Genomic DNA, 230,686 nt, shown 5'->3' with positions numbered 1-230,686 from the left:
AGGTCGACGCCGCGCGGTTGTTGGCTGCGCACATCGCCGCCGCCGCGTCGCCCCAGTCCTGTTCGAAGCGGCGCAGCATCCACGACGGATGGTTGTGCGCGATTTCCGCCGTCGCCGGCAGCGCGGCGAGCAAGGCCTCGCGCTCGCGCTGGAAGCGGCGCAGGACCGCGTTCACCAAGCCGGCCAGATTGGTTTCGCCGAGCGCGCGCGCGGCGCCGACGCTGGCATCGACCACGGCGTAAGCCGCGTCGATGCCGAGTTCGAGCTGCGCCAGACCATTGATCAGCAGCGCCTCGACCGCGTCGTGGCGCTTGGGCAGCGGCTTGGCGAGCAGCATCCGCAGCAAGGCCTCATAGCGGAAGATGCCGCGCAGGCTGGCGTAGAGGATGGCGCGCAGCTGGGCGCGATCACGCGCGTCTTCGAGGCTGGCATCGGCCTCCACCAGCAAGTCGGTCAGCGATGCGCCGCCGCGACGCAGGTTGGCCAGCGCGCGCGCGGCGAGGGCACGGATCGGCAGCACCGGCTTCATGCGCGGCGCAGGTCGCTGCGCGCGTTCAGGTATTCGTGGGCAGCAAGCGGTCGTCCGCCGTCGCGTTGCACGCGCGTCAGCCGCAGCAGGCCTGCGCCGGTCGCGACATCGATGCCGTCACGCCCGGCATGCACGATCTCGCCGGGCGGATGATGGCTTGCGCCATCGATCGCCTGCGCCGCATGCACGCGCAGACGTTCCCCGCCGAGCACGAGCTCCGCGACCGGCCACGGCGTAAAGGCCCGCACCTGGCGTTCGAGATCGATGGCGCTGCGCTCGAAGTCAAGCACGGCCTCGCGCTTGTCGAGCTTGTGCGCATATTCGACACCGCGCTCCGACTGCGGCTCGGGTCGCGGCAAGGAGCCGTCGGCCAGTCGGCGCAGGCCTTCGGCGACCAGCTCGGCGCCGAGGGCGGCGAGGCGGTCGTGCAGACTGCCACCGGTCTCGTCGGCCGCGATCACGGTCTGGCGCCGCAGGTACACCGGGCCGGTGTCGAGGCCGCGTTCCATGCGCATCAGGCAGACCCCGGTCTCGGCGTCGCCGGCGGCGAGCGAGCGCTGGATCGGCGCCGCACCACGCCAGCGCGGCAACAGCGAGGCGTGCACGTTCCAGCAGCCATGGTGCGGGATGGCGAGCACACTCGGCGACAGGATCAGACCGTAGGCGACCACGATCATCAGGTCCGGTCGGTACTGCGCGAGGCGCTGGCGGCTGGCCAGCGATTTGAAGTTCTCGGGCTGCTCCACTGCCACGCCAGCCGCGCGCGCGCGCTGCTTGACCGGGCTTGCGCTCAAGGCGCGACCGCGACCGGCCGGGCGGTCCGGCTGGGTATAGACGGCCACCAGTTCAGCGCGGCTCGCGAGCACGGCTTCGAGACAAGGCACGGCGAACTCCGGCGTGCCGGCAAAGACAATACGCATCAGAGCGAGTGCTCGCGGTCGCCGGCAGCACGCTTGTCGCGCGCCTGCTTGGCCAGCTTCTTGCGCACCATGTCGCGCTTCAACGGCGACAGGTAATCGACGAACACCTTGCCGGCGAGATGATCGAGCTCGTGCTGGATGCAGACCGCCAGCAGGCCATCACTTTCGATCACGCAGCGCTCGCCATGGCGGTCCAGGGCGTCCACCCGCACCGCATTCGCGCGCGTCACGTCGGCATAAATGCCCGGCACCGAAAGACAACCCTCCTGGTACACCTGTTCGCCCTCCCGATGCGTGATCTTCGGGTTGATCAGCACGATCGGCTGGTCCTTGCCCTCGGAGACATCGATCACGACGAGCTGCCTGTGGCAATCGACCTGCGTCGCTGCGAGCCCGATGCCGGGCGCGGCGTACATGGTTTCCAGCATGTCGTCGATCAGCTTCTGCAGGCTTGCGTCGACGCTTTCGACCGGTTTCGCCACGGTGCGCAGCCGCGGGTCCGGGAACTCCAGGATGTTCAAGATGCTCATTGCGTTCTCCTGCCCACGGAATGGAGGCGGGAGTGCCTCGATCAAGCGGCGTGATGGGGGGCGCATTTTATCGCGGATGGAATTGGGTTACACTCGGACCAGTCCTCGCCAAATCAGAGGCTTAGCCGCCATGCTTAAAAGATCGCTTGCAGTATTGGCTGGAATCCTGTTCAGCGCATCCGCTTTTGCGCTCGACGCGGATGACCTGCGTTCCGACCATCCCGATTCCTACACCGTCGTCGAAGGCGACACGTTGTGGGCCATTGCCGGTCGATTCCTCAACAACCCTTGGCAGTGGCCGGAAATCTGGCAGGCCAACGACCAGATCAAGAATCCGCACCTGATCTACCCGGGCGACGTGATCAGCCTGATCTATGTCGATGGCAAGCCGATGCTGACCCGCGGCCTCGCCGGCCAGCGCCCAAGCAACGAGAAGCTCTCTCCGCGTGTGCGCGACATGGGCGGCAGGCGCGCCGTCGGGCCAATCCCGCTGGACGCACTCAAGGCTTTCCTCGAGCACACGCGTGTGCTCACCGAAGCCGACGCCGATGCGCTGCCCTATGTCGTCGGCAACGAAGAAGCCCGCCTGCGTACCGTTGATCTCGGCCTGGTCTACGTGCGCGGCCTCGACGCCCGCCCCGGCACCGAGGTCGATATCGTCCGCCCCAGCTTCGTCTATACCGAGGTGAAGAAGGGCTGGCCGTGGCAGCACAAGCCACGCGAAGCCCAGTCACGCGACTGGGACCCGAGCCAGGGCTTCACCTTGGGCAGCATCTGGACCGACCATATCGGTCGCTACTTCCGCGAGCGCCGCTCTGAAATCCTCGGCCACGAAGTGGTGCAGGTGGCACGCGCGCGCGTCATCGCCGAAGGCGATCCGGCAACGCTCGAAATCCGCGACGGCGACATGGAAGCCCGCGCCGGCGACCTGATCCTGCCAGTCGACGACTCGCCGTACGACCCCTCCTACTCGCAGCATGCGCCGGAATCGGTGCCCGACAACATGCGCGTGCTCGCGGTCTCCGAAGGGTATGCCGTGACCGGCCCGGCACGCGTCGTCGCGCTCTCGCGCGGCGCCCGCGACGGTATTGGCAACGGACAGGTGTTCGCGCTGATGAACCAGGGCAAGACCGTGCGCGACAGCGTCAAGCACCCGAGCGGCGACCTGCGCAGCGCCTTCCAGACCAAGAAGAAGTACGTGACCCTGCCCGAGGAATTCGCCGGCCACGTGATGATCTTCCGCACCTTCGAGAAAATCAGCTACGGCCTGGTCATGGACGGCAAACGCCCGATCTTCGTCAACGACCTCGCCCGCGAGCCGCAGTCGCTCTGACCCGAGCATCCGCTCCACCCCAAGGGCGCGACCTCAGGTCGCGCCCTTTTCGTTTGCGCGGACTACTCGACCCGCATCCCGATGATTGGGGCATACTCCGCCCATCATGGCCGCCAGCCCTGACCCGATAAAGAACCAGAACAGAGTTTGCCCGGTGCTGTTTTCGATCACCTCACAGGCGTGCGCCTGATCCGGGAAGTCCGGAGGAGGCCCTCCCTCCGTGCTTGCACAGCGCAAGTCGGCATTGGCCACGTCATCGCGATAGACGATTTCATGCGGCTGATAGGAAAAGCCGCAAGTCATCATCGATGCATCTAGCCAGGCTTGCCGGCTCCAGTCCCATGCCCGCACCGATCGCGTGGTGAAGTGAAAGCGCCATGGCTGCCGGGTGCGCTCGGCGCGGTCGATGAAAGCCCACTCGCCAGACAGATTCGGCCAGCACGAGTCGTGGCTCGGCCAAGAGTTGCGTCCGAACCCACCAAAGCCGAAGTTGAAACGACTCAGCCGCGCGTTCGAGAGCCGACGCGCGGGGCCATCCGGAAGTGTCGACGCGAGATCAAGATAGACCTCGCCCAGAGGCGAGAAATTAACCGTCACTACACCGATTGAGGATGCTTCCGGCGACGGCGGATACTGACCAGGATCGCCGGTAAATCCCAGTACCGGCCCGTCATTCCAGCGCTCGAGCGGGCCGGTGAAGTAGTGATACAAGGACGGGTCCGACATCTCGATGTCCAGCGTCGTGCCAACTCTCAGCGCCCCAGTCGCGGTGAACCACTCGGAGTGGCCGGCTTCGTCATATGCCAAAACGACCAGTACGGAGCGCGTACCTTGATGCTCTAGGTAGAAAGCCTGGTGCGGCCGCGTCGGCGTCCAGTACAGACCACGCTCGGGCGTCTCCGCTTGCACAGACCCGAGACCCGCACACAGGACGAGGCCCAACACCTGCTGGATGCCAACCGACTTCACAAATGTCGTTCGGTGCCTCACTATTCCAACCGCGTGCGCACCGGGGGGTGCCGCCTCAACCCCCAGATGTATCAGGGACTTTCGATCACATAAAGGACGATTGCGCATGATCAGGCCATTCCTTACCGTAAGTGTTGCTACTCTTCTCTCTCTCTCTACGGTTAGTCAAGCAGTAGCTAACCCCTCCGCTGGTTTGAGTCAGCAACCAGTCATACCCATCAGCATCGGGACCCGATCCGCGCAAACTGCTGAATTGCGCCAGGCAAATCTGCCCGAATCGGCGTTCGAATATTCGACTCGCCTCTCGACCACAGAATTAGACCTTGAGTCTGTACTTGAAGGGCCAGTCCATGCGCAACTGGCTCAGCGCGGGTTCGTCTTGGGGGGCATCGTGAAGATTGAACTGATGCCCGGCGAGTGGTTTCAGTTTCACGGGCAGCGCCTAGAACGAAGCCAATCGGGATCCACGACTTGGATCGGAGTATCTGCAGGCGACGCTGGTTTTCTTACTCTCACCAAGAACGGGCTGCACGTAGTAGGGGCGGCAGATGTCGGAATTCGGCAGTTCCGTTTAAAGGGTCCGCTGAATGGGCGCATCGTTGTGCGCGAAACGCTTCCCGCGACAGGCGCTTTTTGCGAGCAAATAGATACTGTGCCCAAGATCTCCGCAATACCGGAGACACCCAAGGCGTCAATGAGCAAGTCGATGGTTGTAGTCGACTTGATGGTGCTAATGAGCAATGAAGCTGTCGCCCATCTTGGCTGGGACTGGAAAACCGATGTTGACAATTTCGTGGCAAACATGAACCAGTCCTTCGTCGACAGCTCCATAGCAGCCCGCGTTAGAGTGGTGAAATATGCCCAGATAAGAGACAGCGCAGCCAACGGAACAAACGTTGCAAACCAAGTAAGCAATGTTTTCAGCCTGCTCTCCAATGCGAGTCAACCGTTTTCAACGATTCCTTCCGAGCGAAATCAAGTGGGCGCTGACATCGTTCTGCACCTAATTACTCGTCTGCCCAACTCCACCCGTTGCGGCGCGGCAAATGCCTACCGCGCTGGTTCCAACACCGACGTCGCCTTTGCGGTCGCGTCGGTGAACTGCCCCGCTAGCGACCATACTTTCACCCACGAGGCGGGGCACCTTCTGGGTGGAATTCATGATTCAGCGTTCACAACCGAAACACAGGCGGTCTTCCCCTATGCCTTCGGTTACACGAATAGGCAGATCGCGGGCGCGAATTTTCGAACGCTTATGGGCGACGGTACATTTGCCGGTGGTGATGCGTGCAGCGGCGGCACATCGGGTTGCCCTCGCATCAATCGCTGGTCATCGCCTCACCAGCAGGTAGAGATTGCCGGTCAGACCGTTCCTATTGTTGCTGAAGCAGATGCTGCCAAGAGCAACATGGTCCGGACAATTCAGGGCAGCAGCGATTTCTATGATCCTGTTGAGGGAATGGCGAGCCTGGTGGCAAGACACCGAAGCCCGGTCGCCGTCTCTCCAGGGTCGCCGACCAACTTTGTCGCAGACAGCTACTGTGGCGGAATTCCTAGAGAGTTTTCCTGGAGAGCCGGAACCGGAGTCGCGGGCTGGTATGAGCTGTACACAGTAGCCCATGGCGATGTGACAGAGCCGCCCTACACGAGCCCAACGTCCACACTGGATGCGAGATCGCTCGCTGTCACGGTGTATTCGTATCGGATGGACACGACATTCGTATATCTGCGGAGTTGCAACACTGCTGGATGCAGCAGCTGGATCACGGGTGGACCGCTGCTGCCGCTGGGAATTCCTCCCTGTCGGTGAGATTAGCGCAGGGAGAGATGGCGCCCTTTTCGTTTGCGAAATTTCCGGCTTGCATTTGCGAGCCTGCCGGGCGCGTTTGTGGCGGGCGCGGTGCAGGCTATGCGGATGAACCATGCAGCGCACCACGAACCCACCGAACTGCAAGCCTGGCTGATCGCACACCGCACACCCGGGCTTGGCGACCTGCGCCTGGCGGCGCTGCACCAGCGCTTCGGCAGCATGCGCGCGGCGCTGGCTGCCGGGCGTTCGGCGCTGCGCGAGTGCGGCCTGCCCGACGCCGTGTGCAGTGCGTTGGCGCGCGGCGGTCGCGCGTCGGTCCGTGCCGATCTCGACTGGCTCGAAGCCGCGCCGAACCGCCACCTGCTCACGCTCGCCGATCCCGACTACCCGCCACTGCTGCGTCGCCTCGAGAATGCGCCGCCGGTGCTGTTCGTCGAGGGTGACCTGAATGCGCTGTGGCGGGCGCAGATCGCCATGGTCGGCAGTCGCAACGCCAGCCGCTCCGGGCTCGGCATCGCGCGCGACTTCGCGGCGCACTTCGCCCGTCTCGGCATCGTCGTGACCAGCGGGTTGGCCGAAGGCATCGACGGCGCCGCGCATGCCGCCTGCCTGGATGCCGGCGGCAGTACCATCGCCGTGTTCGGCACCGGCCTCGATCGTGTCTATCCGCAGCGTCACCTCGACCTGGCCCGGCGCATCGCGGCACAGGGCGCGCTGGTCTCCGAGTTTCCTATCGGGACACCGCCGCTGCCCGAGCACTTTCCGCGGCGCAATCGCATCATCGCCGGACTGACGCTGGGCACGCTGGTGGTCGAGGCATCGTTGAAGTCGGGCTCGCTGATTACCGCCAGGCTTGCGACCGAGAGCGGGCGCGAGGTGTTCGCCGTACCCGGTTCGATCCACGATCCGCGCGCACGCGGCTGCCACGAACTGATCCGCAACGGCGCCGCGCTGGTCACCGCCGCCGAACAACTGGTCGAAGCACTGCAACCGATCGGTCACGAACTCGGCAGCGTGTTGCGCGCGCGCCTCGCCGCGCAAGCCGCGCCGGCTGTGGCCGTGGCGACACCGGACGCGGCAAACGCGCGGCTGCTCGACGCCATCGGCTTTGCGCCTACGGATTTTGACAGTCTGCTCGGCGCCACCGGGTTGACCGCCGGCGCGATCTCTTCCATGCTGATGTCGCTCGAACTCGACGGGCACGTCGCCGACCTCGGCGGCGGTCGCTTTCAACGACTGGCGCGGTGACTGCATTGGTTGAATCCGCATGGATTTCCAAGGCTGAACCCCTTCCGCAGCACGACGCGCGGTCCTCCCCGACTCCCTCCGAATCCTGCGCATGCCGCGCTGATCGAGGCGGCTTTGCGTCACCCACCTGCAGGAGAGCAAAATGAAGGAATCCGTGCTGTCGGTGCTGGTCTATCTGTTCCGCAATTACTTCCTCGGCGAGCCGGATACGGTGCACGACCGCGCTTCGCTGCAAGCGGAATTGATCGAAGCCGGCTTCGATGCGCTGCATGTCGGCAAGGCGTTCGACTGGCTCGCCGACCTGCAGGACGAGCAGCCGAGCGCGCCCGATCTCGCCCGTCAGCAGCCGCTGCGAGTGTATGCACCCGAGGAACTGGACCTGCTGGACACCGACTGCCGCGGCTTCCTGATGGCGCTGGAGCAGCGCGGCGTGCTCGACGCCGATGCGCGCGAGCGCGTGATCGAGCGTGCGTTGGCGCTGGAGCAGTCGCCGGTCGACCTGCATGACCTGAAATGGGTGGTGCTGCTGGTGCTCTACAACACGCCGGACCGCGAGGCCGGCTATGCGTGGATGGAGTCGGAGCTTCTCGCCGCGCACCTCGCGCGCAACTGAGTCGGCAGCGAATTGGCTTGACAGCACCAGCCCGCCCGTGAATCACTGAAATAAGGACGCGCCTCGTGCGCGACGACCGGGCCATGTGGTCAGCACCACGGTCACCGGCCCGCAACAGCGAACCCACAAGCTGCCGCAGCGCTCCTGCGGCGTAGAAGGACTATGGCCAAGAACCTGCTCATCGTCGAGTCGCCCGCCAAGGCCAAGACGATCAACAAATACCTCGGCAAGGACTTCCACGTCCTCGCCTCCTACGGCCATGTGCGCGATCTGGTGCCGCGCGAGGGCGCGGTCGATCCCGAGCGCGATTTCGCCATGCGCTACGAACTGATCGAGAAGAACGAACGCCACGTCGAGGCGATCGCCAAGGCCGCCAAGCAGGCTGACGCCCTCTACCTCGCAACCGACTTGGATCGCGAGGGTGAGGCGATCAGCTGGCACATCAGCGAGATCCTGCGCGAGCGCAGCCTGCTCGAAGGGCGCTCGCTGCACCGAGTGGTGTTCTCCGAGATCACGCCCAAGGCAATCCAGGAAGCGGTCGCGCATCCGCGCAAATTGCAGCTCGATCTGGTCAATGCGCAACAGGCGCGACGCGCGCTCGATTACCTGGTCGGCTTCAATCTCAGCCCGGTGCTGTGGCGCAAGGTTCAGACCGGGCTGTCGGCCGGGCGTGTGCAGTCGCCGGCGCTGCGCCTGATCGTCGAGCGTGAGGAAGAGATCGAGGCGTTCACGGCGCAGGAATACTGGTCGATCGCGGCGCAGTGCGCCCATCCGGTGCAGGCCTTCGATGCCCGCCTGCTGCGCTACGACGGCCACAAGGTCGAGCAGTTCACCTTCCGCGACGGCGCCGCTGCGGAAGCCGCGCGGGCGGAACTGGTGCGTGCGGCCAACGGCATGCTCAAGGTCGCCGATGTCTCGCGCAAGCAGCGCCAGCGTCGTCCCTCACCACCCTTCATCACCTCGACCCTGCAGCAGGAAGCAGCGCGCAAGCTCGGCTTCGGCACCAGTCGCACCATGCGCCTGGCGCAGGGCCTGTATGAAGGTGTGCAGATCGGTGACGAAGGCCTGGTGGGATTGATTTCCTACATGCGTACCGACGCCGTGCATCTGGCCAATGATGCGATCGCCGAACTGCGCGCAGTCATCGCGGATCGCTATGGCGCCAAGGCCCTGCCGGAAGCACCGAACGTCTACAAGACCAAATCGAAGAATGCGCAGGAAGCGCACGAAGCCATTCGTCCGACCTCGGCCCTGCGTACGCCGGAGTCGGTCGCCAGGTATCTCAATCCCGACCAGCTCAAGCTGTACGAACTGATCTGGAAGCGCACCGTCGCCTGCCAGATGGCGCCGGCGCTGATGGAGACGGTAGCCGTCGATCTCGCTGCCGGGTCAAGACATGCCTTCCGCGCCACCGGCACCACGGTGATCGAACCGGGCTTCCTCGCCGTGTACGAGGAAGGCCGCGATCAGAAGACCGAAGAAGACGATGACGAGGGCCGCCGCCTGCCGTTGATGAAGGAAGGCGACAGCATTCCCTTGTCGCAGGTGCTCGCCGACCAGCACTTCACCGAGCCGCCGCCACGCTATTCCGAGGCGTCGCTGGTCAAGACGCTGGAGGAATACGGCATCGGCCGGCCGTCGACCTATGCCAGCATCATCCAGACCCTGCTTGGGCGCGAGTACGTGATGCTCGACAACCGCCGCTTTCGCCCGACCGACGTTGGCCGCGTGGTGGCCAAGTTCTTGTCCAACCATTTCGCGCAGTACGTCGACTACGAGTTCACCGCGCGCATGGAAGATGAGCTCGACGCGGTGTCACGCGGCGAGGAGGAATGGGTGCCCTTGCTGCGCAAGTTCTGGGGACCGTTCAAGGCCCAGGTCGCCGACAAGATGGAAACCGTGAGCCTCGATGAGGCCAAGCAGAACCGCGTGCTCGGCAACGACCCGGCGACCGGCAAGCCGATTTCGGTGCGCCTCGGCCGCTTCGGACCGTTTGCGCAAATCGGCACCAAGGACGACGAGGACAAGCCGAAGTTCGCCTCGCTGCAGGCCGGCCAGAGCCTGCACACGATCACGCTCGAAGATGCGCTCGAACTGTTCAAGCTGCCGCGCGTGCTCGGTCATGCGGCCGACGGCAAGGAAGTCAGCGCCGCGGTCGGTCGCTTCGGCCCATTCGTCAAGCACGGCAGCACCTATGCCTCAATCAAGACGCCGGAAAGTGCCTACACGATCGAGTTGCCTCGCGCGCTGCAGCTGATCGAGGAGAAGGAGGAACAGATCCGCAACCGCATCATCATGAGTTTCGACGATGGCGCGATCGAAGTGTTGAACGGCAAGTACGGTCCCTACATCACCGACGGTGCCAAGAACGGCAGGATCCCCAAAGACCGCGATCCGAAAACCCTGACCCGCGAAGAGTGCGTCGAATGGCTCGCCGCCGGCAAGCCGGTCAAGAAGAAGACCGGCAAGTTCGGGCGCGCCGCGAAGAAGGCACCGGCCAAGAAGGCCGCGAAGAAGCTGGCTGCCGGCGAGGGCACCACGCCGATCAAGGCGGCAGTGAAGAAGGCGGCGGCGAAGAAAGCGCCCGCGAAGAAGCCTGCGGCCAAGAAAGCTGCGAAGAAGGCGCCCGCAAAAAAGGCGGCTGCCAAACGCTGATCCGCCTTTCCGTGGGTGCGATTTTCAATCGCACTCTTTGATCTGTCGCCGCGCAAAAAGCGTGTGATTGAAAATCGCACCCACGAGAGCCCCACAAGCGGCCCGCGCTGAATCAAGCGTGGCGAGTGCCGTATGATCGACGCCTCTCGGCCACGGCCTACCCATGTTCGGTCTGGAAATCCTGCTCGCGCTGATCCTGAAGTTCTGGGCGGTCCTGTACGGGCTCGTCTACGGCGCGATCTCCAGCCTGCCACGGCTGCATCGCTCGCTGCTGGCGCGGCAACTCAAGGTCGAGTGGCATGACGCCGAGTTCCTGATCGTGCAGAGCCAGGGTCGCGACCTGCACATCGCCGGCCTGACCGTGATCGTCTTGTGCAGCGGCCATGGCCGCATCGCCTACCGCGAGCGCGACACCCTGCTGCTGCAGGGACAGACGCTGCGCATCGCGGTCGATCCCGCAGCCGATGCCCTGGTCCTGCTCGGCAACATGCTCGACCTCGGCCGCGGCCGCGAAACCCGGCTCTACCGCCGCATCGAGCGCGAACGCGGTGTGCTGCCGCCGTGAGTCGTGGACCAGCGCGCCTGCGCCGGGAACCGCTACCGGCTTATTTCAGTCCGGCGAGCATCCCGGCCTTTTGCATTTCTTCGACGAGCGCCGGTTCTTCCACCGAATAGACGCCGCGCGCGGCACGCCAGACCAGCTTCTTTTCCTGCAGCGCCGTGAGCGCGGCCTGGACGCCCGGCACATCGGCTCGGGCGTCGGACTCGGATACACCAGCGAGCATGAGAGCACGCCGATACTGCTCGAGTGTCGCGGCCTCGAACGGCGCGTAGTCCGCACCAGCCGCCGCCATCACGCGCAGCACCGCCGCCTGAATTGGCGTCAGACTGTGCACCACTTTCATCAACTCGGCATTCATCACCTCGATCTGCGCCCGCACCTCGACGGCGAAGCGGGACGCGCCATCGCCCGGATCGAGCGAGAAGTCGAAGCGAAACACGTCCGCGGCCGCGTACATCACTTCCGGGCGATGTCCGGCCAGCTGGAACAGCTGCATCACTTCTTTCGGGTCCAGCCGGAACGGAAGATCGACGTGCGCGCAAAACCAGCTCACAAAGTCTGCGCCCAATGGTGGAAAGCTGACCATCGGCGCACCGAAGAACGCTTGATCCTTGCCGTTGCGCAACATCGCCAGCTTGTCGCGATTGGAGCCGGTGCACACAAGCCGCAACCCATGGTGAGCGGAACCGTTGAGCTCGTCGCGGGCCGCCTTCAACGCGAACAGCGCCTCGCTGCCTTCCTGCGTGGTGATCGCATGCTGAGCTTCATCGATGATCAGGACGATGATCTGGCCGGTGTCGTCAGAGAGGGCAGACAACGCATCCGCAAGCGAGACGTCTCGGTCCAGGCCGACGCGATCCAGATCGAACTGCGCGCCGCCCACAGTCACACGCCCCAGGCCCGCGCGCTTCGCCAGCCGCTGCACCACGCCGGCGCGCTCGGCAAGCGCGGCGCGCACGGCGCCAACGATCACTTCGCCGGGGTTGGCTGCGGGGTTGGCCCACAGATCGACGTAGAGCACCATGGCGCCCGCGCGCTCGAGCGCCGGGCGCAGGTCTTCGCGCAGAAACGTGGACTTGCCCGTTCGCCGCGGCGCGGCGAGGAACACGCCCGACGCGGCAGCGCTGCCGACCGCCACGTTCAAGATCTTGTCGGCAAGCGAGCGCGCCAGCTCCGGTCGGAAAAACACATTGCCGCGATCCTGCGATGCCATTGCGCGCCTCGTTTATAGCGAATTATGGCCTTTTATAGTCGATTATAGTTGCGGGCGCGAGTGCCGCCCCAGGACCGCCCGCCAGCACGCTCAGATCCCATGCTGCGCGCGCACGCTCTGAATCCGGTCGCGCACCTTGGCGGCAAGCGAGCTGGACGACTCGGCGCGGTCGAAGATCGACTTGAGCACGCGCTTTTCGTCGTCATCGACCACCTTGTCGCGCAGCGCCAGACCGAGCAGGAAGTTGAGTTCGCCCTCGTCGAGGGTGCCGTCGTCGGCGAAGACCTGGATCGCGCTCCAGGCAATTTCGGTGTAGCTCTTGGGCTGGATCGGGCTCATGCGACGTACTCCGCAGGGAAGAACTGACGCTAGCAACGCCGGGATCGCTCCTACAAGCCCTGCGAGCGCTCTGGCGCTTGCACTGTACTGGTGCGCATTGCCCCTTATTCGAGCAAGCGGCCCGGCCATGCTCCGGATGGCTTCCCCAAGTCCTTGATTGGCCGTGTCGTCGACTTGGCACGCGGATTGCGCTTGAGGTCGCACCTCAACCCAACGGAGTGCTGCGATGTCGGTCGAAAACGTGCTGAAGATGATCAAGGACCACGAGGTCGAATTCGTCGACCTGCGCTTTGCCGACATGCTCGGCAAGCAGCACCACGTGACCTTCCCGGCCCACGCCATCGATGCCAGCACCTTCGAGGACGGCAAGATGTTCGACGGCTCCTCGATCGCCGGCTGGAAGGGCATCAACGAGTCCGACATGGTGCTGATGCCGGACGCAGCCACCGCCGTGCTCGACCCGTTTACCGAACACGCCACCCTGATCCTGGTCTGCGATGTGCTCGAGCCGAGCACGATGCAGGCCTACTCGCGCGACCCGCGCACCACCGCCAAGCGCGCCGAAGCTTTCCTGAAATCCTCGGGCATCGCCGACACCGCGTTCTTCGGCCCGGAGCCGGAGTTCTTCATCTTCGACAGCGTCCGCTTCCGCAACGACATGAACGCCACCGGCTTCGAGATCGAGTCGGAAGAAGCGGCGTGGAGTTCCAACAGGAAGTTCGAGGCGGGCAATACCGGTCATCGTCCGAGCGTGAAGGGCGGCTATTTCCCGGTCGCGCCGGTCGACTCGCTGAACGACATCCGCGGCGAGATGTGCAAGGTGCTGGAGGCGATGGGGCAGACGGTGGAAGTGCACCATCACGAGGTCGCGAATGCGGGCCAGTGCGAGATCGGCGTCAAGTTCAACACCATGGTCGCCAAGGCCGATGAGCTGATGAACATGAAGTACGTGGTCAAGAACGTCGCCCACCGCAACGGCAAGACCGCGACCTTCATGCCCAAGCCGATCGTCGGCGACAACGGCTCGGGCATGCACGTGCACCAGTCGCTCGCGAAGGGCGGCCAGAACCTGTTCGCCGGCGACGGCTACGGCGGCCTGTCGCAGCTGGCGCTGTGGTACATCGGCGGCATCTTCAAGCACGCGCGTGCGATCAACGCCTTCACCAACTCGACCACCAACAGCTACAAGCGTCTGGTGCCGGGCTTCGAGGCGCCGGTGATGCTCGCCTACTCGGCGCGAAACCGCTCGGCCTCTTGCCGCATCCCGTGGGTGTCGAGCCCGAAGGCACGCCGCATCGAAATCCGCTTTCCGGACCCGGTGAACTCCGGTTACCTCACCTTCGCCGCGCTGATGATGGCCGGCCTCGACGGCATCCGGAACAAGATCGACCCGGGCGCACCGAGCGACAAGGACCTCTACGACCTGCCGCCGGAAGAAGCCAAGGACATCCCGACCGTCTGCCATTCGCTCGACCAGGCCCTCGACGCGCTCGATGCCGATCGCGAGTTCCTGAAAGCCGGCGGCGTGTTCAGCGACGACATGATCGACGCCTACATCGAACTGAAGATGCAGGAAGTCACCAAGTTCCGCGCCGCAACCCATCCGCTGGAGTACCAGCTGTACTACTCGATCTGAGCCCGACGCATCACCCGCAGTGAGCAAACGCCCGGCCTTGAGCCGGGCGTTTGCCTGCATGCTTCCTTGACCAGTGCTCAACCCACAGCGCAACATCGGACCGCCGAATGCGAGGGGTGCGATAAGCACCAGCATCCGACACGCGTCCCCCGCGGCCGTGACCCTCTGGTGCAACCATCCCTGCCGACGGTTGAAGCTGCGACATCATGACCCAAGCACCACCATTCCAGCTCACCAACGTCATGCTCAGTCGCGTTGCCGAGATCGCGGAGCTGGTGGCCAGGTGGAACGCGGCGAACCCTGCGGCCTTGTTGCCGCAGTTGCGGCGCGGCAACCGCATTCGCAGCATCCAGGCTTCGCTGGCGATCGAACAGAACACGCTGTCGGTCGAGCAGGTCACGGCGCTGCTGGACGGCAAGCCGGTGCTGGGCACGCCCCGCGAGATCCAGGAGGTGCTCAATGCCTTTGCGGCCTACGAGGCGATGGCGGACTGGCAGCCCACCCGCCTGAACGATCTGCTGGACGGGCACCAGCGCCTGATGCGCGGGCTGGTCGAGGACGCGGGACGCTTGCGCACCGGTGGTGTCGGCATCTATCAGGGCCAGCAGGTCGTGCACATGGCACCGCCGGCCAGTCGCGTGCCGGCGCTGATGCAGGGCCTGCTGGATTGGCTCGCCAACACCGACGCCCATCCGCTGATCGCCTCCTGCGCCTTCCACTACGAACTGGAGTTCATCCACCCCTTCAGCGACGGCAATGGGCGCATCGGGAGGCTCTGGCAGACACTGATCCTGAGCCGCTGGCAGCCGGTGCTGGCCTTCCTGCCGGTCGAGAGCGTGATCAAGCACCGTCAGTCCGATTACTACCGAATGCTGGGCGAAGCCGATCAAGCCGGCGACTGCGGCGGGTTCATCGGGTTCCTGCTGGATGCCATCTTCGAGGCCTTGAAACAAGTGATCGGTGCCTCGCTGAACAGCACCGTCGATTCGGTCACGCCGGTAGAAACGCCGGTAGAAACGCCGGTAGAAATGCCGGTGGTTGGACGGCCCAAGACGCCCGAGCGCATCTTGGCGGTCTTGGCTACCCATCCAACCTGCACGCTGGGCGAGGTGGCTTCGATCGTCGGCAAATCAGTGCGTGCGGTGGAACGCGCGGCGGCCCACCTGCAGCAGCAGGGACGGCTACGCTTTGTTGGGCCACGCAAGGGCGGGCGCTGGGAGGTGGTGGAGTGACCCGTACCCATGTCGGCGACCGCGAAGCACTCCTTCCCCAATGTCCCTGAGCGAATCGTTGCCGCTACTGGATGCCCTGAGCCTGCCGGTGCTGCTGGTCGACGGCGCGCATCGCATCGTCGCGCCGAACGCGGCTTTTTGTGCGTGGACCGGGGCCGGGGCGCGGCGCTGGAGCGGGATCGCGGTGCGCGATCTGGGCGGTGTCGGCGAACTGCTCGACGCGGCGCTGGCACGTTGCGCGGCGGAGCGGCAGACGCAGCGTCTGGCGAATGCGCTGTTCCAGCCGAAGCCGGATCTGGACCTGCGTGCGGACATCCACTGCATCCCGGTCGTGAACGGCGACATCGCCTTCGTCATCGAATGGCATCGCGATATCGACCTGCCCGAAGCCGAACGGGCTGCGGCGCTGCCGAGTGCGCTCGCGGCGACGCTGAAGGGGCTCGCGCATGAGGTGCGCAATCCACTCGCCGGGCTGCGTGGCGCGGCGCAGCTGCTGGCGCGCCGCGTCCATGATGCCGACGCGCGCCGCTACATCGAGGTGATCGACGCCGAGACCCAGCGCCTGGCCGAGTTGGTCGAGCGCCTGCTCGATCCGCATCCGAGCCGGCCATTCGCGGCGCTGAACATCCACGACGTGCTGGAACGCGTGCGCGCGCTGGCCGAAGCCGATGCCGGCTGGAGCGCGCGCATCACCCGCGACTACGACCCGAGCCTGCCCGAGTTGCTGGGCGATCGCGATCGGCTGATCCAGGCGGTGCTGAACCTGGTGCGCAATGCGCTCGAGGCCGGCGCCAATGAAGTGCGCCTGCGAACTCGCGCCGAGCACGGCGTGCCGATCGGCGACGCGACGCACAAGCTGGCATTGCGCGTAGACGTGATCGACGACGGTCGCGGCATTCCCGAAGCACTGGCGCCGCGGGTGCTGCTGCCGCTGGTGTCCGGACGCGCCGAGGGCAGCGGGCTTGGCCTGGCGCTGGCCCAGGAAATTGCACGCGAGCACGGCGGTGGCCTCGGTTTCATCAGTCGGCCGGGCCATACCGTGTTCACGCTGCTGCTGCCCTATGAGCGCGATCCCGGCGACAATGGCGTATGAGTGAAATCTGGATTCTCGACGACGACCGCTCGGTGCGCTTCGTGCTCGCCGAGTCGATGCGCGACGCCGGCTACACCGTGCGCGATTTCGACAACGCGCGCGCCGCGCTGTCGGTGCTGGCGCACGCCACGCCCGATGTCGTGTTCACCGACGTACGCATGCCCGGCACCGACGGCTTCCAGTTCCTGGAGATGCTCAAACGCACGAAGCCGGAGGTGCCGGTGATCGTGATGAGCGCTTACACCGACATCGCCAGCACCAGCGCCGCGTTTCGCGGCGGCGCCTTCGATTTCCTGCCCAAACCTTTCGATCTGGATGCCGCGACCCGGCTCGCGCAACGCGCACTTGCCGGCTCCGCGGCGACGTCCGAAGTGGCGCCGGTCGCCGATGAAGCACTGTCCCTGCTGGGCGAGTCGCAACCGATGCGCGAACTGTTTCGCGCCATCGGTCGCGTCGCCGGCACGCCGCTGAACGTGCTGATCACCGGCGAAACCGGCACCGGCAAGGAACTGGTAGCGCGCGCCCTGCACCAGCACTCGCTGCGCGCGCGCGGCCCGTTCGTGGCCTTGAACACGGCCGCGATTCCGGCCGAACTGCTCGAATCGGAGTTGTTCGGCCATGAGGCCGGCGCCTTCACCGGCGCGCACAAGCGCCACATCGGCCGCTTCGAACAGGCGCAAGGTGGCACGCTGTTTCTCGATGAGATCGGCGACATGCCGATTGCGCTGCAGACGCGGCTGCTGCGCGTGCTCGCCGAAGGCGAGTTCTATCGCGTCGGCGGCCGCGAGTTGATCCGCGTCGACGTGCGCGTGGTCGCTGCCACGCACCAGAACCTCGAAGTGCGCGTCGCCGGTGGCGAGTTCCGCGCCGACCTGCTGCACCGCCTCGACGTGGTTCGCCTCGACATCCCGCCGCTGCGCGCGCGTCGCGACGATATCCCGCTGCTGGCGCAGAACTTCCTCGACCGCGCCACGCGCGAAGCGCGGGTCGAGCCGAAACGCTTCAGCGCTGAAGCCCTGCAACGCGTGCAGGCGCACGACTGGCCGGGCAATGTGCGCCAGCTCGAAAACCTGTGCCGACGCCTGGCGGTGATCACTGCCGGACGCGAGATCGGGGTGCACGAGTTGCCGGCGTTCCTGACCGATCCACAGATTGCGGCGATCGCGGCCGGAGGCCGCTCCTTGAGTCTCGACGGTGCGGTAGGAGCGGCCTCCGGCCGCGATGGCCGCGACAGCCGCGATACCGACTGGCCCCAAGCCCTGCGCCACGCCATCCAGCGCTCGCTGCGCGACGGCCGCGCCGGCGTGTTCGACGAGGCGCGCGAACTGTTCGACAAGACCCTGCTCGAAGCCGCGCTCGAACTCACCCGCGGCCACCGCGTCGAAGCCGCGAAACTGCTCGGCATCGGCCGCAACACCATCACCCGCAAGCTCGGCAGCTCGCGCGGGCGGCGGGGGTAATTCGATCAAGGCCGCTGACCTCTTTCTCCCTTCTCCCCCCGGGAGAAGGGCCGGGGATGAGGGCGAGGCGCGGGAGAGCTGCCCTCATCCGGCGCTACGCGCCACCTTCTCCCGGTGGGAGAAGGAAGTTCGCGGCGAACTGACGCCTACGCCGAAACCGCCAGACTCTCGCGGTGGTAGATGCGTGCGGTGATGGCCGCGGCGATGCCGGCGATCAGCAGGCCGCTGGCCGCCAGCGTCAGCCACTCCATCGAACCAATGTGCTCGGCGCGCACCAGTTTCATGATAGCGTGGTGCTGCGCCAGCAGCGGCACCGCGAACATCCACAGCTGCGTCTTCACCGGCACCACCATCATGATCATTGACGGAATCGCCGGGATGATGGTGAACATGCCGAGCCAGCTCTGCGCCTCGCGGTAGCTCTTCGCGTTCGCCGCGATCAGTGTTTGCAATGAGGAGGCCAGCAGCACCACCGGCCCCAGCGCCGCCAGCATCTGCAGGAACACCAGCGGCCCGAAATTGAACTTCAGCCCGAGCTTGGCCAGTGGCAATTGCGGCAACACGAGGGCGAAGGCGATCAGGGTCAGCAGCAGCGAGGTGATGGCGAAGGCCGAGGTCGCGGCGAGCTTGCCGAGCATGATCTGGCCGCGCGGCACCGGCGTCGCCAGCAGCGGCTCCAGCGACTGGCGCTCGCGCTCGCCCGCAGTGGTGTCGATGGCCAGGTACATGCCGCTCATGAACGCACCCATGATCAGCATGTACGGCAACATCATCAGGATCATCGCGCCACGTGCGACCTCAGAGGCCTGGTCGCGCTCGACCACGGCCAGCGGGTGCGTGATCAGCGGGCTGATGCCGCGCGCCACCAGGCGCAAGGCCGAGACCTGCCGGCCGTAGGCCTTGAGCGCGTCCTCGACGCGACGCGTGGCGCCGCCGGTGTCCTGGCGCGAGGAGTCGAAGAGCATCTCGACCTCGGCCGGCTTGCCCTCGGCCCAGGACTCGCCGAAGTCCTCTCCGATGCGCAGCACGACTTCCTTGTCCTGGTCACGGATCGCCGCCTCCGGGTCCTTCGGCGCCGGTTCGATCTTGAGGTTGCGCGTGGCCAGGAACGCGACCAGATTCGGTGCCCGCTCCGCTCCCACCACCGGCAGGTCCAGCGGCTTTTCGGCGCGACTCTGTTCGCGCGTCAAGACAGTCGAGAGGATGATCGCCATGATCAGCGGCCCAAGTATCGGGCCGAGGATCAGCGCGTTGATCACGGTCTTGCGGTCGCGCAGGTTTTCCAGCACTTCCTTGCGGAAGATGGTCCAGATTGGGTTCTTCATCCGAACAGCCCCTCGTCGGTTCCAATCGCCTTCACGAAGGCGTCTTCGAGATTCGATTCCCCGGTCTGCGCGCGCAGCGCGTCCGGCGAACCCTGCGCCACTACCTTGCCCTTGGCGATCACGATGATGTGATCGCACAGCGCCGCCACCTCCTGCATGATGTGCGAGGAGAACAACACGCAGCGGCCCTCGTCGCGCAGGTTCTTGAGGAAGCCGCGCATGGCGCGCGTGGACATCACGTCGAGGCCATTGGTGGGCTCGTCCAGGATCACGTTCTTCGGGTCGTGGATCAGCGCGCGCGCGATCGCCGTCTTCACCCGCTGCCCCTGCGAGAAGCCCTCGGTGCGGCGGTCGGCGATGTCGTGCATGCCGAGCGCCTGGATCAGCGCGTTGCTGCGGGTATCGGTCAGCGCGCCGTCCATGCCGTGCAGGTCGGCGAAATAGCGGATGTTCTCGCGGGCCGTCAGGCGCTTGTACAGGCCGCGCGAATCCGGCAGCACGCCGAGGCGACGCCGCACCTCGACGGTCTCGGTCTGCGCATCAAGCGCATCGACCAGCACATGGCCGTGATCGGGCTTCATCAGCGTGTACAGCATGCGCAGCGTGGTCGTCTTGCCGGCGCCGTTCGGGCCGAGCAGGCCGGTGATCTTGCCGTCCTCGGCGCTGAAGCTGACGCCATCGACGGCCTTCACCGCGCCGAAGGCCTTGTGCAAATCACGAACTTCGATCATGGCTCAGGGACCCCAGCCGTTGGCGTTCAGGAAGGCCGGGATCGCCGGCATCACGTCCAGGCAACTGGCGTCGAGCGCCTTGGCCTCGTTCTTGTCGATGAACTCGGCGGCGAGCTTGGGCATGCAGCCGGCGGTCAACACGATGTGGCCGCGCCCGCGCACCACCAGATGACGGCCGTTGCGATAACCCTTCGCGGTTTCCTCGCCGTAGCGCGGCGGCGTCACCGGATCGAATTCGCCGGACATCAGCAGTACCGGCACGTCGCTGCGCAGCGGGTCGTGGAAGTTGTCGGGTCGCACGCCCTTCGGCCAGGCGCCGCACTGCGCCTGCATCATTTCGATCATCTCGGTGCCGAGCAGGCTGTCGGCATCGTCCGGGTCGAGCACGAAGCGGCCTGCATCCTCGCTGCAGATCACGCTCAGCTGCATGCCGTGCATGATCGACTCGCCGAGTTCGCCGGTGGCCATGTCCGACTGTGCCATCAGCGTCTCGAAACGCCCTGCGGCCGCCTCGTTCAGCGCGTGCGGCAGCAACGCGGCGGCTTCGGGCGCGTAGGCGAACAAACGCACCGTCGATGCCAGGTGCCCGAACGCGAATTCCCGATCGCGCAAGTCCCAGGTCGCCGGGTCGCGGTAGCGCACCGGCTTGGCCGCGCTGCGCAGCTGCAGCTTGAGCCGCGACAGGTCCTCGGCGGGGTCGCCAAATGCGGCGAAGCAGGCCTTGTCCTCGCGGCAGCGCTGGAAGATCGATGCCAGCGCCGCCTCCAGGTTCTTGGCGTGGTCGTTGCCCAGTGCGAGCGTTGGCGGCACCACGCCGTCGAGAATCATGCTGCGCACACTGTCCGGGTAGTAGCGCAGGTAGGTCTGCGCCGCCCGCGTGCCGTAGGAGCCGCCGACCAGGTTGACCTTGGGTGCGCCGAGCGCCTTGCGCACGGCGTCGAAGTCGGCGGCGGCCACCGAGGTCGTGTATTGGCGCGGATCAGCAGTCGCGGCGAGTTCGGTCGCACACTTGGCGGCGAAGTCACGCTGCGCGTCCGGGCTGTCGCCGGATTCGTCGCCGAACGCGCTCTTGTCGCCCTCGCCCTTGCACACCAGCTTGTTCGAACCGCCGGTGCCGCGCTGGTCGATCAGCACGATATGGCGCTTCTCGCGCATGCGCTCGAAGCCGGCGGCGATCGCCGGAAAACTGTCGAGCGCCGACTGCCCCGGCCCACCGGCAAGGAAGAACACCGGGTCCGGCTCGGGTTCCGCGGCGCGTGCCGGCACCAGGCCGATGCGCAGCGGGATCTTGCGGCCGCCCGCTTCGGCCGGGTTCTCCGGCACGTCCAGCGTCGCGCACAGGCCGCCCATCACCTCACCGGCCATGGTGTTCTTCAGGTCGCAGTCGCGGAAGGTCAGCGACCCTACCTTGCGCTCTGCGGCCACTGCCGGCGCCATCATCGCGGCCGCGACCACTGCTGTCGCCACCACCTGTTGCCACTGTTTCATCGCCATCCTCCGTACGCGAGGCGTGCATCCTAGAGGAGTGGCCGGGAATTGCCACGATCCGATCGTCACGCTGCCGGCCATGGCAGAATCCGGCGCCGATGCCAGCGCCCGAGATGTTCCACCGCCATCGCCCATGGATCTTGTTCCTCGCGCTGGCCAGCGTGTTCGTGGCCGCGCTTGCGTCGATTCCCGGCTACTTCAGCGCCGATGAACTGCAGTGGCTGGCCCGCGCGCGGTCAGCACCGACGCTGGCGGCACTGCCGTGGGTGTCGTTCACCGACCTGAGCCCGTTCCAGTATCGACCGCTCACCTTCAACCTGTGGTTGCTGCTGGCCCACCTGGGCGGCGACCGACCCTGGTTCTCGCACGCCGCGTTCGCGCTGGCGATGGTGGGCATCGCGCTGCTGCTGCGGCAGCTGTTGCTCGCATTCGGGGTGCAGTCGTCGCGGCCGTGGAATGCGGCGACGCTGTTCCTGCTGCTGCCGACGACGGTGTTCAGTGCCGGCTGGGTCGGCACCCTGGCCGACCTGCTGGTCGCGGCGATTGCACTGGCCGCGATGCTGCTGGCCAGCCATGCGCGCGCACGCCCGATGGCGCTGGCAGTACATGCAACGATCGCCTTGCTGTCCACCGCGGTGGCCTTGCTGGCCAAGGAATCGGCGCTGGTGCTGCCGCTGGCATGGCTGCTCTACGCCGCCGTCAGCGACGCGCGGCGTGAAGGGATCGTCGCCGCTGCCGCAGCCAGCGTGGCGGTGGCGACGTACCTGCTGCTGCGCATGGATCCCTTGCTGCATCCGCCCAGCCCCGTTCCCTACTACGCATGGCAGCTGTCGTACCTGCCGCGACGCGTGCTCGACTACCTGCTGTTCCCGCTGCTGCCGAGCGTCGAGGAAGCGCACACCGTGGCGCTGCGCAGTGTCGCGACGCAACTCGGTGCCGGCTTGCTGGTGCTGCTCTGGTGGCGCGACTGCTGGCAGCGCGCGCGCTGGCGCGGCCTGGCGGTGACCGCCGCGAGCCTGGCCCTGATCGGACCCGCACTGCTGCTGCCAAAGGCCTCGGCGCATTTCGCGCTGCTTGCCGGTGTTGCGCTGGCCGCGGGATTGGCTTGGCTCGCACCCGCACCCGGGCGCAACACGCGCTGGCTACATGCGCTGCTCCTGCTGCTGCTGTGCTGGCACGATGTGAACCTACTGCGGCGCTTCCATCGCGATGCCGCCGTCCAGACCGCGCTGCTCGACGACGCGGCGCGAATCCTTGCCACGCCTGCGGGCACGCATTCGCTGCGACTGCACGCAGGCAGCGCTGAAGTTGCGCACGTGCTGGCGCGCAGCGCATCGGTTCCGTCCTGGCGCGGCCAGCCCTTGCAGTTGCACGTGGTGGATGGCGAACCCGCGCGTTCCGTTGATTTCGTGGTGCAGTCCGACGGCCGCCTGCGGCCGGCGACGGAGCGCTGAGGCCTCAACGCGCGCTCAGGTATTTCTCGCGACGGATCGCCGGCACCGGCAAACCGCAGGCCTTCAGCGCCTCGAAGCCGGCGTCGACCATGTCCGGATTGCCGCACAGGTACGCGATGTCGCGCGCCGGATCAAGTACCAGGTCCGCGAATGCATGCTGCACGTAACCGCGACGGTCGTTTCCGCCAGGAGCGAGACGCGGCTCGCGCGACAGACAGGGCAGGTAGCGGAACCAGGGGCTCGCGGCGGCGAAGGCATCGAACTCGTGCGCGTACAGCAGCTCGGCGCCGGTGCGCGCACCCTGCAGCAGCACCACGTCGATGCCGCGTTCGCCATGCAGCCGAGCAAGCTCTGGCAGCATCGCGCGATAGGGCGTGACGCCAGTGCCGGTCGCGACCAGCAGGTAGCGTGCATTGCGGTCGGCCGTGGCCAACACGAAGCGGCCATACGGCCCGCTCGCTTGCACGATTTCCCCCGGTGCGAGTGCGCTCAGGCGCTGCGTGGCGGCGCCACCCTCGACGTAGGACACCGCGATCTCGATCAACCCTCCGGCGTTGGCCGCATCGCCGGCAACAGTTGCGATCGAGTAGCTGCGCTTGAACGCGACCCCATCGGCGCCGCCGAAATGCAGTTGCAGGAACTGGCCGGCAATGAATGCGCCTGCCGCGCCGTCCACGCGCTGAAACGCAAGCTCGCGCACGCGCGGCGCCAGCATGCGCGCTCGCACCAGCCGCAAATCGAATGTTTGGCTCATGCGCCGCCTCCGTCGAGGCCGGCATTCTATGCGCTGTGCTAGCCTCGCGCGCCGATTTCTGGAGCGCTGCATGAGCGAACTCGCGCTTTCCATCCGTGACCTGCACAAGACCTATGACAACGGCGTGACCGCGCTCGCCGGCATCGACCTCGACGTCGCCGCGGGCGACTTCTTCGCGCTGCTCGGTCCGAACGGCGCCGGCAAGTCGACGACCATCGGCATCGTCACCTCGCTGGTCAATCGCAGCGGCGGCAGCGTCCGCATCTTCGACCATGATCTCGGCAGCGAACGCGAGGCGGCGCTGTCCTGCGTCGGCGTGGTGCCGCAGGAAATCAACTTCAACCAGTTCGAGAAGCCGTTCGACATCGTCAGCAACCAGGCCGGTTTCTACGGCCTGCCACGCAAGCTCGCGCGCGAACGCGCCGAGAAGTACCTGCGCCAGCTGTCGCTGTGGGACAAGGCGCAGGTGGCCGCGCGCACGCTCTCGGGCGGCATGAAGCGACGACTGATGATCGCGCGCGCCATGGTGCACGAACCGCGCCTGCTGATCCTCGACGAGCCGACCGCGGGCGTCGATATCGAAATCCGGCGCTCGATGTGGAACTTCGTGCAAGGCATCAACGCCGCCGGCACGACGGTGATTCTGACCACGCACTACCTCGAGGAAGCCGAGAGCCTGTGCCGCAACATCGCGATCATCGACCGCGGTCGCATCGTCGAGCACACCTCGATGAAGGCGCTGCTGGCGAAGCTCGACCGCGAGACCTTCGTGCTCGACCTGGTCGACAGCATGGACGCGGCGCCGACGATGAGCGGCGCGGTGCAGCTGCGCCGCGTCGATGCGACCACGCTCGAGGCCGATGTGCCGCGCGACACCACGCTGAACGAGCTGTTCGCGCAACTCGACCGCGGCGGCGTCCGCGTGCGTTCGCTGCGCAACAAGGCGAACCGGCTGGAAGAACTGTTCCTCGGCCTGGTCGAACGCGGCAATGGAGGTGCGCGATGAACGCCAGCGGCAATTGGGAGGCGCTGAAGACCATCGTGTTCCGCGAGGTGCATCGGATCCTGCGCATCTGGGGCCAGACGCTGGTGCCGCCGGCGATCACGATGACGCTGTACTTCGCCATCTTCGGCAAGCTGATCGGTTCGCGCATCGGCGAGATGGGCGGCATGCGCTACATCGACTTCATCGTGCCCGGCCTGATCATGATGGCGGTGATCCAGAACAGCTACGGCAACATCGTCTCCAGCTTCTTCGGCGCCAAGTTCCAGCGCTTCATCGAGGAGCTGCTGGTCAGCCCGACCCCGAACTGGGTGATCCTGCTCGGCTACACGCTGGGTGCGGTGGCGCGCGGGCTGATGGTCGGGGCGATCGTGCTGGTGGTGGCGATGTGCTTCACCCGCATCCAGGTGCAGCATCCGCTGGTGACGCTGGCCACGCTGTTGCTGACCTCGGTGATGTTCGCCTTCGCCGGCTTCATCAACGCCATCTACGCGAAGAAGTTCGACGACATCGCAATCGTGCCGACCTTCATCCTGACCCCGCTCACCTATCTCGGCGGCGTGTTCTACAGCGTCGCGCTGCTGCCGCCGCTCTGGCAACGCGCTTCCGAGCTGAACCCGATCCTGTACACGGTGAACGCCTTCCGCTACGGATTGCTCGGCGTATCCGACGTGCCACTCGCCACCGCGTTCGCGGTGATGCTCGGCTTCACCCTGGTGCTCGGCGTGATCTCGATGCACCTGCTGGTGCGCGGCAAGGGTTTACGCGCCTGACCCCGAACGCCGATACTTGGCGGCGCAGCGTGCGCTCGGGGGCAGCGGCCGCTGCTTCCTTCACCTTCCATCGGGGTACCCATGTTCAAGACCTTTTCGTCCGCGGCGCTCGCCGCGTTGCTGGCATTCGCCTGCGCAGCCGCCACAGCGCAGGAACAAGAGGCCGACCCGGCCGAAATCGCGCGCCAATTCAATGCCTCGCTGCACTACCAGAGTGGCGACGTGGCGGTGGCCGGCGCCCACGCCACCCTGCACCTCGATGGCGGTTTCCGCTATCTCGCACCCGCCGACACGCGTCGAGTGCTGGAAGAACTGTGGGGCAACCCGCCGGATGCGGACGTGCTCGGCATGCTGGTCCCGGGCGGCATCGAGATCACCGACGACGACAGCTGGGCGGTGGTGTTGTCGTACTCCGATGATGGCTTCGTTTCCGACGAGGAGGCCGCAAAGATCGACTACAGCGAAATGTTGAAGACGATGCAGGAGGAGACGGCAGCGGCCAACGACGAGCGCGAACAGGCCGGCTACGGTCGCGTCGAACTGGTCGGCTGGGCCAGCCCGCCGCGCTACGACGCCGAGCAGAAGAAGCTGCACTGGGCCAAGGAACTGAGTTTCTCCGGCGCCGATGCGCACACCGTGAACTACGACATCCGCGCACTCGGCCGCGGCGGTTACCTGAGCATGAACGCGGTCGGCGGCATGGGCGACCTGGCGAACATCCAGCAGGGCATGCAGCGGGTGCTGCACATGGTCGAGTTCGACAGCGGCCACCGCTATGCCGACTTCAACGAAGGCACCGACAAGGTCGCCGGCTACGGCCTGGCGGCACTGGTCGCGGGCGCTGCGGCAAGCAAGATGGGCCTGTTCGCCAAGCTCGGCGTGCTGCTGCTCAGCCTGAAGAAGTTCGCGGTCCTGCTCCTCGTCGGAGCCGCGGCGCTGCTGAAGAAGCTGTTTGGCAAGAAGGACCAGCAAACGGGCTGAGGCGCCCTCACTCCGGCAAGCAGAAAAAGCGTTTCGCCGTCGCCGTGCTGTTCGCGGCGGTGATGGCGGGCGCTTCGTTGCGATCGCGCGCGATTTCTTCGCAGATGTGTGCGAGGAACGCGGGTTCGTTGCGGCGGTGGCTGGGCTTGGGCTTGAGCGTGCGCGGCAGCAGGTAGGGCGCGTCGGTCTCGATCATCAGGCGATCGGCGGGGATCAGACGCACCAGTTCGCGCAGATGCTGGCCGCGGCGTTCGTCGCAGATCCAGCCGGTGATGCCGATGTGGAAGCCGTGATCGAGGCAGTCGATCAACTCCTGTCGTTCGCCGGTGAAGCAGTGCACGACCACCGGCGGCAGGCGCTCGCGCACCGAGTCCAGGATGGCGATGAAGTCGGCGTGCGCGTCGCGCTGGTGAAGGAACAGCGGCTTCTGCACCTCGATGGCGATGGCGAGCTGCTGTTCGAAGGCGAAGCGCTGCGCGTCGCGCGGCGAGAAGTCGCGGTGGTAGTCGAGCCCGGTTTCACCCACCGCAACTACTTCGTCGTGCGCGAGCAGGTCGCGCAACAGGGCGTCGAGATCGGCGTCGTATTCGTGCGCATGGTGCGGATGCAGGCCCGCGGTCGCATACAGGAAGCCCGAGTGTTCGGCGGCCAGCTGCTGGGCCTCGACGCTGCCGCTGCGCGAGGCGCCGGTGACCAGGATGCGTTCGACGCCGGCCGCGCGCGCGCGTTCGAGCACGGCCGGCAGGTCATGCTGGAAGCTCTCGTGGGTGAGGTTGGCGCCGATGTCGATCAGGTGCATGGCCATCGCGGGCTGAATGGGGGCGCGAGTATAGTGGCGCGGTTAACCACGGATTCAGTGCGCGCGCCGCATCGTCCGCCGCGCATCCACAGGAGCTTTCGATGACACGCGCTGCCGTATTTGCTCTCGCCCTGGCCACCACGGTTTCGGCCCAGGCCTACACCCCGGCTTCCGGGTTTTGGTACAACCCGAGCGAGTCCGGTACCGGCATCGCCATCGAGATCGAAGACAAGCAGGTGTTCCTCGCGGCCTATGTCTACGACACACTCGGCCGCCCGACCTGGTTCACCAGCGCAGCGCTGTTGACCGCGAGCAGCGTCGGCGGCAGCACCTACTACAACATCTACAACGGCAATCTCGACTCCTATGCCAACGGCCAGTGGGTCGGCGGCCCGTATTTCGTGCCGCAGTATTTCGCGAATGCCGGCGGCCCGATCCAGATCATCTTCGACCCGAACGACGAGACCCGCGCCACCCTGACCTGGGGCGGACGCACCACACAGATTCAGCGCCTCGACTACTACGCCGCTTGGGGCGCCGACAAGGAAATCGAGCGCATGATCGGCGAGTGGTCGGTTGTCCTTGATGCCTATGCGCGTGGCGGCGACTACTCGGTGTTTCCGTACTACGGCGATGTGCTGGTGTTCGACCGGATCAATCGCACGCCGACGCCGGACTTCTTCGAAGGCTGCCGCGCCGACACCTCGTTGATCGGCCGCTGCACCTCGAATGCGCTCTACTACCACGATGCCGCCGGCTACTACGACGCCACCCGCGACGAGCATGTCGTGGTGGTGACCGACGCGATCCAGACCTCGAGTTCGCCCGCGCAATACTGGGCCTACTACCTCGAAGTGAACACCTCCGATTTCGAGGGCGTGGTCGAGTGGTACTTCGGCAACGACCCGAACTCCCCCGGCAACGGCCCCTACTACCCGGTGCGCGGTTTCCGCTCCGGCAGCCGCAGTTTCGTGCTGAACAATGGCGCCGGCCCGGCGGCGGTCGAAGAGTCTTCCAAGCGGGCCTACACACCGCGCTCGCTGGCCAAGATGATCATGGACCAGAACGGCGGCGTAATGCCCGAAGGCCTGAGCGCCGAGCAGGTGCAGGAGCGCTACGGCATCGATGTGCATGCGCACCGCGCCAAGGTGCAGGCGTTGCAGGCTTCGCTGGGCAAGTAACCCGGCAGAGCATCGCGGGCCGGAGCCCGCTCCCACATTCGCTTAGACCAACTCCCATCGGGCGAAAGTGGGAGCGGGCTCCGGCCCGCGATGCCTTTCGATGCTTTTGCCCAGCCATCCCGCGACAATGCGCTGATGGCCTCGCTCGAACTCCCGATCACCCCGCTGCTGCCCGAGATCGTCGCGTCACTCGCGGCGCATCCGCGCCTGGTGCTGGAAGCGCCACCCGGCGCCGGCAAGACCACCCAGGTGCCGCTTGCCCTGCTCGCTGCGCCGTGGTGCACGGGCAAGGTGCTGATGCTGGAACCGCGGCGCATCGCCGCGCGTGCGGCGGCGGGCTTCATGGCCGAGTCGCTCGGCGAGGCGGTCGGCGCCACCGTCGGTTATCGCATCCGTTTTGAATCGAAGGTTTCCGCAGCGACTCGGGTCGAAGTGGTCACCGAAGGGATTCTGACGCGCATGCTCCAGGACGATCCGATGCTCGAAGGCATCAGCGCGATCCTGTTCGATGAATTCCACGAGCGCCATCTGCACAGCGACCTGGGCCTCGCGCTCTGCGTCGACGTGCAGGCCGGCCTGCGCGAGGATCTGCGCCTGCTGGTGATGTCGGCCACGCTCGATGGCGAAAAGCTGGCGCGCTTCCTCGACTGCCCGCGCCTGACCAGTGCCGGCCGCAGTTATCCGGTGACGGTTACGCATTTCCCGGCACGGCCGCAGGAAGCGTTGTCGTTCCAGCTCAAGCGCGCGGTGCAGCAGGCCTTGGCGCAACATGCCGGCGATTTGCTGTGTTTCCTGCCCGGCAAGTTCGAACTCGAGCAGTGTGCACGCGTGCTCGCCGAGGTCGACGCCGAGGTGCTGCTGTTGCACGGCGAATTGTCGGTCGAGGAACAGGCACGCGTATTGCGCCCCGGCGATCGTCGCCGCGTCGTGCTCGCGACCAATGTCGCCGAGTCGAGCGTGACCCTGCCCGGTGTGCGCGTGGTCATCGACTCCGGGCTCGCGCGCGAGCCGCGTCTGGATGCCGGTAGCGGCATGAGTCGGCTCGACACGGTGAACATCGCGCAGTCGTCCGCGACCCAGCGCGCCGGCCGCGCCGGACGTGTCGCCGAAGGCTGGTGCTATCGACTTTGGCCGGAAAGCCAGCGCCTGGAACCGGGCACGCGGCCGGAGATTGCACGCACCGAACTCGCCGCGTTCGTGCTCGAACTCAAGCAGTGGGGCACGGACGCGCTGCGTCTGCTCGACCCGCCGCCGCCAGCGGCGCAGGCCGCGGCGATCGCCTTGCTGCAGGCGCTCGATGCGCTCGATGGCGACGCGCGCATCACCGCGCATGGCAAGAGGCTGCTCGCGTTCGGCACCCATCCGCGTATCGCCAACCTGCTGGTGCGTGCGCGCGGCGACGAGCGCGCACTCGCCTGCGATGTCGCCGCCCTGCTCGATGGCCGCGACCCGCTGCGCTTTGATGCGCGACGTTCGGAGGACCTGCGGGATCGCGTGCATGCCGTGCATGACTTTCGCAGCGGTCGCCGCATCGAAGCTGCCGATCGCGGCACGCTGGCGTTGATCGACCAGACCGCGAAGCAATGGCGACGACGCCTGCAGCTCGATCGCGAGGCATCGGCACAGATGCGCTCGCATCATCACCTGGGTGACCTGCTCGCGCTCGCCTATCCGGACCGCATCGCGAAGATGGATGCGGCGCAGCTGCGGCGCTACCAGCTGTCGAACGGCCGCGGCGCGCGCCTGCACGACAACGCGCTGCTGTTCGGCGAACCCTGGCTGGTCGTGTCCGAGCTGCGCTTCGAGGACCGCGATAGTCTGATCCAGCGCGCGGCGCCGCTCGATCCCGACACTCTGGATCAGCTGTATGCCTCGCATTTCCACAGCCGGCGCGCGCTCGGCTTCAACCGCGACAAGCGCGCGGTCGAGGCCAGCGAGGAGCGCTGCTTCGCCGATCTCGTGCTCGAACGCCGCACGGTCCCGGCGCCGCGCGACGCCGCAACCGCGGCGATGCTGGTCGATGGCCTGCGCCAGCTCGGGCTCGCGGTATTGCCATGGAGCGAAGGCCTGCGCGAGTGGCAGGCGCGCGTTGAGTTCCTGCGCGCGGCTTGCCCGGAGCTCGGCCTGCCCGACTGCAGTGACGCCGGTCTGCTCGCCACACTCGACAACTGGCTGGCGCCCTACCTCGCAGGCCGTTGGCGCCTGTCCGATTTCGACAGCGACACGCTCGGAGAAGCGCTGCGCTCTCGCCTCGACTACGCACAACGCAAACTGCTCGACGAACACGCGCCGCGCGAGCTGACGGTGCCGAGCGGGATGACGCGCAAGCTCGACTACCAGGGCGACGCACCGGTGCTCGCAGTCAAACTGCAGGAACTGTTCGGTCTCGCCGACACGCCGCGCATCGCCAAGGACAAAGTCCCGGTCGTGCTGCACCTGCTGTCGCCCGCGCGCAATCCGATCCAGGTCACGCGCGACCTGAAAGGCTTCTGGGAACGCACGTATCCCGAGGTCAAGAAGGAACTCAAGGGCCGCTACCCCAAACACCCCTGGCCCGACGATCCCTGGACTGCGACGCCGACGCACCGCGCCAAGCCGCGCGCCCATTGAACTCAGCGCTTCATCGTCTGCCGGCGTTGCAGCCACGGCATCAGCGCGAAGCCCAGCTGGCCGAGCAGACCGAGCCAGCCGTGCGGCGCGCGAAAACCGGCGAAGAACATCGCGGGCGATTGCGCGAAGACCATGGTGGCGAGAGCGAACTCCGCGAGCAACAGCAATGCGAACGCGCATCCGCCCATCACCAGCCTCGTCGTGCCGACACTTGGCACCGCGAAGCGCCGCAACAACCACGCGCAAACCCACCACGACGCGGCGAGCATCAGCGGCAGTTCGATCAGCACCGCGGCGGTGGCACCAAGGGCAGGCTGCAAGAACAACACCCGCAGCGCGCCGAGCACGAAGCCGAGTGCGAACACCAGCACGAAATAGGCAAGGCCGGCGCGCAAGGCGACGCTCACCCGCAAGGCACGCGGAAGTTGATGTGGTAGTGCTCGTCGTGACGGATCCACGCCGGCGTGCGCGAGAAGCGCATCGCCTGCTGCAGCTTGCGCCCGTCACGCGCCTGCCAGAGTTGCTGCTGCAGGATGTTGTCGAAGATCACGACGTCGATGCCGATGCCATTGCGTCGGGCGGCGCGGCTCAGGGCGAGCAGCTGAGCGACCATCGCGTCGTAGTCGATGCGGTAGTCGCCATGGCTGCCCTGGCGGTCGAATTCGACGGCATATCCAAACCCGTTCCACGACGCGGACGGAAACGGCACCGATTGGTCGTCGCGACGAACCGGCACCATGATGTCGACCGAGGTGCCGTTGCGGTGGGTGCGATGCGGTCGAAAGCGCCCTCCCCAGGGCCAGCCGGTTTCGCCAAAAACGGTGCGCAAGCCAGGCTGCGATGTCTCCAGTGTCTTCGTCGCGTCGATCAATGTGGCATGGACGCGTCTGTGCACATGCTGGCGCCCGAGCAGCCAGCCGAGCGTGCTGTAGCTGGAGAAGTTGTCGCCGTGATGCGGCAGGCTGGCCGCATTCTCGATGCGACCCCCGGCCGGCGTACCGAAGCAGATGCTCTCGGTGCCTGGGCTGCGCGGATGCAGGATGGCGAACAACACGAACAACGGCGACAGGACAATCACCACCGCGCGCTTCCATCGGCCGTGCCGGAATGCCTCACGAACATCACTCCCCTCACCTGTCATCGCCAATTGACGGCACTCCTCCGCTTGTCGGTGAAAACGTAGCACTGCAATTTTCCGCCTTGCGCGCTGGCGATGCGGTGCCCCTTAACGACGTCTCCGGGCGGTGTCGAATGGGCTATTTATGCAGAGCTTATGAGGTTTATCGATTGGCGATAAACATGATAACTCACGCATAAATGGACCCGGCCCGAAATCCCTACGCGCCCGGAGCCCGCACGCCGCCGCCGGCACCATCGGGCCGCTGAACTGGCTGATCGCCTGCGCCGAATTGCATCGACCGCACCACAGCACGCGCGCTGCCGACGCCGGCAACTTCGGCACCGCATTGCCGTTCTGGGACCAGCTGTTCGGGACCTACCGCCGTGGCCGCGCACCCGCAGCGGTCGGCGTGTTCGATCCCACCCACTACCCCGGCGAACACGACCTCGCCGCGCTGCTGTGCTGGCCGTTGCAGCGCGATGGCGGAAGTCGACCTGGCGAACTCGGCTGATCTCCCTCCGCCGCTAGACTCGGCAAGTCCAATCGTTCAGCGCGGATGGGTCTGGCAAGTGAAACTCCACATCACCATCCTGCCGAGCGGGCACCAGTTCGATGTCGGCGACGACGAGTCGGTGCTGGCGGCAGCGCGGCGTGCCGGGTATGCGCTGCCGTATTCCTGCCTGAGCGGCCTGTGCGGCAGTTGCCGCGCGCGGGTGATTGCGGGCGAGTGCCGGCACGGCGAGGAGGCACGTGCGTTGAGCGCGGACGAGCGGGCACGCGGCGATGTGTTGTTGTGCCAGGCGCATCCGTCGACCGACCTGACCATCGCCGTGCGCGAAGTGCCGAGCGTGGCCGACCTGCCGCGACGCATGCTGAGTCTGAAAATCGTTGCCAAGGACCTGCTCGCGCCCGACGTGCTGCGCGTGCGCCTGAAGCCGCCGAAGGGCGAGCCGTTCCGCTGGCTGGCCGGGCAGTATCTCGATGTGCTGCTGTCCGAAGGCAAGCGCCGCGCGTTCTCGATCGCGAATGCGCCCGAGGACGCCGGCCTGATCGAACTGCATGTGCGCAGGGTGCCCGGTGGCGGTTTCACCCAGCAGTTGTTCGAGGCCTATCCGATCGGCAGCCTGCTGCGTGTGGAAGGACCACTCGGCACGTTCGTGCCGCGCGAGGACTCCGAGCGCGCGATGATCTTCATGGCCGGCGGCACCGGCTTTGCACCGGTGAAGGCGATCATCGAACATTTCCTGCATCTCGGCAGCGCGCGCCCGATGCACCTGTACTGGGGCGCACGCCAGGAGGCCGACCTGTACCTGCCGGGGCTGCCGGCGCTGTGGTCGGCACGCCATTCCGCTTTCGCCTACACCGCGGTGCTGTCCGAGCCCGACGCCGGGGAAGCTGCGCGCTTCCGCCACGGCGCGGTGCATGAGGTCGTGCTCGCCGACTTCCCGCAACTGGTCGACTTCGACGTGTACATGAGCGGCCCGCCGCCGATGATCGAAGCTGCTCGACGCGCGTTCAATGCCGCCGGGCTGCCCGAGGACCGGCTGTATTACGACTCGTTCGAGTACGCGCCGGAAGTCATTGCGGCGATCCTGTCGGCACGGGCCGGGCTACGCGTGGCTTGAATCGCGACGCGAACTGCGGCACAGCACTGCAGGTGGCGCCGGCGTACCATCCCGCCATGTTTGCGAACCGACCGACGCTGTGTCTCGCGCTGCTGCTGGCGGCCACTACTGCGCACGCCCAGATCGGCGCGCCGACGCTGCAGTGGGCCTATGGCGGCTGCTCGGTGTCGAGCTGCCAGACCGGTTGGTACAGCGGCCCCGCGGCTACCGATATCGACGGCGACGGGCTGGTCGACGTCGTCTGGGGCAGCTACGACGTGGTCGCGCTGAACGGCACCGACGGCACGCTGAAATGGCGCGGCACGAATGCGCAGCGGGTATGGCCGGCGATCGCCGTCGCCGACTTCGATCTCGGTGTCGTCGGGCTCGAAAGTGCAGTCGGTCGTGGCGGCAACCAGCTGACGCTGTACAGCGTGAGCGGCGCGGTGCTTTGGACGCGCACGCCGTTTGCAGGCGGTGAGGTGCGCAGCCTGGCCGCGGCCGACATCGATGGCAACGGCGATCTCGAGATCGTCGTCGGCCGCGCCTCCAGCGGCGGCGATCTGCAGGTCAGCGTCTACGAGCACAACGGCACGCTGCGCGCAGGCTGGCCGGCGCGGCGCACCGGCGAACCTGGTTACGGCGCCGGCATGTACAACGAGAACCTCGCCATTGCCGATCTCGATGGCGACGGCCAGGCCGAGATCTTCGCGCCCACCGACACCCACTACATCACCGCGTTGCACCCGAACGGCAACCAGCTGACTGCGAGCACGGTGTACGGGTTGAGCGGCGGACAGCCGAAGACCTGGGCGCAGGTCGGCGTGCACGTTGATCATGCGGCAGATCTCGCTGGCTACGCCAATTGCGGCTTGCAGCATCGCCCCAACTTCGCGAACGCGGCGCCGGCCATCGCCGACCTCGACGGAAACGGCAGCCTCGAGCTGGTGGTGCCGGGCGACGTGTACAACTGCGCCATCGGCGATCCCGACGGTGATCTGTATTACCTGCCCTGGATCCTGCGTCGCGACCGCACCCGCTGGGCGGCCGGGGCATTCGACTGGTCCGCGATCCCGGCCCCGGGTGCGAGCGGCGGACCGACCATCCAGGGCGACTACGCGACCATCGAGGACGCGGTGGTCAACGCCGTGCTCGCCGATCTCGATGGCGATGGCCAGCGCGAGATTTTGTTCGCGAGTTACGACGGCTTGCTGCACGCGTGGTGGCTGGACAAGACCGAGAAGCACGCCTGGCCCTACACCGTGCCGGGCAGCGGCTACCGCTTCGCCGCCGAGCCCGCGGTGGTCGATCTCGACGACGACGGCAACGCCGAGGTGATCTTCAGCACCTGGCCGCAGAAGGGCGCCGCCGCCGTCGGCAAGTTGATCGTGCTCGACTCGCATGGCGCCTTGCTGCACAGCGTCGATCTGCCGGCGCCCCGTGGCGGCACTTGGAACGGCGGACTGGCGGCGCCCACCGTGGCGCAGATCGATTCCGATCCGGAGTTCGAGGTAGTGCTCGGTACCAGCCATTCCGGCGTCGTCGTCTACCAGATTCCCGGCAGCGCCAACGCGCGCGTGTTGTGGGGCACCGCCCGCGGCGGACTGTTGCGTAACGGGCTGGCGCCACCCAATCCGCCGTCATCGAGTTCAATCTTCGGCGACGGTTTCGAGTAGTCGTCGCCGCCCTACGTCTTCGTTCGCGGCAGACGCGGGATGCCCATGTCGTCGCGCTCCTCGGCCACCGGCAGCGGAGCGAGCAGGTCTTCGGCGCTGTGTCGCGCCATCAGCGAAGCCGGGGCCTCGCCATGCTGCACCGCCAACGCATTCGCCAGCGCCTTGGCGGTGCGCTCGGTATCGCCTTGTTCGGCATAACAACGACCGAGTTCTTCCCAGGCATCGGCGCCGGCGCCGTAGGCGAGCGCCCGCCGCAGATAGTCCTCGGCCTTGATCCAATGATGCTCCTGGCGACTGAGGCGCCCGAGCGTGAGCAGCAGCGCCGCGTCGTTGGCGTGCGCCTCGAGCCAGGCTTCGGCGTGCTTAAGCCGTGGCGCCACCTTGGCGTCCGGCGGCAAGGCGCCGTAGGCCAGCACCAGCGCCGGCGCCCAGCCATGCTTCAACGTCGCCTCGATTTCCTGCGCCGCCTGCGCGATCAGGTTCAGCTGCACCGCGCGCCGGGCGTAGGCGATGGCAACTTCGGGCAGGCGCTTCTCGTCACGATTCAGATCCGCCCACAGCGCGTGCAGGTTGATCGCGTCGCTGGTCTGCTCGATCGCCGTGACCAGGACGCGGCTGACGAAGCGCGCCAAATCGTCCGGCGGCAATTGCCGGCTCTGGCGAATGCGCGGCAGGTAGGCCAGCGCTTCGCGTGCACGCTTGCGCCCGGAGAGCGCTTCAATCAGCCAGCGCGCACCCATCGGTGACAGCCGCGAGGCCTGCGCCAGCGGCACCAGCATCTCGATCGCGGCACCGGCGCGGCCGTCGAGCAACTCGTTGCGCGCACGCAGCTCGGTGGCCAGGTCGTGGGTTTCCGCCGCTTCCGTCAGCAGGTCGAGCAGACGTACTTCCTCGGCCCGATCGCCGCGCGCGTGCGCGGCAGCGTGCGCGGCGATCAGCGCCGGCAACTTCAACGAGGGCAGCCGCGTCGCCTTGAGCAACTGCTGGCCGGCACGACTAGGGCGGCCGGCGACGAGCGCGATCATGCCGTCGAGAAATCGCCGCCGCGCCCCGCGCCGCGCGCCGGCCTGCCACAGCCGCAACGGCCAGCGCAGCAGCCATACCGCGACATACAGCAGTGCCAGCGCTGCCAACAGCAGGAATACGGCGTTGACCAGCGTCGTCTCGATCGCCAGATCACCGCGCTGGATCAGCACGTAACCGGTGTCGCCGCGTAAGCCGTACACCGCCAAGGCACCCAGCACCGCCGCAACCAGCAACAGCAGCAGCAGCCGGTACAAGGTCACTGCTCGACTCCGTGCGCGACGTCCTGGGTGTGGCGCAGGTTGACCAGCTGCTGCAACGCGACGCCAGGCTGCGGCCACGGCGTGGGTTGGTAGGCCGAGAGCTGGGCGAGCCGCGAACGCACATCGCGCGTGGCCGCCGCTTCGAGATCGAATCCGGTCGCCAGTGACTCGCCGGCCTGGGTTACCAGGGCGCGATAACGTGGCGCATCCATCTGCCGCAGTGCCTCCTCGGCGTGCAGCAGGTCGAGCGCGATCACCGCGCGCAACGTTTCCGCCCCGAGCGGACCGAGCAACCCGGCCTCGCGCGGCGTGACGCGACGCACGCGCACCAGCCCGTGCAGCAAAGCCTCGAAGCGGCTCGATGCCGCCGCGGTGGCAGGCACCGCCACGGCGCCGTGGCGCAACGGCAACTGCGGCAGTCGCGCGCGCAGCTCGGCCAACTGCACCAGCGCCTCGGCGTGCGCCTGCTGTGGCGCCGCTTCGAGCGCGACGATCTCCTGGGCCAGGCTCTGCCGCACTCCGGCGTAACGCGCGTCTTCAAGCCGCGCCAGTTCGGCGTCGGCGAGGCGCAGGGCGGTGATTGCAGCGGCAACGTCGTGGAAAATCTGCAGGCGTTCGATGCCGGCCGACATCAGCAGCTCGGCCTGATTCAGACGCAACTCGGAAACGCTGTCCATCCGGCTCTCGGAGACGCGCTTGATCGCCTGTTCGAGCAGGGCCGCGCGCTCGCTCACACCGAGCAGTTCATCGCGCAGGCTGCGATCGAGCGCGGCGTCGTCGTCGATGCGGCGCGTGAGGTCGGCCAGACTTCGCTGCAGGTGGGCGTTTTCCTCTTCGCCGAGCAGCAGTTTGCGGGCGATCGCCTCGCGTTCCTGGGCGCCGCGGTCGATCGCTTCAAGCCCATACCAAAGCGCGCCCAACGCAAGCGTGGACGCCACCAGCGCCAGCAGCGCGAAGATCAGTGCAGCGCGACCAGCGCGTGTGGGGCGTTCGGGATTCGACTCGTTCATGGCAGCGACTTCGACAGACGCGGCCATGCTATCAGCGCGCGCCCGCGATGGCGGCGCTCAGGTCGAGCATGCGCGCCGAGGCCGCGACCACCACGTCGCGACAGTGCATGCCACGCGCCAGCGCCGCCAGGCGGTCGCTGCTGACGAACAGGGTCTGCGCGGCCAGACGCAACCAGCGCGTATCGCCGAGCAGGGCGGGCAGCGCCAGCAGCGCCTCGCGACTGCTGACGACCAGTTGCGGCTGCGCCATCGCGTCGATGTGGCGCAAGGTCGCGACTCGGGCGGCACAAGGGATGCGCACATACACCGGCAGATCGGCGGCATCGACGCCGCGTTCGCGCAGACGCCGCACCAGCCAGTCGCGTCCGCCCTCGCCGGTGATGCGCACCACCCGGCGCGCGCGCCAGCCACGGATGCTGCAGCACCTCTTCGCTGCGAAAGCCGGTCGCCGGCATCTCCGCGTGCACGCCGTGCGCGGCCAGCGCGTCGCGGGTCGCCGGACCCTGCGCGATGACGGCGCCGCGGGCGACGAAGTCCGGCACCAGCGCGAACGCATGACGTACCGCCAGCGTGCTCGCGAACACCAGCACATCGGCATTGGCGGCGGCGCGCAGTGCGATGCGCGCGATCGCCGGGTCCTTGCGCGCCACCACGCGAAACGGCGCCAAGGTCACCACCTCGGCCCCGCGACGACGCAACTCGGCGGCGAAGGCGCGGTTTTCGCCTGCCGGTCGGGTCAGCACCAGGCTGCGTCCGCGCAGGCATTCCGATTCGAGTTCGGTGGCAGTCATGGCGTGAAGGTTAGTCGTTGTCGGGGGTCGCGTCATCGGCCGGCGCTTGCACTGCATGCGGGCAAGTCGGCAGACTGCGCCATGATCCACGACACCATCTCGCTCGAACGCACGATCCTGGAGACGATTCCGGTGGCCCGCGCCATGGGCATCGGCGTGCTCGACTACGACGGCCATCGCATCGCGCTACAGGCGCCGCTGGCACCCAACGTCAACGACAAAGGCTGTGCCTTCGGCGGCAGCCTCGCCAGCCTGATGACGCTGGCTGCCTGGGGACTGGTCAACCTCAAGCTGGCCGAGGCCGGTGAGGAGGCCGAGGTGTTCGTCCAGGACAGCGCCATCAGTTACCTGAATCCGGTCTGGGACGCGCTCACCGCCGAAGCTGCGGCCGAACCCGGCCAGGACTGGGACCAGTTCATCGCCGACCTGCGCGCGCGCGGCAAGGCACGCATCACCATGATGGCCGAGGTCGCAGTCGCCGAAGGCGGCGGGGTCGCCTGCCGCATGTTCGGAAAGTTTGTCGCCAAACGGAGTGCATGACATGAGCCTGACGCTGCGCACGCTGCTGTTTGCCGTCCTCGCCGCGCTGGTCGCCTGCAGTTCCACGCGCAAGCAGGACAAGTTGCTCGATTCGATCCTCGACCAGTACGCCGCGACCATTCGCTGGGGCAATATCGACGAAGCGGTCGGCTTTCTGGCACCGGATGCCGCCAAACCGACCGCGTTCGAGATCGAGCGCCTGAAGCAACTGCAGATCGCCGGCTATCGCGAGCAACCGCCGAGCCTGATCGCGCCGGGCGAGATCGAACAGATCGTGCAGATCGACTTCGTCAACCGTCACACCCAGGAAAGCCGCTCCACCGTCGAGCGCATGCGCTGGCACTACGACGACGCCGTCAAGCGCTGGTGGCTGGTCAGCGGCCTGCCGAAGCTGCAGGCGTCGAACTAAAACGCCCGCGCCTCGATGCTGCTGAAGCGCAGCAAGACGTCGACCCGGTCTCCGCATCGGCACGCGGCTCCACTGAGGCCGCGGTGAAAACTCTGATCGAATCAGGTTGCAATCTACTCGCCCACGTCGGCGAGTACGGCAGCGAGTACGGCAGTTCCGAGAAAGTAGCCGGACCGGGTCAAGTGCTCGAGCAGCGGACGCGCAGCGGCAATCCTGCCCGCGCTCTTGGCCAGGCCAATCACCGCCGCGGTGCCGATCAAGGCGATACCCCGGCTCTTGGCTTCCGTGCGACCGGCACGGCCGTCGATCACGAGCAACACGGCGTCGCCCGCCTCTCGCCACAGACACGCGGCATGGATGGTGCTTGCCTCGCCGGGGTCGACGCCAGGGTTCAGCGGCGTCCATTGGTCCGATGCCACCTCGACGACCTCGATCCAGCCTTCGGCCAAGGTGCGCAGCAATCCTTCCGCCTCCGGGAAGCGATCGGTGGCGGAGGCGGGCAGGATTTCTTCCCGAACCGTGCGCGTGATGTACACGCGACCGAACAATTCGTGCAGCAGGTTCAGCGCCTCGATCCGCGCCAGCGCAATCAGTGGCCCGGCGTCGGCGATGACGACGCGGCGGCTGCGCGGGGCCTTGGTCGGAAGCCCGAAGCTCGTCGGGCGCGCACTCATCCCGCGGGCTTCGCCAGCCAGTCGCGCGCTCGTCGCATCTCATCGTCTGCTTCATCCGCCGCGCCCTCGCCGGTGAGCGCTAAGCCCATGCTGGACAACAAACTCAACATCGCTGCCAACGGTTTTCCGGCCACGCGGGCGGCGAAGCCGGCAGAGACCGAACCGCCGCGGAACAGCGACACCGCCAGCGCCACGCGCACCGCCGGCAGATCGGGCACGCCCAGTTGCTCCAGGTCGACCAGTAGCGCTTGTGGCGTATCGCGATTCATCACCACCACCAGGTCGGTGGCACGCGCCGCCGCCAGAGCGATGCTGGGGTTGTTCTCGAGTTGGCGGATATTGACCGTGCGCACGATGGGCCTGCGTTGAGGGGCGCGTAATGCAGGAACATTGCCAGGTTGGCAGGACTGGGGCGTGCGCGCCACGACGAGCCCGCGACCTCGGACCGTCGCCGTCGCCAGATCGATCACTGACGGCTCGCTGGCGTCATCGGCAGGCACAACACCGCGGCAAAGCCGCGTTCAAGCGTGCGTTGTTCAAGCTGACCGCCGTGCGCCGCGGCGACGGCGCCTACCAGCGACAGACCGATACCGAACCCGCGGGTGCCGACGTCGGCCTGTTCGGGGCCGCGGCCGTGATCGCGCACTTCGATCTCGATGGTTTCGCCCAGCGCGCGCGCCGACAGTTCGATCGGCGCGGCGCCGTGGCGAAATGCGTTCTGCACCAGATTGGCGAGCGCGCGACGCAAGGCCGAGGGCTGCGCCACGACCAGCAGCGGCGCCGCCACGGGTAGGCAGCGCACCTCGCCAAGCACGCGGAAGCGCGCGGCCAGTTCCGCCAACAGTGGCCCGAGGTCGAGCGGCTGGCGTACCTCGTCGCCGGCGCCGCGGGCCAGCGCCATCGCTTCACCGATCAAGGCGTCCATTTCGCCGATGTCGTCGAGCATGCCGGCGCGCGCCAGCGGGTCGGCGTCATCGCCGAGCTCGAGCGCGAAGCGCAGCCGCGCCAGCGGCGTGCGCAGGTCGTGCGAGAGTCCAACCAGCATGCGTTCGCGTGCCGCGGCTTGCTCGCGCAAGACACGCGCGGCACCGGCCAGGGCCGCCACCAGCTGCTCGGTTTCCTGTGTCGCGCCATCGAGCAGGTCGGCCGGGGGATCGCCCCCGAGCACTCGTGGCGCTGCCGCGGCAACTCGCTCCAACGGCCGCAGCAGTTGTCGCGCGAGCACGCCGGCGCCAACCCAGACCACGCCACCGGCCAGCAGCAGGATCCACATCGAGGCACGCGCCACCGGTTCGCGCAGGTTTTCGAGCGGCAGACCGATCCAAAGTTCCGGCACGCTGCGCGAGCGGAACCAGATGCGGACCGGCGGACCGGTGCTGAAATGCAGCTCGTCGGGAATGCGCCGATCCCGTTGCAGTGTGGCCATCAACTCGCGTCCGAGCAGCGTGTCCGGCACCTGGTGCGGGGGCGGCGCGTTGGACAACTGCACGCCCAGGCGCGCCAGCGACGCGCGTTCCTCGGCGCCACGGTTCTGCGGCAGGGCGCGATCGAGCGCCGCCACAGCTGCGCCGACCATGCGCGCCAACCGCGTCGCGCCCTCGCCCAGCGTTTGTTGCGCCATCACCGCGGCGGCGATCAGCAACACGCTGCCGACCACCGCCGCCAGCAACAGCAGCAGGCGACTGCGCAGACGCGGCCGACTCACGGCACGCCCGCGGCGTCGGGCACGAACACGTAGCCGAGCTGGCGCACGGTTTGCAGCCAGCGCGGGTGCCGTGGATCGTCCTCGACCAGCTTGCGCAGGCGCGACAGCATGACGTCGATCGAGCGGTCGCTGGCCTGGTGGTCAACGCCTCGCGCCAAATTCATCAGGCGGTCGCGACTGAGCGTCTGCCGCGGATGCCGGACCAGCGCCGCAAGCACTGCAAACTCGCCGCTGCTGAGCAATTGCGGGCAACCGTCGCGGCGCAGGATGCGGGTGTGCAGTTCCAGCTCGAAGCGGCCGAAGCGCACCACTTCTGCCTGCACCTGCGGGGCCGCCCCGGCCGCCGGCGGCTGGCGCCGCAACACGGCGCGGATGCGCGCCAGCAGTTCGCGTGGATTGCATGGCTTGGCGAGGTAGTCGTCGGCGCCAATCTCGAGCCCGACGATGCGATCGATGTCCTCGCCACGCGCCGTGAGCATGATCACCGGCGTCGTCACCCCGGCGCCGCGCAAGTCGCGACACGCGGTCAGTCCATCGCCGTCAGGCAGCATCAGATCGAGCACGATCAGATCGACGTGGCGCTTCTCCAGCTCGCGGCGCATGCCGGCCAGATGCGCCACCGGGGCCACGCGGTAGCCCTGGGTTTCGAGATAGCGCGCGGTCAGTTCGCGCAGGCGGTGATCGTCGTCGACCAGCAGCAGCAACGGGGCGTCCATGGTCGCGAGCATGCGCGGTCGCGACGCGCCGCTCAAGCGCAGTGCCGCAGCCGTCGGTAAGCGCATGTTGCGCCGCTGCCTGGGTCGCGGGCGAAGCTGCGGCAACGACAAACGGTGGCGGTGCCTCGGGTATCCTTGGTGCGCGGCAAGCTTGCCGTATCCGGACCGCCGATGTCTCCGCTGCGCTGTTGCCACCCGCTCCCGCTGCCGTGTCGATGGATGTTGTCGATGCTGCTGCTGTGTGCGCTGTGCGGTCCGCTTCCGGCAGCGGCGCCGACCGCTACCGGCTCCCTCGCGGTGGACACCACACGCGCGCGCGCGCAGATTCACGTCGACCAGCTGAACCTGACTGCGGCCAGCCTGGCACGCTCCGATCCGGCACGCGCCGAGTCGCTGGCCAGCGACGCGCTGGTTGCCGCGCGTGAGCACGGCTACGAGTCCGGGCGCATCGAGGCGCTGCACAATCTCGGCCGCGTGGCGCGCCTGCGCGGCCAGCTGCAGGCAGCCAATGGCTATCTGGTCGAAGCCATGGCGGCAGCGGAGTTGCTCGGTGACCCGCGCCAGATCGCCAAGGTGGGCAACAGCTACGGCGCCGTGCTGGAGCGTCAGGGGCTGGATGTGGAAGCCCTCGCCCAACATGAGCGCGTGCAGAAGCTCTGGACGCAGCTCGACGACCTTCCCGGGCTGGTCGCTTCATCGATCAATATCGCCCGCGTGTTTGAGCGTCGCAATGACTGGGACGACGCGCAGCGTCACTACCAAGCGGCCCTGCAGCAGCTCGAAGACGCCAGCCCGGCGCAACCGGTGCCACCTCAGGACATCGCCGCAATCTGGATGGGTCGCGGCCGCATCGCGCTCGCACGCAACCTTGCCGACCAGGCTGACTATGCGTTCACCCGCGCCCTGAGCGGGCAGCGCGAAAGCGCCGATCTGGTCGGCGAAAGCGGCGCCCGTCTCGGCCTGGCGCGCGTGGCCGCGATGCGCGGCGACGAAGCCGCCGCGATCGCCGGGTTCGAGGACGCACTGACACTGGCAAGTCGCGTCGGCGCGCGCGTCGAGATGATCGAGGCACTCAGCCAGCTCGGTCGCTGGCATCTGGATCGGGCCGGCCTCGAACTGGTGCCGAGCAGGCGCCGCGAGCGCATGCACCGCGCGCTCAAGTTCACCCAGGACGCATTGCAACTGAGTCGCCAGGGAGAGAGCGAGCGTACGACTCAGATCGGACTGCACCAACAACTCGCCGACGTCCACGAACTGCGCGGCGACAGCGCCGAGGCCCTGACCGCGCTGAAATCGGCGCAACAGTTGCGCGAACGCCAGTTCCGGGAACAGGGCGATGCGCGCTATGCCCTGCTCGCGAGCGCGGCCAATGCGCGCGAACGCGAGCGCGAACTGCTCGCCTTGCGCGCCGAAAGCGAACAGCACGCGGAAATGCTGGCTCAGGAAACCAGCCTCAAGCGCGCGTTCGCGGCAGCCGTGGTGCTGCTGCTTGGCGTTGCGATCCTGCTCGCCGTGCGTTTCGTCGAGAGTGGGCGCGCCGCGCGCCAGCGCAACGAGGTCAACGCCCGCCTGGCGCTGGCCTTGCAAGCGGCGGAGCAGGCGCGCACGCGCGCCGAGGAAGCCGACCGCGTCAAGACCGAGATGCTTGGCATCGTCGCCCACGACCTGCGCAATCCGCTCAGCTCGATCGTCGGTTTCGCTGACCTGATCCGCGCCGAGCGCAGCAGTGTCGAGGACGCACGGCGCCACGCCAGCATCATCATCGCCGCCGCCGAACGTACGCTCAAGCTGGTCAGCGACCTGCTCGAGTCCTCGGTGCTCGATGCCGGCCAGATCCGGCTGCAGCAGGCGCCCTGCGACCTCTCGGTGCTGCTCGCCGATGCCATCGCCCGCGCCACCACGCGCGCCGCCGCCAAGCAGCAGCAGATCGAGTTCCGCCCGGCCAGCGGTGCGGTGGTCCTGGCTGACCTCGAACGGCTCGACCAGGTGTTCGACAATCTGCTCTCGAACGCACTCAAGTTCTCGCCGCCGAAGGGGCTGATCGAAGTCTGGATCGAGGTCGATGCGGAACGCGTTCGCGTCGCCATCCGCGACTATGGCCCGGGCCTTTCAGCGGACGATCGACGGCAGTTGTTCCGCCGCTTCCAGCGCCTGTCGGCGCGGCCCACCGGCGGCGAGAGTTCGACCGGGCTCGGCCTCGCCATCGTCAAGGACCTGATCGATCTGCATGGCGGCTTGGTGCGCGCCGAGTCGGAAGGACTTGGTCGCGGCGCCACCTTCGTGGTGGATCTGCCGCGCCTGCAGAATCCGCCGCTGCGTCTGGCCGCGGCAGCCAACGAGTCGGCGGCGACTACAACTCAGCGATTCGGCTGATCTCCAAGCGGCGGCGCCAGGCCGGAGAGCAGCTGCAGCCTCGCTTCCAGGCTCATGCCGAGCAGTTGCACGCGCAACGCGTCCCGTTCCGCCGGAGCCAATTGGCGCATGTGTGCGATCAACCGCTGGCGCTCGGGCGGCGTGAAGCGCGCCATCATTTCCTCGGTCGCGGCGCGTTGTTCCGGCGGAATCGCCTGCAGCATGCGTTCACGGGCACCCAGCTGCTGCTCCGAACGCATGCCTTCGAGGAAGGCGCGGCGTTCGCGCGGCGCCATGCCCTCGAAGCGACGGCGCATTTGCGCGCGCTGGTCCGGCGGCAGCCGCTGGAAACGCTGGAAGGTGTCGCGCAGGCGCTGCTGTTGCGTCGGCGGCATCTGGCGGAACGCCCGGTAGCGTTCGCGCACGCGGCGCTTTTCCGCGTCCGGCAGCTGCTGCCACTGTCCGAAGCGTTGGGCCGCGCCGCGTTTTTCCTGTGGCGTGAGCGCATTCCAGCGCTGCGCTCCCAGCCGCAAATTCTGCTGTGTCTGTGCCGGCAGGTTCGGCCACTGCTCGGCGAAGGGCATCAGCACCCGCTGCTCGGCCGGGGTCAGCTGATCGAAGGCGATGCTCTCCTGCGCCCGCGCGCTGACCGCCGCCAGCAACAGCACGAGCAACAGCGCGAGCCGGCTAGCGCGCTGCATCGGGCTTCTCGGGGGCGGGTTCGGGGTCATCGCTTTTCACTGGGGTCGGAGTGTCGGGTTCGGGTTTGGGTGCGTCTGCGGTGGTCGCAGGCAGGGATTCGGTGACGCGGACCGGGTCCACCGGCTTGCCCTCGGCGTCGGCGAACTCGGCCAGGTAGAGCAGCAACTCGGCACTGGGCGCCTCGCTCGCGACCGCAACCGCGGCGCTCAGCCCGATGCCGGCTGCGCATCCAGCCAGGCATAGAAATCGAGATCCTCGTAGAGTTCCAATCCATCGCCTTCGGCCAACATCGGAAAGTCGTCGGGCAGCGCTGCGGTCGGCACCGGCACTGCCTCCGGCACCAGCTGCGGCCACAGCGCGATCGCAAGTGCCAGCGAGAATGCGGTCGCCAGTGTCGTCGGCCACAACCACGCCCGCGGCCGCGGCGTCGCCGCCGCCTGCAACGCCTGCTGCCGTGCCTGGTTCAGCCGCGACAGCGTGGCCGCGTCCAGATCGCGCGCACTGGTCTCGAGTTCGGAGCGGATGCGTTGCGTCCACGTGTCGTCGTCCCGGTCATGTTCAGCCATGATGTTGCTCCAGTTGCGCGCGCAGCGAGGTCATCGCGCGCGACAGATGGGTCTTGACGCTACCTTCGCTGCAAGCCATCGCACGCGCCGTATCGGCGACGTCTAGGCCTTCCCAGACGCGCAGCAGGAACGCCTGCCGCTGCCGGTTCGGCAGGGTACGCAGCGCTCCGTCCAGGGCCTGCGCGGTCTCGCCGTCGGCGACATGCTGCCACGGCTGCGGCGCGCGCGGGTCGGCGACATTGGCCAGCGCGTCCTCGTCGCCGTCGCGGCCGACGATGCGGTCGATCCAGCCCAGCCAGCGCGAACGCACCTGGTGGCGCCGATGGAAGTCGAGCATGCGGCTGTCGAGCACGCGGTGAAACAGCGGCGCCCAATCGGCCGCCGGCTTGTCGCGGTAGTTGCGGACGAAGGTGAGCATGCTGTCCTGGACGATGTCGAGGGCATCGTCGCGGCTGCCGACGCCGATCTCGGCCATGCGCAGCGCGCGCCGTTCAACGCCGCGCAAGAAGGCGTCGAGGGCATCATGGTTGCGCGCCGCCGCCGCAGCGGAGCGCGATCGCGCGGGACTGTCGCTGTCCATCCATCGCATCGCCAGGGTAGAGGTCATTGTAGGCGGGCCTTGGCTGCAGTCGGGGGGGGCTTGCGCTTGCAACGCACCGGCGGGAAAGCGGTTGACAACGCGGCCGCGACCCGCTCCGCCGCATTCTTGCTGAAAGCGCGAATTGCGCCGTAGTTCACAGGCGCCGCAACCCCCACCCAGCCGGGGCGTGATTTCCCAGTAGGCGCCCGCGCCTGCACCGAGCCATGCTTGCAAGTCTTTGAAATACAAAGAAAACAGTTTGTGGCTAATTTTTGACCGGGCAGCTTGCAGGGCGCGTCGCACCGGCTTCGGCAGGGCTTGTTGGAGCATTGCTCCACACAGTTATCCACAGAGATTGTGGACAAGAGAGATTCTGTCGTGACATCAGTAACTTGTCGTCACTTTCTCGACCAATGCTGACCATTTCACCTGGCGCCCGCCACGTCCATGAAAAACGCCGGGCGGGAACGCAACGCGGCGCCAATGGCTAGACTGCACATCCGGCTTCCGACCGCGATCGCCATGCCCGACATCCTGCGCGTCGCCGTGCCTGCGCCGCTGCCCGCACTGTTTGATTACCTGCCGCCCGCCGGTGTCGCCGCAGCAGCCATTTCCGTGGGGGCGCGCCTGCGCGTGCCGTTCGGGCCGCGCGAGCTGGTCGGCGTGGTGGTCGCGCATGCGCGCGTGGTCGCGAATCCGAAATTGCGCGCTGCGACCGCGCTGTTCGACCCGCAGGCGGTGTTTCCAGCGCCGCTCTGGCGCACGCTGCTGTGGGCGGCGCGCTACTACGCCTACCCGCTCGGCGAAGCGCTGGCCACGGCGCTGCCGGCACCGGTACGCGACCGCCACGATGCGCCGATGGCGCAGCACGATCTGGTGCTGCGCCTGCTACCCGATTCGGCGCGGCGCAGCCAACTGCGCGTCGGCAGCGCGCCCGCGGCGCTCTATGACGCCCTGGCCGCAGGCGCGCGCGCCTGGACCGATCTGCGTGTACAGATCCCGAATGCAGCGACCGCGCGACGCCGCCTGCAGCGGCTGGGCTTGATCGAAGCGCTGGCGCTCGACACCACGCCGCGGCGCTGCACCACCGCGGCGCCGGTATTGAATCCGGCGCAGCGTGACGCCGTCGCCGCGATCCAGGCGACCCTGGGCGGATTCGCCACGACCCTGCTCGAAGGCATCACCGGCAGCGGCAAGACCGAGGTCTATCTGGCCGCGATCGAACAGTCGCTGGCGCGCGGCGAGCAAGTGCTGGTGCTGGTGCCCGAGATCGGTCTGACGCCGCAGACGCTGGCGCGTTTTCGCGAGCGCCTGGCGGCGCCGGTGCTGGCCTGGCATTCCGGGCTCGCCGACGGCGCACGGGCACGCGCATTCGAGCGCGCCCGCGCCGACACGGCGCTGGTGGTGATCGGCACGCGCTCGGCCGTGTTCGCGCCGCTGCCCAGGCTCGGCCTGATCGTCATCGACGAAGAACACGACGCTTCGTTCAAGCAACACGAGGGCTTTCGCTACCACGCCCGCGACGTCGCCCTGGTGCGTGCCAAGCACAGTGACATCCCGGTCGTGCTCGGCAGCGCCACGCCGGCGCTGGAGTCGCTTGCCAATGTCGAACGCGGCCGCTACCGCCATCTGCGCCTCGATGCCCGCGCCGGGCACGCACTGCCCCCCGGCGTCGAAGTGCTCGATGTCCGGCGCGAGCCGCTGCAGGACGGACTCGGGCGCGCCGTGCTCGCCGCCATCGCGGCGACCGTAGGACGCGGCGAGCAGGCGCTGGTGTTTCGCAACCGCCGCGGCTTCGCGCCGGTCCTGCACTGCATCGACTGCGGCTGGCACGGCGACTGCGATCGCTGCGAGCGCCCCTACACCCTGCATCGCGGGCGGGCGCGCATGGTCTGCCACCACTGCGGTCGCGAGCGCTCGGTGCCGAGCCAGTGCCCGGCCTGCCAGGGAAACGGTTTGACCCCGGTCGGCGTGGGCACCGAGCGCCTGGAATCGGCCCTGTCGCAGCGCTTTCCCGGTGCACCGGTATTGCGCCTCGACCGCGACAGCGCGCGCTCGGCAGACCAGTTCGAGCAGGTGCTGGCGCGCGCACACAGCGGTGAGCCGTGCATCCTGGTCGGCACCCAGATGCTGGCCAAGGGTCACGACCTGCACGGCGTCACGCTCGCCGTGATCGTGGATGCCGACGGCGGGCTATACAGCGCCGACCCGCGCGCCAGCGAGCGTCTGGCGCAGCTGATCATCCAGGTCGCTGGTCGTGCCGGGCGCGGCGCACGCCGCGGGCACGTGCTGATCCAGACCCACCATCCCGAGCACGCCCTGTTCCGCACTCTGCTCCACGGCGGCTACCCGGCCTTCGCCCGCGACGAGCTCGCGTTGCGCGAGGCGCTGGCACTGCCGCCATTCTCGGCGCAGGCGCTGCTGCGTGCCGAAGCGCGCGAGCGCAGCCAGGTCGAACAATTCCTGCGCGACGCCGCGCAACAGGTCGGCGACCGCGGCGTGCTGGTGGCCGGCCCGCTGCCGGCACCACACGCGCGCCGCGCCGGCTACGAGCGCGCCCAACTCCTGCTCGAAGCCAGCCAACGCAGCACTCTGCACACCGCGCTCGACGCCCTGCTGCCGACGCTCTATGCCCACCCGTTGGCGCGGCGTATTCGCTGGTCGCTGGACGTGGATCCGGTGGCGCTGGATTAATCGCTTGCCAGAACCTGCACGATCGCGACACTAGCGCGATGACCCAGTCCCCCTACCCGCGTGACCTGATCGGCTACGGCCGCAACCCGCCGCAGGCGCAATGGCCGGGCGGTGCGCGCATCGCCGTGCAGTTCGTGCTGAATTACGAAGAGGGTGGCGAGAACTGCGTGCTGCATGGCGACGGCGGTTCCGAGCAGTTCCTGTCCGAGATCATCGGCGCCGCCAGTTATCCGGACCGGCACCTGAGCATGGAGTCGATCTACGAATACGGTTCGCGCGTCGGCGGCTGGCGCATCCTGCGCGAGTTCGAGAAACGCGCACTGCCATTGACCGTGTTCGGGGTCGCGATGGCGATGCAGCGCCATCCCGAATTCGTGCAGGCCTGCACCGAAGTCGGCCACGAGATCGCGTCGCATGGCTGGCGCTGGATCCACTACCAGAACATCCCCGAGGACGTGGAGCGGGAACACCTGCTGCGCGCGATCGCGATCCAGCGCGAGCTGACCGGCGAAGCACCGCTCGGCTGGTACACCGGCCGCGATTCACCGAACACGCGCCGGCTGATCGTCGAGCACGGCGGCTTCGAGTACGACAGCGACTACTACGGCGACGACCTGCCGTTCTGGACCGAGGTCGAGGTCTCCGATGGCTCGCGCCGCCCGCACCTGATCGTGCCGTACACGCTCGACGCCAACGACATGCGTTTCGCGACCCCGCAGGGTTTCAATACCGCGAACCATTTCTTCGAGTACCTGCGCGACAGCTTCGACGTGCTCTATCGCGAAGGCGCGGAGACACCGCGCATGATGTCGATCGGCATGCACTGCCGCCTGCTCGGGCGCCCCGGTCGCATCCTCGCGCTGCAACGCTTCCTCGACCATATCGAGCGCCATGACCGCGTCTGGATCTGCCGGCGCATCGACATCGCCGACCATTGGAAGCGCGTGCATCCGTTCGTGGCGGCGACATGACGATGGCCATCAAGACATTGAATCAAGCGACGCCGGAAGCGTTCGTGGCGGCGTTGGCGGGGATCTTCGAGCATTCGCCGTGGGTGGCCGAGCGCGTGCTGGCACAGCGGCCGTTCGCGTCGCGCGATGCCCTGCACGCGGCGATGTGCGCGGCAGTGCAGGGCGCCGGACCCGAGCTGCAACTGGCCCTGATCCGTGCCCATCCGCAACTGGCCGGCAAGGCCGCGGTGCGCGGTGAGCTGACCGAGGCCTCGACGAACGAACAACGCGGCGCCGGGCTCGACCAGTGCTCGCCCGAGGAGTTCGCCGCGATCACGCAGTTGAATGGCGAATACGACGCGCGCTTCGGGTTTCCGTTCATCCTGGCGGTGAAGGGACACACGCGGACTTCGATCATCGCGAACATGCGCGCGCGCGTCGGCCATGAACGCGAGGCCGAGATTGCCGAGGCGCTGCGGCAGATCGAACGCATCGCGCGGTTTCGGTTGGAGGCAATGTTGGGGGGGTGATCGGGGCGCTATCGCGCGATGGCGAAGAGCATCGCGCCGTGGCGAAGCATCGCGGCGTGGGCAAGAGCATCGCGCCGTGGCCGGCGCTCCTACAGACGGCATGGGCGGGCGCGCTAACATCGAGGCCTTCTTGCGAACCGATGCGAATCCGACATGGCCCTGCCGCAACTCGATCCGAACGCTCCCGACTTCACCCGTCGCTACGTCAATCTTGCCGATGCACGCCTGGGTGCGAAGGCGCTCAGTTGCAGCGACGACTTCTTCGCCGAGATGGGGCGCATGCTCCATCCGGAGCCGGCGGTGTTCATTCCCGGCAAGTACGACAGCAACGGCAAATGGATGGACGGTTGGGAGAGCCGGCGCAAGCGCGTGGCCGGGCATGACTGGTGCATCGTGCGCTTGGCGCGACCGGGCATCGTTTTCGGCATCGACCTGGATACCAGCCATTTCACCGGCAACTTCCCGCCCGCTGCGTCGATCGAGTTCTGCAATATCGGCGACGCGACGCCCGACGAAGAAACCGATTGGTTCGAGTTGCTCGCCCCCGTCAACCTGACTGGCAACGCGCACCACTATTTCGCTCAGGATGGGTGCCAGCTGATGTCTCACCTTCGGGTGAACCTCTTTCCCGACGGCGGGTTGGCGCGTCTTCGCATCTACGGAATGGCGGATCCCGAACTGGCGCAACCGGAAGCGGACGGCTTGATCGACCTTATCGCCGCGTTGAACGGCGGCACCGTGGTCGCCACCAACAACCAGCATTTCGGTCTAGCGTCGAACCTGCTGATCCCGGGTCGCGGCGTGAACATGGGTGATGGCTGGGAAACGCGGCGTCGACGCGAGCCCGGAAACGACTGGTGCATCCTCGAGCTCGGGCAAGCCGGCGTGATCGAGGCGATCGAAGTCGATACCTGCCACTTCAAGGGCAACTACCCGGACCGCTGCTCGATCCAGGCCACGCGCGCGCCCGGTGGCACCGTCGAGTCGATGGTCACGCAGTCGATGTTCTGGTCGATCCTGCTGCCCGAGCAGAAGCTGCAGATGGACCACCAGCACCATTACCGCGACGAAATCGTGCTGCGTGCGCCGGTCACCCACGTGCGCTTCAACATCTTCCCGGACGGCGGCGTCTCGCGCCTGCGTCTGCGCGGTCGCGTCGCATGAGTGAACCGCGACTGCAGATCGAGCCGCTGACACCCGAGGCGTTCGCGCCGTTCGGCGAGGTCATCAGCTTCGAAGCTGCGCGCGAGATCTTCCCGATCAACAACGGCACCACCCAGCGCCACCATGCACTGGTCCGCGTCGACGTGGGCGAAGGCCACGCCCTGATCAGCCTCGCACGCGCCGAACCGCGTCCGTTGCCGTTCGCGGTGACCCTGCTCGAACGCCACCCGCTCGGCTCGCAGGCCTTCATCCCGCTGTCGCGCACGCCGTACCTGATCGTCGTGGCCGAATCACCACAACATCCGCCACGCTGCTTCCGCGCCGCGCACGGCGAAGGCGTCAACTACCACGCCGGCACCTGGCACCACCCGCTGATCGCGCTCGACACCGTCAGCGATTTCGTCATCATCGACCGCGGCGGCGAAGGCGCGAACTGCGACGAGATCAATCTCGTGCAGACGTGGTGGATCATGCCATTGGCGTCGCTGCAGCTGCCGCTCGCCGGCGAAACGAGTTGACGGTGGCGCGACGCAGCGCTTGAATGGGTCCGCCCGGAAATTTGGTGGACGACCATGCTCGATTACCGACAACACATCACGCTGCAGGCCGACAAGCGCGGCGGCAAGCCTTGCGTGCGCGGGCTGCGCATCACCGTGCAGGACGTCCTGGGTTGGCTGACCTCGGGCATGACGACCGAGGACATCGTGCGCGACTACCCTGAACTCAGTCGGGACGACATCCTCGCCTGCCTCGCTTGGGCAGCGGCACGCGAACAGAGCGTGGCGTGGGTGAAGGCGGCGGCGTGAAGCCGCTGCTCGACGAGAACCTGTCGCGACGCCTGGTGCCGGCGCTTCAGGCGGACTTCCCCGGCACGACCCAGGTGGCGCTGCTCGGACTGGAGCGCAGCAGCGACTTGCAGCTTTGGGAATTCGCAAGGCAACATGAACTTGTGTTGGTCAGCAAGGATGAAGACTTCAAGGACCTGCAAGTCCTGCGTGGTTTTCCGCCGAAACTGATCGTCCTGCGTCTCGGCAACGCCGACAACCAGCGCGTACTCGATGCATTGTCGAGAGCCGCCGAGCGGGTGATCGCTGGGTTGCAGCAAGACGATATCGGCATCATCGAAATCGCTTGAAACTTCCCCGATGGACGGCCGACCGATGGCAAAACACTGCTGCGAGGCTTGGCCTGCATGATGCGTGACCCGCTCAGCCGCCTCAGCCTGCGTCCCAGCTGGGCGTGGCGGCTGCGCGCGGCGTGGTTCGGTGCGTTGGTCGCGGGCACGTTGGATTTGGGCTACGCGATCTACGGCACCGTGTCTGCGGGTCGGGCGCCGCTGCGCATGCTGCAGTCGATCGCGAGCGGCTGGCAGGGCCGGGCGGCGTACGACGGCGGTCTCGTCAGCGCTGCGCTCGGCGTGGTCTCGCACTACGGCATCCTGTTCGTATTCGCGGCGGCTTTCGTCGATGCCTGCATGCGCCGGCCGGCGCTGGTGCAACAACCGCTGCGCCATGGCGTGTTGCTCGGCATCGCCGTCTACGTGTTGATGCAAGCGGTGATCGTGCCGCTGTCGGCGGCGCCGTTTTCGCTGCCGCATGGACTCGGGGACGTTGTCGAGGGCCTGCTCGTACACCTGTGCCTGGTGGGACTGCCGATCGTCTATGTCGCCCGCTACATTCTGGGGCGTGTCGGTTGGCCGCCGGGGTTTCGGCGCTGACGCATGGCCACGTCGGCTCCACGCCGCTGCGCGGCGCTTGAGCCGACCTACATTCGTGGCTTCAACGCAACGCGATGAAGACGTCGACCTCGATGCCGATGGCCTTGCAAATCTGTCGCAGCAAGGGCGGTGAGATATCGCGGCCGGCGTGCATCGGAACGGTGGTGCCGCGCCCGTCGGCATGTCGAAACTGCTGATGCGAGCCGCGTTGTCGGACCAGAACAAAACCGAGGGCGAGCAAGCGCGCAGACACTTCACCGGGTTTGAGCACCGGCGCGCGTCCCATGATTCAGGACACAGCCACCTGGCGAATCCCGACGAACTCCGTCTCGATCAGCGGCTCGCCGTCCTCGAGCAGCATCGAGATGACTTCGCGCAAGTTGGCATCCAGTTCCTCGAGCGTCTCGCCCTGCGAGTGGGCGCCGGGGAAACCCGGCACGAATCCGACGTAGAGTCCGGTCTCGGGGCAGCGTTCGATCACGGCGGAATAGGAGCGCATGGGCGAATCCTCAAGGGAGTGTGATTCTGCGCCTGCCTCGCGGGGCGTGCAACGCTACCGACGACGTTCGCGGGTCGGCTCCACGCCGCTGCGCGGCGCTTGAGCCGACCTACATTCGTGAGGATCTGTCGGCAAACCAGCGCGCGATCGCGGCGCGTTCGGCGTCGGTCATCTGGGTCATGTTGCCGGGGGGCATGATCTTCAGTTCGACGACTTGCTTGTGCACGAGTACCGCGTGCAGCTCGATGCGTTCGGGGGTATCGAGCAGCGCGCCTTTCGGGGCGCTGGCCATCAGGGTCGGGCGGGCGGAGTGACAGGCGATGCAGTGCCTGTTGATGATCGGCTGGATGGCGGCGGTATCCGGCGTTGCGCCGAATGCATCGGGCAACACGAGGGTGGGTGACGGCGAACCATCGGGCATCTGCGCACCGTTCGCCGGCGACAGCGCTTCAACTGTGGTCACTGCAGCGTCACTGTGCGGGCTCGGTGCCAGCCAGAACAGCAGGCCGAGCAGCACCAGTGCACCGGCCGCGAGCAGGCGCCACGCGCGTTCGCCACTGTGCCAGAGCACGAAGAACTGGCGGATCATCGCCGCCGACGCCATCGCCACCGCCAGCACGATCCAGTTGTGCTCGTGCGCATAGGCGGTGCCGTAATGCGTGCTCAGCATCGCGAACACCACCGGCAGGGTGAAGTAGGTGTTGTGCACCGAGCGTTGCTTGCCGCGGCTGCCGTCGAGCGGGTTCGGCGCCTCGCCGGCGGCGAGCGCGGCGACCATGCGCTTCTGGCCGGGGATGATCACGAAGAACACATTCGCCGACATGATCGTCGCCAGCGCCGCACCGACCAGCAGGAAGGCCGCGCGCCCGGCGAACAGCTGCGTCGCGACGTAACACAGGGCGAGTGTCAGCAGCCCGACCAGAACGCCGAGCAGGCGGTCGCGGAAGCCGACCACCTTGCACATCAGGTCGTACAGGAACCAGGTCAGCACCAGGAACACGATCGCCGCGATCACCGCGGCGCTGCCCGAGAGATCGGCGACGGTGCGATCGACCAGATACAACTCGGGCGAGAGCAGGTAGGTGAGCGCGAGCAGGCCGAAGCCGGACAACCACGTGGTGTAAGACTTCCACTTCGACCAGTGCAGTTCCGCCGGCAACTCGGCCGGCGCCGGCAGGAACTTCTGCTTCCGATAGAAGCCGCCGCCGTGCACCGACCACGACTCGCCGAACAGCCCTTGCGCGCCCGTCTTCGGCGGTTTCAGTCCGCGGTCGAGCGCGACGAAGTAGAACGATTCGCCGATCCAAGCGATCGCCGCAACCACGTGCAGCCAGCGCAACAGGAAGGCCGCGGCCTCGGTCCAGAAAGCGAGCATCGACGCGCTCAACTGCCGCGGTAGGTGCTGTAGCCGTAAGGCGAGGCGAGCAGGGGCACGTGGTAGTGCGCCTTGGCGTCGTTGATGCCGAAGCGGACCACGACCACGTCGATGAAACGCGGCTCGGCCATCTTCACGCCCATGCGTGCGAAGTAGTCGCCGATCGCAAAATCGAGTTCGTAGACGCCGGTCTGGATCGCCATGCCATCGAGCAGCGGCTGGTCGCAGCGGCCATCGGCATTGGTGGTGTGGCCGGCCACGAACTCGCGCTCGTAGCCGTTCATCCGGTACAGCGCGACCGCGATGCCGGCGCCCGGCTTGCCGTGCGCAGTGTCGAGGACGTGGGTGGTGAGCTTGCCCATGGCGGTCATGCCTTCGTGCAGTAAGTCGCCAGTTTAGCGAGATCGGCACGGCGTTCCGCGACACTGGTGAACGCCGCTTCGAGACTGTTGCGCGCGAGCTGGATCAGCTGATCGCGACCGAGGCCGAGCGCCGCCGCAGTCTCTCGGTAGTTTTGATTGATGTAGCCGCCGAAATAGGCCGGATCATCGGAATTGATGGTCACCCGCACGCCGCGTTCGAGCATGCGCTTGAGGTTGTGTTCGCCGAGCTGCTGGAACACGCACAGCTTGATGTTCGACAGCGGGCACACGGTCAGCGCCATGCCGATCGCGATCAGTCGCTGCATCAGGCGTTCGTCCTGCAGCGAGCGCACGCCGTGGTCGATGCGTTCGACCTGGAGCACGTCGAGCGCACTCCAGATGTATTCGGGCGGGCCTTCCTCGCCGGCATGCGCGACCACGTGCAGGCCGAGCTCGCGCGCCATCGCGAACACGCGCGCGAACTTCTCCGGCGGATGGCCGACTTCGCTGGAATCGAGGCCAACGCCGATGAGATCGGCGAGATGCGGCTTCGCTGCTTCCAGCGTCTGCATCGCCGCTTCTTCGCTCAAGTGGCGCAGGAAACAAAGGATCAGGCGCGCGCGGATGCCGAGCTTCGTCTCGGCGGCGGCGCAGGCGCGCTTCAGACCGCGAATCACCACGCCGATGTCGACGCCACGCTCGGTATGCGTCTGCGGATCGAAGAACAGTTCGGCATGGATGACGCTGTCGGCATGGGCGCGCTCGAAATAGGCCCAGGCCATGTCGTGGAAGTCCTGCTCGGTGATCAGCACCGACGCACCGGCGTAGTAGATGTCGAGAAAACTCTGCAGGTTCGTGAACGCATACGCCGCACGCAGCGCCTCGACGTTCGGGTACGCGAGCTGCACGCCATTGCGGCTGGCCAACGCGAAGATCAAATCCGGCTCCAGCGAACCCTCGATATGGATATGCAGCTCGGCCTTGGGCAGGCCGCGGATGAACTCGGCAAGATCGCTGGACATGGTCACTCCTGATGCTGGCCGCCGAGTCTGCATCAAAGCGCGGACAGCGGCCAGACTTGCGGTGCTGCGCTAATCTTCGCGGATGACATCGAACACGAGTTTCAGCTTGAACGGGGCGCCGGTGGATCTTGCGGGCGCCGAGCCGACCCAGTCGCTATTGCGCTGGTTGCATGCGCGGCGGATGACGGGAACGAAGGAGGGCTGCGGGGATGGTGACTGCGGCGCGTGTACGGTCGCGATGGTCGAGACGGACGCGGCTGGCCGCGCGCACTATCGCGCGGTGAACAGTTGCCTGTTGCCGGTGGGTGCCCTGCCCGGTCGCGAAGTGGTCACGGTCGAGTCGCTGGCCGAGGGTGAGCGTCTGCATCCGGCCCAGCAGGTGCTGGTCGAGGGCGCGGGCTCGCAATGCGGGTATTGCACGCCGGGGTTCGTGATGAGCCTGTTCTGCGGCCAGCACGAGCGCGATCTCTCGGACCACTGCATCGAGGGCAATCTCTGCCGCTGCACCGGTTATCGGCCGATCCGCGATGCAGCCAGGCGACTCGCGGCACTACCGGTGGTCGAGGATCGTTTCCATCACGCGCTCGCCGAGCCGCGTGTCGCACTGACGACGAGCGTGCTCGGTTCTTTTCACAACCCGGCCACGTTGGCCGAAGCGCTGGCACTGAGGCAGCAACATCCAGCAGCGAGCTGGATCGCCGGGGCGACCGATCTCGGCGTGAACCTGAGTCGCGGCCAGCTGGTCGCGCCGGCCTTCATCGCACTCGATCGCATCGCCGAATTGCAGCAGCTCGAGGTCCATGACCACGCGGTGCGCATCGGTGCCGGTGTGCCGCTGTCGCGACTCGAACAGGAACTGGCCGGGATGTTTCCGCTGCTCGACGACATGTTGCCGTGGTTCGCCGCGAAGCAGGTCAAGAACCGCGCGACCTTCGGCGGCGGGCTCGGCTCGGCCTCGCCGATCGGCGACCTGGCACCGATCCTGCTCGCGCTCGACGGCGACATCCACCTGCTCGGGCCGAACGGCGCGCGCGACGTGCCGGCAGCCGCGTTCTTCCTCGACTACCGCAAGACCGCGCGCGCCGAAAATGAACTGATTGTCGCGGTCACGCTGCCGCGTCGCGCCGAGCTGGTCACCGCCTCGTACAAGGTCGCGAAACGACAGACCGACGACATCAGCATCGTCGCCGCCAGCTTCGCGATGGCGCTCGATGGCGAGCGCCGCGTGCAGCAGGTGCGCCTCGCTTATGGCGGCGTCGCCGCGATCCCGCGCCGCGCCACCCGCACGGAATCCCAGCTGCACGGCCAGGTGCTCGGCGACGCCATGGTCGAACAGGCGCGCGCATCGCTCGTCGAGGAATTCACGCCGCTCAGCGACCATCGCGCCGACGCCGACTATCGCCGCGCGTTGGTCGGCAACCTGTTGGTGAAGTTCGTCGCGGAGAAGCTGGCATGAGCAAGGCGACGGCGCACGAGTCCGCCATCGGCCATGTCAGTGGCCGCGCGAGCTATGCCGACGAGCAACATCCGCCAGAAGGCCTGCTGAGTCTGTATCCGGTGCAGGCGCCGCACGCGCATGCGCGCATCCTCGCCATCGACACCGATGCCGCGCGTGTCATGCCCGGCGTGCATGCGGTGCTGACCGCGGCCGATGTTCCCGGCACCAATGACCTCGGCCCGATCGTGCATGACGAGCCGGTGATGCCGGCCGATCGCGTCAGTTTCCACGGCCAGGCCGTGGCCTGGGTCGTGGCCGACAACGAAGTGCAGGCGATGGCCGCGGCCCGGCGGGTCAAGGTCGACTACGAGGCGCTGCCGGCCCTGCTCGACGTGCACGCAGCGATCGCGGCCGGATCCTTCCACTTGCCACCGGCGCGGGTCGAACGCGGCGATGTCAGTGCTGGCCTCGCCGCGGCCACACACCGCCTGCATGGCGAGCTGATGGTCGGCGGCCAGGAGCATTTCTATCTCGAGACCCAGGCCTGCTGGGCCAGCATCGACAGCGAAGGCCTGGTGCAACTGGTGTCCTCGACCCAGCATCCGAGCGAGACCCAGCACATGGTCGCGCAGGTGCTCGGCATCGCCTCGCATCGGGTCGTCTGTCGCTGCCTGCGCATGGGTGGCGGCTTCGGCGGCAAGGAGACCCAGGCCAATCCTTTCGCCGCGGTCGCGGCGCTGGCGGCGTGGAAGACCGGCCGGCCGGCACGAGTGAAACTGCATCGCGCGCTGGACATGCAACTGACCGGCAAGCGCCATCCGTTCTTGGCGCGCTTCGAGGTCGGCTTCGATGACGATGGTCTGCTGCAGGCCGCGCGCATCGACCTGGTCGCCGATGGCGGCTGGAGCGTCGACCTCAGCCCGCCGGTGCTGATGCGCGCGATGGTGCATGTCGACAATGCCTACTTCATCCCGCACATCGAGGTTGTTGGCCGCATCGCCAAGACCCATCTCGCCTCGAACACGGCGTTCCGCGGTTTTGGCGGTCCGCAGGGCATGGTCGTCGGCGAGGAGATGCTCGATCGCGTTGCGCGTTTCCTCAGGTTGCCGGTCGACCAGGTGCGCGAGCGCAATTTCTATCGCGAAGGCGCCACGCCCGATCGCAACCAGACCCACTACGGCCAGCCGGTGGTCGACAATCACCTGCCCGAGTTGTGGGCGCAGCTGCGTGCGTCGAGCGCCTATGACCTGCGCCGCGCCCAACTTGATGCATTCAATCGCGAACACCCGCAACGCAAGCGCGGGCTCGCGATCACGCCGGTGAAGTTCGGCATCTCGTTCAACAAGACCGAATACAACCAGGCCGGCGCTTTGGTGCTGATCTACAGCGACGGCAGCGTGCAGCTGAACCACGGCGGCACCGAGATGGGCCAGGGCCTGCACACCAAGATGCTCGCGGTCGCCGCGCGCACGCTCGGCATCTCGCAGTTGCGCATCCAGATCATGGTCACCAGCACCGACAAGGTGCCGAATACCTCGGCCACCGCCGCGAGCAGCGGCTCGGATCTGAACGGCCAGGCGGTCAAGGCCGCCTGCGACACCCTGCTGGCGCGGATGGCGCCGATTGCAGCCGCGTCGCTCGGCGGTGGCGCCGAAGACGTGAGGTTCGCCGACGACCGCGTGTTCCTGCGCGCAACGCCCGAACGCAGTCTCGGTTTCGACGAAGTCGTACGCGCGACCTACAACGCCCGCATCAGCCTGGCCGCAACCGGCTACTACCGCACGCCGGGCTTGAGCTGGGACCCCAAACTCGGGCGCGGCCATCCGTTCTACTACTTCGCGTTTGGTGCCGCGGTCTGCGAGGTCGAGGTCTGCGGCCTGACCGGCGTGCACCGCCTGCGCCGGGCCGATCTGCTGCACGATGTCGGCGACTCGATCGCCGAGCTGATCGACCTTGGCCAGATCGAGGGCGGCTTCGTCCAGGGCATGGGCTGGCTGACCAGCGAGGATCTGCGCTGGAACGCGCAGGGGCGGCTGCTCACCGATGCACCTAGCACCTACAAGATCCCGACCGTCGGCGACGTGCCTGACGACTTCCGCGTGAACTTGTTCAAGCGCAGCAAGCCACCGGGCACGAACGTGATCTTCCACAGCAAGGGTGTCGGCGAACCGCCGCTGATGCTCGCGATTGCGGTGCGCGAGGCGATCCGCGACGCGGTGGCCGCATTCGGTGATGCGCGCGTGGTCGAACTCGCGGCGCCGAGCACGCCGGAGGCGATCTATCGCGCGATTCAGCGGGTGCGCAGGCAGTGAAGCCGCTGCAGAGCGACCCCCTCCCAACCTCCCCCTTGCTGCGCAAAGGGGATGAGAACAGCGCCGCTTCTACTCCCTCCCTTGCGCGCGCAGCGCGGAGGGGAGGGTTGGGGTGGGGTGCTCTTCCGTGAGCCAGCGCCTGTTCTCGACGCTGGCCGAGTGGCTGGCCGCTGAATCGGTCGTGCTCGCGAGCGTGCTTGCCACGCGTGGCGCTTCGCCGCGGCATGGCGGCGCGCAGATGCTGGTGACGGAATCCCGCATCGACGGCAGCGTCGGCGGCGGGCGCCTGGAGCTGCACACCATCGCCGCCGCGCGCGCGTTGCTGTCGAGCGGTCGCGACAACGCAGCCGTGGCCATCGACCTGACCGGTCGCGATGGTGCGCATGGCGTGTGCGGCGGTTCGATGCAGATCGCACTACGCCGCTGTCAGGGCGCTGCCGATCGCATCCGCGCCATTGCCATTGCGGACTCGCTCGCCGCAGGGCGTCGCGTGATCCTGGATGCCGACACACTCGGTGCGGACGCCACGCTCACGCTCGAGCCCGCACCACGTCTGCTGATCCTCGGCGCCGGCCACTGCGGCCTGGCGCTGTGCCGGGCCGCGCTGCCACTCGGCTACGACCTGCATGTGCTCGACGATCGTAGCGACGGCTACGACCCATCGGCATGGGTCGGTGCCACCTGCCATCGCGAGCGTGCCGCCCTCCCGGCGCTGCTCGACAGCGAACGCCGCGTCGCCGCCGTGCTGCAGAACCGCGACTGGCGAAGCGACGTCGCCTTGCTGCCGCTGCTCGCCGCTCGTCCTCCGCTCTACATCGGCATGATGGGCAGCCGCAAACGCATCCGCCAGGTGTTCAAGGCACTGCCCGAACTCGGCGACTTGTGCGCCCGCATCCACGCCCCGGTCGGCCTGCCGATCGGCGCCGAGACGCCGGAGGAACTTGCGATCAGCGTGCTGGCGCAGGTCATCGCAGCGTTCTCGGCTCAGCTACGGGGCACCGGCACGTAGATCCTCGAACCGTCCTGCATCTTGCCCAGGTGACGGCCCAGTTGTTCGATCGCCGTGCGGCATACTCTGCCGAGCCTCATGCCCTGAAGGTGGGCGCCGAGCCAGCCGGGCGCGCGGAGCGCTTCGATCGAAAGGCGGACGGTACAGCCGACGCCACAGGTGCGCACGCGCAGATCGACCAACCAGCGCTTTCTGCACTCGTGTTGCAGACTGAGCACGATGCGACGACCCGCTTTGAAGGCGATCACATACACGACGATGTCGCCGCAGTCGCACCGCAGCAGGGCGACGTCACCGGCCGCATAAGCGCCCGGTGGCAGCGCGACCATCTCGCGAGCGCCAGGCCACCAGTCCACCATGCACGCGAGGTTGCGCAGCGCATCGAACACACCGTCGGCCGCGAGTGGCACCATCACTTCGCAGGCAACGAACGCCACGGAATCCGGGCAGAGGGCGTGAGGAGCGGTCGTCTGGTCCGGTCGCGACATGTGGGTCGAACCGCTATCGAGATGCCAGATCGATGTAGCCCGCCACCACGGCCGCACGACGCGCACGCGGCGTATCGACCGCTGCCACCCGTGCACAGGGGTCGAGTCGCACGCCATTTCCTCAGGATCGCGGTGGCGAGGCCGCAGTCGGTGCGTCGCCACCCGCATCGGGCACGTACACCATCGACCCGTCCGCCATTCGGTAGGCGACTCCCGCCTTGCGCCCCTCGCCGCTGCCGATCTGGCCTTCGGCTCGGTAGCGCTCGATCTTCTCGCCGTCCTTGACGATCACCTCCATGTTCGCCTCGCCCGGGTTGCGCACCAGGGTGAAGCGCTCGGCCGAGAACGGACTGAGCGGGCTCTGCGCCATCGCCAGCAGGAGCGCGGCGACCAGCACCAGGAACACGTCGATCAGGTTGACGACGGAGAGGATCGGATCGTCCTCGGCGTCATCGAGCAGGCGCAGGCGCGAACTCATGCCGGGACCTCGGCGGCGTGCACGTCGTGGACCACAGCCGCGGTGGCCGACGGCCCCTCAAGCATGGCCAGGTCCTGGGCGTACCAGCGGCGGCGCACGCTGACGATCCAGAAGGTCAGCGCCGAGGCGATCAGCGCCAGAATCACCGCCGAGAACGCGACCATCAGTCCGCGCGACATGTCGGCGAGGTTGCCATCTGCCAGACCCTTCAGCGCCGGGCCCATCGGGATCATGGTCGCGACCAGACCCAGCAGGGGCGCGATACGCGTTGCGATGCGCGCCACCTCCAGGCGTTGCACGGCGACGGATTCCAGTGCGTCCAGCGACAGCTCAGGCGAGTGTCGACGCAGCAGAACCAGTTCGTAGCCGACGGCGTCGCCGCGACGACGTTGGCGCCATTGCCAGAGGAAGGCACCCAGCGCCACGAAGGCGTAGCCGAACAGACCGGCGATCGCGAACAGCACCGGGATCAGGAACAGTTGGGCGAGGTCGTACATCGCCCCTTCGAGGCCACTAGCCATGAGGAACTCCTTGGGATGGGGATGCGGGGGTGGCGCGCAGCCGGCGCAGGCGGCGATCCGCCCAATGCCGGGCGCGTTCGCCGGATGGATGGATGCGTTGTGGACCGCGCGGTGCTCGTGGGGTGCGGGTACGGCCTTGCTGGATTGATCCGATGGCGATCAGCGCCAGCAAGCTGGCCCAGGCCAGCACCGACCACCACGACGGCGCGCCAGCCGCGACCGCGCTTTCGACGCGTTCGAGACGCTGGCCTTCGACCGGCGTGGCCGGTGCCTCGGGTCGTGCCGGTGCCACGGCGGCCTGCAAGCCGTAACCGACGTACTCGGCGAGTGCGGCGTTCGTGGTCTGCAGATCGAAGCGCTGCATCAGGTCGGCGTAGCGTTGCTTCAATTCGTCCAGCGTCGCGGCATCGGCCTGCCAGTAGTCCTGGCGCGATGCTTCCAGCATGCGCTCGATGACTTGCGCCAGCGCTTGCGGGTTCTCGCGCTCGAACCAGTCGCGCAGTCCAAGCGCGTGCTTGTCGCGCACGTACACGTCGGCGAACTGCTGCCACTGGTCGTCGCGCACGATCTCGCGTGACACCGCAGTCCAGCCCCAGAAGTTGTTCATGGCGTCGGTCACTTCCAGGGTGCCGGCGTAGCCTTCGGCCATCAGTCCCTGGATGTAGCCGGGATGGAAGTTGCGCGTGGCCAGTTCCTTGGCGAGGAAACCGGCGGCACTCTCGGCGCGACCGCTGCCGCCGCCGCGCAGGTTGCTGATCATCAGGTTCGGTGCCTGGCCATCGAGATGGCGCACCGCCAACGCGATGCCACCCAGATACTGGAACGGATCATCGGTGGTGAGCATGCCGTACAAGTTGGAGCTGCGCGACAGCACCGCGCCTTCGGTACCGCGCAATTGCTCGGCATACAGGTTGACGTCGGCGCCGGCGAGGTCGGCACGGCCCCAGTCGGCGCTGTCCGGGCCATAGCCGTACTGCATCTTCGACAGGTACAGCTCGGCCAGTTTGGCGTCGCCCTCGGCCTTACCCTGCCAGCTGTCGCTGGCGAGCGTGGCGTCGTCGAGGCCGGTGCCGTATTCGCCCGAGGCGGATGAGAACAGGCGAGTACGTCCGGCCTTGAGCGCGGCGACGGGATCCAGGCCGCGCGCCACCAGACGCTGCCTGATCGCTTCGCTGTTCGCATGTACGGCGTTGTCGGGTTCGTCGGCCGCGGCCGCGAGCTCGACGGCCCGAACCAGATGCTGCATCAGGTTTGGGAAGTGGTCGCGATACAGGCCGGTGGCCGAGAGCACCACATCCACACGCGGTCGACCGAGTTGTTCGCGCGGGATCAGGTGCACGCCGGTAACGCGGCCGCCCGCATCCCATTGCGGTTCAACGCCGAGCAGGCGCAGCGCCTGGGCTTCGAGCAGGCCCTGGTGGCGCATGGTTTCGACCGACCAGAGCGAGAAGGTGAGCTTGGTCGGGGCGCGGCCATGGTCGCGGCGATGGGCATCGAGCAGATCGGTGGCGGCCTGTTCCGACGCCGCCCAGGCCGCTTGTGTTGGCACCCGCGAGGGATCGAATCCGTACAGGTTGCGTCCGGTTGGATAGGCGTCGGGGTTGCGGATCGGATCGCCGCCGTAGGAGGTCGGCAGATGCTCGCCGCGCAGTCCGGCGAGCAAAGCCGGCAACTCGTGGCTGGCGTCGATCACGGCAAAGGCCTGGCGTGCGCGCTCGATGCCGCTGCGCAACTCGGCGGGCAACACCGCATCGTTGGCGCCCTGCAGCAAGTGCCGCTCGAGCAGCCGATAGGGAACGCTGGCGCGCAGGGCTGCGTAGTCGCCGGCCAGGGTCTCGTCGCGCTGGTCCACGGCCACGCCCGCATGTGCGGAAGCGGCCTCCCAGAACGGTTTGCCGAGCATCAGCAGCACCGTCGCCAGCCGATGCTCGTCCGCCGGCGCGCGGCCGAGGGCGTGCAGGCCGAGCGGTTGCGCGGTCTGCGCGAGTTCGTGCAGGTGGTTGTGCAGCACGTCGATGAAGGCCGGGAACTCGGCGTCGGCGCGGGCGCGGGTCCAGCCGAGGTCGGCGATGACGTGTTCGCCCTCGGCGCCGTCGAGCAACTGACGCGCGATCTGCGTGCGCACCGCGCCTTCGTCCTGGTTCAGCCACTGGTGCAACTGGTTGTGCAGATCGACCAGCACAGTGTGCAGCCCCGCCGGGCGGAACGGCGGCGTCTGGTGGCTGACGATCAAGGCGCGGCCGCGCCGGCGTGCCTGCAGCGCTTCGCCGATGTTGTCGGCGATGTAGGGATAGACCACTGGCAGGTCGCCGAGCGCGAGCATGGGCGCGTCGCGCACCGACAGCCCGCGTTCCTTGCCGGGCAGCCATTCCTGGCTGCCGTGGGTACCGAAGTGGATCAGCGCATCGCTGCGATGCGATTGCCGCAGCCACAGGTAGGTCGCGAGGTAGTGGTGCGAGGGCACCGCGCTGGTGCTGTGGTACAGCGCCTTCTCGGCCTCTTCCCAGCGTTCGCCGCGCGGTGGCTGGGGCAGCACGACCAGCGCGCCGAACTCGGCACGCGGGATCACGAAGCCCGCCTCGCCCTCGCGGTCGAGCATCAGCAGGCTCTGTTCGGGTTCGCCCCAGCGCGCCTCGATCGGTGCGCGTACCGCGTCCGGCAACTGTTCGTACCAGCGCCGGTACTCGGCGACAGGCAGGGTTGCGGCATCGCCGGCAGCGACCAGCGCGGCCAGATCGACCTCACGGTAGTAGGGCGCAAGCAGGCGCTGCAGGCGCGCAACCAACGCCGTCTCGTCGGCCGGCACGCCGTCGATGCGATAGCCGGCCGAGCGCAGCGCCGTGGTCGTCGCCTGCAACGATTCCGGCACATCGAGGAACGAGGCCGACAGGTTCTTCTCGCCCGGCGGGTAGTTCCAGAACATCAGCGCCAGTCGCTGTTCCGCGGTCGGCGTGCGGCGCAGATGGGCGATGCGGAGGGCCTTGTCGAGCACCGCCTCGAACTGGCCCGGGATCGGCAGTACGGCATCGTCCTCGGGGCGCGTCGCGGCGATCACCTGGGCGTCGATGGCACCGGCGTATTCGGGTTGCGCCAGATAGAACGGCACGTCGTTGAGCGGCACGCCGGTCGGGTCGGCGCGCCAGTCCTCGGCGCTTCCGGCGCGATACGACAACCCCTGCAGCACTGGGCGCCCGAGCTTCGCGAAGTCCGCACGGCGCGCCTCGCCATCGAGCACGATCTGGGTGTTGACCAGCACATCGCACAGCGCCTCGCCTTCCGGCATCAGCAAAGACGCATAGCCCTCGCCGCGCATCGCCGGCGCGTAGAACGCCAGCGCGATGCCGCCGCGCTGCTCGATGGCGCGCACGAAGGCATCGACCAGGCCGGTCTGCATCGAGGCCAGGTACTGCTGGTGGAAGGCGATGGCGATGACCGGACTGCGTGCGCGCGCAGCGGCATCCATGCCTTTCCAGCGGAAATAGTCGGTCGCGTCCGCGAACACCTGGCCGGGGGCGTCCGGGTGGTAGATCGCGGTCTTGGGGAACAGCACGGGGTCAACGACATTTCCCGCGTCGGTGCCACGCAGGTGCGCCGCGAGGCGCGCGAAGAAGGCATCGAAATTGCGCTCGCCGCCGTTGCTGTAGTGCGCGATCAAGCGCTTCGCCAACACCTCCGGGAAGCCCGACCACGCGGGCTTCTGGTCATACAGCCAGGCGTTCGGCACATGCAGGTCCGGCAGTGCGCGCACGAGCGTGGCGCGCACCTCGTCTTGCAAGTAGCTGTCGATGAACACGGCGTCGTAGCCGGTCCACAGGCTGCCATCGGTCTGTGCCGGAATGGTCTGCAGGTACCGGTGTTCGACCGTGATGCCGTGATGCTGGCCGATTTCGGCCAGTGCGCGGAACTTGCCCGCCGGCACGTTCGGCGTGGCGACGATCAACACGCGCTCGGCCAGCGCCGGCATCGCCAGCGCCGCGAACAGCAGCGTCAGCAGGGATTGCTGGAGCCATCGCATCGTCAGAAGCCGACGCCGACCGACAGCGACACGCCGCGGCCGCGTTCGGCGTAACCGTAGTCGACGGATCGGCCATCGAGGCGAACGTCGGTCAGGTTGTCGAGCCCAAGGCGCAGGCGCAGGTGTTCGCCGAAGCGGCGGGTGACGGCCGCGTTCCACAGCGTGTAGCCAGGCAAGAGCACGCCCGCCCCGGTCTGCTTACCGGTTCGCTCGCCGCCGAACCGCAGGCTCCAGGCTTCGCTCGGCGCCCAGTCGATGCGAGCGTTGACGGCGTGTTCCGGGCGGTACTCGAGTTCGGCACCGGTGGCGCGGTCTTCGCTATCGAGCAGGCTCAGGTCCAGGCCGAACTGCAGGGATTCGCTCAGCGCGTACTCGCCTCCGATTTCGGCACCACGCAGGCGCGCGGCGTCGACGTTGTCGTATTGGTAGATGCGACGCGGCCCCTGCTGCTCGATCAGGCGATAGGTGATCAGGTCATCGACCTGCGTGTCGAACAGCGAAGCGCGCAGCGTCCATGGCCCGGACAGGAAATCCGCCGCCAACTCGAAAGCGTCGGCGGTCTCGGGCTGGATCGCGGCATTGCCGAGGAAGCTGTGCGGGCCTTCGGCGCCGACATAGTCGGGCGAAATCTGTTTCAGCGTCGGCGCCTTGAACGCGCGACCCCAGCCACCCTTAAGCACCCAGGTGTCGCTGGCCTCGTACACGAGGTAGGCGCGCGGGCTCGGCTGGCTGCCGAAGAACTCGTGCTCGTCGATGCGCAGGCCGCCGGTGAAGCCGAGGCGCTCTGCGATTTGCCATTCGTCCTGCACGAACAGGGCACGATGGGTGGCGTCGTCGCTGCCACCGGCGAGACCGGAGTTGGCCAAATACTCCTCGCGCAGCTCGAATCCGGCGGTGACTCGATGCGCGCCGAAGCCGGCGCTGGCGTGACCGTCGAGAACGCGGTCGACCAGTCGCTGCGGCCTGGTCGGCTCGACGTTTTCGGTGCGCCAATTGGTAATGTCGAGTTCGCTGCGGTAACCACGCAGCACCAGATCGGCCACGCCGACGCCGGCGAACCAGTCGAGATGCACGGTGTCGCGGGCTAGTTCGTAGTGATTGTCGTAGGCGAGACCGGCGCGGGTGACATCTCCGTACCAGCGTTCCTCATCGCCGCTGCGCGCTCCGAACTCCAGGCGCTGACGCTCGGTCAAGTCGATGCGTGCGCTGACGCCGAGCGAGCGCGCATCGCTGCCTTCCTGCTCGGCGTAACGCGCGTCTTCTCGCAACGGCACCGCGTCGATCCGCGAGTGCTCGCCCTCGACCGCCAAACCGACACGCTCACCGAGACCGCCGCGTGTGACGAAGGTGCTGCGATGTCCATCGCCACCCTCGTCGCCGAGCAGTGCGAGCCCGCGCAGTTGCAGTTCGCCATGCCAGTCGCCCTGGCCGCGGCGGGTGATGACGTTGATGACGCCACCCAGTGCCTCGGAGCCGTAAAGGGTGGACATCGGACCACGCACGACCTCGATGCGTTCGACCGCTTCCATCGGCAGCCAGCCATACTGGTAGTCGGAATGACCAGCGACGTCGTCGGAGGCGGAGATGCGCCGGCCATCGACCAGCACCAGCACATGCTTGCCCTCCAGGCCGCGCAGCGAGAAGGTCTTGCGGCCGCCGACCTGGCGCGGGCTCAGGGTGACGCCGGGCAGGCCGCGAATCGCCTCCAGCAGGGTCGGTGGCGCACGCCGATCGAGCTCGGCGCGGTCGACCACGGTCACCGAGGCCGGGGCCGTGCGCAGGTCGCGCTGGTTCAGCGTCGCGGTGACGGTCACCTCGTCCAGCTCGGTTGGGGCTGCGCGGGGCGCCGGCTCCGCCCAGGCCGCCAAGGGCAGGCTCATGGCGATCAGCAGGGAAATCATTCGGAACGGGGGCGTCGTCACGTAACGCCGAGAGGTGGTGGGGCGCATGGGGGAGGTCCTGGAAGAGTCGGAGATCGTAATGCGAACGCGTCGCATTTGCGTCAATGATGCCGACGACACCCGCCGCCGTCAACCTCCCGCTACCGCGGCCCCTTCATCACCTGACCATCGTCGAAGCGGATTTCCTTCGGGTACCGGTCGAGCGGGATCTGGTTGAGCGGCCGCTGCACCAGCTCGCGGTCGGCGGCGGGCGCGTCGGCCGGCGTCGCACTCGGTTCCTCGCTACGCTCGCGCTGGAATGGGAGGGACCCGCGATGAACTCACCAGTGAAATCAGGATTCATCACCGCCCTGGGCTGGACCCTGGTCGCGTTTTCGGGCATGGGCACGATGGTGTCGATCCTCCAGAACATCATGCTGCACACGGTCTTTGGCGGCGCGGGTTTCGATCGAGCGAGCACCTCCATGCCGCCGGACATGCCATGGCTGTTCCAGTGGATGATGAGCAACTTCGCCGTGTTTTTTGCGTTGATGCTCGGTGTCGCGGTCATCACGCTGATCGCATCGATTGGACTGCTGCTTCGAAAGAACTGGGCGCGCGTAGCGATCATCGTCTTGATGATCGGCAGCATCGCGTCGCAACTGGTCGGCTTGCACGCGCAATTCAGCATGATGGGGCACATGCGCCAGCAGTTTGCCGCGGCGCCCGGCGCCCCGGACATGGGCGCTTTCTTCATCACGATGGCCGTGTTCAGCGCCATCTTCGGCCTCGGTTTCTGCGTTCTGTTCGGCTGGATCGCGAAGCGACTGATGTCGCCGGAGATCGCCGCGGAGTTTGGCCGATAGACGCAAGCCGATCTCGCCCGAAGCCATTGCCGCGGGCGCATGGCCGCCGCGGCCTCGGGATCACTCCGGCCCCTTCATCACCCGACCATCGTCGAAGCGGATTTCCTTCGGATACCAGTCGAGCGGAATCTGGTTCAGCGGCCGCTGCACCAGCTCGCGGTCGGCGGCGGGCGCGTCGGCCGGCGTGCGGCAGCGCAGGTCGCGGTGTTCGAGTGCGGGGAGGCGTTCCTGGTCGTCGATCCAGCAGGATGCGGCCGGCATCAAACCGCTGCCGGCGACTTCGAGGTTGCCGCGCAGGGTGGTGATGGTGCGGTTGCCGCGGTTCATGAAGCGGTAGGTGAGCACGGTGACCAGTCCCCGCTCGCCGCCGCCGCTGGCGGACTTGGCGAAGCCGGCGTCCTGGCTGCCATAGACCTGGTCGGCGGGAAGTTCTTCGCGATTCACGATGCGTGCCGAGACGATGTCGCGCAACGGCCGAAACTGCGACTCGCGCTCGGCGCGCCAGGCGGCGAGGCGCGCGCGTTCGACTTTCATCTTCTCGCGGTGCGTCTTCTCCAGCGCGATCGCCTCGGCAAAGGTGCGCGCGGTCAGCGGATTGTCCGGATCGGCGAACTGCGCCGGCAACACGTCGCCATTGCTGCGCTTGAGGTAGTCGGTGACCAGCTGACGATCCTCCGGCGGCAGCTTCGCCAGCTGCGGCGCAATCGGCGACAGGTCCTCGACTTCGAACGGCAGCGCGGTGCGATAGGGATCGGTGCCAATCCGGTACAAGCCGATGCCGGCAGCAAGGATGAAGATCAGGAGCAGGGTGCTGCGCATGGGGGCTCTCGTTTGGTGGGGACGGGCGGGAGATGGGGGATAATGGCGGCGCCCCCGGAGTCTGCCTGCATGTCTGCTCTTGAATCCATCGCGCCTTCGTCCCGCCTGCAGGACTGGTTCGCGCCGTTCCGCCGCAACATCGTCGGCATCGACCAGGAGTTCGATTCTCCGCTCGGGCGCCAGCGCATCCTGTATGCCGACTGGACCGCGAGCGGGCGCATGTACGGCCCGCTCGAAGACGTGATGCGCAACCAGATCCTGCCCTTCGTCGGCAATACCCATACCGAGACCAGCGAGACCGGCGCGACCATGACGCGGGCGTACCACCACGCCCTGAAGCGCATCAAGCAACACGTCAATGCTGGGCCGAACCACGCGCTGATCTGCTACGGCACCGGCATGACTGGCGTGGTCAACAAGTTCCAGCGCATTCTCGGGCTGCGTGTGCACGAGCGCTTCCATGAACTCGCGCGCAAGCCGGAGCACGAGCGCCCGGTGGTGTTCGTCTCGCACATGGAGCACCACTCGAACCAGACCTCGTGGCTGGAGACGCTGTGCGACGTGCGCGTGATCGACGCCGACGCGAATGGCCTGGTCGACCTCGACGCACTCGATCGCCTGCTCGTGGAACACCGCGAGCGGCCGCTCAAGATCGCGAGCGTGACCTCGTGCTCGAACGTCACCGGCCTGTTCACGCCGTACCACGACATCGCCGAGCGCATGCATCGCGCCGGCGGCTTGTGCTTCGTCGACTTCGCCTGCAGTGCACCGTACATCGACATCGACATGCACCCGCCGGGCCGGCCCGATGCGCAACTCGACGCGATCTTCTTCTCGCCGCACAAGTTCCTCGGCGGCCCGGGCACGCCGGGCGTGCTGGTGTTCGACCACAAGCTCTATCACAACCGCATTCCCGACAACCCCGGTGGCGGCACCGTCGACTGGACCAACCCCTGGGGCGAACACAAGTACGTCGACGACATCGAGGCACGCGAGGACGGCGGCACGCCGGGTTTCCTGCAGGCGATCCGCGCCGCGCTGTGCATCGAGCTCAAGGAAGCGATGGGCACACGCAACATGCTCGCGCGCGAGGCAGAACTGCTCGCGATCCTGTGGCCGGGCCTGCGCGCGATTCCGGGCCTGCACCTGCTCGCCGACAACCAGCCGCACCGGCTCGGCGTGCTCTCGTTCTACATCGAGGGCCTGCACTACAACCTGGCGGTGCGGCTGCTCAACGACCGCTTCGGCATCCAGAGCCGCGGCGGCTGTTCCTGTGCCGGCACCTATGGTCACTACCTGTTGCAGGTCAGCCACGAGTACTCGCATTCGATCACCTGCCAGATCAACACCGGCGATCTCAGCCACAAGCCGGGCTGGGTGCGCGTGTCGATCCATCCGACCATGACCGACGACGAGGCACGGCGCATCGTGTATGCAGTCGCCGCGGTCGCGCGCGCGCATCGCGAATGGGGCCGCGACTACCGCTACTGCTCGCGCGCCAACGAGTTCTGCCACGTGCGCGACGGTGACGAGGGCGAACGTCGCGTCGCCGGCTGGTTCGCGGCGCTGGCCGCTGCGCCCGCCGCGGACGCATGAGCAGCCCGGCTTCGCCGCTGGCGCGTGCCGCCGACGCGCGCGACGCGGCGACGCAGGCGGCGGCGCTGGTGCGATTGCGCTGGGTCGCCGTGCTCGCGCAGCTGGTGGTGTTCGCCGGCGTCGACTACTGGCTGCACATCATGTTGCCGTGGCGGCCGCTGCTGGCGGGCGTGGCGCTGCTGGCGCTGGTCAACGCCGCCATCCAGATCGCTGCACGCAGCGGACGCGTCGCGCCGCTGACGCCGACGCTGGCGCTCGATATCGGCGTGCTCAGCTGGCAGCTGTACTGGGCGGGCGGTCCGGCCAATCCGTTCGTGTCGCTGTATCTGGTGCCGATCGCGCTGGCCGCAGCCTGGCGCTCGGCGCGCGCGGTGGTCGCGACCGCGCTGCTGGCGGTGTTCGCCTACAGCGCGTTGTGGTTCGGGCATGCGCCGCTGCCGCATGTGCATGGCGAGTTCGACCTGCACCTGTTCGGCATGTGGATCAATTTCCTGGTCAGCGCCGGAGCGGTCGGCTGGGTCGGCGTGCGCGTGGCCACGACCATGGCCGCGCAGCGTGTGGAACTGGCGGCCGCGCGCGAACGCAGCCTGCGCGACGAAGGCGTGCTCGCGGTCGCCACCCTCGGTGCCGGCGCGGCGCATGCGCTGAATACGCCGCTGGCGACGATGGCGGTGCTGCTCGCCGACCTGCGCGAAGATGCCAGCGCGACCGCGCGGGCCGACCTCGACCTGATCGCACGGCAACTCGATGCCTGTCGCGATGCGGTGCGGCAGCTGGTGGCCGAAGCGCAGCCGGAAGCGGACACCGATGCGGCCGTGCTGGCGCAACGTGTCGAGACCGCCATCGGCCGCTGGCGTCTGCTGCGGCCGGCATTCGAGCTGGAGGTCGCAGTCGACGCCGGCGCGGCCGCGCGCACGCCGCGCTTCGACCGCGGCTTCGAACTGCTGCTGGTGAATCTGCTGAACAATGCCGCGGACGCGGCGCAGGCAAATGCGCGACGCGACATCCGCTTGGCGCTGCGTGCCGAATCTGCGCACTTGTGCATCGAGGTCGAGGACGGCGGCAGCGGCTTCGCAACGGCGCCGCGCGCCTTCCACAGCGGCAAGCGCGATGGCCTCGGGCTTGGGCTGACGCTCGCGGCACTGATTTGCGAGCGCCACGGCGGCGCGCTCGAGATCGACGACCGCGGCGGCAGCCGGGTGCAGGCGACGCTGGCCTGGCCGGAACCGCGCGCATGAACGCGAGCACCGCGCGCATCCTGGTGATCGACGACGACGCGGTGTTTGCCGACGTGCTCGCACGCTCGTTGCAGCGGCGCGGCCCTATCGCGCTCGCCGCGAACAGCCTGGCCGGCGCGCTCGCCAGCGGCGCGGAATTCAGGCCGACGCACATCGTGCTCGACCTCAAGCTTGGCGCCGACGATGGGCTGCTGGCCTTGCCCGAACTGCTGGCACGCTGGCCGCAGGCGCGGGTGCTGCTGCTCACCGGCTACGCCAGCATCGCCACCGCGGTGGCCGCGATCAAGCGCGGCGCCCACGACTACCTGGCCAAGCCGGCCGACGCCGCGCAGGTGTTGCGCGCGCTTGGGCTGGTCGATGCCGATGCCAGCGCGGAAGCGGCGTCGCCCGAGCGCCCGCTGGCGTGGAACCGGGTCGCCTGGGAACACATTCAGCGCGTGCTGCAGGAACAGGGCGGCAACGTCGCCGCCACCGCGCGTGCGCTCGGCATGCACCGACGCACGCTGCAGCGCATCCTGCGCAAGCACGCTCCGACCGCGTGAAGGCGACTTGATCCAGGTCAAGGCGGTGAACGCGGAGGCGGTCGAGCCTTGGCGATTCGCGACGATTGGTGACAGGCACCGGTCGCGCGCTCGCGGAGAGCCGGCATGCGCATCCTTCCCCGACCCCTCAGGGTTCTGGCACTGACGGTCGGCACCGGGGTGACCGCCGCCAGCTTGCTCGGCACTTCCGACGTCCCCGCGGGCGAGACCTTTCTGTTCGGCGCGCCGAAGTCGGTGTTGGCCTGCAGCAACCCGGTGTGGCCGGGCGCGCCGGGCACCACCACTGACGTGAAGCTGACCACGCTCAGCTCCAGCGCCACCATGTGGGGCTGCATCGGCGGCTGCAACGGCAATTCCAGCAGCGCGCGCGTGTACTTCGCGCCCAGCGCCAGCCTGCAGAACATCGGCAGCGCTGACGTGCCCTGGAATGACTGGATCAATGCCGGCTACTCGGCGCCGCTCGCGCCCTACAACAACCGCCAGCATCCGTTGCTGACCTGGAGCCTGTACCGCGTCGACGCCGATGGCAGCATCGACCAAATCGGTCGCGCCGGCGTCAAGCACGCCTGGTATTCGACCAATGTCAGTTGCGGCTGCTCCGGCGGCCATGTGCTGTGGGCGGCTCCGAATACGGTCGGTCTGGTCGGCTGCTCCGACACCTACGGCGCCAGCAACAACGACGAGACCCGCCGCCTCGGCCCGCGCTCCGAGATCATTCCCAAGGACGCCATCTGGGGTCGCTGTGGTTCGCTCTGGGATCCCGCCTGCAGCGGTGTCGCCATCGACCACGGCCTCAACGCGCCGGCGCACCGCATGATGGTGCGCGAGTCCGATCTGGCGCCGGCAGCGAACCCGGGCGCGCAGTACTACTTCGAGGCCTGGTACCTGATCCGCGACGAGGACCACCCGAACGACAACTTCCGTCATGTGCGTGGCAGCACCGCCTGGGGCGGCAGCAACTGGAGCAGCTTCAGCTTCTCGGGTGCCCAGATCGAAGGACCGGCGATCGACAGTTGGGCCGCGCTACCGGTGCCGGGCGGCGGCGCGTCGCTGCCGACCACGCTCGAGACCGACGAAGGCAACGTGCGCCTGGTGACGCGCGTGATCCCGCTCGGCGGCGGGCTGTACCGCTACGACTACGCCGTGATGAATCTCGACTACGCACGCGCCGTCACCCAGGGCAGCGAGCCGAACCTGCGCGTGCTGCGCAACCACGGCTTCGACCGGGTGACGATCCCCGTCCCGAATGCCGGCGCGCTGGCCTCGATCGAAGCGGTCGATGGCGCCGGCCTGATCCCAGCCTGGAACATCGCGCCCAGCGGCGGCACGGTCACGTTCACAGCCTCCGACCTCAATGGCACGCTCGACTGGGGCACGCTGATGCGCTTCAGCTTCGTGGCACCGTTCGCACCCGCGAGCGGCTCCATCGAGCTTGGCGTGCAGGAAGCCGGAACGCCTGCCAGCTACAGCGTCTCCACGCTGGTCCCTGGGGCGATGTTCATGGACGGCTTCGAGGGCTGAGCGAACAAAGCGCCGCCGCCTGCTGACGCGCCGCCGCCACAGCGGCATCTGCGGGCACACGCGCCTGCTCGGCATCGAGGTGTGCGCGCGCCGCGGCGCAATTGCCCTGCACCAGTTCCAGCCAGGCCAGGCGCAACGGCACCTCGGGCGTGGTCGCGAGCGCCAGGCCACCCTCGCCGAGCGGTTGCGCCAGCCGATACCAGCGCGTGGCGGCAGCGGCCAGCGCACGTTGCTCGGGATCGACACCCGCGGCCAGCGCTTCGAATCCCACGGTCACCTGCGCATCGATCTGCGCCGCGCGCCAAAGGATCACGCGCAGCGCGGCCGACTGCGCGAGCAACAACCCGAGCAGCAGCAGCGCACCGACGCCGCCGCGGCCCACCCCGCTCAGCCGCCCGCCCCGTCGCAGCACCAGTCGCCGGAAGCGCCACTCCGGCTGCCGCGCCAGTTGCTGCGCCTGCCAGGTCAGGAATCCGGCGATCACCGCCAGCGTCGCCGCAAGCAGCAACGGGATGCGCGCGTACAGACCGCGGGTGGCGAGCAGGGTCAGCAGGGCCACGAGCGCGATCAGCCACTCGTCGCGCAGTCGCAGGTCATAGGTCGCTGCCGGCTGCGCCTCGCGCCACAACGGCGGCGTCGCCACGCGCAGGGACAGCGCTTGGTGCGGGCAAGCGTCGATGCAATCGAGCGTGCGCATGCAGTCGGCGTCAAGCACCGCGCCGTGCGCGCGCGTCTGCTCATGCACGCGGATCTGCAGGCTGCAGGCGGCGCTGCACAGCGCGCAGTGGTCGCAGCGATCCGGGTCGACCACGATGCGCAGCGGCGCCAGCTGCTCGACCGGGCGCAGGAAGCCGCCATACGGACAGCCGTAGCGGCACAGGCCGCGCGCACCGAGGAAGTACACGGTGGCGAAACCGCAGACCAGCAGGAACGGAACCGCCACCCAGAGCTCGGGCATGCCGGCCCACAGATTGTTGCTGGTCCATTGCAGCGACCAGCCGCTGATTGGCGGCGGCGGATCAAACCAGGCCAGCGCCGACGGCCAGACCCGCGCCAGCAGCGGCACCACGATGCTGCGCTCCACGCTCGGCCACACGAACAGGTACAGCGCCAATAGCAGCGGCACGTAGCCGAGCAAGCGCGAACGGAACAGTCGCGGCCGGATGCCGATGCGCTGCAGCGACCATGCGCACAGATCCTGCAACGCCGCCATATGGCAGGCCCAGCCGCAGAAGAAGCGCCCGAACAACGCGGTGAGCAACAGCGCCAGCGCGAACAGCAGGAACCCGGGATTGATCACGCCCGACTCGAGCGTGGCCTTGGCGTCGGCGAACACCACGCGCCCGAAGGTTTCCCCCGCCCACCAGCCATGCAGCAGATGCACGACGATCGCGACATTCACCGCAATCAGGGTCGCTACGCGCCAGCGTAGGAAGCGACGCGATGACGTCGGGAGAATCGGAGCGCCTGCCGGCATGTGGTCACCGAAGGTTGGTGGGCCCACCAGGACTCGAACCTGGAACCAAGGGATTATGAGTCCCCTGCTCTGACCATTGAGCTATAGGCCCGCGAAGAATCGCGATTGTAGTCCGGCGAGCAGCCGTCCCTGGAGCGGGCGCCAGCCCGGACTTCCTGTCCGGGCGCTCACCGGGGCGCGGCGATGCCGCGCCATGTCCCGGTTCGCCCCACCAGGACTCGAACCTGGAACCAAGGGATTATGAGTCCCCTGCTCTGACCATTGAGCTATAGGCCCGCGAAGAATCGCGATTGTAGTCCGGCGAGCAGCCGTCCTGGAGCGGGCGCCAGCCCGGACTTCCTGTCCGGGCGCTCACCGGGGCGCGGCGATGCCGCGCCATGTCCCGGTTCGCCCCACCAGGACTCGAACCTGGAACCAAGGGATTATGAGTCCCCTGCTCTGACCATTGAGCTATAGGCCCGCGAAGAATCGCGATTGTAGTCCGGCGAGCAGCCGTCCCTGGAGCGGGCGCCAGCCCGGACTTCTGTCCGGGCGCTCACCGGGGCGCGGCGATGCCGCGCCATGTCCCGGTTCGCCCCACCAGGACTCGAACCTGGAACCAAGGGATTATGAGTCCCCTGCTCTGACCATTGAGCTATAGGCCCGCGAAGAATCGCGATTGTAGTCCGGCCGCGGACATTGCTGCGCTCATAGCGCGCAGGCGGAGCGGGTGAAGTGGCGGACATCGCGCAGGAACGCCTCCGGCTCGCGCCAGTCTGCGGCCTGCTCGGCGCGATGCAGGCGCAGATGCGCTGGGTCGAAACAGAACACCGCATCCAGGCGCGGGGCGATGTCGCGCTGCTTGATGCGTGCGACGTCGCCGTCGGCGATGCGTTGTGGCCAGGTGGCAATCGCTTCCGGCAGCAGCGGCACCAGTCGCGGCAATAGGTTCGCGGTCTGTTGCGGCGGCATCACGATGCCGCCCTGGGCGTTGCGCGCGAACGGCACCGGGCCGATGTGGTCGGGCACGACGACGAGGGCGAACTCGTCGTCACCGAGGCTGGCGGCGGCTACGGATAGTTGCGGCAGCAGCTTCGCCATCGCGTCGCCGGCGCGCGCCCATTGCGCCAGTGCATGCTGTTGCGCAACCGCGAATGCGGCCAGCATCAGCAGCGCGGCAACCGTCGCGGCGCGCCTGCGCAACGGCGAGACCGCGCCGGCCATCAGCAGTGCCAGCCAGGCGCCGCTGGCGTAGTAAAAGCGGCCGCCTTCGCCATGCTCGAGCACACCGCTCAGGTGCGGCACCAGCGACAGCAGCGACAGCGCCAGCCACGCTGCCGGCAGCAGCCACTGCGCAGCGACGTTGCGTGCGTGCCAGGCCTCGCGCAACGCCAGCAGCGTGGCGAGCAACATCGCCGCGAGTGCCAGCGCTCCCGCCAGCAATGCGTCGGCGAACACCGCGCGCGGAATCACCGTCAGCGCGAGCAAGCGCCGCGCGATTTCCGCCACGCTGATCGCGGCGCCAGGATCGCTGCCCGGATACACCTCGAGCGCCGATCCGAACAAGACCACGCGCAGCCCGAGATACGCGAAGAACAACGCGATCACCGGCCAGGTTTCGCGCGCGCAGCGCAGCAGTCGCGCCAGCAACAGCTCCCCCGGCGCCGAGCGCAGCAAGCTCGCCAGCACGAGCAGGCCCGGAGTCGGCATCGCGGCTTCCTTGGCAGTAAGCCCGAGCACGAAACCGAACAGGCTGAGCGCACGCCAGCGATCGAAACCGGTCGCGCGCAGGTGCCCGTACACGGCGATCAGCATGCCGCTGAGCGCGAGCACGTCGTAACGCCCGGCAAACCAGATGCTGACCTCCGGCGCTAGCGGGAACAGCAGGAACAGACCGGCGGCGGTGACGCTGCGCAGGCCATCGCCGCCGAGCGCGCGCGCGATGGCACCGACCAGCACGGCATTGCCAAGATGGATCGCGAACCCGGTCAGGTGCCAGCCGAGTGGTGACCAACCGAACAGGCGCTGGTCGAGCGCATAGGTGAGCAGGGCCAGCGGCCGGTAGTAGTGGTTCGGCACATCGAGCCCGGCCGCAAACTTTGCGAAGACCGAGGACCACAGCGCGCCGGCGGCGTCCCAGCGCAACAGCCAGTGCATGATGCCGATGTCATCGCTCAGGAACTGCCCGTTCAGGGCCGGCCACGCCAAGCCCAGTGCCAGCGCCGGGAGCAGCACCGCCAGCCACCGCGCCGGCGTCACAGCGCGCTCCAGAACACCAGCAGCAGGGCGAGCGCACCGGCATGGCTGACCGCGTCGCGCAGCGCGAACAGGATCGGATCGGCGCGCAGTTCACCGCGCCCGGCCAGCGTCCACAGCCGCGCCAGCCAGTACAGCAGGACCGGCAGCGCCAGCCACAGCCGCAACGGATGCGCATAGAGTGCGACCACATCAACACTCTGCACATACAGCGCCAGCACCAGGGCCGCGGTCAGGGCCGCGGCGGCACCAATCGCCAGCACTACCGGCGCGTCGGTCGCACGATAGGCACGGCCATCGAGCACGTCCGTCGTGCTCATCGCCAATTCGCCATAGCGCTTCAGCGTCGCCAGGCTGATGAACAGGAACAGCGCGAAACCGAGCAGCCACGGACTCATCGGCACCGCGATCGCAAATGCACCGGCGATCACGCGCAACACGTACAACGCCGCCAGCACCAGCACGTCGAGCCAGAGCAGGCGCTTGAGCAGCGCGCTGTAGGCGATCGACAAGCCGACATAGCTGCCGAGCACAACGCCGGCCGCACGCGGTAGCGGCAGCGCCAATACGGCGGCGCCCGCGAGCAGCAGCGGCGCCAGCACCCAGGCCAGTGCCAGCGGCAAGGCGCCGCTCGCGAATGGTCGCTTCGCCTTGTCCGGATGGCGACGGTCGTCGGCGACATCGAGCGCGTCATTGATCACGTAGATCGCCGAAGCCGCGCAGCAGAACGCCGCAAACAGCAGCGATGCGGCGCGCCACGCGCCAGCGTCACCGAAACGGTGCGCGGTCAGCACCGCGACGAAGACCAGCAGGTTCTTGGCCCACTGGTGGGGTCGCAGCAGGCGAATCAAGTTCAAAAGCGCAGCGGACATCGCGGCATTATGACCGCGGTCGTGACCGTCTGGGCCCGGCTTCGCCGAACCCGTAGGGGCGGCCCCCTGTGGCCGCCCCAGGTCGGGTTTCGGTAACGCCGCGGGCAACCACGGGGGGTTGCCCCTACAGAGCGGGGCGCGATCGCGACATGGGGGACTGCGGTCCCATCAATCCAGATCGAGGAAGGAACGCAGCTGTTCCGAGCGGCTCGGGTGGCGCAGCTTGCGCAGGGCCTTGGCTTCGATCTGGCGGATGCGTTCGCGGGTGACGTCGAACTGCTTGCCGACCTCTTCCAGGGTGTGGTCGGTGTTCATGTCGATGCCAAAGCGCATGCGCAGCACTTTCGCTTCGCGCGGGGTCAAGCCGCCGAGCACTTCATGCACGGTCTCCTGCAGGCCGGTGGTGGTCGCGGAATCGAGCGGCGATTCGACCGAGGTGTCCTCGATGAAGTCGCCGAGGTGGCTGTCCTCGTCGTCGCCGATCGGCGTTTCCATCGAGATCGGCTCCTTGGCGATCTTGAGCACCTTGCGGATCTTGTCCTCGGGCATCTCCATCTTCAGCGCAAGTTCGTCCGGGGTGGGCTCGCGACCCATTTCCTGCAGCATCTGGCGGCTGATGCGGTTGAGCTTGTTGATCGTCTCGATCATGTGCACCGGAATGCGGATGGTGCGCGCCTGGTCGGCGATCGAACGCGTGATCGCCTGGCGGATCCACCACGTGGCATAAGTGGAGAACTTGTAGCCGCGGCGGTATTCGAACTTGTCCACCGCTTTCATCAGGCCGATATTGCCTTCCTGGATCAGGTCCAGGAACTGCAGGCCGCGGTTGGTGTACTTCTTCGCGATCGAGATCACCAGACGCAGGTTGGCCTCGACCATTTCCTTCTTGGCGCGTCGCGCTTTCGCTTCGCCGATCGACATGTGCCGGTTGATGTCCTTGATCTCGGGCAGCAACAGGTACAGCGTCGCCTCGTGGCCCATCAGGCGTTCCTGCTGCTCCTGGATCTGCGCCTTGCAGCCCTTGAGTGCATTCGCCCACTTGGTGCCCTTGCGCGCTTCGTTCTCGACCCAACGCAGATTGGTTTCCTTGCCCGGGAATGCCTTCAGGAACTCCTTGCGCGGCATCTTTCCGACGCGGGTGGCGAGGTCCATGATCGCGCGCTCGTGGCTGCGCACGGTGTTCACCACCTCGCGCAACTTCTTGACCATGCCGTCGATCATGATCGAGGGCAGCTTGAGCTTCAGGAACTCTTCCTGGATCGATTTGCGCATCTTGAGCGTCTTCTTGTCCTCGGCACCGACCTTGGCGTGCGAGGCCTTGAACTTCGCATACAGATCGCCGAACAGCTCCATGCGCCGCTTGACCTCGGCCGGGTCCGGCCCGGTATCGCCGGGAGTGGAATCCTCGGCGTCGCCGTCGGCGGCATCGTCATCGACATCCTTGGTCGGCGCGCTGCCGTTCTCTTCAGCCTCGAGCATGGCTTCGGTCAACGCTGCGGCGGCTTCGGCAGCCGCCGCTTCGAGATCATAGAAGCCGGTGAGGAACTCGCTCATGCGTTTCTTGCCGTCGAGGTGCGACTCGTACTCTTCGAGCAGCAGCGACACCGACCACGGGAACTGCGAGAGCGCGTTCTGCACCTGCGCCAGGCCTTCCTCGATGCGTTTGGCGATCGCGATCTCGCCCTCGCGGGTGAGCAGCTCGACCGTGCCCATCTCGCGCATGTACATGCGCACCGGGTCGGTGGTGCGCCCGGTCTCCTCGACCGCCGACAATGCCTGGATCGCTTCCTCGGTCGCGGTCTCGTCGTCCTGCGCCGCCGGCGTTTCCTGCAGCAGCAGGGCTTCGGCATCGGGCGCGGTCTCATGCACCTGGATGCCCATGTCATTGATCATGCCGATGATGTCTTCGATCTGCTCGGGATCGACGATGTCGTCGGGCAGGTGATCGTTGACCTCGGCATAGGTCAGGTAACCCTGTTCCTTGCCCTTGGTGATCAGTTGCTTGATTTCGGACTGCTGGTCGCGTTTCTCGAATTCAGTGGCCATCCGGCACTCCAAGGGCTGTACTGCGGTAACGGGATTCGGCGCCGAAAGCGGACACGGCACGCGTCGCGGTGGCTTGCGACGGGTGCGGTCGACAGGTGATCGGAACGCGCGGGTCGCGCTTCCGGCAGAAGGACAGGCAGTATAGGCAGCCTGTCAAGGCGACCCAAGTCATTGATTGTGTTGTGGGGACTCACCCCATGCCTACCTGGCCTGCAACCAGAACGTCACCGGGCCGTCGTTGACGAGGCTGACTTGCATGTTGGCGCCGAACTGGCCGGTTTCGACGACACTGTGGGCGGCGCGGGCGCGCTCGACCAGGCGCTCGAAGCAGCGGCGTCCGAGTTCGGGCGGGGCGGCGGAGGTGAAGCTCGGGCGCATGCCTTTTTTGGTGTCGGCGGCGAGGGTGAACTGCGAGACCAGCAGCAGCCCGCCGGCGATGTCGTGCAGCGAGCGGTTCATCCTGCCCTCGGCGTCCTCGAACACGCGGTAGCCGAGCAGGCGCATCAGCATGCGTTCGACCTGCGCCTCGCCGTCCTCGGGCTCCACCGCGATGAACGCGAGCAGTCCACGGCCGATCTCGCCGACGAGTTTGCCCTCGACTTCGACCTTGGCCGTGCTGACGCGTTGGATCAATGCAATCACGGTTCGCTTTCCGCAGACGCCCGGGATCGGGGATGATGGCGGGATGATCGCCGAATTCCTGGGTCCATGGTGTCGTCCGCTCTAGCTGCAGCCCCGTTCAAGGTGCGCGCTGCCGCGGCACTGTTGCGCTTCGCCGCGCGGCTACCGCTGTCCTGGCTGCATGCGGCCGGGGCACTGGCCGGCCGCCTCGCGGTTCTGCTGCGTACGCGCGAGTGGCGGGTCACGCGGCGCAACCACGAGCTGGTCGGTGCGGCGCTCGGTCCGAGCGGACGCGACGAGTTCGTGCGCGCGGTGCTCATCGAGACCGGCAAGAACCTGACCGAACTCGCCAAGGTTTGGGGTGCCCCGGCCGAGCGCGCACTGGCTCTGGTCCGCGACGTGCACGGTCGCGACCACTACGACGCGGCGCGGGCGCAGGGGCGCGGCGTAATCGTCGCCGCACCGCACCTCGGCTGCTGGGAACTGCTCAACCTGTGGCTGTGCGCGCAGGGGCCGATGGCGCTGCTCTATCGCGTGCCGCAGCACGCCGAATGGGAAGCGCTGCTGCGCGCGGCGCGGGGCACGCTCGGTGCGACCCAGGTGCGCGCCGACGCCGCCGGCGTGCGTGAACTGCTGCGTTGCCTGAAGCAGGGCATGACGCTCGGCATCCTGCCAGACCAGCGTGCCAAGGGTGGCGAGGGCGAGTTCGCGCCGTTCTTCGGACTGCCCTGCAAGAGCATGACCTTGCTGTCGCGCCTGGCCGAGAAGACCGGCGCGCCGGTCGTGTTCGGATTCGCCCGGCGGCTGCCCGGTGGACGCGGTTTCGACCTGCATTTCCTGCCGGCCGATGCGGCGATCGCCAGCACCGATCGCGTGACCGCCGTCACCGCGCTGCACCGCGGCATCGAAGCCTGCGTGCGGCTTGCGCCGGAGCAGTACCAGTGGACCTACAAGCGCTACTCGGCACAACCCGGCGTCGAGGGTGACTCGATCTACGGCGTCGGCTAGCCCTGCGGCGGACGCGAGCGCAGGTAGTCGAGCTTGGCCTGGTAGCGCGCACGCGTGGCGCCGTTGCTGAGTTCGCGCGCACGCTCCAGCGCACGCCCCGCCGCCTCGGCGTGGCCAAGCACGACATTCACCCGCGCCAACGCGTAGTGGAAGCTGTGCTCGGGCTCGAACAGCCGCACTGCACTCCGATAGTGCGCCAGCGCCTGGGCCCAGTCGCCGCGGCGTTCGTAGTCGGCGGCCAGCAGGAACTGGTGCAGCGGATCGCGCGCTTGCACTGCGGCCAGGCGCTGCAGCAACACGGTGGCGGCGGCGTCATCACCTGCGCGGCGATGATGCATCGCCAGATTGGACAAGGCGCTGGCGTGGTCCGGATTGAGTGCGAGCGCGGCGCGATAGTCGCGCTCGGCAGCGGCGGCCTCACCGGCGCGCTGGTGCAGCACGCCACGGTTGCTCAGGAACGCCGGATTGGCCGGGTCCAGCGCGAGCGCGGCGTCGGCATGGGCCAGACCGGCAGCGAGGTTCCCGGCACGCATCAGCTCCACGGCGCGATTGCTGTAGAAGTGCGCGATCAGGCGATGGTCGTCGATCGGACGCGGTCGTCCGCTCGCGATCACCTCGTCCCAGGCGACGTCGATGGCATAACGCTCGCTGAGAATGCGGATGCCGGCGCTGACATGGTTGGCGCGGTAGATCATGTCCGCGTCCTTGCGCCAGGTGATGGCGTCGCGGATTTCCTGGCCGTAGGCGTGCAGCCCGGCTTCGCGCGCCAGCGCCACGGTCAGCAGGGTGAAGGCCAGGCAGTTGGCCTCGCGCGTGCGCCAGGCATCGGCCACCGAGTAGGTGGCATCGTCGCGGTATTGCATTCCGAGGCCTTGCGGCTGGAACAGGAAGTCGACCAGAAGTTGCATGCGCCGATGCGGCGGGCGCGGCGGGTCCAGCACCTGGGCATGGAAGGCCTTGCGCAGGTCTTCCGGCATCGCCAGCACCGATTCCGCCACCGGCACCGCCTCGCGCGGACCGACCCGATCCTGGGCGCCCGCCGCACCTGCAGCCAAGCCCACCCACATCCACAAACCCAGCCACCCTGAAGTCCGCATCGGTCTGCTCCCGGGACGAAACGCCACCGCGCGCCGGGCCAGTGTAGTCCTGCTGCGGTCTGCCGGCACCGTGCCGAAAGTGAGCGGCTGCGGTACGGTTCCGCTGGGCAACGGCGAGGTGCATGCGATGAGGACAATCCTGCTGACCGGGGCCACCGGGATGATCGGCATCGAGCTGCTCGGGCGCCTGCTGCGCGACGACGCGCTCGACCTGCGCGTCATCGCGCCGACGCGGCGCGCGATCGGACTCGGCCACCCGCGCCTGGCCAATCCGCAGATCGATGCGATGACCTGCAGCGACCAGAAGCTGCGCGACATGCTGAGCGAAGCGCCAGTGAAACACGTCGACGTCTACGCCTGCTGCCTGGGATCGACCCGGCGCAAGGCCGGCAGCCGGGGCATGTTCCATGCCATCGACCACGACCTGGTGATGCGCTGGGCGCGCATCGCACAAGGGCTGGGCGCACGCCATGCGCTGCTGGTGTCCGCGGTCGGCGCCGACGCGAAGTCCAACGTGTTCTACCTGCGCGTGAAGGGTCAGACCGAAGGCGACGTCGCCGCACTCGGCTTCGAGCGCGTCGATCTGCTGCGCCCAGCCCAATTGCTCGGCGCACGCGAGGAACTCCGCCCGCTGGAACGCCTCGCCCAACTCGCCGCCCGCGCCTACAGCCCCTGGCTCGGCGGTGATCTTTCCCGCTACCGCGCGATCGCTGCCGCCGACGTCGCCACCGCCATGACATCCCTGATCGCCCACCCCGGCCCGCCCGGCGTGCAACTCCACCACCACGACGAAATGCGCCGACTCGCCGACTCGCGCTGACTGCGGGTCGCCGAACCGACGCGCGCCGGTGCGGCTTTCGGAGGATGCCCTGACACTACGGCGAATCCGGCACGAATGGTCGAGCGCAGACACTTGCCATGAGTACGGGATTTCCGTACTCTTCGGCCGTACGAACGGCCATCGAGACTCCGACGTTTCAGCGACAAGTCGACAAGCTCTGGACCGAAGAGCAGCGTCTGGACTTCCTCGCATGGCTGGCCGCCAATCCGGAGGCGGGTGATGTGGTCCCGGGCGCGGGCGGTGCGCGCATGGTGCGTTGGACGATGCCCGGAACGGGCAAGCGCGGCGGAGCGCGCGTGATCTACTTCAATTACGCCGAGGACGGCACGGTACTGCTGGTAATGATGTACGCCAAGAGCGACTGTGAAAACGTCTCGACCGGCGACATCGGGAGGGCGCTGTAATGGACATCGAGAAAATCGCCAAGGCCATCAAAGCCGACGCCGGCGAACCACTGCCGGAGCTTCGGCAGGCGTTGCGCGAAGCGGCCGAGCGCAAGGGGCGCGTGACTACGCCGGAACAGATGCTGGTGCGGGCGGCACGCGCACGCCTCGGGGCATCACAAGCCGAGTTCGCGGCGCGCATCGGCACGCCCGCCGCGACGCTGCGCGATTGGGAGCAAGGCCGGTTCGCGCCGCCGGGCGCCGTGTTGTGCCTGATGCGCTTGCTGCTCGCACATCCGCATCTGTCGGACGAACTGGCTGCCTGAACAACGACGGCGCCCCGCAGGACCAACCCCTCGGCGATCATCAGCAACGACTGCGCAAGCCCCCGCGTCGCGCTAGATTCCGCGTCATCCACGAAGGGGAACGCCATGGTCGACCGTTACACCGAAGTCACCCGCACCGGCTGGGGCAAGCGCATTGGCCAATCGCTGTCCGGTGCCCTGATCGGCGGGCTGCTGTTCCTCGGCTCGTTCGCATTGCTGTGGTGGAACGAGGGCCGTGCCATTGGCGAAGCGCGGGCGCTGGCCGAGGGTGCGGGTGCGGTGATCGACGTCGGCATCGACACGGTCGAGGCGAAGAATGAAGGCAGGCTGCTGCATGTCACCGGAAAGGTCGACGCGAGCCCCCAGGCGCGCGACGAGAGCACCGGGCTCGCGGTCGATGCGCTGCAGTTGCGGCGCGTGGTCGAGATGTACCAGTGGGTCGAGAAGCGCAGCAGCAAGGAAAAGAAGAAGCTCGGTGGCGGCACCGAGACCGTCACCGAGTACGAGTACCAGCAGGAGTGGAACGACGATCCAATTGACTCCAGCGACTTCAAGAGGTCCGACACCCACGCCAACCCGAACCAGTGGCCGCTGCATTCGGACAGCTTCGCCGCGAACGAGGTGAAGCTCGGTGCGTTCACGCTGGCGCAGGCGACGCGCGATGCGCTCGGGCGCTGGCAGGACCTGCCCGCGACAATCACGACGCAGTTGCCCGAACAGTTCGGCGAGTTCCGTCGGCTCGGCAGCGGCGCGCTGTACCGCGGTGCCGATCCCGAGCGGCCCGAAGTCGGCGACATGCGCATCCGCTACGAGTACCAGCCGGAGGCGACGTTCTCGATCATTGCCAAACAGAGCGGCGGCCTGCTCGACCGTTACGTCGCCAGCAATGGCCGCGAGGTGCTGCTGGTCGAGGACGGCTCGGTGCCGGCGGCGCAGATGTTCGAGGGCGCGCAGGCCCGCAACAGCCTGATCACCTGGCTGGTGCGCGCCGGCGGCACGCTGCTGATGTGGATCGGCCTGTCGATGGTGTTCGCGCCGATCAGCCGCGTGCTCGACGTGCTGCCAATGCTCGGCACCATCGGCAGCTGGGGCATCGGCCTGGTCACCGGGCTGATCTCGCTGCTGCTGTCGCTGCTCACCATCGGCATCGCCTGGGTGTTCTACCGGCCACTGCTCGGCTTCGCCATCATCGCCGCGGTGATCGGGCTGTTCGTGTGGTCGCGCATGGGCCGCAAGCCCGCGGCAGTGGCGGTTGGCGCGACACCCGCGGCGCCGCCACCGCCGCCACCCGGCGCGTGAGTCCGGCGCAGGTCCACCTGCTGTTCGAGCTGCTCGCCTATGCGCTCGGCTTCCGGTTGTTCCTGCATCAGCGTCGGCGCTACCCGAGCACCGCCGCACTCGGCAGCGGCGCGCAACTTGCGCTGCTGGCCGGTGCCATCCTCGGTGCCGCACTCGGCGCACGCCTGTCGTGGTGGCTGCAGGACCCGCAACTCGCGTTCGCGGATTTCCCCAACGCGATGAACCTGATGCAGGGCAAGTCCATCCTCGGTGGCCTGCTCGGCGGCGTCGCCGGCGTCGAGTTCGCCAAGGCGCGCATCGGGCTGCGTGAATCCACCGGCGACGCCTTCGTCTGGCCGATCCTGCTCGCGCTCGCGCTCGGTCGCATCGGCTGCCATCTGGCCGGGGTCTCCGACCACACCGCCGGGCTGCCCACCGCCGGTCCGTTCGCTTTCGACTACGGCGACGGCGTGCCGCGGCATCCGACCGCGTTGTACGAAATCGCGTTCCTGCTCGCGTGGGGTAGCGTGATCGCGCTGCTGGCACCGCGCCTGCGCGAGCGCGGCGATCGCTTCCGGCTGCTGATGTTCGGCTACTGCGCTTGGCGGCTGTGCGCGGAGTCGCTCAAGCCGGCGCCGCTGCTCTATCCGCTCGGTCTTTCCGGCCTGCAGTGGCTGGCCATCGCCGGGTTGCTGTACTACTTGCGGTCGATCCCGCGCATCGCGCGCCAGTTGCTGGAAGCCCCGCCATGAGCAAGGTCCGCCCCTACCTGTTTTACGACTACGCTGTGTCGGTGTGCAGCAGCTGCCTGATGCGCGTCGAAGCCAAGATCCTGATCCAGGACGACTGCGTGTACCTGGAGAAGTGGTGCCCCGAGCATGGCCGCGAACGCGTGTTGATCGCCGACGATGCCGACTACTACCGCGACGCGCGCGAGCGCTGGATCAAGCCGCCGGAACTGCCGCGGCATTTCGCCACGCCGCAGCGTTTCGGTTGTCCCTACGACTGCGGTCTGTGCCCGGAGCACATGCAGCACGCCTGCCTGTCGCTGATCGAGCTCACCGATCACTGCAACCTGCGCTGTCCGATCTGCTACGCCGACTCCGGCCCGCACCGGCCCGGCTTCCGTGACCTGGCGACGATCGAGCGCATGCTCGATGCGGTGGTGAAGTGCGAGGGCGAACCCGATGTGGTGCAGCTCTCCGGCGGCGAACCAACCCTGCACCCGCAGTTCTTCGAAGTGCTCGACGCGGCGCGGCGGCGCCCGATCCGGCACCTGATGCTGAACACCAACGGCCTGCGCATCGCCCGCGAGCCCGAGTTCGTGCGCCGGCTCGCCGCGTACCGCACCGGCTTCGAGGTGTACCTGCAGTTCGACTCGCTGCGCGAGGGCGCGCTGGAGACGCTACGCGGCGCGAAGCTTCGCGACACCCGCATGCGCGCGCTCGATGCGCTCGACGCCCACGACATTTCGACGACGCTGGTGGTGACGGTGATGCGCGGCGTCAACGACGACGAACTCGGCGCCATCATCGACTTCGCCAAGTCGCGTCCGAGCATACGCGGCGTGACCTTCCAGCCGGTGCAGGCGGCGGGTCGCATCGAAGGCTACGACCCGGCGCGGCACCGGCTGACGCTGACCGAAGTGCGCCGGCGCATCCTGGAGCAGTCTCCGATCTTCACTCCCGCCGACCTGGTGCCGGTGCCGTGCAATCCGGACTGCCTGGCGATGGCCTATGCGCTGAAGCAGGGCGATGCGCTGGTGCCGCTGACGCGTTATGTCGAACCCAAGGTGCTGATCGAGGGCAGCCGCAATTCGATCGTGGTCGAACGCGATCCCGCCTTGCGCGAGCAGGTGTTCAAGCTGTTCTCGACCGCGAATTCTCCGGACGCCAGCGCGCATCACCTTTCGAACCTGCTGTGCTGCCTGCCGAATGTCGAGTCGCTCTCCGGGCTCGGCTATCGCGACGTGTTCCGCATCATCATCATGCAGTTCCTCGACGCCCACAGCTTCGACCTGCGCGCGGTGAAGAAGAGCTGCGTGCAGATCGCCCAGCCCAACGGCGAGCTGATCCCGTTCGATACCTACAACCTGTTCTATCGCGACGACCGCCGCGACTTGCTGCAGTCCCTGCGCGAGCGCCATGATCGGGCGTGGGCGCAGCCCCGTGCCGAGGAAACCAGCCGATGAACACTGCCGCGCCGCCACCACCGACCTCGCGCAACACCGATCGCGGCAACTGGGCCATGGGCATCGTCTGGGAAGTCGGCTGCCTGGCGTTGGTGGCCGCGCTCGGCTTCGCCGTCGCCGTGATCGGCGCACAGATCAAGCCCGACTTCGGCTATGCCGGCCTCGGCGTGTGGATCCTGTTCGGCGCCAGCCAGTGGTTGTTCGTGATCCCCGCCGGCATCTGGCTGCACCGCCGCGGCCGCCACGACACCGCGCTCGGACTCTGGATCAGCGCCGGCATCGCCATGCTCGTCAACGGCGCCTGCTTCGGCCTGATCGGCGGGTTCTAGGCTGCAACTGGAACCGCTGCGCTCAACCGCCGCCAGGCCGGTAGCTGGCGGCCCATTCGAGCAGTTGCGGGAGCGGCAGGGGCGTGCCGATCAAGTAACCCTGCAGGTAGTCGCAGTGGTGCTGTTGCAGCCAGTCGAGATCGGCCGTCTCCTCGACGCCTTCGCCGACCAGGCGCAGGCCGAGGTTGTGGCCGAGCGCGATCACCGAGCGGCAGATCGCGGCGGCGTCGGCATCGTCGGCGACGCCGCGCACGAAGCTCTTGTCGATCTTGAGCTTCTGCACCGGGAAGCGCTTCAGGTAGGACAGCGACGAATAGCCGGTGCCGAAGTCGTCGATCGCGAGCCCGATGCCGAGTGCGCGCAACTGCTGCATGATTTCGATGGCCGAGTCGAGGTCGTGCATCAGCACGGTTTCGGTCAGCTCCAGCTCGATCCGCGTCGCATCGATGCCGGATTTCATGATCGCGCGGCGCAGTCCCTCGACCAGCGCCGGATCGCGGAACTGCGCCAGCGACAGGTTGACCGCGAGCCGCGCCGGGTGCTCGCCGGCGGCGTCGAGCGCGGCCAGGTCGAACATCGCCTGGGCGATGATCCAGTGCCCGATCGGCACGATCAGCCCGCTCTGTTCGGCCAGCGGCACGAAGCGTTCGGGCGTGACCAGGCCGAGGCTTGGGTGGCGCCAGCGGATCAACGCCTCGAAGCCGTGCACCGCGCGCGTGCGCGTTTCCAGCACTGGCTGGTAGTGCAGCTCGAACTGGTTACCCGCCAGCGCCTGCGTCAGTTCGTCGAGCATCGCCTTGCGTTCGATCAGCTCGGCATGCAGGCGATCAGTGAAGAAGCGGAAGGTGTTCCGGCCCTCGGACTTGGCGTGGTACATGGCCAGGTCGGCCTTGCGCAGCAACTGGTCGGCATTGCTGTCGTCGCCCGGACACAGGGTGACGCCGACGCTGACGCCGACCTGCACGCGCTGGCCGGAGAGGTCGAACGGCAGGCCGATCGCGTCGATCACGCGTTGCGCCATCAGCGCCGCCGGCGCGGCGGCGTCGAGGTTCGGCATCAGCATCGCGAACTCGTCGCCACCGAGACGGGCGACGGTATCGCCGGGACGGATGCACTCGAGCAGACGCTGCGCAACCGCACGCAACAAAGCATCACCGACGCTATGACCGAGACTGTCGTTGGCGACCTTGAAGTGGTCGAGATCGAGAAACAGCAGGGCCATGGTCGAGGAGTCGAGCAGGCAGCGTTCGACTGCGCGCTTGAGTCGGTCGTTGAACAGGGTGCGGTTGGGCAGGCCGGTGAGGGTGTCGTGCGTCGCCAGCATGCGCACGCGTTCCTCGGCGCGCTGGCGCTCGGTGACGTCGCGTACCTGCACGTTGTAGAGACCATAACTCGGTCCGCGCCAGTAGCTGACCGATACCTCGGCCGGGAACACGCGGCCGTCGCGGCGCACGGCGCTCAGTTCGAGCATGCGGCTGGCGGCGCGGCTGGCGTCGGTACCTGCCGGCGCTTCCTGCGCGGGCAGTTCGGCGCGCGGGTCCCAGGCCATCAGTCGCTTGAACTCGCTGTCGCGCAGCTCTGCCTCGCTCCAGCCGAACATCTGCTCGCCGGCGCGATTGACGCTGATGATGCAGCCGTCGTCGTCGATCTGGATCAGCGCGTCGTGCGCGAGTTCGGTCACGGCACGGAACTGTTCGGCCGAGGCGAGCAGGTCGGCATGGCTCTCGGCGATGCGCTCGGCGTAGTTGTTGAAGCGCTCGGCCAGCACCGCCAACTCGTCGCGACCGCGCACCTCGACGCGACCGGGAACGATGGCGTGTTCGGTCGCGGCCATCTGCTCGACGATGCGACGGATCGGCAGTACCAGCGTGCGTCGCAGCAACCAGCCGGCAGCGAGCACCGCCAGCACGATGGCGAGTCCGAGCGCCCAGGCCACCCGTGTCATCACCGACATCACCGCCTCGTGCACCAGGCGCGCCGGTTGCACGGTCACCAGCTGCCAGTGCACGCCGGGCAGCCGCAACGCGGTGACCAGCCCAGCCTCCTGCAAGAACGGATCTCGCGGCAACTGCAATTGCCGCGTCTGCACTTCGGCCGCGGGATCGTCGAGCAACTGCGCCGCGATGCGCGCGGCCTCGACGGCGTCGATGGTGGTGGTGGTGGCATCGATGCGCGCGGCAAGATCGGATTGCGCCGCGCTGGCGGAATCGGTGGCGTCCGATCGCAGGAACGCCGCGAGTGCGGCGAAGTCGCCGTGGTGCTCGGCGAACTCGTCGATGCTGCGCACGCTCGAGTTCGGCATCGCCGCGCTGCCCGCGGGCAAGCGCGTGCGCCGCGCCGGCGGCAGAGTGATGAACACGCCGCTGCGGTCGATCAGGAAGGTGTAACCGGGCAGGCCTTTGCCGCGCGCGTCCAGGAAGCGCTGCAATCCGGAGAGCTTGAGGTCGACGGTGCTGACTCCGATGAACTCGCCGGCGACGCGCATCGGCGCGGTGCAGGTAACCATCGGCTCCCCGCTGTAAGGGTCCTGGTACGAACGCGACCAATAGCAGCGCCCGTCGCGCTGGTGCCGTGCCGGCACGTACCATTCCTCGCCGTGGTAGCCGGGCCCGTCGGGCGCGTTGTAGTCGTCGAAGTAGCGCAGCACGCCGCCGGCGTCGCGACCCCAGAAGAAGCTGCGACGCGCGACCCCGGGCGCGAAGGCACCGGGTTCGGGCCACAGGCCGCCGCCGGCGATCAGTTCGCCACGACCATCCAGGTCGAGCACATGCGGCACGATTTCGCGCCACAACGCCGCATCGCGCGGCAGGTGTTCGCCGAGATTCTCGAGCGCCACGGCCAGGCCTTCCGCCAGCGCCAGCTGCTTGCCCATGTCGCTGGCCAGGCGCTGCGCGTCGCTGGTCGCGACGGCGCGCTCGCGCGCCATCAGCAGCTCGTAGCCGCGCAGGTAGAACACCACCAGTACCGCCGCCAGCATGGTCGCCAGCGCCAGCAGCAGCCCGACCAGCAACTTCGCCCTCAGGCTGTGCCGGAACGGCACTTCCATTCGCTCGGAACCGCGCATCCTGCCGTCCTTCGCTTTCTTTCCCCGGACCGGCAACGTCGCATGGCCTGTGTCCAAACGCAACGGGCCGGCGCGATGCGGCTACTCGAAGCCGTTGCCGAACAACTCGACCAGCGGCAGGCCAAGCACGTCGTACCAACCATAGGTGCCGCCGACGCCGGTATCCGGCCCGCTGATGTCGCGACTCGGCGCAACGTTCCCGTTGGCGTTGCGCGGGAAGCCGAGCACATGCGTGGCGGCGCTGTTGAAGCTGCCGCTGCCGACCAGCAACTCGTCGCGCAGCGCGTAGTACGACAGGCCGGCGGCGTTGCTCATGCCGGTGCTCGGGCCGGCGATCATGCGCGTCGGCGCGACGTCGCCATTGGCCGCAGCCGGAAAGGTGAGCAGGCGACCATTGCCGTCGCCGTCGGCGGCGAGCACGTAGATCTCCTGTGTCACCGGGTTGTAGTCGAGGTCGGCGATCCACTGCCCAAGCTGGGTCGCCGGACCGGCGATGCGGCGGCTGGTCACCGGCGCACCGCTGATGGTGCGCGGGAAGATCAGGATCTCGCCGGCATACTGGCCGCCGCCGGTGTCGTAGTAGTCGCCAACCGCGATTTCGTCGCTGGCGGGCAGATAGGCCAGGCCGTTGAGGTTCTGCACCAGCGCCGGGTCATAGCTGGTCATGCGCAACGCGCTGACGCTGCCCTGGGCGCTGCGAGCGAAAGCGCAGATGAAACTGGAATTGATCGCGATGTACTCGTTCTGCGCCTGTGCCACCACGACATTGCGCACCTGGCCGAGGAAGATGTTGGAGAACGAGCGCAACGGCGCCACGTCGTAGCGGGCGTCGCGCGCGAACACGTGCACCTTCTGGCCGTAGAAGTCGGAAACGATGATGGTGCGCTCGACCGGGTCGTAGCTGAGGTCGCCGGCATCAAGCACGCCGCTCTGGTTCGGGCCGCCGAGCAGCGAAAGCGGCTCGGTGTTGCCGTTCATGGTGTCGCCGAAGATCGAGATCGCGCGGTAGCGGTCGCAGCCGGCCTCGCAATTCTTCCCGGCGAGGATGTCGGCGCCGGCCGGGGGCGACAGCACCAGGGCCAGGGCGAGCAGGAACAAGGATCGGCGCAACATGGGCATCACGTGGTGGCGAACCCGCAGCGGGTCCGACGCCTGATACGCGAAACGCCGCCGCCGCTTGTCAGCGTCGATGTGCGAACGGTGATTTGCGTGCCTGGGTCGCGCGTTCGAAAGCGTAGCCTAGGCCGAGCAGCCGGGCTTCGGAATAGGGCAGGCCGAAGAAGCTGAAGCCGACCGGCAGGTGGCGCACGAAGCCCATCGGCACCGTCAGGTGCGGATAGCCGGCAACCGCGGCCAGCGAGGTGTTGCCGCCGGTGTAGTGGTCGCCGTTGATCGGGTCGATCAGCCAGGCCGGGCCGCCGCTCGGGCCGACCAGTGCGTCCAGCCGGTGCTTCACGAATACTGCATCCAGACCCTTGCTGCGCGTCAGTTCGTGGTTGCGCGCGAGAGCCTTGCGATAGGCCGGGTCGGTCAAGGGTCCCTTGATCTCGGCGCTCTCGAACCACTCCTGCGCGAAATGCGGCATTTCCAGCGTGGCGCGTGTACGGTTGAACTCGATCAGGCCGGCCAGCGTACGCGCCGGTGCCGACTTCGGCAGGCGCGAAAGATAGGCGTTGAGCCCGGCCTTGAGCTCGTAGCTCAACACTTCGAACTCGCTGTCGTCGAACTCGCCCAAGGTGTCGATGACGACTTCGTCGATGATTTCGGCGCCAAGTTCCTTCAGTGCGCGCACGGCGTTGTCGGCGAGACGGTCGACCTCTGGGTGAAATCCGAACAGGCCGCGCGCGACGCCGATGCGGGCGCCCTGCGCCGCGCGCGCCTTGAGTGCGCCGAGGTAATCGCGATCGAAACCAGCGGCGGGTGCGGCGATCGCGCCCAGCTCCCGGTGCGGCTGCGCGATCGCCGCGAGCAGGGCGGCAGCGTCGGCAACGGAGCGGGTCATCGGCCCCGCAGTGTCTTGCGAATGCGCGATCGGGATGATGCCGGCGCGCGGCACCAGGCCCACGGTCGGCTTGAGTCCGACCAGACCGTTGGCGTTCGCCGGGGAGATGATCGAGCCATCGGTTTCGGTGCCGATGCCGAGTGCCGCGAACTCCATCGCGATCGCCGCGGCGGTGCCGGAGCTGGAGCCGCTTGGCGAACGCGCGCGGTCGTAGGCGTTGCGGGTCTGGCCGCCGCGCCCGCTCCAGCCGCTCGTCGAGCGTGTCGAGCGCGCGTTCGCCCATTCGCTGAGGTTGGTCTTGCCAAGCAGCACCGCGCCGGCTGCGCGCAGGCTGGCGACGATTGGCGCGTCGGTAGGCGCCCGCCAGTCGATCAGCGCCAGCGAGCCCGCGGTCGTGGCCATGCGGTCGCCGCTGTCGATGTTGTCCTTGATCAGCACCGGCATGCCATGCAAGGGACCACGAATCTTTCCGGCCTTGCGCTCGGTGTCGAGCTGCGCGGCGATGGCCTCGGCGTCGGGATTGAGCTCGATGATCGCGTTGACCGTGTGCGCATCATGCGCCTGGATTCGTTCGAGATAGGCGCGCGTCAGCCCGAGCGCGCTGTACTGGCCGTTGCCGAGGCCGGTCGTCAGCGCTTCGCGGTCCTTGCCGGCCAGCTCGAAATCGCCCGGATGCCGCTGCCCATGCCCGGCCTCGGCGGCAACCGTTGCAGCTGCGGCGAGCACCGCGCTGGTGGCAATGAAGTCGCGGCGACGCGGATCATGCGGCTGACTCATGGCGGGCTCCGGGCTTGTGCAAAGGTCGGTGGCTACTCGCTTGCGTCCAGCGCCTTGGGGTCGACGCCGAGGTCTTTGAGCTTGCGGTACAGGTGAGTGCGTTCCATGCCCGAGATCTGCGCCAGGCGGGAGACCGAGCCGCGGCAGTGGCGCAGCTGGCGCATCAGGTAGGTGCGCTCGAAGCGGTCGCGGGCGTCGCGCAGCGGCAGCGACAGGTCGAGCAGGAAATCGCCGGCGGGCTTGCCGGGGACGGGCGCGATGATGCCGAGCGCGTCCTCGACTTCGTCGAGGTCGATCTCGCCCTCGCCACCGATGATCAGCAAGCGCTGCACCAGATTGCGCAACTCGCGCAGGTTGCCCGGCCACGAATGGCGGCGCAGGCGATCGATGGCTGCGGCGCTGAGCGCGCGCGGCGGCAGGCTGTCGCGCGTCGCCACCTGGTCGAGCTGGGCGCCGAGCAGCGCGGCGATGTCCTCGGGGCGCTCGCGCAAGGCCGGCACGTGTACCGACAACACGTTGAGCTGGAAGTACAGGTCTTCGCGCAAGCTGCCGGCCTGCAACTCCTGCTCCAGCGGGCGCAGGCTGGAGACAATCACGCGCGCCGCCAGCGGTCGCGGTCGCTGGCCGCCTTCGGGCACGTACTGGCGCGCGGCGATGGCCGCAGCCAAGCGCGCCTGGGTACCGGCATCGAGACTGGCGACTTCGTCGATGTACAGAACGCCGTTCGCCGCCTGGGCGATTGCCCCTGCTTCCTCACCGTGGGCGCCGTCGCGACCGAACAGGGCGCCGACGCCGCGCTCGCCGGCCATGGTCGCTGCCGCAAAGTGCACGAACGGCGCTGCCGCGCGTGGACCGTGGCCGTGGACGTAGCGCGCCAGCCCTTCCTTGCCGGTGCCGGTCTCGCCGCGGATCAACAGCGGCGCATCGACATGCGCAGCCCGTTCGAGCTGGGTACGCACGATCTGCATCGCGGTGCTGCCGCCGATCGGCGGCGGCGGCGCGACGCGCGCGCGCAGGTCGAGGTTTTCGCGCTTCAGTGCGGCATGCTCGAAGCCGCGATTGACCGTGGCCAGCAGCTTCGCCAGCGACACCGGTTTCTCCAGGAAATCGTAAGCGCCGAGCTTCAGTGCACTGACCGCGGTCTCGATGCTGCCGTGACCGGAAATCATCACTACCGGCGCACCTGGGCCGCCTTGTTCTTGCCATTCCTGCAGCAGCGCGACGCCGTCGCCGTCGGGCAGCCAGACGTCGAGCAGGATCAAATCAGGCTTGAACACCGGCAACGCCGCACGCGCCGCGACCACGCCATCCGCGGTCTCGACCCGATGACCCTCGTCGAGCAGGATGTCGCCGATCAACTGGCGGATGTCGGGCTCGTCGTCGATGACCAGCACGCGATTCTGGTTCATGCACACCTCGGAGAACGCTGCCGAGCATAGCGAAGCGTATCGCGCCGCCGCCATGGCGCCCGATCGCGGCCCGCAAGTTTGCAACAACGGGCTGGCACAATCGCGGGCTCCCGCAGCGGACCACCCATGGAACTGAGCCACATCCTCCTGCTTGCCATCGTCCAGGCGATCACCGAGTTCCTGCCGGTGTCGAGTTCGGGCCACCTCGGGCTGATCGGCTTCCTGTTCGGCTGGGACTACCAGGGCGTCAGCTTCGATCTGGCGCTGCATTTCGGCACCCTGCTGGCGGTGCTCGGCTACTACCGACGAGATCTAGCCACGATCGCGACGGCGATGCTGCAGCGCGATCGCAGCGAGCACGGCCGAGTGCAGCACCGGCTGGGGATCGGCCTGGCGCTGACCACGATCCCGGCGGTCATCGTCGGCGCGGCGATGGGCGAAGAAACCGCTGCCGCGCTGCGCGTGCCGACCCTGATCGCGGTCAATTTGATCGCGTTCGGCGTGCTGCTCGGCGTCGCCGACCGCGCCAGCGGCAAGGCCCGCGGCGTGCTGTCGGTGAGTCTTGGCGAGGCGTTGTTCATCGGCGCAGCGCAGGCGCTGGCGCTGATCCCCGGCACCTCGCGCTCCGGCGTCACCATGACCGCGGCACTGTTTCTTGGCCTCGACCGCCACGAAGCGGCGCGCTACAGCTTCCTGATGGGCGTGCCCATCACCGCCGCCGCCTGCGCACACGGCGCGCTGCAGGCCTATCGCAGCGGCGAAGCCTTCCTGTGGGCCGACTTCGCGATCGGCGCCGCCGTCGCCGCGGTCGCCGGTGTCGCCTGCATCCACTTCCTGCTCCACTTCCTGCGCCGCCTCGGCCTGATGCCCTTCGTCTGGTACCGCATCACTCTTGGCTTGGCGGTGCTGGGGCTGGTCTACCTGCGCTGAATGAACCCCGCGAGTCGGCTCTTGTGCATCTTGTTCCTCGTCCATAACCCATGGATGCGAAAGACTTTTCCCAACGCTCCGACAAATTACTCAATACGTTGAGTAATTTTGCTCAATGCGTTGAGCAAAACAGCAGGCCTCTCGGGCAGCCGGGTTTCCCGGCAATCTACCCGCCGCTCAGTGCTTGCCGCTGACTTGCGGTGCAAGCGTGGCGTCGCGTTGCAGCGCCTGCAGGTCCTTGAGGTAGGTCTCGAACATCGCGTGTTGCGCCGAAAGGTTCATCTGGTCGTATCGGGAAAGGGTCAACACGTCGCCGCGGCTCTCTGAACGCACCAGAAAACGCTGGTTGGCCGAGATGCGAATCGGGCAAACCGCATGCGCCTCCTGGTTCACGAAGAACTCGATGCGGATGCGCCGCCCGGAGAGATCGACCTCACCGAAGCTCTGGACGATGGTTGCCTCGAACGACAGACCGACGCGCTGCAACAGTTCTTCTGGGTTCTGCAACCGCGTCCATCCGAAGCGCCCGAACGGATAGATCGGCTTGCTGTCGAGCATGCGCTCCACCTGCACCAGCAGGTACTTATCGCGCCAATGGTTGGCATCGTCGAGCAGATGCTCCGGATGGCGCAGATCCTTGCACGCGTACGCGATCGGGCTGCAGGCGAAGCCGAGCAGCCACAGCAGGCGATGCACCTGCAAGCTGCCGCGCGTGCGGCCTGCCATCGGCTGCCGGTGCGCGCTCAATGCACCCACCGCCCCGCACGGCGCCGCGGCAGGGGTGGCGGTGGGGCGTCGGCGGCGTTGGCTTCGTCGGGCAGCGGCGGTTGTTCGCGCCAGTACTGCTGCAGGTCGGCGACGGCGCCGCCGATGGCACGCAACAGCTGTTCGCGTTCCTCGTCGTCGAGCGGCGCCAGCTGTTCGGTGGTGTCGGACTCGAACAGGCCTTCGTCGGCGGAAATGCGGATGATCGGATCGAGCAGGTCCATCAGCCGCGGGTCGGCGGCCATGCGCGTCTCCCAAACTTCCGAGCGCAGGTCGATGCCGACGCTGAAGCCCTCGCACCAACCGACCGCCGCCAGCTCGGCGCCACCGTCCTCCTCCTCGTATTCGCCGAAAATCGGCTCGTAGGTGAAGGCTTCCAGTTCCTGCACGACGCTGTTGTACAGGCGCACGATCAGGCTGAGGATGCGGTTGGCCTGGTCGGCATCGGTGAAGCCGGATTCCTCGTCGACCACCTGCGGCAACCACTCGCTCGCCGGCACCGGTTCGGGGCCGGCGACGACCGCCGAGAGCAGGCCGTGCACGCCATCCAGCATCAATCCGGCAGGTCCAGGGTGCGCGACCAGAAAGTCGTGCAACTCGTCGAGTTCGCTGGCTTCGAGACCGTAGGGCGTGCTGTTCGACATCGTGGCTTCGTGCGCTCGGTCACGCCCGTGCGGCGCGTTGCCGGGCAGTGTAGCCGCGCATCCGCCGCTTGGACGACGGCGCAAACCTCTGCACAATCGCGCGTCCCGCAGGAGCTTCCGATGTTGCTCGGTCAACCCCGAAAATCCCCGAGCCGCATCCTCGGCCTGTTCTTGATCGCCACAACTGCGGCGATGCTGATCGCATCCGGCATCGATCCCGCAGATCGCCTGACCTGGTGGATGGAGACGATCTGGGTCATGGTCGGACTGCCGCTGGTGCTCCTCGCCTGGTCGCGCTTTCCGCTGACTCGATTGCTGTGCGTGTTGCTGGTGATCCACGCCGGAATCCTGGTGCTCGGTGGCCACTACACCTACGCCAAGGTGCCGCTCGGCGACTGGTTCCGCGACTGGTTCGAGCTGTCGCGCAACCACTACGACCGCCTCGGTCACTTCGCCCAGGGCTTCGTGCCGGCGATGCTGGCGCGCGAGTTGTTGTTGCGGAAGACCGGGCTGAAGGCAGGCGGCTGGCTGTTCTATCTTTGCGTCAGTTGCGCACTCGCGTTCAGCGCCTTCTTCGAGATGATCGAGTGGTGGTCTGCGGTGATCATGGGCGGCAAGGCCGAGGCTTTTCTCGCGACCCAGGGCGACATCTGGGACACGCAGTGGGACATGTTCCTGGCGATGTGCGGCGCGATCGTCGCGCAGCTCCTGTTCTCCCGCCAACACGACCGCGAGCTCGGCCTGGCGCGATGACGCCGGAGATCCTGCACGTCGCCTCTGCCGATGGCGCGACGGCCGAGCTGATCGTGCATCCAGCCATGCGCGGCGAGTTCCTGTACTGGCTGCCGGCGCTCGGCGTCAGCGCGCGTCACTACGCACGCTTCGCCGAGTTGCTGGCGACGGCCGGCATTGGACTGGCGCGGCACGAGTGGCGCGGCGCCGGCTCCAGCAATCTGCGCGCACGTCGCGGCGTCGACTGGCGTTACCGCGACCTGCTCGCCGATGTCGCGCAAGGCCTCGCCGCGTTGCGCGCGCAGCACCCGCGAGCGCGCATCTGGATCGGCGGCCATAGCCTCGGCGCGCAGCTCGCGGCCTTGGCGCTGGCGCGTGACCCTTCGCTCACCGGGCTTGTCATCGTCGCCGGCGGCATTCCGCACTGGCGCCGCTTCCCGCCCTGGCAATGGCCGCTGATGCTCGGCCTGGTTGCAGGCTTCCCGACACTCGCCGCTGTCTGCGGCTACTTCCCTGGCCAGCGCATCGGCTTCGCCGGCCGCGAGGCGAAATCGCTGATGTGCGACTGGGCCAGCACCGCCTGGAGCGGTCGCTATCGACAGGTGCTGGATGAGGGCGACCTCGACGCCGATCTCGCAACCCTTGCTCACCCGTTGCTCGCCCTGCAATTGCGCGACGACCGCTACGCGCCGCCATCCTCCCTCGCCGGCCTGCTGGCCAAACTGCCGCGCTCGCGGGCGCAGACGCAATCGCTCGCTCCGGCTGACTTCGGCCATGGCCGCGCCGACCACTTCTCCTGGCTGAAGGATCCGCAGCCGGTGGTGCAGCGCATCGCGCAATTCGTGCTGGCGCATGGCACCGATCCCGCACCGCTGCTGAGCTGAGGCTGGCGAGAGCTGTCTCGGCCGCGGCCCGCCTTGTAGTGCTTCAGATCGGCAACGAGGACCAGCGTGATCACGGCCAGCAGTGTCCATGAGCTGATCTTGCCGGCGTGGACGATGCGCCAGCCGTCGTGTTGGTTCGGGTAGACCCAGGCGCCGAGCAGGGTGGAAAGGCTTTCGGCGATCCACACGAAAAGCCCGATCAGCAGGAACGCCAACAACAGCGGCATGCGCAGGCGCAGCCGGTGCGGGCGGAAGCTGACCTCGGTGCGGGCGAACACCAGTACCAGCAGGCCCGCGAGCCACCAGCGCAGATCGCCGATGTAGTGGTGGCTGAAAAAGTTGAGGTAGATCGCCGCCGCCAGCGGCAGCGTGTAGCGATAGCGCGGATAGTGCTCGAGGTCGAGGTCGAACAGGCGCCACGCCTGCATCATGTAGCTGGCGACGGCGGCATACATGAAACCGGAGTACAGCGGCACGCCGCACAGCTTGCTGTACGCCGGCTCCGGATAACTCCAGGAGCCGATCTGCGGCTGCGTCTTGAACACCTCCAGCACGAATCCGATCAGGTGGAACAGGCAGATCGTGCGGAACTCGTCCAGCGATTCGACCCGCGTCAACAGCAGCAGCGCCTGCAGTGCCAGCGCCATCAGCAGGATGAAGTCGTAGCGCGGCAGCGGTCCGAGCGGCACAGAGCGCGACGCAGCAAGCACCACGAAGAACGCGCCGGCGAACACACAGGCGCGCGCTTCCTTCCGGCAGAACCAGAGGAACTCTGCGAACAGGACCGACATCGGATAGCGGCGCATTCGCACAGGGTGACGAGCGCAGCGGGCAGCACCGGGTCAATTCACGGCGCAAGGGCGGCCCGCACGCGGGCAACGTGTCCCGCGCGCGCGTTCAGTGCAAGCGATCGTTGCCGCCGCGGTGGCGATAGGGAAACTGCAGGATCGCGCCACGCTGGGTGTCGTCGGCTTCGTCCTGACGGCGCGGGCCGTCCCAGATCGGGGTTACCTGGTCGGGGCGCGGCGGTTCGGTCTCGGCGCGCAGGCGCTCGGCCTCGCGCTCGAGTTCTTCCTCGATCTCCCACGAGTACTTGCGCCGCGCCGGGGCCGGATCGCGCTTGCGCAGCAACACCGCCGCGAGCACGCCGGCGAGCGCGCCGCTCAGGTGATATTCCCAGGACACGCCGGGTTCGCGCGGCAACACCGTGACCAGCATGCCGCCGAAGAATGCGAATGCGAGCAGGGCCGCCGCGATCGCGGTGCGGTCGCGGCGCACCAGGCCGGAGATGAACACGAAGAACATCAGCCCATGGGTGATGCCGCTGGCGCCGATGTGGAAGGAGCCGCGCCCGATCAGCCAGGTGCCGAGCCCGGCCAGCAACCAGATCAGCGGCAGCGCGATGCGCGCTCCCTGCGGATAGCGATACAGCATCAGCACGCCGAGCACGAACAGGCCGAAGCTGTTGCCGAGCAGGTGTTCGAGCGAACCATGCAACAGCGGCGCGGTGAGCACCCCGAGCAGGTAGGCGGGCGCACGCGGATGGATCGAGAGCGCCTGTAGATCAAGCCGGAACTGATGCTCGGCCCACCACAACGCCGCCAGCCCGACCAGAAACAAGGCGACACCGATCAGCACGCGATGAAAGCGTTGTGCATCCGCATGCAGCTGCGCCGCAGTCGGCGCCGGAGGTGGGGTCAGATCGATCACACCGCCATGGTGGGGCCGGTGGAGGCGGACGCAAGGGCGGGCTCGGGCCGCCGTCGCCCGGAAAAGCAAACGGGCCGCCGCATTACTGCGACAGCCCGTTGCGTTTCACCAAAGGTGGCCGAATCAGGCGCCGCGATGTGTCGGGCGCGCCAGCGCAATCATCATCAGTGCCAGCAGGATCAGGCCCGCCAGGCTCAGCACCGGCACCGGGACTCCCGGCTGGAAGCCGTTCACGGTCACGTTAAAGGCGCAGTTCGCGCTGTTCGCGGCGGCATCGCTGGCCGTGCAAGTGGTGGCATTGACTCCGACCGGGTAGGGCGAGCCGCTGGGCGGCACACAGGCCGCGGTAACGCCCGGGCAGTTGTCGGTCGCGGTTGGCGGCGGGTAGTTCACGATCAGCGTCGGCTGGCCCGGAATCTGGTTTGCGGTCACGTCCGCCGGGCAGGTGACGACCGGAGCTTCGGCATCGGTAACGGTCACGGTGAAAGCGCAGTTCAGCCCACCCACTGCCGTGCTGCAATTGACCACATTGGCGCCAACGCCGAAGTTCGAACCGCTGGCCGCGACGCAGGTGACGACGCCGCAGGCGGCGTCGGCAACCGGTGCTGGATAGTTGACGACGGCGGCGCAAGTGCCGGGATCGTTGCTGACGCTGACATTGACCGGGCAGGTCAGGTTGGCGCATCCGACGCCGGTGGTGATGTCGAGCGCCCAGCTGTCGAGCGAGCCGCCGTCTCCGGCAAGGTCGTCGCTGATGGTGATTGTCCAGGTGCCGTTCGGATCCTCGCCCATGAACGCTGACAGCGCTTCTTCCACCACCAGCGGTGTCGCCGTGGTCAGGTTGACGTAGGCCTGGTCGGTGACCATGCCATTGTTGGTGGTGTAGGGCACCTGGCCGGCCGGATTGGCGGCGTCGTCCCAATTCGTGCCATTGAACACGTTGTCGTTGCCGGCGCCGTTGTCGGTAGTGAGCGTGACGATGGTGCCAGCGGGCGACTGCAAGGTCAGGTCCAGGTCGGCGGCGAAGGTGTGGGTCAGCACCATGGTCAGGTCGAGCGCGGTCAGGCTGGTGCCGGCTCCGGCGACCAGCAGCGTGCTGGTGGCAGTCGCCGGTCCGGTGGCGATCGCGGTCGGCACGGCCTGGGTTGCGGTGACCGTGGTCTCGATCGGTGCCAGCGCCAGCGTGAACAGATCCAGCGTCCACGAGTTCAGTGAGCCGCCATCACCGGCCAGATCATCGCTGATGGTGATGGTCCAGAGCCCATTCGGGTCTTCGCCGCGAAAGGCGCCCAGCGCCTCTTCCGGGACCAGCGGCGAAGCCAGGGTCAAATTGACGTAGGCCTGATCGGTGACCATGCCGTTGTTGCTGGTGTAGGGCACCTGGCCGGACGGGTTGGCCTGGTCGTCCCAGACCGTGCCGTCGAATACGTTGTCGTTGCCGGCACCGTTGTCGGTGCTGAGCGTGACGATGGTGCCGGCGGGCGACTGGATGGTGATGTCCAGATCGGCGGCGAAGGTGTGCTGAAGGGCGGTGGTGACATCGACATCCCACAGGTAGGGTCCGGCGCCGACGACGGTGATCGTCGAAGTCGCCGTAGCCGGCCCGGTTGGCACCGGCGTCGCCACGGCGTTGGTCACCGTGGTCTGGGTCACGACCATGCCGGTGGGCGGCAGCGGCGCAGCGCGCACGGCTTTCGGCGAAACCGCCGCTGCGGCGGTGGCGGCGTTGGCTTCATGCATCGTGGTCGGGTCGTCGCCGCCCATGCTCGCCTTCAGTGCGTCGAACTGCACCTGCAGCGCGCGGTATTCGGATTGCGCGCTCTCGTTGCCGCGCAGCGCCTGCTGTTGCGCAGCAACTGCGCGCATCTCGGCGTAGGTCGCAAGTTTGTCGATCGCCGCTGCTGCGGGCAGCGAAAACAGCACTGCGCAAACAGCAGCAAGCCCGGTCCGCCGGAATGTCCCAGTCTTCATATTCTTCCCCAATGGTCGATGGATCGAATCTCTTTCGCGCTTCGCCACTCCGGCGGGTGCCGTGGCACGAACGATGCGCTGCCCAGAAGCCCGGTCAATAGCGTGCTCAGGCGCACATTTTCGTGAGACAGCAGGCTCCTCGGGGGAGCGTGATGCCGCCGTGAAAAACCGGCCCGCGCCGGAAGCCGGACGCGGGCCCAAGGATTTGACCGTGGTGGGTCAAAGCAGCAACCGGAGAACCGGTGCGCGCAGTGTCCACGGCGGCGTCTCGGATCTTGAGACCGGGGCCGGGGAAGTTGCGGCTGCTTCCGCGATGCGGGACTGCGCCTAAGGTGGGCGTGATCGCAGCAGGTGGATGCAGATGGGCTCAGGCAAGGCCGACCGGGACGGGATGCTGCGCGGCCTGCGCGTCTATCGCGCGAGCCGGCTCGAAGCCCTGCTCGGCCCATTGGAAGCGCTGCTCGAAGCCTGGCCGCCGGACGATCTGCTGGCGCCGCAGCTCGTGCTAGCCGCGCATCCCGGCATCCAGCGCTGGCTGACGCGCGAACTGGCGCGACGCCGCGGCGCCGGCGATGTCGTGGCGAATCTGGAGGTGCAATTGCCGGGCGGTTGGCTCGACACGGAAGTGCGCGCGCGATTCGGCGGCGGCGCAGCCACGCAGTCGCCGTTTCGCCGCGAAGCGCTGCGCTGGGCGGTGCTGGCCGCGCTTGCCGGCAGCGACGATGCCAGCCTGCAACGCTATCTCGCAGGCGCCGACGCGCATCGCCGCTTCCAGCTCGCCGACCGCATTGCCGCGATCTATGCGCGCTATCTGGTGTATCGCGCGGACTGGCTGGCCGCGTGGGAGCAGGGTCGCGACGGCGTGCCGACGCGGCACTTCCTCGCACCGCTGTGGCGGCGCGTGCGTGCCGTGCTGGTCGGCGAACATCGCGGCGTCCTGTTGCAGCGACTGGCCACGGCACGGCACACGGCCGCGGTGGACGTCGATCTGGCTCCGCCGCTGCACGTGTTCGGCCTGAGCCACCTGCCCGCAAGCGAGTTCGCGGTGCTGTGCGCGGAGGCGCGCCATCGCCTGGTGTGCCTGTATTTCCCCGATCCCTGCGTCGAGTACTGGGCGGGGCTCGGCCGGCAGCAGTCGCGCCTGCAGCAGCTGCAGCAGCTCGGCGCCGGCGAGGACGCCGAACGCGAACTGCAGACGCTCGGCCATCCGCTGCTCGCGGCCTGGGGTCGTATCGGCCAGCATTTCGGGCTGAGCTTGCTCGACCACGCCGGCACCACCGTCGCCGACGTGCGTGCCGGCGAGGACGAGCAGGACCCGCCCGATGGCACCGGGCTATTGGCCTGGCTGCAGCGGGGGATTCGGCGCCTGCAGCCGGAGCTGCCGCGTCCGGATGTAGTCGATGCGCTGGCCGATGCCAGCCTGCGCGTGCATGGCTGCCACACCCGCGTGCGCGAGCTGGAGGTGCTGCGCGACGCCGTGCTCGATGCGCTCGTGGCCGACCCGCAGCTGAAGCCCGGCGACATCGTGGTGATGGCGCCCGACTTCGCCGCCTACGCTCCGCTGTTGCCGGCGATCTTCGGCGCCACCGGCGATGCCCGCGCCGCGTTGCCGTACCACTGCGCCGATCTCGCGCTGCGCCGCACGCACCCACTGTTCGACGCGTTCCTGGCGCTGCTGCAGTTGCCGCGCACGCGCATCGAGGCGGCGCAGGTGCTGGACCTGCTGCAATGCGACGCGATCCGGCGCGCGCTCGGCATCGACAATGAAGGCCTCGATGCACTGGGCCGCTGGCTCGACGATGCCCGCGTCGCCTGGGGCCTCGATGCGAGCGCGCGTGCGCAGCTCGGCCTGCCCGCGTACCCCGAGCACAGCTTCGCCTGGGGCCTGGCGCGGCTGGCGGCCGGGCATGTCTACGGCGACGAAGTGCCCACGGCGGTCGCGGCACAGATGGGTCTCTGGCCGGTCGCCGGCGTGCAGGGCGTGTCGGTCGCGGCACTCGGCGCGCTCGATCACCTGCTCGCTGCCATCGCCAGCTGGTGCGAGGCCGCACGCAGCGGCCTGCCGGCTTCGCAGTGGTGCGCGCGCATGGAGGCGCTGCTTGCAGACCTGTTCGCCACCGATGCCGACGATGTCGACGCGACCAGCGCGCTGGCCGGCCTGCACAGCGCCATCCGCGTGCTGCGCGAGCAGTTTCGCAGCAGCGGGCAGGACCCGGAACTGGCCCACGCCACGGTTTGCGCGCTGGTCGACGAGGCGCTCTTGCGCGTGCCCGAGCAACAGCCGTTCCTGCTCGGCGGCATCACCTTCTGCGGCATGGTGCCGCAGCGCTCGATCCCGTTCGCGATGATCGCCGTGCTCGGCCTCAACGAGGGCGAGTTCCCGCGCGGCGGCAGCGACGACGGCCTCGATCTGATGATGCGCCATCCCCGCATCGGCGACCGCGACACCCGCAACGACGACCGCTACCTGTTCCTGGAAACGCTGATGGCGGCGCGCCGTCGCCTGCACCTGAGCTACCACCACGAAGGCGCCGAGGACGGGCGTGCGCGCAGCCCGGCGGCACCGCTGGCGGAGCTGATGGCGTATCTGGACACGCGCCTCGATGGTGCGCGACCGTGGTATGTGGCGCACCCGCTGCAGCCGTTCGATGCGCGCTATTTCGACGGCCACGACCCGCGCCTGGCGAGCTTCAGTCGCGAGTTCGCGGCGATGGTGGCCACCAGTACCGAGAGCGACGATCGCTTTGTTGCCGGCATGCAACCAGCGTCCGCACTGCCGGAGTCGACGCCAGTGCCGCTGGCGCAACTGTTGCGCTATTACCGCGATCCGGCCGCACACCTGCTGCGCGATCGTCTGCGCTTGCGCCTCGACGCGCTGGAAGAAGATCGCGGCGTCGCCCGCGAACCGCTCGACCCGAAGCCCGATCCGCGCGAACGCCTGCCGCGGCGGCTGCTGCTCGAAGCGCTGGCGCAGGGCGCGTCGGCGCTGCCGCAGACGCCGCCACCCTGGCTGCGCCTGTCCGGCCGACTGGCGGCCGGCGCGCTTGGACTGCAGGCCTATCGGGCTGCCGCGGAGCAAGTCGATCTGCTGTTGCAGACCGCCGCCGCGGAGCCCTTGCTCGCGCGCGGCCTGCCGCCGCGTCAGCCGGTCGCGATCGATCTGGCACTGGGTACACATCGCGTCGTCGGCAGCGTGGCGCGCGTGCATCGCGAGGCGCAGGGCTGGCTGCTGTTCGACGCGTTTCCGGGCAAGAAGCTCGCTGCGCTCGACTTCCAGCAGCGCATTCCGGTGTTCATCGAGTGGGCGCTGCTGCGGCTGGCCTATCCGCAACAGCCGCTGCGCGTGCGCCTGCTGACCGTGCCCGACGCGAAGGAAGTGCGGCGCTTCGACGAGGTGCTGAGCGCGCTCGACAGCGAGTCGCGACGCGAGGACCTGAGCGCGCGGCTGTCTCGACTGATCGCATTCTGGCAAGGCGCCGAAGCCGACCCGCTGCGCTACCTGCCGAAGACGGCGTGGGCCGCGGCCACCAGCAGCGACGAGCAGGTGTTCGCCGCCATGCAAGAGGCATGGACCTCAAGCTCCTACCGCACCGGCGAGCGCGACTACGCACCCGGCTACGCCGCTCTGCTCGCGCGCGGCGTCGATCCCGCCGACCCGGAAAGCCCCGAGACACAAGCACTGGCGGCACACGCCAACGGGTTGCGCGACCTGCTCGACTTCGATGCGGACGTAGCGCCATGAGCACGCTGACCGACTGGCGCGAACTCGATCTCGACCTCGAGCACGCGGCGCACCGCCGCATCCTGGTCGAGGCCAGCGCCGGCACCGGCAAGACCTGGACGATCTCGGTGCTGTACCTGCGCCTGATCGTCGAACACGGCTTGCGCCCCGGGGCCATCGTCGTCTCGACCTTTACCGATGCTGCCGCCGCCGAACTGCGCGAACGCATCCGCGCGCGCCTGCAGTGGGCACTGCGCCAGGGTGGGGCGCCGACAACCGCACCGGAGGAGGCCGAGCTGCGCGCCTGGCTGATCGCAAGCCGCGCCAGCGTTCCGCTCGCCGAAGCACAGTGGCGACTGCAACGCGCCCTGGCCGAGCTCGAGCGCGCGCCAATCGCCACCCTGCACGCGCTGTGCCGGCGCATCCTCGATGAGCAGGCGCTGTCTGCCGGCACCGCGTTGCGCCCCGGAGAACTGGTGGCCGACGCAGAACTGCGCTCCGAGTTGCTCGACGATCTGACCCGCTGGCTGGCACACGGCGCCGGCGACGACGAGGCCAGCGGCCTGCCTGCGCTCGCCCGCATGAACCCGGCCGCGCGGGCCAAGTTGCTGCAGGCAGCGATGCAGCCGGGCGTGGTCGTGGTCGGCGGCGAAGTGACCGAGCTGCTGGCCCTGTTCGAGGATCGCGACTGGCCGACACGGTTGCGCGAGTTCGCGGCGACGCTCGCCATGCAACCGAGGAAGCGGGCCCTGCGCTCGCGCCTTGGCGAACTCGCGGACTGGCTCGAATGCGGCGCGCCCTTTGCCGACTTCGAGGGCAAGCTCAAGGACCTCGCGGATGACGCGTACTGGCGCGAACAGCTCCACCCCGACCACCTGGCGAGCTCGCTCGCCGACCCGGCCGCGACCTTCGCGCGGGAAGCCGGCGCGCTGCTGCGGCATCGGGATGCGATCCTCTGCGCCGCCGGCGTGCGTCGCGTGCTGCCGATGCTCGAAGCGTGGCGCGAGGCGCGACTGGCGGCGCGCGAACAGTTCACCTTCGATGATTTGATCAGCCGCGTGCATGCCCGCGCCACCGCGCCGCGCGCGGACGGCGAGCACCTGGCCGATCGCCTGCACGCGCAGTGGCCGGTGAGCCTGATCGACGAGTTCCAGGACACCGACGCGCGCCAGTGGGCGATCTTCGACGCGCTGCATCGCGACCCCGCCGGTGCCAGCCGCGGCCTGCTGCTGCTGATCGGCGATCCGAAGCAGGCGATCTACGGCTTTCGCGGCAGCGACATCGCCAGTTATCTGCGCGCCGCGGCCAGCACCACGCAACGTCTCACGCTCGCGGTGAACCAGCGCGCCAGCGCCGGTCTGGTGGCGGCAACCAACGCGCTCTATGGCGCGAGTGCCTCGCCGTTCGCGATGGACGACGACGCCATCCATTACCTGCCGGTGCGCGCCAGCGGGCGCGCGGACGACAAACCTCTGCTGCGCAGCGACGGCGCCGCGTTCGCGCCGATGCAGCTGCATGCGCCCGACGCCGACCCGCTCGGCACCTGTGTGGAACTGATCGCGCACTACCTGGTGCCGGGTCGCTGGACGCTCGGCGAACGCGCGCTCGGGCCAGGCGACCTGGCGGTGCTGTTGCCGCGCCACGACCACATCGTCGAACTACGCGAGCGCCTGGCGCGCCGGCGCATCCCCTGCGTCGGCGCCGGGCGCAGCGACCTGTTCGCGTCGACCTGGGCGGACGAGTTGCGCGTGGTGCTGCACGCGCTGTCGCAACCGACCGATGCCGGCGCGCTGCGTGCTGCACTGGCAACGCGCCTGCTCGGCGAGGACTACGCCAGCCTGCGCGCCTGCGCTGCCGACGATGCGCGCTGGCGCCAACGCGTCGAAGTGCTGCTGCGCTGGGCCGAGGCCTGGCAGCGCCACGGCGTGCTGCATGCGGTCGATCGCATCATCGCGTTCGCGGCGCCACGGCTGCTCGCACGCATCGACGGCGAGCGTGCGCTCACCGACCTGCGCCATCTCGGCGAACTGCTGCAGACGCGCGAGCAACGCAGCCAGGGTCGCCAGCAGCTGCTGTCCTGGTTTGCACAGCAGTGCGAGGCTCCGGCGGCCGGCGCCGAGGCGGCGGCGAAGGAACGCGCGTTGCGCATCGAGTCCGATTCCGGTCGCGTCCAGCTGCTGACCCTGCACGCCAGCAAGGGCCTGGAGTTTCCGGTGGTGCTGCTGCCGCTGATGCATGCCCAGCGCGCCGCCGGACGCGACTGGCCGCAGTGGACCGATGCCGCCAGCGGCGAGCGCCGCATCGATCTGGGCAGCCGGCACAGCGATGCCCACCGCGCACTCGCCGAACGCGAGTCGCTGCAGGAGCGCACGCGGCTGCTGTATGTGGCGCTCACCCGCGCCCAGCACGCCTGCCACCTGGTCCTGCCGGAATCCTCGGCCACCCGCGACGAACGCGAATCGGCGCTGCACTGGCTGCTGCACCGAGTCGACCTGGCGGCGTTGACCGCCGACGGTGCGCAGATCGCGCTGCATACGACCCGGCCCGAACGCGCGCCGGAGCCACCGGCCACGACCGCCGCTGCGCGGCGCTCGGTGCGGCCCGGCCCGGCGCGACGACGCATCGAGGCGGCCTACAGCTTCTCGTCGCTGATGGCACGCGCGGCGGTGGCCGATCGCAACGAAGCCGCCGCGCGCGATGAGCACCTGGAGCAAGCGCTCGCTGTCGCCGACACCGCGGCTCCGGCCGAACCGCGTCTGGCTGCGTTATCGCCATGGCGCGGCGCCGAGCTCGGCAATGCCATGCACGCCGTGTTCGAGCAACGCGAGATCGGTCGTCCGCTCGCCGAGCAGCGCGTGCTGGTGCAGGAACAACTGGCCCGCGCCGGGCTGGCTGTTGACGGCGCGCGCGGTTCGGCGCTGGTCGATGCCGTGATCGAACGCGCACAGGCGACACTCGCTGCCGACCTCGGCGGTGGCCTGCGCCTCGGCGATCTGGACGCGCGCGCGCAACGAGCCGAGATGGGCTTCCAGTTCCGCATCGAGCAACTCGACCTGCTGCGCCTGCGCGCGCTGTGCGAACAGTGCGGCGAAAGCGGGCTGGTTCCGGCGGGACTCGGTGGCGGTGCGCTGCACGGATTCCTCGGCGGCAAGATCGATCTGGTGCTGGTCCATGGCGGCGCGGTGCATGTGCTCGACTACAAGAGCAACCACCTGGGCGACGCACTCGCCGACTATCAGGGCGAGGCGCTCGCGCTGGCGATGGACGCCCATGGCTATCGCTGGCAGGCGCTGCTGTACGCGCTCGCGGTGCAGCGCTATCTCGCGCGCCGGCAACGCGGCCAGCACGCTGCTTTGGCGCTCGGCGACACGATCTACCTGTTCGTGCGTGCACTCGGGATGGCGCCCGATGCGGGCATCTGGCGGCATCGTTTCGCACCCGAGTTTCTCGCGGCGGTCGATGCGCTGTTCGCGGCTGCCGAGATGGAGATCGCATGATGCACCTCGATCTCCAACCACCCGCCGGTACGCGCTTCGAATCCGAGTGGCGCGACTTCGACCGGCTGCTGTATCGCTGGGCGCTGGCGATCGGTGCAACGCCGGCGCTGGCGCGCTGCGCGGCGCGCCTTGGCCTCGCCGAGAGCCAGGGCCATACCGCGCTGCCGCTCGATGAGGTCGCGCTCGACGCTTGCCGCGAATCGACCCTGGTCGGCGACGGTCGGGTGCCAACACCCTTCGTGCTCGATGGCGAGGGGCGCTTCTATTTCTGGCGCGGCCACGCCGACGAATGCGCCGTCGCCGCGGCACTGACCGAGCGCTGTCAACCCGCACCGACGCCGCTTGCTGACGGCGGCGCGCTCGCCATCGAGGCGCTGTTCGCGGCGACGGATCGAACGCGCACGCGGGCACAGCAGCAAGCGGTGCAGGCCGCGCTGCGCGAGCGACTGGTGGTGCTGACCGGCGCTCCCGGCACCGGCAAGACCACCACGGTCTTGCGCATGCTGCTGGCGCTGCAACGGCGCGCACCGGCGCCGCTCACGATCCGCCTCGCGGCCCCGACCGGCAAGGCCGCGCAGCGCCTGCAACAGGCGATCGAGCGCGGCCGCCGCGAGCTCGCCGCGCAACTCGACGGCTCGTGGAGCGGGGCACTGGCAACGCTCGCCGACGTCTCCGCGCAGACCCTGCATCGCCTGCTCGAGTTCGACCCGCGTCACGGCCGCTGGCGGCGCGATCGCGAACAACCCTTGGCCGCGGACGTGGTCGTGATCGACGAAGCTTCGATGCTCGATCTGGCGCAGATGAGGGCGCTGCTCGCGGCGCTGCCAGGCACGACGCGGCTGATCCTGGTCGGCGATGCCGACCAGCTCGCCTCGGTCGCCGCCGGCGCGGTGCTGACCGACGTGGTGCAGGCGCTGGCCGAAGCCGGGGCGCCGTCGCTGGTGCGGCTCGACACGGTGTTCCGCGCAACGCCCGGGCTCAGTGTCGGCAATGCCGCGATCCGCAGCGGCGACATCGCCGCCTTGCGTTCGGCTTGCGGCGGCGGCGGCATCGAACAGGTCGCGGTGCATCACCCGCGCGAGCTGCGCCGCCTGCTGCTCGAGTGGGCCGACCAGCTCGCGGCCTTGCTCGACGCCCGCGACGTGCACGCTGGCCACGACGCTGAGCGGGCAGCGGCGACGCTGCAGGCGCTGCAGCAGAGACAATTGCTGTGCGCGCTGCGCGAGTCGGCACAGGGCGTGCTCGCGGTGAATGCGTTGTTGCAGGCGCAACTGGCGCCCCGTTTCGCGCAGGATGCGGGCCCGTGGTTCCCCGGCCGCATCGTCATGGTCACCCGCAACGACGAGGCGCACGGGCTGTTCAACGGCGATGTCGGCGTTGCGCTTCCGGACTGCGACGGCCGACTGCTGGTCTGGTTCGAAGGGCGCGGCGACGAGCCGGCGCGCGCATTCGTGCCGGCGCTGCTGCCGGCGCATGAACCTGCCTTCGCGATCACCATCCACAAGAGCCAGGGTTCCGAGTACGAGCGGGTCGCGGTACTGCTGGCCGCCACGCCGAGCTCGCCGATCCTGTCGCGGCAGCTGCTCTACACCGCGGCCTCGCGCGCCCGGCAGGCCTTGTCGTTGTGGGCCAGCGACGAAGTGCTGGCGGCAGCGCTGGCGCGTCCGGTCGAACGCTCGGGCGGGCTGCAAACAAAATTGCGCGAGGCGCTCGGCAAGAGATCGTGACGCCCGCTCGGGGCCACTTGCGCGCGTGTTAGCGTCGCCGACTTTGCGGGAACGTCGATGGCGCTGCATCAAGCTTCGGGCCGCTGGCAGATCGGCCTGCCACTGGCCATCACCACCGCCGTGTTCTGGGCCACGCTGCCGATCGCGATCCGGCTGGTGATCGAGCGCGTCGACGTCTGGACCCTGATCTGGGCGCGCTTCGTCGCCGCCACGCTGATGCTGGCGCTGTGGTTCGCGCTGCGCGGCGGCTATGGCCAGTTTCGCAACTTGCCGCGCAGCAGTTTCTGGCTGATGCCGCTGGCAGCGGTGATGCTGATCGGCAACTTCGTCGGCTATACCGTCGGGCTCGACTACACCACGCCGGCCAACGCGCAGCTGCTGATCCAGGCCGCTCCGCTGTTGATGGCGATCGGCGGCATCGTCGTGTTCCGTGAGCGCTTCAATGCGCTGCAATGGGCTGGCGTGGCTGCGGTCGCGCTCGGGCTTGGCCTGTTTGCACTCGACCAGTCGCGGCATGCCTCGGTGCCGCAGCGGCAGTACCTGATCGGCGCGGCGATCGTGCTGGCGTCGGCGGTGGTGTGGGCGGTGTATGCGCTGGCGCAGAAGCAGCTGCTGCATCATCTCGGTTCGGGCGCGACCATGCTCTCGATCTACGCGATCTCGGCGCTGCTGCTGACGCCGTTTGCGCATCCTTCGCAGCTGTCCGGTCTCGATTGGCTGCACGGGCTTGCGCTCGGCTACTGCCTGATCAACACCGTTGCCGCCTACGGCGCCTTTGCCGAAGCGCTCGCCCACTGGGAAGCCTCGCGCGTCGGCGTGGTGCTGGCGCTGACGCCGTTGCTCACCGTGGCCGCAGTCGCACTCGCGCATCACCTGAACCCGGCGCTGGTGCCGCCGGAAACCATCACCACCCTCGGCTACGTCGGCGCCGCCGTGGTCGTGATCGGCTCAGGCCTGGCCAGCCTGTCGCGGCGCGGATAGGCCGGCGCGCTGGCGCCAACGGGAGCGGCAGTGCCGGAACGTGGCAGCGACGACGGGATTCGTTGCCTTTGGCACGCGACTAGCGACACGGTGCGGTGTACGGTCGCCGGCCTTCAATGGAGTGGACGCACATGAGAACAACGATCTTTTTGAGCCTGCTCGGCCTTGCACCAATGCTGCATGCCGAGGACGCCGCGGCAACCAAGTCCGATGCCGAAACCGAGGCCACGACCGCTGCCGCCAAGCCGGCGGTGAAGGAAGAGGTGGTCTGTCGTTTCGAGAAGCGCCTGGGCAGCAACCTCAAGGAGAAGGTCTGCTTCACCCGCTCCCAGCAGGAGCAGGACCGCGAAGCGGCGCAGAAGTCATTCCGAGACGTCGAACACTGACCTCGGCAGCGCGCGGCCGCCCTACTGCGGCCGCTTGCGCAGGATGTGCCAGACGACCAGACCGGCGAAACCGAGGCCGGCGCCGACGATGGCGATCATGAAGACTTGGCTGAACAGGGTCAGGTTGAGGTTCATCGGCAATCCCTTGCTGGAGTCGTGGTTGGATTCGGTCGCATTCTGACATCAGCACTCAGCGCTGACACACGCGGCAGTAGAAGCTCGAGCGCTGGGCGTCGCGGCGGGCAGTGATTGGGGTGCCGCAGTGTCTGCAGGCTTCGCCCTCGCGGCCGTAGACGAACAACTCCTGCTCGAAGTACCCGGGTTCGCCATCGGGTTTCAGGAAATCGCGCAGGGTGGTGCCGCCGCGTTCGATGGCGTGGGCGAGGATGCGGCGGATGGCCGCGGCAATGTCGGCGTATTCGCGGCGCGTGACCTTGCCGGCGGCGCGCATCGGCCGCACGCCGGCGGCGAACAGGGCTTCGGCGACGTAGATGTTGCCGACCCCGACGACGATGCGCTGGTCCATCAGGAAGGCCTTGACCGCGGCACTGCGCCCGCGTGAGCGCGCGAACAGATAGTCGCCATCGAAATCGTCACCGAGCGGTTCCGGGCCGAGTTGCCGCAGCAGTTCGTGCGTGCTGCCCGCCGGCTGCCAGAGCAAACAGCCGAAGCGGCGCGGATCGTTGAAGCGCAGCAGGCGACCGCTGTCGAGCACCAGATCGACATGGTCGTGGGCGCGCACCGGGGTGCCGACATCGAGCACGCGCAACGAGCCGGACATGCCGAGGTGCAGGATCGCCGCGCCCGGTTCGCTGTGCAGCAGCAGGTACTTGGCGCGGCGTTCGGTGCCGAGGATGCGCGCGCCGACGAAGCGGCGGCGGATCTCCGGCGGGATCGGCCAGCGCAGGTCCGGGCGGCGCAGCACCGCGCGCACCACGATCCGACCTTGCACATGCGGCGCGATGCCGCGGCGCGTGGTTTCGACTTCGGGCAGTTCCGGCATGACGCATGTTAGCCGCGCATGGCTTGCCCCGCGTGACGAAGCGCGCGACAGTCGCCGCATGACTCGGGGCGCCGCGCGCATGATCGGCCTGGGGCTGGTGGCACTGCTGTGCGCCGGCGTGGCGATGGCGACGAACCGCATCCGTCTCGACACCCTGGATGTCTATCGCGGGCTGCCGGCGAACTCGGTGCGCGCGGTTCTGACCGACCGTGAGGGCTTCCTCTGGATCGGCACCCAGGATGGTCTGGCCCGCCACGACGGCGAGCACATCGAAGCCTGGCGGCACCGTCGCGACGACGCCAACAGCCTGGCCGAGAGCAATGTCATTGGCCTCACCGAGGACGCCGAGGGTCGCATCTTCGCCGCCCATCCGGTGAGCGGCATCAGCGTGCTCGACCGCAGTCGGCGACTGGTAACGCACTGGCGCAGCAGCACGCAGGGTCTGGCTTCGGATCGCATCGCCAGCCTGCTGCGCGCCGGCAACGACCGCATCTGGGTGTTGTTCCAGAGCGGTGAGGTGCAGTGGCTGGACCTGGCCACCGGGCGAGCGAGCAGCACACCGCAAATCGACCCGTACCACCTCGGCGCGGTGCGCGCGATCGGTGCCGCCGGGCCGGATGGCTTGTGGTTGGCGGCCGAGACCGGCCTGTGGCGCTACTCGTCCGGCCACGCCCAACTTCTGCGCGATGCGCGCCTCGGACCAGTGACGAGCAGCAAAACCCGGGTGTTGCTGGAGGATGGTTCGGGCACCCTCTGGGTCGGCGCCGGCGACGGCCTCTGGCGCCTGGCGCGCGACCGCACCATGCGAATCTCGCTGCCCTTCGCCACGCCCGAAGACGCCGAGCGCCCGGAAGTCGAGAGCCTGCTGCTCGATCACAACCAGCGTCTGTGGGTCGGCACGCGTCGCGGCGCCTTCGTCTACGATCGCGCCCGGCTGGATGTGGTGGAACGCCTCGACCACGACCCCGGGGATCGTCAGAGCCTCGGCAGCAGTCGTGTCACCACGCTGGCCGAGGGCGCCGGGGGCGTGATCTGGCTTGGCACCTGGATTGGGGGCTTGTCCTCGCACGACCCCGGGGCGGCTTCGATCCGCACCCTGCGCCGCCAGCGCGGTGTCGCCGATTCGCTGCCGGCGGACCCGGTGGTGGCGATCGCGCCCGCGGATGACGGCAGCCTGTGGCTGGCGCTCGGGGAGTCGGCCGGGCTGGTGCGCCTGCATCCCGAGCGCGGCGTGTTGGCGCATCACGTCCATCGCCGCGACCGCAGCGAGGGGCTCGCCAGCGACTTCCTGCTCAGTCTGGCCCGCGACCGCAATCGCCTCTGGATCGGCACCGGCGATCGCGGCCTCGACTGCCTCGATCTGGCCAGCGGTCGCGTCGAACATTTCGGATACGGTGACGCCAACGGTATTCCCGGCCCGACCGTGCGCGCGCTGCTGGTGCGCAGCAATGGCGACCTGGTGGTCGGCACCCTCGGTCACGGACTGGCGGAACGTTGCGCCGAGTGCACCGGGTTCGTCCAGCACCGGCACCGCTCGGCCCTCGGCAGCCTGCCGGACGACCGCGTCACGGCGCTCGCCGAATCGCCTCGGGGGCGGCTGTGGATCGGCTTCCGCGGTGCCGGGCTGGCGCTGCGCGAGCCCGGCGCGCAGTCGTTCCAGTCCGTGCAACTGGGCCTCGCCGAGAGTCGCGCGCTCAGTGTCAGCGACTTGCTGGAAGACGCCGACGGCGTGCTCTGGATGGCGACCTACGGCGACGGCGTGATCCGAATCGAGCCGCGTGCCGAGAGCGACTCGCCGTGGCCGGCGCAACGCATCGACAGCAGCCGCGGCCTCTCGGCGGACCATGTCTCGGCGTTGACTCTGGCCGCCGACGGCGCGATCTGGGCCGCCACCGCGCATGGCCTTGACCGCATCCAGCGCCGCGACGGCAGCATTCGCAGCTTCGGTTTGCGCGCCGGGGCACTGGCCAGCGGCTACTTCCTCGGTGCCATGGCGGCCACCGCGGACGGTCGCATCGTCGCCGGCGGCATGGAGGGACTGAGCTTGCTCGACCCGGGCGCCATTCGCGACCGCCGCGGCCCGCCCACGCCCCGGCTTTCCGGGTTCTCGGTGTTCAACGAAGCGCTGGCGCCGGGCCCGGGTTCGGCGCTGCGCTATGGCGCCGACGCGGTGCCCGAACTGCGTCTCGGGCACCGTGACGAGCTGCTCGCGATCGCCTTCGCCGCGCCGGGATTTGGCACCGGAGACGCACCGCGCTTCGTCTATCGCCTCGACGGCTATGACCGCGACTGGATCGTGGCCGGCGACAATCAGCGCGCTGCTACGTACACCCGCCTGCCCGCCGGCGACTATGTGTTTCGCGTGCGCACACTGGCGCCGGGCGGTGCCCATGGCGACAGCGAGGCAGTGGCACGCGTATACGTGCAGGCGGCGCCCTGGGCCACACCGCTGGCTTATGCCGGCTTTGCCGTCGCCGCGCTCTTGCTGGTCCTGGCCTGGTGGTCGCGGCTGCGCAAGCGCACGCGCGAACGCGAGGCGGCGGCAACGGTGCTGGTGGAAAAAGAGCGCCGCCTGAATGCCGCGCTCTGGGGCAGCGGTGCCGAGCTCTGGGAGCTCGACATTCCCTCGCGCACGATCTCGCGCGACCACCGCCTCGACGGCCTGCGCGTGAACGATGCCAGCCCCAATGCCCGCATCGGCGAGTACGCCGAGTACATCCACCCCGACGACCGCCAGGTTGTGCAGGAAGCGATGCGCAGGGTGCTGGGTGGCGAAAGCGGTACCGTCGATGTCAGCTTCCGCACCGAGGACCGCGATGGCAACTGGCTGTGGATGCTGACCCGCGGTCGCGCCATCGCCAGCGACGCAGAAGGCCGCGCGCAGTTGTTCGTCGGCACCAACCAGAACATCTCCGGGCTCAAGCGCGCCGAGGAAGAACTGCGGCGGCTGACCGAGGAGCTGGAAGCGCGCGTCGAACGCCGCACCGCCGCATTGAGCCAGGCCAACGCCGAACTGCAGGCGTCGTTGACGCGCATCCAGGACATGCAGCGGCAGCTGGTCGAGGCCGAGAAGATGGCCTCGCTCGGCGCGCTGGTCGCCGGCGTCGCGCACGAGATCAACACGCCGATCGGTGTCGCCGTCACCGCCGCCTCGTTCCTGCGCGAGGAAACCCGCAGGTTGCAACGCGCGCAGCAGGACAAGACCATGAGCGCATCGATGCTGGAGCAGTTCGAGGCGCAGATCGTCCAGGGCGCCGAGATGATCCTGGCGAACCTCGAACGCGGCATCCAGATCGTGCGCAGCTTCAAGCAGGTGGCGGTCGATACTGCATCCGAGGCGCCGCGCGAAATCGAGATCGGCGAGTACTTCGACGAAATCCTGCGTGCGCTGCACCCGCGCCTGCGCAAGTCCGCGCATGAAGTGGAAGTGCACGTGCCGCAGCCGATCCGGGTGTGCACGCATCCGGTGGCGATCTACCAGGTCGTCAACAATCTGGTGATCAATTCGCTGGTGCATGCCTTCGACGGCATCGAGCGCGGGCGCATGACGCTTGCCGCCCGCACCGACGACGACAGCGTCGTGATCGACTACCGCGACAACGGCTGCGGCATGCGCCCGGAAGTTCGCGAGCGCATCTTCGAACCGTTCTTCACCACCAAGCGCGGCCAGGGCGGCAGCGGCCTCGGCATGCACATCGTCTTCAACCTGGTGACGCAGCTGCTGCGCGGCACCATCACCTGCGAATCGGAACCGGGGCAGGGCACGCACTTCGTGATCCGGTTTCCGTGCATGGCGATTGCGGCGGAAGTGAGCAAGCCCTGAAAAGCAAAACCCGCCGACTGGGGCGGGTTTTGTCGATCAAAGTGAGGATCGCGCCGCACGCGGCGCTCTTACTTGATCTTGGCTTCCTTGTAGGCCACGTGCTTGCGCACGACCGGGTCGTACTTGCTCATTTCGAGCTTTTCCGGCTTGGTCTTCTTGTTCTTGTCGGTGGTGTAGAAGTGACCGGTACCTGCGGTCGAAATCATGCGGATCTTGTCGCGCTTCGATGCCATGGTTCAGTTCTCCTCAAACCTTTTCGCCGCGTGCGCGCAGGTCAGCGAGCACGGCGTCGATGCCGTTCTTGTCGATGGTGCGCAGCGCATTGGTCGAGACCTTGAGCTTCACCCAGCGGTTTTCCGAAGCGACCCAGAAGCGGCGCTCGTGCAGATTCGGCAACCAGCGACGACGGGTTCTGTTGTTCGCGTGGGAAACGTTGTTTCCGGTAAGCACGCCCTTACCGGTGACTTGGCAAACCTTCGCCATTGCACACCTCGATTTACGGCATCACGCCTGTAGCCCAGACGATATCGGCCCCGATGCTGAGAAGCAGTCGCACGGATTCGGGAAAGGATGGTGTTGCCAGGCGGCCCCGTGCGGCACGCCTGCCGGGGATGCCGGCACCAAAGGGGCGGGCTTTATACCGGAGCGGCCCGGCAAAGACAAGTTGGACAAGGGCTTAGCGACTGGCGGCGGTCGCGTGCTGGCGCAGCCAGGCGGCGAAGCCGTCCTGGTCGATGTCGCCGGCGGCGAGCTGCAGCATGGCAAGCAGCGACTGTTCGTCGGTCGCGAGCAGCCGTTGTCCGTGAAGCCGAACGAAGCCCTCGGCCAAGAGGAAGGCCGTGCGCTTGTTGCCATCGACGAAGGGATGGTTGCGCGCAATTCCGAATGCGTAAGCCGCCGCCAGACCGAACAGGTCGGGGTCGCCGTAGGCAGCCAATTGCTGCGGCCTGGCAAGAGCCGAGTCGAGCAGCCCGGAGTCCCTCAAGCCCGCCGCACCGCCATGTTCGACGAGCTGTTCGTCGTGCGCCAAGATGACCAGTTCGCGCGAAAACCAACGCCAGTTCATCGTCACTTGGCCAGCTCTCGCAGCAGGTTGCGGCGATCTCGCATGACCTCGCGCAAGGTTTCCATCTGGCCGGCTGCATCCCCGTCGTATGGCGTCAGCGTGACGCCTTTCGGCGTGCGCGTGACGAACAGTTTGTCGCCCTGCTTCACGTTCAGCAGTTCCAGCAGTTCCTTGGGCAGCAGCACGCCGCTGGAATTGCCGATGGCGCGGATGGTGAGGGCTTCGATGGCCATGGCGGGCTCCGGTTATAACTTTCGTGGCCACACGCTAGCACACCGCTGCTCCGGGTGCAGCGCCGCCGGTCGAGGTCGCCCGCTCCAATGCATCGAGATGCGCCAGCGCTGCGGCGCGTCCGTCGCCGCACATTTCCGGCTGCGGGCGCAGGCTGCTGCAGACCGGCGGCCTCTCTGGGCGCCCGAACAAGGCGCAGCGCAGGTCGGGCAACAGGTTTGCGCAGGGAGTGCCCGCGGGCTTGCCGTGCGGGTGGCCGGGCATCGGCGTCGAGATCGAGGGCGCGGAGCAGCAGGCGGCGCAAGCGGTGCGGCACTGCCAACCGCCGCGACCATCGGGTCGCAGCGGTTCATCCACCGTATTGGGCGTCGGTCGGATCGAACAGTTCGACCGCGATTACCGCCGTCATCGGGATCGGGCCATGGACGTGCGGATATTCGTCGCGACTGGCATCGCTCCACTCGTAGCGCAGCCAGGGTTCCAGTCGCGTGGCGTCGAGGGTGAGGCGCACGAGGTCGCTGCGACCCTGCAGGTGGCGGCGGATCACGCCCGGGATCTGCGCGCGCGTGGCGCAGTGGATGAAGCCCTCGCTTGCCAGCGAGGGCGCCCGGTATTCCTCGTGCACCTGTGCGTCCGCCCAATCGCGGCGGGCCGCGAAGTGGAACAGGATCGACGGGCGCTCGTTCACGCGGTGGCGTCCTGCTGCAGCTGCCGATAGACCGGCTCGGTGTCGGGGCGGTCGCCATGCCAGAGCTCGAAAGCCGCTGCGGCCTGCTCGACCAGCATGCCAATGCCATCCAGCGCATATGCGCACCCTGCCGCCCGCGCCCAGGCCAGGAACGCGGTCGCGGCCTTGCCGTAGCTGAGGTCGTAGGCGAGCGTGCGCGGGTTGGCGATGGTGAAGGGCAGGTCCAGCGCCTGGCCGTACTGGCCGGCGCTGGTGGCATTGATCACCGCGTCGAAGTCGCCGGCGCGACGCAGGTCGTCGAGGTACCAGGTCTGCACCCGCGCCGGGTCGCCGATCCAGTCGCACAACTGGTCCGCACGCTGCGGATCGCGATTGCTGAGGGTGACCTTGCTGACCCCGGCGTCGAGCAGCGCCGGCAGCACGCCCTGGGCGGCTCCGCCGGCGCCGACCATCAGCACGCGCCGCCCACGCAGGTCGATGCGGTGGCGTTCGCCCAGGTCGCGGATCAGTCCCTCGCCATCGGTGTTGTCGGCGAACCAGTGGTCGCCATGCCAGGCCAGCGTGTTCGCCACGCCGAGCCGCTTGGCGCGTGCGCTGCAGGCCTTGGCCAGCGCGAACGCCTCGGCCTTCAGCGGCAGCGTGACGCTGGCGCCGACGCCGCCTCGCCAACGAAACGCGACAGCGCCGCGGCCAGCGTTCCGGGCGCGGCATCGATGGCGTCATAGCGCAGCGCGATTCCGAGCTGGTGCGCGAACGCGCGATGGATCAGCGGCGATTTCGAGTGCGCCACCGGATGTCCGAACACCGCGTAGCGGGCGAGGGAGACGTTCAGGTCATCGACAAGTTGCGGTGCTTCGAACATGGAGTCCTCCGGCGGGTCGATGGATCAAGCATAGTCCGGGACGCCGCCGCCGCGAAGCCGGCTCAGCCATCGGCAACGCGCCAGGTGTCGCGACCGGCGGCCTTGGCCGCGTACAGCGCCTCATCAGCACGGTGAAGCCAGGCGTCGGCCTCTTCGCCAGCATCTTCGCAGAAGGCGATGCCGATGCTGGTGCCGACGGCGATCTCGAAGCCGTTCCATGACACCGGCGGCTGCATCGCCGCGACCACGGTCTCGGCGACATGGGTCGCGTTGGCGATGGCGGCCACGTCTTCGAGCAGGATCACGAACTCGTCGCCAGCCAAACGCGCAACGGTATCGGTGGCACGCACCGCAGTCTTCAGCCGGCGCGAGAACTCGACCAGCACCGCGTCGCCACCGGCATGTCCATGGCGGTCATTGATCGCCTTGAACTTGTCGATATCCAGGTACAGCAGCGCGCGCGCACCGCCGTGACGGCGCGCGCGCGCTGCCGAGGCGGCAATCTCCTCGTACAAGCGATAGCGGTTGATCAGGCCGGTGAGCGCGTCGTGCTCCGCCATCTGCCGCAGCCGATCCTCGGCCTGCTTCAGCTCGGTCTGGTCGAGGATCAGCCCGAACACGCCCACGACGCTGCCGTCGTCGTCGCGCTTGGGCACATAGGTGCCACGCAGGAATCGCGCGCCGCCGGCACTCGGCAAGACCAGCTCGAAGTTGCTGCGCTCGCCGGCCAGGGCCCGCTCGAGGTGCGGCCGCACCTGCGCGTAGACCGCATCGCCATGCACCTCGCGCACGCTGTGGTCGGTGATCATCGCCAGCGGCTTGCCAAGTGCGCGCTCGTACTCGGCGCTGTTGAAGCGATAGACGTGATCACGGTCGATGATCGAAATGGCCCCGGGCAGGTTGTCGGCGATCAGCTGCAGCCGTCGCTCGGCGCGACGTGCGGCGAGCTCGGCTTCGCGTTGCTCGCTGACGTCGAAGCTCAGTGCGAACACGCCGCGCACACGGCCCTGGTCGTCCCGGTCCGGCAGATAGTGGTTGTGATAGTGCACGAGCCGGCCACCGAGTCGTTCGCTGCCCTCGAAGTCGACATCCTCCCCGGCCTGCGCACGCCGCAGTTGCGACTCGATGCGCGCGTACAAGCCGGGTCCGCAGACCTTTCGAAAGGTCCAACCCAGCACGCGTGCGGCCTCGCCGCCGGCGCGGCGGCCGAGCTCTGCGTTGGCAAAGCGCACGCGTTCCTCGTGGTCCAGGTACAGGATCAGCGCTGGCATCGCGTCGGTGATGCGGACGATGAACTGCTGCTGGCGCAAGGCCTGCACGCGCGCCGCGAACAGGCGCTCGACCACCTGCGCCAGTTGCTGCAGAGAGCGCCGCTGCGCCTCGTCCAGCTGCCGCGGTTCACGATCGATGACGCACAGCGCACCGAGCGCCAGGCCCTCGCCGGTGCGAAGCGGCACGCCGGCGTAGAAGCGAATGAGCGGCTCGCCGAGCACCAGCCGGTTGTCGCGGAACCGCTCATCGGCGCAGGCGTCACCGATCTCCATCGCTTCCGGACGCAGGATGGTATGGGCGCAGAACGCATCCTCGCGCGGGGTTTCGCTGACGTCGAGCCCGACGCTGGCCTTGAACCACTGGCGGTCGCGGTCGATCAGGCTGATTGCTGCGATCGGCACGCCGCAGATGGTGGCGGCCAGCGTCACGATCGCGTCGAATACCGCCTCGTGCTCGCTGTCGAGCAAGCCGGTCGCGACCAGCGCCGCCAAGCGCTCGGCTTCGTTTTCGGCGATCGCTGCTGCGGCCATGCCTGCCCCTGCTGCCCACCGCTAGCCTACGCCCACCGGGCGCTGCGCGTCACGCCGCGAGACCGTAGCTGCGCAGTAGCGCCGCCGGATCGGGTTCGCGGCCGCGGAATGCGACGAAACTCTGCAGCGCCGGGCGCGCGCCGCCGACTGCGAGCACTTCGTCGCGGAAGGCGCGGCCGGTGTCGGGGTTGAGGATGCCCTCGGCCTCGAAGCGCGCGAACGCATCCGCCGACAGCACTTCAGCCCACAGGTAGCTGTAATAGCCCGCACCATAGCCGCCGGCAAACACGTGGGTGAAGCTGTTGGCGAAACGTTGCCACGGTGGTGGCTGCAGCACCGCCACCTCGGCGCGTACTGCGGCCAACGTCTCCAGCACGCGCCCGCCGCGGGCAGGGTCGTAGTCGAGGTGCAGGCGGAAATCGAACAGCGCGAACTCGAGCTGGCGCACCAGGAACAGGCCGGCCTGGAAGTGCCGCGCCGCGAGCATGCGCTGGAACAGGGAGTCCGGCAGCGCCTCGCCACTGCGCCAGTGCGCGGCGACCAGATCCAGCGTTTCGCGGTGCCAGCCGAAGTTCTCCAGGAACTGGCTCGGCAGCTCGACCGCGTCCCATTCCACGCCTTCGATGCCGGCGAGGCTCGGGTAGTCGATCTCGGTCAGCAGATGGTGCAGGCCGTGGCCGAACTCGTGGAACAGGGTGAGCACATCGTCGTGCGTGAGCAGGCTCGGCAGCTCCGCGCTCGGCGGCGCGAAGTTGCAGGTCAGGAATGCCATTGGACGCTGCAGTTCGCCGATGCGCTTGCGCGAGCGTGCCACATCCATCCAGGCGCCGCCGCGCTTGCCACTGCGCGCAAACAGATCGAGGAAGACCACGGCGAAGGCTTCGCCGTGGGCGTCGATCAAGTCGAAACAACGGGCGTCGCGATGCCACAAGTCGACGCCGCTGCGCTCCACCAGCCGCACGCCAAACACGCGCTCGGTCAGCGCGTACAGACCGGCCATGACCCGCTCCAGCGGGAAGTACGGTTTGAGTTCCTCCTCGCTCAACGCATAGCGCTCGATGCGCAGCTTCTCGCTGGCGTAGGCCAGATCCCAGGGCTGCAGCGTCTCGATGCCGAGGCGCGCGCGCGCGAACGCCGCCAGCTCGGCGATCTCGCGCTCGGCCACCGGCTTGGCGCGTTCGGCGAGCTGCTGGAGGAAGTGCAGTACGCGCTTCGGGGTCTCGGCCATCTTGGTCGCCAGCGATTCCTCGGCGGCGTTGCCAAAGCCGAGCAACTGCGCTGCCTCGTGGCGCAAGGCCAGAATGCGCTCGATGCGCTCACCGTTGTCGAAGCGGCCGGCATATGGCCCCTGGTCGGAAGCGCGCGTCTGGTAGGCGGTGTAGACAAGCTCGCGCAGCGCGCGGTCGTCGGCGTGCAGCATCAGCGCCTGGTAGACCGGCGCCTGCAGGGTGATGCGCAAGTCCGGGACGCCTGCCTCCTGCGCCGCCTGGCGCAGCAAGGCCAGCGCCGAGTCGGGCAGGCCGGCGAGGCGAACGTCGCCCGCGGGCAAGTCCAGCGTCCAGGCTTCGGTCGCATCCAGCACCGCTTGCTCGAACTCGGTCGCGAGTCGCGACAACGCGGTCTCGATCGTGCGGTGGCGCCGCTGCTGCTGCGCGGGCAAGTCGACACCGGCGAGGCGGAAATCGAGCAGGGCATCCTCGACCAGCTTGCGCGCGGGCGCAGGCAGTTGCTCGAAGTCGTCGCGCGCGCGGATCGCCCGTACCGCCGCGCACAGCCCCGCGTGCTGGCCGATCTCGCTGCCGAAATCGGTCAGCAGCTCGATCGCCTCGCCATACACGGCGCGCAATTCGGGCGTATCGCACACGCCGTGCAAGTGTCCGACCGGCGCGAAACAGCGATTGAGCGCGTCCTCGCATTCCTCCCAATCCAGCATCAACGCGTCGAAGCGATGCGGCCCGGCGTCGGCGACCAGCGCCTCGATGCGCTCGCGGTAGCGCGCTATCCGCGTCCGTACCGCCGGCAACACATGCTCGGGGCTGATCGCGGAATAGGCGACGAACTCGTCGTCGCGCAGCAGCGGGTTGCAAGCGGTCATGGTTCTCACCGGGCAAGACGACCCGGCCCCGCGCGGGGCGGGGCCGGAGAGTCGTCTACTTCATCGACGCGAATGCCCTTCGAGCGTAGGCGCCTGCGTCTTTCTTCTGCTGCCTTAGCTGCGCGACCTCGGATTTCTTCAGCCGATCGGAAACCAATGAGGTAGCCGGCTTCCTCTGCTGTGAGTGCGTTCGGCTCGATGCCGAACTGCTGGCGGACTTCATCTCCAAACCTCTTCTCGATTTCACGCAGGATCCTAGCCTTGCACAGAAGGCTACCAGAGCGAGATGCATCGACCAACGTGACTACGCCAATGACGTTGCCGCCATTCGTCTGGATGTACGAAGCCAGGTCGGCAATGGTGCCGCCGAGGGTCATGACGTCGTCGACGATCACGTACCGCCCGTCTGGTACCACTTCACCCTCGAACTCTGCCGGGGCGATCAATCGCTCCATGGCGTCGGCTCCGGTGTGAAAGACGCGATTGACCTGCACGATTTCGTCGTCAAGCAGCGCCTGACAGTGTTCGGCCAGATAGGCCGACAGGACGATCGGGATCGCGTTGTCGCCCGTGGATTCCTTCGCGTGTGGTGCAACAAAGATCGTGCTCGGGTCGAACGACCCCATGCTCGATCGCAACGGTGCGGCGAGATCGCCGACCAGCCGGATTGCCGCATGGAGATCTCCCGCTTTCGCCAGAACGTAGTCTGAGTGCGCCTTGAGCATCCGATCTTCCCGAAAGATCGCCCGCACGGCGGAGATCGACGCCGGTACTCCCCGGCTCCGATAGCGCACACTCGATCTGGAAGTCATTGCTTCACCCAGCAAGGTCCATCCGCTGCCGCGATAGGATAGCCGCTGCTCCCGCCGCTTGGCGTAGCATTCCGCCATGAGCCTTGACCCGCGCGAGCAACGCCGATTCGTCGAACTGTTCGGCCAGGTGCCGTGGTTTGCGACCTTGCCAGTGCAGGCGCGCGAGTTGCTGGCGGCGGGGTGCAGTTGGCGCAGCGTCGCCGGTGGCGAGGCGCTGTTCTTCGAGGGTGAGGCCTCGGACGCGGTGTACCTGCTGGTCAACGGTAGCCTCGCCGCGTTTCAGCGAGATGGCCGCGGCATCAGCCACGCGGTCGGGCAGATCATGGCCGGGGAGTCGGTGGGTGAACTCGGTGTACTGATCTCGCGGCCGCGCTCGGCGACGGTGCGAGCGCTGCGCGATTCGGAGCTGATCCGGCTGCCGGCGGCGCATCTGGAGTTGCTCGCCGAGGGCTTTCCGCAGGCGCTGCTCGGGCTGGCGCGACTGGCGTTGCGGCGCCAGGGCGAATTGCAGCCGCACGGCGCGGCACCGCGCACACTGGCTTTGTTGCCGCATTCGCCGGGGGTGGTCCTGGCCGGTTTCGCCGCGATGCTCGCGCAGGAGTTGCTGCGCTTCGGGTCGGTGCGCGTGTTGCGCGCCGAGGATGCCGGGCACGACGCCGGGCATTATCACGCGATCGAACACGCCTCGCGCTTCGTCTTGTACGTCGGCGACGGCATGAACTCCGAGTGGCGCGACCAGTGCCGGCGCCAGGCCGACGCGTTGTTGTTCGTGGTGCGCGCCGACGAGTCTCCCACGCTCGATGCAGTGTGGCCGGATGCGACCGACGAAGCCGTCGAGCGGCGTCAGTTCCTGGTGATCGAGCACGATGGTCCCGCGCGTCCGGGCGCCGCGCGTCGCTGGCATGCCTTCTGTCCGCGCGCGGCGATCCACCACCTGCGCCACCAGCCCGATTGCGCGCGCCTGGCCCGAACCATCGGCGGCCAGAGCCTGGCGCTGGTGCTGTCCGGCGGCGGCGCGCGCGGCTTCGCGCACATCGGCGTGGTCAAGGCGCTGCGCGAGGCGGGCATGGAGATCGACAGCATCGGTGGCACCTCGATCGGGGCGGTGATCGGCGCCGGCGTTGCCGCGGAGTGGTCGATCGAAGAGATGACCGAGCGTTTCCGCCACGCCTTCTACGACACCAATCCGCTGTCCGACTACACCTTGCCGCTGGTCTCGATCGTGTCCGGGCGCAAAGTCGCGCGACTGTTGCGCGAAACCTACGGCGAACTCGAGATCGAGGACCTGCCGCTGCCGTTCTTCTGCGTCTCGGCGAACCTCACGCGCGGCGAGGCGCATGTCCATCGCGAAGGACTGCTGTGGCAGGCGGTGCGCGCTTCGGTGGCGATCCCGGGTCTGCTGCCGCCGGTGTTCCGCGCCGGCCAGGTGTTCGTCGATGGCGGCGTGGTCAACAACCTGCCGGTCGATCTGATGCGACTCACCCATCGCGGTGAAGTGATCGCGGTCGACATCGGCGGCGACCACGCGCTCGCTGCCGGCGACGACGAGTACCAGCTGCCACCGGCCTGGAAACTGTGGATGGAAGATCGTGCCGGCTACAAGCGCCCGCGCCTGCGCGAGATCCTCTTGCGCGCCGGCATGATCAACTCCGGCGCGCAGACCGCGAGTGCGCGCGCGCAGTCGACGCTATTGATCCAGCCGCCGCTGGCCGACATCGGGTTGCTCGAGTGGCAGAGCTACTTCCACGCCATCGACCGCGGCTACCAGCACACGCTGCGCATCGTCGGCGGCCCGAAAGACGCGCTCGCCGACGAAACCCCGGTGTTCTGATCAGTCCTCGAAGCTGTTGCCGAACAAGCCGTTGCTGCTGTAACCCGCGGCCTCGGTCAGCACCGCCGCATTCATCTTCAGCACGCCGCCGCCCATGTCGAGCGCGTGGCTGATGGTGGCCGGAAGGTCGTTGGTGCGGTGGTAGCCCGGGTAGTCGTCGTAGTCGTATTCGATCACCAGCAGCGAGGGCACGCTGCGGTTGATGAAGGGCATGTGGTCGGAGCCGAACGGATTGGTCGAAGTGTGCGGCACCAGCTCGCTGGCGTAGTCGGCGACCGCGCTCTGGAATGGCGGGAACACCGAGGACAACGCCGACGAGGTCTCCAGCAACACGTCGAGCTGGCTGTCGGTCGAGTAGCCGATCATGTCCATGATCAGCGCCAGCTTGATCTTTGGCAGGTGACCGCCGGGAAGCAGCGCGTCCTCGACCCAGCGCGTGCTGCCGATCAGGCCCTGCTCCTCGCCGGAAAAACAGGTGAACAGCATCGAGCGCTGCGGCGGAAAGCGCGTGAACACCTCGGCCATCTCGACCACGGCGGCGCAGCCGGAAGCGTTGTCCTCGGCTCCGGGTGCGGCGGTAGCGCTCGCGGCATTCGACTGGATCGAGTCGTAGTGCGCGCCGACGATGATCCACTCATCGGGCCACGTGGTGCCGGTGAGGGTGCCGATCACATTGACCTGCGGCACCACCGTGCCCGACATCGTGAACGCATGTGTGGAAGTCTGCAGCCGGAGGCTAACGAACTTGCCGAGCAGCCACTCGCGGGCGTTGGCGATGTCGGCATGGCGACTGGAGCGGTCGTAGGTCGCCAGATGTTCAAGCACGCCGAACCAGCGCTCTCGGTCGACCTCATCGACGCGCTGCTGTACCTCCGGATTCGCCGCACGCTTGGCCAGCGCGAGGCTGCCGCGCGATCGCCAGTCCTGGGCGATGCTGCGGTTCGGCACCACCGGTCGCCACTCCGAGATTTCCGGCAGGCGATACGGCAGCAGCGTCGCCGGTGCGCGCACCAGGGTGTAGCGCCCGGCGCGCGCGATCGCCGGCAGCGGTGCGCTCGGATGGATGGTGCAACCACGCGCCTGCAACGCCAGCTCGTCGGGCTGGATCCAGCCGAGCTCGTCGAGCACGCGTCGGCCCGCGATCAACTCGGGCAATACCGTCGCGGGAGCAGCCACCAGCAGTCGATCATCGAGCTCCAGCCACCAGCCGCCACGCGCTTCGATCTGCGTCGTGTAGGCATCCAGCTCGAACTGCGGCGTGGCATCGAGCGCAACGATGGCGGCCGGCATCGGCAGCGCCGTGGTCAGGCCCATCTGCAGGCCGAGGGTCAGGGCCGAAAGCATCAGTGCCGTACCGTGGCCGGGTTCACTCGAATCCGTCGCGCAGGATCGGTGCCTCGAAACCGGCGGCATCGGCCAGCACCGCGATATTCATCTTCAAGATTCCGCCGCCCATTTCCAGCGCGCGGGTGATGTTGGCGGGCAGGTCGGTGGTCTGGTGGTAATGCGCGTAGGCATTCCAGTCGTTCTCGATGGTCAGCAGCGCGGGCACCGAGCGGCTGATGAAGGGCATGTGGTCGGAGCAGCAGGGGCTGGTGTCCTGCACCAGTCGCAACTGCGGGGTGTAGGTCGCGGCCATGTTCAGGAACGGGGTGAATACCGGCGACAGTGCCGCCGAGCTTTCCAGCAGCACATCGAGATCGCTGTCGCCGGAGTAGCCGATCATGTCCATGATCACCGCCAGATCGACCTTGGCCAGGTCACCGCTGGTCTGCAGCGACTGCGCGTAGGCACTGCCGCCGTGCAGGCCCTGCTCCTCGCCGGCGAAGCAGACGAAGATCATGGTCCGCTGCGGCGGGAACTGGGTGAACACGCGCGCGGCTTCGAGCACACCGGCGCAACCCGAAGCATTGTCCTCGGCGCCCGGCGTTTGCGTCGGCACCGAAATCGACCCCTGGCGCGAGTCGTAGTGACCGCCGACCACGATCCACTCGTTGGGATACAGCGAACCGGTGCGCCGCGCGATCACGTTGTCGACGTGGAAGCTGGTGCTGCCGACCTGAAAGTCCTGCGTCGTGACCTGCAGGCCGAGCGCCGAGAACTCGCCGATCAGCCAGTCGCGGGCCTGGTCGATGCCGGGGTTGGGTTGCGCGCCGTAGGAGGAGCGATCGAAACTGGCCAGACTCGACAGCGCCGCGAACCAGCGATCGGGATCGACCGCATCGACGCGCAACTGGATTTCCGGGTCGGCCACACCCTTGGCCATCGCCATCAGACCGCGTGCTTTCAGGTCCTTGGTGATGCTGCGGTTCGGCACCACCGGGCGCCACTCGGACACTTCCGGAGACTTGTACGGCAGCCACGTGGCGGGCGTGCGCACCAGGGCGAAGCGGCCGGTGTCGGCGATCGCCGGCAGCTGCGGGCCTTCCTCGACGCCGCAGGCGCGCGTCTGCAGCGCCAAATCGTCCGGGCGCAACCAACCCAAGTCCTGCTCGACCTTCAGCCCGGCGAGCAAGTCCGGCAGCCGCGTCGGCGGCGCCACGACCAGCAGGCGGTTCTCCATCTCCAGCCACCAACCGCCGTCCTGCTCGATCTGGCGGGTGTAGCGGTCGAGCTCGAATTGCGAATGCTGCCCGATCGAGACCAGCGCCGCCGGCATCGGCGTCGCGGTGGTCAGGCCCATCTGCAGGCCCAAGGCGAGGGCGGGGAGCATCGACATCCTCCGGAGCGGGCGGCAAGTCTATCAGTCTGTGAATGGGCCACTGTGAGCGAGTGCGCAGGCGCCGTTATCCTCGCGCTTCAACGACAGCGAGGACGAGGATGGGCGACGCCACGCATTGGCAGCAGGTGTACACGACCAAGGCCAGCGACGTGGTCAGCTGGTTTCGGCCGCATCTGGACCGTTCGCTCGAGTTCATCGACGCAATCGCGCTCGCACCCGACGCGCCCATCCTGGATGTCGGCGCGGGTACATCGACCCTGGTCGACGACTTGCTCGCGCGCGGTCTGCGTGATGTGACGGTGAACGACCTCGCGGACGCGGCGCTCGATCACAGTCGCGCGCGGATCGCGTCGCTGACGCCGCAACTGCAGCACGCCGTGCGCTTCCTGCCCGGCGACATCACCACGCTGGCGTTGCCCACCGCGTGCTACGCGCTCTGGCACGACCGCGCCGTGTTCCATTTCCTGACCGATCCCGCGCAGCGCCGCGCCTATGTCGCGCAAGCCGCGCGCAGCCTGCGTCCGGGCGGGCACCTGCTGATCGCCACCTTCGCCCTCGACGGCCCCGAACGCTGCAGCGGCCTGCCGGTCTGCCGCTACGACGCCGCCGCGCTCGCCGCCGAATTCGCCCCGCACTTCCGCCCTGTCGCCGACGCCCGCGAACAACACCCGACGCCGTTCGGCACGACGCAGTCGTTTCAGTACGTGTTGCTGCGCGGCGATCTCTCGTAGGGGCAACCCCCCGTGGTTGCCCTGCTGGACCTGATCGCACCGCTGTACCTGTACGGCAATCGGCCGTACATTGCGCCGATCAGGAACGCTTCGCCAAGGCCCTGCTCGCGCCCGCGGCGCCCACCGCCGCGATGAAGCGCGCCTTCGCCCGACGCCGCAAGCTCGTGTCCCCGACTTGAATACCGGTTCGCTCCGCGTCCGTCGGCTCGATGCAGGCCACGACCGCACGCAATTCACGTGTGGTGTGACCGCGCCGGATCGCTACTTCCACGAACAGGTCACCCAGGACGAACGCCGCCGCGTCACCGTCTGCTTCGTAGCGGTGGACCGGGAGGATGCGGTGCTTGGCTACTACACGCTGGCGTCCGCAAGTGTCGCTCTGGGCGACTTGCCGCCCCGGCTTGCGGGCAAGCTGCCGCGCTATCCGACGGTGCCGGTCGTGCGCCTGGGTCGACTCGCGATCGCACGCGATGCGCAGGGCGGCGGCCTCGGCGGCGCGCTGCTCGCCGACGCGCTGGTGCGGGTTGCCCAGTCTGAGATCGGCGCCTACGCGATGGTGGTCGATGCGAAAGACGAGCAGGCCGTCGCGTTCTATCGACACCACGGTTTCCTGCCACTCGCATCGTCGCCACTGCAACTGTTCCTGCCGCTGGCGTCAGTGGCCAAGCTCGTTCGCTGAGACCGGCGGGACCTGCACGGCCGCTGCGGTATCGCTCTTCCCCTCTCCCTCGATGGGAGAGGGGCGGGGGAGAGGGTGATTCGGAGCGATGTCGCGGGCCGCCCCTACTTCAGCTTTCGCTCGAAGAAGTCGACGACGGCGTTGTTGGCGTGCTTCTTCATCCACGGTGCGGCGATGCCGTGCTTGCCGCCGGGATAGGTCATCAGCTCGAAGGCCTTGCCGCGTTGCTGCAGCGCGCTCATCAGCTTGGTGCTGTTGGTGAACAGCACGTTGTCGTCGGCCATGCCGTGGATCAACAGCAGGTCGGAGCGCATGCCATCAACGTGCGCGAACACGCTGCTTTGGGCGTAGCCATCGGGGTTGTCCTTGGGGTGGTCCATGTAGCGCTCGGTGTAGTGCGTGTCGTACAGCGCCCAATCCGTGACCGGCGCACCGGCGACCACTGCAGCGAAATCGTCGCTGGCCTGGCCAAGCACCTGCAAAGCCATGTAGCCGCCGTAGCTCCAACCGTAGAAGCCGATCTTGTCGCCCGCCACCCACGGCTGCGCGCGCAGCCACTTCACGCCCTCGCGCTGATCGACCACTTCGACCGAGCCCATGTGCCGAAACAGCGCCTCTTCGAAAGCCTTGCCGCGGCGATACATGCCGCGGTTGTCGAGCTGGAACACGACGAAGCCCTTGCGCGTGAGCACCTGGATGAATGGATCGCTCCAGCTCTGCGTGACCATCTGCCCGTGCGGACCACCGTAGATGTGCACGACCACCGGGTACTTGTGCGCGGCGTCGAAACCGGCTGGTTTGAACACGCGGTAGAGCAGCTTCTGGCCTTCGGCACCAGTGATCTCGCCAAACTCGGGCAGCGAGTGCTCGGCCGCATACGGCCAGTACGGGTGGCCTTCCTTGAGTTCGTTGGCTTCCAGCACCGCGAGTTCCACACCGGCGGCGTCGAACAGGCGCACGCGCGGCGGCGTGGCCGGATCAGAGTGGGTGGCGACGAACACGTTCGCCTGCTTCGGGAAGCTGGCGTTGTGCATCCCGGCCTCGTGCGTCAACTGCGCCACTTCCTTCACCGGCAGCGACAGCGGCGTCATGTACACCTGCTTCTGCGTCGGATCGGGTCCGCCGGAGGCGAAGAACAGGCGGTCGCCGTGCTCGTCGATGGCGAGCAGGTTGTCCACCACCCAGGCTTCCGGCGTCAGCGCATGCTTCAGTACACCGTCGCGACCATGCAGGTAGAGGCGCTTGAAACCGTCGCGTTCGCTTGCCCAGACGAAGTCGCCGCTGTCGAGGAACTGCAGATCGTCGTGCAGGTTGACCCAGGTCTGGCTGCTCTCGCTGAGCAGGGTCGAGATCGCCTGGTCGCGGGCCGACCAGGCGCGCAGCTCGAGTGTGCGCTGGTTGCGTGATTGCACCTGGAAGCTGAGCGCGCTGCTGTCGGCAAACCATTCGGCGCGGGCCAGATAGATGTCGTGGTCTTCGCCCAGATCGACCCAGCGGATCTTCGCCGCTGCCGGCAACAGCGCCGACCCGGCGCCGGTGTTCGCGACTTCGGCGGGCGCGGCATCGGCAATGCGGATCACGCCAAGCTGGATCGCCGCGTTCGGTTGACCCGCGGCCGGATAGCGCTGCTCGACGACGCTGGTGTCCTCGGCGTTGATCTCGAAGCGACGCTGCACCGGCACCGGGGTTTCGTCGACGCGCGCGAACGCGATCATCGAATCATCCGGCGCCCACCAGTAGCCCTCGAAGCGGCCCATCTCTTCTTGCGCGATGAACTCGGCGACGCCGTTGCTCACCAACCCGCCGCCATCGCGCGTGAGCTGGATCGAGCGATCGGTCTTGAGTTCGATCAACCACAGGTTCTGGTTGCGCACGAAGCTCACGAAGCCGCCCTTCGGCGACACCCGGGCGTCGGTCGCGAAACCGAGTTCCTTGTGCGTCAGCTTGCGCACCCGATTCGCCTGCTGGGTCTCGTCCGCCTTCAGGTCGTACAGGAACAGTTCGCCGTTCAACGGGAACAGCAGCTTCGCCCCATCGGGCGAGAAACCGTATTCGATGATGCCCTTGAGGCTCGCGGTACGCGCACGTTCGCGCTTGGCCTTCTCCGCGTCCGAGAGCTGCTCGTCCTCGGGCAGCAGCACCTTGGAATCGACCAGCATGCGCGTCTCTTTCGAGGCGATGTCGTATTCCCACAGATCGAGCTGGTACTGGTCGGTCTCCTTGCCGCGCAGGAAGGTCACGCGCGTGCCGTCGGGCGAGACCTTGAGGCTCATCGGTGTCTTGCCGGCCAGCGAAGGCGCGTCGTAGATGCGCTCGACCGTCAGCTCTTCGGCGTGCAGGTTCGTCATCGGCCACACCATCGCACAGGCCATCGCGGCCGCGGTGAATACGCTACGCATCGGATCGCTCCCAGGAGTCGGCGTGTTCTAGCACCGAGGCCGTGATCGCGGAAGCGAAGCCGTGACGAACAGGGCGGCCGCTGTTCCGGGCCGCCCATGGGCGAGGCTCGGCGCAACAAGCATCAGTCCAGCCCCGGCCAGATCTGCAGCACCTTCTGCCGCTCGCCGTCGAGTGCGTCCTCGCGCTGCGCCCAGATCAACTCGAAACGCGGGTCGGCGCGCAGCTGCTTCGCGATCGGCAGGTCGCGGCCGCTGGGCGACACGACGCCGTCCTGCCAGCACATCGGCGAGATCGTGGCGAGTGCCAGCAGGCGCCGCATGCCGGATTCATGATCGCCAGCCAGGATCGCGGAGACCATGGCGACCGCGCCCAGCTCCGGAAAATGGCGATCGGGTACCGTCGCCAGAGCCTTCGCCGCGGCGGCGAATCGTTGGTCGAGTCGCTCCGGCTGTTCGGCCCGCAGTTGGTGCGACTGCACCGCCAACACGGCAATGCGGCTGGCGCCTGGCTTCAGTGCCAGCGCATCCTCGCTGTCGCCGAGCCACGCGCGCGCTCCGGCCGCCTCGATCCAGCGCAGGAACATCGCCTGATCGCCCTGGGCCAGCGACTCCTGCGCGGCAAGAATTGCGACCGTGGCATCCACAGGCCCCGGGGGCGGCGCTGCGAGGCGCCCGGCCAGCACCGCATCGATCACGCCGATGGTTGCGGCTGCTTCAGGCTGTTGCTCGCGCCACTGCCGCAGTTCCGCGGCCGCGGCACGCGCGAACCCGAGCAGATGCAACGCCTCTGCACGAAGCCGCCGGCAGCCGCCCAGCGCGTGGCGCGGGCCGTCGCAGCCCTGGGTGCGCTGCAGGGCTTCGGCAACACGGCCGGACGCGAACAGCCAGCCCGGCAAGTGTTCGCCGATTGCCGAGTCCGGGTGTTGTTCGGCCAGGCGGACCAGACCGATCACGGCTTCCTCGGCGCGTCCGCCTTCGGCGATCGCGACCAGCTTCGCGAACTGCGTCGTGGCATCGCGTGGTTCGATCGCGATGGCGCGGTCTGCATAGGCCTCGGCGCGATCGAACTCGAACAGGTTGCGTGCGGCGTGGGCCGCATACACCGCAGCCGTGGCGTCGTTCGGAGCGTGCTTCATCACTTCGTCGTGCAAGCGAAGCGCCTCGCGATAGTGCGTCAGGCGTTGGTCGAAGTCGCCACGCGACTGCGCCAGCACCGCGCCGACCTGGATCGTTTCGACCGCGCCGGGGAAGCGCTCGGCGAGTTGGGTCGCGATTCGCTGCTGCTGCGCCACGCCGTCGGCGAAGTCGATCTGGCCACGCCGCATCAACCCTGCGAGCACCGTGACCAGACGCTGGTAAGCGTCGGCTCCGACATTGCGCGTCGCGATCAGGTCCGCAAGCGTGTCCTGCGCCAACAGCAACTGCTCGCTGCGGTAGCTGCGCGAGCGCCCGATCGCTTCCAGATAGCGCTCGCGGTCGGCTTCCGGCAGGCGCGCCAGCGTGGGCGGCGGGCGCGCACCGATGCTGACCGACAATTGATCGGCGACCGCGAGCGCGATCTCGTGCTGGATCGCGAACGCATCCTTGAGCTCGCGCTCGAAGGTCTGCGACCAGCGGGTGCTGCCGTCCTCCGCGCGGATCAGGTTCGCGCTGATGCGCAACTGGTTGCCGGCGCGACGGATCGAGCCCTCGAGCAGATGCGCGACGCCAAGCGCCTGCGCGATTTCGCGCAGGTCGGCGCCCTTGTCCTTCCATGCAAAAGACGAAGTGCGACCGGTCACTTTCAGGTCAGGCATGCTGGCCAGGCTCGACAGGATTTCCTCGGACAAGCCGTCGGCGAAGAACGCATCATCAGCCTGCGCCGACAAGACCCGGAAGGGCAGGACCGCGATCGACGGCTGCGGCTCGGCAACGACACCGTTGGCTGCAGCGCGCGGCGCTTCCGGGGCTGCACCCAGCGTCACCGGACGACGCAATCCTGCCCACCCGGCCAGCGCCGCTGCGACCAGCCACAACAATGCTGCCGCGCCTCGCCATCGCCGCCTGCGCACCGGCGGCGCTGCCAGCACCCGGGTCGACGTTGGCGGTGTCGCGCTGGCGTGCGCCTCGCCACCGAGCGCGGCCACGAGCGACCGCGCGTCGGCATAGCGCGCCGCCGGGTCGACCGCGAGCAACCGGTCGAGCAGCGGCTGCCAGTCGGCCAGCGCCGCCGGCAGGCGCGGTCGCGGTGCATTCATGTGCTGCAGGCCGATCGCCCAGCCGTCGGCACCGGTGAACGGCGGCCTGCCGGTCAGCAGTTCGTGGGCGACGATGCCGAGCGAGTACAGGTCGGCGCGACCGTCGATCGATTCGCCGCGCCATTGCTCGGGGCTCATGTAACTCGGCGTGCCGATCGCCGCTTCCGGCGCGGTCAGCGCGCGCGTCGACTGGCTGCTGCGGGCGATGCCGAAATCGCTCAGCAGGAAGCTGCCGTCTTCGCGGATCAGGATGTTGTCGGGCTTGAGGTCGCGATGCACGATGCCGCGTTCATGCGCATACGCGAGCGCGAGCGCGATCTCGAGCAGGCACCGCCGGATCAGCAACGGATCGCCGCCGCGCAGCGTCGCGGCACTGCCGCCGGCCACGTACTCCATCGCCAGATACAGGTGCTCGCCGCTGCGGCCGGCGTCGAACACGGCGATCAGGTGGCGATGGCGAAAGGCCCCGGTGATGCGCGCCTCGCGCAGGAATCGCTCGGCGAAGTCGGCATCGGCCGCAAGCGCCGGGTTCAACACCTTCAGCGCCACCTCGCGTCCGAGCGACTGCTGCTCGGCGAGGTAGACCGTGGCCATGCCGCCACGGCCCAGTTCGCGGATGATGCGGTAGCCGGAGATCATGCGCTCGCGCCCAGCACTCGGGGCTCAAGCATAGCCGGCGGCGCCAATCACGCCTCAACTCGACGCGCCGGTGGGCAATGGCCGGAAGCTCAGGGCCCCGTCTCGAAACCGTCGGCGAACAGCGCGTCGGGCAGGTACTCGAAGGCACCCACGTCCACCGCGGCACCAAAGACGCGGGACCTGCCATCGGCGTCCAGCGTTCCGGTGTTTCCGTTGGGGTTGGGCACGCCGCTGTCGACCAGCACCGAGTCTTCGCGCAGGTGCGGGTCGGTGGCGGAAACGAAGCCGGGATCGCCGCTGCTCCGTGCGACGTTGGAACTGGGGCTGCCGTTGATCACGTCGACATGCACGCGCTCGAGCCGCAGGTCGCTGCCTGCGTCGTGCCAGGCATCGATGTCGGTGCCAAACGGGTTGGGGGCGTTGCTGGTGACCACGCTGTTGCTCAGGTACAGCTCGCTGCCGCTGCCGGCGGAGATCAGCTCCATGCCAATCTGGCTGGCGCCATGCACGACCGTGAGTTGGGCGAGCGAGAGCGTGCCGCCCGATACCGCCTGGAACGAGGCGGCCTTGGGTGTCGCGTTGTCGCGCAGCAACAGGTTGCGCACGATGCTGGTTCCCGGCCCGCCCACGTGCGCCGCGGCACCTTGCGTGGCCTGGCACTGTTCGATGCGCAGGCGCTCGATGGTCAACTGGTGGCTGGCCTTCCAGTTTTCGGCGTGCAGGCAGGCGCCGGTCAGGCTGCCGGTGTAGCCCGGGTGTTGCAGGCTCAGGTCGGCGATGTAGATGCTCTGCACCTGGGCCGGTTCGTGCGTGCGCACCTTCAGGGCCGGGAACAGGGGCGTACCGACCAGCACGGTGGCCGACGCCGGTCCCTGCAGCTTGGTTGCGCAGCTCGGTCTGGAATAGCCACCCACCAGGTTGATGCCCTGGATGGGGTTGACCAGCGTCAGCGAGAAGCCGTCGCTGCTGGTGTAGGTGCCTTCGGCGATCAGGATGTAGCTGACCGTATCCGCGGTCGAGTAGGCGTCCTGCAATGCGGTGGTCAGCGCCTCGGAGGTGGTGACGCAGCGCACGAAGGCATGGCCGACACCGGGCAACGCGAGCAGCGCCAGCACGGCACCGAGCAGGCTGCCGAGTCGCACGCAATGCCCTACGCGCCGCGCCTGCACAGCAGCCGTCGCGGCATGCGGCCGCCGGCTCGATGGGGTGGAGCTGGACATGTTCGATTCCTTGCAAAGTCAGGGGACGACGCGGTTGCTCCGATGCATTGCGGACGGCTGCCAACCAGTCTCAGGGCCCGGTCTCGAAGCCGTCGGAGAGGATCTGGTCCGGCGCGACCCGGAAGTAGAGGAAGTAGGTGCTCACCGGCCCGTTCGAGCGCGAGGCCGAACACCCGACGGTGTGGGTGACCGGGCTGGCGGTGATCGGCAAGGTCACGGTTACCGCCCCGGCGGAGCCACCGGTGCTGATCGTCTGACTGCCATTGATGGTGACCTGCGCGGCGCCGATGATGCCGTCGCAGAACAGCGTGGTAGTGCCACCCAGATTGCCGCCGCTAACCGAGAACGTGACAATGCGATTCGCAAATGCACCGTCCACGCCATAGACCAGCGTGGTCGATCCGCTGCTTGGCGAATCAGGCGTCACGCTCGGCCCGATCGGCGGAACGGCGGCGGCTTCCACCGCGCCGCGATCGATGACGCCATTGATGATGCGCGCGTTGCCGGAGAAGTCGATCGAGGGAATGCCACCGGTCGGCGTGTTGTCCCCGGAGTCGCGCAGCACCGACTCGGCGTTCGGCACCATGCGGATGCCGGATTGCGTCCACTGCGCATCGCCCGTGGTGGTGGCGATTTCGCTGAAGGGCTGCCCGTCGCGATACACGCGGCTGCCGAAGTGGTTGTTGCGCAGCGTCTGAAGAGGTGCTTGGTAGCTGGAAAACTGGATCGCATTTATCGCGGTCGAACTGTTGTTTGCCACGGCATTGTTCGAGACCGTTGCTACGTTCCTGACGATCAAACCGACCTCCTCCGAGGTCACGCTGTTGTTGAAGATGGAGTTGTTCGACAGATAGGCCAGGCTGTTGGTCAAAGTGGAAACTGATACCCCCTGGGTGATTTCGCCACCGCTCAAGTCGTTGCCCATGATGATGCTGTTGCGCATCTTGATTGATCCGCCATCGCGATGTGACAAGTTGACGATGTCCGCGCGGGCGCCCGCCTGCGCGCGACCGGAGGTGATGAGGACGTTGTCGATCACCACCTGTCCGCTCCCGCTCATCGCCTGAACCGTCAGCCCGGTGGCGCACTGCAGGTTGGTGTTCCCGGCGCCTTTGCAAAAGGACTCGGCCGGGTCAGGGTGCGGCGCGTACACCTGGCCCCGGGCAAACGTCAGGTTCCTGATCGTCAATGCGGCGTTGAAGTCATAGGTGAGATCAGCGGCGAAGACCGGCCCTGCCCATTGGGCATCGAGCACGGTGGCGTCGGGACTGTTGGTTGCGATGGAGACGCAACCGTTGCCCTTGCTCCAACCGCCGCTGATGGTGAGGTTATAATCTTCGTTGCGCCCGTCGAACTTCCATTGGAAGTCCTGGGCGCCTGGGCATTGCTGGTCAGCGTGCCGTATTCGATCTTGATCTCGTCCGCTTCCTCGTTCCAGGTCGCGCTCGTCAGCGCAGCCGCAAGCTGGTTGCCGGTAGCGACACAGTAGGTGGCGGCGGTGGCCTGCTGCGCGGCCGTGGCCACCAGAAGCAGGGCGAACAGGACAAGGTTGGGGCGATTCAGGAGTTTCATGGCGGTTCTCGGGTCCAGGATCAGGAGGTTTGATCTTGGATACGGATCGCCGGGGTCGAACCCGCCAAAGCACACGCTTCGGCTCCGCCAACGCCGCGAGTTCCCCGGTGCGGCCGCACTCGGCGGCTATGCTGCGGGCGAGCGCCGCGGGCTTGCGGCGGGGGAACGAGCACCATGTCCGCGTCGCATTGCCTGTGCAGCGAGCAGCCGTACCTGCGCTTCCAGGGCGATGCGCCGGGCAAGTTCGCGGAGTTCGTGGTCGATGAGCACGAGGCACGCTTCCCGCCGCGCTGGCGGCTGCGCTGCGGCGTGTGTGGCACGCGCTGGTCGGTGGTGCTGATTCCCTACGGCGGCATCTACGGCGACTTCGACTGGGAGCGGGTGGAGTAGTCGTGGGCCGGGTTGGCCACGGCACATGAAAAAGCCCCGGAGATCGGGGCTCTTTCGTTGTATCGCTGGCGTCGCCGGTTACAGCGGACTGCCGCCCAGCTTCCAGGTGAACTCCAGGAAGAAGCTGCGGCCCTGGGTGTCGAACCAGGAGATGTCGTAGTACGGATAGCTGGTGTAGGTGGCGTCCACCGGCGGCGCCTTGTCAAGCAGGTTGTTGGCGGTCAGCGAGACCTGCGCACGTTCGGTGAACGTGTACTGCAGGTTGGCGTTGTAGCGGTAGGTAGCCTCGACCTTCGGGCCCGGGTCGCCGTCTTCCCACACCTGGTCGTAGGACCAACCGTTCGGCAGGCTGCCCAGCCGGCGACCCTGGATCGAAACCGACCACGCATCGAGCTCCCACGACAGACGCGCACTGGCCTTGCTGCGCGGGATGTCGTAGCCACTGTTGACGGCGAACTCGTCAACCACGGCCTGGTCCGGATAGTCCTGCACGTCATGCTCGCGTACCCAGGTGTAGCTGCCGTTGAGGGTGATGTCGCCGATCCCGGTTTCCCAACGCAGGTTGGCGCTGGCGTCGATGCCGCTGGTGGTCTCGTTGGCGATGTTGATCGGGTTGACGTGGACGCCGTAGATGCTGCCGTTCGAACTGCGCGTGATGCGCGCGAGCATGTCGACGCAGGTCGCCGAATTTGCATCGACCACGCCCAACCGGCAATCACGTTCCCAGCGCATCACTTCGTTGGCGCTCATGTCGCGCACCTGGTTGCGCATCTCGATGTCGAAGTAGTCCAGCGCGACATCGAAATGTCGCGATGGCGACCACACCATGCCCGCAGTCATCGAGGTGCTGGTTTCCGGATCGAGCAAGGTACTTCCCACGCGGCTGCGGATGATGCCTTCGCTGCTGTAGCTGCAGTCGTCGTAGTTCTCGTCCGGTTCTTCGATGTCGCACAGGTAGAAGTCGGTCACCGAAGTCTCGTCGTTGCCCGGGCCGGAGAACAGGTAGTGCAGGTCCGGGGCGCGGAATGCGGTGCCGTAGGACCCGCGCACCAGCAGGCTCTCGAGCGGCCGCCATTCGACGCCGGTGCTCCAGGTGGGCTTGCCGACGGCCCGCCCGTCGAAGCGGTACTGGTCGTAGCGCCCGGCCAGACTCAGATTGAGCGACTCCAGCACCGGCATGCGCAACTCGCTGGCCAGCGCCCAGCGGTTGCGTCCACCCTGGCCGTCGGAATCCTTCCAGCTGTAGTAGTGGTACTGGGTGGCCAGCGGATCGGGTTGCAAGTCGTAGGACTGATGCCCGAACTCCGCCGTGGTGGCGAAACCGCTCGCGCCGCCCGGCAGCTCGAACAGCTCGGCCTGGGTCAGGGTGAACGACAGGGTCTGGCTGGCCGAATGCGGGTGGTAGGTGGTGTAGGCGAAGATGCTGTCGTACTCGTCGCGGGTGAGCGGCGTGTACAGACGAGCGGGATCGGCGTTGAAGATCGGGAAGCCGTCGTCGTCGACGCCCAACTGTGGCCCCAGAAACAGCGCGTTGGCCGCGGCGGCGACGATCTGCGGCCAGCTGATCCTGGCCTTGTACTGGGAGTGGCTGAACGCGACTTCGTAGTCCCAGTCCGCGCCAAACACGCCTTTGAGGCCGGTGGTCACGCCAAAGGTGTTCTGCGCGGTATTGACCATGCCGTTGCGCAGGCCGCCCATTTCTTCCAGGGTGAACTGGCGCTGCCAGTATTCGACCTGCTCGGTGGCCTGATTGTAAAAGTAGCCTTCCTCATTGCCGTCCGGCAGCATCAGCGACCAGCTGCGCGGCGCGTGGAACAACGACACGTCGTGACGGCCGAGCTGCAGGTCTGCGAACCACTCGCTGCCGTTGTCGAACAGATAGCTCAAGGCGGCATAGGTGTTCACGCCAGTCCGCTCGCTGACCATGGTGCGGTACGCCACTGCGCGGTCGCTGCCGCAGTAATTGCCGTAGTTGCGCCGCTCGGCGTAGTGCATCGTGCCTTCGTTGAGGTGGGACAGGCCGGCGCAGGTGGCCGCGCCCGGATCGATGTAGTCATCCCACCAGTCGGTGATCAGGAAGTTGCGTGGCGGATAACCGTAGCGGCTCGGGTTGGGCGCGTCATTGCTGGAGTCCTGCTGCTCGCGTTGGAAGCCCCAGAGCGGATTCTGGTCGCGGTATTCCAGACCCGCCAGCACGTTGAATGCGCCACGCGAGAAGCCGCTGGACAAGTTGAACACGTGCGACTCGCCGCCACCGTCCTCGGTCCAGCCGTAACGATAGTCGAGCGTGGTGCCGTCGGCCTGCTTCTTCAGGAGAAAGTTGATCACCCCGGAAATCGCGTCCGAGCCGTAGATCGCCGAGGCACTGCCGGTCAGCACTTCGATTCGGTCGATCATGCCGAGCGGGATGCTGGAGATGTCGGTGAAATTGCTGCGCCCGCCGAACGGCAGCGGGAAGTCGGCAATGCGGCGCCCATTGACCAGCACCAGGGTGTGATTGGGTCCCAGGCCACGCAAGTCCACCTGCTGCGCGCCCGGCGAGAAATCGGCACCACCGGCGGACTGCTGGCTCTGAGTCTCGCCGCCATTCTGCGTCAACGACTGCAGTACTTCGGGCACACTGGTGAAGCCGCTGGCGCGAATGTCCTCGGCAGTGATGATGGTGATCGGCGCCGGGCCCTCCAACTGCACCCGCGCGATGCGCGAGCCGGTGACCACAATGACCTCAAGGTCGTTCACCGGTCCGTCCGCGGCGGCCTCTGTCGCTGCTGCCGCGGCGGTGCCTGCCTTGGCCGGAGTGGGAGCGGGCACGGGCTTTGCCGGTTTCGGGCGCGGCACGATCAGCATGGCGCCGGAGGCATCCGGTTGGGCCACGAAACCGCTGTCTCGCAGCAAGCGATCCAGTGCCTGGCGTGGCTCCAGCTGGCCGTGCACGCCAACGCTGCGCGCGCCCTTGAGCTGGTCGGCGCGGTACACCAGCTGCACGCCGGATTGACGAGCGTAGGTGTCCAGCGCGGTAGCCAGGTCCCCGGCCGGGATGTCCAGGCGCGGAGCAACAGGGACTTGCGCCTGTGCGGCAAGTGCCGCTGAACAGGCCAAGGACAACAGCAGGGTGCGCAGCGAATGTGGTGCTTTCAAGATGATCTCCCCAATGCGCCCGATTGATGGCGCTTCCCGTGTCCGGGACGAGCGAGCGACTGAAATCCCCCCGCTCCGAAGTCAGGGCGTGCGCAGCTCGATGCCGTCGGTGGTGGCTTCGGCGCGCACCGGGAAACCCCGCTCCAGCAGGCGCACGAAACCCTCCGCATTGTCCCAACGGAAGCTGCCGCCAATTCGCAGGGCGCCCACCGCGTCGTCGGCAATCAGGAGCTTGCGCGTGTTGTAGCGATTGAACTCCGCAGCGGCCTCGGCCAGCGTGTTGTCGCGGAACACCAACAGTCCTTCGCGCCAGTCCAGCAGTCGTTCCGCATCGGCGATCGGCACGCTGCGCACCAGCACGTCGTCGTCGCGCACCAGCGCCACGCTGCCGGCAGGCAGCAGGGTCGTCGGCCCAACTGCGGTGCCGCCGGCGCGCGACTGCAGCCGCACGGTGCCCTCGGTCACCACCACGCGCAGGTCGCGCGCGTCGCGCCGCACCGAGAAGCGGGTACCGACCGCGACCACTTGCAGCGCGCCGGTATCCACCACAAACGGCCGACCGGTCTCCTTCGCCACGTCGAATATTGCTTCGCCGTACTGCAGCTCGATGCGTCGCTCGCGGCGCGACAGGTGCACGTCGATACGGCTGTCGCTGGCCAGCGTGGTGGTCGAGCCATCGGCAAGCGACAGCGTCTCCAGCCCGCCCAGCATGGTGCGGTGGCTCGACGACGACACCCGGTTGTAGGTCTGCCAGCCCCAACCGGCCAGCAGCGCGAAAGCACAGATCGAGAGCACCGCGAGCACTCGCGTCATGCGCGTTGCTTGCGGTCTCAGGCGCGCAGCCGGTGCTTGTTCTCCTGCGTCTGCTGGCGTTGGTATCGGGGCGCCGGCGGATTCGATCGGGGTGACGCCAAGGCCACGCGTGACCTGCGACCAGTGTCCGCGTGGCGGAGGTCCGAGGAACTTGCGGCCGGCGCCCAGCGCCTGCAGTCGCCGGCTTTCATCCCACGCGGCCTGCAGTCGCAGGAAAGCGACACGATGTGCGACAGCGGCGTTCAGCCAAGCCTCCAGCGCGGCGGCATCGGCCTCCGACCAGGCCTCGCCATCGCGTCGCGCCAGCCAGTGGGCGGCGATGCGGTCGGCGTCAGTCCGCGCGCTGGCGTTCATTGTCCGGTTCCTTTGCCGCAGATTGCGCTTCGCGCCGCGCGCCCTCGCCACCGAAGAGGTGTCCGGCAAGCAGACGCATGCCCTTGGCGATTTGCTTTTCCACGGTCTTCTCGCTGATGCCAAGCCGCGCTGCCACATCCTTCTGCGACAGCTCCTCGACGCGCCGCAGCCACACCACGTCGCGGCAGCGGTCGGGCAGATGGTCGAAGGCGTCGGCCAGCCGCTTCAGCGCCTGCCTGCCGCCACACCATCGCTCCGGCGTCACGTCATCTATCAGGACGTGCGAGGGGTCGAAATCACCCATCGGCTCAATCGACACCACCTTCGCTCGCCGCGCTCGGTCCGCCAGCAGGTGCCGCGCGCTGGCGAACAGGAAGTCCTTGGGCTGGTTCGGCGGTGCCTTGCCGGCGGCTTCGTACACGCGCGCGTAAATCTCCTGTCGCAAGTCGTGCACCTCGTCCCGGTGCGGCCAACTGCGGCGCAAGTAGCGCAGCAGTGCCTCCTCGTGGATGAGGATCTTCTCGACGAACCATCGGTCCAGTGGCGACTGCATCCGCCGACGATAGCCGAACCCGGCACTCGGGCGCGCGGCCGGGGGAAACCGCGTCGCCGCTCGTCTTGGATGGCAACGACCGAGCGAAACGACGAGGACAACATGACGAAGCGATGTATTGGCCGTTCCAGTCTTCTTACGGCTGCCCTTGGGCTGCTGCTGAGCGCTGCTGCGATGGCGGCTGAGTTCGGCCACCACGTGCTGGGTGACCAGGCGGCGAAGACGCCGGGCAAGCCGAGCCCGGGCCTGCTGCTGATGGGCGGCGGTGATCGCAACTTCGAGGCCCTGCGCTGGTTCATGCGCCGGGCCGGCAATGGCCACATTGTGGTGCTGCGCGCGTCCCAGGGCGGCGAGATCGGCGAAGAATTCTTCAACGAGGTTGGCGGCATCGCCTCGGTAGAAACCTTCGTATTTCAGAATCGCGAGGCGTCCAGCGATCCGAAGGTGCTGGCGGCGCTCCGGCGCGCCGATGGCATCTTCATCGGCGGCGGCGACCAGTCGCGCTACGTGCGCCACTGGCGCGGCACCCCGGTGGCAGCAGCACTGGATGCGCATGTCCGCGCCGGCAAGCCGCTGGGCGGCACCAGTGCCGGCCTCGCCATGCTCGGCGAATACGTGTACGGCGCAATGGATGGCGGCAGCCAGACCAGTCCGCCCGCGCTGGCGGACCCGCTGGGCGAGGCCAACACCATCGAGACCGACTTCCTGCACATCGCGCTGCTGCGCGGGGTGCTCACCGACACCCATTTCAGCGAACGCGGCCGACTTGGCCGGCTGGTCGCCTTCGTGGCCAAGGCAGAGTCCATCGCCGGCCACCCGTTGATCGGTCTTGGGGTCGACGAGGATGCTGCGTTGGCAGTGGAGGGTGATGGTACCGCGCGCGTCTACGCCACTGCAGCGAACGCAGGCGCAACCGTGGTCAAGGGCGGCTTCGCCAAGCAGACCGAGGACGCGGCGATGCAGCTGGCGCGGGTTGAGGCAGTCGGCGCCGGCGCTGGCTCGGTGTTGCACTTGCCCAAGGGCCGTGTGGAGAGGCCCGTGTTCCAGCGCAGCTATGCGGTGCGCGATGGTGTGCTGGTCGCGCTGGACGCCCCGCGTTTGGTGATCCACGGCGGAGCCGGGGTGGTACCGGGTGAGCTCAGTGCCGAGGAAGAGCTCGCGACCCGCAAGGCGCTGGAAAGCGCGCTGCGCGCCGGCCACGCGACGCTGCAGGCCGGTGGTGCGTCGGTCGACGCGGTCACCGCCGCGATCACGGTGCTGGAGGACGCGCCGCAGTTCAACGCCGGGCGTGGCGCGGTATTCACCCACGACGGTCGCAACGAACTGGACACATCGCTGATGGACGGCAGCACCGGCAAGGCCGGCGCTGCGGCAGGCCTGCATCGGGTGAAGAACCCGATCCTGCTGGCGCGCGCGATCATGGATCGGTCCAGGCACGTGATGATGGTGGGCGAAGGCGCGGAACTCTTTGCCAAGGAGCGGGGCATCGCGTTGGTCGAACCGGCGTATTTCCACACGGGAAGGCGTTGGCAGCAATTGCAGCGCGCGCTGGAGGAGGAACGCAGCGCACAGGCGCGCAACGCATTCCCGATACTGCCCGGCAGAGCCTACTTCGGTACCGTCGGCGCCCTGGCGCTCGACGCGAAGGGGCAGCTGGCTGCGGGTACCTCCACTGGCGGCATGACCAACAAGCACTATGGCCGCGTGGGTGACACGCCGATCATCGGGGCAGGCACCTGGGCCGATACGCGCTGCGCGGTGTCCGGCACCGGATGGGGCGAGTTCTACATCCGCGCCGCCGCGGCCCACGAGATCTGCGCGCGCGTGCGTCTGGCCGGCGAACCGCTGGCGCGCGCCGCAGACCACGTCATCAACCGAGACATTCCCGCAGCCGGCGGGGATGGCGGCGCGATCGCCCTGGGCGCAGACGGCAGTATGGCCTTTGCGTTCAATACCCCCGGCATGAGCCGCGGCTGGATCGGCGCGGACGGTGTGCCGCATGTCGCGATCTACAAGGACGACGCGCTGCCGCTGCCGTAGGGGTGGCCGCGCACTGTCGCAGTCGCGGTCGCATCACCCTGGGTCGGTGGCAATGGCCGTCAACGTTCGCGCAGCGGGTGCGCGCCTTGCTCGACCAACCCCGCCACCGACTCACGCTCCTGGCGCAACCAGGCCGGGTTCTGCCCGGATTGTTCGATGCTGTGGTCGGCTTCGGCGAGTCGGGCGCGCGCGGTCCGTGCACCTGCGGCCAGTGCGGCGGTGCGCTGAACGCGATCGGAGAAGAGATCATCGAGGATCTCGTGCAGATTCCGACCCATGGAAGGCCAGCGGGTTCTTGCCGGCCGCGGACGACAACGGCGTCCAGGCAGGCGGCGACTTTACTCAGGCCAACGTCGGCGCTGACCTCGCCGCCGACCGCCTCGCCCGCTGGGACGGAAGCACCTGGTCCGACCTGGGAAGCGGCATTTCCGGCCGCGTGTGCGCTGCCGCCAGGTCCGGAGGCAACCCTTTCGTCGGCGATGCCTTCGGAACCGCCGGCGGCAGGGTGTCCGCCAATATCGGTCACAACGCGACCAGCGACCGCATCTTCGTCGAGGGGTTCGAGACGCCGCAAACGAGGGGCAAGCCGTTTGAGCGCAGCCTGTTGGCCACGCCCCGGCAAGACGATTGCGACATCGGTCAGGGCGATATCCGGGTGCCGGCGCGTGAGCGCGTCCAGGGGTGCTCGGCACCATAGATCGCCGCCAGCGCCGCCTCGGCTTCGCTGCCCCAGCGCGCGGCGGCGGCGGAGTCCGATGCATCGATGGCTTGCGCAAGCCAGGCGGCGACCTGCCCGAACTGACGCCGCGTGGGCGCGTCGCGCAGGGCTTCGGCCAGGCCCTGCAATTCGGCGAGATCGGCAGCCTGCCGTCGCTGCAGGAAGCCGGCATACAACTTAGCGGCGCGCAGGTGACGGGTGACCAGGTCTTCCTCGCCGCGACGTTCGCGGATTTCCGCCAGGGCGCGCCCGGCCAGCGTTTCGGCTTCGGTGGCGCGGCCCTCGGCGAGCAGGATGCCGACCCAGTGCAGCGCCGGGAAGCTGATGTCGGCCTGTTCGTCCGCGTTGATCCGTTCCCACGCCTGTGCCAGGAGCCGGCTGGCCTCGTCGCGCCGCATGCCCAGCCAGGCGACGATGATCCGGCACTTCAGGGTCATCAAATCCAGATCGGGCCGTTCCCGGGCGACTCCTTCGTCGAGCAGCGCCTGCGCGCGCTGCAGCCAGGTGTCGGCCTCGGCAAAGCGGTCGAGTGCGGCCAGGGTCTGCGCCAGCATCAGCCAGACATACAGCCGGCGCGGCGAAACCGTCTGCGCGCTGCCGGCCGCTGCCAGGATCGCCTCGCTGCGCTGCAGGTCCGCCAGTGCCTCGGCGAAGCGCTCGGCGCGAAAGTTGGACACGCCGAGGTTGTACCAGGCCGGCGCGAGGTCGGGATGTGTCTCTCCCAGTTCGTGGCTGCGTTCTTCAAGGTCTGCGCGACGCAGGTCGAGCGCGGCCGGCTCGCGGCCGGTGGCGCTGTAGACCAGGGCCAGGGTCGAGTTCGCGGCACGCCGCTGCTCGCGCACGGCGGGCGAATCCGGCGCCTGGCGCAGCAGGGTGAGCGCACGCTCCACATCGGTCTCGGCGGCGACGAATTCGCTGGCCGCGGCGCGCAGGGAGGCGCGCGTCTGCAGTCCGGTGCCGAGCAGGACCGGATCGACGGGTGCCGCCTCGCCGAGCTGGGCCAACGCCGCCTCGACCAGTTCAAGCGCCGCGCCGGGCTCGCCGTGTGCGCGCAGCGCGCGGGCGACGGACAGCCGAAGCTCGACCTGCACCAGCGGCTCGCCGGCAAAGCGGCGCTCGATCTTCGCGCTCGCCGACAGCAACATCTCGCGCACCGTGCGCCGCACGTCGCCGCCGACCAGGTTGGGGTTGCCGGCCTCGACCAGCTCCAGCAGGAAGTCGCGCGCCGCCTCGGCGCGAAGCGATGCGGCTTCCGCCCGCTGCATCTCCACCTGCATTCGGGCAGCGCTGCGCTGCGCGACCTGCGCCTGCCACAGCGCCACGCCAAGACCGGCGACGAGCGCGAACAGCGCCACGCCGGCGGCGGCCACCGCGCTGCGGTGACGGCGCACGAAGCGTCGCGTGCGGTAGCCGACGGTGTCGGGACGGGCCGATACCGGCAGCCCGTCGAGCAGCCGGCACAGGTCGTCGGAAAGCGCGGCGGCGCTCGGGTAGCGCCGCGCCGGGTCGAGGCGCAGTGCCTTCAGCACGATGGCATCCAGATCGTGCCCGATAGCGTTCGGCGGCGGCGGAACTGCAGTCTCGCGCCGCGCGCTGCGGCGCACCGGACCGGTGCTGATCTCGACCTCGGCCAGCGCGCCCAGCGCCCGCCCGGTGTCGCGTTCGGCCGGCAGCGTGCCGGCGATCACCTGGTAGAGGATCAGGCCGAGCGCGTAGACGTCGGTAGCGGTGGTGACCGGGTTGCCATTGAACTGTTCGGGTGCGGCGTAGGCGGGGGTGAGGGCGCGCAGCTGAGTGGCGCTGCCATCGGCTTCCTCGTCCAGCAGCTTGGCGATGCCGAAGTCGAGCAGCTTGGGACGGCCCTCGCCGTCGATCAGGATGTTGGAGGGCTTGAGGTCGCGATGCACGATCAGGTTGTGGTGCGCGTAGTCCACCGCGCCACAGATGCCGACGAACAGACGCAACACGGCGTCGGTTGTGGGCTGCACCCGAACCGCCCAGGCGTCGATCGACTCGCCGTCGACGAATTCCATGGCGAAGAAGGGGCGTCCATCTTCGGTCAGTCCGCCGTCGAGCAGGTGCGCAATCGCGGGATGTTCGAGACGGGCGAGGATACGCCGCTCCTGCTCGAAGCGCGTGCGCAGCAGCTCGGAATCGATCCCGGCCCGCACCAGCTTGAGCGCGGCGACCTGCTCGAAACCACCTTCGACCCGGTGTGCGCGCCAGACCTCACCCATGCCGCCGATTCCGATGCGCTCATCGAGCCGCCATGGTCCGGCCCGCGCCGGCGCGACGGCGCCGTCCACCAGTTCACGCAGCAACTGCCCGCGCAGCGCCTGCCCGGTGCGGAACCGATCGAGTGCGCTCGGGTCCATGGCGTCGCTTCAGCCAGCCATCCGCTCGGCCAGCCAGCCACGTGCCACGTTCCACTCGCGCTGTGCCGTGCGCAGGCTGAGGCCGAGGGCATCGGCAGTTTCCTGTTCGCCGAGGCCAGCGAAGTAGCGGCATTCGAACACGCGTGCGGCGCGCTCGTGCTCGCGTTCTAGATGGTTCAGCAGATCGTCGATCTCGATCAGGCCGCTGGCTTCGGCATAGCCCTCGGCATCGATCGCCGACTCGGTCACTTGCATCTGGCCGCCACCGCGCTTGTCGGCGATGCGCAGGCGCGCGTAGTCGCACAACACCTGTCGCATGACGCGGCTGGCCAGATTGAGGAAGTGGTTGCGCGACTCGACGTTGCCGACCACCGGACCGGCGATGCGCAGGTAGCACTCGTGCACCAGCGAAGTCGTGTTCATGGTCGGTGTGCCGCCGAGCTGCCCGCGTTGTGCACGCGCCAGCCGCTGCAGGTCCCCGTACACCTGCTTGATCAGGCGAGCCGAAGCGTCGGGATCACCGTGCCGGCAGGCGTCGAGCAGACGCGCGAACTCGAGTGTTTCCTGAGCCATTTCGACTACCACAAGGAGTGTCGCGAGAATAGCAAGGCGACGCCGGTTCGGCAGCAGCCGCGGCTACTTCCCGATGCAAAACCCCGCGAAGATGGCGCCGAGCAGGTCGTCGGAACTGAAGGCCCCGGTGATCTCGCTCAGCGCCTGCTGGGCGAAGCGCAGTTCTTCGGCGACCAGTTCACCGGCACGCTCGTGCACCAGGCGCGCGCGGGCGTTGGCCAGGGCGTCGCGCACGCGTTGCAGCGCGGCGACATGGCGGGCGCGGGCGCTGAAGCTGCCGTCGCTGCCATCGCCACCGGCGTGGGCGCGAATGCGCGCGCGCAGGGAATCGATACCGCTGCCGCGGGTGGCTGACAGGTGCAGGTGTTCGAGCGCTCCCCCGTGCACCACTGCGCTGCGATCGGCAAGGTCGGACTTGTTGTGCACGACCAGCACCGCAGCGCCTGCGGGTACTTCGGCGAGCAGCGCATCGATCTGCGTTTCGTCCTCGGGTGCGAGCACGACGATGGCGAGATCGGCTCGTGCAAGCTCGCTGCGCGCGCGGCGCATGCCCTCGGACTCGATCGCGTCGCCGGCATCGCGCAGACCGGCGGTGTCGACCAGGGTGATGTCGATGCCGTCGATGTTCACCGCCTCGCGCAGGAGATCGCGGGTGGTGCCGGCGATCTCGGTGACGATCGCTCGGTCCTCACCAGCGAGCGCATTCAGCAGGCTCGACTTGCCCGCGTTCGGCGCGCCAATCAGCACCGCATGCAGCCCATCGCGCAGGCGCTGGCCGCGCTCGGCTTCGCGCAACAGAAGCGTGAGCGACGACTGCAGTGCATCGAGTTTCGCAAGAATCTGGCCATCGCCGAGAAAGTCGATTTCCTCCTCGGGAAAGTCGATCGCCGCCTCGACGTGCAAGCGCGCGTCGATCAAGGCCTGCAGCAGCGACTGCACGCGCCTGGAGAACTCTCCCTGCAGCGAACGCTGCGCTGCGCGCGCCTGGGCTTCGGAACGCGCCGCGATCAGATCGGCGATGGCTTCGGCCTGGGCGAGATCAATCTTGCCGTTGAGGAAGGCGCGCTCCGAAAACTCGCCAGCGCGGGCATGGCGGGCGCCCAGTTCGATGCAGCGTGCAAGCAGCCGCGCCAGCACCACCGGCGCGCCGTGGATCTGCAGCTCGACCACATCCTCGCCGGTGAACGAATGCGGGCCTGGGAACCACAGCACCACACCGCTGTCGATCAGCGCATTGCCAGCATCATGCAGCTTCGCGTAATGCGCATGCCGCGGCTGCAATTCGAGCGCGCACAGGGTCTGCGCAATCTGCCGGGCCTCGGCGCCGGACAGGCGCACGATACCGATGCCGCCGGCGCCTGGGGCAGTGGCGATCGCCGCGATGGTGGCGCGCGGCGTCATCGCATCACGCCGCCTTCTTTTCGCCCGCCTCGATGCGCCGCGTGATCACCCACTGCTGCGCCAGACCGAGCGCGCCGTTCACCGACCAGTACAGCACCAGGCCGGCCGGGAAGAAGGCCATGGTGATCGAGAACACCAGCGGCATGTACTGCAACACCTTTTGCTGCACAGGGTCCATGCCGGCCGGGGCCGGTGACATCTTCTGGGTGATCCACATGATCGCGGCGTTCAACACCGGCAGCACAAAGTAGGGGTCGCGCGCAGACAGGTTGGTCAGCCAGCCAATGAAGGGCGCATGGCGCAACTCCACCGACTCCAGCAACACCCAGTACAGGGCGATGAAGATCGGGAACTGCAGCAGCAACGGCAGACAACCGCCGACCGGGTTGATCTTCTCCTTGCCGTACAACTCCATCATCGCCTGGTTGAACTTCTGTTTGTCCTCACCGTAGCGCTGCTTCAGCGCCTCGATGCGTGGCTGCACCTTGCGCATCTTGGCCATCGAGCGGTACTGCGCTTCGGAAAGCGGATACAGCAGCAGCTTGACCAGCAGCGTCGTCAGGATGATGGCAAAGCCCCAGTTCTGCACCAGCTTGTGCAGCGTGTTGAGCAGCCAGAACACCGGCTTGGCGAAGATGGTGACCATGCCGTAGTCGATGGTCAGCCCGAGCCCGGGCGCGATCGCGTCGAGCTTTTCCTGCTCCTTTGGACCGACGTAGAGGCTGGCGGTCGTCGTTGCATTCGCGCCTGGCGCGACCTTGAACGCCGGACCGAGTTGGCGGATCAGATAGCGCGGATCGCCCTGGTCCTTGATCACCGCGGTGCTGTAGGCCTGCGCTTCGTTGGCGTCGGGAATCCAGGCAGCAAAGAAGTAGTGCTGTTGCTGCGCCGCCCAGCCACCGGCAATGGTCCGGCTCAGCGGCTCTTCGGCGAAGTCTTCGAACGCCAGCTTCTCGAACTTCTCTTCCGGGCTGAACCATGCTGCGCCGACGAAGCTGTACTGGTCGGGATTGGTGAACGAGAACTTGCGATTCACGATCGGCGAAGTGCGCGTCAGCTGTGTGTAGGCGCTCGCCGACCACTCGCTCGCCGAAGCGTTGTCGACGCGTGTCGCCACACCGATGCTGTAGTCGCCGCGCTTGAGTGTGTAGGTCTTGGTGACGGTGACGCCGTCCTGTGACCAGGTCAGGGGGATCTCGACGCGTTCCTCGCCCTCCCCGAGGCGGTATTCGCTCCGCGCCGCGGTGTACAGCGCGCGGTGATCCGGTGCCGGTGAGGCGCTCGAGACCAGCCCCGACTGGGCGACGAAGAACTGGTCGCCAGCACCTGCGAACAACTGCACGGTCGGGGAGGCTTCACCCGCCTTGACCGGATAGCGGCGCAGGTTCGCCTTGGTCAGCGTGCCGCCGCGGGTATCAATGTCGAGTTCGAGCACGTCGCTGACGACATGGACAAGCTCGCTGCCGGCCGCCGGCTCGGGCGTATTCGCGATGCTGGCGACCGCGGCTGCGCTCGGCACCACCGGCGCGCCAGCAGCAGCCGGAAGGTCGCTGCCGGTGTCCGCAGCGGGTAGCTCGACGGCTCCTGTTGCAGCCGTGGGCGCCAGTGGCTGCGTTCGTTGATAGTCGTTCTGCCAGGCGTTCCACAGCAAAAAGCCGAGGGCCGCGAGCGCGATCCAGAAGAAACTGCGCGCATTGTTCATGGGGGTTTCACTGCGAAGGGAAGTTGGCTCAGGGCGCGTCGGTCGCAGCCCGAGAAAGGTCGGCGATTGTGCCGGGCGCGGGCTCCGGCTTCAACGCGGCGAGCCGATCGAACAGCTTTTCGACATCGGCACGCACCGCTGCAGGTGTTGCCGCGGCAACCTCACCGCGCGCCACCACGACGAAATGCAGCGGCGGCAGGGAAGCACGGCGCAGCCGAAACGCTTCGCGCACGATGCGCTTGATGCGATTGCGGCTGCTCGCCAGTGGCACCGCGCGTTTCGGAACGGTGATGCCAAGGCGCGCGCTTTCGCCGGCAATCACCAGTCCCCGGAAAAGCTTCGAGCCGGCGCTGAGGCCGGCTCGAAAGGCTTGGTCGAACTCGTGCTTGGCGAGTATGCGCGCCGCACGCGGAAAGCGCGCCGCGGACACCTCGTCCGTCACGGTTACGGGATCAGGCGCACACGGCCCTTGGCGCGGCGGGCGTTGAGGATCTTGCGACCGCCCTTGGTCGCCATGCGGGCGCGAAAGCCGTGGTCGCGGGCGCGTTTGAGATTGCTGGGTTGGAACGTGCGCTTGGTCGCCATCACTGCACCATCGGGAGGATTACAAAAAGGGCGCGAATGGTATGCAGATCGCGGGGCAAGGTCAAGCCAAAGCTTGTCCGCACCCGGATCGGGCCCGGCCCGGCGCTGTTACACTGCGCGGCCCGGCGCGTCTGACGCCTTACTGCAGGGCGCGGTCTCCATGCACTCTCTCTGGGAACGCCTGCTCGAACGTCTCGAATCCGAGTACGACGAACAGGACATCCTGACCTGGCTGAAGCCGCTGCAGGTGAGTGCCGGCGATGGCCGCCTGAGCCTGCTGGCGCCCAATGCCTTCGTGCTCGACGTGGTGCGGGAGCGCTTCCTTGCGCGCATCGAGGTGGTGGCCCAGCATCTGGCCGGCGTTGAAGTTGAAGTCCGGCTGACCGTCGGTTCCAGTTCCCGCCCCGGCAGCAACCAGCGCCCGACTGCAGGCGGAAACGGCAATGGCGCGTCGACTTTGCCGTTCGACCCGGATTTCGAGAGCAATCTGGACGCGCACTACACTTTCGAGAATTTCGTCGAGGGCAAGTCCAACGAACTGGGTCGCGCCGCTGCCTACCAGGTGGCCTTGAATCCGGGCCGGCGCGAGTCCAACCCGCTGCTGCTCTACGGCGGTACCGGCCTTGGCAAGACCCATCTGATGTACGCCGCCGGCAATCTGATGCGCAAGAACAACCCCGGCTTCCGCGTGCTCTACCAACGCTCGGAGCAGTTCGTCAGCGCCATGATCCGGGCACTGCAAACGAAGAACATCGACGAGTTCAAGAACCGCTACCGCTCGGTCGATGCGCTTCTGATCGATGACATCCAGTTCTTCGCCGGCAAGGACCGCACCCAGGAAGAGTTCTTCCACACCTTCAACGCGCTGTTCGAATCGAACCAGCAGATCATCCTGACCTGCGATCGCTATCCGAAGGAAGTCGAGAAACTCGAACCGCGGCTCACCTCGCGACTCGGCTGGGGACTGCCGGTCGCAATCGAGCCGCCCGATTTCGAGACGCGAGCAGCCATTCTGTTGCGCAAGGCCGAGTTGAAAGGCCTGGTCTTGCCGGAAGAAGTGGCATTCATGGTGGCGCGGCGCATGCGCTCGCATGTGCGTGACCTGGAAGGCGCGCTGAACACCCTGGCCGCGCGCGCGCATTTCACCGGGCGCGCGATCAGCATCGAGTTCGCCCAGGAAGCCCTGCGCGACCTGCTGACCGTCCAGGAACGCAGCCTCAGCATCCCGAATATCCAGAAGCTGACCGCCGATTACTACCAACTGCGCGTCTCCGACTTGCTCGGCAAGCGCCGCACCCGGCAATTGGCGCGAGCGCGCCAAACAGCGATGGCCTTGACCAAGGAACTCACTTCGCACTCGCTGCCGGAGATCGGCGATGCATTTGGCGGCCGCGACCACACCACGGTGCTGCATGCCTGTCGCCTGATCACTGAACTGCGCGAAACCGATGGCAAGACCCGCGAGGACTGGGAGAAGTTGATCCGGGCTCTGACAGGTTGAGGATAAGCACTCGGTAACCCTGTGGACAGTTTGGGAACCCTGGTTGTCCACAATTGATCCACCAGGCTCCGACCCGACAACACACAAGATTTGGCGGGCCGCAGCGCAAGGAGCCACAACAGGTTGTGGGCGCGTATTGCAGTTATCCCCAGCGCCTATCATCATCACCATCTTCATATAGACCAGAAGATGAAAGAGGGATTGCCCATGCGCTTCAGCATTCAGCGGGAAGCCCTGCTCAAGCCCCTGACCCAAGTGGTCGGAGTCGTCGAGCGAAGGCAAACCATGCCTGTCCTCGCCAATGTCCTGGTTGAAGTCACCAACGGTTTGCTGGGCCTGACCGGATCGGATCTCGAGGTTGAACTTTCTGCACGCTGTTCGGTGGAGGAAAGCGAGAACGGGGCAACCACGCTGCCAGCGCGAAAGTTGTTCGACATCGTGCGCGCCTTGCCTGACGGCAGCCGCATCGACGTCACGCAGAGCGGCGAGAGGGTGACCTTGAAAGCCGGACGCAGCCGCTTCACCTTGTCCACCCTGCCGGCCGCAGAGTTCCCCACGGTCGATGACATCGAAGTGATCGAACGCGTGTCGCTGACCGAGGCGGTGCTAAAGGAACTGATCGATCGCACCGCGTTCGCCATGGCGCACCAGGACGTTCGCTATTACCTCAACGGCATGCTGCTCGACCTGCACGAGCAGGCGCTGCGTTGCGTCGCAACCGACGGACATCGCCTGGCCCTGTGCGAAACCACCGCGGAGATGGCGGTGAAGGCCAAGCGCCAGATCATCATCCCCCGCAAGGGCGTGATCGAACTGCAGCGACTGCTCGACGGTGAGGGCATGCTCGAACTTGAGTTTGGGAAGAGCCATCTGCGCGTGACACGCTCGGACTTCGTGTTCACCAGCAAACTGATCGATGGGCGGTTTCCCGATTATGAAGCGGTGATTCCGATCGGTGCCGACAAGATCGTGCAGCTGCCGCGCGATGAACTCCGGATGGCGCTGCAGCGCGTAGCGATCCTCTCGAACGAGAAGTACCGGGGTGTGAAGCTGGATGTGGCGCCCGGGCGGCTGACAATCGTGGCACACAATCCGGAGCAGGAAGAGGCCACCGAGGTGCTCGAGGTGCAAAGCGTGGTTGATGGCCTCAGCGTAGGGTTCAACGTGAACTACCTGCAGGACGCCCTGGCCTCGCTGCGTGGCGTGAATGTCATGCTATGCCTGCGCGACAGCAATTCGAGCTGTCTGGTGCGCGACGCCGACAACGACCGCTCGCGGCACGTGGTGATGCCGCTGCGGCTCTGAGAGGCGGCTTGTTTTCCTGGACAGAGCAACGGCCCCGGCATGACCGGGGCCGTTGCGTATCCAAACCATGAGAATCCGCCGCGTCGATGTGGAGGGCCTGCGCTGCCTGCAAAGTCTGCGTCTGCAGCCGGGCCCGGGCGTCCAGTTCCTGTGTGGTTCCAATGGCGCCGGCAAGACCACGCTGCTGGAATCCCTGCACCTGCTCGGCTACGGACGGAGTTTTCGCAGCGGCCAGCGTGATGCCGTGATCGCCCGCGGCTGCAGCGAAAGCCTGGTGTTCGCCGAACTGGAACGCGAGGGGGGCGGGAACACCCGGGTTGGGTTGCGAAGGGGATCGAGCGACTGGTCGGCGCGTGTGGACGAAACCGATGTCGCCAGCTTCGCGGCCTTGTTTCGGGCGTGTCCGGTGGTTTGTTTCGAGCCCGGGTCACACGCCCTGATCGCGGGCTCCTCCGAGGTTCGCCGCAGCTATCTCGACTGGTCCGTGTTCCACGTGGAACCGGAATTCCTGCCGGCCTGGCGTCGTTTGCAGCGCGCCCTCAAGCAGAGAAACGCCGGCCTGAGAGCAGCTTGGGCGGACACACTGCTCGAATCCTGGGAACGGGAGCTGGCGGACGTGAGCTTGACGGTATCCCGTGCGCGGGCAGCAGTGCTTGCGGACCTCGCGCCGGCGGTTGCATCGAAGGCACGGGCTTTTCTGGAGGAGTTGGGTGACGCAACCCTGGTGTTGAGTCATGGGTTTGGCGATCGGGCCGCTGCCGATTCCGAGCAGATCATGGCTACTTACGCCGAAGGTCGCCCTCTCGATCGGGAACGCGGATTCACACGCTTCGGCGCTCATCGGGCCGACTGGACCCTGAGTTTCGCCGGTGCGCCACGCCGCGAGTATCTGTCACGCGGCCAAGAAAAGCTCGCCGCGCTGGTGATGGCACTGGCTCAGGTCGAGCACTTTCACGCACGCACCGGGGAGTGGCCGATCCTGCTGCTCGACGATCTGGCGGCGGAGCTCGACGGAGCACATTTGACGCGCGTGCTCGACTGGGTGTTCGCCACGGGTGTCCAGGCGTGGGTGACCGGAACCTCGGTTCCCGAAGCGCTGCGCGCTCGATCTGAACCCTGGAGCCTGTTCCACGTGGAACAGGGGGCCATCACGCCGGCTTGATATACTCCCCCACCTTTCTCCGCACGTCGATGCCGCCCGCACCGCGGGTTTCCGAACCGTGCCCCATTCGACCGGAATCCGAATGACCGAACAGCAGTACGACAGCAGCAGTATCAAGGTCCTCAAGGGTCTTGACGCCGTCCGCAAACGCCCTGGCATGTACATCGGTGACACCGATGACGGTACCGGCCTGCATCACATGGTGTTCGAGGTCGTGGACAACGCCATCGACGAGTCCCTTGCCGGCCATTGCGATACGGTGCTGGTGACCATCCACGCCGATGGCTCGGTTTCCGTCCTGGACAATGGCCGTGGCATCCCGGTTGGCATGCACGAGGAAGGGCGTTCCACCGCGGAAGTGGTGATGACGGTGCTGCACGCTGGCGGCAAGTTCGACGACAACAGCTACAAGGTTTCCGGTGGCCTGCACGGTGTTGGCGTTTCGGTCGTCAACGCGTTGTCCGCAACGCTCTGGCTCGACATCTGGCGCGAAGGCTTCCACCACCAGCAGGAGTACCGCCTGGGGGAGCCCAGCTATCCGCTCAAACGACTGGAGGCCAGCAGCAAGCGCGGCACTCAGGTGCGCTTCCTGCCCAGCACCGAGATTTTCTCGGACGTCGAGTTCCACTACGACATCCTCGCCAAGCGGCTGCGCGAACTGGCGTTCCTGAACTCCGGGGTGCGCATCGAACTGCGCGACGAGCGTGGCGAGGGCAGGCAGGACGTGTTCGCCTATGAGGGCGGCATCCGCAGTTTCGTCGAGCACCTGTCGCAACTACGCACCCCGTTGCACCCGCAGGTGATCAGCTTCATCGGCAGCAGCGAAGGCACTTCGGTCGATGTCGCGCTGCAGTGGACCGATGCCTACGAAGAGCGCATGTACTGCTTCACCAACAACATCCCGCAGAAAGATGGCGGAACGCACTTGGCCGGTTTTCGTGCGGCGCTTACGCGAACGCTCGGCAATTACATCGAGTCCTCGAACCTGCTCAAGCAGGCCAAGGTGGCAACGACTGGCGACGATATGCGCGAAGGCATGATCGCGGTGCTATCGGTCAAGGTGTCGGATCCGAAGTTCAGTTCGCAGACCAAAGACAAGCTGGTTTCTTCCGAGGTCAAGGGCGCGGTCGAGTCCGTCATCGGCGCCAAGTTCTCTGAATTTCTTCAGGAAAATCCGTCAGTTGCGAAGGCCATCTGCGAAAAGGTGGTGGACGCCGCGCGCGCCCGCGAGGCGGCGCGCAAGGCGCGTGAACTGACCCGGCGCAAGGGCGCGCTCGACATCGCCGGTCTGCCAGGCAAGCTTGCCGACTGTCAGGAGAAGGACCCGGCGCTCTCCGAACTGTTCCTGGTCGAGGGTGATTCCGCCGGTGGCTCCGCGAAGCAGGGCCGCAACCGCCGCACCCAGGCGATCCTGCCGCTCAAAGGCAAGATCCTCAACGTCGAAAAGGCGCGCTTCGACAAGATGCTTGGCTCGGCTGAAGTCGGCACCCTGATCACCGCGCTCGGTTGCGGCATCGGCAAGGACGAGTTCGACATCAACAAGCTGCGCTACCACCGAATCATCATCATGACCGACGCCGACGTCGACGGCTCGCACATCCGCACCTTGCTGCTGACCTTCTTCTACCGGCAGATGCCCGAGATCATCGAGCGCGGCTACGTTTATATCGGACTGCCGCCGCTGTTCAAGCTCAAGCAGGGCAAGCAGGAAATGTACCTCAAGGACGAGGCCGCGCTGGCGGCCTATCTGATCAACAATGCGGTCGAGGAAGCCGAGTTGTTCGTGGCGTCCGATGCGCCGCCAATCCGTGGCGCGGCCCTGGAAAAGCTGTTGCGCGACTACCAGGCGGCCAAGGACCAGATTGAGCGTCTGTCGACCCGCGTCGATGCAAACCTCCTCGGTGCCCTGCTCGACGCCCCGACCATAGACAACCATTTGCTCGCCGATGCCGGGGCGTTCGCCGCCTGGGCCACGGCCGTCACCGCACGCCTGAACACCCAGGGGCTGGGTCGACCGCAGTACCGTGTCGACGCCGAGCCGGCGACAGCAGAGCAGGGCGCGCTGCTGCGCATCCGCAAGCAACACCATGGCCTGAGCAGCGACGCCGTCGTCCCCGGACAGTTTTTCCTGTCGATGGACTACGCGCCCATCGCCGAAATCACGCGCCAGATCGATGGGCTGATCGGAGCCGATGCGCGCGTGCAGCGCGGCAACCGCCAGACCGCAGTGAGCGATTTCCATGGCGTGCAACGTTGGCTGATGGACGAGGCCAAACGCGGTCGCACCATCCAGCGCTTCAAGGGTCTTGGCGAAATGAACCCGGAGCAGCTGTGGGAAACCACTGTGAACCCCGAAACCAGGCGCATGTTGCAGGTGCGGGTCGAGGACGCGGTCGCCGCGGATCTGATCTTCTCGACCCTGATGGGCGATGTCGTCGAACCCCGCCGCGAGTTCATCGAGGCGAACGCGCTGCGCGTCGCCAATCTCGACGTCTGATCCGGGCGGGACAGCGCAGGAACTCACGACCCAAAGCTATACTCGATCCGAATCGGGGATCGCGGCGAAGCACACCATGAAGAAGACCCAGTTGTACCTGCTCGCCCTGATTCTGGCCGCCGTCGGTATTGCCGGCTTCTACTACAAGTGGAAGGTGTTGCGCTTTCCGGTGACGCCGCAGAGCGAGAGCGAGGTCTGGGAAGTGCAGGCGCGCGTCGAGTTCAAGGCGCGCAGCGGGCCGAACAAGGTCACCCTGCAGATTCCCCACAATCCGCCGGGTTATTCCGTCATCGACGAGAACTTCGTCGCGCGCAACTACGGCATGAACATCGAACGCAGCCGCGGCGCCCGCGAGGTGCAATGGCAGATCCGTCGCGCCAGCGGTGCACAAGCGCTGTACTACCGTGCCACGGTCTACCGCGACGAACACCCCGCTGCCGAAACGGTTGAACCGAAGGCGCCACAACCACGGGTCCATGAAGAACCCTTCGCAACGGCGCGCGCGGCGTTGCTCGAGGCGGTGCTGGAGAAATCGGTCGACTCCGCCAGTTTCGCCGCCGAACTGGTGCGCCAACTCAACGCCGAGGAACCTGGCCAGGAAGTAGCGCTGCTGCGAAACAAAGCCGATCGCGCCGAAGACCGCGCCCTGCTCGCCATCGATCTGCTGGAGGACCGACAGATCTCGGCGCGCCTGATGCATGGCATGGAACTCAACGACGCTAGTGTGGAAACGCAACTGATCCCGTTCCTGCGCATCTGGGACACGACCGCGAAGCAATGGCGCACGATCCACGCCGCCACCGGAGCCGAGGGCCTGCCGGAAAACCTGTTCGTCTGGAGCACCGCGCAGAAGCCGGTGCTCGCGGTCGAAGACAATCCGCGGGCAGCGGTGACGTTTTCGCTGCAGCGCAGTCTCGCCGATGCACTCGATACTGCGAAGGAAAACCTGCGCAGCCGCAACGAGAACTTCATCGCCTATTCGCTGCTCAATTTGCCGATCGAGAGCCAGCAGACCTTCAAGATCCTGCTGCTGGTGCCGGTCGGTGCCTTCATCATGCTGATCCTGCGCAACCTGGTCGGGATCAAGACCTTCGGTACCTTCATGCCGGTGCTGGTGGCGCTTGCCTTCAACTGGACCGGGCTGGTCGCGGGACTGTGTCTGTTCGCGGTCATCATCAGCCTCGGCCTGCTCATCCGCTTCTACCTCGAGCGCCTCAAGCTGCTGCTGGTGCCGCGCTTGACCGCGGTGCTGATCATCGTGGTGTTGCTGATGGCCCTGGTCTCGGTGGTATCGAACAAACTCGGCATCAACGTCGGGCTGAGCGTGGCGCTGTTCCCGATGATCATCCTGACCATGACCATCGAACGCGTTTCGGTAGCATGGGAAGAGCGTGGCGCCGGCTACGCGATCAAGCAGGCACTGGGTTCTCTAGCGATCGCCGCACTGGCCTATCTGGCCATGGGTCAACCGCAGCTGCAGCACCTGATCTTCGTGTTCCCGGAATTGCTGCTGGTGCTGCTTGCGGTCACGCTGCTGCTCGGACGCTATTCCGGGTATCGCCTGAGCGAGTTGCTCCGCTTCCGCGCGCTGGCGCGGGAGCCCGATCCGATCGTGCCGCCGCCGTCCCAGGCGACGCCCGTTGGCGGCGAATGACATGGGCTGGCTCAATCCGCTTCGGATCGCGCAGCGTCTGCACAATGTCGGACTGATCGGCATTGGCCAGCGCAACGCCGAGTTCGTGCTCTGTTACAACCAGCGCCGCTTCTATCCGCGCGTCGACGACAAGCTGATCACCAAGAAGATGGCGATCCAGGCTGGCTTGCCGGTACCGGATCTGTACGCGGTAGTGCGTGAGGAACACGAGATCGAGGAGGTCCACGAGAAGCTCAGGGACCGCGAATCCTTCGTGGTCAAACCGGCGCACGGCTCCGGCGGCGACGGCATCCTCGTGATCAGTGGCAAGCGCGGCGACAAGTACCGGCGCTCGAATGGCTCGTTCATGAGCCGCGACGAGTTCAACCACCACCTGTCGAACATGCTCTCGGGACTGTTCTCGCTCGGTGGCCAGCCCGACCACATCCTGATCGAATACTGCGTGCAGTTCGATCCGATCTTCGAGCATGTCAGCTACAAGGGCGTGCCCGACGTACGCATCATCAGCTTCCTCGGTTATCCGGTGATGGCCATGATCCGCCTGCCGACGCGGCTGTCGGACGGCAAAGCCAACCTGCATCAGGGCGCGATCGGCGTCGGCATCGACATTCCGACCGGGCAGACCAAGCGCGGCGTCTGGAACTCCGAGATCATCCGCGAGCATCCGGACACCGAGCACTCCATCGTCGGTCTGCAGATCCCGCGCTGGGAAGAGCTGCTGATGATCGGCGCCAAGGCCTATGAGCTGTGCGAACTCGGCTATGTCGGCGTCGATGTCGTGCTCGACAAGCAACTTGGGCCACTGGTGCTCGAACTCAATGCGCGCCCCGGTCTCGCCATCCAGATCGCCAATGGCAATGGGTTGCTGCACCGCTTGCGCAAGGTGCAAGAACTGGAACGCAGCGGGCAATTGTCGCGGGACCCGGCGGAGCGGGTGGCCTTTGCCAAGGCGCACTTCCCGACGACTTGAGGCCCATGCCTTTCGGCACATTCAAGCCGGGCAGCGACGCGCGACCTTGGACACGCGCCGGTTTTCGTAACATTCAAACAACGACGCTTGTGACACCGTAATGGCGCGGATACGCTCTGCGGCCTTTTTGCTGGCAGGACGCTGGCAGGGTTTCGAATCTGTGGAGGGGTCAACCATGAAACGCCTTGTCTTGCCGATCGCGCTGGCGGTCTTTTGCGGCACCCTGCTGGTCGCGGTTCCGTTCCAGAGCGCGTTCGCGCAGAACGAGACCGGTGGCGTCAACAAGCGCCCCGCCAATACTCGCGCCGCGCGCGCGGCCGAGAAGGCCAAGGGCAATCAGGCCGCCGAGAATCCGTTTCCGAACGCTACCCGCAAGGACCCGCCGAACAAGATTTCGCCCAAACTGGCGAAGAAGATCGACAAGGCGCTGAAGGCGTTCTACGACGAGAAGTATGCGGACGCCGAGGCCACGTTCAACGAAGTGCTTGCTGATGCAAAGGCCGGTAACTACGAAAAGGCGCTCGCCCACCAGGCGCTGGGTAGCATCTACAACGACCGTGACGACGACGCGGCCAAGACTCTCGAATCCATGCGCAAGGCGATCGACCTCGATGCGCTGCCGAACATCACGCATTTTGGCGTGATGCTGCAGTATGCGAACCTCAGCATGGTCGAGGAGAAATACGCCGATGCGATCACGATGATCGACCGTTGGCTGAAGGAAACTGGTTCCGAGAAGGACACTGCCTATTCGATCAAGGCGCAGTCGCTGTATCGCATGGAGAAACTGGACGAGGCCGCGGCGACGATCAAGCAAGCGATCGCGCTTTCGACAAAGCCGAGCGAGGCCTGGTACCAGCTGCTGTTGGCGAGCTACTACGAACAGGACAAGTTTGCCGAAGCCATCGCCGAAGGCGAGGCTGCGCTTCAGAAAATGCCAGAGAGCAAGGCCCTCACGCGCATGCTTGGCAACGTCTACATCCAGGCGGAACAGCCGGACAAGGCGGTCGCGCTGCTTTCGGCGGGCTATGCCAAGGGCATGATGACCACCGAAAGCGAGGTCAAGCAGCTCTACCAGTTGTACAACGTTGCGGACCGGCCGCTGGAGGCGATCAAGGTCATCGAGGCCGGCCTCGCGTCCGGCACGCTGCCGCGGGGCCTCGATCACCTGCAGGCGTTGGGCGATTCGTTTCGACTCGCCGAAAAGTCCGTCGAGGCATCGGCGGTCTACGCTCAGGCCGCGGAGTTCGCGAAGGATGGCGAGATGAACTTCCTCCAGGCCTACACGCTGTATGAGGCCGACAAGTTTGCCGAGGCCAAGGCCGCGGTGCAGAAGGCGCTTCAGCGCACGCCGTTCAAGAGTGAGGGCCAGGCCTGGCTACTGCTCGGCAACTGCGAGCTGGAGTCCAACAACAAGGCCGCCGCGATCGCCGCCTTCCAGAAAGCGACCGGTTACGAGGCCACACGCAAGTCGGCCGAGACCTGGTTGAAGAACGCTGCTCGAATGTGACGCAAGTCGCGGCACTGGCGAACCCTTCGGGGCGAACTGGTCCGTTATGTGGCTGTAACGTGCGAGGAAGATGCTGCACGGACGCTGGATAGAACCCAACTGGCCGTGGTTATAATCGCGACCCCCTTGGCCGGATTCGTCCTGCCAAGAGGTCGCAAACACGGCCTCCGCAGAACCGAGACCCCCATGTCGAGCATCGATAACGACACCGAAACAGGCTTCAGCTGGCGCCGCGTCGCCGGGCAGTCCTTTGCGCTGGCCCTGCATGCCGGAGCCTTCATGTTCCTGATCGCCCCGGTCAAGCCGCCGGACGCCATCGTCGAAGAGGACGATCTGGTGATCGACGTCACCTTCATCGAACCGCCGCCGCCGCCGCCGCCGCCGCCGCCGCCGCCGCCGGAGCCACCGAAGGAAATCAAGAAAATCATCGAGAACAAGCCGCAGCCCACGCCGCCGCCGCCGCCGCCGGTGGACGAACGGCCGGTGTTCGATGAGCCCAACGAGATGGCCGAAGAGGCCACGCCACCTGCGCCGCCGGCGCCGCCCGCGCCGGTGTTGCCGAGCAACATCGGTGCCTCGGAAGATCCGAGCTACCGCAAGGCGCGGCCGCCCCGGTACCCGCCGGCGGCGTTGCGTCGTCGCCTCGAAGGCGAGGTGGTACTGGTCGTCACCGTCGGCATCGACGGCAGTGCGCTCAGGGTCGAAATCCACAAGTCGAGCCGGCACCGCGAACTCGACCAGGAAGCGATGAAAGCGGTCAAGCAATGGAAGTTCAATCCCGAGGTCCGCGACGGTCGCCCCGTCGAAGGCCGCGTCCTCGTTCCCATCAAGTTCACGCTCAACTAAGGGTAATGCCATGCAACAAGACCAGACGACCCAGCCTGCAGACGCCGCGGGCGCTGCCCCCGCCGATGCAATGACGGCTGCTGCCAGCATGCCCGAAGCGACTACCGCCGCCGGGGCAGACACGATGGCTGCGGCCACCGACATCGCTGCCAGCGGCAGTGCCTCCAATGCTGCTGCCTTCCAGCAGATGGGCTTCGACCACCTGCTCGGCCAACTCGACTGGGTCGGTTGGGTCGTGCTGGTCACACTGGTGATCATGTCGATCGTCAGCTGGGTCTACACGGTGATGAACGCGATCCGCAACACGCAGATCACCGGGCGCATGGAAAAAATGATCCGCACCTTCTGGGAAACGCCCTCGGCCGGCGACGCGGTGCGCTTCATGGAGGAACAGCCGAAGTCGGAGCCGTTCTCCAAGATCGCACTCGATTGCGCATCCGCCGCAGCCCACCACCAGCGTCACGAAGGCTCGCGTCTGGTGGAAGCGCTCAATCGTTCGGAGTTCATCGACCGCGCCCTGCGCCAGGCCGTGACCCGCGAGAGCTCGAAGCTGGAAAACGGCCTGACCTGGCTGGCGACCACCGGCTCGTCTGCGCCGTTCGTCGGCCTGCTCGGCACGGTGTGGGGCATCTACCACGCGCTGATCGCGATCGGCGCCTCCGGTGACGCCTCGATCGACGTCGTCGCGGGTCCGGTCGGCGAAGCGCTGATCATGACCGCGATCGGTCTGTTCGTCGCGATTCCCGCGGTGCTGGCCTACAACTTCTTCACCCGCAGCAACCGCAAGATCTACGCCCGATTCGACGAGTTCGCGCATGACCTGCACGACTTCTTTGCCACCGGTTCGCGCGTCGAAGGCGCCGCTCCGAAGGCTGCGAAGAAGTAATCACCACGCCAACGGGAGCCGGTCATGGGAATGGCAGCAGGAGGGAACGAAGGCGGAGTGATGGCGGAAATCAACGTCACGCCACTGGTCGACGTCATGTTGGTGCTGCTGATCATTTTCATGATCACGGCGCCCCTGATGAACCACAAGGTGAAGGTCGCTCTTCCCGAGAAGACGGTGCTGTTCGAAGAAAAGGAATTGGCGCCGCCGATGACGCTTGCGATCAACGACGCCGGGGAGTTGTTCCTGGATGATGCACCGATCGACCAGCGAGCGCTGGAAGACCGCTTGCGCATCGAAGCGCTGAAGACGCCGCAGCCGATGGTGGAACTGCGCGCCGATCGGACCGTGCAGTACAAGGTCATCGCCGAGGCGATGGGCACCGTCAAGAACGCGGGCATCCGCAAACTCGGTTTCATCACCGAGCCGCAGAAATAAGCGGACAGCGAGGAAGCAACATGGCTTTTGCTAGCAACAAGTCCGGTGGACCGATGGCGGAAATCAACGTGACGCCGCTTGTCGACGTGATGTTGGTGCTGTTGATCATCTTCATGATCACGGCCCCGGCGATGACCCAGCGCATCCTGATCGACGTTCCGCAGAAATCGACCCAGCCGCCACCGAAGGACCCGCCGCCGCCGATCGACCTGGGCATTCGCGCCAATGGCGACATGTTCTGGAACGGTCAGCCGATCTCGACGGACATCCTCAAGCTGCAACTGGAGTTCGAGTCGAAGAAGAGCCCGCAGCCGGTGCTGCAAATCCAGGCCGACGAGGAAACCCAGTACCAGATTCTTGCGGATGTGATGGGGACCGCGAAAAACGTCGGCTACAAGAAGATCGGATTCGCGTCACCGGAAGGCTAGGCGCGCGCCAAGCGAAGCACTGGAAACGGCCGGGCCCAAAACCCGGCCGTTTCTATTGGTGTGCACGGCAGATCGCCAGGTAGCGCCGCACAGTGTTCGCCAGTCCGGCATAGAGCGCGTCGTTGATCAGGGCGTGACCGATCGAGACTTCGGCGATGGGAGCGGCCGTCCTGAGCAGCGCATCGAGGTTGTGCAGGTCCAGGTCGTGCCCGGCGTTGACAGACAAGCCTGCGGCGCGCGCGTCCGTTGCCGTGCGCACACAGTTGGCCAAGCTATCGAGCGAGCGCGTCTGTGCGTACGGTCCGGTGTAGATCTCGACGCGCTGGGCGCCCAGTGCGGCAATCTGCTCGCCCCAGCAGGAGCCGGCATCGACGAACAGGCTGACGCGCGCGCCGATCGCGCGCAACCGGGCAACGACCGGACGCAGACGATCGGCGTCGCGGGCCACGTCGAAGCCGTGGTCGGAAGTGAGTTGGGCGTCGCCATCCGGAACCAGGGTGACTTGGGTCGGTCGCGCCCGTTCCACCAGTTCCAGGAAACCCGGATAGCCGAGCTCATTGGGTCCGGCGAAGGGGTTGCCCTCGATGTTGAACTCGACTTCGAGCATGGAGGCGAGCGCTGCCACGTCGCCGGGGCGGATATGACGCAAGTCTGGCCGCGGATGCACGGTGACGCCGTCGGCGCCCGCCGCCACCGCAACCCGTGCGGCCTCCATCACGTCCGGCACACCGCCCCCGCGCGAATTGCGCAGTACGGCGATCTTGTTCAGGTTCACACTAAGTCGCGTCATGCACACAGTTTGCCATGGCCTCGCGCAGCGCGGGCCAGTCAACAATGCTGGCGCGACCGCGCCGGCAGCGGGGCCTGTGGTCAAATGCGCGCATGCCATGGATCCGCGCCTTGCGCCAGTTTCTGAGCTGCCTTGTGATCCTGGGGGCGGCCTGGAGCGGGTCGGCATGGCCGGTGGCAACGGGCGCCATGAGCGCGGGCGCCGATGCCAGCGGCGTCCCCTTGTTGACGCGCTTCAATGCCGAGCATTACGACGTGATCCCGCAGCACAGCGGGCTCGCAGTCGATGCCGACGGCCGCGTGTTCGTGGCCAACATCGAGGGACTGCTGGTGCATTCGGCGGGACGCTTCGAGTCGATCCCGACGCCGCAGGGAAGCTCGCTGCGCAGCGTCGCGCTGACTCGCGACGGCACAGTCCTGGCCGGCGGTTACGATCAGTTCGGTCTGTACACGGAGCAGCCCGACGGCCGCTGGTCTTACAGCGACCTCGACGAGCGATTCCGCGAAGTACCCGGAGCGCATCCGATCGGTCAGGTTTGGCTGGTGCTGGAACTGGCGGACGGCGTCTATGTGCAAGCGGAACACCGGCTGTTTCGCATCAGCGATGACGGCAAGGTCGAGAGCTGGCCGAACCCGGCGCCGGCACTGACGGCATTGCACGTCGGCGACGAGCTGTGGTCGCGCTTCCAAGGCGTTGGATTGATGCGATTCGACGGCAGCGGCTTCGTTTCGGTGCCCGGCGGTGAGGCTTTCATTCGCTATGGCGTGCAGAGCACTGCACCGCATCCGCAGGGCACCGTATTCACCTCGCGCGTGCATGGACTCTACGTCGGCGATGCCGAGCGTGGGCTGAAGCATGTCGAGACCGCCTACGATGCGTGGCTCCGTGAAGCGCAGGCATACAGCATCGCCGCACTGAGCGATGGCGACTTCGCCATCGCGACCTTGTCTGGCGAGGTCGCGATCGTCGACGCCAAGTTCGCGATGAAGAAGCGCTACCGGGTCAGCAACTATCCGATCACCGACATCGCCCAGAGCATCGACGGCGGCTTGTGGTGCAGCACCGAGGGCGACTTGGTGCGACTTGAGTGGCCGTCGCCGTGGACCTTTGTCGGTGAGGAGGACGGCTTGTTTGGCGCCCTGAACGACGCCGAGTGGTTCGAAGGTTCGCGCTGGGTCGCGACCTCGCTCGGCTTGTTCCGCTCCCGGGTGGGCGACGATGGCCGCGTGCGCTTCGCGCGCGAGCCTTGGACGGTGGACGAAGTCTGGGACCTGCAGCGCGTCGGCAGTGACTTGCTGGTCGGAGAACGCAGTTCGGTGACGCGGTTTCGCGCCGGGCAGGTGCACAAGATCACCGACAGCAGTGGAGTTTCCGAGTTGATCGTCTCCAGTTATGCGCCTGGGCGGGTGCTGGCGCTGGAGGACACCTCGATCTTGGAACTCGAGCGCGATCCCGACTGGCACGTCGGCGTTCGCCATGACTTTGGCGAGGTCACCGTATCGACCCTGGTCGAACTCGACGCCGAGCACTGGCTGGTCGGAAACTGGCGCGGCTATCCATTGCTGGTGACGCGCATCGACGAGAACGGAGAAGTCCGACTGCAACGCACCACGCTGGGTCCCGAGGCTGGATTCGGCACCGCCGCCGATGCCGGGAGCAGCGTATGGGTGCTCGATGGCAAGGTCTACGCCTCGATCGGTGACGACCTCTACGAACGTCGCGGCGAGCGCTTTGCCGCGGTACCCGATCATCCGCTTGCCAAGTTGGCCGGTGAACGCGTCAATGAACTGGAGTTGCGCAGCGCCACCGGCCACGAGTACGCGTTCACCAGTCGCAAGGTCTGGGTAGGTGTGGCGGGGCAGTGGCAGCCGCTGCGCATGGAATCCCGGCGCGCGCTCGGACTGACCGAGCTGTCGATCGCCGACGACGGGCACCTCACCGTGGTCGCCTGGGGCGGCCTGTTGACCTACGATCCTGCGCTCGGAGCGCATGCCGACAGCGCCCTGCACTTGCGCATGCACCGCGTTACCCTGACCGACGCTGGGCATCGGACCCAATTGCTCGACCGGCGCGGGACGGCCACCCTTGATCTGCCGCCGCTCGAGGGACTGCGCTTCGAGTACGGCATCAACGGTCACGATGCTACGGCCGAATACCGGACTCGGCTCGTCGACGGCAATGGTGGCGATTGGAGCGACTGGACGTCGAACGCCGAGCGCGAGTTCAATCGACTGGCACCTGGAAGCTACCGGCTCGCCGTGGAAGCGCGGACGCGCGGCGGTGGCGCCGGCAGTGACCTGCTCGGCTTCGCCTTTCGGGTTCAGCCACGCTGGTACCAGACGCGCGCTGCCGGGTGGGCAGCCGCAGCCTTGACGCTCGCACTCGGCTCATTGCTGGCCTGGTTCTGGGGCCGGCACCGCTCGCGCAAGCTGCGTCAACGCAACCTGGCGCTGGAACGCGAGATCGCCGCGCACACACGCGAGTTGGAAGTTGCCAATCAGCGCCTGTCGCGGCTCGCGGTGCAGGACGGCCTCACCGGCATCACCAATCGGCGCGGATTCGAGCAGTTCTACGCGCGTTCGTGGAATCGCCTGGCCGAACAGCGCCTGCCGCTTGCGGTGTTGATGGTCGATGTCGACTACTTCAAGCAATACAACGATCAGCATGGGCACCTGCTCGGTGACGAGACGCTGCGCGGCATCGCGCGCCAACTCGAGCAGCATGTGCAGGAACCCGAGGAACTGCTGGCGCGTTTCGGTGGCGAGGAGTTCGTGATCGTGTTGTGCGCCGTCGACATCGAGGAAGCAGCGATGCGCGCCCACGCCATCCGCACCCGCTGTGAGGAGTTCGGAAAGGGGCAGGGCATCACCGTCAGCGTCGGCGTGGCCGCGTGCTTCCCGCGCGGCGGGCTGCGTGCGGCGCAGCTGATCGAAGAAGCGGATGCCGCGCTCTATCGCGCCAAGAAGCTCGGCCGCAATCGCGTCGAGCGCGGCCGCGCGATCTGAGGCGGATCAGTCGGTCACGATTTCACGGCGCTTGGCGGTATGCAGCAGCCACAGGTTGCGACTGTAGATGAACAACCCGGAGAACTGCCCGAGGGTGAACACCAGGTCGCGTTTGTGGATGGCGTACACGGTCAGCGTCAGCCCGCCGAACAGCGACAGCCACCAGAACACCGTGGGCACGACCACGCGCTTTGCCTTCTCGCTGAACCACCACTGCACGATGAAGCGCGATGCGAAAACGCCCTGGCCGAGAAAACCGATCGCCAGCCAGAAGTTGAAATTGTGCGCCCACGAGGCAAGAAAATCGGCCATGACCCATCCGGTGTATAGCGGACGCGGTGGATGCGCCCGGAAAAGTCGCCCAGCTTAGCGGCTCAGCCGTTGGAAATTTCTTCTACGACGCTGCGCTTCGCGCGCCGGATCAACCAGGCCACGCCACGCAGGTCGGCGATGCCGACCAGGGCGCGCTGGAGGTTGTTGTACTTGGAGACGCCGGCGCTGCGCGGGCGATGGTTCACCGGCACGCTCTGCGTGTTCCAGCCCGCGCGCTGCATCAGCGCCGGCAGGTAGCGGTGCATGTGGTCGAAGTAGGGCAGATCCAGAAACGCCTCGCGTTCGAACAGCTTGATGCCGCAGCCGGTGTCGGGCGTGGCGTCGCGGAGCAGGCGGCTGCGCAGTGCATTCGCCAGCTTCGAGGCGAGACGCTTGCTGCCGGTATCGCGCCGCTGCACGCGCCAGCCGGCGAAGAGCTTGGTCTGCGCATCCGCTGCGGTGCGCGCCTCGAGCAGCTTCGGGATGTCGGCCGGATCGTTCTGGCCATCACCGTCGAGGGTGGCGATCCAGCCGCCGCGCGCCGCCTTGACACCGTTGCGCACCGCGGTGCTCTGACCGCTTTGCGTGACGTGATGCAGCACGCGCAGCTCCGGTACCCGCGCCAGCAGCGAGGTCAGCACGGCCAAGGTATCGTCGCGGCTGTGGTCGTCGACGTAGACGATCTCGAAGGCGATGCGCCCGCGCAGCGCGTTGACGATTTCGTCAACCAGGGTCGGGACGTTGTCGCGCTCGTTGAATACCGGGACGACGACGGAGAGATCGGGTGTGGACACGCGGACGACCTGTGCGACGGCACCGCGGGTGCGGCGCCAAGGCTGCAGACGCTAGCCGATGGCCGGCGCGCCCGCCACCCCGAAACCGATCAAGGCGCGCCCACCGCACCGCTGTCGCCAGCGCCGAACGCGTACTGAAACTCGGCGCCGATGGCGTCGAACTCGCGGTCGCTGGCGGCAAGCAGGATTAGCGTGCCATCCGCTACCGGAAGTTCACGACCACGCACGCCGGCTCGGTTGAAGTCCTGCCGTGGCTCATGCACGCGTGGCACATAGAGCGCGGTGACCGGCCCGTGTTCGCGCTGAAGCACCAGGTGCGCCACGCGATGGTGGCCGAGCGGACAATTCATCAGATAGTGAACGGTTCCCGGAGCGTGGCGCAGCGGTGCACCAAGCGCCGCGAACAGGGCGCGGACATCATCCTCGGCGACGATTGCGCGCGAGGAGAGCGCGACCGGCTCGTGCGCGAGATGGGCGATCGCGAGGTCCGACATCGGTGCGTTCAGGCCGATCCAGCGCCAGGCAAAGGCCGCGCCGAGGCCGATGCTCAACAGCAGCGCGGCGGCCAACGACCAGTTTCGCCAGCGCGGGCGCGCAGGTTCGTGGCGGGTGGCGGTGATCTGGGCCAGCAGCAGCCGGTCGGCAAGCCCTTCCGGCACCGGCACCGCGAATGCGGCGGAAAGCGTGCGCTCAAAGCCGAGCGCGCGCTGTAGCGCGTCGCTGCAGCGCGCGCACTGCACGCGATGCGCGTCAGCAGTCTCGTCGAGATTGCGCGGATCGGTGCCGATGGCGCGGCGGAACTCAAGGCAGTTCATAGACCTTGGCCTCCTCGCCATAGCCGCCCAGGGCCGCCTTCAACTTCTGGCGGGCGCGGAACACCTGGGTCATTACCGCTCCCGGCGAGACGCCGAGCTCGGCTGCGATTTCCTCGCAGCTGAAACCGCCGAGGACCTGCATCAGCAGCGGCTCGCGATACTTCGCATCGAGTTTCGCCATCGCGCGGCGTACCAGTGCATCGTCGCCGAGCTGATCGGGCGACGGCAGCTCGGACTCCGGCAACTGCACCGCGTCGATCGGCTCGAATGCCGGCGTCTTGCGCTCGTACAAACGCGCATGCTCGCGGCGCAGGATGGTGATCAGCCAGGCCTTTGCGGCGGCGGTCTCGCGCAGGTTGTCGAGCGAACGCCAGGCGCGCAGATAGGTCTCCTGGGTGAGGTCCTGCGCCAGGGCCTCGTTGCCGCACAGCCAGAACGCGAAGCGATACAGGTCGGCGCTGGTCGCGCGCACCAAGGCATCGAACTGGGACTGTTTGCTCACCATGCCCCCAAGACCCGCTCAGGGGCCGAATTCTTTCACCGAATGCGCCGCCGTGCTCAGCGGATGCGTTCGAGGATGCCGTCGAGTTCGTCCAGCGAGTGGTAGGCGATGACCAGCTTGCCGCGGCCATTGCGTGCGTGCTGGATGCTGACGCGGGTGGCCAGCTTCTCGGACAGGTCCTGTTCGAGGCGGGAAATGTTGGGGTCGGCGCCACCGGGCTTCTTCTTGCCTTCGGGCTTGCCTGCGGTCTTCGCGGCCTGCTCGTTGCGCACGCGTTCTTCGAGTTCGCGCACGCTCCAGCCGCCGTCAGCCGCGGCCAAGGCGAGGGCGGTGGCGCGCGCTGGAGCGAGGGTGATCAGCGCACGCGCGTGGCCCATCTCGAGTCGGTGCTTCTCGAGCAGGGTGCGCACGGCTTCCGGCAGCTCGAGCAGGCGCAGCAGGTTGCTCACCGCTGCACGCGAACGGCCGACCGCTTCCGCGGCCTGCTGGTGGGTGAGCGTGAACTCGTCGATCAGGCGCTTGAGCGCTCCGGCTTCCTCGAGCGGATTCAGGTCCTCGCGCTGGATGTTCTCGATCAGCGCCATCGCGATCGCGGCCTGGTCCGGCACTTCCCGCACGACCGCCGGCACGTCGGCCAGGCCGGCTTGTTGCGCTGCGCGCCAGCGGCGCTCGCCAGCGATGATCTCGTAGCGGTCGCGGCCGATCGCACGCACCACGATCGGCTGGATCACGCCCTGGGCCTTGATCGACTCGGCGAGTTCGGTCAGGCGCTCCGGGTCCATGCCGGTGCGCGGCTGGTAGCGACCCGGTTGCAACTGGTTGGCGGGAAGCTGGCGCAGCTCGCCGCCCCCTGCGTTCTCGTTCGCATCGCCGCCGCTGGTGTCGATGCCGAGCAGGGCGTCGAGGCCGCGGCCGAGGCCGCGCAGTTTCTTGGTCGCCATGCGGACTCCGTCAGTTCGTCGTGCCGGCTGCCGCCGGCTTGGCAGTGCGCTCGTGGCGCAGCATTTCCCCGGCCAGGCCGAGATAGGCGATGGCGCCGCGCGACTCGCGGTCGTACATCGAGATCGGCAGGCCATGCGACGGCGCTTCCGCCAGGCGCACGTTGCGCGGCACCACGGTGCGGAACACCTTGTCGCCGAAATGCTTCACCAGCTGGTTCGAGACATCGTTGCCGAGGTTGTTGCGCAGGTCGAACATGGTGCGCAGGATGCCCTCGAGCTCGAGCTTCGGATTCAGCCGCGTCTTCACCGCCTTGATCGTGTTCAGCAGTGCGGTCAGGCCTTCGAGCGCGAAATACTCGCACTGCATCGGCACCAGCACGCCGTCGGCGGCGGTGAGCGCGTTCAACGTCAGCAGGTTCAGCGAAGGCGGGCAGTCGATCAGCACGAAGTGATAGCGATCGCGGATCGGTTCGAGCAGGCTGCGCAGGCGGGTCTCGCGCGCGATCTCGTCCATCATGCGCACTTCGGCCGCGGTCAGGTCGGCACTGCCGGGCAACAGGTCGAAACCGCCGGTCGTCGCCACCAGCGCGGCCTCGAGCGGCACTTCCTCCAGCAAGACCTCACAACCGTTCGGCTTGGCCGTGGCCTTGTCGACGCCGCTCGCCATCGTCGCATTGCCCTGCGGATCCAGATCGATCAACAACACCTTGCGCCGCGCTTCGGCCAGCGCAGCGGCGAGGTTGACACTCGTCGTGGTCTTGCCGACGCCACCCTTCTGGTTTGCGACAGCGATGATGCGGGTCATGGACGGGACAGGTCGGGCGCGCCGCAGGGCGCAAGGCCGGGCATGATACCTGCAGGCGTGACCCGTGGGTCGCGACCCACGCATGCGAGCGCCAAAGGCGCGCCACGAACAGAACAGGAGCCCGGGGCAACGCCCCGGGAGGGTTCAGACCCGCCGCAACTCCACCAACACCCGTTCCCCATCCAGCCCGGGCACAGTCAGCGGATGCACGGCGACAAGGCGGTAGCCAGGCGGAAGGGCCGCCAATTCCTCGGCGTATCCCGGGCCCTTCATGGCCAGCAGGCGGCCGCCGGGGGCAAGCCAGTCGTGGCACCAGCCGGCGAGTTCGGAGATCGGCGCGACCGCCCGCGCGGTGGCGGCGGCGAGCGGGGCGGGTGGGCGATACGCCTCGGCGCGGGCTTCGACTACCTCGACCTGGTCCAGCCCGAGCGAGCGCTTCACTTCGCGCATGAAGCGCGTCTTCTTGCCGTTCGACTCGATCAGCACCACCCGCCGCTCGGGATGCAGGATCGCCAGCGGCAGCCCGGGCAGGCCGGCGCCGGCGCCCATGTCGGCCAACTCGGCTTCGGTCCACAGCGGCGCCATCGCCAGCGAATCGAGCAGATGCCGCGTCAGCATCTCGGCCGGGTCGCGAATCGCGGTCAGGTTGTAGGCCTGGTTCCACTTCAGCAGCAGTTCGAGGTAACCGAGCCAACGACCGACGTGCAGTTCATCCTGCGGCAGATGCATCGAGGCGAGTGCGGCTAGCAGTTTCGGCCGCAGCGCGGCGATCACGGGCGAGAGTTCCATCGCGCCAGTATGGCGGCGGCGCGACGACGCGTCAGCCCGGCAGCGGGCAGCCGTGCTCGTCGCACCCGGCGCCTGGGGTACTGCCAGACGCGTTGGCAGTCAGCGGCGCTTCGCCCACCAGGGCCGCGACCTGCGCGCCGATGGCGAGGTCGCGCAGTCGCCCGAAATGCTGCAGGCGCAGGCGGCCGGCGCGGTCGATCAGGATCGTGGTCGGCGTGCCTTGCATCGCATACGCCTGCATCGTTGCCGGGATCGGCGAACCGGCGACCGCCTGGTCGATGCCGACCGGGAAGCTGATTCGGTACTCTTGCAGGAAGGCGGCGAGTGCGACCGGCGTCATCGCTTCGTGATGCTCGAACACGCTGTGCAGGCCGACCACGGCAACCTCCTCGGGCCGGAACGTCTGCGCGATTTCGAGCGCCTGCGGCAGCGCATGCGAGACGCAGCCCGGGCACAGCATCTGGAACACCTCGAGCACGACCACGCGGCCGCGTAGCGCATCCAGCCGCAGTGGCGGCGAGTTGAACCACTGGCTCGTCTGCCAGTCGGGAGCAAGCTTCAAGGTCATGACCACGGCGCCTTCGAACAGCGAGGACGCGATGCTGGCGCCGACGGCGCGCGCCGGCAAGCGCACGCGGCGCTGAACGGCGTTGGCCAGCCCCGGAAAAGTTCAGGATGAATTCACCCCGTTGCGCCACACTCACCGCGCACATCACGGGGATTGCCATGAAACGTCTTGCCGCCCTTGCCCTGATCGCCGTTTCCAGCCTGCTCGGTGGCTGCGTGACCTACGACGACTACGCGTATCACGACCGCGATGGCTATTACGACGATCGCTACGATGATCGTTACCGCGGCGCCCGTTACTACTACGACCGCTACGGCAATCGGGTCTACTACAACGACTACGACGTCAGTTACCGCTACGGTAGCGCCGGCTACGGCCGCGCCAACTGGGGTTCCCCGGACTACTTCGTCTACAACAGCTACTACTCGGTGCTGTGGCCGACCTACCGCCACTACTACGACCCCTATTGGAGCCCCGGCTTCTACTACGGTGTCGCCTTCTTCCCGCGCACCTACTTCGGGCTGAACGTCGGCTGGCACAGCTGGCCGTATTACCAGGCCTACTCGCCGTATCGGTACAGCCATGCCGACCACTACTACGACTGGTGGGACTATGGTCGCGACCGCGCCGCCAGTCGCCAGCGCTACTACGGCAATCACTACCTGCCGCGCTATGGCAGCGCGCGCAACGAAGCGCAGTACCTGGCGCGCGTCACCGGTGCCCGCGGTGCGGCGCAGACCTATTACGGCGCCTCGGCGCAGCCCGGTTCGATCGTCGATCCGCTGCAGGCGCGCCAGCTGCATTCGCGCGGCGGCACCCTGCCGTTCGAGCGCGGCACGCGCGACTGGAACGACATCCAGCCCTACGGCGCGGACGGTCGCAACTACCGCGGCTTCATCGGACAGGATGCCGCCGGCGCTCCGACACGTGACCCCTACGGCCGCGGCAGCAACGGTGTCGATAGCCGCGGCCGCGCTTCGTCCTACCCGGACAATGGCACGCAGCCACGCACGCAGCGCGGTTACCAGCGTGAGGTCCCGCGCAACGATGGCTACGTCGCCCCGGCTCCGAATACGCGCAGCTACGATCGCGCCAGCGAGCGCAGCCGCATCCATGACGAGCGCGAGATGGAACCCTCCGACTCGACCAGCGTCAGCGAAGACCGCTATTACCGCGGCGGGCGCAGTACGGGCATGCCGAGCACGCCGCAGCCGCAATACGAGTCGCGCACCCGCGAGGCCTATCGCAGCCGCAACATCGAACAGCGCGAGGTGTACCAGCCGAGCGCACCGGCCGAGCGCAGCTACTCGCGGTCGATCGAGCGTAGCCAGCCGGTCTATCAGGCCGCGCCGCGCAGCGAACCGAGTTATGAACGCGCGCAACGCAGCGAGCCGGCGTTCCAGCGCAGCGAACCCAGCTACGAGCGTCCGCAGCGCAGTGAGCCGGCGTTCCAGCGCAGCGAACCCAGCTACGAGCGACCGCAGCGCAGCGAGCCGCGCTCGGCACCGAGTTACGATCCTCCGAGCCGCAGCAGCAGCTCGTCGTCTTCATCTTCTGACGACGGCGGCAGCCGCTCCTCGCGCGGCCAACTGGAACGCATCGTCCGCGACGACGACTGATCACACGGCGCGCAACGTGCCGTCCTCCAGCTTCAACACGCGGTCGGCGAGCGCCAGGCTCGCCGGCCGATGGGTGATCAGCAGCACGGTGCGATGACGCAACACAGCGTGGCACTCGGCCAGGAAATCGCGCTCGCCGTCGGGATCGAACATGGCCGTGGCCTCGTCCAGCACCAGCACCGCCGGATCCTTCAGCAGCGCGCGTGCCAGCGCAATGCGCTGGCGCTGCCCGCCGGACAGGCGCACGCCCTCGTCGCCGATCACGGTGTCATAACCCTGCGGCAGGCGTTCGATGAAGTTGTGCGCATGCGCCGATCGCGCGGCGCGTTCGATCGACGCGCGATCCGCGTCGACGCGGCCGTAGCCGATGTTGTGCGCCACCGTGTCGTTCATCAGCAGCACGTGCTGGCTGACCAGGCCGATGTGCCCGCGCAAGTTCGCGAGCGCCAGCTCGCGCAGGTCGATGCCATCGAGCGTAATGCGACCGGCCGCCGGGTCGGCGAAACGCATCAGCAGGTGTGCCAGTGTGCTCTTGCCGGCGCCATTGCGTCCGGTGATCGCCACCGTTTCACCGGCACGGATCTGCAAGGACAGCTCGGCGAACACGGGTGGCCGACCGGGATACGCAAACGCCACCGACTCGAACGCGATCTCGCCACGCACCGACGTCACGTCGCGTCCGCCATCCGTCGGTTCAGGTGACTCGGCGAACACGTCGATCAAGCGTCGCGATGCGGCACGTGTCGCCTGCAGCCGTCCCCACACGCCGGCCAGTTGCGACACCGGCTGCGTCATAAGCAGCCCATACAGCAGCAGGCTGACCAGTTCCGGTGGCGTCAGCGTGCCGGCAGCGATGCCGCGGCCACCGAGCCACAGCAGGGCGATCACCGCGGTCGCCGTCAGCCAGCGCATCACCGGCGTCAGCGCCGACTCAAGCGCCTGCTGATGCAGTTCGTGTTCGCGCACGCGTTCGCTCTGCAATGCATAACGCGCGGACTCGTCGGGCTCGCGCGTGAATGCCTTGATCAGCGGCAGCAGCGACAGGTTCTGCTCGGCGATCGCAAACTTGGCGGCGTCTTCGCGGTAGTACACATCGACCAGTGGCCGCAGACGGCGACCGCTGATCTTCAGTGCCAGCACATACACCGGCACTGCCGCCGCCACCACCAGGCCGAGCCGCGGTTCGATCCACAGCAACATCGCCAGCGCACCGGCGCAGGTGAGCAGCATCGGCAGCAGCGCCGGCAGCGTGCCAGACACAAAACTGCTGACGCGCCACACGTCGCTGCCGAGCAGGCTCAACACCTCGCCGCGCTTGCGCGCCTGGTGCCATGCCAGTGGCAGCGCCTGCAGCTGGTCGTATACGCGCACGCCGAGCGCAGCGGCATAACGCGTCGCAAACGCCGCCAGCACTCGTGCATTCAGGATGGTCAGTGCGGTATGCACCGCCAGCACGCCGATCCACAGCAGCAGCAGACGTTCGACGATGTGTCCCTGCAACAGCGACGCCGCAATCTGCCCGGCGAACCACGGCAGGCTCAAGGCCACCGCACTCTCGGCCAGCGCGATCGCGACGCCGGCCAGCAGCCAGCGCCGATACGGGCGCAAGTCACGCAGCAGAAAGGCGATCTCGGGATGGGCGGCGGGCATCGGCAGGCGGTTCAACGCATCGGAAGCTGTCGGCTATCATGCCCGACATGACCGTTGCACCGCTCACACTCGGCCAGACCGCGCGCCGTTCCGACGATGTCCTGTTCCAGGAGGTCGGTGGCGAGGCCGTGCTGCTCGATCTCGCCAGCGAACAGTATTTCGGGCTCGACCCGGTCGGCACCCGCATCTGGCAGCTGATCGGCGACGGCGCCACGTTGCAGTCCATCCACGACGCCATGCTCGCCGAATTCGACGTCACCCCGGACCAGCTCCATCACGATCTGCTCGCGCTCGCGGCCCAGCTGCGTGATGCCGGCCTGATCAAGCTCGGCTGACATGGCCGGGCGCCTGCGCGGCTGGCTGAAGCTGTCGCCGCGCGAGCGCGTGCAGTTCATCGCCCTGGTGCCCGCGCTGGCCGGTGTGCACGCAGCACTCGCGATGTTCGGCTACGTGCGCACGCGGCGCTGGCTCGAGCGCTGCAGCCGCCACGCCAACCCGCACTCGGCCAGCAAATCCGATCTCGCCGCCGCCACCCGCCTCGCCGAACTCGCCACCATCGCCGGTCGCCATGGCCTCGTTACCGCCAGCTGTCTGCGCCAATCGCTGCTGGTCTACGCCTGGCTGCGCCGCTGCGGCCTCGATCCGCAGCTGCAGATCGGCGTGCGCAAGGATGGCGGTGGTCTGGAAGCGCATGCCTGGGTGGCGCTGTCAGGCGCACCGTTATCGGACGTTTCGCCTTCCGACTGGTCGCCGCTGCAGCACGTACCGACGCCCGGCTAGCATCCGCGGAAGCGGCCATCGCTCAGTGTCGATCATGTTCGGCAACACCCACAACATCGGTCGACATCGCGTGGCGGCGGAAAGGCGCTTGGTCACGCGCGCCAGTCGTCGCTCATGCTCATCCGGCATCCTGAACCCGAACGCATGACGGCTTTGGCCCGAACCTCAACTGCCTCGGCGCAAGAAGCCAAGTAGTTGGCGTCCGGCGTCCATCCAGCGCCGCAGGTACGCGGCAGGCAACTCGGTACCGCGCTGCAAACCATAGCGCTGATACATGTAGGCGCGTCCTGGAAAGAACTTCTGTGCAAGTTGCCGCGGCCGTTGCCACCAACGCAGCCGGGCCAAGAGCTGTGCTTCGAAATACCAGCGGCGGCTGGCAAACCGCATATCGAAATCCTCGGCGTTTGCGCTCGTCCGCAACGCCTCCAACACGGCCCACGAGACCGGCGCATGGAGAAACTCACTGCTCGCGGACAGTCCGTCCGCGCACGGACCGGCGATCTGCTTCGCCTTTGCGAGGGCGCACAGCGCCGACCATCCCTGCGGATCGAGACTGCGCGTCAGCAGCGCGATGTCGTACAGCCAGATCAGTCGATCGCCTCGCCCATCGAGCAGGTTGTTCACGCGGTGCAGACAGGCATGCGCGAGCGCGTGCACCTTGCCGAGCGCTGGCGAACCTGCCAACGAAGCCAACGGCTGGCTGGCGCGCAGCAGCTCTGCAAAATCGAAGGAGTCGGCGAAGACCGGGTGATTGGCCAGCCGCCAGTGCGCGTCGACATGGTGTTCCTGCCCGGCGAGATTGCCGATCAACACGCGCTCGAAGCTCGGTCCATTGGTCAGAACGCCATTCCAGCGAAAGCCTACCCGCGCCAGCGCCGTTTCGGCGGCAGCAAGCTCCTCCCGCCGAGAAAACAGCAGGTCGAGGTCGGCGCGAGGCCGCTGGAACGGCTGTGGATACAGCCAGCGCGCCAGGGCCGCGCCCTTCAGGACGACGCAGACGATCCCGGCGGCAGCCAGTTGCCTGAGTATCGTGCGTTCGAACGCGTCACGCGCCAACTCATCCAGTGCCGCCTGCCGCAGGTGTCTCTGAAGTGCCAACCGGAGCGGATGTGCAAGCGACGGCGACACCGACCAACGCTGGGCCAACAGCGCTGCGACTCCCTCTTCGGCCGCAGCCTCCATGCAACGCTCCAGCCCCTCAACGGTGGCAGGAATCGCCGTGTCTCCGGAGTCTCTCAGGAGTGCGGCGATACGCCTCCGATCAAAGACTTCAGTCATCGTCGCGACGGTTGCTCATGGGGCTGCTTCCGCGCCGATCTCCATCGGCGCCACTGCCCACGCAGTGATGCGTCCCGTCGCAACTGCAGGGACAGCATCGCAACCACGCACACCACATAGCCCAGCAGAGACCACGCAGCCGCCGACCAGCGCAGCGCACGCGCTTCACGTACTTCCGCACCCTGCACGGACAGCCAGTATGCGAATCCAGATTGGAACAGCCACGCACACAACAGGCAGACCGCGGCCAAGGGCCAGTAACGAAGAACCATCGTCAGGGTCGAAGCCAGCGACTGCCCGCAGTGGTCGTGCGCGGCACTGATGAGAAGCGCCGCCCCAGCGCAGGCGGCCACGGCAGTGCCAATGGCCGCGCCCGTCGCACCCCAGACCTGGATCAAGGCGCAACTCAACAGCAAGTTGAGCAGCATCGCAAGAACGGCGGACCGCGCCTGCAGCCCGGGGCGATCACCGGCCTGCACCAGCGACGCGGCCGGCAGTGCCAGCACGTTCATTGCAGCCGCGATCGCCAGCGCCAGAAACACCCATCGTGCCTGCAGGCCAACCTCGCCCGTCCATGCGAACAAGAACAGCGGCGCCACCACCATCGGCGCCATGAGAAACACCAGACTCGTCAGCACTGCCGTGCGCGTCGCGTCGAGATAACGCGACCAGGAGTCGCCATGACCGGCGCGACCGATCACCGCGTAGGCCAGGAACGCATCGAGCCCGCTGGAGGGAATGCTGCGCAGGGCCTGCACGCAGCGGTTGGCGATCTCGTAGGGAGTGAGCGCCGGCAGCCCGAGCATCGCCGCTATCAGGAACTTGTCGAACTGGAAGGTGACGACCTGGGTCCAGTCGTCGATCTGCACCTTCAGGCCGTGCGTGACCAGGCTGCGCCATGACACGGCGTGGGCGGCATCGGTTGCGGCCGCGGTCGGAAGCGACCGCAACGCCAACAAGAATCCGCATCCGACCACGGCCAGCTGGGCGGTCCAGAAGGCGATCAGACTCAGGTCGAGTCGACCCGTCGAGTATGCGGCCAGCGCAGCAGCGAGATTGGAGAACGAGGACTGCGCAAACGCGCTCAGCGCCAGTGCGCGGAAGCGACGCGCGGCATTGAAACTGTGTGCACCGAACTGCAGCACCGCGCGCAGCAGCACGCACAGGTAGATCGCCGGCAACAAACGCGATGCTGACAGTGACGCGGTGGCTGGTAGCTGCAACAGCGCGGTCAGCCCGGCGGAGAACCACAACAACGGAGCCGCGGCCAAGGCAAACACCGTGACTACGATTGCGAGCACTCTGCCCAGCAGCGCGCGTGTCCCGGCGCCGCCGCGTTCGTGCAGGGCGAGTGCGGCATGACGCACATAGGTCGGAGCCATTCCGAACTCGAGTACCGAAAACACCGCGCTCGCTGCCAGCAGCAGCGCCCACAAGGCGAAACCGTCCCGACCGAGGGCGTGGATCAGCACCGGAATCGCTGCCAGCACGACCAGCATGTTCAGCAGACGCGCGCCGATCAGCCAAGGCACCGGGGCGCGGCTATCCAGCGGGCGCTGCTCCACCAAAGCCCTCATGTCCGGACGCTGCCGGCGGGTTTCCTCGCGATCTCGAGCGAATGTGCGAGTGCGAGACCGAGCAGAAAGTTGACCGGGAACAGCTCGGCAATGTTCACCGTGAGGCTGACCAGAATCAACACCAGGTAGAACGGTCGCGAGCGTGCATCTTGCCGGGTCGCCCAGGCCAGGAGGCCGTAGAACAGCAGTGCACCGGGCAAGCCGAGTTGCACGAACAACGCCGTCGGTGTCGCATCGGCATGGAAGCGCTGCCACGGTTCGAGACGTATCGGCGACGGCGGCGTGGACAGCAGATTGTTCGCAAGATTGCTGCCGACCCCGAGTCCGTGACCGAACAGCCATTCGCGCGGCGAAGCCTGCTGCAAGACCGCGAGCAGGGTCTGCCATCGTCCGCCTTGTGCAAACACCGAATCGTACAGATCCGGGCGCGACATCCAGCCTGGCAACAGCGCTGCGAACAGCAGTGCGGCGGCGACGGCGCCGCCGGCAACCAGGATGCGCGAGGTGCCCGGACGGCGCCACAACCGCAGTGCCGCCAGCGCCAGCAGCGCAAAGGCCGCAGTGGCCGAACCGCTGGCGAGCGTCAGCGCCACGGCCAGCAGCAGCACCGCCGGCCAGGCTCGAGTCGACTCGGCCTGCGTAGCCCAGAACGCCACCAGCACCGCACTCGCCATGCCCAGCGAATTCGGCAGCACGAAACTGCCAACCGCACGGAACGAATGTGGGCACCGGCGCATGGGCAGGCCATGCAGATACTCGACGCCAACCAACAACACCTCGATGGCAAGCAACCAGGGCAACAGCGCGGCCACCTGCTTCATCTGCGCCGCCATCCACAAGCCGATGGCGGCGACCGCCAGGAAAGCAAACGGACGCAGGCCGATCAGTGCCAGCAAGGCGCCATGGTCGAACACGGCAATCGCCGCCGCAACCAGGAGCGACAGGGCGAACCAGGGCAGCGGCCCGCTGGTGCGCAGCGTGGCGCGCGCGCCTGGATCACGCCGGACCAGCAACAGCGAAATCAGGACGAAGGCAGCGAACAGCCCGTCCTTGAGCATGCGCAGCGCGTGCTCGGCGGGGCGAACCTGACCGAGCGACTCGCGAGACGGCGGCGAGTCGAGCCGAGCGGCCCTTTCGAAGTCCATGCATCGGCAAGGCAGCGCTGCCGCCGGGTCACAATAGGCAGCCAAATAGGCCCGATGGAAATCAGGATCGACGACGCCGATGCGGCGCAGGTAGAGCGAGGCGCCGTTTGCGAGGCAGGCGCCAACCAGCGCGAGTGCAAAGCCGAGGGCGAGGCGGCGCTGCAGCACCGCGCGGGACTCAACCGTGATCGGTTTGGGCGCGGAACCAATCATAGGTCGCCGCGATCCCCTCGCGCAATTCGATGCGATGGCGCCAGCCGAGCGCATGCAGGCGCGACACGTCCATCAACTTGCGCGGCGTGCCGTCGGGTTTCGATGGGTCGGTGCTGATGCTGCCACTGAAGCCCACCACGTCGGCGACCAGTTGCGCGAGTTCGCGGATGCTGAGGTCGCTGCCGGTGCCGACATTGATGAACTGTTCCTCGCTGTAGTGTCGCATCAGGAACACGGCAGCATCGGCGAGATCGTCGGCATGCAGGAATTCGCGCAGCGGCGTGCCCGTGCCCCAGATCGTGACCCCGCCATCGCCACGCTGCTTCGCCTCGTGGAACTTGCGGATCAAGGCCGGCAGCACATGCGAATTCTGTGCGTCGAAGTTGTCGCCAATGCCATACAGATTGGTAGGCATCAGGCTGATCGCGTCGAAGCCGTACTGGCGACGATAGGCCTGGCACATCTTGATGCCGGCGATCTTTGCGATTGCATACCACTCATTGGTCGGCTCCAGCGGCCCGGTGAGCAGTGCATCCTCGCGCAGAGGCTGCGGCGCCAGTTTTGGATAGATGCACGAGGAACCGAGGAAACACAGTTTGCGCGCGCCGTGCTTCCACGCGCTGTGGATCACATTGGTCTGGATCGCCAGATTGTCGCGGATGAATTCCGCCGGATAAGTGTTGTTGGCGTGGATGCCACCGACCTTGGCTGCGGCGAGGAACACATACTCCGGCCGTTCCTGCGCGCAGAACGCGTCGACCGCATGCTGGTCGATCAGGTCGAGCTCGGCATGCGTACGCAGCAACAGGTTCGACGCGCCTTCCGCCTGCAGCCGACGCAGGATGGAACCACCGACCAGGCCACGATGCCCGGCGATCCAGATGCGGGCGTCGCTGCGCATTGAACTCATCGTGCCGAAGCGGTGGGCGCGGGTGCCCCGCGCAGCAGACCCTCGGTGCTCAGGTCCTCGTCCAGATCCGGCCAATGAATGCCATAACCCGCCCCGCAAAGCTCCCAGTTCCCACGCTGCTCGGGCGTGGCGCAGGCGAGCCGGGGATACCACTCCAGCGGCACCGCAATGCGCCGTCCGTCGCGCAAGGCGACCTCCAGGAAATCGTCGCTGAACTCGACGCGCTCGACGCGTTCGTCAGCGCGAAGTGCCAAAGTACCCATGCCACTGCTCCGGGAAGGATTGCTGGTGGGATTCTACGAGCAAGCGCAGCTCCCGTAACTCGTGCGCAGGGAAGCCCGAATTGCGTGCCAATGCCACCGGACGCAGCCAGAACTTGGCCGATCGGTCGCCGCGATCGATATGCACATGCGGGGGCTCACCCGGTTCGTGACTGAACCAGTAGATGCGATAAGGCCCGGAGCGCAGCACCGTGGGCATGTCAGTCACTCATGGTGGTTCGGCGCGCGGTAACCGGCGTCGGTGACCAGGGCATCGCGCCGCGCCAGGCTGAGGTCGGACTGCATCATCTCGCGCACCAGTTCCGCGAACGGCGTGCGCGCGACCCAGCCGAGTTTGGTCTTGGCCTTCGTGGGATCACCGAGCAGGGTGTCGACTTCGGCCGGGCGGAAGTAGCGCGGGTCGATGGCGACGATGCGCTGGCCCACCTTCGCGGACGAGTCCGCAGGTGCCGAGGCGATGATGCCATGGGCATCGCCGCCGCTGCCGCGCCAGTCGATGGTGATGCCGATCTCGCCGGCGGCGCGGGTCACGAAGTCACGTACCGAATGTTGTTCGCCGGTCGCGATCACGAAGTCCTCGGGTTCGGCCTGCTGCAGCATCAGCCACTGCGCCTCGACGTAGTCGCGGGCATGGCCCCAGTCGCGGCGGGCATCGAGGTTGCCGAGGAACAGGCAGTCCTGCAGGCCGAGATGAATGCGCGCCAGCGCGCGCGTGATCTTGCGCGTCACGAAGGTCTCGCCGCGCAACGGCGATTCATGGTTGAAGAGAATCCCGTTGCACGCATACATGCCGTAGGACTCGCGATAGTTCACGGTGATCCAGTGCGCATAGAGCTTGGCCGCGCCATAGGGCGAGCGCGGGTAGAACGGCGTGGTCTCGCGCTGCGGCGTCTCCTGGACCTTGCCGAACATCTCGGAGGTCGAGGCCTGGTAGAAGCGCGTCTTCTTTTCCAGCCCGAGGATGCGGATCGCCTCGAGCAGGCGCAGGGTGCCCACCGCATCCGAGTTCGCGGTGTATTCCGGCGTCTCGAACGACACCTGGACATGGCTCTGCGCGCCGAGGTTGTAGATCTCGTCCGGCTGCACCTGCTGCAGGATGCGGATCAGGTTGGTCGCATCGGTCAGGTCGCCATAGTGCAGGAACAGGCGCCGGCCCGACTCGTGCGGGTCCTGGTACAGATGGTCGATGCGGTCGGTGTTGAAGCTCGAGGCACGGCGCTTGATGCCATGCACTTCGTAGCCCTTGGCGAGCAGCAGTTCGGCCAGATAGGCGCCGTCCTGGCCGGTGATACCGGTGATCAATGCGCGTTTCACGTGCGATGTTTTTCCGTGGGGTTGTGGGCGCTGGTGGCGCCGAGTTGCGAAAGCAGATCATGCCATTGCTGGTGGGCGCCGTCGCGCGTGAAGCGCAGGTCGAGCATGCGCCGCGCATTGCGTCCGCGCGCCGCGCCGCGGTCCGCGCTGTCGGCCATGGCCACGATCGCTTCGGCCAGCGCGCCGCCATGGCCGGGCTGCACCACGACGCCGCATTCATGCAGCGTGATCCAGCCTGCCAGTTCGCCGTCGGCGTCGCCGACAAAGGCGATCGGCCGCGCCGCGGCAGCAATGCCGTAGAACTTGCTCGGCACGATCAGGCCCTCGAGTTCGGGGCGCAGGCTGACCAGGTGCAGGTCACCAGCGGCGAGCGACTCGGCGAGCCGCTCGATCGGCTGGTACGGCAGGAAGCGGATGTTCCCGAGTGCGTCGCGTTCGACCTGATCCTGCAACTGGCGCATCAGATGCCCATCACCGATCAGCAGGAAGCCGATGTCCGCTCGCTCGCGCAATCGACGCGCAGCGGTCAGCAGCGTCTCCGCATCATGCGCACGCCCGAGGTTGCCCGAGTACGCCACGATGAAGCGCGCATCGAAGCCACTCTGGCGCCGCACGCGATTGCCCTCGCGCGGCAGCGGCCGGATTTCGCGCTCCAGCGCCCAGTTCGGAATCACCTTCAGCGCCGTATTCGGAACCCGTGCCTGCAATCGCGTCGCCATGCGTTCGCCGATGACCACGTTCATCGCGGCCGAGCGCAGGCCGAGGTCACGCAGCCATGCCGCCGACGCGGTCAACAGGCGCGGCAGCCGCGGTTCGCCGAGTGCAACCGCGACCTCCGGGAACACATCCTGCAGCCAGTTCACGCAGCGCGCGCCACGCAGCCAGGCCACCACCGATACCAGCACGCCGAGCAGCGGCGGATCGGTCTTGGCAATGACGATGTCACCCTGTCGCAGCGTCCGCGCCAGCGTGAACGGCAGCATCGCGTAGAAACTCAGATAGTCGAGCGCGCGCCCAAGCAGACGCTTTCGCCCGAAGCGCGTGGTCGCGACGCGCAGATACCGCACACCCGCGTCTTCTTCGCTGGCCGGCAAGTCCGCCGCCGGCGCGTCATACAACTGCCGCGACGCGATCACCGTCACCGCATGCCCGCGCACCACCAGCGCCTGCGCCAGATCGGTCAGCAACTGGCTCGTCGCCGAATGGTCCGGCCACGCATAGCGATTCACGAACACTACGGCCATAGCTTCGGCTCCGGTGCCATACGCGAAAAAGAGAAGGAGCGATTCACTTGGCCATGTCCAATACAAGCTTTGAGAGATTCATGCGCTTGCCGACTGCAATGGATCCAGCCCTTGAGAAGTGCCCGTTCTGGCCGTAAACACCAACGCCATCGATTTGCGCGGCACAATGGTCCCGATCGCAAAGCACGCTGTCGAAGTCAAGAATCTCAACATCCGCCTTGCTGCTCACGAGACGCAGGAACTTGGCCGATTCCGCGCTTTGGATCCGATAGGTGTCGCGGAGGATTGCGCATCCACCGGATGCCTGGCTGGTCACGTGAAGTCGGCCTGTGAGCTCACGCTCGAGGCACTCGCCAACGTCGAAGCCGCCATTCGGGGGAGGCGCTACTACGAGCACGCGCTTGCCCAGTCTCCGGGCGGCGCGTATGGACTCAACTGTTGCGACGAGCGTGGACTCAACGCCGCGCGGTTGCTCGAGCTCTTCTCCCGCCGACTGAACAAGTAGCGCCTCCCGGTCGGGTGCCTTGGAATCAAGGTAGGTTGGGAAGTGCGCAGCAATTACAACCACTTCGATCGTTGGCGTCGATTCCAGGTACTGGACAGCAGTTTGATTGAAGGTCATGCAGTTCCTTCCCCAATCGCGCTCAAACTTTCCCTTCACCTGCTGCGCGAGCCCTAGGAAGGGCGCGCACGCCGACTTGGTTGCTTGCGCGATGCTGAAATCAGCGGTGGCAACGATTCCAGGAACGAGGTGCATGGCGAAAGAATCTCCCCAGACCAGCACGCGCGGATTTTGGCCGTTAACACAGGCCGCCGACGGCACAAACCTGTCTGTCGCGTCACAGGACTCATTCAAGCCTCGATTCGGGGCGCGCAGCTGCCCGTGATCCACGCCTGACCTTGAAGCGATGGCGGATGTCGCTCCGACCGTTATCACCAAGAGCGTGGAGGCGAGAATGATGCCGTAGCTGCGGCGGTCGCCACGCCAGTTCGACCGCCAAACCGGGAGCTCGACGTAGCGGTAGAGCAACGCGGCCAGTGCCACGGCCAGCAGCAAGAGTGACGCGCGAACGGTGGTGGGCACGCCCGAGACATAGGCGTTGTTTGCGAAGGCCAGCAAGGGCCAGTGCAGCAGGTAGAGAGAGTATGAGATGTTTCCAAGTTGTCCGAGTTGTCTGATGGGCATTCCGTCGTTCAAGACTGGATGCCTGCGAAGTAGAAGCATCGCGGTGGCGGTTGTCACCAATACCGCAGATACCCCAGGATGGGTGCCCCACGCTGCCACGGTTGGTAGGGCCAGCACGATCAGCAAAGACGGCCAGAACATCCACTTGGCGACAGCATGCGTTGCTTGGTTCGTGACCAAAACGGCTGACAGGGAGCCAACCAGGAGCTCCCAAGCTCTCGTTGGAAGCAGGTAGAAAGTCGCACTTGGCATGCGCGGTGCGAGCAAGAAGCACAACATCAGACTGAGCAAGCAGATTGCCGCCAGCATCGCAATTCGGAACCTCGATGCTGTAAACAGAAGCAGCGCCGGAAGCAAGAGATAGAACTGCTCCTCGATGGCGAGCGACCAAGTGTGCAGCAGCGGCTTCAAATACGCGGATTGCTCGAAATACCCAGACTGCAACCAAAGGGCGATGTTGCCGGTGAATGAGACTGCGCCAAGCAATTGGCGAAAATAGTTCTCTGATTCCGACGCGAGAATGAACCAAGGACTTGCCAAGGTAACGAGCACGAACGTCACGTACGCCGCAGGAAGCAGGCGTTTTGCTCGACGAAAATAGAAGTCGGTGAAACTGAAGTCACCCCGGCGCAGGCTATCCAAGATCAAACCGCTGATCAGAAATCCGGAAATGACGAAGAAGATGTCCACGCCCAGAAAGCCAGCGCGCAATCCACCGATCTGAGCGTGGTGCAGCATCACCAGCAAGATCGCAAGGCCACGAAGAGCCTGAATATCTGCCCGCAACCGCACTGGCGCTGCGCTGTCCAGCATCAACTGTGCTCGCGTCGCTTCTCGTGAAGGCGCAAATCGATGAATTGCTGGTACACCGCCAGCATGCATGCGTATTCGTAGCCCGCACGTCCGTCGAGGAAACCGCCGCGCGCCACGTAGCTGTAGAGAAACCTCAGCGTCGGACGCATCGGCATTCGCGCGGCAAGCCGTTTCAACGCGCGGCGACGCACAGTGGCGTCGACCGCGAGCAACTCGCCGACACGCAGCGGCTGCCCGCGCTCGGCGAGCATCTGCACCGCTTCGCGTTCGGCGTAGCGCAGGTGGCGGGCGAACCAGTCGTGCACACCCTTGGAGAAGTTGTGGTGGTCGAGCGCGCCCTGCAGCGTGCCGACCTCGTGCGCGGCCTGCACCTCGCGCTGGCCGTGGCCATGGTCGACGAAGCGCAATGCGTCGGCGCGGCCGAAGCGCACTTGGTAGGCGGGGTACATGCCGGCATGTTTCAGCCAGCGGCCCATGAAGATCATCCGCGACGGCAGCCGATACACCGGCCAGCGCGAATCGTCCGCGGTAGCGATGGCGAGCAACTCGGCGCCCAGTTCGGGGCGCACCACTTCGTCGGCGTCCAGGTGCAGTACCCAGCGGTGGCGAAACGCACCATGTTCCATCGCATGATTGCGTTGCCCGGCGAAACTGTCGAAGCGCCGCGTCAGCACCCGTGCGCCGCGTGCATCGGCGATCGCGACGGTGTCGTCGTTGCTGCCCGAGTCGAGCACCAGCACGTCGTCGCTGAAGGCCAGGCTGTCGAGGCAGCGCGGCAGGTTGGCCGCCTCGTTCAAGGTCAGGATCACCACCGAGATCATCGCGTCGGCGTCTCGCGCAGCTCGCGTCGCTTCACGGCCACCGCCGGATTGCCGGCGACGATGGTCCAGGCCGGCACGTCCTGCATCGCCACCGCACCGGCGCCGACTACCGCGCCATCACCGACCACGACATTCGGTCCGACCAGGGCCTGCGCGCAGATCCACGCATCGGCACCAATCATGATCGGCGTGCGCAGTAGCGGCAGGGTCGGGTCGCGATAGTCATGCGTACCCGCACACAGATGCGCGAGATGCGACACCGTCGCGCGCGCTCCGACATGCACCGGCCCCAGGTTGTACACGAGCGCGTGCTCGCCGATGCTGGCGCCTGCATCGATGCGCAGGTTCCACGGAATCACGATGCGTGCACTCGGATAGACATGCACCGCGGAGCCCACCTGCGCCCCGAAACAACGCAGCAGGAAACGCCGCCAGCCGAACAACGGCCGCGGACTGAAGCGGAACAGCGGCGTCGCCAGCGCCCACAACACGCGGCCGAGATATTCGCGCCGCGTGTACGGCCGCGCTGCGCGCGTGGCGTCGATATCGAGGCTCATGCGGCGGCCTGCCACTGTTCGATGAAGTCGATGATCGGCCTGCTCAGGCGCGACCAGCGGAAGCGTTCGGCATTGGCCAGCGCGGAATCGGACTCCGTGCGCCAGGTGGGCTCGTCACACAGCAGCCGCTGCAACGCATCGGCGGCGGCAGTGATATCGCCCGGCGCCACGCACATGCCCCCGGGTCCGGCAATTTCCGGCGGTGCGCAGACATCGGCGACCACCGTCGGCGTCCCGAACACCTGGGCTTCCACCGCCGGAATGCCGAAGGACTCACACCGACTGAGCAGGCAGAACACACGCGCGCGCCGATAGTGCGCGACCAATTCCGCTGCGGATACCGCACCAGTGATCGTGACCACATCGCGCAGCCCCAGCGTGTCGATGTGCACCTCGATCTGCGCGCGATATCCGGGATCAGACCACGGGCCGACCAGGGCCAGGCGTGCATCGATGTTCCTCTGTCGCAGCAGGGCCAGCGCCGCCAGCACATCCTCGACCGCCTTGTGCGGGGTCATCACCGACACCGTGACGATCTCGGGCGCGCGTTGCACGAAGTCCGGTACGCCCTCGGTAGCGGCCTGCACGAACATGCCGTCATCGACACCGACCAGCACGGTGGCGCCGTGGCGCGGCGCGCTGACGGCATTGTCGCGATAGGCGCGGGCCATGTAGTCGGACAGATAGAACAGCGCCGCACCCTCGCGTTGGGCTCGGCGATAACCGTGGCGTTGCAAGCGCGCCTTGAGGCGTTCCAGCGTCGTGCCATGGAATTGCGGGAAGAAGCACCACGGGTTCTGCACCAGCACCGCCTGCGGAGTATGCACGCCCGGCACCAGCGCGCCCGAGGTCGAGAGCAGCAGATCGGCGCCGATCGCATCGAGCCGGCGCTGCATGTTGAAGCGCTGCCAGAGCAAACGCCGCACCCACCCGCCATCGACACCGGCGCATTCGATCCATTCGACCTGCGCACCGAGATCGCGACGCAGGTCGCGATTGCCGGCATGGTGGAAGACATGAAGGCTGTGTCGTCCGTCGGCCGCGGCGGCGAGATTGCGCAGGTGTCCGCCGAGCACATTGCGCCCGGAAAAATTGTTGATCGGCAACGCGTCGATCGCGATGCGCATGCGTCAGCCGGTCGTCATCGGCCAGGGCTGCCCGCGCTCGGCGGCGATCATGCGCGTGATCACGTCTTCGAGCGAACTCTGCGCGCGCCAGCCGAGTTCGCGCAGTGCCTTGCCGGGGCGGCCGACACTGTGCGCGATGTCGCTCGGACGGCGCAGGCTGTCGTCGTAGTCGACGTGTTCGCGCCAGTCGAGCGCGACCGCGCGGAATGCGATCGCGACGAAGTCGCGCAGCGAATGCGACTGCCCGGTCGCGATCACGTAGTCCTCGGCACGCGGTTGTTGCAGCATGCGCCACATTGCGTCGACGTATTCCGGCGCCCAGCCCCAGTCGCGTTCGATGTCGAGGTTGCCGAGCTGCAGGCGTTCGCCGCTGCCGTCGGCGATGCGCACCGCTGCGGCGATCACCTTGCGCGTGACGAAACGCGCCGGACGCAGCGGCGACTCGTGGTTGAACAGGATCCCGGTGCAGGCATACAGCCCGTAGGCCTCGCGATAGTTCGCGACCATCCAGTGCGCACTCGCCTTCGCGACTGCATACGGGCTGCGCGGGCGGAACGCCGTCTGCTCGTCGGCGGCAGCGCCGACATCACCGAAACACTCACTAGAGCCGGCGTGATACAGGCGCGTGTTCGCCTTCAGGAAGCGGATCGCCTCGAGCACGTTCAGGGTGCCGACCGCGATGCTCTCCAGAGTCTCGGCCGGCTGCTCGAATGAGAGTCCGACCGAACTTTGCCCGGCCAGCAGGTAGACCTCGTCGGGCATCACCTTGCCGAGCACCTGGGCGACACTGCGGAAGTCGGTGGTGACTGCCGAATGCACCTGCACGCGCTCGCGTGCGCCGACGCGGTCGAGGTTGCCGAAGCCGTTCATCTGCGCGTCGCGCGAACTGCCATGCACGGCATAACCCTTGTCGAGCAGCAGGCGTGCGAGCAGTGCGCCGTCCTGGCCGGAGACACCAAAAATCAGCGCGGTCCTGATCATCCTTGCCTCCTCTCGCGTGGCGTCGCTGCCGCCGAACGGTACACCGCGCTCATCTCGTGCGCGAATCGTTCGCTGCTGAACGCGGCCGCACGCTGCAACCCCGAGGCACTCGCGGCCGCGGCGCGGGCGGGTTCGCGCAGCAGCAGCTCGATGTGCGTGACGAAGCCGTCGATGTCGTCCGGCGCCACGCACGGCACCACATCGCCGGCCACCTCGGGCAGAGAGCCCGCATTGCTGCACACCACCGGCAGGCCGAAGGCCATCGCCTCCAGTACCGGCCAGCCATACCCTTCGTACAGCGATGGAAACACCAGCACCGCCGCGCGCCGATACCAGTCAGCAAGCAGCGCATCGTCGGCATCGCCGAGCCAACGTACGCGCTCGTGTATGCCCAAGGCCCCGGCCAGCGCATGCAGCTCGGCAGTGGCGGGCGGGCCGATCATCACCAGCTGGCGTGCGATCGTTGGTTCCAGGCGCGCGAAGATGCGCAGCACTTGCGCTCGATTCTTGTAGAAGCCGTTGTGGCCAACGTGCAACATGATGCCCGCTTCCCGCTGGATCTTGCTGCTTCGGCCGAGTTCACCGGACAGGCCACGGGGCAAAGGCGAAGCGACGACATGGCAGGTGTGCGCGGCTACACCAAAGCTGTCTCGGGTATCGCTCTCAGTCGAGTGGCTCACACAGATCAACGCAGCCGCTTTGCGCATCGCGTTTGCATTGCGACGCCACAACCAGCGCGCACCGGTTCCGGTGGCGGGCGCAGCCGCAAAGCGACCCTGCGCCTGCAGCCAGGGAATGATGTCGTGCACCGTCACCACGACCGGCGCGCGGCGAAGTCCGGCGGCGACATAGGCGCGACTGCCATCGAGCACATGCCAGACATCGGGCGCCCTGCCGCCGCGAAGCCGTGCCTTGATCGGCAGCATCAGCAATTCCAGTCGTTGCGCGACCGGGCCCGATGCGGTCTTCGGCGCGAGCTCAAGCAATTGCACATCGATATCCCGCGCGTGCAGGTCCAGCGCCCGCTGCAGGGTTTCGGCGTAGGCGCGCATGCTGCCGGGTAAGGCCATGCACGCGGTGCTGATCAATACGACCCGCAATGGCTCAGGCATCGTCTCAGTACCCGCGCCCCGACAGCCGCCGCGCGGCAGCAACGACGGCCCGTTGATGCTCAAGCGTGCGTGAGTCGCCGCCTTGAAGTTCGGGTCGAGCCAGCGACAGTGTGAGTCCGGCCAGCACCCCCAGAAATGACGCGATGAAAGGATCCGCTAGGATCTGTCCAGACACCACCAGACTGCCAATGTTGGCGACGAAACAGGCGAACATCCCGGCACCGTAGTGTGCTCCGAGGTTGCGCGACCGCAGGTTCTGCTGCACAACGCCAAACAAGGCCAAGCCGAGCGCGATCATTACGCTGCCCAGGCCAAGTGCGCCTGGCACACCGAGTTCGACCAGGACCCGACTGGTCCCGCTCTCCTGCCAAACTCGCGGACGATCGACCTTGACGTGGTGGGATCCCGGCGTGGCAGTACCGAGGCCTTCGCCGAAGAATCCCGATTGCCGGTAGGTATCGGCAAGGGAAGCGAAACCGTGCGTCTCCAGGCTGTCCAGCGTCTGGTAGCTGGTTTCCGAGTAGTAGCGCAGCTGGTTGCTCTCTTCGTCGAGCAGGTCGCCTGCCAGGTAAACGCTCGCGGCCGGCAGAGCGAACAGCAACAGTAGCGACCACGCTTTGGTCGCGCGACCGGCCTGCCAGTAGATCCAGATCGCCGCCAGCAGGAACACCGGCACCAGGAAGACCATCTTCCGTCGTCCGCACAGGATCAGCGCCACCGCCGCCCAGGCCGCGAGCATCAGCCAGCCCCAACGGCGCGTGCCATGGCCGGTCTGCGCCAACACCAGTGAGAGCATGCATACCGTGGCCGCATGCCAGCCCAGCACGTCGCCGCTTCGATAGAAGCCCGACACGATGTTGACCGTGTAGCCCGCGTGCATGCGAACCCAGTTGAAACCGAGAGCATCGTCGCCGAGCACCGCCCAGTGCGGCAGCGCACCCGAATACTCCAGCATCGCCCCGCTGATCGCGATGCCGTGCACGACGCAATACCACGCCAGCAGGCGGCGAAGGTCGTTGACATGCCGCAGCTGGTGGAATGCCGCTACCAAGGCCAGAAAGATCACCGAATAGGAGAAGGCGCCGATCAGGGTGAGCATCCACGAGCCCGCGCTATAGGTCGCGGAAATCAGCGCCGCGGGCACGCACAGCACCGCCAGGATCCGCAGTTGGCGGGAGATGGCACGATATTGGTCGCGAAACGCCGACCACCAGCGCCGAGTTCGAAGCAACGACATCACGATCAAGGCAGCGAAGACCGGGGTCGTGGCCAGCGTCATCCATCCGGGCGTCTCCGGGGTCAGCTTGCGGATCGGATCCTGGACTGCAGCGAGCACGATCATCAGCGCGATGCCGCTGCGCCAGCGACCCGCCGTCATCAGCGTGAACAAGGCGACCATCGCGACAAGCAGCATCGGCATGTGGCGTCCACCGTCTTCGGCGCCACCGCGTGCAGGGCAGCGAGCACGCCGTCGACGACGAGCTCGAAGGAGAAGCTTGCGAATACGAGCGCCCGTGCGTTCATGCCCATGGTCAGGAGTTGGTTGCGGTCCGCAGCGTGGACCTGCATCCGCGCAGCCAGTGCATGGACGTCGCGGCAGGGATACACGTCGCCTGTCACACCCGGCTGCACCAGATCCGCGGCGCACCCCACCTGGTCGCTGACGATCACCGGCAACCCGCTTGCCATCGCCTCGTTAACCACCAGCCCCCAGGTTTCTCCCGAATCGGAAGGCAGGACCAGACAGTCGCCTGCCGCGTACGCTGCGGCCATTTGCGATTGATTCAGGAATCCGGCGAAGCGTACCGGAAGTCCATGGCCGGCCGTCTCCAGCGTAGCGCGCAGCGGACCGTCACCCACCATCAGGAGCTGGACGTCGGCGCCCTGCGCACGCGCGACGCGCAAGGCCGCAATCGCATCGAGTGGATGCTTCTTGTCGACGAACTTGCCGGAGAACAGGAAAGTGGTGCGTTGCGGCTCCAGCCCGAAATGCGTGCACAGGGCCGCGCGTCCGGGTGCCGCACGTTGGGCGTCGGCACTGGCCGCGAAGCGTGCATTGTCGATGCAGTAGGGGGTCGGAAAGATCCGCGACGGCGGCACGCCGGCGGCAAGATAGTAGTCGCGATTGCGCGTGCCGATCGCGAGGCATGCGCTGTATCGCGCGATCAAGGCCCGATGCAGCCAGCGCTTCCACCATGCTCGCGGACGCAAGCCGTTGGCCTCACCGCGCACCAGGCAGGGCACGCCGTGGCGCCGGCAGGCGTACAGGGCCTGCAACGCGGTCTTGCTGCCCCAGCCGTTGACGATTACTGCGTCGAAGCGCCCGGCCCGGATTTCGTCGACGATTTCCGGCGTGTCGCAGCCGGAAAACGTCGTCAGTGACGGCCGACGCGACTGGTTCTGCAGTACTCGAGAGCGGTAGCCGGCGAGCAGGTCCAGGTCCCACGCAAAGGCGACACCGAACTCGCGTCCCTGCTCGCGCGCATCCGGCAGCATTGCGAAGTAGACCTGCAGGTCGATGTCGTCGCGCGCAGCCAGACGCTGCAGCCACGGCACTTGGTACTGGATGGGATGGGTTGTGGCGACGGCAATCCTGAGCCGATGCCTGGTCGCTGCTGTCGCTGCGCGCTGCGCCGAATCAATGCCAGGCATGGGGATCTCCGTCGGTCGCGTTGCTGCGCTCCGGCCCAAGGTCGGGCTGGACTGCTGGATCGTGTTCGGGCGGAGGCGGCGACTCAAGAGGGAAGTCGACCTCGTGAGGAACCAGTTGCGACACCCCAGAAGCAGCCTGATCCGGGAACAGGTCCAACTGCGGTGAGGGCTCTGCATCCGCGCTTGGAGCGACGAAATCCTGGTCGTCGCGGCGCCGGGCTGGGCGGGCTTTGCGCGACTCGTGTGCGCTACTGCTCTCGGTTGCCGAGTACACCAGCCACGGTCGCGTGGGAGTCCGCGTCGCAACCCCGCCCTGTGGCGCCAACGCAGGGCGCGCAAAGGCGAGCACCATGCCGATCTGGATGCCCAGGAACGCTGAGATGAACGGGTCGGCTAGAATCTGGCCGGACACGGTCAAGCTGCCGATGTTGGCTGCGAAAAACGCCAGCAGTCCGGCGGCATACAACCCGCCTCGAGTGTTCTGGCGCAGCTGCCGATTGGTCGCCCGCCACATCGCCGATGCGATTGAAATCAGAAGGGCGACGAACGCCGTAGCGCCCGGTACTCCCAACTCGACCAGCACACGGCTGGGCCCACTTTCCTGCCAGATGCGAGGGCGAGCAGCCGGAATCTGGTGGGAGCCAGGCGCAGCGGTGCCCAGCCCGGCGCCGAGGAACCCCGTCTGTTCGAAGGTCTCTAGCAGTGAATTGAAGCCCTGGTTGCGAACGGTCCCGAGCGTGAGATGCCCGGTCTCCGTGTAATAGCGCATCTGCGGGGACTCGTCGCCCATCCAGTCGCGTACCAGCCACACGCTGGCCATCGGGAGCAACAGGAGCCCTGCGAGCGACCACGCGCGCGCGGCGCGACCGGCCTGCCAGAACACCCAGATCAAGACGGCCCCGAACAGGGGCATCATGTAGACCATCTTCCGCCGGCCGCAGAGCAGGAGCGCGACCACCGCCCAACCGCTCAGCGCGAGCCAGGACCAACGCCGAGCCCCGGTGCTTGCAAGCGCCAGCACCAGCGAAAGCATCGCAACGGCCGACGCGTGCCAGCCGAGCACGTCGCCACTGCGATAGAAGCCGCAGATGATTTCAACCACGTACCCCCATTCGTGGCGCACCCAATTGAAGCCGAGCGCCTCGTCGCCTAGCAGTGTCCACTGCGGGAACCAGGCAAGGTACTCGAGCACACCGCCGCCGATAGCGATGCCGTGGACCACGCAATAGGCGGATAGCAGGCGATGCACGTCCGCGGGGCCGCGCGGAAAATGGAAGCCCACCACCACGGCCGACAGGATCACGCCGTAGGAAAACACGCCGAAGACAGTGAGCATCCATGAGCCTGGCCCATAAGTCGCCGAGATCAACGCGGCGGGCACCGCCATCAGCGCGAGCAACTTTAGCGATTGCGAGACGCGCGGAAAGGTGCGCCGGAACTCGGAGAACCACCCGCGGATCGAGAAGCGCGAACCGAAGATCAGCGCCGCCAATACCGGCGTGCTCGCCAGCACCAGCCATCCCGGCGTGCCGGGCGTGAGCTTGCGTACCGGATCCTGCAGCGCCGAGATCAGCACGATGGACAGCAGGCCGCTGCGCCAGTTGCCTACCGCGTGGATCGAGAGCAGGGCAATCAGTCCGAGCAGGGCGCCCTGGATCATGTCGCACGCTCGAGGACGGGCGGCTCTCCGTGTCGCTCGGGCACGCGACCGAGCAGGACGTCACGCAGGCGATTGCTGCCCGGTCGCCAGATCATGAAGGGCCGTTCGATCAACAGATCGGGAATGACACAAGCCAGCAGCACCGTTGGCAGGCCGACCAACATCAGAAGCAGCAGGCGCAGGTCCGGATCGGCGGGCCAGCCCGGGATGCTGTCGATGGCCCTCGCGCACGCCGAGATCACGAAGAAGTGGTAGAGGTAGATCGAGTAGCACATCGCGCCGATGCAGTGCAGCGGCCACCAGCCCAGCAGCGCGCGCAACCAGTTTCCGCGCAGGCGCGAGAGCATGAACAAGGGCGTGCGCAGGGGCAGCGCGGCGCGGAACGTGTTTTCACCGCCAACGCGTCGATCGGCAGGTGTCTCATCGCGGACCCGGGTTCGTGTCCAGCGCGAACTGCACGCGGCTGAACTGACGAGAAAGCAACTCGGAGAACGCTGGCCGCAATCGCATGGAGCCCAACTCCGAGAGATGGTGCGCGTCGCTGAACAAGACTTCGCCGCGGTCATAGGCCGGACAATCGCGCTGCGAACACACCAACGGGAATGGATCGATCAGCGTGACCGACTCGACCCGGTCGGTCGCGAGCGACAGCAGCGACCACGCGACGGCCCGGTTTGCATCTGCCTGATCCCTGGAGATGCCGCATGCCATTGGCGGGCGCCGTGCGAGGCAAGTTGGGACCTCGTGGTAGAACTCAGGAACCGGCGCAACGACCAGCGCTCGCAGGCCAAGCGCGCCGATTCGGCTCAGAGTCGCTTCCAGGCCGTCATGCGCCATTGCCAGTGCCCGCGGATTGCTCACGTAGGCCGACCACCGCGCTGCGATGACGACCGTATTCAAACCGGCGGCACGCAACTGCTCTACCTCGGCCAGCACATCCAGGTTGAACTGCTCGCAGCCGCGCACACGCTGCAGCCCGACCAGAGTTGGTGAGTACCCGACCAAGGGCGGGCATTCCGGCATGAAGCGAATGCGCGCGGACGAACCTGCCTGACTCGCGACCGCACCGATGGCCGGCATCAGGTGGGACGCGTGCGAGTCGCCCCAAACCAGGATGCTCGGTGATCGCCCGGTCTGGGGCTGGTCGCAATCTGCCCGCGCCAACAGCGATCCCTCGTACGGGCGGGACTGCCAGCAGGCCAGGCGCACCTTGTGCATCTCCGCGAGCGCCGATTGCATTGCCGCGTTTGCCGGATCGCCGGTCCAGATCAGCTTCGCCCAGGCGCCGAGGAGTCCGGCCAGCACGACGATGAGCAGCGAGCCTGCGGCGCCGACGGCAAACGTCCGCATCGGCGTCGTCATCAGGCGAACCTGTTTCTGGCGGACCGGCTGCTCCACGTAGCGATAACTCAGCCAGGCAAGCAGGAACGCCGTGGCACAGACCGCGGCGATGCCCGCCGATCCGATCTCGCCAAGCGTGTGCAGTCTGGCGATGACCAGCAGCGGCCAGTGCCAAAGATAGAGCGAGTACGAAATCAGCCCGACCCCGACCAGCACCGGGACCGACAACACACGCGTGCACCAGCTCGTCGCTGCGTGCTCGCAGCCGAGCAGCACCGCGGCGGTCGCGAGCACCGGAACCGCCGCTTGATAGCCGGGAAACGGCGTGTCCAGCGAGTAGGTCGTCGCGCTCCAGAGCACGCCGGCCAGGCCGAGCATCGCGAGCGCCCCTGCACCTGGGATCGGCGCCTGGCGCCCGCGAACGAGGAAGAAGACGAGCGCGCCCGCGGCGAACTCCCAGGCGCGCGTCGGTGTGCCGAAAAACGCGAATTGCGGAAAGGTCGGCGTCGTGATGATCGACAGCGTCAACGAAATCGCGAAGGTCACGATCAGCACGCCCAGCACCGCAGGCGCCGGTCCGACACCGCGGCGCACCCCGCAGCGCGCCGTCAGCAACAGCATCAGGGGCCAAGCCAGGTAGAACTGCTCCTCGACCGAGAGCGACCAGGTGTGCAGCAGCGGCTGCGTTTCGGTGGGCGCGTCGAAGTAGCCGCCCGTGGTTCTGGCAAAGTAGAGATTCGACACCAGCGCGATCGTGGCAATGGCCGACTTGGCGAGACCCTGCTGCTCGCCGCCGATCGGTGTCAGGAACGACGCACCGAGCAACAACGAGGCTGCGATGACCAGCAGCAGTGCCGGCGCCAGGCGGCGCACCCGGCGTTCGTAGAAGCCGCGCAGCGAGACGTCGCCGTGAACCTCGAACTCGCGGAACAACAGTGCGGTGATCAGGAAGCCGGAGATCACGAAGAACACGTCGACACCGACATAACCCCCGACGAATCCGGGTGCGCCGGCGTGGTAAGCGACCACCGCCAGCACCGCCACGGCGCGAAGACCGTCAATATGAGCACGATAGCCCGCGTCAGTCATGTGTTCGCGCCCAGTAGTCTCGGTCCCTTGCGGTTCAGCGAAACCGCCCAGACCAAGCCACGAAGCTCGGCAAGAAGCGTGAGCGGGATCCACCAAGGTCGGCGCAGATGGTGGCGAGTGCGAACCGCGCGGATCGGCCGCCACAATATCTGGCGCCACCAGCCAGGGCGACGCGTGCGCAGCAGTTCGTAATACGCACCAACCGAATGGGTCGGTTGCAGCGTGCGCAGATGGTGACCATGCGCGCGGGTGCCCCCGGTGGGAATCTGCAGGTGATGGATGATCGCGCGCGGCTCGTAGCGAATTGGTCCGTGCGCCTGCACATAGCGGTGCGCGAACTCGGCTTCGAAGCGGTAGGCGGCGCCAACGAAGTTCTCGTCGAAGCCGCCGAGCGCGAGGGCACTGTCGCGCCGGATCGAGAAATTTCCCCCCATGAACTCGCGGATCTCTGCGGGCGTATCGCTGTTGAAGCGGAAAGCTTCGCCCGCCTTCAGCGACTCCGCGCGCTGCCCCGGCTGTAGCACCATGCCGGCGACCAGGCTGGCGTCGGCCAACCGGTGCATCGCAACCAGTGCGGCGTCGGGCACGATGTCGTCGTCGAGAAACAGCACTCGGTCTGACTTTGCTTCCAGCAGCCCGACATTCATCGCGTGCGGAATGCTCGGTCGTTCGAGTCGAAGCCAATGAATTCGACCGGATTCGTGGAGGGCCCGCAGGCTCTGCTCTACCGTCTCAGAGTGTTGCGGCGACTGGTCCACTATCAGCAGCTCATCGGCCGGTGGACTCAACGCCAGCAAGTGAAGCGCGCTTTCCAGCAAGGTGGAGCCGCGCTGATAACTCGGAATCACGATCGCCAACTGCATCAGCGGTGGCGCACGTATCTGGCCGGTACACCGGCGACGATCGTCATCGGAGCGACGTCGTTGGTGACGACCGAACCGGCGGCAACCACGGCGACCTCGCCGATGGTCGGCGTGCGAAGTCGATCTTCGAGCAGCCGGATCATGATCCGGCGCCGGGGCGCACGCCCGTGCAAAGCAGCTGGTATCCGAGTCGCCTCCCGGCGAACGGCATTGCTAGCAGCAAGCGGTCGATCCTTTGGAGTACGCGGTACGGCAGAAGGCGCTGCAGATAGCGCACCTTCATATGGCCGGAAATGACAGGGGTTTCGTAGGACTCGACGCTGACGTCCGCGAAGCCGGCTTCGGCCACTGATTGCGCCAGTTCGTCGACGGTATACGCGTAGAAGTGGCCATCACCGTCGGCACTATTTTGGAGATGCTCCCAGCGACTCGGATCTCCGAGCGAAGCGAGGTTTGGAAGAGAGTTCCGCACGTAGTGCCAACTTGGTGTGGTGATCACGATGCGCCCGCCCGGTACCAGGACGTCAAAGAGACGCCGGCATAGCCGTGTTGGGTAGACCAGATGTTCGATGATCTGGTTCGCAAAGACGAGGTCGTACCTGCCCGGGATGGGGTCAGTCAGTACGTCAATGGTCCGGAAGGCGATGTCGCCGTGGGTTTGTCGGCTCTGCGCATAGGACAGGAACTGCGGCCTCAAGTCCACTGCAGTGACGCTGTGTCCACGCTCCGCCAAGAGCAGGGCGAGCGTGCCCTGCGCGCAACCCACATCCAGAATCGACAGCGGCTTGGAGCCGGCGATCGCCAGGTACATGTCCAACTGATTGTGGTACGACGTCCAGATCTGCGGCGCGATCCGTTGGTCCCAAATCTCCTGAACGTCATGGCGATAGAGCGCCTTGACGTCATCGGGCCAGTCCGATCGAAATACGGGTGGTTTCATGGTCTCAAAATTGCCCCGACTAACCAGCAGCGCTGGCCGACATCACGCTTGCAGGCAAGCTGGACATCAAGCAGTCGCCAATGGAACGCTCGCAAGCAGTCCACGCCCAAAGACCAACGCGCTCGCCGGTTCATGAGAGCCAGCGGAGCCCTAGTAGGCGCAGGCGTGCTCCGAGATGCATGGGCCATGCAGCCAACGCCTCACGGAAGTGCTCGGTCGCTGCCGTGGGATCCTCCTTCCGCAAGCAGCATCCGATGAAATAATGGAAGCTGGCGCGCTCGCGAGAGGAGCTTGGCATGTCGCCTCCGACGTGCTTCGGCGGAGGGGCCGGCAGAATGGGTTCTGAGGCCCCGGCTCGCCTTTGTCGCGCGCAATTTACCGCGATGGCGCCGTACTCCCGCTGGCGATCGCCATATCGGCTCGAGATGCTGCCGAGCGCATATCGCGCTTGGTAAAGCACTTCGGCCATGGACAAACACCTCCCTGTCTCGATCATTCGAAGCCAGAGGTCCATGTCCTGGGCAACCACAAAGGCTAGTCGATAGCCACCTATGCGCGAGTACATATCACGTTTGAACATCGTGCTGGGATGGCTTGATGGTCCGTGCACACCTGGGAAAGTCAGCGTATTCAGTCCTTGGAGCAACTCTGCCTCACTTATCACTACGTCAAACAGAAACTCATCGTCGGGTCCAACGAAACGAGTGCCGCAGCTGACCATGACCGCTTCTGGACAGCTCTCCAGCGCTCGCAGTTGCGCCGCAAGTCGCGAGGGCATGGAGATGTCACCGCCGGCATCTTGGCGGGCAATGTATACGCCGCGTGCGAGCTCGCACCCAACCTGAGCGCTGCCGTCAGACCCGCATTGTCTTGATGCACGACAACCAAGCGCGCGTCGAGCGCAGCGCGTTGATCGAGGATTTCCCCGCTGCCATCTGTCGACCCGTCGTCGATAACGATGAACTCGAAATCGACGCCTTCCTGCAGCAGGATGCTGTCGAGCGTTCGTGTCAACGACCCTGCGCTGTTGTAGACGCTCATGACGACGGAAACGGTGGGTGATGAAGACACGCCCTTCAGTCCATCCAGGATTGGCGCAAGGTATCGGCACCGCTTCTGCGGCCGAGCCAGGCACTGGCGCGGTCGGACACGATGGCGCTTGTTTTCCAGCCGATGAACTTCGCCAGCCATCGATAGGCGCTCATGTCGCTGGTGCCGCCACCTGAGGCGGCGCGAGCAATCGAAAGTAGATCAGCGGCTGCTCCGGCGGCGCCTGACGCACCGCATTCTCTCGCTTGTCGAAAGACCCAACGAGCAAAATGCTTCATTTCCGGTGCATCGAGTGCAACGCCCGCCCTGCAGGCATTCGCCAGCAGGGCCGCAAAGAAGCGGACGCGATCCTGCGGCGATAGCCAGCGACCACCGCCGGTTTGGCGGGTGCCCGAATGTTGGCGCTGGTCCGTCACGAACTCCGGGCAGTAGACCAGCTTGATACCCAAGCCGCCGGCGCGTGCGTCGTACTCCCAGTCCTGCGAGTAGCGCAGGTCGCTCCATGGACCGATCGCATCCGTGGTCGTGCGCCGCCAAAGCGGAGCATTGGTGTTCCACCAGCGATCGACGAGCAGCATCGGAAACAGCGACGTGAATTCTCGGCCGGACCATTTGTAGGGGACGTCTCCGGGCGGTTCGCCTTCGGGACAGAGGCGAATCCGGCCGTAGGCAGCGCCGCATTCCGGCTTGGCGCGAAGTGCTGCGATTTGTACCTCGAATTTGCGCGGCCAAATCGAATCGTCACTGTCCAGATACTGGATGAACTCGCCGCGGGCCCGAAGTCGGCCGCGTTCGCGGGCCGAGCCTGCACCGCGGTTCTGGGCCCACTCATAAAACACGACGCCGGGATGGTCTGCTTCCAGTCGCTGGCCTGTTGCGACAGTGTCGTCGGTGGAACCGTCGTCGCAGATCAGGATCTCGATGGGCCGCCATGTCTGTGCCAGAACACTGTCGACCGCATGGCGCAACATGTCGGCCCTGTTGAACGCCGGGATGATCGTCGATACGAGGCCAGGGACGATTTCAGGCAAGACGCGGCTCCTTGGCACCGAGGCGCAACGCGGCGTCGATGAACGGCAAGACCTCTACGCGCGGGTCGTTGGCGAGGTCGGCGCAAAACGACGCGAAGGTCCCGCGCTCGACATTCAAGCGGTGACCGCCGCCGACCCCATGGAACACGAATACTGCCCATCGTGTTCTTCCCACTGCAGTTTCAAGGGCGCTTCGCAAGCCCGAAAGATTGGCGCCGTCGCCATCCACGGCGCGAACGCGATGCCAGTCCTCCGGCAGCGCCGGCAGAGCGTCCGGTGCGACACCTCCGCAACGCGCGGCGGGGAAAAACTCACGAACCAGCGGCGAGTAATCCCTGCGCTGCGAGCCGACATCCAGACGATGTCGGTCTACAAAGCCCATGATGCGTGTACGTTCTAGACCCAGTCTGGTTAGCACGCGTCGAGGCCAGCCGGGCCGACCCAACCACGGATTGCTGCATGGAAAGGCAAAGCTGCGGGTCGTTCGTCCGTCAATTGCTTGCAGAATGCGGTTGGCAACCACTAGTTCGTGGCGCATCCGGTCCAATGAGTAGTCATCGAGTGCTATCCCGTGGGTGACCCATGGCTTGCTCGACACGCCAGGATGGAACACCGTGTGGTTGCCAAGTTCGTGGCCGCGCATCGCCACGGCAGTCCAGTCCTGCATGCGCGAGCAAAAGGACTCACTTCCGACGTTGACGTAAAAGCTTGCGCGCAATCGATGTCGCTCGAGCGTTGGGACTGCGACGTCGAGATGTTCGGGAAGTGCGTCGTCAAACGTCAAAGACACTGTAACGGGAAGACTCATGCTTGCTTCGACTTCCGGCAAAGATGGACGAATTCTCGCTTGAGCTGCAGACATCCAACGATTTGCGGCGGCAACTCCGTCGTGGAAAACACGGATACCTCGAAGCCCGTGGCCCGCAAGCGATTCCGAAAGTCGTCATCAGTGTAGTTGCGGTAGATCCCATCGTCGCCGAAAGCAGCCATTCTCTCTTCGGCGCTGTTCGTCTCCTGCGTGGTTTCACCCCAGTAGAAAGCCGGAACTTGAAGTATTGCCAGCCCATCCGGGTGCAGCACCCTAAGGACTTCGCGCATCGCCGCGCGATCGTCTTGCAACGAGTTGAGCACGTGGCAGCAATAGAACAGGGAGACCGATCCATCCGGAAATGGCATGTTGACAATGTCGAGGTGTGCGTCGCCCGCTGCGCGAATGTCACCGCTTCGGTAGCACATGCCATGTGCTGCGGCGGCTTTGGCCAGACTGGGGCCGAAGCCGTGCTCCGGTGCGACGTGCACGAGCAGTCCGCCGCGAACAAACAGTTCTTGGTGCGCATCCAGATACAGACAAACCAAGCGATGCGGCGGCTTGGAACGGCACATTGGACAAAGAAAGTCGGGCTCGACGTGATAAGCGGGTGGAAGATCAATTCCATGCGGGAGAAAGCTCCGCCATCTTCCGCCGCAGATGTTGCAGCGACGGGCGAGCCCGAAGTAGTAAGCGCGGGTGTGGTAGCGACGAATCCAAGGGCGCCATGACGCTGGAACGATTCGACGCAGTAGAGACTTGAGGCTCATGGGGAGTGCGCCGCCGGAGAGATCGGACGACAAAGAACGAGGTCTTCGCGAATCAGTCCGAGTCGCTCGAAGTCCGACGGGCTGAACTTCGCCGCCAAGTCGACTCGTTCGACTCCGAGTCCCCCTTGGCCAAAGCGTTCGACCACGTCCTGACCATGCAAGTGAGCGATGTCGGGGTCTCCAAAGGCCTTCATGCGCCGCGTAGTGTCGCGACGGTCCGGAATGCTGAGGGTTCGCGCGTTGGGCGAGACTGGAACCTGGATCAGCAGCATTCCGTTTGCGTGCATGACCCGTCCGATTTCCGACAATGCAGCCACGTCATCGTCCACCATGTTCAGCACATGCGAACAGTAGACTAGATCGAAACTGGCGCTGGCAAATGGCAGTGCGCGCACATCGAGCCTAATTCCTTCCGTCGCGCGAAGGTCTCCACTCACGTACTCGACGCCGGGATGTGCACGTAGCCGGGCCGCGATTGACGGCTCCGGGGCTAGGTGCAGGAGTCGACATGGGCGAACCGAGCCGTGCAGATGGCGCTCGAGATACAGCCAGGCCAGGCGGTGGCGTTCTCGCGATTGGCAGACCGGGCAAACTGATTGTGCGCGGATCGGATTCCCATGAGGCAGGAAGGTCCGGAGATGACTGCGGCATAGCACGCAGTACCGCGCGAGGCCGAACCAGCGCAGACGACGCCACGTATGACCGGCAGGGCGACGAAGCAGGGTTGCGATGGAAGACTTCCGCGAACTCATGAACGTGACTCCAGACCAAGTTCGAAGCCCATCTGGTCGTCCACCCAGTCCAGAGTGTCGGCCAATCCTCGCGCGAGATCGAAGCGCGGGTGATAGTCGAGGTAGCGTCGGGCGTCCTCGATGTCAGCCGATGTATCGCAGGCGTACTTGTCCAGCTCCCAAGGATCGACGAAGCGTCGCCGCAACGCGTCGCGCGTCATGCGCACGAGTCGCCGAACGGCGCGCACTGGCAGTGGGCGAGTACCCAGCATGCCTTCGAGGACGCGTTCAACCTGGGCCAGCGCGCGGGCCCCTCGTCGATTCAAGAGCGATTGGGACGATAGCGATGGAGGTTCGACGAGGCCGAGGTGGCGGACATACGCGCCAAAGAGGTCGCGCCAGCGATAGTCGTTTCCGTCGGTGATCAGGAATCGCCGGCCATCGGCTTCCGGTCGGACTCCCGCAGCGAGCAGGGCGTCCACCAGGTTGTCGATGTACACGGCGTTCGCGACCGGAGAACCTTGATCGACGTATCGGAACATGCCGTTCTTCAGCTCGCGCATCTGACGCATCGTGAACACATGCGACCGCGGGCCCCACACGTAGGTTGGACGAACGATGACGGTCGAGAGCTGTGAGCGCGCCTGTGCTTCGTCAATCAGTCGCTCGGCGACGACCTTTGAATCGCTGTAGTCACGACCGGTCATGATGAGTGGCGAGGCACTGGACAGTTGCAACCCAGGCTTCATCGCGTGCACGGCGACGCTGCTGACATAGACCAGACGCTGAACTCCGGCGGCGACGCACGCAGCAATCACGTTCGCAGTACCGTCGCGATTGGTCCGCAAGTAGCCGCCTGCTTCTGCGGGGCCGCTCGCACAATGAAAGACGATGGCGCAGCCGCGGACGGCTGCCCTGAGCGACTCTGCATCCATGACATCGGCTTCGACCAAGTCGGCGGTCGAGCGGGAAATCCAGGTTGCCTTGCGCCAATCCCGGACAGTGACTCGCACCCGCGCTCCCTGCTCGAGCAACAGACGCTCTGCCAGGCGACCACCGACGAAGCCGGTACCACCGATAACGAGGACCGGCGTGTCGCGGTAGTTCACCAGCACTGCCCCGGTGTTGGAGTGACCGCTGGCAAAGGGCGTGTTCGCTTTCGTCCATAGAGATCCTCGACCAGCCGAACGACGCGAGTGGCCTCGTTGCCATCGATCTGCGGTCGCACTCCAGAGTGGATCGCGCCGACGAAGTCATCGAGCTGGGCTAGCCAGCATTGGGCGGGATTGGACATTCCGCTCTCGACGCGATGCAGCGATCTCCGCCCGTCACGTTCGACCGAATACTCGATCGTGTCGCGATTGGTGAAGGAGATTTGGCCGCGCTCGCACGTGATCTCGAATCGGGAGGGCAGTCGACAGGTTCTGCTGATCCTGAAGTCAGCAACAATGCCGTCACGGAATGCGAGCCGAGCCTTTGCGTTACTTTCCAGGCCGCCGATCGCGTCGTCCTCATAGGACTCGATCGAAGGATCGCCGAACCAGTGAATCAGCGAGTCGAGCGAGTGGATGCCGGCATTGACCAAAACGCCGCCGCTCACCTCGCTGCGCTTGAAGGTATAGCCGCTGCGAGGGCTCCACGCGTAGGGCGCTCCTTCATGCATGCGCACGGCTCGGACGTGACCCAGTCCATGCTCGGCCAGCAGATGCTGCAAACGCGCTCGCACAGGATAGAAGCGAAACATGTGCGATACCGCCAGGACGCGCCCCGAGGACCTCGCGCCCTCGATGATCTCGTGGCACTCGGAAACAGAATTCGCGAGTGGCTTCTCCGCCAATACATGCAGGCCACGCTGGAACGCCGCCGCGATCAGCTGCGGGCGCACTCCCGGAGGCGTGCAGATGATCGCGGCGTCGAGTGGAGTGTCCACTGCATCAAGTGTCGATGCGAAAGATTTCGCCTCCCAACGCGCTGCAACCGAGCGCGCGCGCTCCAGATCGGGATCGACCACTGCAGAGAGGGTGACGCCAGGGTGGGCGTGCACGGTCGGAAGGTGCATCTCGTCCGCGATCGCCCCACAGCCGATGATCGCCAAGCGCAGACTCATGGAATCTGCCTCAATGCCCCGATCCGCTGGGACCGGGGGATCTCCATCTTGCGACGAAAGAACTCGACGTTCATCTCGCGTTCTACGCCCGACTTGGAAGGCTGTGGTGGATGCCACAGGTGTACGAATGGGAGATAACCGAGGCGGCAGTGGCCCACTTCGCCACAGCGGTCGTAGAACTCCGCGTCCTCGCCGCCCCAGCCGACGAAGGCTTCGTCGAAGCCGCCGATCGCGTCGAATGCGTCACGTCGAATTGCGATCGTGCCGCCCTTCCAGTTCTGGACGACCTCCTCGGGCGTCAGCGAGTCGTCGAAAGTCTCCATCAGTTCCACTTGGCGAGCACCCGACGGATCAAGATAGAACAGGAAGCGCTGCAGCGACGCAGCGGCAAAACCGCGGTCCTCGATGGCATGGACGACCTCTTCTGCGTAGCGACGCGGCACGCAGATGTCACCATCCTGGAAGACAAGGATGTCGCTGCGCGCCAGAGTCGCGCCCACGTTGTAGGCGCGCGTCTTGTGCCAAGGTTGCAGGAACTCATGTTTGGCCAGGTGCCGGTAGACGATCCCTTCGGGCATCTGCGCGATCAGCGGACGCGGCGACTCGTCAACCACGATCACCTCGACCGGCACCACGTGCTGCGCGAAGATGCTGCGGATCGTGAGACGCAATTGCGGCAGTCGGTCGGCACCGGAGTGCGCGAAGATGAACGACACCTTCGGAGCGCCGAGAGCGCGAGGCGGCTCGTCAGCAAAAGCAATTGGCCATTCGCTCAATGCCGCTCGCATCAACTGTCGGGCGAGCGATGGGAGAACCAGCGGCGCATGCAGTGTGCTGCCCCAGAGCCAATCACAACGGACGCCTCTCTGCCCCGGCTCTGGCACCAGTCGTTCGATGCGGTTGCAGACTGAGATCCAGCCGTCGTTTTCGCTGCAGTGGCCCGGGCCCGATCGGGCCAGTGCACGCCGGTACCTGACGAGGTCGAGCAGCACCACACCCGGAAGCCCGACCAAGCGTTGCCACGGCGTCACTCGGAGAACTCCGGTGCAAGCCAGTTGCGCGACCAGTTCTCGAGCACAAACAACAACCAGAGCTTCAATTCATGAGCCGGCGTGCCGAGCCAGCGTTCGAGTCCCGCCCGGTCCAGAAGTCCAAGCCGGACCAGCGATCCGTTGCGCAGGGCGGTGTGGATCGTCGCCTGTTCGATCAGGCGGTGCCAGGGAAAGGAAAAACCCTGCTTGGGCTTCGTGCACAGTGAACCGGGGAGATTGCGGGCTGCAAGCCTACGCAGCAGGGGCTTGCCCTGGTCGCCCGACTCAAGAAGCGCCGGCGGCAGCGACATCGCGAACTCCGCGATCCGATGGTCGAGCAGCGGCACGCGGACTTCCAGTCCGTGAGCCATTGACGCGCGATCGACCCGGGCCAGATTGCTGTCGACGAGAAAGCTGTGGATGTCGACGTGCTGCCAATGCTTGGTCAGTCGCGGCGACCAAGGATTGTGCCGTTGCTCGGGAATGCCGCCGCGATGCTCGAACCGCGCCGCAAAGACCGAGGGGAAAAGCTGCACGAGTTCATGGAGACCGAAGGAGGGAAAGTGCAACAGGTGGTAGTACTCGTCCTGGCCAGCGCACCCTTGCGGCCACTGCCTCCCCAACCCCAGGCGACGCCGCCATCCCTCAACCAACCATGCCAGTCTGCGTCGCGGCGTAGCCTTGACCTGCCGGTACCAGGAGTAGCCGCAAAACAGTTCGTCACCGCCATCACCCGACAGCGTGACCGTAACGTGACGCCGCGTCTTGCGGGCTAGATGCCAGGTCGGAAGAAGCGACTGGTCTGCGATCGGTTCGTCGAAGGCGGAGAAGAATAGGCGGGCGTCAGACTCCGTCCTCGGCGCCAGGGTGGCCGGGTCGATCTCGTCGACATGGTGGCGAGTACCGACGTGCATCGCTGCCGCCTCGGCATCGCCGCGCTCCGAGCCGCCCCAATCCCCGAAATCAACGAAAAAGCTGTCGACTGCGTTGGCGCCGCGATTGGCATACGCCGCGATCAGTGACGAGTCGATGCCGCCGCTGAGGAAAAGTCCGATCGGCACATCGCTGACCATCTGCTCGCCAACGGCGGAAGCCACCAGCGCGTCGGCACGATCCACGGCCTCGCCTTCGCTCAGTACAGACTCCGTTTGCGGGAGGGACCAGAATCGCTGAATCGTGGCACGAGCATCCACGCGCTCGAACAGCAGTGTCGAGGCGGCGGGCAGACGCGAGATGCCCTGCCAGATCGAGCGCGAGCCGGCGACGTAGCCGAGGCGCAGGAAATCGAACAGACCATCCTGATCGACGACTCGACCCTGTTTCATCAGCTGAAGCAGCGCCCGCGGTTCCGATGCGAAGATCAGCTCGCTGCCGTGGATCGCGTAGTACAGGGGCTTTACGCCGAGGTGATCGCGCGCCAGCAGCAGCCGCCTCCGAGGGTGATCCCAGACTGCAAACGCGAAGATGCCGCGCAGGCGGCGAACGACCTCCGCGCCCCATTGCTCGTATCCGTGGACGATGACCTCCGAGTCGGACTTCGATGCGAACCGATGTCCGACGGCTTCAAGTTCTTTGCGGAGCTCAAGAAAATTGTAGATTTCGCCGTTGAATGTGAGCTGGATGCTGCCGTCTTCATTCGCCATCGGCTGGCGCCCGGCCTCGCTGAGGTCGATGATCTTCAGACGGCAATGGGCGAGATAGACGTCACGGTCCGGCGACGTCCATTCGCCAAAGCCATCGGGACCACGATGCTTCAACGTCAGCGCCGCGTCGCGCAATCCGCGGTGGTCCTCACGTCCGACAGTGCCGAAAATGCCGCACATCAGCGCAGGTGGAATCTCCGCGCCAGACGCGTTGCCAGGGCGCGCAGGGGATTGCCACCGGGGATGAAGTCGCGCAACGTATAGCGCGCACCGATCTTCGGGTAGCGACCCACGGCGAACCATAGGCGAGCGACGCGAGTGAGTTCACCCGCCTCGACGTCGTAGCGGTTCGCCATCAGCCACTTTCCCGCCTCGGCAGCGCGCTTGACCGTTGACGGTGCTTCTTTCAATCCGGGCAGGGTGTCGATCGTCTTGGCGTAGTCGCGCACGATGCGCAGGCCGTGTTTGTCGCGCTGGGCCTCATGCATGGACCGTTCGGCCATCAGGCGATCGAGCTTGCGCGCTGAATGCTTCAACGCCATGCGCAGCCACAAGTCGGTGTCGGCGGCGTACGGCACTTCCTCGCGCCAGCCGCCGAGTGACTTCGCCAATGGCATTCTGAAGAATGTCGAAGGCTGAGGAATCCAGGTTTCCATCGTCAGCACGCCGACCAGCGAATATGGCGCGAGCTGTGTGCGTGAAAGCTCCTTGCCTTCGGCATCGACTTTGGCGATGTCGCCAAACACGAAAGCCAGCGCGGGATCCGATTGCAGCGCTGCGACACCGGCACTGATCGCACCAGGCAGGTAGAAATCATCCGAACTCTGGATTGCACCAATCTCGCCGCGCGCACGCGCGAAGCCCTTGTTCACGGCTTCGACAACACCGCTGTCCGGCTCAGAGACCCAGCGCAGTTCCGGGTGATGCGAGAATTCTTCAAGAATTGATACTGTTTCGTCCCTGGACGCGCCGTCGATGACCAAGATCTCAATCGGCCGGTAGTCCTGCGACAGGATCGACTCCAGAGTACGCCGAATGAAACGACCCTGGTTGTAGCTGGGCACGATGATCGAGACCAGCGGACGTGCCGCGTGGGGATTGGACTCAGAAGCCATGTCTAGTCCGTTCCAGACCATCGCGCCACGCGCGCAAGAGATCCAGTTCCTCGCGTGCAAAGAAGTTGTGCCGTACCAAGGCCTCGTAGCAGCGCTGCAGGTTCTCGCCGATCGCGCCTGTGCCCGGGAGCAGCGCGGTGTCCGCGAGCACCTCGGCCAGCTCACGATTGCGCTGGTAGCCCGGGATCTCGTCGTTGAAGTCGCGCATCAGATTGTGCAGGTTGCGGTCCTGCACAACTTCCGCGGCATGGAACACGACACCCAGCCCCAGTTCCCAGAGGCAGCGCTGCGCGACGAAGCTGCGCCAGATGTCGGTCATCCGGAACGAGCAGAAGCTCGGCAGGTACAGCAGCGGATAGACGTCCGGCCACCACCAGGTGCTCTGGCTGTTGAACGGACACCATGAGCCCGGCGCCAGCACGACGCTCGGGCCGCCGTCAAAGTCGAAAGGTCGATCGAGCACGAGTCGCCAGACCGCGTCGACGTCGGGCGCGCCGTTGGCCAGGCCCTGCTGGATCGGCGCACGGACGACGCGGGTCGCAGCGGCGAGGGGCGGCGGCGAAGCGCTCGAGCGAACGACTTCATCGAGCGGCAGTCCGCGTGGCCAGATGCGTTCCGAACTGAAGCTGCGATAGACGTTGACCCAGCCCGGACTGTCGATCTGCCGCGCCTCGACCTCCTGTGATCGCGGCGACCAGGCGTCGAGCGGTGCATTGTCGTCGTCGGTCTCATAGATGCAGCGGGCACCGAGGCGGATCGCCTCGAGGTAGCCGATATTCTTGCGGGTATAGTGGCCGGTCGGGCCGACACGTGCGAGTTCGAAAGGTGACTCGAATTGAGCCGCCAGATCAAGGAACACCGCCCCAGCGGCATCGAAGCGAGCGGGACCCTTGCGATCTCCGATGATGAGCAACGGTGCTGCCAATTTGTCGAGCCTCGCGAGCAACTGCTGCACCGCAGCCGTAGGAGACTGGATCGTCGTGATGACGACGGCAAGAGCGGTCACCGCGATCTATCCTGTGCTTGTTGTTGAAAGGGGCTCCCGGAACGAGTGTCGCTCACGCTTGGGCCCCCATGAGCTTGCGTACCGTCGTACGGGAGGGAAGTTCGAAGTATCGGTAAGTCAAGTGCGAAACTCCCAGGACCAAACCAGCGTAGAGCAGGAACCCACCGGTCGTATCGTGCAGGACGGTAACCCACATCGCATCGGCCGCTGTTCCTGCAGCGAACTCGCGTAGGTATCGCAGTGCGAAGTAGATCGGGTAGTGCATGAGATAGATCGAATACGAAATGATTCCAAGATACGAACATCGGTGCATCAGGTTTGCCCACCGAGGGCTGTCAAACGCAAACAGCACGATGCAGAGAAAGAATATCCAAGGAGCCGCAAAGTCCAGATCGCGGTGATCGGGCCTCGAAACCAGCATTAGAGCAAGCGCCGCCGCCAGCGCTGGCAGACGCAACGACCACCCCTGGACAATGCGATGGTCGCGATATGGCACCAAGCGCAGGTAAGTGCGATAGGCGACGATTCCCAGCAAGAACGAACTGGCGCCGCGCACAAGCCCCAGGTTCACGAGCCCAAAAATGTTTGGCAGCGATGTGGCAAGCGTTCCCGCTTGAGCCGCCAGCAGCGCGAATCCCACGCAGGAAGTGACGAGAAGCGCCCACGTCGGAGTCCTTCGTGACACCAGGAAAAAGAATGCGAGGTTGACCCAGAGTTCCACCGAGATGCTCCAGCTCGGTGCGTTCCATGTCAGTTCGCTGGTGTGCAGGCCGACGTTCTGCATGAGTAAGAGATGCCCGACGAAGGTCTCGGCTGTGCCGTCGGCGTAATCCGGCAGGGAGCGAAAGCGCAACAGGCACAAGGCCGCGAACAGCAGCAAGGTGGCCAGGTGCAGCGGATAGAGACGCGCAAGGCGCGCTACCAGGAACTGGCCGAAACTCACAGGCGCTCCGTAGAGATAGCGACTCGCGAGAATGAATCCGCTGAGAACCAGGAAGAAATCCACGGCCAAGTGGGCCGAAAGTTGGCCTGTGTAGTGACCGACAGCCACGATGCAGGCTGCGACACCTCGCATCAGATCCAAAGTCACGAAGTGCGTCTGCAGACGAGCGACCGATCCGATGTCTTGGCTCCCTGGCGACGACTCGACGGCGTTTGAAGCGTCAGGCCGCAGCTGCACGTCCGAGCACCTGATGGTAGAGGTTGAGATACTCATCGACGACCTTGTCGTCATCGAAAAGGTTGCGCACATGCTCGATTCCGATCAGGGCCATCCGACTCCGCAGCAACGGGTCCTCGGCAAGCTCGCAAATCGCTGCAATGGCGCCTTCTATGTCTCCGCGTGCAACGACGCGCCCACCGGCACCATCAATCACCACTTCCGGGATGCCGCCGGTGTCGAATGCGACTACCGGCGTGCCGCAGCCCTGCGACTCGGCAGCGATGCGACCGAAGGCCTCGGCTTCCGACGTCACTAGCGTCAGGTCGGCGATGCCGTAGCAGGTTGCCATGTCGGAGGGTGAATGCTGGAACGGTAGTGGTACAGCTCCCTTAAGATCGACCGAAAAGCTGTTCGCATTGGGGCCGATCACCAGAGGGCGGATCCGTGCAGTAGCGGGGACCCCCGACAAGATTCGCCTCGCATCACGCGGAGCTTGGAAGCTGTTCAGACCATTGACGGTTTGCCCGGCCAGCAAGACCCCGATTTCGTCTGCTGCAATGCCGAGCTCAACGCGTCGGCGGGCGCGCTGCTCAGCATCTAGCGGCCTGAAAACGCCCAGGTCGATTCCGTTGTAGATCCGCGACATTGACTTGCCGGCGAAGATTGGACTTTCGTTTACTGCCCGCAGCAGCCAGTCTGAAATCGCGACGGCATGCAGGTCGGCACCTTGAATCGCTCGGCGCTTTCGAAGCCAGTTGAAGCGCGTACCGTCGCGCGGAATGCGCGGCACCCGTTCGAGGTCCGGGCAGGAGCCGCAGCCCGAGCGCCAACCTTGGCATTGGTCGAAGCAGGCGCAATGTCCGGTCAGCAACCAGTTCTCACGAAGCGTAATGACTCCCGGCACCTCGCGGGTCAGCAGCGGAAGCGCGGCGATGTCCGCATACCCTGCCGAGCCCCACAGCGAATTGAAGTGCACGACGTCGAAGTGGTTGCGGATCCGCTGGCCAAGCGCGCGAAAGCTTGGGTTGTAGATGTCCTGCCAGCCGAATCGGTGTTCCAGTGCCCTGGCCAATCGACGAGAACCAGGCACTCCCCGCACATAGGGGATCGCCTCGACCCCAAGTTGATCAGTCCGGCGCTCACCGACAAACATTGTCGATTGATGACCGCGGCGGCGGAGGCCACGATGCAAGCCAAGCACGCTGCGCTCGGCACCGCCGCCTGCGTCCGCTGCGTGAACGATAGCCACGCGAAGCGTTGAGGTCATGCGCCTTGCTGCAACCGCCATTCGGCGAGCACGAGCAGCGCCCAGAGTCGATGTCCATGATCGAGGTTCTTGCGATGGGCGCTCACCATCCCGCGAATTTCCTCGAGGTCGAACCAATCGTCCAGCGCGGCGTTTCGGTCGAAAAGGCGTTCTTGAAGCGTAGCCTTGGCGTCCGCCATCCAGTCCCCGACGGGGACCGAGAAGCCCTTTTTCGGCGCGACCAACGCCTCCCAAGGATAAAACTGGCTTGCCACACGCTTGAGCGCGTACTTCCCGCACGAGCCAAGGGTGCCGTCAGGTGCCGCCGTGGCGCGTAGCCGCAGATTCGGAGGCATGCGAGCGACGGTTTCCAGCAACAGGTGATCGAGCAGAGGCACGCGCACTTCGAGGCCATGGGCCATGCTCGCGATGTCGACCTTCGCAAGATTGTCGTTCGGCAGATAAGTCTCGAAGTCGACCTGCTGAGTGCGGCTCAGCACGTCGCCCGCCGGTGCATGCGCGAACTGCAGGCGATTCCATTCAAGCGTGGCGCGCGTTCGCAGGCGGTACTCGCTTCGCCACAATCGTTGGCGTGCGCCATCGTTGAACCACGGGGAGCGGTCGTACCATGTCTGGGCCAGGTCGGGCGCTGCGGTTAGCAGCCCGACATGACGCAGCAGGTTTCCCGCGGCTCTTCGAATGCGGCGTGCGCGTCCGTGCAACGCGGGATACGCGTCCACCAACTTCGGGAAGTACGAATAGCCGGCGAAGACCTCATCGCCACCATCACCGGAGAGCACCATGGGCACCTCACGTCGGGCGGCCTCACAGACGCGCCAGGTGCAGACTGCCGAACTGTCCGCAAAAGGCTCGCCGTAGTGGTGGACGAGCCTCGGCAGCAGCTCAATGGCGTTCAGTCCGACGGCCTTCTCGTGATGGTGAGTTCCGGCGATATCGGCAAAGCGACGCGCCGGCTCGCGCTCGTCAAACTCCGGTGCGTCGAAGCCGATCGTAAACGTTCGCAGCGGGTTGGCCAGCTCGCGAGCCGCATAGGCGACGACCGTGCTCGAATCAACACCACCGGACAGGAAAGCGCCGAACGGCACGTCGGCGACGAGATGCGAGCTCACGGCATCTTTCAGCGAGGCATCCAGCGACTCGATCCACTCCGTCTCGGAACGGTGGGAGTCTGGCTGCCAGTTCAGGCGCCAATAGCGAGTGGGACCCTGGACGTATCCGTCGGCACCGATGATCAGATGATGGCCCGGCTCAAGCTTGCGCATGCCACGATAGATCGTGAGCGGCGCCGGAATGTATTGCAGGTGCAGGTAGTGATCGAGTGCATCGAGATCGACGCTGCGATCCAGCCCCGGCCACGCTCGGAATGCCTGGATTTCGGACGCGAAGGCGATGCCGTTGCGGTCGAGGGCATAACAAAGTGGTTTGATGCCGACCCGGTCGCGCGCCAGCAGCAGGCGCTTCAGGCGCCCGTCCCAGAGCGCAAATGCGAACATGCCGCGCAGATGATGCACGACATCGGCACCACACTCCTCGTATCCGTGCACGATTGTCTCGCAATCGCCGTTGCTGCGGAACCGATGGCCTCGCGCCACCAGTTCGGCTCGCAGCTCGCGATAGTTGTAGATCTCACCGTTCGCTACCAGCCAGATGGTCTCGTCTTCATTCGACAGCGGCTGTCGACCCGTAGCAGGATCGATGATTGCAAGACGTCGGTGCGCGAGTGCGACAGGGCCTTCCAAGTGGACGTCGCCGCCATCGGGGCCGCGGTGTTCGAGCCGCGCATTCATGGCGTCGGCCACGTCGCGCCGCGCTGGTCGGCGGTCAAAGTGCAGATGACCGGAGATGCCGCACATCAGCGCTCAGAATCCGGTTTGCGCAATTGCATGTTCAAGCGTTCAACGCCGCTTCGTCGACGTCGAGGAAGGCGGCGAACCTGCTACGGAATACCTCTGGACTGAACTCCTGCCGAATCGCCTGAATGCGCGCGTCGGCGCAACTCGCAAGAATGTCGGCATCCATCAGACGCAAGAGAGCGTTCGTGATTGATCCTTGATCGAGAGAACTGCAGCATGTGCCAATTGGGTACCGGGCAAGAAACCGGGGCAGAGATGCCCATTCGGGCGCATGAATGAGAACCGGCAAGTCGGCGGCCAAATAGGTGGACAACTTGGTGGGAAAAGACAACCTTGAGAACGGCGCCCAATCCGGCTCAAAGGGTTGCGGAAGGTAGCCAACGTCGCATTCGGCGAGCGCTGCCACTGTTGCTTCGGTGGATGGCAGCCAGCCCCTGTATTCGATGCGTCGGCTGGTGGTTGCCTCAAGCGTGAAACGTTGCCCGAATAGCCTCAGTATTACTGGCCTGCCCCGCAATTCCCAACCTGCCTGATCCAGCGCAGCGAGCAATGCGTCGAACGCGCTTCGTGCGCTCACGCTTCCAGCGAAGCCGATTATCAGGCACGAATTCAGCTGTCGAAGGCCCTGCGCCAGCGGCTTTTGCGCTGGCGCGATGCCGTGCCGGAGGATAACTGCGCGCACGCCGAATACGGCCTCGTACGACGCCTGCATCTCTTCGCCGATCACCGCGCAGCTTGTGGACGCATGAAGTGCCCTGGAGAAATCGGTCTTGAGCACCAGCGAAGTGAGTCGGTCGACGTTGAAGTGGCGCGTGTTGTGATCGATGTCGTCCCAGACCACAAGTCGCAGCGGTACCTGGAGATCGCGAGCGACGCATTCGGCCAGCTTGATCGAAGCAGGGGCGTCGAGGACTGCCCACAGCTCCTGGACGCCTTGGGCCCGGCCCCAGTTGACGCATGACCTTCGCGCGTGAATAAGGGCACGGCCGTTCGACACGGTCAAGGACACCCACTTGAGGAATTTGCGAAAAGGGTCCAGCTGCCGGCCCAAACCGGCTGCATACGGGACATGGACCCAATGAACCGGAACGTCTGAAATGCCTCGACTGTCGCCGGAGCGGTCAGTCTTGCTCGTCAGGACCGAAATGCACAGGCTGCCAATGGGGAGCAGTGCGCAGAGGTCCGAAAGTATGATTCCGCCGACGCCGTCCGGGACAGGTGGAGTGCAGGTCAACAGCATCCGCTTGCGGCTTACAGGCACGCTGGCTGCGCCCACAAAGCTGGAGCCCCTTCGTTCAAGAGGGACTCGCGTTCCCATTAGGTGCGATGAACACTGCGTCAATCTGGAGCAGTCGACCGTCGCGCACGACCGGATCGAACAAGTTGGACAACACGTACCCGTGTGCATCCAGAAGCTCGAAGTATTCGCCGAGCCTGGGCTGATGCTCGTACGTCGGGCATGCGATCAATTCGAGATAGACCAGCCGGATTCGACCGGACCCCAGCATGTTTCCAGCACCCTTTAACACCGCAAGTTCGAAGCCTTGGACGTCGATTTTCAAGATATCGATTTTGTCGATGCCATGCTCCTGACAGAAGACGTCGATCGTTGTCGATGCGACTTCGATCTCGGAAACAGTTTCCAGCAGGCCGCGTCCCCAGTGTTGCACCGCTCTAGCGTCGGTTCGCAATACTGAACTTGTGGCGGGAGCAGCGTTTGCGTTGAGAACGACCGGTCTACCATCTGCGCTAACCGCGAGCTGAAACAAGCGTGCGGTATCGGTCTTCAGGCGTTCGCGAAGCAATTCAAACGACTGGGGATTCGGTTCAAAACAGCATATCTGCGCCTCAGGAAAGAGCTTCCGATATACGGTAGCAACCTCGCCTGTGAAGGCACCGATGTCGAAGATCATCGGACTCGCTTCTTCAACCAGTTGTCGCTGCCACTCAAACGCTCCAGGAATGCGAAACTCCTTCTGGCGCAACTCGTATCCAAAGCGGAGTAGCACCTCTCGAACCAGACGCTTGGCAAGCTTCATCTTGGTGTCGCCACCGAATGCATCGAATCGTTCATGGTCGCATTCTCCAACCTCGCGACCGCAACAGTCGTTCGTTGTCCTGGGCGAGGCGCTTGGTTGCATAAAGATTGACGTAGGGATACTCGGCCCTCAACGCCTCGGGGACCAGTCTGTTCTTGGCAACGTCGTAGTTGCACACGGTGTATCCGAAGCTGACCAACCGTTGATAGACGTCACTGCACTCGTGCCCCGCTGACCGCGCCGCAGCATCCGTGAACTCGACCTGCAGTGTCGGCGCGTCAGGTCTGGACAGGCTCTCGGCGGCGCCGTCGAGCACGCACAATTCCCAGCCTTCAACGTCGATCTTGATCATGGTCGGTGACGGGTTGGACCCCGGCAGATCATCCCACCGCACAGTCTCCACAGTCTCGACAACAAGAGTGGAACCGGCGATTGGCGCTGCGAACGACCCCCAAGCATCGTGGCCGTCAATCGGAATGTGAATTCCCTTGGACTCAGCGCGATTAGAAAGGGCTCGGCTCTCGACAACGACGTTTGTGAGTCGGTTCAGCTCAATGTTCTCCAACAGTCGGCGTCTGGAGGTCGAGCCCGGCTCAAAGGCGAGAACCGTGCCCGAAGGGCCAACTGTGGCTGCCGCCAACACCGTAAACAAGCCGATATTTGCGCCAATGTCGACAAAGCAATCTCCAGGACGAAGGAATCGTTGGAGAAAGATCCGTTCTGAGCGCTCGTATTCATGGAGGAAGATGCTCTTTGCGACCTCGCTGTCCGGATGCAGGCGGAGGACTGCCCTGCGTCCAATAGAGACGTCCACGTGTGCGCCCTGCTCCACACGCGCTTCCCAGAAAGCCGTCTTCTTGGCATAGCGCCGAGCGTCAATTGCGCGAGTGAACTGGGTTCGGGTCGACTGGATACTCCATAGGATCCTGGCGCCCAACGTCCCGTTGCGAACGTGTACAACAATCTTTCTCAGCATGGCTCGCAGACTCATGATTCCGAGTTGCCTAGGCGTGGCGCGTCTGAACCGGCAAGAGATCGGGAGAGAGTTGCGCGTTCGCTAGCGGTTGACGCGACGCGATGAAGATGGACCTTTGCAGCGGAGCACCATGGTCGGCGGGATTGTTCCAGTCGACGGGGAACTCGGCGTGATTCGGTTGCGTGAGCGGCGTGTATACGTGTGCGAACCGCTGCTTCAGATTGGAGAACAGCCATGCTCGAGTTGGGCGACACCCTGTCCCGGAATAGGCCTGAGTTGGATTGTTCGAGGGTTCGGAGACCTGGTTGATCGCTTCGGATTCTCCGAACGCCACACAGGTTTCGAGAAAGACCAAGTCGCCGGCGACTCTGTCGATGAGATCAAGCACACGACCCGGGTCGCTCACGTGATAGAGAAGGCCATAACAATGCACCACATCAAACATTCCATTGACCGATGATTCTTCGCCTTCCACGTCAAGTAGCGCTGTCGCGCAGGAAGGGTACCTGTTCCTCAAGATGCGGAGATTCTCTTCCCTTGCGTCGGTCGCTGTAACACTGCAATTCCGGTCCAAATAGTAATGCGTATGGTCACCGATTCCCGCTCCTAGCTCCAAGACGGAGCGGCCGTGAATGGCGATCCCCAGGCTCGCCAAGTGTTCAAGACGCCGCGCATTGTGACGCTGGTAGTACTCCGACTGGAACGAGTTTGCGATTGTGCTGGGTCCAGTTCGCAATGCGCGCAGTCGACGACCAATCATTGATGCAAGTGACATCGGACGCCCTCGGGATTTGGTTGTTCCATGTAGTGCGGCGTGGCCAAGCGCTCGATCACGTCCCTATTCGAGGGGTACCGCGGCGCTCCAAGCATGCGGTGTGGCAATGAGATACCGACTCGCTTGAGGTGGGAGGCCAGACGCAAATACGTCGCTTGGCTCGACGCAAAGAATGCACAGAGTGTCTTTCCGCCAGAGGTACTCGACACCAGGAATAGCGAGTCCAAGCCCGAGCACGTACTCGCCTGCGGCAAGTGGGAATTGGTCGAAACTGCAGTCAACGCTGTACCGACCTGGGGCGACCGAGAACGGCAGGACATGGTCTGGCGTGGTCGACGTGAGCAGCAAGGATACGCCGTCGGCCGTGCTGATCTGCAGTACCGCAGCAAAGCTGCGGTACGCGCGCGAGACTTCGAACCCAATCCGAAAGCGCAAGCTGTCAAAGGTTGTGGCTTCAGCGAGCGCTTGGCCGCAGCGGTCCAGCAGCTGCAGGCTGAAGACGCGTGTTTCCGCAGGAAAGCCGCTGATGGCGTCATCGTGGTAGAGGTAGCCTGGCCGCTGTTGAGCGTGACCGCTGAGCTCGCTGGTGGCCTGCAGGTAGTCACCGATCACGGCACCGGGCTCGCCCTGCATCGCCACCTGCCCGCCACGCATCCACACTGCCCGCGTGCACAGCTTCTGCACCGCCGCCATGTTGTGGCTGACGAACAACACCGTGCGGCCTTCGCGGGCGACGTCGCCCATCTTGCCGAGGCAGCGTTTCTGGAACTCGGCGTCGCCGACGGCAAGCACTTCGTCGATGACCAGCACGTCGGGTTCGAGGTGGGCGGCGACCGCGAAGGCGAGGCGCACGTACATGCCGGAGGAGTAGCGCTTCACCGGGGTGTCGATGAACTGTTCGACGCCGGCGAAGGCGACGATCTCGTCGAACTTGCGCACCACCTCGTGCTTGCGCATGCCGAGGATGGTGCCGTTGAGGAACACGTTCTCGCGACCGGTCAGCTCGGGGTGGAAGCCGGTGCCGACTTCGAGCAGGCTCGACAGGCGGCCGCGCACGAGGGCGCGACCGGTGGTCGGTTGGGTGATGCGCGACAGGATCTTGAGCAGGGTCGACTTGCCGGCGCCGTTGCCGCCGATGATGCCGACCGCCTCACCTTCGGCGATCTCCAGGTTCACGTCGCGCAGCGCCCAGAACTCTTCCGGAGCGGCGCTGGTCTGCGCCTTGCGACCGCCGAGTCGCCGCGCGATGCGCGCGATCTGGTCGCTGAGCGTGCGCTCGTGGGTCTCGCCGAGGCGATACATCTTGCCGAGGTTCTCGATCTTGATGGCGGTGGTCATTGACGAGGACGCCCTTCGACAGGCTCAGGGCGAACGGGGGTTGTGGGGCAGCGCCCTTCGACAGGCTCAGGGCGAACGGGGGTTGTGGGGCAGCCCCTTCGACAGGCTCAGGGCGAACGGGGGTTGTGGGGCAGCGCCCTTGGACAGGCTCAGGGCGAACGGGGGTTGTGGGGCAGCGCCCTTCGACAGGCTCAGGGCGAACGGGGGTTGTGGGGCAGCGCCCTTGGACAGGCTCAGGGCGAACGGCCTCTCTCTGCTGGACGCAACCGCCCTTCGACGAACTCAGGGCGAACGGAGACGGGCGAGTCATCAGATGATGTCCGCGAAGGTGCGTTCGGTGCGGCGGAAATGCACGAGGCCGGTGATCAGCAGCAGCACGACGATCGCCAGCGACAGCAGCATCGGTCCCATCGCCGGTGGCGCCTTGCCGAGCAGGGCCCAGCGGAATCCTTCAACCACGCCGACGATCGGGTTCAGGCTGTAGATCCAGCGCCAGTGCTCGGGTACCAGGGTGGTCGAATACGCGATCGGCGACGCGTACATCCAGATCTGGGTCATGAACGGCACCAGCAGGCCGATGTCGCGGTACTTCACGTTCAGCGCGGTCAGCCACAGGCCGATCGCGAACGCGGTCAGCATGGTCATGGCGATGAACACCGGCAGCAGCAGGATCGCGACGCCAGGCACGATGCGATACCAGGCGAGCACGACAGCGAGGATGCCGAACGCGATCGCGAAATCGATCAGGCCGGAGACGGTCTTGCTGATCGGGATGATCAGGCGCGGGAAGTAGACCTTGGTCACCAGGTTCGAAGCACCGACGATGCTGTCGCTGGTGCCGCTCAACGCCCGCGCGAAATACAGCCAGGGCAGCAAGGCGCACAGCGTGAACACCGAGTACGGATAACCTTCGGATGGCAGCTTGGCGAAGCGGCCGAAGACGATGCTGAAGATCGTCATCAGCACGATCGGCTGCACCACCGCCCAGGCGATGCCGATCGCGCTTTGCTTGTAGCGCACGCTGATGTCGCGGCGAATCAGCAGGCTCAGCAGGTCGCGATAGGCCCAGATCTCGCGCAGGTCGGCGCGCAACGAGCGCACGCCGCTGCCAATCTCGGTGACATGCTGATGGCCGAAGACCTGGTCGTGCAGCGCGTCGTCGCGCGTGTTCATGCCGACGCCGCCTCCGCGAGCATGCGGTCACGGCATTGCAGCCAGCGCCAGGTCGACGCCACGATGGTTTCGAGATCGGGATGGCGCGGCACCCAGCCGAGCTCGTTGCGGATCTTGCTGGCGTCGGCGACCAGCATGGCGGGATCTCCGGCGCGGCGGGGTCCGACCGTGCACGGAACCGCTCTTCCGCTGAGCCGCTCGGCGGCCGCAATGACCTCGCGCACCGAATAGCCGAGGCCATTGCCCAGGTTGTAGGCGCGAAGGCCGGGCGCGGCGCTCTGCATGGCATCGAGCGCCAGCAGATGCGCGTGTGCCAGGTCGCTGACGTGGATGTAGTCGCGCACGCCGGTGCCATCCGGGGTGTCGTAGTCGTCGCCGAAGATCGCGAGACTTCGCAACCCGAGCGCGGCTTCGAGCGCCAGCGGAATGAGGTGCGTCTGCGGATCGTGCGCCTCGCCGATGCCGGCTTCGGGTTCGGCACCGGCGGCGTTGAAGTAGCGCAGCGCGGTGGCCCGCAGCCCATGGGCATGGGCGAAGTCGGCGAGCATCTGTTCGACCATCAGCTTGGACTGGCCGTAGGGATTGATCGGTCGCTGCGGATGGGTCTCGTCCAGCCGCTGCTGCAGAGGGACGCCATAGGTCGCGCAGGTGCTGGAGAACACGAAGCGGTCGACGCCATGGTCGCGCATCGCCTCGAGCAGCGAGAGCGTGGCGGCCACGTTGTTGCGGTAGTACTTGCCCGGATCCAGTACCGACTCCCCCACCTGGGCGAACGCGGCGAAATGCATCACTGCATCCGGCCGCCACTGCGCGAACGCGGCATCGAGCGCTGTGCGGTCGGCGGTATCGGCGACGATCAGCGGACCCCAGCGCACCGCCCAGCGATGGCCCTGCGAGAGATTGTCGAACACCACCGGCGTATGCCCGGCCTCCGCCAGCATCTTGCACGCGTGACTGCCGATGTAGCCGGCGCCACCGGTGACCAGCACCACGCTCATGCACCGACTCCGTAGTAGCCGCGATACCAGTCGACAAATCGCGGTATGCCCTGCTCGACGGTGATCTGTGGTTCGTAGCCGGTGGCGAGTGCGAGGTCGTGGCAGTCGGCTTCGGTGTCGGGCACGTCGCCGGCCTGCAGCGGCAGCAGCTCGAGCGTGGCCTTGCGGCCGAGGCACTGTTCCAGCACTTCGATGTAACGCAGCAACTGCACCGTGCTCGTGCTGCCGATGTTGAACAGGCGATAGGGCGCGCTGCTGGTGGCCGGGTCGGGTGCGGCGGCGTTCCACTGCGGGTTCGGCTGCGGCGGGCGATCGAGGCTGCGCACGATGCCTTCGACGATGTCGTCGACATAGGTGAAGCTGCGCTTGTGGTGGCCGTGGTTGAAGACCTTCAGCGGTTCACCGGCGAGGATGGACTTGGTGAACAGGAACAGCGCCATGTCCGGTCGGCCCCAGGGGCCGTAGACAGTGAAGAAGCGCAGGCCGGTGCAAGGCAGGCCGAACAGATGCGCATAACTGTGCGCCATCATCTCGTTCGACTTCTTGGTCGCCGCATAGAGCGTGAGCGGATGCGCGGTGGCCTGATGCTCGGAGAACGGCATCGAGGTGTTGCCGCCATAGACCGAACTGGTCGAGGCGTACACCAGATGCTTGACGCCATGACGGCGGCAGCCTTCGAGCACGTGCAGGAAGCCGGTGATGTTGCTGGACACGTAGACGTGCGGATTCTCGGCGGCGTAACGCACCCCGGCCTGGGCCGCGAGATGCACCACGGTCGCCGGCCTGTGCGTCGCGAACACCGTCTCGATCGCGGCGCGATCAGCGAGGTCGGCGCTGACATGCCGGTAGTTCGCGTGCGCCTGCAGCCGCGCCAGCCGCGCCTGCTTCAGCGTGACGTCGTAGTAATCACTGAGGTTGTCGAGGCCGAGCACGTGCTCGCCGCGTGCGAGCAGACGCTCGGCAACGTGGTACCCGATGAAGCCGGCGGTGCCGGTGACGAGGATGGGGTTCATTCAGGCGCGGCGTACATGGCTGCGTTCGACCTCTTCGCGGAGTTCGGCGATTTCGCGTTCGAGCTGCACGTATTCGTCCTGCTTGCGGCGCAGGAAGGTGCTGGTCGCGTTGATCTTGGCGCGCAGGCCGCTGGGGGTGAGCACGTAGGCATAGGCCAGCTTG

207 protein-coding genes, 4 tRNA genes and 2 pseudogenes (2 of these 213 running past the window's edge) are annotated in these 230,686 nt (G+C 66.7%); 76 read left to right on the top strand and 137 right to left on the bottom strand.

Annotated features, from left to right (window positions below; all coding sequences use genetic code 11):
* The 3 genes in view from rsmB to IPG63_06245 are tightly spaced (each overlapping or abutting the next) and all read right to left on the bottom strand, a layout consistent with a single transcriptional unit that may run on beyond the window.
* On the bottom strand, positions 1-529 hold the start of the coding sequence (gene rsmB, locus IPG63_06255) for a 16S rRNA (cytosine(967)-C(5))-methyltransferase RsmB (protein MBK6726852.1). The gene continues 785 nt to the left of window position 1, outside the view; only the first 529 of its 1,314 coding nucleotides appear in the window; it begins with the start codon at positions 527-529; its stop codon lies beyond the left edge, outside the window.
* Positions 526-1,449 carry a methionyl-tRNA formyltransferase gene (locus IPG63_06250; protein ID MBK6726851.1) on the bottom strand — a complete coding sequence of 308 codons (924 nt, stop codon included), beginning with the start codon at positions 1,447-1,449 and terminating at the stop codon, positions 526-528. The genes rsmB and IPG63_06250 overlap by 4 nt, the downstream gene beginning before the upstream one ends.
* The gene (locus tag IPG63_06245; GenBank protein ID MBK6726850.1) at positions 1,449-1,979 is read right to left on the bottom strand and encodes a peptide deformylase; all 531 of its coding nucleotides are present in this window, start codon (positions 1,977-1,979) and stop codon (positions 1,449-1,451) included. Before IPG63_06245 ends, IPG63_06250 begins: the two co-directional genes overlap by 1 nt.
* Before the next feature lie 130 nt (positions 1,980-2,109).
* Here IPG63_06245 and IPG63_06240 point away from each other — a divergent pair, with 130 nt between their 5' ends.
* Entirely contained in the window at positions 2,110-3,312 is a 1,203-nt protein-coding gene (locus IPG63_06240) for a LysM peptidoglycan-binding domain-containing protein (protein ID MBK6726849.1), read from the top strand.
* Between the two features lie 33 nt (positions 3,313-3,345).
* Here IPG63_06240 and IPG63_06235 read toward each other — a convergent pair whose 3' ends face one another.
* Positions 3,346-4,281, bottom strand: coding sequence for a hypothetical protein (locus IPG63_06235; protein MBK6726848.1), 936 nt, complete (start codon positions 4,279-4,281; stop codon positions 3,346-3,348).
* A gap of 391 nt (positions 4,282-4,672) precedes the next feature.
* Between IPG63_06235 and IPG63_06230 the strand changes: the two genes are divergently transcribed.
* The 5 genes from IPG63_06230 (at position 4,673) to IPG63_06210 (ending at position 11,172) form a co-directional block, all read left to right on the top strand.
* Positions 4,673-6,091: a hypothetical protein gene (locus IPG63_06230; protein ID MBK6726847.1), complete on the top strand. Its 1,419-nt coding sequence runs from the start codon at positions 4,673-4,675 to the stop codon at positions 6,089-6,091.
* Between the two features lie 105 nt (positions 6,092-6,196).
* On the top strand, positions 6,197-7,339 hold the full coding sequence (gene dprA, locus IPG63_06225) for a DNA-protecting protein DprA (GenBank protein ID MBK6726846.1): 1,143 nt from the start codon (positions 6,197-6,199) through the stop codon (positions 7,337-7,339).
* Between the two features lie 142 nt (positions 7,340-7,481).
* A complete protein-coding gene (locus tag IPG63_06220) occupies positions 7,482-7,952 on the top strand; it encodes a DUF494 domain-containing protein (GenBank protein MBK6726845.1) in 471 nt (156 codons plus the stop codon).
* Positions 7,953-8,114: 162 nt separating this feature from the next.
* Complete coding sequence (locus IPG63_06215) at positions 8,115-10,607, top strand: DNA topoisomerase I (protein MBK6726844.1); 2,493 nt, start codon at positions 8,115-8,117, stop codon at positions 10,605-10,607.
* A gap of 163 nt (positions 10,608-10,770) precedes the next feature.
* Entirely contained in the window at positions 10,771-11,172 is a 402-nt protein-coding gene (locus IPG63_06210) for a hypothetical protein (GenBank protein MBK6726843.1), read from the top strand.
* A gap of 40 nt (positions 11,173-11,212) precedes the next feature.
* Here IPG63_06210 and IPG63_06205 read toward each other — a convergent pair whose 3' ends face one another.
* Both IPG63_06205 and IPG63_06200 read right to left on the bottom strand, forming a co-directional pair.
* Entirely contained in the window at positions 11,213-12,382 is a 1,170-nt protein-coding gene (locus tag IPG63_06205) for an ATP-binding protein (GenBank protein MBK6726842.1), read from the bottom strand.
* Positions 12,383-12,472: 90 nt separating this feature from the next.
* Positions 12,473-12,721, bottom strand: coding sequence for a hypothetical protein (locus tag IPG63_06200; GenBank protein MBK6726841.1), 249 nt, complete (start codon positions 12,719-12,721; stop codon positions 12,473-12,475).
* A gap of 226 nt (positions 12,722-12,947) precedes the next feature.
* Between IPG63_06200 and glnA the strand changes: the two genes are divergently transcribed.
* From glnA to ntrC, 4 genes are all read left to right on the top strand, one after another.
* Positions 12,948-14,357 (top strand): type I glutamate--ammonia ligase, encoded by a 1,410-nt coding sequence (gene glnA / locus IPG63_06195; GenBank protein ID MBK6726840.1) that lies wholly within the window; start codon positions 12,948-12,950, stop codon positions 14,355-14,357.
* Between the two features lie 206 nt (positions 14,358-14,563).
* Positions 14,564-15,589: a Fic family protein gene (locus tag IPG63_06190; GenBank protein MBK6726839.1), complete on the top strand. Its 1,026-nt coding sequence runs from the start codon at positions 14,564-14,566 to the stop codon at positions 15,587-15,589.
* 40 nt (positions 15,590-15,629) lie between these two features.
* The gene (locus tag IPG63_06185) at positions 15,630-16,682 is read left to right on the top strand and encodes a PAS domain-containing sensor histidine kinase (GenBank protein MBK6726838.1); all 1,053 of its coding nucleotides are present in this window, start codon (positions 15,630-15,632) and stop codon (positions 16,680-16,682) included.
* On the top strand, positions 16,679-18,142 hold the full coding sequence (ntrC, locus tag IPG63_06180; GenBank protein MBK6726837.1) for a nitrogen regulation protein NR(I): 1,464 nt from the start codon (positions 16,679-16,681) through the stop codon (positions 18,140-18,142). Before IPG63_06185 ends, ntrC begins: the two co-directional genes overlap by 4 nt.
* Positions 18,143-18,288: 146 nt before the next feature.
* On the opposite strand, the gene IPG63_06175 is transcribed toward ntrC, so the two are convergent.
* The 3 genes from IPG63_06175 to IPG63_06165 are packed head-to-tail and all read right to left on the bottom strand — an operon-like array spanning position 18,289 to position 21,686.
* Positions 18,289-19,467 carry an ABC transporter permease gene (locus IPG63_06175; GenBank protein ID MBK6726836.1) on the bottom strand — a complete coding sequence of 393 codons (1,179 nt, stop codon included), beginning with the start codon at positions 19,465-19,467 and terminating at the stop codon, positions 18,289-18,291.
* Positions 19,464-20,198: an ATP-binding cassette domain-containing protein gene (locus IPG63_06170; protein MBK6726835.1), complete on the bottom strand. Its 735-nt coding sequence runs from the start codon at positions 20,196-20,198 to the stop codon at positions 19,464-19,466. Before IPG63_06170 ends, IPG63_06175 begins: the two co-directional genes overlap by 4 nt.
* A gap of 3 nt (positions 20,199-20,201) precedes the next feature.
* On the bottom strand, positions 20,202-21,686 hold the full coding sequence (locus tag IPG63_06165) for an alpha/beta fold hydrolase (GenBank protein ID MBK6726834.1): 1,485 nt from the start codon (positions 21,684-21,686) through the stop codon (positions 20,202-20,204).
* 98 nt (positions 21,687-21,784) lie between these two features.
* Here IPG63_06165 and IPG63_06160 point away from each other — a divergent pair, with 98 nt between their 5' ends.
* Positions 21,785-23,140 carry a hypothetical protein gene (locus IPG63_06160; protein MBK6726833.1) on the top strand — a complete coding sequence of 452 codons (1,356 nt, stop codon included), beginning with the start codon at positions 21,785-21,787 and terminating at the stop codon, positions 23,138-23,140.
* A 4-nt stretch (positions 23,141-23,144) separates the two neighbouring features.
* Here the strand turns inward: IPG63_06160 and IPG63_06155 are convergent, their stop codons facing one another.
* Complete coding sequence (locus IPG63_06155) at positions 23,145-23,894, bottom strand: ferredoxin--NADP reductase (protein ID MBK6726832.1); 750 nt, start codon at positions 23,892-23,894, stop codon at positions 23,145-23,147.
* A 70-nt stretch (positions 23,895-23,964) separates the two neighbouring features.
* On the opposite strand from IPG63_06155, the gene IPG63_06150 reads away from it, so the two are divergent.
* The 3 genes from IPG63_06150 to IPG63_06140 all read left to right on the top strand — a co-directional run bounded on the left by IPG63_06150 (position 23,965) and on the right by IPG63_06140 (position 26,651).
* The gene (locus tag IPG63_06150) at positions 23,965-24,900 is read left to right on the top strand and encodes an ABC transporter ATP-binding protein (protein MBK6726831.1); all 936 of its coding nucleotides are present in this window, start codon (positions 23,965-23,967) and stop codon (positions 24,898-24,900) included.
* Complete coding sequence (locus tag IPG63_06145; GenBank protein MBK6726830.1) at positions 24,897-25,670, top strand: ABC transporter permease; 774 nt, start codon at positions 24,897-24,899, stop codon at positions 25,668-25,670. The genes IPG63_06150 and IPG63_06145 overlap by 4 nt, the downstream gene beginning before the upstream one ends.
* An 81-nt stretch (positions 25,671-25,751) precedes the next feature.
* On the top strand, positions 25,752-26,651 hold the full coding sequence (locus tag IPG63_06140; protein MBK6726829.1) for a DUF2167 domain-containing protein: 900 nt from the start codon (positions 25,752-25,754) through the stop codon (positions 26,649-26,651).
* Positions 26,652-26,658: 7 nt separating this feature from the next.
* On the opposite strand, the gene IPG63_06135 is transcribed toward IPG63_06140, so the two are convergent.
* Positions 26,659-27,450, bottom strand: coding sequence for a TatD family hydrolase (locus IPG63_06135; protein ID MBK6726828.1), 792 nt, complete (start codon positions 27,448-27,450; stop codon positions 26,659-26,661).
* Between the two features lie 101 nt (positions 27,451-27,551).
* Here IPG63_06135 and IPG63_06130 point away from each other — a divergent pair, with 101 nt between their 5' ends.
* The gene (locus IPG63_06130) at positions 27,552-28,631 is read left to right on the top strand and encodes a hypothetical protein (protein MBK6726827.1); all 1,080 of its coding nucleotides are present in this window, start codon (positions 27,552-27,554) and stop codon (positions 28,629-28,631) included.
* A 135-nt stretch (positions 28,632-28,766) separates the two neighbouring features.
* Positions 28,767-31,241, top strand: coding sequence for an ATP-dependent helicase HrpB (hrpB, locus tag IPG63_06125; protein ID MBK6726826.1), 2,475 nt, complete (start codon positions 28,767-28,769; stop codon positions 31,239-31,241).
* Positions 31,242-31,243: 2 nt separating this feature from the next.
* On the opposite strand, the gene IPG63_06120 is transcribed toward hrpB, so the two are convergent.
* Positions 31,244-31,636, bottom strand: a complete 393-nt coding sequence (locus IPG63_06120; protein ID MBK6726825.1) for a hypothetical protein — start codon at positions 31,634-31,636, stop codon at positions 31,244-31,246.
* Positions 31,637-31,644: 8 nt separating this feature from the next.
* Positions 31,645-32,322 carry a penicillin-insensitive murein endopeptidase gene (locus IPG63_06115; protein ID MBK6726824.1) on the bottom strand — a complete coding sequence of 226 codons (678 nt, stop codon included), beginning with the start codon at positions 32,320-32,322 and terminating at the stop codon, positions 31,645-31,647.
* A gap of 328 nt (positions 32,323-32,650) precedes the next feature.
* Here IPG63_06115 and IPG63_06110 point away from each other — a divergent pair, with 328 nt between their 5' ends.
* From IPG63_06110 to IPG63_06100, 3 genes are read left to right on the top strand one after another with little or no spacing between them, the layout of a single operon-like run.
* Positions 32,651-32,872 (top strand): hypothetical protein, encoded by a 222-nt coding sequence (locus IPG63_06110; protein MBK6726823.1) that lies wholly within the window; start codon positions 32,651-32,653, stop codon positions 32,870-32,872.
* Entirely contained in the window at positions 32,841-33,986 is a 1,146-nt protein-coding gene (locus IPG63_06105; protein MBK6726822.1) for a CDP-6-deoxy-delta-3,4-glucoseen reductase, read from the top strand. Before IPG63_06110 ends, IPG63_06105 begins: the two co-directional genes overlap by 32 nt.
* Positions 33,987-34,042: 56 nt before the next feature.
* Positions 34,043-35,641, top strand: coding sequence for a VCBS repeat-containing protein (locus tag IPG63_06100; GenBank protein MBK6726821.1), 1,599 nt, complete (start codon positions 34,043-34,045; stop codon positions 35,639-35,641).
* Between the two features lie 11 nt (positions 35,642-35,652).
* Here the strand turns inward: IPG63_06100 and IPG63_06095 are convergent, their stop codons facing one another.
* Genes IPG63_06095 through IPG63_06085 form a run of 3 tightly spaced genes read right to left on the bottom strand, consistent with a single transcriptional unit; the run spans position 35,653 to position 38,728 of the window.
* Entirely contained in the window at positions 35,653-36,927 is a 1,275-nt protein-coding gene (locus IPG63_06095) for a heme biosynthesis protein HemY (GenBank protein MBK6726820.1), read from the bottom strand.
* Entirely contained in the window at positions 36,924-37,937 is a 1,014-nt protein-coding gene (locus IPG63_06090) for a uroporphyrinogen-III C-methyltransferase (GenBank protein MBK6726819.1), read from the bottom strand. The genes IPG63_06095 and IPG63_06090 overlap by 4 nt, the downstream gene beginning before the upstream one ends.
* Positions 37,934-38,728 carry a uroporphyrinogen-III synthase gene (locus IPG63_06085; GenBank protein ID MBK6726818.1) on the bottom strand — a complete coding sequence of 265 codons (795 nt, stop codon included), beginning with the start codon at positions 38,726-38,728 and terminating at the stop codon, positions 37,934-37,936. The genes IPG63_06090 and IPG63_06085 overlap by 4 nt, the downstream gene beginning before the upstream one ends.
* A gap of 81 nt (positions 38,729-38,809) precedes the next feature.
* Here IPG63_06085 and IPG63_06080 point away from each other — a divergent pair, with 81 nt between their 5' ends.
* Both IPG63_06080 and IPG63_06075 read left to right on the top strand, forming a co-directional pair.
* Positions 38,810-39,268 carry a YiiD C-terminal domain-containing protein gene (locus IPG63_06080; protein MBK6726817.1) on the top strand — a complete coding sequence of 153 codons (459 nt, stop codon included), beginning with the start codon at positions 38,810-38,812 and terminating at the stop codon, positions 39,266-39,268.
* A gap of 1 nt (position 39,269) precedes the next feature.
* A complete protein-coding gene (locus tag IPG63_06075; protein MBK6726816.1) occupies positions 39,270-39,677 on the top strand; it encodes a hypothetical protein in 408 nt (135 codons plus the stop codon).
* Positions 39,678-39,790: 113 nt separating this feature from the next.
* Here IPG63_06075 and IPG63_06070 read toward each other — a convergent pair whose 3' ends face one another.
* From IPG63_06070 to IPG63_06055, 4 genes are all read right to left on the bottom strand, one after another.
* Entirely contained in the window at positions 39,791-40,351 is a 561-nt protein-coding gene (locus IPG63_06070; protein ID MBK6726815.1) for a DUF3368 domain-containing protein, read from the bottom strand.
* Positions 40,348-40,704 (bottom strand): UPF0175 family protein, encoded by a 357-nt coding sequence (locus tag IPG63_06065; protein MBK6726814.1) that lies wholly within the window; start codon positions 40,702-40,704, stop codon positions 40,348-40,350. Before IPG63_06065 ends, IPG63_06070 begins: the two co-directional genes overlap by 4 nt.
* Positions 40,705-40,817: 113 nt before the next feature.
* Positions 40,818-42,056 carry a hypothetical protein gene (locus IPG63_06060; GenBank protein MBK6726813.1) on the bottom strand — a complete coding sequence of 413 codons (1,239 nt, stop codon included), beginning with the start codon at positions 42,054-42,056 and terminating at the stop codon, positions 40,818-40,820.
* Complete coding sequence (locus IPG63_06055; protein MBK6726812.1) at positions 42,053-42,772, bottom strand: response regulator; 720 nt, start codon at positions 42,770-42,772, stop codon at positions 42,053-42,055. The genes IPG63_06060 and IPG63_06055 overlap by 4 nt, the downstream gene beginning before the upstream one ends.
* 228 nt (positions 42,773-43,000) lie before the next feature.
* On the opposite strand from IPG63_06055, the gene IPG63_06050 reads away from it, so the two are divergent.
* Positions 43,001-45,145 carry a tetratricopeptide repeat protein gene (locus IPG63_06050; protein MBK6726811.1) on the top strand — a complete coding sequence of 715 codons (2,145 nt, stop codon included), beginning with the start codon at positions 43,001-43,003 and terminating at the stop codon, positions 45,143-45,145.
* Here the strand turns inward: IPG63_06050 and IPG63_06045 are convergent.
* The 4 genes from IPG63_06045 to IPG63_06030 are packed head-to-tail and all read right to left on the bottom strand — an operon-like array spanning position 45,130 to position 46,972.
* Positions 45,130-45,825 (bottom strand): DUF3106 domain-containing protein, encoded by a 696-nt coding sequence (locus tag IPG63_06045; protein MBK6726810.1) that lies wholly within the window; start codon positions 45,823-45,825, stop codon positions 45,130-45,132. The genes IPG63_06050 and IPG63_06045 overlap by 16 nt on opposite strands.
* Positions 45,812-45,991, bottom strand: a complete 180-nt coding sequence (locus IPG63_06040) for a hypothetical protein (GenBank protein MBK6726809.1) — start codon at positions 45,989-45,991, stop codon at positions 45,812-45,814. The genes IPG63_06045 and IPG63_06040 overlap by 14 nt, the downstream gene beginning before the upstream one ends.
* Positions 45,992-46,032: 41 nt before the next feature.
* Positions 46,033-46,392, bottom strand: coding sequence for a hypothetical protein (locus IPG63_06035; GenBank protein ID MBK6726808.1), 360 nt, complete (start codon positions 46,390-46,392; stop codon positions 46,033-46,035).
* Entirely contained in the window at positions 46,385-46,972 is a 588-nt protein-coding gene (locus IPG63_06030) for an RNA polymerase sigma factor (protein MBK6726807.1), read from the bottom strand. The genes IPG63_06035 and IPG63_06030 overlap by 8 nt, the downstream gene beginning before the upstream one ends.
* 522 nt (positions 46,973-47,494) lie before the next feature.
* Between IPG63_06030 and IPG63_06025 the strand changes: the two genes are divergently transcribed.
* From IPG63_06025 to IPG63_05990, 8 genes are all read left to right on the top strand, one after another.
* Entirely contained in the window at positions 47,495-49,666 is a 2,172-nt protein-coding gene (locus tag IPG63_06025) for a primosomal protein N' (protein ID MBK6726806.1), read from the top strand.
* 38 nt (positions 49,667-49,704) lie between these two features.
* Complete coding sequence (gene puuE / locus IPG63_06020) at positions 49,705-50,637, top strand: allantoinase PuuE (protein MBK6726805.1); 933 nt, start codon at positions 49,705-49,707, stop codon at positions 50,635-50,637.
* A complete protein-coding gene (gene uraD / locus IPG63_06015; protein MBK6726804.1) occupies positions 50,634-51,146 on the top strand; it encodes a 2-oxo-4-hydroxy-4-carboxy-5-ureidoimidazoline decarboxylase in 513 nt (170 codons plus the stop codon). Before puuE ends, uraD begins: the two co-directional genes overlap by 4 nt.
* A 153-nt stretch (positions 51,147-51,299) precedes the next feature.
* On the top strand, positions 51,300-52,310 hold the full coding sequence (gene alc, locus IPG63_06010) for an allantoicase (protein ID MBK6726803.1): 1,011 nt from the start codon (positions 51,300-51,302) through the stop codon (positions 52,308-52,310).
* On the top strand, positions 52,307-52,828 hold the full coding sequence (locus IPG63_06005; protein ID MBK6726802.1) for an ureidoglycolate lyase: 522 nt from the start codon (positions 52,307-52,309) through the stop codon (positions 52,826-52,828). Before alc ends, IPG63_06005 begins: the two co-directional genes overlap by 4 nt.
* A 54-nt stretch (positions 52,829-52,882) precedes the next feature.
* A complete protein-coding gene (locus tag IPG63_06000; GenBank protein ID MBK6726801.1) occupies positions 52,883-53,116 on the top strand; it encodes a DUF433 domain-containing protein in 234 nt (77 codons plus the stop codon).
* A complete protein-coding gene (locus IPG63_05995; protein ID MBK6726800.1) occupies positions 53,113-53,445 on the top strand; it encodes a DUF5615 family PIN-like protein in 333 nt (110 codons plus the stop codon). Before IPG63_06000 ends, IPG63_05995 begins: the two co-directional genes overlap by 4 nt.
* 57 nt (positions 53,446-53,502) lie before the next feature.
* Complete coding sequence (locus IPG63_05990; protein ID MBK6726799.1) at positions 53,503-54,027, top strand: hypothetical protein; 525 nt, start codon at positions 53,503-53,505, stop codon at positions 54,025-54,027.
* Between the two features lie 61 nt (positions 54,028-54,088).
* Here IPG63_05990 and IPG63_05985 read toward each other — a convergent pair whose 3' ends face one another.
* From IPG63_05985 to IPG63_05965, 5 genes are all read right to left on the bottom strand, one after another.
* Positions 54,089-54,313, bottom strand: coding sequence for a type II toxin-antitoxin system HicA family toxin (locus tag IPG63_05985; GenBank protein MBK6726798.1), 225 nt, complete (start codon positions 54,311-54,313; stop codon positions 54,089-54,091).
* Positions 54,314-54,316: 3 nt separating this feature from the next.
* Positions 54,317-54,526, bottom strand: coding sequence for a type II toxin-antitoxin system HicB family antitoxin (locus IPG63_05980; protein MBK6726797.1), 210 nt, complete (start codon positions 54,524-54,526; stop codon positions 54,317-54,319).
* 109 nt (positions 54,527-54,635) lie between these two features.
* Positions 54,636-55,901, bottom strand: a complete 1,266-nt coding sequence (locus IPG63_05975) for a urate hydroxylase PuuD (protein ID MBK6726796.1) — start codon at positions 55,899-55,901, stop codon at positions 54,636-54,638.
* Positions 55,902-55,909: 8 nt separating this feature from the next.
* Positions 55,910-56,263 carry a hydroxyisourate hydrolase gene (uraH, locus tag IPG63_05970; GenBank protein MBK6726795.1) on the bottom strand — a complete coding sequence of 118 codons (354 nt, stop codon included), beginning with the start codon at positions 56,261-56,263 and terminating at the stop codon, positions 55,910-55,912.
* Positions 56,264-56,268: 5 nt separating this feature from the next.
* The gene (locus IPG63_05965; GenBank protein MBK6726794.1) at positions 56,269-57,318 is read right to left on the bottom strand and encodes an adenosine deaminase; all 1,050 of its coding nucleotides are present in this window, start codon (positions 57,316-57,318) and stop codon (positions 56,269-56,271) included.
* 49 nt (positions 57,319-57,367) lie between these two features.
* Between IPG63_05965 and IPG63_05960 the strand changes: the two genes are divergently transcribed.
* The 3 genes from IPG63_05960 to IPG63_05950 all read left to right on the top strand — a co-directional run bounded on the left by IPG63_05960 (position 57,368) and on the right by IPG63_05950 (position 62,044).
* Complete coding sequence (locus IPG63_05960) at positions 57,368-58,741, top strand: FAD binding domain-containing protein (protein MBK6726793.1); 1,374 nt, start codon at positions 57,368-57,370, stop codon at positions 58,739-58,741.
* Positions 58,738-61,035, top strand: coding sequence for a xanthine dehydrogenase molybdopterin binding subunit (gene xdhB, locus IPG63_05955; protein ID MBK6726792.1), 2,298 nt, complete (start codon positions 58,738-58,740; stop codon positions 61,033-61,035). Before IPG63_05960 ends, xdhB begins: the two co-directional genes overlap by 4 nt.
* 127 nt (positions 61,036-61,162) lie before the next feature.
* Entirely contained in the window at positions 61,163-62,044 is an 882-nt protein-coding gene (locus tag IPG63_05950; GenBank protein ID MBK6726791.1) for an XdhC family protein, read from the top strand.
* On the opposite strand, the gene IPG63_05945 is transcribed toward IPG63_05950, so the two are convergent.
* The 5 genes from IPG63_05945 to IPG63_05925 form a co-directional block, all read right to left on the bottom strand.
* Positions 62,020-62,532, bottom strand: coding sequence for a hypothetical protein (locus tag IPG63_05945; protein MBK6726790.1), 513 nt, complete (start codon positions 62,530-62,532; stop codon positions 62,020-62,022). The genes IPG63_05950 and IPG63_05945 overlap by 25 nt on opposite strands.
* A 121-nt stretch (positions 62,533-62,653) precedes the next feature.
* A complete protein-coding gene (locus IPG63_05940; protein MBK6726789.1) occupies positions 62,654-63,010 on the bottom strand; it encodes a DUF2149 domain-containing protein in 357 nt (118 codons plus the stop codon).
* Complete coding sequence (locus IPG63_05935) at positions 63,007-63,531, bottom strand: MotA/TolQ/ExbB proton channel family protein (GenBank protein ID MBK6726788.1); 525 nt, start codon at positions 63,529-63,531, stop codon at positions 63,007-63,009. Before IPG63_05935 ends, IPG63_05940 begins: the two co-directional genes overlap by 4 nt.
* Complete coding sequence (cobN, locus tag IPG63_05930; GenBank protein MBK6726787.1) at positions 63,524-67,546, bottom strand: cobaltochelatase subunit CobN; 4,023 nt, start codon at positions 67,544-67,546, stop codon at positions 63,524-63,526. Before cobN ends, IPG63_05935 begins: the two co-directional genes overlap by 8 nt.
* A 2-nt stretch (positions 67,547-67,548) precedes the next feature.
* A complete protein-coding gene (locus tag IPG63_05925) occupies positions 67,549-69,447 on the bottom strand; it encodes a TonB-dependent receptor (protein ID MBK6726786.1) in 1,899 nt (632 codons plus the stop codon).
* A gap of 107 nt (positions 69,448-69,554) precedes the next feature.
* On the opposite strand from IPG63_05925, the gene IPG63_05920 reads away from it, so the two are divergent.
* Positions 69,555-70,292 carry a DUF2127 domain-containing protein gene (locus tag IPG63_05920; GenBank protein ID MBK6726785.1) on the top strand — a complete coding sequence of 246 codons (738 nt, stop codon included), beginning with the start codon at positions 69,555-69,557 and terminating at the stop codon, positions 70,290-70,292.
* A gap of 60 nt (positions 70,293-70,352) precedes the next feature.
* Here the strand turns inward: IPG63_05920 and IPG63_05915 are convergent, their stop codons facing one another.
* Complete coding sequence (locus IPG63_05915) at positions 70,353-71,111, bottom strand: hypothetical protein (GenBank protein MBK6726784.1); 759 nt, start codon at positions 71,109-71,111, stop codon at positions 70,353-70,355.
* 69 nt (positions 71,112-71,180) lie between these two features.
* On the opposite strand from IPG63_05915, the gene IPG63_05910 reads away from it, so the two are divergent.
* From IPG63_05910 to IPG63_05895, 4 genes are all read left to right on the top strand, one after another.
* Positions 71,181-72,707 (top strand): aminotransferase class V-fold PLP-dependent enzyme, encoded by a 1,527-nt coding sequence (locus IPG63_05910; protein ID MBK6726783.1) that lies wholly within the window; start codon positions 71,181-71,183, stop codon positions 72,705-72,707.
* Positions 72,704-73,945, top strand: a complete 1,242-nt coding sequence (locus tag IPG63_05905; GenBank protein ID MBK6726782.1) for a HAMP domain-containing histidine kinase — start codon at positions 72,704-72,706, stop codon at positions 73,943-73,945. The genes IPG63_05910 and IPG63_05905 overlap by 4 nt, the downstream gene beginning before the upstream one ends.
* A complete protein-coding gene (locus IPG63_05900) occupies positions 73,942-74,487 on the top strand; it encodes a response regulator (protein MBK6726781.1) in 546 nt (181 codons plus the stop codon). The genes IPG63_05905 and IPG63_05900 overlap by 4 nt, the downstream gene beginning before the upstream one ends.
* Positions 74,488-74,592: 105 nt before the next feature.
* Positions 74,593-76,008: a hypothetical protein gene (locus IPG63_05895; GenBank protein ID MBK6726780.1), complete on the top strand. Its 1,416-nt coding sequence runs from the start codon at positions 74,593-74,595 to the stop codon at positions 76,006-76,008.
* Here the strand turns inward: IPG63_05895 and IPG63_05890 are convergent.
* From IPG63_05890 to IPG63_05850, 9 genes are all read right to left on the bottom strand, one after another.
* The gene (locus IPG63_05890) at positions 75,986-77,512 is read right to left on the bottom strand and encodes a 4Fe-4S binding protein (GenBank protein ID MBK6726779.1); all 1,527 of its coding nucleotides are present in this window, start codon (positions 77,510-77,512) and stop codon (positions 75,986-75,988) included. The genes IPG63_05895 and IPG63_05890 overlap by 23 nt on opposite strands.
* Positions 77,501-77,576 (bottom strand) — tRNA-Ile (locus IPG63_05885). The genes IPG63_05890 and IPG63_05885 overlap by 12 nt, the downstream gene beginning before the upstream one ends.
* A 112-nt stretch (positions 77,577-77,688) precedes the next feature.
* A tRNA-Ile gene (locus IPG63_05880) sits at positions 77,689-77,761 on the bottom strand.
* A 111-nt stretch (positions 77,762-77,872) separates the two neighbouring features.
* Positions 77,873-77,945, bottom strand: a tRNA-Ile gene (locus IPG63_05875).
* 111 nt (positions 77,946-78,056) lie between these two features.
* Positions 78,057-78,129 (bottom strand) — tRNA-Ile (locus IPG63_05870).
* A 43-nt stretch (positions 78,130-78,172) separates the two neighbouring features.
* Positions 78,173-79,723, bottom strand: coding sequence for a hypothetical protein (locus IPG63_05865; protein MBK6726778.1), 1,551 nt, complete (start codon positions 79,721-79,723; stop codon positions 78,173-78,175).
* Positions 79,720-80,592 carry a UbiA family prenyltransferase gene (locus IPG63_05860; GenBank protein ID MBK6726777.1) on the bottom strand — a complete coding sequence of 291 codons (873 nt, stop codon included), beginning with the start codon at positions 80,590-80,592 and terminating at the stop codon, positions 79,720-79,722. The genes IPG63_05865 and IPG63_05860 overlap by 4 nt, the downstream gene beginning before the upstream one ends.
* 168 nt (positions 80,593-80,760) lie before the next feature.
* On the bottom strand, positions 80,761-82,638 hold the full coding sequence (rpoD, locus tag IPG63_05855; protein ID MBK6726776.1) for an RNA polymerase sigma factor RpoD: 1,878 nt from the start codon (positions 82,636-82,638) through the stop codon (positions 80,761-80,763).
* Between the two features lie 201 nt (positions 82,639-82,839).
* Positions 82,840-83,280 carry a D-tyrosyl-tRNA(Tyr) deacylase gene (locus IPG63_05850; protein ID MBK6726775.1) on the bottom strand — a complete coding sequence of 147 codons (441 nt, stop codon included), beginning with the start codon at positions 83,278-83,280 and terminating at the stop codon, positions 82,840-82,842.
* A 66-nt stretch (positions 83,281-83,346) separates the two neighbouring features.
* Here IPG63_05850 and IPG63_05845 point away from each other — a divergent pair, with 66 nt between their 5' ends.
* On the top strand, positions 83,347-84,267 hold the full coding sequence (locus tag IPG63_05845) for a lipid A biosynthesis acyltransferase (protein MBK6726774.1): 921 nt from the start codon (positions 83,347-83,349) through the stop codon (positions 84,265-84,267).
* On the opposite strand, the gene IPG63_05840 is transcribed toward IPG63_05845, so the two are convergent.
* A complete protein-coding gene (locus IPG63_05840) occupies positions 84,264-85,364 on the bottom strand; it encodes a tetratricopeptide repeat protein (protein MBK6726773.1) in 1,101 nt (366 codons plus the stop codon). The two genes, IPG63_05845 and IPG63_05840, sit on opposite strands and share 4 nt — an antisense overlap.
* Positions 85,365-85,491: 127 nt before the next feature.
* On the opposite strand from IPG63_05840, the gene IPG63_05835 reads away from it, so the two are divergent.
* The 7 genes from IPG63_05835 (at position 85,492) to IPG63_05805 (ending at position 90,712) form a co-directional block, all read left to right on the top strand.
* Positions 85,492-86,184 carry an oxidoreductase gene (locus tag IPG63_05835; protein ID MBK6726772.1) on the top strand — a complete coding sequence of 231 codons (693 nt, stop codon included), beginning with the start codon at positions 85,492-85,494 and terminating at the stop codon, positions 86,182-86,184.
* 98 nt (positions 86,185-86,282) lie between these two features.
* Entirely contained in the window at positions 86,283-86,609 is a 327-nt protein-coding gene (locus IPG63_05830) for a DNA-binding protein (GenBank protein ID MBK6726771.1), read from the top strand.
* Positions 86,609-86,914, top strand: coding sequence for a helix-turn-helix domain-containing protein (locus tag IPG63_05825; GenBank protein MBK6726770.1), 306 nt, complete (start codon positions 86,609-86,611; stop codon positions 86,912-86,914). Before IPG63_05830 ends, IPG63_05825 begins: the two co-directional genes overlap by 1 nt.
* A 105-nt stretch (positions 86,915-87,019) precedes the next feature.
* Entirely contained in the window at positions 87,020-88,213 is a 1,194-nt protein-coding gene (locus IPG63_05820) for a TMEM43 family protein (protein ID MBK6726769.1), read from the top strand.
* The gene (locus IPG63_05815) at positions 88,210-88,944 is read left to right on the top strand and encodes a prolipoprotein diacylglyceryl transferase (GenBank protein MBK6726768.1); all 735 of its coding nucleotides are present in this window, start codon (positions 88,210-88,212) and stop codon (positions 88,942-88,944) included. Before IPG63_05820 ends, IPG63_05815 begins: the two co-directional genes overlap by 4 nt.
* On the top strand, positions 88,941-90,383 hold the full coding sequence (locus IPG63_05810) for a radical SAM protein (GenBank protein MBK6726767.1): 1,443 nt from the start codon (positions 88,941-88,943) through the stop codon (positions 90,381-90,383). Before IPG63_05815 ends, IPG63_05810 begins: the two co-directional genes overlap by 4 nt.
* Positions 90,380-90,712 (top strand): hypothetical protein, encoded by a 333-nt coding sequence (locus IPG63_05805; protein MBK6726766.1) that lies wholly within the window; start codon positions 90,380-90,382, stop codon positions 90,710-90,712. Before IPG63_05810 ends, IPG63_05805 begins: the two co-directional genes overlap by 4 nt.
* 22 nt (positions 90,713-90,734) lie before the next feature.
* Here the strand turns inward: IPG63_05805 and IPG63_05800 are convergent, their stop codons facing one another.
* The 4 genes from IPG63_05800 to IPG63_05785 form a co-directional block, all read right to left on the bottom strand.
* Complete coding sequence (locus IPG63_05800) at positions 90,735-93,776, bottom strand: EAL domain-containing protein (protein ID MBK6726765.1); 3,042 nt, start codon at positions 93,774-93,776, stop codon at positions 90,735-90,737.
* Positions 93,777-93,857: 81 nt separating this feature from the next.
* Positions 93,858-94,889, bottom strand: a complete 1,032-nt coding sequence (locus tag IPG63_05795) for a hypothetical protein (protein MBK6726764.1) — start codon at positions 94,887-94,889, stop codon at positions 93,858-93,860.
* A 67-nt stretch (positions 94,890-94,956) separates the two neighbouring features.
* Positions 94,957-96,555: an amidase gene (locus tag IPG63_05790; GenBank protein ID MBK6726763.1), complete on the bottom strand. Its 1,599-nt coding sequence runs from the start codon at positions 96,553-96,555 to the stop codon at positions 94,957-94,959.
* Between the two features lie 32 nt (positions 96,556-96,587).
* On the bottom strand, positions 96,588-97,964 hold the full coding sequence (locus IPG63_05785; GenBank protein MBK6726762.1) for a sigma-54-dependent Fis family transcriptional regulator: 1,377 nt from the start codon (positions 97,962-97,964) through the stop codon (positions 96,588-96,590).
* Positions 97,965-98,090: 126 nt separating this feature from the next.
* Here IPG63_05785 and IPG63_05780 point away from each other — a divergent pair, with 126 nt between their 5' ends.
* Entirely contained in the window at positions 98,091-98,894 is an 804-nt protein-coding gene (locus IPG63_05780; GenBank protein MBK6726761.1) for an undecaprenyl-diphosphate phosphatase, read from the top strand.
* Positions 98,895-99,071: 177 nt separating this feature from the next.
* Here the strand turns inward: IPG63_05780 and IPG63_05775 are convergent, their stop codons facing one another.
* Together IPG63_05775 and IPG63_05770 are read right to left on the bottom strand one after the other, a co-directional pair.
* Positions 99,072-99,641, bottom strand: coding sequence for a hypothetical protein (locus tag IPG63_05775; protein ID MBK6726760.1), 570 nt, complete (start codon positions 99,639-99,641; stop codon positions 99,072-99,074).
* The gene (locus tag IPG63_05770) at positions 99,638-100,303 is read right to left on the bottom strand and encodes a YecA family protein (GenBank protein ID MBK6726759.1); all 666 of its coding nucleotides are present in this window, start codon (positions 100,301-100,303) and stop codon (positions 99,638-99,640) included. Before IPG63_05770 ends, IPG63_05775 begins: the two co-directional genes overlap by 4 nt.
* A gap of 120 nt (positions 100,304-100,423) precedes the next feature.
* Here IPG63_05770 and IPG63_05765 point away from each other — a divergent pair, with 120 nt between their 5' ends.
* Positions 100,424-101,056 carry a DUF2238 domain-containing protein gene (locus IPG63_05765; GenBank protein MBK6726758.1) on the top strand — a complete coding sequence of 211 codons (633 nt, stop codon included), beginning with the start codon at positions 100,424-100,426 and terminating at the stop codon, positions 101,054-101,056.
* Between the two features lie 661 nt (positions 101,057-101,717).
* Here IPG63_05765 and IPG63_05760 read toward each other — a convergent pair.
* From IPG63_05760 to IPG63_05750, 3 genes are all read right to left on the bottom strand, one after another.
* The gene (locus IPG63_05760; GenBank protein ID MBK6726757.1) at positions 101,718-102,725 is read right to left on the bottom strand and encodes a DUF817 domain-containing protein; all 1,008 of its coding nucleotides are present in this window, start codon (positions 102,723-102,725) and stop codon (positions 101,718-101,720) included.
* 91 nt (positions 102,726-102,816) lie between these two features.
* Positions 102,817-103,629, bottom strand: a complete 813-nt coding sequence (locus IPG63_05755) for a rhomboid family intramembrane serine protease (GenBank protein MBK6726756.1) — start codon at positions 103,627-103,629, stop codon at positions 102,817-102,819.
* 123 nt (positions 103,630-103,752) lie between these two features.
* Positions 103,753-105,600, bottom strand: a complete 1,848-nt coding sequence (locus IPG63_05750) for a proprotein convertase P-domain-containing protein (protein MBK6726755.1) — start codon at positions 105,598-105,600, stop codon at positions 103,753-103,755.
* 355 nt (positions 105,601-105,955) lie between these two features.
* On the opposite strand from IPG63_05750, the gene recC reads away from it, so the two are divergent.
* From recC to IPG63_05725, 5 genes are all read left to right on the top strand, one after another.
* Entirely contained in the window at positions 105,956-109,342 is a 3,387-nt protein-coding gene (gene recC, locus IPG63_05745; protein MBK6726754.1) for an exodeoxyribonuclease V subunit gamma, read from the top strand.
* Complete coding sequence (locus IPG63_05740) at positions 109,339-112,818, top strand: UvrD-helicase domain-containing protein (GenBank protein MBK6726753.1); 3,480 nt, start codon at positions 109,339-109,341, stop codon at positions 112,816-112,818. Before recC ends, IPG63_05740 begins: the two co-directional genes overlap by 4 nt.
* Positions 112,815-114,545, top strand: coding sequence for an exodeoxyribonuclease V subunit alpha (recD, locus tag IPG63_05735; GenBank protein MBK6726752.1), 1,731 nt, complete (start codon positions 112,815-112,817; stop codon positions 114,543-114,545). The genes IPG63_05740 and recD overlap by 4 nt, the downstream gene beginning before the upstream one ends.
* 57 nt (positions 114,546-114,602) lie before the next feature.
* Positions 114,603-115,526 carry a DMT family transporter gene (locus IPG63_05730; protein MBK6726751.1) on the top strand — a complete coding sequence of 308 codons (924 nt, stop codon included), beginning with the start codon at positions 114,603-114,605 and terminating at the stop codon, positions 115,524-115,526.
* 131 nt (positions 115,527-115,657) lie between these two features.
* Positions 115,658-115,912 carry a hypothetical protein gene (locus tag IPG63_05725; protein MBK6726750.1) on the top strand — a complete coding sequence of 85 codons (255 nt, stop codon included), beginning with the start codon at positions 115,658-115,660 and terminating at the stop codon, positions 115,910-115,912.
* Positions 115,913-116,102: 190 nt separating this feature from the next.
* On the opposite strand, the gene mutM is transcribed toward IPG63_05725, so the two are convergent.
* Positions 116,103-116,915, bottom strand: a complete 813-nt coding sequence (gene mutM, locus IPG63_05720) for a bifunctional DNA-formamidopyrimidine glycosylase/DNA-(apurinic or apyrimidinic site) lyase (GenBank protein MBK6726749.1) — start codon at positions 116,913-116,915, stop codon at positions 116,103-116,105.
* 58 nt (positions 116,916-116,973) lie between these two features.
* Between mutM and IPG63_05715 the strand changes: the two genes are divergently transcribed.
* A complete protein-coding gene (locus IPG63_05715) occupies positions 116,974-120,738 on the top strand; it encodes a PAS domain-containing protein (protein MBK6726748.1) in 3,765 nt (1,254 codons plus the stop codon).
* A 68-nt stretch (positions 120,739-120,806) separates the two neighbouring features.
* On the opposite strand, the gene rpmG is transcribed toward IPG63_05715, so the two are convergent.
* The 10 genes and pseudogenes from rpmG to IPG63_05665 all read right to left on the bottom strand — a co-directional run bounded on the left by rpmG (position 120,807) and on the right by IPG63_05665 (position 128,207).
* On the bottom strand, positions 120,807-120,971 hold the full coding sequence (gene rpmG, locus IPG63_05710; protein MBK6726747.1) for a 50S ribosomal protein L33: 165 nt from the start codon (positions 120,969-120,971) through the stop codon (positions 120,807-120,809).
* 13 nt (positions 120,972-120,984) lie between these two features.
* Positions 120,985-121,221 carry a 50S ribosomal protein L28 gene (rpmB, locus tag IPG63_05705; GenBank protein MBK6726746.1) on the bottom strand — a complete coding sequence of 79 codons (237 nt, stop codon included), beginning with the start codon at positions 121,219-121,221 and terminating at the stop codon, positions 120,985-120,987.
* A gap of 193 nt (positions 121,222-121,414) precedes the next feature.
* Positions 121,415-121,804 carry a type II toxin-antitoxin system death-on-curing family toxin gene (locus tag IPG63_05700; protein ID MBK6726745.1) on the bottom strand — a complete coding sequence of 130 codons (390 nt, stop codon included), beginning with the start codon at positions 121,802-121,804 and terminating at the stop codon, positions 121,415-121,417.
* 2 nt (positions 121,805-121,806) lie between these two features.
* Positions 121,807-122,037: an AbrB/MazE/SpoVT family DNA-binding domain-containing protein gene (locus tag IPG63_05695; protein MBK6726744.1), complete on the bottom strand. Its 231-nt coding sequence runs from the start codon at positions 122,035-122,037 to the stop codon at positions 121,807-121,809.
* Positions 122,038-122,071: 34 nt separating this feature from the next.
* A complete protein-coding gene (locus tag IPG63_05690; GenBank protein MBK6726743.1) occupies positions 122,072-122,380 on the bottom strand; it encodes a YkgJ family cysteine cluster protein in 309 nt (102 codons plus the stop codon).
* A gap of 4 nt (positions 122,381-122,384) precedes the next feature.
* The gene (locus IPG63_05685; protein MBK6726742.1) at positions 122,385-122,723 is read right to left on the bottom strand and encodes a DUF952 domain-containing protein; all 339 of its coding nucleotides are present in this window, start codon (positions 122,721-122,723) and stop codon (positions 122,385-122,387) included.
* Positions 122,720-123,585, bottom strand: a pseudogene (aroE, locus tag IPG63_05680) (shikimate dehydrogenase). Before aroE ends, IPG63_05685 begins: the two are co-directional and overlap by 4 nt.
* Positions 123,586-123,647: 62 nt before the next feature.
* A complete protein-coding gene (locus IPG63_05675) occupies positions 123,648-125,387 on the bottom strand; it encodes a diguanylate cyclase (protein ID MBK6726741.1) in 1,740 nt (579 codons plus the stop codon).
* 49 nt (positions 125,388-125,436) lie between these two features.
* Positions 125,437-127,482 (bottom strand): M3 family metallopeptidase, encoded by a 2,046-nt coding sequence (locus IPG63_05670; GenBank protein MBK6726740.1) that lies wholly within the window; start codon positions 127,480-127,482, stop codon positions 125,437-125,439.
* 5 nt (positions 127,483-127,487) lie between these two features.
* A complete protein-coding gene (locus IPG63_05665; protein ID MBK6726739.1) occupies positions 127,488-128,207 on the bottom strand; it encodes a phosphoribosyltransferase in 720 nt (239 codons plus the stop codon).
* A gap of 163 nt (positions 128,208-128,370) precedes the next feature.
* On the opposite strand from IPG63_05665, the gene IPG63_05660 reads away from it, so the two are divergent.
* Positions 128,371-130,125, top strand: coding sequence for a patatin-like phospholipase family protein (locus IPG63_05660; GenBank protein MBK6726738.1), 1,755 nt, complete (start codon positions 128,371-128,373; stop codon positions 130,123-130,125).
* Here the strand turns inward: IPG63_05660 and IPG63_05655 are convergent, their stop codons facing one another.
* Both IPG63_05655 and IPG63_05650 read right to left on the bottom strand, forming a co-directional pair.
* Positions 130,126-131,469: a M28 family peptidase gene (locus tag IPG63_05655; protein MBK6726737.1), complete on the bottom strand. Its 1,344-nt coding sequence runs from the start codon at positions 131,467-131,469 to the stop codon at positions 130,126-130,128.
* A gap of 22 nt (positions 131,470-131,491) precedes the next feature.
* Positions 131,492-132,838: a Zn-dependent exopeptidase M28 gene (locus IPG63_05650; protein MBK6726736.1), complete on the bottom strand. Its 1,347-nt coding sequence runs from the start codon at positions 132,836-132,838 to the stop codon at positions 131,492-131,494.
* A gap of 107 nt (positions 132,839-132,945) precedes the next feature.
* Between IPG63_05650 and IPG63_05645 the strand changes: the two genes are divergently transcribed.
* The 3 genes and pseudogenes from IPG63_05645 (at position 132,946) to IPG63_05635 (ending at position 134,257) form a co-directional block, all read left to right on the top strand.
* Positions 132,946-133,578 (top strand): class I SAM-dependent methyltransferase, encoded by a 633-nt coding sequence (locus IPG63_05645; GenBank protein MBK6726735.1) that lies wholly within the window; start codon positions 132,946-132,948, stop codon positions 133,576-133,578.
* 74 nt (positions 133,579-133,652) lie between these two features.
* Positions 133,653-133,757: pseudogene (locus IPG63_05640) on the top strand (DUF1778 domain-containing protein).
* The gene (locus IPG63_05635; GenBank protein ID MBK6726734.1) at positions 133,754-134,257 is read left to right on the top strand and encodes a GNAT family N-acetyltransferase; all 504 of its coding nucleotides are present in this window, start codon (positions 133,754-133,756) and stop codon (positions 134,255-134,257) included. Before IPG63_05640 ends, IPG63_05635 begins: the two are co-directional and overlap by 4 nt.
* Positions 134,258-134,361: 104 nt before the next feature.
* Here IPG63_05635 and IPG63_05630 read toward each other — a convergent pair whose 3' ends face one another.
* The 5 genes from IPG63_05630 to IPG63_05610 form a co-directional block, all read right to left on the bottom strand.
* A complete protein-coding gene (locus IPG63_05630) occupies positions 134,362-136,617 on the bottom strand; it encodes a S9 family peptidase (protein MBK6726733.1) in 2,256 nt (751 codons plus the stop codon).
* 161 nt (positions 136,618-136,778) lie between these two features.
* Positions 136,779-139,532, bottom strand: coding sequence for a protein kinase (locus IPG63_05625; protein ID MBK6726732.1), 2,754 nt, complete (start codon positions 139,530-139,532; stop codon positions 136,779-136,781).
* An 89-nt stretch (positions 139,533-139,621) separates the two neighbouring features.
* Entirely contained in the window at positions 139,622-140,752 is a 1,131-nt protein-coding gene (locus tag IPG63_05620) for a hypothetical protein (GenBank protein ID MBK6726731.1), read from the bottom strand.
* Between the two features lie 70 nt (positions 140,753-140,822).
* Positions 140,823-142,007: a hypothetical protein gene (locus IPG63_05615; protein MBK6726730.1), complete on the bottom strand. Its 1,185-nt coding sequence runs from the start codon at positions 142,005-142,007 to the stop codon at positions 140,823-140,825.
* Positions 141,938-142,324, bottom strand: a complete 387-nt coding sequence (locus IPG63_05610) for a hypothetical protein (GenBank protein MBK6726729.1) — start codon at positions 142,322-142,324, stop codon at positions 141,938-141,940. Before IPG63_05610 ends, IPG63_05615 begins: the two co-directional genes overlap by 70 nt.
* Before the next feature lie 174 nt (positions 142,325-142,498).
* Here IPG63_05610 and IPG63_05605 point away from each other — a divergent pair, with 174 nt between their 5' ends.
* Positions 142,499-142,714: a hypothetical protein gene (locus IPG63_05605; GenBank protein MBK6726728.1), complete on the top strand. Its 216-nt coding sequence runs from the start codon at positions 142,499-142,501 to the stop codon at positions 142,712-142,714.
* 78 nt (positions 142,715-142,792) lie between these two features.
* Here IPG63_05605 and IPG63_05600 read toward each other — a convergent pair whose 3' ends face one another.
* From IPG63_05600 to IPG63_05590, 3 genes are all read right to left on the bottom strand, one after another.
* Positions 142,793-145,852 (bottom strand): TonB-dependent receptor, encoded by a 3,060-nt coding sequence (locus tag IPG63_05600; protein MBK6726727.1) that lies wholly within the window; start codon positions 145,850-145,852, stop codon positions 142,793-142,795.
* 81 nt (positions 145,853-145,933) lie between these two features.
* Complete coding sequence (locus IPG63_05595; GenBank protein MBK6726726.1) at positions 145,934-147,019, bottom strand: FecR domain-containing protein; 1,086 nt, start codon at positions 147,017-147,019, stop codon at positions 145,934-145,936.
* Positions 146,997-147,572: a sigma-70 family RNA polymerase sigma factor gene (locus IPG63_05590; GenBank protein ID MBK6726725.1), complete on the bottom strand. Its 576-nt coding sequence runs from the start codon at positions 147,570-147,572 to the stop codon at positions 146,997-146,999. Before IPG63_05590 ends, IPG63_05595 begins: the two co-directional genes overlap by 23 nt.
* A gap of 102 nt (positions 147,573-147,674) precedes the next feature.
* Here IPG63_05590 and IPG63_05585 point away from each other — a divergent pair, with 102 nt between their 5' ends.
* The gene (locus IPG63_05585; GenBank protein ID MBK6726724.1) at positions 147,675-149,612 is read left to right on the top strand and encodes an isoaspartyl peptidase/L-asparaginase; all 1,938 of its coding nucleotides are present in this window, start codon (positions 147,675-147,677) and stop codon (positions 149,610-149,612) included.
* 59 nt (positions 149,613-149,671) lie between these two features.
* Here the strand turns inward: IPG63_05585 and IPG63_05580 are convergent, their stop codons facing one another.
* Positions 149,672-149,890, bottom strand: a complete 219-nt coding sequence (locus IPG63_05580; GenBank protein ID MBK6726723.1) for a hypothetical protein — start codon at positions 149,888-149,890, stop codon at positions 149,672-149,674.
* A gap of 17 nt (positions 149,891-149,907) precedes the next feature.
* Here IPG63_05580 and IPG63_05575 point away from each other — a divergent pair, with 17 nt between their 5' ends.
* Complete coding sequence (locus IPG63_05575; protein MBK6726722.1) at positions 149,908-150,309, top strand: hypothetical protein; 402 nt, start codon at positions 149,908-149,910, stop codon at positions 150,307-150,309.
* Here IPG63_05575 and IPG63_05570 read toward each other — a convergent pair.
* The 6 genes from IPG63_05570 to rpmH all read right to left on the bottom strand — a co-directional run bounded on the left by IPG63_05570 (position 150,252) and on the right by rpmH (position 156,966).
* Positions 150,252-152,705, bottom strand: a complete 2,454-nt coding sequence (locus IPG63_05570; protein MBK6726721.1) for a protein kinase — start codon at positions 152,703-152,705, stop codon at positions 150,252-150,254. The genes IPG63_05575 and IPG63_05570 overlap by 58 nt on opposite strands.
* Positions 152,706-152,714: 9 nt before the next feature.
* The gene (locus tag IPG63_05565) at positions 152,715-153,278 is read right to left on the bottom strand and encodes an RNA polymerase subunit sigma (GenBank protein MBK6726720.1); all 564 of its coding nucleotides are present in this window, start codon (positions 153,276-153,278) and stop codon (positions 152,715-152,717) included.
* Between the two features lie 63 nt (positions 153,279-153,341).
* Positions 153,342-154,679, bottom strand: a complete 1,338-nt coding sequence (gene mnmE / locus IPG63_05560) for a tRNA uridine-5-carboxymethylaminomethyl(34) synthesis GTPase MnmE (GenBank protein MBK6726719.1) — start codon at positions 154,677-154,679, stop codon at positions 153,342-153,344.
* A 4-nt stretch (positions 154,680-154,683) separates the two neighbouring features.
* Complete coding sequence (gene yidC, locus IPG63_05555; protein MBK6726718.1) at positions 154,684-156,381, bottom strand: membrane protein insertase YidC; 1,698 nt, start codon at positions 156,379-156,381, stop codon at positions 154,684-154,686.
* Positions 156,382-156,409: 28 nt separating this feature from the next.
* Positions 156,410-156,823 carry a ribonuclease P protein component gene (gene rnpA / locus IPG63_05550; protein ID MBK6726717.1) on the bottom strand — a complete coding sequence of 138 codons (414 nt, stop codon included), beginning with the start codon at positions 156,821-156,823 and terminating at the stop codon, positions 156,410-156,412.
* Between the two features lie 2 nt (positions 156,824-156,825).
* Positions 156,826-156,966 (bottom strand): 50S ribosomal protein L34, encoded by a 141-nt coding sequence (rpmH, locus tag IPG63_05545; GenBank protein ID MBK6726716.1) that lies wholly within the window; start codon positions 156,964-156,966, stop codon positions 156,826-156,828.
* Positions 156,967-157,126: 160 nt separating this feature from the next.
* On the opposite strand from rpmH, the gene dnaA reads away from it, so the two are divergent.
* From dnaA to IPG63_05490, 11 genes are all read left to right on the top strand, one after another.
* A complete protein-coding gene (dnaA, locus tag IPG63_05540; GenBank protein MBK6726715.1) occupies positions 157,127-158,467 on the top strand; it encodes a chromosomal replication initiator protein DnaA in 1,341 nt (446 codons plus the stop codon).
* A 207-nt stretch (positions 158,468-158,674) separates the two neighbouring features.
* A complete protein-coding gene (dnaN, locus tag IPG63_05535; protein MBK6726714.1) occupies positions 158,675-159,772 on the top strand; it encodes a DNA polymerase III subunit beta in 1,098 nt (365 codons plus the stop codon).
* A 67-nt stretch (positions 159,773-159,839) separates the two neighbouring features.
* The gene (gene recF, locus IPG63_05530) at positions 159,840-160,934 is read left to right on the top strand and encodes a DNA replication/repair protein RecF (GenBank protein ID MBK6726713.1); all 1,095 of its coding nucleotides are present in this window, start codon (positions 159,840-159,842) and stop codon (positions 160,932-160,934) included.
* An 82-nt stretch (positions 160,935-161,016) separates the two neighbouring features.
* Positions 161,017-163,431 (top strand): DNA topoisomerase (ATP-hydrolyzing) subunit B, encoded by a 2,415-nt coding sequence (gene gyrB / locus IPG63_05525; protein MBK6726712.1) that lies wholly within the window; start codon positions 161,017-161,019, stop codon positions 163,429-163,431.
* A gap of 76 nt (positions 163,432-163,507) precedes the next feature.
* On the top strand, positions 163,508-165,085 hold the full coding sequence (locus tag IPG63_05520; GenBank protein MBK6726711.1) for an inactive transglutaminase family protein: 1,578 nt from the start codon (positions 163,508-163,510) through the stop codon (positions 165,083-165,085).
* Position 165,086: 1 nt separating this feature from the next.
* The gene (locus IPG63_05515) at positions 165,087-166,055 is read left to right on the top strand and encodes an alpha-L-glutamate ligase-like protein (GenBank protein ID MBK6726710.1); all 969 of its coding nucleotides are present in this window, start codon (positions 165,087-165,089) and stop codon (positions 166,053-166,055) included.
* A 175-nt stretch (positions 166,056-166,230) separates the two neighbouring features.
* Complete coding sequence (locus IPG63_05510) at positions 166,231-167,565, top strand: tetratricopeptide repeat protein (protein MBK6726709.1); 1,335 nt, start codon at positions 166,231-166,233, stop codon at positions 167,563-167,565.
* A gap of 186 nt (positions 167,566-167,751) precedes the next feature.
* Entirely contained in the window at positions 167,752-168,411 is a 660-nt protein-coding gene (locus tag IPG63_05505) for an energy transducer TonB (GenBank protein ID MBK6726708.1), read from the top strand.
* A gap of 124 nt (positions 168,412-168,535) precedes the next feature.
* Positions 168,536-169,297, top strand: a complete 762-nt coding sequence (locus tag IPG63_05500) for a MotA/TolQ/ExbB proton channel family protein (protein ID MBK6726707.1) — start codon at positions 168,536-168,538, stop codon at positions 169,295-169,297.
* A gap of 24 nt (positions 169,298-169,321) precedes the next feature.
* Positions 169,322-169,735, top strand: coding sequence for a biopolymer transporter ExbD (locus tag IPG63_05495; GenBank protein MBK6726706.1), 414 nt, complete (start codon positions 169,322-169,324; stop codon positions 169,733-169,735).
* 20 nt (positions 169,736-169,755) lie between these two features.
* Positions 169,756-170,163: a biopolymer transporter ExbD gene (locus IPG63_05490; GenBank protein ID MBK6726705.1), complete on the top strand. Its 408-nt coding sequence runs from the start codon at positions 169,756-169,758 to the stop codon at positions 170,161-170,163.
* 52 nt (positions 170,164-170,215) lie between these two features.
* On the opposite strand, the gene IPG63_05485 is transcribed toward IPG63_05490, so the two are convergent.
* Positions 170,216-170,953: a pyridoxine 5'-phosphate synthase gene (locus IPG63_05485; protein MBK6726704.1), complete on the bottom strand. Its 738-nt coding sequence runs from the start codon at positions 170,951-170,953 to the stop codon at positions 170,216-170,218.
* 188 nt (positions 170,954-171,141) lie between these two features.
* Between IPG63_05485 and IPG63_05480 the strand changes: the two genes are divergently transcribed.
* Entirely contained in the window at positions 171,142-173,958 is a 2,817-nt protein-coding gene (locus IPG63_05480; GenBank protein ID MBK6726703.1) for a diguanylate cyclase, read from the top strand.
* A gap of 6 nt (positions 173,959-173,964) precedes the next feature.
* Here the strand turns inward: IPG63_05480 and IPG63_05475 are convergent, their stop codons facing one another.
* The 8 genes from IPG63_05475 to IPG63_05440 form a co-directional block, all read right to left on the bottom strand.
* A complete protein-coding gene (locus tag IPG63_05475; GenBank protein ID MBK6726702.1) occupies positions 173,965-174,270 on the bottom strand; it encodes a lipid-A-disaccharide synthase N-terminal domain-containing protein in 306 nt (101 codons plus the stop codon).
* 62 nt (positions 174,271-174,332) lie between these two features.
* Positions 174,333-175,064, bottom strand: coding sequence for a glycosyltransferase family 2 protein (locus tag IPG63_05470; GenBank protein MBK6726701.1), 732 nt, complete (start codon positions 175,062-175,064; stop codon positions 174,333-174,335).
* 89 nt (positions 175,065-175,153) lie between these two features.
* Positions 175,154-175,879: a DUF3379 family protein gene (locus tag IPG63_05465; GenBank protein ID MBK6726700.1), complete on the bottom strand. Its 726-nt coding sequence runs from the start codon at positions 175,877-175,879 to the stop codon at positions 175,154-175,156.
* Positions 175,866-176,384, bottom strand: a complete 519-nt coding sequence (locus IPG63_05460; GenBank protein MBK6726699.1) for a sigma-70 family RNA polymerase sigma factor — start codon at positions 176,382-176,384, stop codon at positions 175,866-175,868. Before IPG63_05460 ends, IPG63_05465 begins: the two co-directional genes overlap by 14 nt.
* 53 nt (positions 176,385-176,437) lie before the next feature.
* Positions 176,438-177,322 carry a ParB/RepB/Spo0J family partition protein gene (locus tag IPG63_05455; protein ID MBK6726698.1) on the bottom strand — a complete coding sequence of 295 codons (885 nt, stop codon included), beginning with the start codon at positions 177,320-177,322 and terminating at the stop codon, positions 176,438-176,440.
* A 10-nt stretch (positions 177,323-177,332) separates the two neighbouring features.
* Positions 177,333-178,127 (bottom strand): ParA family protein, encoded by a 795-nt coding sequence (locus IPG63_05450; protein ID MBK6726697.1) that lies wholly within the window; start codon positions 178,125-178,127, stop codon positions 177,333-177,335.
* A gap of 144 nt (positions 178,128-178,271) precedes the next feature.
* On the bottom strand, positions 178,272-178,916 hold the full coding sequence (rsmG, locus tag IPG63_05445) for a 16S rRNA (guanine(527)-N(7))-methyltransferase RsmG (GenBank protein MBK6726696.1): 645 nt from the start codon (positions 178,914-178,916) through the stop codon (positions 178,272-178,274).
* A 31-nt stretch (positions 178,917-178,947) separates the two neighbouring features.
* Positions 178,948-179,484: a TlpA family protein disulfide reductase gene (locus IPG63_05440; protein ID MBK6726695.1), complete on the bottom strand. Its 537-nt coding sequence runs from the start codon at positions 179,482-179,484 to the stop codon at positions 178,948-178,950.
* A gap of 158 nt (positions 179,485-179,642) precedes the next feature.
* Between IPG63_05440 and IPG63_05435 the strand changes: the two genes are divergently transcribed.
* The gene (locus IPG63_05435; protein MBK6726694.1) at positions 179,643-181,103 is read left to right on the top strand and encodes a hypothetical protein; all 1,461 of its coding nucleotides are present in this window, start codon (positions 179,643-179,645) and stop codon (positions 181,101-181,103) included.
* On the opposite strand, the gene IPG63_05430 is transcribed toward IPG63_05435, so the two are convergent.
* Positions 181,104-182,753, bottom strand: a complete 1,650-nt coding sequence (locus IPG63_05430) for an ABC transporter ATP-binding protein (protein MBK6726693.1) — start codon at positions 182,751-182,753, stop codon at positions 181,104-181,106.
* A gap of 47 nt (positions 182,754-182,800) precedes the next feature.
* Between IPG63_05430 and IPG63_05425 the strand changes: the two genes are divergently transcribed.
* Positions 182,801-183,088, top strand: coding sequence for a PqqD family protein (locus IPG63_05425; protein MBK6726692.1), 288 nt, complete (start codon positions 182,801-182,803; stop codon positions 183,086-183,088).
* Position 183,089: 1 nt separating this feature from the next.
* Positions 183,090-183,533, top strand: coding sequence for a lasso peptide biosynthesis B2 protein (locus IPG63_05420; GenBank protein MBK6726691.1), 444 nt, complete (start codon positions 183,090-183,092; stop codon positions 183,531-183,533).
* 165 nt (positions 183,534-183,698) lie between these two features.
* On the opposite strand, the gene IPG63_05415 is transcribed toward IPG63_05420, so the two are convergent.
* From IPG63_05415 to IPG63_05195, 45 genes are all read right to left on the bottom strand, one after another.
* Positions 183,699-184,715, bottom strand: a complete 1,017-nt coding sequence (locus tag IPG63_05415; GenBank protein ID MBK6726690.1) for a nucleotidyltransferase family protein — start codon at positions 184,713-184,715, stop codon at positions 183,699-183,701.
* Between the two features lie 92 nt (positions 184,716-184,807).
* The gene (locus tag IPG63_05410) at positions 184,808-186,388 is read right to left on the bottom strand and encodes a polysaccharide biosynthesis C-terminal domain-containing protein (GenBank protein ID MBK6726689.1); all 1,581 of its coding nucleotides are present in this window, start codon (positions 186,386-186,388) and stop codon (positions 184,808-184,810) included.
* Positions 186,385-187,701, bottom strand: a complete 1,317-nt coding sequence (locus tag IPG63_05405) for a hypothetical protein (protein ID MBK6726688.1) — start codon at positions 187,699-187,701, stop codon at positions 186,385-186,387. Before IPG63_05405 ends, IPG63_05410 begins: the two co-directional genes overlap by 4 nt.
* 10 nt (positions 187,702-187,711) lie before the next feature.
* On the bottom strand, positions 187,712-188,647 hold the full coding sequence (locus IPG63_05400; GenBank protein ID MBK6726687.1) for a GDP-L-fucose synthase: 936 nt from the start codon (positions 188,645-188,647) through the stop codon (positions 187,712-187,714).
* Between the two features lie 5 nt (positions 188,648-188,652).
* The gene (locus IPG63_05395; protein ID MBK6726686.1) at positions 188,653-188,919 is read right to left on the bottom strand and encodes a DUF2442 domain-containing protein; all 267 of its coding nucleotides are present in this window, start codon (positions 188,917-188,919) and stop codon (positions 188,653-188,655) included.
* A complete protein-coding gene (locus IPG63_05390) occupies positions 188,894-189,136 on the bottom strand; it encodes a DUF4160 domain-containing protein (GenBank protein MBK6726685.1) in 243 nt (80 codons plus the stop codon). The genes IPG63_05395 and IPG63_05390 overlap by 26 nt, the downstream gene beginning before the upstream one ends.
* Before the next feature lie 5 nt (positions 189,137-189,141).
* Positions 189,142-190,251 carry a GDP-mannose 4,6-dehydratase gene (gene gmd / locus IPG63_05385; protein ID MBK6726684.1) on the bottom strand — a complete coding sequence of 370 codons (1,110 nt, stop codon included), beginning with the start codon at positions 190,249-190,251 and terminating at the stop codon, positions 189,142-189,144.
* Positions 190,248-191,495, bottom strand: a complete 1,248-nt coding sequence (locus IPG63_05380) for a glycosyltransferase family 4 protein (GenBank protein MBK6726683.1) — start codon at positions 191,493-191,495, stop codon at positions 190,248-190,250. The genes gmd and IPG63_05380 overlap by 4 nt, the downstream gene beginning before the upstream one ends.
* A 43-nt stretch (positions 191,496-191,538) precedes the next feature.
* On the bottom strand, positions 191,539-193,494 hold the full coding sequence (locus IPG63_05375; protein ID MBK6726682.1) for an acyltransferase: 1,956 nt from the start codon (positions 193,492-193,494) through the stop codon (positions 191,539-191,541).
* Entirely contained in the window at positions 193,494-194,315 is an 822-nt protein-coding gene (locus IPG63_05370; GenBank protein MBK6726681.1) for a glycosyltransferase family 2 protein, read from the bottom strand. The genes IPG63_05375 and IPG63_05370 overlap by 1 nt, the downstream gene beginning before the upstream one ends.
* Complete coding sequence (locus IPG63_05365; GenBank protein ID MBK6726680.1) at positions 194,312-194,872, bottom strand: putative colanic acid biosynthesis acetyltransferase; 561 nt, start codon at positions 194,870-194,872, stop codon at positions 194,312-194,314. The genes IPG63_05370 and IPG63_05365 overlap by 4 nt, the downstream gene beginning before the upstream one ends.
* Positions 194,869-195,999, bottom strand: a complete 1,131-nt coding sequence (locus IPG63_05360; protein ID MBK6726679.1) for a glycosyltransferase — start codon at positions 195,997-195,999, stop codon at positions 194,869-194,871. Before IPG63_05360 ends, IPG63_05365 begins: the two co-directional genes overlap by 4 nt.
* Before the next feature lie 3 nt (positions 196,000-196,002).
* A complete protein-coding gene (locus IPG63_05355) occupies positions 196,003-196,977 on the bottom strand; it encodes a GDP-mannose 4,6-dehydratase (GenBank protein ID MBK6726678.1) in 975 nt (324 codons plus the stop codon).
* The gene (locus IPG63_05350) at positions 196,977-198,092 is read right to left on the bottom strand and encodes a glycosyltransferase family 4 protein (protein MBK6726677.1); all 1,116 of its coding nucleotides are present in this window, start codon (positions 198,090-198,092) and stop codon (positions 196,977-196,979) included. The genes IPG63_05355 and IPG63_05350 overlap by 1 nt, the downstream gene beginning before the upstream one ends.
* A gap of 4 nt (positions 198,093-198,096) precedes the next feature.
* Positions 198,097-199,482 (bottom strand): hypothetical protein, encoded by a 1,386-nt coding sequence (locus tag IPG63_05345; GenBank protein ID MBK6726676.1) that lies wholly within the window; start codon positions 199,480-199,482, stop codon positions 198,097-198,099.
* Positions 199,470-200,744 (bottom strand): glycosyltransferase family 4 protein, encoded by a 1,275-nt coding sequence (locus IPG63_05340; GenBank protein MBK6726675.1) that lies wholly within the window; start codon positions 200,742-200,744, stop codon positions 199,470-199,472. Before IPG63_05340 ends, IPG63_05345 begins: the two co-directional genes overlap by 13 nt.
* On the bottom strand, positions 200,731-202,404 hold the full coding sequence (locus IPG63_05335) for a hypothetical protein (GenBank protein MBK6726674.1): 1,674 nt from the start codon (positions 202,402-202,404) through the stop codon (positions 200,731-200,733). The genes IPG63_05340 and IPG63_05335 overlap by 14 nt, the downstream gene beginning before the upstream one ends.
* Positions 202,401-202,724: a hypothetical protein gene (locus IPG63_05330; GenBank protein MBK6726673.1), complete on the bottom strand. Its 324-nt coding sequence runs from the start codon at positions 202,722-202,724 to the stop codon at positions 202,401-202,403. Before IPG63_05330 ends, IPG63_05335 begins: the two co-directional genes overlap by 4 nt.
* 100 nt (positions 202,725-202,824) lie before the next feature.
* Positions 202,825-204,834, bottom strand: a complete 2,010-nt coding sequence (locus tag IPG63_05325) for an acyltransferase (GenBank protein ID MBK6726672.1) — start codon at positions 204,832-204,834, stop codon at positions 202,825-202,827.
* Positions 204,831-205,697 (bottom strand): glycosyltransferase family 2 protein, encoded by an 867-nt coding sequence (locus tag IPG63_05320; GenBank protein MBK6726671.1) that lies wholly within the window; start codon positions 205,695-205,697, stop codon positions 204,831-204,833. The genes IPG63_05325 and IPG63_05320 overlap by 4 nt, the downstream gene beginning before the upstream one ends.
* Positions 205,697-205,840 carry a hypothetical protein gene (locus IPG63_05315; protein ID MBK6726670.1) on the bottom strand — a complete coding sequence of 48 codons (144 nt, stop codon included), beginning with the start codon at positions 205,838-205,840 and terminating at the stop codon, positions 205,697-205,699. The genes IPG63_05320 and IPG63_05315 overlap by 1 nt, the downstream gene beginning before the upstream one ends.
* Entirely contained in the window at positions 205,837-206,637 is an 801-nt protein-coding gene (locus IPG63_05310; protein MBK6726669.1) for a class I SAM-dependent methyltransferase, read from the bottom strand. Before IPG63_05310 ends, IPG63_05315 begins: the two co-directional genes overlap by 4 nt.
* A gap of 663 nt (positions 206,638-207,300) precedes the next feature.
* Positions 207,301-207,678: a glycosyltransferase family 2 protein gene (locus tag IPG63_05305; protein ID MBK6726668.1), complete on the bottom strand. Its 378-nt coding sequence runs from the start codon at positions 207,676-207,678 to the stop codon at positions 207,301-207,303.
* Positions 207,679-207,713: 35 nt separating this feature from the next.
* Positions 207,714-208,718, bottom strand: a complete 1,005-nt coding sequence (locus tag IPG63_05300) for a glycosyltransferase family 2 protein (GenBank protein MBK6726667.1) — start codon at positions 208,716-208,718, stop codon at positions 207,714-207,716.
* Positions 208,711-209,526, bottom strand: a complete 816-nt coding sequence (locus IPG63_05295; GenBank protein ID MBK6726666.1) for a polysaccharide deacetylase family protein — start codon at positions 209,524-209,526, stop codon at positions 208,711-208,713. Before IPG63_05295 ends, IPG63_05300 begins: the two co-directional genes overlap by 8 nt.
* Positions 209,523-210,296 (bottom strand): class I SAM-dependent methyltransferase, encoded by a 774-nt coding sequence (locus IPG63_05290; GenBank protein ID MBK6726665.1) that lies wholly within the window; start codon positions 210,294-210,296, stop codon positions 209,523-209,525. Before IPG63_05290 ends, IPG63_05295 begins: the two co-directional genes overlap by 4 nt.
* Positions 210,293-210,691 (bottom strand): methyltransferase domain-containing protein, encoded by a 399-nt coding sequence (locus IPG63_05285; protein ID MBK6726664.1) that lies wholly within the window; start codon positions 210,689-210,691, stop codon positions 210,293-210,295. The genes IPG63_05290 and IPG63_05285 overlap by 4 nt, the downstream gene beginning before the upstream one ends.
* 353 nt (positions 210,692-211,044) lie before the next feature.
* On the bottom strand, positions 211,045-212,136 hold the full coding sequence (locus tag IPG63_05280; GenBank protein MBK6726663.1) for an NAD-dependent epimerase/dehydratase family protein: 1,092 nt from the start codon (positions 212,134-212,136) through the stop codon (positions 211,045-211,047).
* A complete protein-coding gene (locus IPG63_05275) occupies positions 212,133-213,122 on the bottom strand; it encodes a Gfo/Idh/MocA family oxidoreductase (GenBank protein ID MBK6726662.1) in 990 nt (329 codons plus the stop codon). Before IPG63_05275 ends, IPG63_05280 begins: the two co-directional genes overlap by 4 nt.
* 8 nt (positions 213,123-213,130) lie before the next feature.
* Positions 213,131-214,165, bottom strand: coding sequence for a glycosyltransferase (locus IPG63_05270; GenBank protein MBK6726661.1), 1,035 nt, complete (start codon positions 214,163-214,165; stop codon positions 213,131-213,133).
* Positions 214,162-215,988, bottom strand: coding sequence for an asparagine synthase (glutamine-hydrolyzing) (gene asnB / locus IPG63_05265; protein ID MBK6726660.1), 1,827 nt, complete (start codon positions 215,986-215,988; stop codon positions 214,162-214,164). Before asnB (IPG63_05265) ends, IPG63_05270 begins: the two co-directional genes overlap by 4 nt.
* Positions 215,988-216,923, bottom strand: coding sequence for a glycosyltransferase (locus IPG63_05260; protein MBK6726659.1), 936 nt, complete (start codon positions 216,921-216,923; stop codon positions 215,988-215,990). Before IPG63_05260 ends, asnB (IPG63_05265) begins: the two co-directional genes overlap by 1 nt.
* Positions 216,913-217,929, bottom strand: coding sequence for a DUF288 domain-containing protein (locus tag IPG63_05255; GenBank protein ID MBK6726658.1), 1,017 nt, complete (start codon positions 217,927-217,929; stop codon positions 216,913-216,915). Before IPG63_05255 ends, IPG63_05260 begins: the two co-directional genes overlap by 11 nt.
* 52 nt (positions 217,930-217,981) lie before the next feature.
* On the bottom strand, positions 217,982-219,019 hold the full coding sequence (locus tag IPG63_05250; protein MBK6726657.1) for an acyltransferase: 1,038 nt from the start codon (positions 219,017-219,019) through the stop codon (positions 217,982-217,984).
* Between the two features lie 73 nt (positions 219,020-219,092).
* Positions 219,093-220,358 (bottom strand): glycosyltransferase, encoded by a 1,266-nt coding sequence (locus tag IPG63_05245; protein MBK6726656.1) that lies wholly within the window; start codon positions 220,356-220,358, stop codon positions 219,093-219,095.
* The gene (asnB, locus tag IPG63_05240) at positions 220,355-222,211 is read right to left on the bottom strand and encodes an asparagine synthase (glutamine-hydrolyzing) (protein MBK6726655.1); all 1,857 of its coding nucleotides are present in this window, start codon (positions 222,209-222,211) and stop codon (positions 220,355-220,357) included. The genes IPG63_05245 and asnB (IPG63_05240) overlap by 4 nt, the downstream gene beginning before the upstream one ends.
* Before the next feature lie 34 nt (positions 222,212-222,245).
* Positions 222,246-223,472, bottom strand: coding sequence for a hypothetical protein (locus IPG63_05235; protein MBK6726654.1), 1,227 nt, complete (start codon positions 223,470-223,472; stop codon positions 222,246-222,248).
* Between the two features lie 34 nt (positions 223,473-223,506).
* A complete protein-coding gene (locus tag IPG63_05230; protein MBK6726653.1) occupies positions 223,507-224,250 on the bottom strand; it encodes an FkbM family methyltransferase in 744 nt (247 codons plus the stop codon).
* A 31-nt stretch (positions 224,251-224,281) separates the two neighbouring features.
* A complete protein-coding gene (locus IPG63_05225; GenBank protein MBK6726652.1) occupies positions 224,282-225,226 on the bottom strand; it encodes an FkbM family methyltransferase in 945 nt (314 codons plus the stop codon).
* Between the two features lie 28 nt (positions 225,227-225,254).
* Complete coding sequence (locus tag IPG63_05220) at positions 225,255-226,001, bottom strand: class I SAM-dependent methyltransferase (GenBank protein ID MBK6726651.1); 747 nt, start codon at positions 225,999-226,001, stop codon at positions 225,255-225,257.
* Between the two features lie 63 nt (positions 226,002-226,064).
* Positions 226,065-227,339, bottom strand: a complete 1,275-nt coding sequence (locus IPG63_05215) for an ABC transporter ATP-binding protein (GenBank protein ID MBK6726650.1) — start codon at positions 227,337-227,339, stop codon at positions 226,065-226,067.
* Positions 227,340-227,648: 309 nt separating this feature from the next.
* Entirely contained in the window at positions 227,649-228,512 is an 864-nt protein-coding gene (locus IPG63_05210) for an ABC transporter permease (GenBank protein ID MBK6726649.1), read from the bottom strand.
* Positions 228,509-229,510 (bottom strand): UDP-glucose 4-epimerase GalE, encoded by a 1,002-nt coding sequence (gene galE / locus IPG63_05205; GenBank protein ID MBK6726648.1) that lies wholly within the window; start codon positions 229,508-229,510, stop codon positions 228,509-228,511. The genes IPG63_05210 and galE overlap by 4 nt, the downstream gene beginning before the upstream one ends.
* Positions 229,507-230,523, bottom strand: a complete 1,017-nt coding sequence (locus tag IPG63_05200) for an NAD-dependent epimerase (protein MBK6726647.1) — start codon at positions 230,521-230,523, stop codon at positions 229,507-229,509. The genes galE and IPG63_05200 overlap by 4 nt, the downstream gene beginning before the upstream one ends.
* On the bottom strand, positions 230,524-230,686 hold the 3' end of the coding sequence (locus IPG63_05195) for a MarR family EPS-associated transcriptional regulator (GenBank protein MBK6726646.1). It continues 173 nt past the right edge of the window; 163 of the gene's 336 nt are visible here — the last part of the coding sequence; its start codon lies off the right edge, out of view — the gene reads right to left on this strand; the stop codon is at positions 230,524-230,526.

This window comes from Lysobacterales bacterium (genome assembly GCA_016703225.1).
Classification (GTDB): domain Bacteria; phylum Pseudomonadota; class Gammaproteobacteria; order Xanthomonadales; family Ahniellaceae; genus JADKHK01.
This window is presented reverse-complemented; position numbering and strand designations above follow the sequence as displayed.

Bases quoted from the DNA above. Each gene is read 5' to 3' on its own strand.
- IPG63_05395 (MBK6726686.1), bottom strand. From the start codon at position 188,919: ATGGGTACTTTGGCACTTCGCGCTGACGAACGCGTCGAGCGCGTCGAG.
- IPG63_05910 (MBK6726783.1), top strand. From the start codon at position 71,181: ATGTCTGCTCTTGAATCCATCGCGCCTTCGTCCCGCCTGCAGGACTGG.
- IPG63_06145 (MBK6726830.1), top strand. From the start codon at position 24,897: ATGAACGCCAGCGGCAATTGGGAGGCGCTGAAGACCATCGTGTTCCGC.
- IPG63_06155 (MBK6726832.1), bottom strand. From the start codon at position 23,894: ATGAGCCAAACATTCGATTTGCGGCTGGTGCGAGCGCGCATGCTGGCG.
- IPG63_05495 (MBK6726706.1), top strand. From the start codon at position 169,322: ATGGGAATGGCAGCAGGAGGGAACGAAGGCGGAGTGATGGCGGAAATC.
- rsmG (MBK6726696.1), bottom strand. From the start codon at position 178,916: ATGGAACTCTCGCCCGTGATCGCCGCGCTGCGGCCGAAACTGCTAGCC.
- asnB (MBK6726660.1), bottom strand. From the start codon at position 215,988: ATGTGCGGCATTTTCGGCACTGTCGGACGTGAGGACCACCGCGGATTG.
- dnaN (MBK6726714.1), top strand. From the start codon at position 158,675: ATGCGCTTCAGCATTCAGCGGGAAGCCCTGCTCAAGCCCCTGACCCAA.
- IPG63_05580 (MBK6726723.1), bottom strand. From the start codon at position 149,890: ATGGGTCGGAATCTGCACGAGATCCTCGATGATCTCTTCTCCGATCGC.
- IPG63_05320 (MBK6726671.1), bottom strand. From the start codon at position 205,697: ATGCAGTTGGCGATCGTGATTCCGAGTTATCAGCGCGGCTCCACCTTG.
- IPG63_05700 (MBK6726745.1), bottom strand. From the start codon at position 121,804: ATGAACTGGCGTTGGTTTTCGCGCGAACTGGTCATCTTGGCGCACGAC.
- IPG63_05510 (MBK6726709.1), top strand. From the start codon at position 166,231: ATGAAACGCCTTGTCTTGCCGATCGCGCTGGCGGTCTTTTGCGGCACC.
- IPG63_05295 (MBK6726666.1), bottom strand. From the start codon at position 209,526: ATGAGTCTTCCCGTTACAGTGTCTTTGACGTTTGACGACGCACTTCCC.
- IPG63_06105 (MBK6726822.1), top strand. From the start codon at position 32,841: ATGGCGGAAGTCGACCTGGCGAACTCGGCTGATCTCCCTCCGCCGCTA.
- glnA (MBK6726840.1), top strand. From the start codon at position 12,948: ATGTCGGTCGAAAACGTGCTGAAGATGATCAAGGACCACGAGGTCGAA.
- dprA (MBK6726846.1), top strand. From the start codon at position 6,197: ATGAACCATGCAGCGCACCACGAACCCACCGAACTGCAAGCCTGGCTG.
- IPG63_05915 (MBK6726784.1), bottom strand. From the start codon at position 71,111: ATGCGCAGCACCCTGCTCCTGATCTTCATCCTTGCTGCCGGCATCGGC.
- IPG63_05215 (MBK6726650.1), bottom strand. From the start codon at position 227,339: ATGACCACCGCCATCAAGATCGAGAACCTCGGCAAGATGTATCGCCTC.
- IPG63_05315 (MBK6726670.1), bottom strand. From the start codon at position 205,840: ATGATCCGGCTGCTCGAAGATCGACTTCGCACGCCGACCATCGGCGAG.
- IPG63_05925 (MBK6726786.1), bottom strand. From the start codon at position 69,447: ATGATTTCCCTGCTGATCGCCATGAGCCTGCCCTTGGCGGCCTGGGCG.
- galE (MBK6726648.1), bottom strand. From the start codon at position 229,510: ATGAGCGTGGTGCTGGTCACCGGTGGCGCCGGCTACATCGGCAGTCAC.
- IPG63_06045 (MBK6726810.1), bottom strand. From the start codon at position 45,825: ATGCAGCGCGCTAGCCGGCTCGCGCTGTTGCTCGTGCTGTTGCTGGCG.
- IPG63_05410 (MBK6726689.1), bottom strand. From the start codon at position 186,388: ATGAGGGCTTTGGTGGAGCAGCGCCCGCTGGATAGCCGCGCCCCGGTG.
- IPG63_05415 (MBK6726690.1), bottom strand. From the start codon at position 184,715: ATGGAGGCTGCGGCCGAAGAGGGAGTCGCAGCGCTGTTGGCCCAGCGT.
- IPG63_06075 (MBK6726816.1), top strand. From the start codon at position 39,270: ATGAGCCTGACGCTGCGCACGCTGCTGTTTGCCGTCCTCGCCGCGCTG.
- IPG63_05570 (MBK6726721.1), bottom strand. From the start codon at position 152,705: ATGGACCCGAGCGCACTCGATCGGTTCCGCACCGGGCAGGCGCTGCGC.
- gyrB (MBK6726712.1), top strand. From the start codon at position 161,017: ATGACCGAACAGCAGTACGACAGCAGCAGTATCAAGGTCCTCAAGGGT.
- IPG63_05455 (MBK6726698.1), bottom strand. From the start codon at position 177,322: ATGGCGACCAAGAAACTGCGCGGCCTCGGCCGCGGCCTCGACGCCCTG.
- IPG63_05200 (MBK6726647.1), bottom strand. From the start codon at position 230,523: ATGAACCCCATCCTCGTCACCGGCACCGCCGGCTTCATCGGGTACCAC.
- IPG63_06100 (MBK6726821.1), top strand. From the start codon at position 34,043: ATGTTTGCGAACCGACCGACGCTGTGTCTCGCGCTGCTGCTGGCGGCC.
- IPG63_05650 (MBK6726736.1), bottom strand. From the start codon at position 132,838: ATGCTCCCCGCCCTCGCCTTGGGCCTGCAGATGGGCCTGACCACCGCG.
- IPG63_05440 (MBK6726695.1), bottom strand. From the start codon at position 179,484: ATGACCTTGAAGCTTGCTCCCGACTGGCAGACGAGCCAGTGGTTCAAC.
- IPG63_05900 (MBK6726781.1), top strand. From the start codon at position 73,942: ATGAACGCGAGCACCGCGCGCATCCTGGTGATCGACGACGACGCGGTG.
- IPG63_06245 (MBK6726850.1), bottom strand. From the start codon at position 1,979: ATGAGCATCTTGAACATCCTGGAGTTCCCGGACCCGCGGCTGCGCACC.
- IPG63_05830 (MBK6726771.1), top strand. From the start codon at position 86,283: ATGAGTACGGGATTTCCGTACTCTTCGGCCGTACGAACGGCCATCGAG.
- IPG63_05290 (MBK6726665.1), bottom strand. From the start codon at position 210,296: ATGAGCCTCAAGTCTCTACTGCGTCGAATCGTTCCAGCGTCATGGCGC.
- IPG63_05630 (MBK6726733.1), bottom strand. From the start codon at position 136,617: ATGGTGTGGCCGATGACGAACCTGCACGCCGAAGAGCTGACGGTCGAG.
- IPG63_05800 (MBK6726765.1), bottom strand. From the start codon at position 93,776: ATGCGCGGTTCCGAGCGAATGGAAGTGCCGTTCCGGCACAGCCTGAGG.
- IPG63_06160 (MBK6726833.1), top strand. From the start codon at position 21,785: ATGCCAGCGCCCGAGATGTTCCACCGCCATCGCCCATGGATCTTGTTC.
- recC (MBK6726754.1), top strand. From the start codon at position 105,956: ATGCAGATGGGCTCAGGCAAGGCCGACCGGGACGGGATGCTGCGCGGC.
- IPG63_06200 (MBK6726841.1), bottom strand. From the start codon at position 12,721: ATGAGCCCGATCCAGCCCAAGAGCTACACCGAAATTGCCTGGAGCGCG.
- IPG63_05665 (MBK6726739.1), bottom strand. From the start codon at position 128,207: ATGCTCAAGGCGCACTCAGACTACGTTCTGGCGAAAGCGGGAGATCTC.
- IPG63_05350 (MBK6726677.1), bottom strand. From the start codon at position 198,092: ATGCCTGAGCCATTGCGGGTCGTATTGATCAGCACCGCGTGCATGGCC.
- yidC (MBK6726718.1), bottom strand. From the start codon at position 156,381: ATGAACAATGCGCGCAGTTTCTTCTGGATCGCGCTCGCGGCCCTCGGC.
- IPG63_05230 (MBK6726653.1), bottom strand. From the start codon at position 224,250: ATGAAGCTTGCCAAGCGTCTGGTTCGAGAGGTGCTACTCCGCTTTGGA.
- IPG63_05655 (MBK6726737.1), bottom strand. From the start codon at position 131,469: ATGCTTTCGGCCCTGACCCTCGGCCTGCAGATGGGCCTGACCACGGCG.
- IPG63_05375 (MBK6726682.1), bottom strand. From the start codon at position 193,494: ATGCTGGACAGCGCAGCGCCAGTGCGGTTGCGGGCAGATATTCAGGCT.
- IPG63_05975 (MBK6726796.1), bottom strand. From the start codon at position 55,901: ATGCTCGCTTTCTGGACCGAGGCCGCGGCCTTCCTGTTGCGCTGGCTG.
- IPG63_05740 (MBK6726753.1), top strand. From the start codon at position 109,339: ATGAGCACGCTGACCGACTGGCGCGAACTCGATCTCGACCTCGAGCAC.
- IPG63_06210 (MBK6726843.1), top strand. From the start codon at position 10,771: ATGTTCGGTCTGGAAATCCTGCTCGCGCTGATCCTGAAGTTCTGGGCG.
- IPG63_06250 (MBK6726851.1), bottom strand. From the start codon at position 1,449: ATGCGTATTGTCTTTGCCGGCACGCCGGAGTTCGCCGTGCCTTGTCTC.
- mutM (MBK6726749.1), bottom strand. From the start codon at position 116,915: ATGCCGGAACTGCCCGAAGTCGAAACCACGCGCCGCGGCATCGCGCCG.
- IPG63_05420 (MBK6726691.1), top strand. From the start codon at position 183,090: ATGGCCGGGCGCCTGCGCGGCTGGCTGAAGCTGTCGCCGCGCGAGCGC.
- IPG63_05730 (MBK6726751.1), top strand. From the start codon at position 114,603: ATGGCGCTGCATCAAGCTTCGGGCCGCTGGCAGATCGGCCTGCCACTG.
- IPG63_06025 (MBK6726806.1), top strand. From the start codon at position 47,495: ATGCCCGACATCCTGCGCGTCGCCGTGCCTGCGCCGCTGCCCGCACTG.
- IPG63_06215 (MBK6726844.1), top strand. From the start codon at position 8,115: ATGGCCAAGAACCTGCTCATCGTCGAGTCGCCCGCCAAGGCCAAGACG.
- IPG63_05990 (MBK6726799.1), top strand. From the start codon at position 53,503: ATGATGCGTGACCCGCTCAGCCGCCTCAGCCTGCGTCCCAGCTGGGCG.
- IPG63_05325 (MBK6726672.1), bottom strand. From the start codon at position 204,834: ATGACTGACGCGGGCTATCGTGCTCATATTGACGGTCTTCGCGCCGTG.
- recF (MBK6726713.1), top strand. From the start codon at position 159,840: ATGAGAATCCGCCGCGTCGATGTGGAGGGCCTGCGCTGCCTGCAAAGT.
- IPG63_05750 (MBK6726755.1), bottom strand. From the start codon at position 105,600: ATGAAGACTGGGACATTCCGGCGGACCGGGCTTGCTGCTGTTTGCGCA.
- ntrC (MBK6726837.1), top strand. From the start codon at position 16,679: ATGAGTGAAATCTGGATTCTCGACGACGACCGCTCGGTGCGCTTCGTG.
- IPG63_06150 (MBK6726831.1), top strand. From the start codon at position 23,965: ATGAGCGAACTCGCGCTTTCCATCCGTGACCTGCACAAGACCTATGAC.
- cobN (MBK6726787.1), bottom strand. From the start codon at position 67,546: ATGCGATGGCTCCAGCAATCCCTGCTGACGCTGCTGTTCGCGGCGCTG.
- IPG63_05845 (MBK6726774.1), top strand. From the start codon at position 83,347: ATGGTGTCGTCCGCTCTAGCTGCAGCCCCGTTCAAGGTGCGCGCTGCC.
- IPG63_05610 (MBK6726729.1), bottom strand. From the start codon at position 142,324: ATGAAACTCCTGAATCGCCCCAACCTTGTCCTGTTCGCCCTGCTTCTG.
- IPG63_05260 (MBK6726659.1), bottom strand. From the start codon at position 216,923: ATGGCTTCTGAGTCCAATCCCCACGCGGCACGTCCGCTGGTCTCGATC.
- rpmB (MBK6726746.1), bottom strand. From the start codon at position 121,221: ATGGCGAAGGTTTGCCAAGTCACCGGTAAGGGCGTGCTTACCGGAAAC.
- asnB (MBK6726655.1), bottom strand. From the start codon at position 222,211: ATGTGCGGCATCTCCGGTCATCTGCACTTTGACCGCCGACCAGCGCGG.
- IPG63_06165 (MBK6726834.1), bottom strand. From the start codon at position 21,686: ATGAAACAGTGGCAACAGGTGGTGGCGACAGCAGTGGTCGCGGCCGCG.
- IPG63_06070 (MBK6726815.1), bottom strand. From the start codon at position 40,351: ATGAGTGCGCGCCCGACGAGCTTCGGGCTTCCGACCAAGGCCCCGCGC.
- IPG63_05520 (MBK6726711.1), top strand. From the start codon at position 163,508: ATGAAGAAGACCCAGTTGTACCTGCTCGCCCTGATTCTGGCCGCCGTC.
- IPG63_05360 (MBK6726679.1), bottom strand. From the start codon at position 195,999: ATGCGCATCGCGATCGACGCGTTGCCGATCAACAATTTTTCCGGGCGC.
- IPG63_05805 (MBK6726766.1), top strand. From the start codon at position 90,380: ATGAACACTGCCGCGCCGCCACCACCGACCTCGCGCAACACCGATCGC.
- alc (MBK6726803.1), top strand. From the start codon at position 51,300: ATGGCCCTGCCGCAACTCGATCCGAACGCTCCCGACTTCACCCGTCGC.
- IPG63_05860 (MBK6726777.1), bottom strand. From the start codon at position 80,592: ATGTCCGCTGCGCTTTTGAACTTGATTCGCCTGCTGCGACCCCACCAG.
- IPG63_05660 (MBK6726738.1), top strand. From the start codon at position 128,371: ATGAGCCTTGACCCGCGCGAGCAACGCCGATTCGTCGAACTGTTCGGC.
- rpmH (MBK6726716.1), bottom strand. From the start codon at position 156,966: ATGGCGACCAAGCGCACGTTCCAACCCAGCAATCTCAAACGCGCCCGC.
- dnaA (MBK6726715.1), top strand. From the start codon at position 157,127: ATGCACTCTCTCTGGGAACGCCTGCTCGAACGTCTCGAATCCGAGTAC.
- IPG63_05585 (MBK6726724.1), top strand. From the start codon at position 147,675: ATGACGAAGCGATGTATTGGCCGTTCCAGTCTTCTTACGGCTGCCCTT.
- IPG63_05675 (MBK6726741.1), bottom strand. From the start codon at position 125,387: ATGGCCGCAGCAGCGATCGCCGAAAACGAAGCCGAGCGCTTGGCGGCG.
- IPG63_05430 (MBK6726693.1), bottom strand. From the start codon at position 182,753: ATGCCCGCCGCCCATCCCGAGATCGCCTTTCTGCTGCGTGACTTGCGC.
- IPG63_05965 (MBK6726794.1), bottom strand. From the start codon at position 57,318: ATGCAGACTCGGCGGCCAGCATCAGGAGTGACCATGTCCAGCGATCTT.
- IPG63_05400 (MBK6726687.1), bottom strand. From the start codon at position 188,647: ATGCGCAGCGACGCCCGCATCTGGATCGCCGGGCATCGTGGCCTGGTC.
- IPG63_05765 (MBK6726758.1), top strand. From the start codon at position 100,424: ATGTTGCTCGGTCAACCCCGAAAATCCCCGAGCCGCATCCTCGGCCTG.
- IPG63_05670 (MBK6726740.1), bottom strand. From the start codon at position 127,482: ATGACCGCTTGCAACCCGCTGCTGCGCGACGACGAGTTCGTCGCCTAT.
- IPG63_06130 (MBK6726827.1), top strand. From the start codon at position 27,552: ATGACACGCGCTGCCGTATTTGCTCTCGCCCTGGCCACCACGGTTTCG.
- IPG63_05725 (MBK6726750.1), top strand. From the start codon at position 115,658: ATGAGAACAACGATCTTTTTGAGCCTGCTCGGCCTTGCACCAATGCTG.
- IPG63_06080 (MBK6726817.1), top strand. From the start codon at position 38,810: ATGATCCACGACACCATCTCGCTCGAACGCACGATCCTGGAGACGATT.
- IPG63_05760 (MBK6726757.1), bottom strand. From the start codon at position 102,725: ATGCGCCGCTATCCGATGTCGGTCCTGTTCGCAGAGTTCCTCTGGTTC.
- IPG63_05590 (MBK6726725.1), bottom strand. From the start codon at position 147,572: ATGCAGTCGCCACTGGACCGATGGTTCGTCGAGAAGATCCTCATCCAC.
- uraD (MBK6726804.1), top strand. From the start codon at position 50,634: ATGACGATGGCCATCAAGACATTGAATCAAGCGACGCCGGAAGCGTTC.
- IPG63_06090 (MBK6726819.1), bottom strand. From the start codon at position 37,937: ATGAACGAGTCGAATCCCGAACGCCCCACACGCGCTGGTCGCGCTGCA.
- IPG63_05595 (MBK6726726.1), bottom strand. From the start codon at position 147,019: ATGAACGCCAGCGCGCGGACTGACGCCGACCGCATCGCCGCCCACTGG.
- IPG63_05960 (MBK6726793.1), top strand. From the start codon at position 57,368: ATGACATCGAACACGAGTTTCAGCTTGAACGGGGCGCCGGTGGATCTT.
- IPG63_05465 (MBK6726700.1), bottom strand. From the start codon at position 175,879: ATGAACTGCCTTGAGTTCCGCCGCGCCATCGGCACCGATCCGCGCAAT.
- IPG63_06035 (MBK6726808.1), bottom strand. From the start codon at position 46,392: ATGGCTGAACATGACCGGGACGACGACACGTGGACGCAACGCATCCGC.
- IPG63_06135 (MBK6726828.1), bottom strand. From the start codon at position 27,450: ATGCACCTGATCGACATCGGCGCCAACCTCACCCACGAGAGCTTCCAG.
- IPG63_05980 (MBK6726797.1), bottom strand. From the start codon at position 54,526: ATGCGCTCCTATTCCGCCGTGATCGAACGCTGCCCCGAGACCGGACTC.
- IPG63_05790 (MBK6726763.1), bottom strand. From the start codon at position 96,555: ATGAGTCAGCCGCATGATCCGCGTCGCCGCGACTTCATTGCCACCAGC.
- IPG63_06000 (MBK6726801.1), top strand. From the start codon at position 52,883: ATGCTCGATTACCGACAACACATCACGCTGCAGGCCGACAAGCGCGGC.
- IPG63_05340 (MBK6726675.1), bottom strand. From the start codon at position 200,744: ATGCCTGGCATTGATTCGGCGCAGCGCGCAGCGACAGCAGCGACCAGG.
- IPG63_05620 (MBK6726731.1), bottom strand. From the start codon at position 140,752: ATGTCCAGCTCCACCCCATCGAGCCGGCGGCCGCATGCCGCGACGGCT.
- IPG63_06140 (MBK6726829.1), top strand. From the start codon at position 25,752: ATGTTCAAGACCTTTTCGTCCGCGGCGCTCGCCGCGTTGCTGGCATTC.
- IPG63_06240 (MBK6726849.1), top strand. From the start codon at position 2,110: ATGCTTAAAAGATCGCTTGCAGTATTGGCTGGAATCCTGTTCAGCGCA.
- rpmG (MBK6726747.1), bottom strand. From the start codon at position 120,971: ATGGCATCGAAGCGCGACAAGATCCGCATGATTTCGACCGCAGGTACC.
- IPG63_05905 (MBK6726782.1), top strand. From the start codon at position 72,704: ATGAGCAGCCCGGCTTCGCCGCTGGCGCGTGCCGCCGACGCGCGCGAC.
- IPG63_05245 (MBK6726656.1), bottom strand. From the start codon at position 220,358: ATGACCTCAACGCTTCGCGTGGCTATCGTTCACGCAGCGGACGCAGGC.
- IPG63_06055 (MBK6726812.1), bottom strand. From the start codon at position 42,772: ATGGACGCCCCGTTGCTGCTGCTGGTCGACGACGATCACCGCCTGCGC.
- IPG63_05335 (MBK6726674.1), bottom strand. From the start codon at position 202,404: ATGATCCAGGGCGCCCTGCTCGGACTGATTGCCCTGCTCTCGATCCAC.
- IPG63_05625 (MBK6726732.1), bottom strand. From the start codon at position 139,532: ATGATCTCCGGCTACCGCATCATCCGCGAACTGGGCCGTGGCGGCATG.
- uraH (MBK6726795.1), bottom strand. From the start codon at position 56,263: ATGGGCAAGCTCACCACCCACGTCCTCGACACTGCGCACGGCAAGCCG.
- IPG63_05695 (MBK6726744.1), bottom strand. From the start codon at position 122,037: ATGGCCATCGAAGCCCTCACCATCCGCGCCATCGGCAATTCCAGCGGC.
- IPG63_05810 (MBK6726767.1), top strand. From the start codon at position 88,941: ATGAGCAAGGTCCGCCCCTACCTGTTTTACGACTACGCTGTGTCGGTG.
- IPG63_05605 (MBK6726728.1), top strand. From the start codon at position 142,499: ATGTCCGCGTCGCATTGCCTGTGCAGCGAGCAGCCGTACCTGCGCTTC.
- IPG63_05490 (MBK6726705.1), top strand. From the start codon at position 169,756: ATGGCTTTTGCTAGCAACAAGTCCGGTGGACCGATGGCGGAAATCAAC.
- IPG63_06005 (MBK6726802.1), top strand. From the start codon at position 52,307: ATGAGTGAACCGCGACTGCAGATCGAGCCGCTGACACCCGAGGCGTTC.
- IPG63_05460 (MBK6726699.1), bottom strand. From the start codon at position 176,384: ATGGTGAGCAAACAGTCCCAGTTCGATGCCTTGGTGCGCGCGACCAGC.
- IPG63_05225 (MBK6726652.1), bottom strand. From the start codon at position 225,226: ATGCTGAGAAAGATTGTTGTACACGTTCGCAACGGGACGTTGGGCGCC.
- IPG63_05370 (MBK6726681.1), bottom strand. From the start codon at position 194,315: ATGATCTCGGTGGTGATCCTGACCTTGAACGAGGCGGCCAACCTGCCG.
- IPG63_06030 (MBK6726807.1), bottom strand. From the start codon at position 46,972: ATGGACAGCGACAGTCCCGCGCGATCGCGCTCCGCTGCGGCGGCGGCG.
- IPG63_05985 (MBK6726798.1), bottom strand. From the start codon at position 54,313: ATGGGACGCGCGCCGGTGCTCAAACCCGGTGAAGTGTCTGCGCGCTTG.
- IPG63_05895 (MBK6726780.1), top strand. From the start codon at position 74,593: ATGCGCATCCTTCCCCGACCCCTCAGGGTTCTGGCACTGACGGTCGGC.
- IPG63_05835 (MBK6726772.1), top strand. From the start codon at position 85,492: ATGAGGACAATCCTGCTGACCGGGGCCACCGGGATGATCGGCATCGAG.
- IPG63_05310 (MBK6726669.1), bottom strand. From the start codon at position 206,637: ATGAAACCACCCGTATTTCGATCGGACTGGCCCGATGACGTCAAGGCG.
- IPG63_05770 (MBK6726759.1), bottom strand. From the start codon at position 100,303: ATGTCGAACAGCACGCCCTACGGTCTCGAAGCCAGCGAACTCGACGAG.
- IPG63_06185 (MBK6726838.1), top strand. From the start codon at position 15,630: ATGTCCCTGAGCGAATCGTTGCCGCTACTGGATGCCCTGAGCCTGCCG.
- IPG63_05380 (MBK6726683.1), bottom strand. From the start codon at position 191,495: ATGGCCGTAGTGTTCGTGAATCGCTATGCGTGGCCGGACCATTCGGCG.
- IPG63_05515 (MBK6726710.1), top strand. From the start codon at position 165,087: ATGGGCTGGCTCAATCCGCTTCGGATCGCGCAGCGTCTGCACAATGTC.
- IPG63_06220 (MBK6726845.1), top strand. From the start codon at position 7,482: ATGAAGGAATCCGTGCTGTCGGTGCTGGTCTATCTGTTCCGCAATTAC.
- IPG63_05305 (MBK6726668.1), bottom strand. From the start codon at position 207,678: ATGAGCGTCTACAACAGCGCAGGGTCGTTGACACGAACGCTCGACAGC.
- IPG63_05920 (MBK6726785.1), top strand. From the start codon at position 69,555: ATGCCGACGACACCCGCCGCCGTCAACCTCCCGCTACCGCGGCCCCTT.
- IPG63_06190 (MBK6726839.1), top strand. From the start codon at position 14,564: ATGACCCAAGCACCACCATTCCAGCTCACCAACGTCATGCTCAGTCGC.
- IPG63_05500 (MBK6726707.1), top strand. From the start codon at position 168,536: ATGGCTGCGGCCACCGACATCGCTGCCAGCGGCAGTGCCTCCAATGCT.
- recD (MBK6726752.1), top strand. From the start codon at position 112,815: ATGATGCACCTCGATCTCCAACCACCCGCCGGTACGCGCTTCGAATCC.
- IPG63_05505 (MBK6726708.1), top strand. From the start codon at position 167,752: ATGTCGAGCATCGATAACGACACCGAAACAGGCTTCAGCTGGCGCCGC.
- IPG63_05935 (MBK6726788.1), bottom strand. From the start codon at position 63,531: ATGGCTAGTGGCCTCGAAGGGGCGATGTACGACCTCGCCCAACTGTTC.
- IPG63_06170 (MBK6726835.1), bottom strand. From the start codon at position 20,198: ATGATCGAAGTTCGTGATTTGCACAAGGCCTTCGGCGCGGTGAAGGCC.
- IPG63_05485 (MBK6726704.1), bottom strand. From the start codon at position 170,953: ATGACGCGACTTAGTGTGAACCTGAACAAGATCGCCGTACTGCGCAAT.
- IPG63_05220 (MBK6726651.1), bottom strand. From the start codon at position 226,001: ATGTCACTTGCATCAATGATTGGTCGTCGACTGCGCGCATTGCGAACT.
- xdhB (MBK6726792.1), top strand. From the start codon at position 58,738: ATGAGCAAGGCGACGGCGCACGAGTCCGCCATCGGCCATGTCAGTGGC.
- IPG63_05820 (MBK6726769.1), top strand. From the start codon at position 87,020: ATGGTCGACCGTTACACCGAAGTCACCCGCACCGGCTGGGGCAAGCGC.
- IPG63_05940 (MBK6726789.1), bottom strand. From the start codon at position 63,010: ATGAGTTCGCGCCTGCGCCTGCTCGATGACGCCGAGGACGATCCGATC.
- IPG63_05390 (MBK6726685.1), bottom strand. From the start codon at position 189,136: ATGCCCACGGTGCTGCGCTCCGGGCCTTATCGCATCTACTGGTTCAGT.
- IPG63_05210 (MBK6726649.1), bottom strand. From the start codon at position 228,512: ATGAACACGCGCGACGACGCGCTGCACGACCAGGTCTTCGGCCATCAG.
- IPG63_05945 (MBK6726790.1), bottom strand. From the start codon at position 62,532: ATGTCGCGACCGGACCAGACGACCGCTCCTCACGCCCTCTGCCCGGAT.
- IPG63_06175 (MBK6726836.1), bottom strand. From the start codon at position 19,467: ATGAAGAACCCAATCTGGACCATCTTCCGCAAGGAAGTGCTGGAAAAC.
- IPG63_05825 (MBK6726770.1), top strand. From the start codon at position 86,609: ATGGACATCGAGAAAATCGCCAAGGCCATCAAAGCCGACGCCGGCGAA.
- IPG63_05435 (MBK6726694.1), top strand. From the start codon at position 179,643: ATGAAACGTCTTGCCGCCCTTGCCCTGATCGCCGTTTCCAGCCTGCTC.
- IPG63_05645 (MBK6726735.1), top strand. From the start codon at position 132,946: ATGGGCGACGCCACGCATTGGCAGCAGGTGTACACGACCAAGGCCAGC.
- rpoD (MBK6726776.1), bottom strand. From the start codon at position 82,638: ATGGCCACTGAATTCGAGAAACGCGACCAGCAGTCCGAAATCAAGCAA.
- IPG63_05365 (MBK6726680.1), bottom strand. From the start codon at position 194,872: ATGAGCCTCGATATCGACGCCACGCGCGCAGCGCGGCCGTACACGCGG.
- IPG63_06205 (MBK6726842.1), bottom strand. From the start codon at position 12,382: ATGGCATCGCAGGATCGCGGCAATGTGTTTTTCCGACCGGAGCTGGCG.
- IPG63_05480 (MBK6726703.1), top strand. From the start codon at position 171,142: ATGAGCGCGGGCGCCGATGCCAGCGGCGTCCCCTTGTTGACGCGCTTC.
- IPG63_05565 (MBK6726720.1), bottom strand. From the start codon at position 153,278: ATGGCTCAGGAAACACTCGAGTTCGCGCGTCTGCTCGACGCCTGCCGG.
- IPG63_05840 (MBK6726773.1), bottom strand. From the start codon at position 85,364: ATGCGGACTTCAGGGTGGCTGGGTTTGTGGATGTGGGTGGGCTTGGCT.
- IPG63_05780 (MBK6726761.1), top strand. From the start codon at position 98,091: ATGGAACTGAGCCACATCCTCCTGCTTGCCATCGTCCAGGCGATCACC.
- mnmE (MBK6726719.1), bottom strand. From the start codon at position 154,679: ATGACGCCGCGCGCCACCATCGCGGCGATCGCCACTGCCCCAGGCGCC.
- hrpB (MBK6726826.1), top strand. From the start codon at position 28,767: ATGGCCTCGCTCGAACTCCCGATCACCCCGCTGCTGCCCGAGATCGTC.
- IPG63_05715 (MBK6726748.1), top strand. From the start codon at position 116,974: ATGACTCGGGGCGCCGCGCGCATGATCGGCCTGGGGCTGGTGGCACTG.
- IPG63_05450 (MBK6726697.1), bottom strand. From the start codon at position 178,127: ATGACCCGCATCATCGCTGTCGCAAACCAGAAGGGTGGCGTCGGCAAG.
- IPG63_06050 (MBK6726811.1), top strand. From the start codon at position 43,001: ATGCTGCTGCTGTGTGCGCTGTGCGGTCCGCTTCCGGCAGCGGCGCCG.
- puuE (MBK6726805.1), top strand. From the start codon at position 49,705: ATGACCCAGTCCCCCTACCCGCGTGACCTGATCGGCTACGGCCGCAAC.
- IPG63_05795 (MBK6726764.1), bottom strand. From the start codon at position 94,889: ATGTTGCGCCGATCCTTGTTCCTGCTCGCCCTGGCCCTGGTGCTGTCG.
- IPG63_05475 (MBK6726702.1), bottom strand. From the start codon at position 174,270: ATGGCCGATTTTCTTGCCTCGTGGGCGCACAATTTCAACTTCTGGCTG.
- IPG63_05425 (MBK6726692.1), top strand. From the start codon at position 182,801: ATGACCGTTGCACCGCTCACACTCGGCCAGACCGCGCGCCGTTCCGAC.
- IPG63_06085 (MBK6726818.1), bottom strand. From the start codon at position 38,728: ATGACTGCCACCGAACTCGAATCGGAATGCCTGCGCGGACGCAGCCTG.
- IPG63_05785 (MBK6726762.1), bottom strand. From the start codon at position 97,964: ATGAACCAGAATCGCGTGCTGGTCATCGACGACGAGCCCGACATCCGC.